141 protein-coding genes, 4 tRNA genes, 1 rRNA gene and 1 other annotated feature (2 of these 147 only partly in view) are annotated in these 184,354 nt (G+C 57.6%); of the genes, 49 read left to right on the top strand and 97 right to left on the bottom strand.

Features of this window, described 5'->3' with window-relative positions:
• Positions 1-258, bottom strand: a sequence feature (23S ribosomal RNA rRNA prediction is too short); it reaches 606 nt to the left of the window's first position.
• A gap of 207 nt (positions 259-465) precedes the next feature.
• The 3 genes from RIKMI_RS0106705 to RIKMI_RS0106690 all read right to left on the bottom strand — a co-directional run bounded on the left by RIKMI_RS0106705 (position 466) and on the right by RIKMI_RS0106690 (position 5,438).
• Positions 466-1,994, bottom strand: a 16S ribosomal RNA gene (locus tag RIKMI_RS0106705).
• A 416-nt stretch (positions 1,995-2,410) separates the two neighbouring features.
• The gene (locus tag RIKMI_RS0106700; protein ID WP_037291643.1) at positions 2,411-3,958 is read right to left on the bottom strand and encodes a S41 family peptidase; all 1,548 of its coding nucleotides are present in this window, start codon (positions 3,956-3,958) and stop codon (positions 2,411-2,413) included.
• A 250-nt stretch (positions 3,959-4,208) separates the two neighbouring features.
• Positions 4,209-5,438, bottom strand: a complete 1,230-nt coding sequence (locus RIKMI_RS0106690; protein ID WP_027290970.1) for a hypothetical protein — start codon at positions 5,436-5,438, stop codon at positions 4,209-4,211.
• A 287-nt stretch (positions 5,439-5,725) separates the two neighbouring features.
• Here RIKMI_RS0106690 and uvrB point away from each other — a divergent pair, with 287 nt between their 5' ends.
• From uvrB to RIKMI_RS0106655, 6 genes are all read left to right on the top strand, one after another.
• The gene (gene uvrB, locus RIKMI_RS13305) at positions 5,726-7,900 is read left to right on the top strand and encodes an excinuclease ABC subunit UvrB (protein WP_084135211.1); all 2,175 of its coding nucleotides are present in this window, start codon (positions 5,726-5,728) and stop codon (positions 7,898-7,900) included.
• Between the two features lie 541 nt (positions 7,901-8,441).
• Positions 8,442-9,134, top strand: a complete 693-nt coding sequence (locus RIKMI_RS0106680) for a 4Fe-4S dicluster domain-containing protein (RefSeq protein ID WP_027290969.1) — start codon at positions 8,442-8,444, stop codon at positions 9,132-9,134.
• Positions 9,135-9,269: 135 nt separating this feature from the next.
• Positions 9,270-10,325, top strand: a complete 1,056-nt coding sequence (locus RIKMI_RS0106675; RefSeq protein WP_027290968.1) for a CoB--CoM heterodisulfide reductase iron-sulfur subunit B family protein — start codon at positions 9,270-9,272, stop codon at positions 10,323-10,325.
• Between the two features lie 33 nt (positions 10,326-10,358).
• Entirely contained in the window at positions 10,359-11,363 is a 1,005-nt protein-coding gene (locus RIKMI_RS0106670) for an FAD-dependent oxidoreductase (RefSeq protein WP_027290967.1), read from the top strand.
• A 700-nt stretch (positions 11,364-12,063) separates the two neighbouring features.
• Positions 12,064-12,381 carry a 4Fe-4S dicluster domain-containing protein gene (locus RIKMI_RS0106660; protein ID WP_027290966.1) on the top strand — a complete coding sequence of 106 codons (318 nt, stop codon included), beginning with the start codon at positions 12,064-12,066 and terminating at the stop codon, positions 12,379-12,381.
• 338 nt (positions 12,382-12,719) lie between these two features.
• Complete coding sequence (locus RIKMI_RS0106655; RefSeq protein ID WP_037291640.1) at positions 12,720-14,549, top strand: heterodisulfide reductase-related iron-sulfur binding cluster; 1,830 nt, start codon at positions 12,720-12,722, stop codon at positions 14,547-14,549.
• Positions 14,550-15,113: 564 nt separating this feature from the next.
• Here the strand turns inward: RIKMI_RS0106655 and proS are convergent.
• The 9 genes from proS to RIKMI_RS14310 form a co-directional block, all read right to left on the bottom strand.
• Positions 15,114-16,598: a proline--tRNA ligase gene (proS, locus tag RIKMI_RS0106650; RefSeq protein WP_027290964.1), complete on the bottom strand. Its 1,485-nt coding sequence runs from the start codon at positions 16,596-16,598 to the stop codon at positions 15,114-15,116.
• Between the two features lie 69 nt (positions 16,599-16,667).
• The gene (locus RIKMI_RS14865) at positions 16,668-16,868 is read right to left on the bottom strand and encodes a hypothetical protein (RefSeq protein ID WP_147288412.1); all 201 of its coding nucleotides are present in this window, start codon (positions 16,866-16,868) and stop codon (positions 16,668-16,670) included.
• Between the two features lie 42 nt (positions 16,869-16,910).
• Positions 16,911-17,948, bottom strand: a complete 1,038-nt coding sequence (locus tag RIKMI_RS0106640) for a BF3164 family lipoprotein (protein ID WP_084135210.1) — start codon at positions 17,946-17,948, stop codon at positions 16,911-16,913.
• Positions 17,949-18,039: 91 nt separating this feature from the next.
• The gene (locus tag RIKMI_RS0106635) at positions 18,040-18,288 is read right to left on the bottom strand and encodes an NVEALA domain-containing protein (protein ID WP_027290962.1); all 249 of its coding nucleotides are present in this window, start codon (positions 18,286-18,288) and stop codon (positions 18,040-18,042) included.
• 272 nt (positions 18,289-18,560) lie between these two features.
• Complete coding sequence (locus tag RIKMI_RS0106630) at positions 18,561-19,115, bottom strand: hypothetical protein (RefSeq protein WP_147288413.1); 555 nt, start codon at positions 19,113-19,115, stop codon at positions 18,561-18,563.
• Between the two features lie 8 nt (positions 19,116-19,123).
• Positions 19,124-20,266, bottom strand: a complete 1,143-nt coding sequence (locus tag RIKMI_RS0106625) for a 6-bladed beta-propeller (RefSeq protein ID WP_169715505.1) — start codon at positions 20,264-20,266, stop codon at positions 19,124-19,126.
• Between the two features lie 670 nt (positions 20,267-20,936).
• Entirely contained in the window at positions 20,937-21,227 is a 291-nt protein-coding gene (locus tag RIKMI_RS15110) for a hypothetical protein (RefSeq protein ID WP_211224110.1), read from the bottom strand.
• Positions 21,228-21,392: 165 nt separating this feature from the next.
• Complete coding sequence (locus RIKMI_RS0106610) at positions 21,393-22,937, bottom strand: OmpP1/FadL family transporter (protein WP_027290957.1); 1,545 nt, start codon at positions 22,935-22,937, stop codon at positions 21,393-21,395.
• A 39-nt stretch (positions 22,938-22,976) separates the two neighbouring features.
• Positions 22,977-24,290, bottom strand: coding sequence for a hypothetical protein (locus tag RIKMI_RS14310; RefSeq protein WP_027290956.1), 1,314 nt, complete (start codon positions 24,288-24,290; stop codon positions 22,977-22,979).
• A gap of 210 nt (positions 24,291-24,500) precedes the next feature.
• Between RIKMI_RS14310 and RIKMI_RS0106600 the strand changes: the two genes are divergently transcribed.
• A complete protein-coding gene (locus tag RIKMI_RS0106600; RefSeq protein ID WP_027290955.1) occupies positions 24,501-25,751 on the top strand; it encodes a glutamate-5-semialdehyde dehydrogenase in 1,251 nt (416 codons plus the stop codon).
• Positions 25,752-25,835: 84 nt separating this feature from the next.
• Here the strand turns inward: RIKMI_RS0106600 and RIKMI_RS14600 are convergent, their stop codons facing one another.
• From RIKMI_RS14600 to RIKMI_RS0106585, 3 genes are all read right to left on the bottom strand, one after another.
• Entirely contained in the window at positions 25,836-27,710 is a 1,875-nt protein-coding gene (locus RIKMI_RS14600) for an Lcl domain-containing protein (protein WP_084135208.1), read from the bottom strand.
• A gap of 938 nt (positions 27,711-28,648) precedes the next feature.
• Entirely contained in the window at positions 28,649-29,314 is a 666-nt protein-coding gene (locus tag RIKMI_RS13285) for a Crp/Fnr family transcriptional regulator (protein WP_051214395.1), read from the bottom strand.
• A 269-nt stretch (positions 29,315-29,583) separates the two neighbouring features.
• Positions 29,584-30,150 (bottom strand): DUF3575 domain-containing protein, encoded by a 567-nt coding sequence (locus tag RIKMI_RS0106585; RefSeq protein ID WP_027290954.1) that lies wholly within the window; start codon positions 30,148-30,150, stop codon positions 29,584-29,586.
• Between the two features lie 69 nt (positions 30,151-30,219).
• On the opposite strand from RIKMI_RS0106585, the gene RIKMI_RS13280 reads away from it, so the two are divergent.
• The 3 genes from RIKMI_RS13280 (at position 30,220) to RIKMI_RS0106565 (ending at position 35,192) form a co-directional block, all read left to right on the top strand.
• Positions 30,220-32,880, top strand: a complete 2,661-nt coding sequence (locus RIKMI_RS13280) for an SLBB domain-containing protein (RefSeq protein WP_037291631.1) — start codon at positions 30,220-30,222, stop codon at positions 32,878-32,880.
• Positions 32,881-32,906: 26 nt separating this feature from the next.
• Complete coding sequence (locus RIKMI_RS0106575; protein WP_027290953.1) at positions 32,907-34,196, top strand: 3-deoxy-D-manno-octulosonic acid transferase; 1,290 nt, start codon at positions 32,907-32,909, stop codon at positions 34,194-34,196.
• A gap of 156 nt (positions 34,197-34,352) precedes the next feature.
• The gene (locus tag RIKMI_RS0106565) at positions 34,353-35,192 is read left to right on the top strand and encodes an SPOR domain-containing protein (protein ID WP_027290952.1); all 840 of its coding nucleotides are present in this window, start codon (positions 34,353-34,355) and stop codon (positions 35,190-35,192) included.
• A gap of 815 nt (positions 35,193-36,007) precedes the next feature.
• On the opposite strand, the gene proB is transcribed toward RIKMI_RS0106565, so the two are convergent.
• The 12 genes from proB to cysS form a co-directional block, all read right to left on the bottom strand.
• Positions 36,008-37,099 carry a glutamate 5-kinase gene (proB, locus tag RIKMI_RS0106555; RefSeq protein ID WP_027290950.1) on the bottom strand — a complete coding sequence of 364 codons (1,092 nt, stop codon included), beginning with the start codon at positions 37,097-37,099 and terminating at the stop codon, positions 36,008-36,010.
• Between the two features lie 41 nt (positions 37,100-37,140).
• Positions 37,141-37,884 carry a biotin--[acetyl-CoA-carboxylase] ligase gene (locus RIKMI_RS0106550; RefSeq protein ID WP_027290949.1) on the bottom strand — a complete coding sequence of 248 codons (744 nt, stop codon included), beginning with the start codon at positions 37,882-37,884 and terminating at the stop codon, positions 37,141-37,143.
• A gap of 6 nt (positions 37,885-37,890) precedes the next feature.
• Complete coding sequence (locus RIKMI_RS14305) at positions 37,891-38,415, bottom strand: PH domain-containing protein (RefSeq protein WP_084135207.1); 525 nt, start codon at positions 38,413-38,415, stop codon at positions 37,891-37,893.
• Between the two features lie 20 nt (positions 38,416-38,435).
• Entirely contained in the window at positions 38,436-39,215 is a 780-nt protein-coding gene (gene argB / locus RIKMI_RS0106540) for an acetylglutamate kinase (RefSeq protein WP_027290948.1), read from the bottom strand.
• 572 nt (positions 39,216-39,787) lie between these two features.
• On the bottom strand, positions 39,788-41,014 hold the full coding sequence (locus RIKMI_RS0106535) for a C1 family peptidase (protein WP_027290947.1): 1,227 nt from the start codon (positions 41,012-41,014) through the stop codon (positions 39,788-39,790).
• A 116-nt stretch (positions 41,015-41,130) separates the two neighbouring features.
• The gene (gene gmd, locus RIKMI_RS0106530; RefSeq protein ID WP_027290946.1) at positions 41,131-42,282 is read right to left on the bottom strand and encodes a GDP-mannose 4,6-dehydratase; all 1,152 of its coding nucleotides are present in this window, start codon (positions 42,280-42,282) and stop codon (positions 41,131-41,133) included.
• 193 nt (positions 42,283-42,475) lie between these two features.
• Positions 42,476-43,246, bottom strand: a complete 771-nt coding sequence (gene proC / locus RIKMI_RS0106525) for a pyrroline-5-carboxylate reductase (protein WP_027290945.1) — start codon at positions 43,244-43,246, stop codon at positions 42,476-42,478.
• Positions 43,247-43,894: 648 nt separating this feature from the next.
• The gene (locus RIKMI_RS0106520; RefSeq protein WP_027290944.1) at positions 43,895-44,401 is read right to left on the bottom strand and encodes a flavin reductase family protein; all 507 of its coding nucleotides are present in this window, start codon (positions 44,399-44,401) and stop codon (positions 43,895-43,897) included.
• Positions 44,402-44,472: 71 nt separating this feature from the next.
• Positions 44,473-44,543: transfer RNA gene (locus tag RIKMI_RS0106515), tRNA-Gln, on the bottom strand.
• An 87-nt stretch (positions 44,544-44,630) separates the two neighbouring features.
• Positions 44,631-44,701, bottom strand: a tRNA-Gln gene (locus tag RIKMI_RS0106510).
• A 187-nt stretch (positions 44,702-44,888) separates the two neighbouring features.
• Positions 44,889-45,926 (bottom strand): branched-chain amino acid aminotransferase, encoded by a 1,038-nt coding sequence (locus tag RIKMI_RS0106505; protein ID WP_027290943.1) that lies wholly within the window; start codon positions 45,924-45,926, stop codon positions 44,889-44,891.
• 109 nt (positions 45,927-46,035) lie between these two features.
• A complete protein-coding gene (cysS, locus tag RIKMI_RS0106500) occupies positions 46,036-47,532 on the bottom strand; it encodes a cysteine--tRNA ligase (protein ID WP_027290942.1) in 1,497 nt (498 codons plus the stop codon).
• A gap of 66 nt (positions 47,533-47,598) precedes the next feature.
• Between cysS and RIKMI_RS0106495 the strand changes: the two genes are divergently transcribed.
• The 7 genes from RIKMI_RS0106495 (at position 47,599) to RIKMI_RS0106460 (ending at position 59,035) form a co-directional block, all read left to right on the top strand.
• Positions 47,599-49,323, top strand: a complete 1,725-nt coding sequence (locus RIKMI_RS0106495) for a menaquinone biosynthesis decarboxylase (RefSeq protein ID WP_027290941.1) — start codon at positions 47,599-47,601, stop codon at positions 49,321-49,323.
• 405 nt (positions 49,324-49,728) lie between these two features.
• Entirely contained in the window at positions 49,729-52,116 is a 2,388-nt protein-coding gene (locus RIKMI_RS13270) for a penicillin-binding protein 1A (RefSeq protein WP_084135206.1), read from the top strand.
• 130 nt (positions 52,117-52,246) lie between these two features.
• A complete protein-coding gene (locus RIKMI_RS0106485; RefSeq protein ID WP_027290940.1) occupies positions 52,247-53,044 on the top strand; it encodes a thymidylate synthase in 798 nt (265 codons plus the stop codon).
• A 21-nt stretch (positions 53,045-53,065) separates the two neighbouring features.
• Positions 53,066-53,818, top strand: a complete 753-nt coding sequence (locus RIKMI_RS0106480; RefSeq protein ID WP_027290939.1) for a UDP-2,3-diacylglucosamine diphosphatase — start codon at positions 53,066-53,068, stop codon at positions 53,816-53,818.
• Between the two features lie 87 nt (positions 53,819-53,905).
• On the top strand, positions 53,906-55,993 hold the full coding sequence (locus RIKMI_RS0106475; RefSeq protein ID WP_027290938.1) for a glycoside hydrolase family 2 protein: 2,088 nt from the start codon (positions 53,906-53,908) through the stop codon (positions 55,991-55,993).
• An 819-nt stretch (positions 55,994-56,812) separates the two neighbouring features.
• Positions 56,813-57,853 (top strand): acyltransferase family protein, encoded by a 1,041-nt coding sequence (locus tag RIKMI_RS0106465; RefSeq protein WP_027290937.1) that lies wholly within the window; start codon positions 56,813-56,815, stop codon positions 57,851-57,853.
• Between the two features lie 3 nt (positions 57,854-57,856).
• The gene (locus RIKMI_RS0106460; RefSeq protein WP_027290936.1) at positions 57,857-59,035 is read left to right on the top strand and encodes a DUF418 domain-containing protein; all 1,179 of its coding nucleotides are present in this window, start codon (positions 57,857-57,859) and stop codon (positions 59,033-59,035) included.
• 373 nt (positions 59,036-59,408) lie between these two features.
• Here RIKMI_RS0106460 and RIKMI_RS0106455 read toward each other — a convergent pair whose 3' ends face one another.
• Both RIKMI_RS0106455 and RIKMI_RS0106450 read right to left on the bottom strand, forming a co-directional pair.
• Positions 59,409-60,443, bottom strand: coding sequence for a PLP-dependent cysteine synthase family protein (locus RIKMI_RS0106455; protein ID WP_027290935.1), 1,035 nt, complete (start codon positions 60,441-60,443; stop codon positions 59,409-59,411).
• Between the two features lie 248 nt (positions 60,444-60,691).
• Positions 60,692-61,897 carry a hypothetical protein gene (locus RIKMI_RS0106450; protein WP_027290934.1) on the bottom strand — a complete coding sequence of 402 codons (1,206 nt, stop codon included), beginning with the start codon at positions 61,895-61,897 and terminating at the stop codon, positions 60,692-60,694.
• Between the two features lie 367 nt (positions 61,898-62,264).
• On the opposite strand from RIKMI_RS0106450, the gene RIKMI_RS0106445 reads away from it, so the two are divergent.
• The gene (locus RIKMI_RS0106445; RefSeq protein WP_027290933.1) at positions 62,265-65,228 is read left to right on the top strand and encodes a PEP/pyruvate-binding domain-containing protein; all 2,964 of its coding nucleotides are present in this window, start codon (positions 62,265-62,267) and stop codon (positions 65,226-65,228) included.
• An 87-nt stretch (positions 65,229-65,315) separates the two neighbouring features.
• Positions 65,316-67,760, top strand: coding sequence for a bifunctional aspartate kinase/homoserine dehydrogenase I (gene thrA, locus RIKMI_RS0106440; protein WP_027290932.1), 2,445 nt, complete (start codon positions 65,316-65,318; stop codon positions 67,758-67,760).
• 81 nt (positions 67,761-67,841) lie between these two features.
• Here the strand turns inward: thrA and RIKMI_RS0106435 are convergent, their stop codons facing one another.
• From RIKMI_RS0106435 to RIKMI_RS0106355, 15 genes are all read right to left on the bottom strand, one after another.
• Entirely contained in the window at positions 67,842-68,150 is a 309-nt protein-coding gene (locus RIKMI_RS0106435) for a DUF3467 domain-containing protein (RefSeq protein ID WP_027290931.1), read from the bottom strand.
• 101 nt (positions 68,151-68,251) lie between these two features.
• The gene (locus tag RIKMI_RS0106430) at positions 68,252-69,793 is read right to left on the bottom strand and encodes an Rne/Rng family ribonuclease (protein WP_027290930.1); all 1,542 of its coding nucleotides are present in this window, start codon (positions 69,791-69,793) and stop codon (positions 68,252-68,254) included.
• Between the two features lie 809 nt (positions 69,794-70,602).
• Complete coding sequence (locus tag RIKMI_RS0106420; RefSeq protein ID WP_027290929.1) at positions 70,603-70,896, bottom strand: HU family DNA-binding protein; 294 nt, start codon at positions 70,894-70,896, stop codon at positions 70,603-70,605.
• Between the two features lie 74 nt (positions 70,897-70,970).
• On the bottom strand, positions 70,971-71,489 hold the full coding sequence (gene folK / locus RIKMI_RS0106415) for a 2-amino-4-hydroxy-6-hydroxymethyldihydropteridine diphosphokinase (RefSeq protein WP_027290928.1): 519 nt from the start codon (positions 71,487-71,489) through the stop codon (positions 70,971-70,973).
• Positions 71,490-71,498: 9 nt separating this feature from the next.
• Positions 71,499-72,632 carry an aspartate aminotransferase family protein gene (locus tag RIKMI_RS0106410; protein WP_027290927.1) on the bottom strand — a complete coding sequence of 378 codons (1,134 nt, stop codon included), beginning with the start codon at positions 72,630-72,632 and terminating at the stop codon, positions 71,499-71,501.
• A gap of 392 nt (positions 72,633-73,024) precedes the next feature.
• Positions 73,025-74,026 carry an N-acetyl-gamma-glutamyl-phosphate reductase gene (gene argC, locus RIKMI_RS0106400; RefSeq protein WP_037291625.1) on the bottom strand — a complete coding sequence of 334 codons (1,002 nt, stop codon included), beginning with the start codon at positions 74,024-74,026 and terminating at the stop codon, positions 73,025-73,027.
• Between the two features lie 342 nt (positions 74,027-74,368).
• Positions 74,369-75,583: an argininosuccinate synthase gene (locus tag RIKMI_RS0106395; protein ID WP_027290924.1), complete on the bottom strand. Its 1,215-nt coding sequence runs from the start codon at positions 75,581-75,583 to the stop codon at positions 74,369-74,371.
• A gap of 337 nt (positions 75,584-75,920) precedes the next feature.
• The gene (locus RIKMI_RS13265) at positions 75,921-76,517 is read right to left on the bottom strand and encodes an N-acetyltransferase (protein ID WP_037291623.1); all 597 of its coding nucleotides are present in this window, start codon (positions 76,515-76,517) and stop codon (positions 75,921-75,923) included.
• A 286-nt stretch (positions 76,518-76,803) separates the two neighbouring features.
• Positions 76,804-77,310: a hypothetical protein gene (locus RIKMI_RS0106385; RefSeq protein ID WP_037291619.1), complete on the bottom strand. Its 507-nt coding sequence runs from the start codon at positions 77,308-77,310 to the stop codon at positions 76,804-76,806.
• Between the two features lie 8 nt (positions 77,311-77,318).
• Positions 77,319-78,476, bottom strand: coding sequence for a 6-bladed beta-propeller (locus tag RIKMI_RS0106380; protein ID WP_037291617.1), 1,158 nt, complete (start codon positions 78,474-78,476; stop codon positions 77,319-77,321).
• Between the two features lie 99 nt (positions 78,477-78,575).
• Positions 78,576-78,836, bottom strand: a complete 261-nt coding sequence (locus RIKMI_RS0106375; RefSeq protein ID WP_027290921.1) for a hypothetical protein — start codon at positions 78,834-78,836, stop codon at positions 78,576-78,578.
• Between the two features lie 120 nt (positions 78,837-78,956).
• A complete protein-coding gene (locus tag RIKMI_RS0106370) occupies positions 78,957-79,568 on the bottom strand; it encodes a ribonuclease HII (protein ID WP_027290920.1) in 612 nt (203 codons plus the stop codon).
• Between the two features lie 135 nt (positions 79,569-79,703).
• Positions 79,704-80,432 carry a ribonuclease III gene (rnc, locus tag RIKMI_RS13260; protein ID WP_051214393.1) on the bottom strand — a complete coding sequence of 243 codons (729 nt, stop codon included), beginning with the start codon at positions 80,430-80,432 and terminating at the stop codon, positions 79,704-79,706.
• 191 nt (positions 80,433-80,623) lie between these two features.
• Positions 80,624-81,892, bottom strand: a complete 1,269-nt coding sequence (fabF, locus tag RIKMI_RS0106360) for a beta-ketoacyl-ACP synthase II (RefSeq protein ID WP_027290919.1) — start codon at positions 81,890-81,892, stop codon at positions 80,624-80,626.
• Positions 81,893-82,077: 185 nt separating this feature from the next.
• The gene (locus RIKMI_RS0106355) at positions 82,078-82,314 is read right to left on the bottom strand and encodes an acyl carrier protein (RefSeq protein WP_027290918.1); all 237 of its coding nucleotides are present in this window, start codon (positions 82,312-82,314) and stop codon (positions 82,078-82,080) included.
• Between the two features lie 161 nt (positions 82,315-82,475).
• Here RIKMI_RS0106355 and purN point away from each other — a divergent pair, with 161 nt between their 5' ends.
• From purN to dnaG, 3 genes are all read left to right on the top strand, one after another.
• Positions 82,476-83,051 (top strand): phosphoribosylglycinamide formyltransferase, encoded by a 576-nt coding sequence (gene purN / locus RIKMI_RS0106350; RefSeq protein ID WP_027290917.1) that lies wholly within the window; start codon positions 82,476-82,478, stop codon positions 83,049-83,051.
• A gap of 3 nt (positions 83,052-83,054) precedes the next feature.
• Entirely contained in the window at positions 83,055-83,687 is a 633-nt protein-coding gene (locus RIKMI_RS0106345) for a hypothetical protein (RefSeq protein WP_027290916.1), read from the top strand.
• An 804-nt stretch (positions 83,688-84,491) separates the two neighbouring features.
• Positions 84,492-86,528 carry a DNA primase gene (gene dnaG, locus RIKMI_RS0106335; RefSeq protein ID WP_027290915.1) on the top strand — a complete coding sequence of 679 codons (2,037 nt, stop codon included), beginning with the start codon at positions 84,492-84,494 and terminating at the stop codon, positions 86,526-86,528.
• Positions 86,529-87,900: 1,372 nt separating this feature from the next.
• Here the strand turns inward: dnaG and RIKMI_RS0106330 are convergent.
• Together RIKMI_RS0106330 and RIKMI_RS0106325 are read right to left on the bottom strand one after the other, a co-directional pair.
• On the bottom strand, positions 87,901-88,329 hold the full coding sequence (locus tag RIKMI_RS0106330) for a thioredoxin family protein (protein ID WP_027290914.1): 429 nt from the start codon (positions 88,327-88,329) through the stop codon (positions 87,901-87,903).
• A gap of 64 nt (positions 88,330-88,393) precedes the next feature.
• A complete protein-coding gene (locus RIKMI_RS0106325; RefSeq protein WP_027290913.1) occupies positions 88,394-90,166 on the bottom strand; it encodes a chloride channel protein in 1,773 nt (590 codons plus the stop codon).
• A gap of 418 nt (positions 90,167-90,584) precedes the next feature.
• On the opposite strand from RIKMI_RS0106325, the gene RIKMI_RS0106320 reads away from it, so the two are divergent.
• On the top strand, positions 90,585-90,875 hold the full coding sequence (locus RIKMI_RS0106320; RefSeq protein ID WP_027290912.1) for a hypothetical protein: 291 nt from the start codon (positions 90,585-90,587) through the stop codon (positions 90,873-90,875).
• A gap of 281 nt (positions 90,876-91,156) precedes the next feature.
• On the opposite strand, the gene asnS is transcribed toward RIKMI_RS0106320, so the two are convergent.
• Positions 91,157-92,548, bottom strand: a complete 1,392-nt coding sequence (gene asnS / locus RIKMI_RS0106315) for an asparagine--tRNA ligase (protein WP_027290911.1) — start codon at positions 92,546-92,548, stop codon at positions 91,157-91,159.
• A gap of 114 nt (positions 92,549-92,662) precedes the next feature.
• Here asnS and RIKMI_RS0106310 point away from each other — a divergent pair, with 114 nt between their 5' ends.
• From RIKMI_RS0106310 to RIKMI_RS14300, 6 genes are all read left to right on the top strand, one after another.
• Positions 92,663-93,835, top strand: a complete 1,173-nt coding sequence (locus RIKMI_RS0106310) for a DNA polymerase III subunit (RefSeq protein WP_027290910.1) — start codon at positions 92,663-92,665, stop codon at positions 93,833-93,835.
• A 12-nt stretch (positions 93,836-93,847) separates the two neighbouring features.
• A complete protein-coding gene (locus RIKMI_RS13255; protein WP_051214392.1) occupies positions 93,848-94,231 on the top strand; it encodes a YraN family protein in 384 nt (127 codons plus the stop codon).
• A gap of 309 nt (positions 94,232-94,540) precedes the next feature.
• On the top strand, positions 94,541-98,821 hold the full coding sequence (gene glgP / locus RIKMI_RS0106300) for an alpha-glucan family phosphorylase (RefSeq protein ID WP_027290909.1): 4,281 nt from the start codon (positions 94,541-94,543) through the stop codon (positions 98,819-98,821).
• Positions 98,822-98,937: 116 nt separating this feature from the next.
• Positions 98,938-100,038: a radical SAM family heme chaperone HemW gene (gene hemW, locus RIKMI_RS0106290; protein ID WP_027290908.1), complete on the top strand. Its 1,101-nt coding sequence runs from the start codon at positions 98,938-98,940 to the stop codon at positions 100,036-100,038.
• Between the two features lie 181 nt (positions 100,039-100,219).
• Positions 100,220-100,579: a DMT family protein gene (locus RIKMI_RS0106285; protein WP_027290907.1), complete on the top strand. Its 360-nt coding sequence runs from the start codon at positions 100,220-100,222 to the stop codon at positions 100,577-100,579.
• Positions 100,580-100,641: 62 nt separating this feature from the next.
• Entirely contained in the window at positions 100,642-101,706 is a 1,065-nt protein-coding gene (locus RIKMI_RS14300; protein WP_051214391.1) for a peroxiredoxin family protein, read from the top strand.
• A 274-nt stretch (positions 101,707-101,980) separates the two neighbouring features.
• On the opposite strand, the gene RIKMI_RS0106275 is transcribed toward RIKMI_RS14300, so the two are convergent.
• The 4 genes from RIKMI_RS0106275 to RIKMI_RS0106255 all read right to left on the bottom strand — a co-directional run bounded on the left by RIKMI_RS0106275 (position 101,981) and on the right by RIKMI_RS0106255 (position 106,436).
• Positions 101,981-102,505, bottom strand: a complete 525-nt coding sequence (locus RIKMI_RS0106275; RefSeq protein WP_027290906.1) for a TlpA family protein disulfide reductase — start codon at positions 102,503-102,505, stop codon at positions 101,981-101,983.
• A 166-nt stretch (positions 102,506-102,671) separates the two neighbouring features.
• Positions 102,672-103,748: a TlpA disulfide reductase family protein gene (locus RIKMI_RS0106270; RefSeq protein ID WP_027290905.1), complete on the bottom strand. Its 1,077-nt coding sequence runs from the start codon at positions 103,746-103,748 to the stop codon at positions 102,672-102,674.
• A 76-nt stretch (positions 103,749-103,824) separates the two neighbouring features.
• Entirely contained in the window at positions 103,825-105,111 is a 1,287-nt protein-coding gene (tyrS, locus tag RIKMI_RS0106265) for a tyrosine--tRNA ligase (RefSeq protein WP_027290904.1), read from the bottom strand.
• Between the two features lie 326 nt (positions 105,112-105,437).
• Positions 105,438-106,436, bottom strand: a complete 999-nt coding sequence (locus tag RIKMI_RS0106255; protein WP_027290902.1) for an aspartate-semialdehyde dehydrogenase — start codon at positions 106,434-106,436, stop codon at positions 105,438-105,440.
• Between the two features lie 248 nt (positions 106,437-106,684).
• Between RIKMI_RS0106255 and lgt the strand changes: the two genes are divergently transcribed.
• The 6 genes from lgt (at position 106,685) to RIKMI_RS0106225 (ending at position 115,288) form a co-directional block, all read left to right on the top strand.
• A complete protein-coding gene (lgt, locus tag RIKMI_RS0106250) occupies positions 106,685-107,551 on the top strand; it encodes a prolipoprotein diacylglyceryl transferase (RefSeq protein ID WP_037291611.1) in 867 nt (288 codons plus the stop codon).
• 43 nt (positions 107,552-107,594) lie between these two features.
• The gene (gene pepE, locus RIKMI_RS0106245; protein ID WP_027290900.1) at positions 107,595-108,311 is read left to right on the top strand and encodes a dipeptidase PepE; all 717 of its coding nucleotides are present in this window, start codon (positions 107,595-107,597) and stop codon (positions 108,309-108,311) included.
• Positions 108,312-109,069: 758 nt separating this feature from the next.
• Positions 109,070-110,488 carry an RNA polymerase factor sigma-54 gene (rpoN, locus tag RIKMI_RS0106240; RefSeq protein ID WP_027290899.1) on the top strand — a complete coding sequence of 473 codons (1,419 nt, stop codon included), beginning with the start codon at positions 109,070-109,072 and terminating at the stop codon, positions 110,486-110,488.
• Between the two features lie 154 nt (positions 110,489-110,642).
• Entirely contained in the window at positions 110,643-112,106 is a 1,464-nt protein-coding gene (locus tag RIKMI_RS13245) for a GDSL-type esterase/lipase family protein (protein WP_051214390.1), read from the top strand.
• 409 nt (positions 112,107-112,515) lie between these two features.
• Positions 112,516-113,820: a GDSL-type esterase/lipase family protein gene (locus RIKMI_RS0106230; protein ID WP_027290898.1), complete on the top strand. Its 1,305-nt coding sequence runs from the start codon at positions 112,516-112,518 to the stop codon at positions 113,818-113,820.
• Positions 113,792-115,288, top strand: coding sequence for an MBOAT family O-acyltransferase (locus RIKMI_RS0106225; protein WP_027290897.1), 1,497 nt, complete (start codon positions 113,792-113,794; stop codon positions 115,286-115,288). The genes RIKMI_RS0106230 and RIKMI_RS0106225 overlap by 29 nt, the downstream gene beginning before the upstream one ends.
• Positions 115,289-115,505: 217 nt before the next feature.
• On the opposite strand, the gene RIKMI_RS0106215 is transcribed toward RIKMI_RS0106225, so the two are convergent.
• Both RIKMI_RS0106215 and RIKMI_RS0106210 read right to left on the bottom strand, forming a co-directional pair.
• Positions 115,506-117,173 (bottom strand): Na/Pi cotransporter family protein, encoded by a 1,668-nt coding sequence (locus tag RIKMI_RS0106215; protein ID WP_027290896.1) that lies wholly within the window; start codon positions 117,171-117,173, stop codon positions 115,506-115,508.
• 34 nt (positions 117,174-117,207) lie between these two features.
• Entirely contained in the window at positions 117,208-118,272 is a 1,065-nt protein-coding gene (locus tag RIKMI_RS0106210) for a lysylphosphatidylglycerol synthase transmembrane domain-containing protein (RefSeq protein ID WP_027290895.1), read from the bottom strand.
• A 763-nt stretch (positions 118,273-119,035) separates the two neighbouring features.
• Between RIKMI_RS0106210 and RIKMI_RS0106205 the strand changes: the two genes are divergently transcribed.
• Positions 119,036-119,920, top strand: coding sequence for an endonuclease/exonuclease/phosphatase family protein (locus tag RIKMI_RS0106205; protein WP_027290894.1), 885 nt, complete (start codon positions 119,036-119,038; stop codon positions 119,918-119,920).
• 148 nt (positions 119,921-120,068) lie between these two features.
• A complete protein-coding gene (queG, locus tag RIKMI_RS13240) occupies positions 120,069-121,001 on the top strand; it encodes a tRNA epoxyqueuosine(34) reductase QueG (protein WP_051214563.1) in 933 nt (310 codons plus the stop codon).
• A 178-nt stretch (positions 121,002-121,179) separates the two neighbouring features.
• Here the strand turns inward: queG and RIKMI_RS0106195 are convergent, their stop codons facing one another.
• Entirely contained in the window at positions 121,180-121,662 is a 483-nt protein-coding gene (locus RIKMI_RS0106195; protein WP_027290893.1) for a GtrA family protein, read from the bottom strand.
• 241 nt (positions 121,663-121,903) lie between these two features.
• Here RIKMI_RS0106195 and RIKMI_RS0106190 point away from each other — a divergent pair, with 241 nt between their 5' ends.
• Positions 121,904-122,725 (top strand): HAD family hydrolase, encoded by an 822-nt coding sequence (locus tag RIKMI_RS0106190; protein ID WP_027290892.1) that lies wholly within the window; start codon positions 121,904-121,906, stop codon positions 122,723-122,725.
• A 172-nt stretch (positions 122,726-122,897) separates the two neighbouring features.
• On the opposite strand, the gene prfB is transcribed toward RIKMI_RS0106190, so the two are convergent.
• From prfB to rpsU, 28 genes are all read right to left on the bottom strand, one after another.
• A protein-coding gene (prfB, locus tag RIKMI_RS13235) for a peptide chain release factor 2 (protein WP_156877456.1) occupies positions 122,898-123,987 on the bottom strand; the annotation gives its coding sequence in 2 pieces (ribosomal slippage) (positions 122,898-123,923 and positions 123,925-123,987; 1,089 coding nt in all).
• Between the two features lie 91 nt (positions 123,988-124,078).
• Complete coding sequence (locus tag RIKMI_RS0106180) at positions 124,079-125,026, bottom strand: nucleoside recognition protein (RefSeq protein WP_147288415.1); 948 nt, start codon at positions 125,024-125,026, stop codon at positions 124,079-124,081.
• A gap of 3 nt (positions 125,027-125,029) precedes the next feature.
• Complete coding sequence (locus tag RIKMI_RS0106175) at positions 125,030-125,527, bottom strand: dihydrofolate reductase (RefSeq protein WP_027290890.1); 498 nt, start codon at positions 125,525-125,527, stop codon at positions 125,030-125,032.
• A 668-nt stretch (positions 125,528-126,195) separates the two neighbouring features.
• Positions 126,196-127,206, bottom strand: a complete 1,011-nt coding sequence (locus RIKMI_RS0106165; RefSeq protein WP_027290889.1) for a sensor histidine kinase — start codon at positions 127,204-127,206, stop codon at positions 126,196-126,198.
• A gap of 18 nt (positions 127,207-127,224) precedes the next feature.
• Entirely contained in the window at positions 127,225-127,836 is a 612-nt protein-coding gene (locus tag RIKMI_RS0106160) for a riboflavin synthase (RefSeq protein ID WP_027290888.1), read from the bottom strand.
• Positions 127,837-128,022: 186 nt separating this feature from the next.
• The gene (locus RIKMI_RS0106155; RefSeq protein WP_027290887.1) at positions 128,023-129,345 is read right to left on the bottom strand and encodes a UDP-glucose dehydrogenase family protein; all 1,323 of its coding nucleotides are present in this window, start codon (positions 129,343-129,345) and stop codon (positions 128,023-128,025) included.
• A gap of 3 nt (positions 129,346-129,348) precedes the next feature.
• Positions 129,349-129,891, bottom strand: coding sequence for a hypothetical protein (locus RIKMI_RS0106150; RefSeq protein WP_027290886.1), 543 nt, complete (start codon positions 129,889-129,891; stop codon positions 129,349-129,351).
• A gap of 71 nt (positions 129,892-129,962) precedes the next feature.
• Entirely contained in the window at positions 129,963-131,051 is a 1,089-nt protein-coding gene (locus tag RIKMI_RS0106145) for a GDP-L-fucose synthase family protein (RefSeq protein WP_027290885.1), read from the bottom strand.
• Positions 131,052-131,435: 384 nt separating this feature from the next.
• Positions 131,436-132,326: a dTDP-4-dehydrorhamnose reductase gene (gene rfbD / locus RIKMI_RS0106140; protein WP_027290884.1), complete on the bottom strand. Its 891-nt coding sequence runs from the start codon at positions 132,324-132,326 to the stop codon at positions 131,436-131,438.
• Positions 132,319-133,635: a Gfo/Idh/MocA family protein gene (locus RIKMI_RS0106135; protein ID WP_037291605.1), complete on the bottom strand. Its 1,317-nt coding sequence runs from the start codon at positions 133,633-133,635 to the stop codon at positions 132,319-132,321. Before RIKMI_RS0106135 ends, rfbD begins: the two co-directional genes overlap by 8 nt.
• A gap of 12 nt (positions 133,636-133,647) precedes the next feature.
• Positions 133,648-134,724: a dTDP-glucose 4,6-dehydratase gene (rfbB, locus tag RIKMI_RS0106130; protein ID WP_027290882.1), complete on the bottom strand. Its 1,077-nt coding sequence runs from the start codon at positions 134,722-134,724 to the stop codon at positions 133,648-133,650.
• A 181-nt stretch (positions 134,725-134,905) separates the two neighbouring features.
• Complete coding sequence (gene mscL, locus RIKMI_RS0106120; protein ID WP_027290881.1) at positions 134,906-135,316, bottom strand: large-conductance mechanosensitive channel protein MscL; 411 nt, start codon at positions 135,314-135,316, stop codon at positions 134,906-134,908.
• Positions 135,317-135,856: 540 nt separating this feature from the next.
• A complete protein-coding gene (locus RIKMI_RS0106115) occupies positions 135,857-136,432 on the bottom strand; it encodes a hypothetical protein (protein ID WP_147288416.1) in 576 nt (191 codons plus the stop codon).
• A gap of 80 nt (positions 136,433-136,512) precedes the next feature.
• Positions 136,513-137,415, bottom strand: a complete 903-nt coding sequence (locus tag RIKMI_RS13230; protein WP_169715503.1) for a DUF4435 domain-containing protein — start codon at positions 137,413-137,415, stop codon at positions 136,513-136,515.
• A 503-nt stretch (positions 137,416-137,918) separates the two neighbouring features.
• The gene (locus RIKMI_RS0106105) at positions 137,919-139,769 is read right to left on the bottom strand and encodes a lysophospholipid acyltransferase family protein (protein ID WP_037291600.1); all 1,851 of its coding nucleotides are present in this window, start codon (positions 139,767-139,769) and stop codon (positions 137,919-137,921) included.
• 104 nt (positions 139,770-139,873) lie between these two features.
• Complete coding sequence (gene mnmG, locus RIKMI_RS0106100; protein ID WP_027290878.1) at positions 139,874-141,754, bottom strand: tRNA uridine-5-carboxymethylaminomethyl(34) synthesis enzyme MnmG; 1,881 nt, start codon at positions 141,752-141,754, stop codon at positions 139,874-139,876.
• Positions 141,755-141,756: 2 nt separating this feature from the next.
• Entirely contained in the window at positions 141,757-142,209 is a 453-nt protein-coding gene (gene ybeY, locus RIKMI_RS13225; protein ID WP_051214387.1) for an rRNA maturation RNase YbeY, read from the bottom strand.
• An 18-nt stretch (positions 142,210-142,227) separates the two neighbouring features.
• Complete coding sequence (locus RIKMI_RS14295) at positions 142,228-143,418, bottom strand: murein hydrolase activator EnvC family protein (protein WP_027290877.1); 1,191 nt, start codon at positions 143,416-143,418, stop codon at positions 142,228-142,230.
• A gap of 22 nt (positions 143,419-143,440) precedes the next feature.
• The gene (locus tag RIKMI_RS0106085) at positions 143,441-145,150 is read right to left on the bottom strand and encodes a tetratricopeptide repeat protein (RefSeq protein WP_169715502.1); all 1,710 of its coding nucleotides are present in this window, start codon (positions 145,148-145,150) and stop codon (positions 143,441-143,443) included.
• A gap of 5 nt (positions 145,151-145,155) precedes the next feature.
• Positions 145,156-145,593 (bottom strand): dUTP diphosphatase, encoded by a 438-nt coding sequence (dut, locus tag RIKMI_RS0106080; RefSeq protein ID WP_027290875.1) that lies wholly within the window; start codon positions 145,591-145,593, stop codon positions 145,156-145,158.
• The gene (locus RIKMI_RS0106075; protein WP_027290874.1) at positions 145,581-147,029 is read right to left on the bottom strand and encodes a lipopolysaccharide biosynthesis protein; all 1,449 of its coding nucleotides are present in this window, start codon (positions 147,027-147,029) and stop codon (positions 145,581-145,583) included. Before RIKMI_RS0106075 ends, dut begins: the two co-directional genes overlap by 13 nt.
• Positions 147,030-147,041: 12 nt before the next feature.
• Positions 147,042-148,055, bottom strand: a complete 1,014-nt coding sequence (locus RIKMI_RS0106070) for a LuxE/PaaK family acyltransferase (RefSeq protein ID WP_037291598.1) — start codon at positions 148,053-148,055, stop codon at positions 147,042-147,044.
• On the bottom strand, positions 148,055-149,266 hold the full coding sequence (gene hflX, locus RIKMI_RS0106065) for a GTPase HflX (protein ID WP_027290872.1): 1,212 nt from the start codon (positions 149,264-149,266) through the stop codon (positions 148,055-148,057). Before hflX ends, RIKMI_RS0106070 begins: the two co-directional genes overlap by 1 nt.
• Before the next feature lie 96 nt (positions 149,267-149,362).
• Positions 149,363-150,235: a hypothetical protein gene (locus tag RIKMI_RS0106060; protein ID WP_147288417.1), complete on the bottom strand. Its 873-nt coding sequence runs from the start codon at positions 150,233-150,235 to the stop codon at positions 149,363-149,365.
• A 48-nt stretch (positions 150,236-150,283) separates the two neighbouring features.
• The gene (locus tag RIKMI_RS0106055) at positions 150,284-151,192 is read right to left on the bottom strand and encodes a hypothetical protein (protein WP_027290870.1); all 909 of its coding nucleotides are present in this window, start codon (positions 151,190-151,192) and stop codon (positions 150,284-150,286) included.
• A 146-nt stretch (positions 151,193-151,338) separates the two neighbouring features.
• Positions 151,339-151,839 carry a hypothetical protein gene (locus tag RIKMI_RS0106050; protein WP_027290869.1) on the bottom strand — a complete coding sequence of 167 codons (501 nt, stop codon included), beginning with the start codon at positions 151,837-151,839 and terminating at the stop codon, positions 151,339-151,341.
• Between the two features lie 244 nt (positions 151,840-152,083).
• Positions 152,084-153,100: a Holliday junction branch migration DNA helicase RuvB gene (ruvB, locus tag RIKMI_RS0106045; RefSeq protein ID WP_027290868.1), complete on the bottom strand. Its 1,017-nt coding sequence runs from the start codon at positions 153,098-153,100 to the stop codon at positions 152,084-152,086.
• Positions 153,101-153,405: 305 nt separating this feature from the next.
• Entirely contained in the window at positions 153,406-153,597 is a 192-nt protein-coding gene (gene rpsU, locus RIKMI_RS0106035) for a 30S ribosomal protein S21 (RefSeq protein WP_027290867.1), read from the bottom strand.
• An 820-nt stretch (positions 153,598-154,417) separates the two neighbouring features.
• Here rpsU and RIKMI_RS0106025 point away from each other — a divergent pair.
• From RIKMI_RS0106025 to yidD, 4 genes are read left to right on the top strand one after another with little or no spacing between them, the layout of a single operon-like run.
• Positions 154,418-155,266 carry a DUF4271 domain-containing protein gene (locus tag RIKMI_RS0106025; protein WP_169715501.1) on the top strand — a complete coding sequence of 283 codons (849 nt, stop codon included), beginning with the start codon at positions 154,418-154,420 and terminating at the stop codon, positions 155,264-155,266.
• Between the two features lies 1 nt (position 155,267).
• On the top strand, positions 155,268-156,170 hold the full coding sequence (locus tag RIKMI_RS0106020; RefSeq protein ID WP_245584943.1) for a uroporphyrinogen-III synthase: 903 nt from the start codon (positions 155,268-155,270) through the stop codon (positions 156,168-156,170).
• 13 nt (positions 156,171-156,183) lie between these two features.
• Positions 156,184-156,636: a ribonuclease P protein component gene (locus RIKMI_RS0106015; protein ID WP_051214385.1), complete on the top strand. Its 453-nt coding sequence runs from the start codon at positions 156,184-156,186 to the stop codon at positions 156,634-156,636.
• Positions 156,573-156,845 carry a membrane protein insertion efficiency factor YidD gene (yidD, locus tag RIKMI_RS14595; RefSeq protein ID WP_084135201.1) on the top strand — a complete coding sequence of 91 codons (273 nt, stop codon included), beginning with the start codon at positions 156,573-156,575 and terminating at the stop codon, positions 156,843-156,845. The genes RIKMI_RS0106015 and yidD overlap by 64 nt, the downstream gene beginning before the upstream one ends.
• A gap of 229 nt (positions 156,846-157,074) precedes the next feature.
• On the opposite strand, the gene RIKMI_RS13215 is transcribed toward yidD, so the two are convergent.
• The 4 genes from RIKMI_RS13215 to RIKMI_RS0105990 all read right to left on the bottom strand — a co-directional run bounded on the left by RIKMI_RS13215 (position 157,075) and on the right by RIKMI_RS0105990 (position 162,623).
• Positions 157,075-158,274, bottom strand: a complete 1,200-nt coding sequence (locus RIKMI_RS13215; protein ID WP_051214384.1) for an ABC transporter permease — start codon at positions 158,272-158,274, stop codon at positions 157,075-157,077.
• Between the two features lie 4 nt (positions 158,275-158,278).
• Complete coding sequence (locus RIKMI_RS0106000; protein WP_027290862.1) at positions 158,279-159,451, bottom strand: ABC transporter permease; 1,173 nt, start codon at positions 159,449-159,451, stop codon at positions 158,279-158,281.
• Between the two features lie 706 nt (positions 159,452-160,157).
• Positions 160,158-161,138, bottom strand: coding sequence for an HlyD family secretion protein (locus tag RIKMI_RS0105995; protein WP_027290861.1), 981 nt, complete (start codon positions 161,136-161,138; stop codon positions 160,158-160,160).
• Between the two features lie 18 nt (positions 161,139-161,156).
• Entirely contained in the window at positions 161,157-162,623 is a 1,467-nt protein-coding gene (locus RIKMI_RS0105990; protein WP_169715500.1) for a TolC family protein, read from the bottom strand.
• Between the two features lie 176 nt (positions 162,624-162,799).
• Here RIKMI_RS0105990 and RIKMI_RS0105985 point away from each other — a divergent pair, with 176 nt between their 5' ends.
• Positions 162,800-163,312 (top strand): DUF4251 domain-containing protein, encoded by a 513-nt coding sequence (locus tag RIKMI_RS0105985; protein WP_027290859.1) that lies wholly within the window; start codon positions 162,800-162,802, stop codon positions 163,310-163,312.
• Positions 163,313-163,710: 398 nt separating this feature from the next.
• Positions 163,711-165,810 carry a methionine--tRNA ligase gene (metG, locus tag RIKMI_RS0105980; RefSeq protein WP_027290858.1) on the top strand — a complete coding sequence of 700 codons (2,100 nt, stop codon included), beginning with the start codon at positions 163,711-163,713 and terminating at the stop codon, positions 165,808-165,810.
• Here the strand turns inward: metG and RIKMI_RS0105975 are convergent.
• The 9 genes from RIKMI_RS0105975 to RIKMI_RS0105935 all read right to left on the bottom strand — a co-directional run bounded on the left by RIKMI_RS0105975 (position 165,708) and on the right by RIKMI_RS0105935 (position 176,404).
• Complete coding sequence (locus RIKMI_RS0105975; RefSeq protein WP_027290857.1) at positions 165,708-166,319, bottom strand: CvpA family protein; 612 nt, start codon at positions 166,317-166,319, stop codon at positions 165,708-165,710. The genes metG and RIKMI_RS0105975 overlap by 103 nt on opposite strands.
• A 140-nt stretch (positions 166,320-166,459) precedes the next feature.
• Complete coding sequence (locus RIKMI_RS14290; protein ID WP_051214383.1) at positions 166,460-167,407, bottom strand: LysO family transporter; 948 nt, start codon at positions 167,405-167,407, stop codon at positions 166,460-166,462.
• Positions 167,408-167,471: 64 nt separating this feature from the next.
• Positions 167,472-167,543: transfer RNA gene (locus RIKMI_RS0105965), tRNA-Arg, on the bottom strand.
• A gap of 273 nt (positions 167,544-167,816) precedes the next feature.
• Positions 167,817-168,899 (bottom strand): Mrp/NBP35 family ATP-binding protein, encoded by a 1,083-nt coding sequence (locus RIKMI_RS0105960; RefSeq protein ID WP_037291594.1) that lies wholly within the window; start codon positions 168,897-168,899, stop codon positions 167,817-167,819.
• A 118-nt stretch (positions 168,900-169,017) separates the two neighbouring features.
• The gene (ispG, locus tag RIKMI_RS0105955) at positions 169,018-170,826 is read right to left on the bottom strand and encodes a (E)-4-hydroxy-3-methylbut-2-enyl-diphosphate synthase (RefSeq protein ID WP_037291592.1); all 1,809 of its coding nucleotides are present in this window, start codon (positions 170,824-170,826) and stop codon (positions 169,018-169,020) included.
• Between the two features lie 112 nt (positions 170,827-170,938).
• A complete protein-coding gene (locus RIKMI_RS13210; protein ID WP_051214382.1) occupies positions 170,939-173,311 on the bottom strand; it encodes a TonB-dependent receptor in 2,373 nt (790 codons plus the stop codon).
• 186 nt (positions 173,312-173,497) lie between these two features.
• Positions 173,498-174,454 carry a tetratricopeptide repeat protein gene (locus RIKMI_RS0105945; RefSeq protein ID WP_027290853.1) on the bottom strand — a complete coding sequence of 319 codons (957 nt, stop codon included), beginning with the start codon at positions 174,452-174,454 and terminating at the stop codon, positions 173,498-173,500.
• A 129-nt stretch (positions 174,455-174,583) separates the two neighbouring features.
• A complete protein-coding gene (locus RIKMI_RS0105940; protein ID WP_370447796.1) occupies positions 174,584-175,033 on the bottom strand; it encodes a nucleoside deaminase in 450 nt (149 codons plus the stop codon).
• A gap of 405 nt (positions 175,034-175,438) precedes the next feature.
• Positions 175,439-176,404 (bottom strand): sensor histidine kinase, encoded by a 966-nt coding sequence (locus tag RIKMI_RS0105935; protein WP_027290851.1) that lies wholly within the window; start codon positions 176,402-176,404, stop codon positions 175,439-175,441.
• A 139-nt stretch (positions 176,405-176,543) separates the two neighbouring features.
• Here RIKMI_RS0105935 and RIKMI_RS0105930 point away from each other — a divergent pair, with 139 nt between their 5' ends.
• The 5 genes from RIKMI_RS0105930 to RIKMI_RS0105910 all read left to right on the top strand — a co-directional run bounded on the left by RIKMI_RS0105930 (position 176,544) and on the right by RIKMI_RS0105910 (position 182,409).
• Positions 176,544-180,068: an AsmA-like C-terminal region-containing protein gene (locus tag RIKMI_RS0105930; protein ID WP_027290850.1), complete on the top strand. Its 3,525-nt coding sequence runs from the start codon at positions 176,544-176,546 to the stop codon at positions 180,066-180,068.
• 125 nt (positions 180,069-180,193) lie between these two features.
• Positions 180,194-180,268: transfer RNA gene (locus RIKMI_RS0105925), tRNA-Val, on the top strand.
• Between the two features lie 162 nt (positions 180,269-180,430).
• Positions 180,431-180,742, top strand: coding sequence for a hypothetical protein (locus RIKMI_RS0105920; RefSeq protein WP_027290849.1), 312 nt, complete (start codon positions 180,431-180,433; stop codon positions 180,740-180,742).
• A 129-nt stretch (positions 180,743-180,871) separates the two neighbouring features.
• Complete coding sequence (locus RIKMI_RS0105915; RefSeq protein ID WP_027290848.1) at positions 180,872-181,480, top strand: master DNA invertase Mpi family serine-type recombinase; 609 nt, start codon at positions 180,872-180,874, stop codon at positions 181,478-181,480.
• 11 nt (positions 181,481-181,491) lie between these two features.
• Positions 181,492-182,409 (top strand): TaqI-like C-terminal specificity domain-containing protein, encoded by a 918-nt coding sequence (locus tag RIKMI_RS0105910; protein WP_027290847.1) that lies wholly within the window; start codon positions 181,492-181,494, stop codon positions 182,407-182,409.
• Here the strand turns inward: RIKMI_RS0105910 and RIKMI_RS15275 are convergent.
• Both RIKMI_RS15275 and RIKMI_RS13205 read right to left on the bottom strand, forming a co-directional pair.
• Complete coding sequence (locus tag RIKMI_RS15275; protein WP_027290846.1) at positions 182,406-182,852, bottom strand: TaqI-like C-terminal specificity domain-containing protein; 447 nt, start codon at positions 182,850-182,852, stop codon at positions 182,406-182,408. The two genes, RIKMI_RS0105910 and RIKMI_RS15275, sit on opposite strands and share 4 nt — an antisense overlap.
• Positions 182,853-182,988: 136 nt before the next feature.
• Positions 182,989-184,354: the 3' end of an Eco57I restriction-modification methylase domain-containing protein gene (locus RIKMI_RS13205; RefSeq protein WP_051214380.1), read on the bottom strand. 1,412 nt of this gene lie beyond the right edge of the window; 1,366 of the gene's 2,778 nt are visible here — the last part of the coding sequence; its start codon lies off the right edge, out of view — the gene reads right to left on this strand; the stop codon is at positions 182,989-182,991.

Below are 184,354 nucleotides of genomic sequence, written 5' to 3'. Positions count from 1 at the left end.
TGGGCTATTCCCTCTTCGCTCGCCGCTACTAAGGGAATCGAGTTTTCTTCTTTTCCTCCGCCTACTTAGATGTTTCAGTTCAGCGGGTTGGCTCTCCGATTACTCGGAACGACAGTCCTTCAGACTGACGGGTTGCCCCATTCGGATATCGCCGGATCGATTCTTTTTTGCAGATCCCCGGCGCTTTTCGCAGCTTAACACGTCCTTCATCGCCTCCATAAGCCTAGGCATCCCCCGTACGCCCTTGCATACTTTCTTATCTAGGCTCCGCCGTATCGCTACGACGAATACCCTTACTCGTTTTTCTTTTCCTAACGTGTCAATGAACTTTTCAGACCTCCCGCATTCGGATCGGTCTCTATGTCGTCGGATTCCGAAATCATCATCGCGATGACTCCGAACTCCGAGTCGATTTCGTTAAAAAAGTATTGCAGTGCTTTCTTTTGATGTGAAACAAGGCTCCAGAAAGGAGGTGTTCCAGCCGCACCTTCCGGTACGGCTACCTTGTTACGACTTAGCCCTAGTTACCAGTTTTGCCCTAGGACGCTCCTCGCGGTCACGTACTTCAGGCACCCCCGGCTTCCATGGCTTGACGGGCGGTGTGTACAAGGCCCGGGAACGTATTCACCGCGCCATGGCTGATGCGCGATTACTAGCGAATCCAACTTCATGCAGGCGAGTTGCAGCCTGCAATCCGAACTGAGACCGGCTTTACGAGATTCGCTTCATATCGCTATGTCGCTGCCCTCTGTACCGGCCATTGTAACACGTGTGTCGCCCCGGACGTAAGGGCCGTGCTGATTTGACGTCATCCCCACCTTCCTCGCGGTTTACACCGGCAGTCTTCATAGAGTCCCCACCACTACATGCTGGTAACTATGAACAGGGGTTGCGCTCGTTATGGGACTTAACCCGACACCTCACGGCACGAGCTGACGACAACCATGCAGCACCTAGTTTCGCGCTCCGAAGAGAAGCCCTCTTTCAAAGGCGGTCGCTAACTTTCAAGCCCGGGTAAGGTTCCTCGCGTATCATCGAATTAAACCACATGTTCCTCCGCTTGTGCGGGCCCCCGTCAATTCCTTTGAGTTTCAACCTTGCGGTCGTACTCCCCAGGTGGATAACTTATCGCTTTCGCTGGGTCACCGACTGTGTATCGCCGACAACGAGTTATCATCGTTTACTGCGTGGACTACCAGGGTATCTAATCCTGTTCGCTACCCACGCTTTCGTGCATCAGCGTCAGATATAGATTAGCAAGCTGCCTTCGCAATCGGTGTTCTGAGTAATATCTAAGCATTTCACCGCTACACTACTCATTCCGCCTGCTGCATCTACTCTCCAGCCCGACAGTATCAGAGGCAGTTCTGCGGTTAAGCCGCTGAATTTCACCTCTAACTTACCGGGCCGCCTACGCACCCTTTAAACCCAATAAATCCGGATAACGCTCGAATCCTCCGTATTACCGCGGCTGCTGGCACGGAGTTAGCCGATCCTTATTCGTACGATACATTCAATTACCTACACGTAGATACCGTTATTCTCGTACAAAAGCAGTTTACAACTCATAGAGCCGTCGTCCTGCACGCGGCATGGCTGGTTCAGACTTCCGTCCATTGACCAATATTCCTCACTGCTGCCTCCCGTAGGAGTCTGGTCCGTGTCTCAGTACCAGTGTGGGGGACCTTCCTCTCAGAACCCCTAGACATCGTCGCCATGGTGAGCCGTTACCTCACCATCCAGCTAATGTCACGCATGTCCATCTTATACCGATGAATCTTTCATATATCTCCGATGCCGAAAATATACCTATGGAGTATTAGTCCGAATTTCTCCGGGTTATCCTCCTGTATAAGGTAGGTTACATACGCGTTACGCACCCGTGCGCCGGTCGCCGACAGCGGAAGCAAGCTTCCGCCTCGCTGCCCCTCGACTTGCATGTGTTAGGCCTGCCGCTAGCGTTCATCCTGAGCCAGGATCAAACTCTCCATAGTAAAAAAATATTTTGAGTATGCCTGACCCGATTATTTTCTCGTTCCGGTTCGCCTCGCGGCGCCGGAATCAGGAATTGACAAATTGTACTACACTACAAATTATCATTAACTTTTCACAGTAATTCAAAGAACTGAAACCCGAAGGTTCATATCTTTCTTGCATTCCTTCCGCACCGCGAATCCGGCGGAAAGGGACTACAAAGGTATGTCAATTTTCTCAACCTACAAAAACTTTTTTTTACTTTTTCCTGCTTTTCACTGTCGTGACCGCAGTCTGAAAGAACATCGTTTTTCGTGATTGCGGATGCAAAGGTAGCGACCTTTTCGTTTTCTGCAAATTTTTTCGAAGATTTTTTTCGGTTTTTTCTGTCGAAACGCACACAATCACCTGATAATCAATTGATAAATTTCCGGAACTATTTTCGCGTTTTGAAACTCAGCTGATAACCTTCGACCGATACGCCCTTTTTGTTACGGAGCTTGAGACCCTCCAGCACCTGTATCTGATATTCGGTTTCGGGTTTCAGTTTCACGGCCAGAGTCAGTTCCAGACCGTCTTCGGAATAACCGCTTCCTGCTCTGACAATTTCCGGAAAGGCTTCCGGGCCGAGCGGGCCGTAACCGAAACTGAATCCGTGCATCGGTTCGCTGAACCGGAACCTGATCTCCGTAACGGCAGGATCGACATCCTGCGCGCCGTTTTCGAACGGCCCGACGCCGACCACATGCGGCCCGGCAGTAACAGGAACTTCGACCGTCGGGTCGATATAATGCACAAGATTGGCAAGGGCTTCGGCATTGCTGGCTGCGGTAATCGCGACATCGGGCGTAGTGCGGGTTTCGAAGTTGAAGCTGCCGTCGGGATTCAGGCCGCCCCACGCCGGGAAATTGACCAGCAAACCGCTGCCCGGCAACATCATCGGGATCGGATCGGAGCCGATGCCGTCGCCGCCGGTGCGCGTGCCGGCTATGGTCGCCCAACCGGTGGCTTTGGTAAAGGCGGTGAAGGATTCGGACGAGGAAAAGACACGAGGGCCTACGAACAGCCAGACTTTTCCGCGGAATCCAGAACGTCCTTGCGGACGAACCACCCTTTTATCCATAATGACCGCAAAATCTTCAGACGTTACTTCGGCCGGGAGGTTCGGAAGCGAGACCACTTTCTTAAAACTTCGGAACCGTTTTTCGTACCAAGTCCCGGAAACAGAACCACGGCGAACCACGGAAGGCCCGTTCCACTTATATGTTCGGGAAATCAGGCGGGGCATGATATTTTCGGTCCAATATTGGTCGTTGCCTCCGCTGTTTTTCCGTAAGTCGATGATCAGGTGCTCGCAACCCTGTACGGAATCGAGACAGGTCATCAGCCACGCACTGTCGGCCGAGGGGTTACCGAACGAATTGATCGTCAGAACGCCGATTTTCCCGTCGCCGAGCATGGCCAGCGAGACATTTCCGGACGGATCGTAACCCGAATCGCCGTTAGCCGCGGACTGCTCCTCGCCGGCCGGTTCGATGCCGTAAAGCTCTTTAAAATAGTCGTAATAGGGCCTGGCCCGGTCATATACGGCGGCCCAGCGGCGGTATATCTTATTCTCTTTGCCGGGGGTAACGGCAGCCTGGTGGTAAAGCCCGGACATCCGGTCGAACATATGCGGCGCAATCACATATGCGTGACCGCAGCCGATTTCGTGCATGATGGCCTGCACGGCCGTGACGAAAGATTTGTCGTCCGTAGTCTCGCGGATCATCTGTAAATAACGGTCGTGGTTCGCGAGCCAGTCGCGACCGGTTTGCCTTTGAAGCACCCCGAAATAGGGATAGTTCTCTTTCAACGTTTTGCAGAGGTACTCGAAATCCTGCTCTTTCTGTTCGGCAGTGAACCGATGCCGGGCCACGGATGTCAGGCAGACCGCAGCGAAGCCGACGGCCAGTGCGGTCGTTTTCAACCATCTTGTTTTCATTAGGTCTGATTATGGAGTTAGTATGAATGAGACGTTCCGGGATCCCTTTTCGGATGTCCGATCGACCGTTATTTTCATGCCGAGACCTTCAAACCGACATTATCAATACATATAATCAGGCGCTTGTATATCGCATACGGTTTCGGATCGGGTCTCCGGGAGCAGGCGGCGGTGTGCAAGCGGCGGATAGAAAACAAAGGGGTACCGGCCATGACCGGTACCCCTTTCTTGCTTATATCGGGTCGCGAAATCAGAATTTGAAACGGGCCAGCAGCGTCACACGGTGGTTCTGCGAATGGGCATACCGTTCCGTCGGGCGGTAGCGGGTATCGAACTCCCTGCCCCATGAAGCCAGGCTGTACATGTATTCCAGGCCGAAAGACAACTGTTTGTAATGGTACCACAGGCGCGGCGACAGGCGGAAATACCAATCGATCCCCAAGTCCGGGATCGACGCCTGCGCCAGATCGACCTCCTGTCCCGTACCCAGGTTTTTCGTCCATCCGGCCAGGATGCCCGGCTGCCAGCCTTTCATCGTTTTCGTTTCGAAATCCGCCCACATCGAAACCGTTTGCGTCGCCGTATAACCGTAGTCGGGATCGGCCGAAGCGATGTCCCGCAGTTTCGGGCCGTAACCGCCGATCAGACTCAGCGTCGAGAGGTCCTGTCCCCATATGGCGAAAGCCGACAGTTTATGTCCGCCGCCGAAAGTATGCAGGCCGAATACCGAGGCGTTGAACGCCGTCATCCGTTTGAATGTCCGCGTCCGGTCTTCCGTCAGGTTGCGCGGGCGGATCGACTTGACCGCCCCGCCGAAGCCGATCATCGATCCTTTCGGGTCGCCTATCGCCAGCAGCAACGCCACCTCCGGAATCATGCCGTAGGCCTGCGCTTCGCCTTCGGTGCCGGCATACATCTGCAGCGCCCCCGTCAGGCGGACGATCTCTCCCAGCCGCTGCGTATACCGGATCTGGGGGATGCGCGACAACGGATTGAGCGGCGTGGCGCATCCGAACGAAACGGTGTTCGGGAACAGCTCGTCCGCTACGGCCAGGTTGTTCGTCTGGCCGATCAGCAGTTGGCCGCGTTTCCAGTCCAGAGCGATATAGGCGTGCCGCAGACGGAGGACGCCGAGATTGTCGCCGGTGCCCATGAAGTCCGTTTCGATATATGCTTTAGCGGTTGCTCCGAGAATATCGTCCGCCGATACCGTGGCGTTCAACCGGGTGCTGGCCACTCCGAACCGCAACGAATTTTCGCGGTTGATGTCTTCGCCGTATGAATTGTAATCCGGCGCTAACGGAAAATAGTAGAATATGCCGCTGTTTTTGGTCTTCGAAGCATAACTGTCGGTGAATACCTGCGCGTCGAGGCGGCCGCCGAACCTGAACTTCACGCGGGACTCGCCTTTCCCGGCCCCCGCGGCCGGCAGGCTGGCGGTCATCGCCGCCAAAATAAAAACGGAGAGGTATCGTTTCATAATCAGGGTACGGAATGAGTTGCAAAAGTAATACTTTTGCGATAAGGGTATTCTACGTATTTTTACGGCTTCCGTCGCGGTATAAATACCTAATCCGAATACTTCCGGAAATAATGAAGCCGATTGTACGGCCCGGACGGGTTCCGGTCGTCGGGAGGGCGGCGCGGGCCGAAATAAGTTGAAAATCAGGCACACGTACAGAAACAGGGCAAAACCGTATATCGTTACCGAATGCTACAAAGGCGCCCTGGGGTGACGTAAATGCCTTTGTTCGAACATAGACCGATATGGACTTCATATTGCATTCCGATTTCGCCCCCACGGGCGACCAACCCGAGGCCATCGCCGGGCTGACCCGTTCGCTCCGGGAGGGGACGCGGCACAATACCCTGCTCGGCGTCACCGGGTCGGGCAAGACTTTCACGATGGCCAACGTCATCAAGAACATCGGCAAGCCCACCCTGATCCTGAGCCACAACAAGACCCTCGCGGCGCAGCTTTACGGAGAGTTCCGCAGCTTTTTTCCGGAAAACGCCGTCGAATATTTCGTTTCCTATTACGACTACTACCAGCCCGAAGCCTACCTGCCGACCTCGGATACCTACATCGAGAAAGACCTTTCGATCAACGACGAAATCGAGAAACTGCGCCTGAGCGCCACCAGTTCGCTGCTTTCGGGCCGGAACGACGTGGTGGTGGTCAGCTCCGTATCGTGCCTGTACGGCATCGGGAACCCGTCGGACTTCCATGCCAACACGATCAATATCAAACAGGGCGAGGACTTTCCCCGCCAGAAACTGTTGTACCAGCTGGTGGACGGCCTCTATTCGCGCAACGATATCGAGTTCAGCCGCGGGACGTTCCGGGTCTCCGGGGATACGGTGGATATCCATGTGGCCTACGGCGACAAGGCTTACCGCATCGTCCAGTGGGGCGACACGGTGGAGGAGATCCACGCGATCGACCCGGCGACCGGCCAGCGGCTGTCGCAGCTCGACCGGGTGACGATCTATCCGGCCAATATCTTCGTCACCACGCGCGATCGGATCAATTCGGCGGTCGTCCAGATCCAGCACGATTTGTCGGCCCAGTACGATTTTTTCATGCGGCGCGGCGAGGAACAGTATGCCAAACGGCTCAAGCAACGCGTGGAATACGACCTCGAAATGATTAAGGAGCTGGGCTATTGTTCGGGCATCGAGAACTATTCGCGTTATTTCGACGGCCGCGCTCCGGGGACGCGTCCGTTCTGTCTGCTGGACTATTTCCCGGACGACTTCCTGATCATCATCGACGAAAGCCATGTCACGATTCCCCAGATACGGGCCATGTACGGCGGAGACAACGCCCGTAAGAAGAACCTCGTGGAATACGGCTTCCGGCTGCCGGCGGCCATCGACAACCGGCCACTGAAATTCGAGGAGTTCGAGGCGTTGGTGCCGCAGGCGATCTATGTGAGCGCGACGCCGGCCGATTACGAACTGAACAAATCGGAAGGGGTGGTGGTCGAACAGGTGATTCGCCCGACGGGGCTGCTCGACCCGGAGATCGAAATCCGGCCTACGGCCGACCAGATCGACGACCTGATCGGCGAAATCGAAATCCGGGCTGAGAAAGACCAGCGGGTACTGGTCACGACGCTGACCAAACGGATGGCCGAGGAGCTGACCAAATATTTCGAGAAGGTGGGCATCCGTTGCCGTTACATCCATTCGGACGTGGACACGCTGGAGCGGATCGAGATCATGGACGACCTGCGGGCCGGCCGCTTCGACGTACTGGTGGGGGTGAACCTGTTAAGGGAAGGGCTCGACTTGCCGGAGGTCTCTTTGGTCGCCATCATGGATGCCGATAAGGAGGGCTTCCTGCGGTCGGCGCGGTCGCTGACCCAGACGGCGGGCCGTGCGGCCCGCCACCTGGAGGGACGGGTCATCATGTATGCCGACCAGATTACGGATTCGATGCGCCAGACGATCGACGAAACGGAGCGGCGGCGCGAAAAACAGCTGAATTACAACATCGAGCACGGTATCACGCCGCAGGCGGTGCAGAAGATGAGCAAATCGACGCTCGGCGAAGGATCGCCCCTGGCGGCTTCGCTGCCGTCGGCCAGGGTGGCCGCGGCGGGGGCAGAGACGGTGCAGCGGCCGTTCGGCCGGGGGAACGGCGCGGGTGTGGTGTACGATATGGATGCTCCGTTGTCGCTGGTGGCCGATCCGGTGATGGAATACATGTCGGCTACCGACCTCGAAAGTGCGATCGCGCAGGCGCGGGCGATGATGGAACAGGCGGCGAAGGAGTTGGATTTCATGGCGGCGGCGCGTTACCGGGACGAGATGTTCGCCTTGCAACAGAAACAGGCCGTGGGGCAGGGGAAGGTCTCGCCGTCGATCGGCGGCGGAGGCGTGCGCGAGTCGAAAGCCGGCGTGGGCAAGCCGCGTAAACGGACGAAGATTTTATAGAAATTTCGGCCGGATTACTCGGTTATTGAAGCCTCTGGAGGCATATTGTTTCGGGATTATCCTCTTTTGTGTTGTTACTGTTCGTGCCTGGTCGTGGCCTGCGGGGAGAGGCTGTTCCGGCCCGGCTCGTGTACCGGACCGCCGCACGGGGCGACTGCGGGGCGATACGTTTCGGGATACTCCGAAAAACATATCCTCTGTATAACAACACGAAAAGGGATAATCCCGTATTGTTCCGGGTAAAGGCGGTAGACCGACCAAACAATTTTTTGATAACCGTTGCGGTTCGCAGAACCGCCGGTCCTGTCGCCCTGGCGCTTTGCGCCACGGGGGGAGGGCGACAGGCCGAATCGCCGGCCGACTGCAAGCGCATACTAAAAATAAAAACGACCTTCGGCCAGCATGTCGCCGGAATCTTCGGAAATGAGATTCCGGCGTCTTTTTTACGTATAAATACCCATGCAAAATAGGTGATAACACTGTCCCGTATCTTTTCCTGCCTCCGTACTTTTGTTTACCGTAAAAAGACTTCCGGGAATCCATGGGAAAATATTTCGACGAATTGATGCAGGATCCTCGTTTCCGCGAGGGGCTGAATGCCTGTATGAATTGCGGGGCCTGCACGGCGGTATGTCCGGCGGCGGAGTATTACAATTACGATCCGCGGCAGATCGTGGACGATGTGCAGGCAAAGGACGACGAGAGTATCGAGGCGTTGATGAAGAGCGATACGATCTGGTATTGCGGCGAGTGCATGTCGTGCCGTCCGCGTTGTCCGAGGGGCAATACGCCGGCGTATGTGATCCAGGCGTTGCGCCGGTTGTCTCAGAAGTACGGTTTTTTCACGGAGTCGGAAAAGGGGCGGCAGCAGTATGCGCTGGGCAAGTTGCTCGGCGGCAATATGATGGAGTTGGGTTACTGCGTGCATCCGACGCGGGTGGCGCCGCGGATGCATCCGGAGCAGGGGCCGGTGTGGGCGTGGGTGCATGAACACGACCGGGAGGTATTCGCGCGGTTTACGGACAACTATATGAAAGCGGGACCGGGGCCTGCGCGGGCGATAGACCCGGAGAGTCTGGCGGAGTTCCGCCGCATCTTCGATGTGAGCGGGGGAACGGAGTTCCTGGAGAATATCGAACGCTGCTCGCTCGAAAAGGCGGAAGAGCTGGGCATGACCCCGGACGAGTACATGGAGTATGTTTACACCTATAACAGCGGCACCCACACGCTGTGATGCTTCAGCTCGCCTCGTCGGATTCGGGTCGAAGCCAGCGTAGCCGCAACGCAGTCCGGCGAAGTTGCGAACCTACGCGCGGGACGGCTTCGGCTCGCCCGCTGTCGCGGGAATAGAACGGTAAATCAAGATACGATGAAATACAGATACGCGAACTGGCAGGAATACAGCAAAGAGATTGCCGACGACCATTACTATTACGCTCGCAGCTGCATCCGTCAGAACTTTTTCCCCGGTTCCGAGAAAGCCTTTCTCGACATTCTGCGGAACGACCTGGGGATGGACATCGTCGAAGATCCCCGGCACACCACCTGTACCGGCATCGGTTACCATTCCGACGTCGTGCCGCTCGACACCACCATGGCCGTCGTCGCCCGGCAGTTCGCGCTGATGACCGAATGCGGGTACGAGAATTACGTCGCCTCGTGCATCACCTCGTTCGGGATTTACAGCGAAGTGCTCGACATGTGGCACCACTTTCCCGAACTGGAAGCCAAAGCCCGCGAAAATCTGTTCAAAGCCACCGGCCGCGAGTTCCGGAAGCCGAAGATACTGGTGCATACCTCCGATCTGATGTTCCACGTGCGGGAGAAGATCGCGGAGAAGGGAGTGCGGCGGCTGGTGAACGTATCGACCGGCGAACCGCTGAGGGTGGTGGACCACATCGGCTGCCATTACGCCAAAGTGTTCCCCAAGAAAGGGATCGGCGGCGCCGAATTTCCGTACGTGCTGGCCGGGATGGTCGAAGCGTGGGGCGGACAGTCGGTGGATTATCCCGAACGGCGCCACTGCTGCGGTTTCGGGTTCCGCAACTACCTCGTGCAGGCCAACCGCGGCTACTCCGTGGCCAATTCGCAGAAGAAACTCGAATCCATGGCCCCCTATCATCCCGATTTTATCGTGGCCAACTGTCCGGGCTGCGCCATGTTCCTCGACCGCTGGCAGTTCACCCTCAATGCCATGACCGGCAGCCGCTATGCCATTCCCGTACTCACTTACGAAGAGATGGCGGGGCTGGTGATGGGTATCGACCCGTGGGAGCTGGGCATGCAGATGCATCAGGTACCGGTCGAACCGCTGCTGGACAAACTGGGCGTGGAGTACGATCCGTCGGCGAAGTACCTGGGGCGGAACGGTAAATTCATCGGCCGGCCGGCAGATCCGGCAGTGTATAACCCCGCAGCGCTGTAACTTTTCACGAACGACCACACACAGACCACATATATGACACAGGAAAGGATATTGGTGATCGGCGGCGGCGTGGCCGGCATGCAGGCTGCGGCGGCTTTGCGGGAGGAGGGCTTCGAGCCTTTCATTATCGAAAAAGAGAAAGCCGCGGGCGGGCATGTGGCGCGGTGGGACCGGCTGTTTCCGACGCAGCTGCGTGCGCAGGAGGTGATCGACAGATTATCCGCGGGGGCTGAAGGGATCGGCTCGGCGACGGGTTGCGAGATCGTTTCGGTGCTGCCGGAGGCGGACGGGGTGACAGCGATCGCTGCCGACGGCCAACGGTTCGAAGGCCGGGCGGCGGTGGTGGCGACGGGTTTCGACCTGTTCGATGCGCGGTTCAAGGAAGAGTACGGCTACGGGATGTACGAGAATGTGGTGACGTCGGCGGAATTGGAACGTATGTTCCGCGAGGGCCGGGTGGCGATGCGCAGCGGCGAGGCGCCGAAACGGGTGGCGATCCTGCATTGCGTGGGGTCGCGGGACGAGAAAGTGGGGCAGAACCATTGTTCGAAGGTGTGTTGCATTACGGGTATCAAGCAGGCAATCGAGCTGACGGAGGCGGTGCCGGGCGTGCAGGTGACGAATTTCTACATGGATCTGAGGGCGTTCGGCAACGGTTACGAGGAGCTTTACCGCCGTTCGCAGGTGGAGCATGGGGTGACTTACGTGCGGGGACGTATATCGGAGGCGGGAGAGACGCTGGACAAACGTATTCAGCTGAAGGTGGAGGACACGTTGGTGGGGCGTCCGCTGCGTCTGACGGTGGATATGCTGGTGTTGCTGGTGGGGATGCGTGCGCCGGGGTGTTGTTCGTCGTTCGGGCTGCCGACGCAGGAGAACGGTTTCTTCGCTCCGCGCGATCCGTATGTGGAGACGGTGGCGAGTCCGGTGCGGGGGATTTATCTGGCGGGTACGGCGACTGGCCCGAAGACGATCGGCGAAACGGTGAACGAGGCGTTGGCGGTGGCCCGGCGAATCAAACGGGATCTGGCAAAGTAGGCCTACGATTAATCGGCCGGTGATTTGCATCTGTAGGTCGCGCGGGCCGCATCCTCCCGCGGGGCGGAGGAGCGGTGACGCAGAGCACTCCAGCCGGGCTACAACTAACCTAAACCGCGACCGCTCCCGGGCGTCCGACCGTAGAAATAATTGTACTTTTAATTTGCAGATTCAAGGCCGGAGCCAGCGAGGCTCAAACGAGCATCGCGAGTTGCAGGCCTTCGCCGGGGGTGGCTCCGGCCTGACTAAGAGAAAACATTGCAATTATTAAAGTACTCCCGGCATTTTATTTTGTGTCGAAGTACGGGCAGAGGCTGCTGACCTGGGGAATCGCATTCCCGGCGAGTTTTTTGCCTTCTTTTTTGCTCGCCCCAAAAAGAAGGTGCCCCGCCGGCATAAGGCGTCCGGAGAAGTCGGTGCCCCCGCGACATGAGCGGGAGAAAAACAAACGCTCTGCGGCGATAGCTCCGGACTGGCCGCTATGTGGACGATTAACTCTACGAATAAGTTTTGGTAATTATATGCGACTTTACCCAAAATCAGGTAATGATCTTCCCAACCGGCCCTGCGGTGCCGCTCGGCACAGGGGATCGGGGCTTTTCTCTGCTTAAGGGGGTGGGCGAGGGCCGCAATATACTGAGAATCAATTACGCATATAAATTAGGGCTAAATCGTATATAGTTACCTAAGTTTTAACAAGATGGATTTCGGATTTACGATCAATGCGCCGCGGGCGATTTATCTGGACAAGATGGATCCCGTTTTACGCGACCGGGTAATCGCGCGCGAACGGACGACGCTGTTGTGTATCGGTTGCGGAAGTTGTACGGCGACTTGTACGGCGGGACAGTTTACTCCGTTCAGTCTGAGAAAGGTGCAGCATCTCGTGCGCCGGGGTGAGTACGAAACGGCGAAAAAGTCGCTGAAAGATTGTATGCTATGCGGTAAATGCCGGATGGTCTGCCCGCGAGGAGTCAATACCCGGGCGGTGATACATGTCCTGCTCGAAATATTGTAATTAACCGTTCGTTTATTTTGTACGCTGAGGGTAGAGTCCACTGTTCTTTCTTTGAAAAGAAAGAACCAAAGAAACTTTCGAGCAGGTTTGCAACGCCTCAGTTTGTCGAAAATCTTTTCTTGCAGACTTCTTTGTTCTGTAACGGATAGGGGGCATCGGGTAACGACATTGATAGCCCCCTATCCGTTACAGAACAAGTTTTCAAAGGAAAGGTCATCCGCCAGGCTCAGGAGATGCGAAGCATCTCAAAAAGTTTTTCTGGTTCTCTTTGTTCACAAAGAGAACAGTCACCTCAAACCTCAACTGTACGAATAAACGAACAGATAAATGGAATAGATATGCAGCCCGGTTCGCCCTGGTTTTTCGATCCTTTCGTCATACCCTTCACAGTGGGAGTGATCTGGTTGTTCGGCGCCATACTCTGGAAGTGGGGCCGATGGTTCGTCAGCCTTCCCGCTGGCGACAAAGCATTGATACGGCACAACATCCTATCGGCCAAAAGCCTCAAAGCCTTGAAAGAAGTCGTGCTCGAATGCCTGATCCACCGGAAAATATGGAAAACCAACCCCATGCTCGGATTCATGCATATGAGCCTTGCCCTGGGGTGGTTTCTGCTGATCGTGGTCGGCAAACTCGAAACCTCGACCTATATCCAGGATCCCGTCAATCCCCCCCATGTGCACGTCTTTTTCCGGTACTTCTTTCCCGAAGAACCCGCCTCCTACGTCCGGCACTTCAACTACGCCCTGCTGATGGACTGCCTGCTGATCTTCGTGTTGTGCGGCGTGGCGCTGGCCTGGGGAAAACGCGCATACTCCCGGATGATGGGGATGCGACGGACCACCCGGCACACCCCCTTCGACCGTATCGCGCTCTCGGCGCTTTGGCTGATCTTCCCGCTGCGCTATATCGCCGAATCCGTCACCTGCGGCGTGCACGACAGCGGCAGCTTCTTTACCGGCGGAACCGGCGACCTGTTGGCCTCGGCAGTGCCGATGGGGATGCTCTCGGCCCTGGAATATCCGGCCTGGTGGGCCTACTCCATCGTGCTCGGCCTCTTTTTCGTGGCACTGCCCTACTCGCGCTATATGCACATCTTCACCGAAGTGCCGCTGATTTTCCTGCGGGCCTACCGCCTGAAAGCGAAACCCGAAGGAAGCTCGTTCGATAATTTCCAGATACAGGCCTGCTCGCGGTGCGGGATATGTCTCGACCCCTGCCCGATCGCAGCCGACCTGAACATCAATCATATACAGGCCGCTTACTTCCTGCGCGACCGCCGGTACGGACATCTGACCCCGCAGGTGGCCGACACCTGCCTGATGTGCGGGCGGTGTGCCGAGGCTTGTCCCGTCGGAATCGAACAGGGGACGCTGCGCCTGAGCAGCCGGGTAGCTTTCGCCCGCCAGACCTCGTCGTATAACATTCCTCGGTATGAGTTCCTGACTGCCGCCGAAGACCGTTCGGAAGGGACGGGAAAAGTCGGTTTCTTCGCCGGATGCATGACTCAGCTAACCCCCGGCGTGCTGCGGGCCATGGAGAAGATATTCGCGGCGGCCGGCGTCGATGTATGGTGGGCCGACCGGAACGGAGGCGTCTGCTGCGGCCGTCCGATGCGGCTGAGCGGCAACCTTCCGGCTGCGAAAAAGATGCAGGATTACAACACGGAACTATTTCGTAAACATCATATTACGACACTGGTAACAGGATGCCCCATTTGCTACAAAAGTTTTACCGAAGAGTACGGAGAGTTGCAACAAACGGGGATTCGGGTACTGCACCACACGCAGTATATCGCGGAACTGATTGCGGGAGGACGTCTCAAAACTTCGGTCGTACAGACGTCGTATGCCTACCATGATCCGTGCGAATTGCGGGGGATTTATGCCGAACCCCGGTACGTATTGTCGCACGTGGCTACGCTGACCAATGCCGAGAGCCGGGAAAAAGATCGGGTGCATTGCTGCGGAGGCAGTCTGGCCAACCTGACGCTGGACACGGCGGCCCAAACGAAGATCGGGACGACGGTGGTGCGGAACCTGCTGGCGACCGGGGCGGAGACAATCGTGACGAGCTGTCCGCAGTGTAAGAAATCGTTGCAACGGTCGGCGGGCAACGATCGGACACGGGTCGTGGATATTGCCGAAGCGGTGGCCGAGGCGGTGTAAAACCGGACTGTCCGGAAGGGGCGAACTGTCCCCAAAACGGACAGGCAATGTCTGATATCCGGGCATTCAGATGACTACATATGACCAAACCTCCCGGCAATCTCTCGTCTCCGCACCGGGGAAGTTTGCACTCCATATATTACGCATAGTCAGATACGTTTTTTACACTCTTTTATCTTTTCGGCCTGCGCCTACTAAACGACCCGCTTTCCGAAACGGCTTCAGGGATGGGCTAAAATCCGCCGAACATCAGGCATACATATAAATCAAAGTAAGGAATACATGCTTACCAACGTAATCATAACCGCTCTACCCTATTTATACGTCTGCCTGACTCCCAAATAATATCGGCCTTGCTCCGAAGCCACCGAAAGCTTCGAAGCAAGGCCGACACAAAAACTCCCTGCATATTTTAAATAAGGTAATTATATACTATTTTACCCTGCATGATTTTTTCGGTTCGCACCGCCGCCCCCCGACGGCCGGAAGCCCTCCGGCGCCGAGCCGAAACAGGGTTTGTGTAAAGTCGTATATAGTCTCCTTAAATAAAACCGTACCGAACGCCTAATACGACTTGGCGAACAGCACACGGCGGTGCGACGGCTTACCCGACACGATACAGGTACCCTCTTCCGCCGGCGCATCGACCGGAATGCAGCGGATCGTCGCTTTCGTCTCGTTCTTGATAAGTTCCTCCGTCTGCGGCGTACCGTCCCAATGGGCCAGGATGAAACCGCCTTTCTCTTCCAGCACCCGTTTGAACTCATCGTAGGTATCCACCCGCGTAATCATCGAATCACGGAACTTCAACGCCTTGTCGTAAATATTCCGCTGAATATCTTCCAGCAGATTTTCGATACGGTCGGCGATGCCTTCGGCCGGCACGCTCTCCTTGGTCAGCGTGTCTCGCCGCGCCAGTTCCACCGTCCCGCCGGCCAGGTCGCGCGGACCGATGGCCAGACGCACCGGCACCCCTTTCAGTTCGTATTCGGCGAATTTGAAACCGCTGCGCACGTTGTCGCGGTCGTCGATCTTGACGGAAATCCCCTTCGCCTTCAGTTCGGCGGCGATCCCCTCCATCACGGCAACGATCGAACGAAGTTCCTCCTCACCCTTGTAGATCGGCACCATCACCACCTGGATCGGGGCCAGTTTCGGAGGCAGCACCAATCCGTTATTGTCCGAATGCGCCATGATGAGCGCCCCCATCAGACGGGTCGAAACACCCCACGAGGTGGCCCACACATAGTCGAGCTGCCCTTCCTTGTTGGTGAACTGCACGTCGAACGCCTTGGCGAAATTCTGGCCGAGGAAGTGCGAAGTCCCCGACTGGAGCGCTTTGCCGTCCTGCATCAGCGCTTCGATGGTCAGCGTATCGTCGGCGCCGGCGAACCGTTCGCTGTCGCTCTTGTGCCCGACGATCACCGGCAGGGCGAGCCACTGTTCGGCGAAATCGCGATAGACGCCGATCATTTTCCGGGCCTCTTCGACGGCCTCTTCTTTCGTGGCGTGGGCAGTATGCCCCTCCTGCCACAGGAACTCGGCGGTACGCAGAAACAGCCGCGTGCGCATCTCCCACCGCACCACATTCGCCCACTGGTTGCACAGGATGGGCAGGTCGCGATAGGACTGGATCCAGTTCTTATAAGTATTCCAGATAATGGTTTCGGAAGTCGGACGCACGATCAGTTCTTCTTCGAGCCTAGCGTCCGGATCGACGATCACTCCTTTGCCTTCGGGATCGTTCTTGAGCCGGTAGTGGGTCACCACGGCGCACTCTTTGGCGAACCCCTCGACGTGGTGCGCCTCCTTGGAGAAGAACGACTTGGGAATGAACAGCGGGAAATAGGCGTTTACGTGGCCGGTATCTTTGAACATCTTGTCCAGCGCGTCGTGCATCTTTTCCCAGATGGCATAACCGTAGGGTTTGATGACCATGCAGCCGCGTACGGCGGAGTTCTCGGCCAACCCGGCCTTGACCACCAGGTCGTTGTACCATTTGCTATAGTCTTCCTCGCGCGAGGTGAGGTCTTTCAGCTCTTTTGCCATGAGTTTCGTATATTTTTCCGATGGGCAAAGATAGGAATTCCGGGCGCAAACGGCAACCCCCGGCCTCCCTTAAAGGGCCACGCGGTAAATCTGTTCCACTCCGCTATCCGGATCCGCCGCATTGAAATATAGGAATCGGTCGTCCGGGGCGACGCTGAACATGCCGATGTCCCGGTCAAAACGGAGTTTCCTTACCGGTCTCCCATCCCAATCAAACACATTGACCGTCCGTTCGCCGCGCCGGCCCTGCCTCATCTCCCCGATACGCATCCCGGCAACAACTATCCAAATAAAATAGGCTCGCTCAGAAATCTACAATGCAAAAACGAGCAACCGCACATTGCCATCCGCATCTCGCGTTAATCCGACCAAACGATTATCGCTCCGATCGACGGTCAATGCATAAATTTTTCGATCGAGCCGATACCGTTTACAATGCCGTCCTTCATAGTCGAATACATGAACCTCATCGCACATCTCGGAATCTTCGTCCAGCATTTTATGTCCGGAATACAAAGCGTACAGGTAGTTATCGGAAAAACTCAGAGCCATATACCCCTGTCGGGAATTCTGATTGGGGGCAGGCACGTTATGATATTCCGGCAGGATATCGTAATCCATATCGAATTGAGAAAACCGCCACAATGGTACGATTTCCCCTTTGCGTACCTCACAGACATCAATTCCACCATCGTACACAACGCTACTGGCAAACATAGAGCAATCCGGCGCTGCCGCCAAGACACCGGTACAAGCCATCGAATGCGATATTAACGGAATGCCATCCGGTTTCGGCGGAAAATTATCCGTTTTACCTAATACACGGGCCATGGAATCCAATAAATAAAAACGGGACGAATCCGCAATCGCAGCACAAACGAACATACCGTTCGCCAACCTAACCATCGCATCCCAATCCATATCTTCAGTATAAACGACCTGTGGCCGTGCCGAACCGCCCAGGACCCGCTTTACATACTGTCCCCTCCGAGCATCGGAGATACCCAGCCATACATTCTGCCGGTCATGCCATATCTCAAGACCCGATATTTCCAAAAATTCGGCAGGACCGCGACCTTCCGTTCCGAACGATTCCGACACCTGACCATCGGAATTCAAAACATAGACCAACGACTGCCCATCCAAGGCATTAACAACCAAACCCGAATCGCAAACCGCCACAAACTCGGATTCCAAAATACCGCAATGACTCAAGTCCACCGAATCCGAGACTATCAATTGTGCTTCCGATTCGGGATTAAACGTATTCACCGACGACGCTTCTTTTGCGCAACTCCACAAACCGCATAGAACGACCAAACATACATATCCGTAAAGAAACTTAATCATGGGTTCAAAAAATTACTTCCATTAAACATCACCTGCAAGAAAAACTCAGGAGATTCCTAACGAATCTCCTGAGACAGCAAGACATCGCACGCTAACCGGGATAGGCATTGCGGACTTTATCGACCAACACACCGTTCGGGCTGAATACGTAACATCTCGATCCTTTTTCATAGCGGCATCCCACAGCCGACGCCTCACCTCCAGCCAGCGCCTCGATATTGGCCAATGTCAGGTCCGAAAATTCCGGCTGCGGTCTCGCCTGCATGTAAGCGAGCACCGCACCGCCGCCCAGTAGTAGCCCACCGGAAACGGCAAAAAGAATTTTATTCAGATTTTTCATAGCATTGTATATTTAGTGAATTTTAAACCCCGGATTCCCCGGGTCCCCCATCTCGTTTTCAAATATATAATATAAAAAACAAAATTCAAACTTTTTACAATATAAAAGCAAGGACAATTAGATGCAACTTTACCCAAAGCCAAGCAAAGATTTTTCCCCACGACCCTACCCTGGAATCGAGTCGGCAATATTGAAATCCGTCTCCTGAGTAGAACAGGGTAAAATCGCAATAACTGCATCGTGTACCGCCCGGAACAATAATCCCATCTCCCCTACCCACGTCCGTTGTCAGCCCGCAGGGAATCTATCGTGGAGCGATACAGTTTCCACATTGCCGCATTGCCGATCGGCGAACCGACCAGCACGATCCGGTTGTCGCCGTCCAACAGAAAAGTATTGAAAACCGGATGGACAGGCAAATTATTGGCCTCCCAAAACCCACTGCCCGGATCGGCCAGCACCGTTGCCGGACAATGACCGTTCCTGACTGCCGGAATCGCTTGTTCCGGTCTCTCTGCAACCACGAAAATAAGCGGGATCTCTCCTTGCCAACGTTTCAACTCACGCATATAGATATTCCACTGCGGAATATGCATCTGGCACACATTGCATTCCTGAGCCGTAACGCAAACCAATATTTTCGGCACGGCAGCAACCGCCTGCGACCAGAGCGAATCGGACATCCACAGCCCGGCGGAGGCCAGCAGGGAATCAGAGAAAACGATCTTTTGTCCGACCAATCGCTGAACCATTCCATCGCCCTGCCGCCCGCTTCCGCATCCTGCGCATACCAACATCGCCCCGATCCATAATACGACACGTTTCATCGGGTTCCCTACTTCAACGTATAAAAGACCAACGCGCAATCCCCGTCAAAAATACGTTTACGGACATCGTCCGGCAACTTTGCTATCCGCGGCTCCGTCTTTTCCAGAAAAGTCTCGGAATCCGGCGTCACCCAGCTGACAAACGTAGAATCATTGACCGGATAAAAACCCGCAGTCTGGTCCCGCACGACATAACGTCCTCGATCCAGATAAATCCGCCCGTCCCGCAAATCGGCCATGAAAACATCCCATTCGCCGCCGGGCATGGTAATCTGCCCCATCAGATACGGACCGACGACCGCAGGATTCCACTCTCCGATCCGATAATAATCGAATTTTTCATCCGCAGGCAAATCGCGCACCTCCCGCCGTTTTTCGTAGGCGATCCGATGCCGTTCCGGAAAATCGAAATGAATGCAACGTGTAAGATGCCCCTGACGGTTATAAAAGTAGACCGAATCGCTGCCCCCTTGCATCCAGATCAGCAAAGAATCGGATACTTCGGTCAGTAAAGCCCGTGTCGATGATGCGTCGTATTTCCCGCGTTTCCATTCCGGTTGCATCCGATCGTCCGTTTTGTACAATCCGTATCTATTTTCGGGATTTTCCCGATAATAGATATCTCCGGTCCACAAGAAACCGCTGTCGCAGGCAGCGAACGAAGCGAGATCCGCATCCGCGAGCGGAATATCCTCTACGAACTGCCCGTCAAGCGTATAAACGACCATTTTCCCGGCGTGGCCGTCGGCTATGAACAACCTATCGCCGCGGATCGTGAAATCATCGATCTGGATCACTTCCCCGGGTCCCTTTCCCGCCCGGCCGATATGCCGCCTGTAAGCGCCGTCCGGCCCGAAAACCCGAATCCCGTAATCGGCACGCATGCCGTCATCCATGATATAAAGTTCATCCCTATACACCCGGATCTTGGATATATCGGCCAAAAAGCTCTCCGGGGTACTTTCCAAAGGAACGTATCGCACGGCCGCGACCAAATCCTGCAACAGACCGGCCGAATCGGGTCGCCACTCGATCGTTCGGGTAACGACATCGTCCATACCTGCATCCGTTCGGGCCGCTTCCTGACGCGTACCGCAGGCGCTCATCCCCAGCCAGATTCCTGCCCACAAAACAAAACACGATTTCCTCATATTTACGCAAATAATTAAAAACAATTCGAAAACGGGCGGAATACCCGCACGCATCCCGCCCAAATAACGACCCGATTACAACAGGCAGTGAATATTGATACAATCGCCGCCATTCTCACGGCCTTCGCAAATCACATGATGCGTTTTGCATGCCCTGCATTGATCTTTGGATTCGCGGGCAGGCCCCTGAACAATCGGATTCACATCCATTCCGGCCCCTATCGCCTCGATATTGGCAAGGGTAAGATCCGAAAGCTGCTCCTTAGGTTGTGCGACGAGGTAGCTCGTCACCGCCCCGACTCCAAGCGCAAATGTTACGCCTGAGGCAAGCACCTACACTTTTTCATGAGACTTTTAAGTGAAATGCAAAGACCTAAGCATCATCGTTCTCAAATATATAACATCAAAAACAAAACTCAAACTTTTTACAACATAAAAGCAAGGACAATCAGATGCAACTTTACCCAAAGCCAGGCAAAGATTTTTCCCCACGACCCTACCCTGGAATCGAGTCGGCAATATTGAAATCCGTCTCCTGAGTAGAACAGGGTAAAATCGCAATAACTGCATCGTGTATCGACCGGCAAAACAATCCGGGCGGGACATCCTTTGGATGTCCCGCCCGAAACCGACTTATTGCCGGCAGCTTTCATCCGCCTGCCGGGAACGATCAACGGCCGCAGCAACCGCCGCGTCTGCCATGATGCCGGTCATGACGACCATGATCGCAGCAATAACCTTCGTGATGGCAGTCCTCGCAGTCCTTGCACTCCTCATTCCGGCGGCAATCCTTGCATTCCGAGCAGTTTTCCTTGCACGTGCACTCTTTGCAGGCGCACTCCTTGCAGCAACATTCGACTTTCGTTTTTTCACTCTTCTTGTCCTTGTCCTGTGCCGACAAAGCCGTGAAGCTCAGCGCGCAAAATAATACAGCGCAACAAAATACGATCTTTTTCATCATAGTCTGATACTTTTGTTCTGTTAGACTTAAGTAAGTTTGGGTCTAAGGTACGGATTCCATCCATTCCCCGCAATCCCCAATAATGGGGATTTTAGCACCGACGCACCTCCCGCCGGAGTATAACTCCCCCACCGCCGCGGGACAGAACTGCACCTGAAAACCGCCCTAAAACTTGAACGCCACGGTCAAAATCACATTGTGATTCTTATCCTCCGTATAAACCGTCCCGTCCGTAGCCACCCGATACCCGTCCCCGGCCGTATAATCGAACGGTTTGAACGGCATTTGTTTCGCGCTGCCATATACATAGGCCAGGTCGATATTGACGACCCGGTTACGATAACCGATACCGCCCGACCACTGCTGATATTCGCCGTAACGTTTGAACTCGCCGCCCTTATACGCCGAACTGCTGTATCCGTATCCGGCACGCAGGAACACCGAACGCAACGGCTGGAACTCGACCCCGGCCCGGATCACATCCGACGGCGTATAAGTGTCCGCGATCCCCGCGTTCACATCGGCGTAACCGTCCGAAGTGTACTTCATATGCTGGTACCACGCCCGTTCGTAATCCACGCTGACGATCCCCAGCGTCCCGATCGTCGCGGAAATGCCGGCCAGCAGACGCGACGGCGTGCGCAGGTTGTACTCGTTCCGCAGAATGGGCGTATCGCTGTAACCATAGTTATATCCCTCCCTGGGATGCGTATAGTACGTCGTCATGGCGGCATCGTACTCTTCGCTCATATTGATCCACGTAGGCGAATGGTAAGCCACGCCGATACGCAGCCAGGGCAACGGGCGCACCGTGGCGCCGACCTTGAGGTTCACCCCCGCGCCGCTCATCCGCAGATTCTGGTCGTAATACATGCTGTGCAGCCCCACGTTATCGGCGGAAGTCATCTCCGAATAGGTATCGTAACGGTCGTAATAGATATCCTGAATGCCGAGCGTGGCCCCCACGTAAAGGACGTCCCTGAAATTATACCCCCCGCTGATCGTGTATTCGTTGATCGCCCCCGTCGTACGGCGGTACCATTCCGGATAGAGCAGCGTTCCCCGCTGAATCATATTGCCCATGGTGTAGGCCTGCGGGTCGCTCCCGCCGACCGGATCGAGCAGGGCCGTCTGGTACCCCATAATCGCCCCCCACATGGCCGGAGGATAGTTGTAAAAGGCCTGGTAAATGTCCCGTTCCGGCGCTCCGATGGTGGAAGAAGGCACCCCGTAAAGCTGTTCCACGAACATATCGCCCATCGAGAACGCCTCGCCGTAGCCGATGGCCCGGCTGCGGCCGTTGAAATCGGCCAGCCGGTTCATACCGAAGCCCACGGCGAAATTATCGCCGGCGTAGACCATCGAAAAACTGCCCACGTTCGCTTTCGTATTGCCGAGATTGTTCGATATGTTTCCGCCCGGTCCGCCGTAATCTGCGGTACGGCCCGTAATACGCAGGCCGGGACTGACGCTTACTTCGCCGCTGCCGTACATGGCGATACCGGCCGGGTTGATGCTCATGGCGGCCGCGTCGGCCCCAAGCGAGGTGAACGCTCCACCCATACCGGCGGAACGGGCGCTCGACAGGCCGAAGTTCTGGCGCGAGAACAACAGCAGCTCTTCCGAACCCTGCGCCCGCGCGTGTTCCGTTACGATCAGGGCCACCCCCGCGGCTGCCGCCAGCGTCGCCCGTATGAAATTCCTGTTCATAGTCGTTTCGTATTAAAAATGACCCTGCAAAATCATCGCCTACCGCCGCCGGTAACCGCCGCCTCCGCCCGAAGAACCTCCGCCACCGATCGTCCCGCCGCCGCTGCCCCGCGAAGGCGCCGAATAGACCGGAGCCGAACGGGACGGTTCGCTCCGCTGCGGCGTCTGAGTACGGGTAGTCGTCTCCCGTCTCGGCGCAGGCATCGTACTCGTCTGTCTGCGATACGAACGATCCACCGACGGGCGCGAAACGTTGCCGCTGTTACCGCCGCTGACGGTCGGCCGCGAAGAGACAGCCGGATTGTACTGGTTGCCGCTGCTGCCGGGACGGATTCCGCTGCCCGGCCGGCGGTTTACCGCCCCGCTGCCGCTGTTGATAGACACGCCGGTCCCGTTTTCATTGCGACGGAACCCGCCCGAATACCCCGGACGTCCGGAACCGCCTCCGCCTCCGGGACGGTACCCCGGCGCCGGACCCCAACCCGGCCGCCGGTTACCCCAAATAACCGGCCTGCCATGATACGGGCCGTGCCCGCCTCCGCCCCAGTGCGGCGGGTGGTATCCCGGTCCGCCGGGCCACCAGCCGGGACCCCAGCCCCACGAAGGCCCCCAATCCCATGAGGGTCCCCAGCCCCACGCCGGGCCCCAACTCCAAGATGGCCGCCAGCCCCATGTCCAGTTCCAGCCCCAGCGCCACGAGGGGCCCCAGTACGGGCCGGCCCATCCGTAATAGCCCCAGCGCCACGGGTAATTCCACGGCGCGTACCAGCCGAAATCCCACGGATCGTCCCACCACCAGCCCGGCCCCAGGTTCAGGCTGATATTCACGCTGCCGCCCGACGGAGCCGTGAACTCCTTGCTTCGGATCCCGGCGGCCGGGTCGCTGCCGTCGAACAGGGCCGAAATATAGACCGGTTCGACCCACATTTCATTGCCGAAAGTAATGACGTTGTAAAGTTCCGGATCATACTTGGCCTCCAGCATCTTATGGTAACTCTCCATCAGCTGCCAGTAGCTGTCGTCCATCTCTTTATAGTTTTTATAGGCATCGAGCCTCCGCTGCAACGCTTCGTCGTAGCTGGTCACCAGTTCGTCGCCTCCGGCAGACGGTTCGACGACGGCAGCCGAAGACGCCTCCGAAGCAGCCTGCGCCGGCGTCCAATTGACCGGCATCTGCTGTTGCGTCTGCTGTTTCCGTACCCGTTTCTGCGCCTCTGCGGCGGCCTGTGCTTCAGCCTGCCTGCTCTTTCTGGTCGATCCCCGGTACAGGTCATCGACGTATCCCCCGCCCTGGGCGAACGCCGCAGCGACCGTCCAGCATGAGAGAATCAGGATGATGAGGGATTTTTTCATGGCTGCATATCGTTAGTGTAAACTTTCGCGCGGAACGACGGCTCCCGCCGCCTTTAAATATTTGACGCACGTAGCTTTACAAAGTTAAATCTTTTATCCGTCCATACTAACGGAAGGACAGGTTTTTCTATTATTCAATCCGCGTGCCGAAAGAGACGGGGCTGGCGAAAAATCCATACCTTTGCCCTCCGGAACCCTGATCGAACCGTTATGAAAAGCTATACCGAACTATTCGAACGCGCCCGTTCCGCCTCGCGCACGCTGGCGCTGCTCGACGCCGGAACGACCGACCGCGTGCTGCGGGCCGTGGCCGACCGCATCGGCCCGCTAACGGAACATATCCTGAACCGAAACGCGCTGGATCTGGAGCTGATGGACCCGGAAGACCCGCGCTACGACCGGCTGAAGCTGACCCCGGAACGGTTGCAGGGCATCGCGGAAGACATACGCAACGTGGCGGCGCTCCCGTCGCCCCTGGGGCTGACACTCGACGAGAAAACCCGGCCGAACGGCATGACGATCGCCAAAATATCGGCGCCTTTCGGGGTGGTCGGTATCATTTACGAAGCGAGGCCGAACGTCGGTTTCGACTGCTTCTCGCTCTGCTTCAAATCGGGCAATGCGGTGATACTCAAGGGAGGGACGGACGCCCGGCACTCCAACGAGGCCATCGCGGGACTAATCCGTTCCGTGCTCGAAACGGAAGGCGTCTGTCCGGACGCCGTGCAGCTGCTGCCGGCCGACCATGCGGCGACGGCCGAAATGCTGGGAGCGACGGAATATATCGACCTGGTGATTCCGCGCGGCAGCCAGCGGCTGATCCGTTTCGTGCGCGAAAACGCCCGGGTGCCGGTTATCGAGACGGGGGCGGGCATCTGCCACACCTACTTCGACCGGGCGGGGGACAAGGTGAAAGGGGCGATGATCGTGAACAACGCCAAAACGCGGCGGGTGAGCGTCTGCAACGCGCTGGACTGCCTGCTGATCCACCGGGAACGGTTGGACGACCTTCCGCTGATCTGCAATATGCTGGCGGACAGCAACGTAATCGTTTACGCCGACCCGGAAGCCTACGAGGCGCTACGCTGCCGTTACCCGGCTCCGCTCCTGAAGGAGGCGACGCCGGAATCCTTCGGCACGGAATTCCTCGCTTACAAGATGGCTATACGCACGGTGGGGTCGCTGGACGAGGCGACGGAACACATCGCCCGTTACAGTTCGAAGCACAGCGAAGCGATCGTGAGCGAAGACCCTGCGGCATGCGACGAATTCGTGCGGCGGGTGGACGCGGCATGCGTCTATTGCAATGTCTCGACGGCGTTCACGGACGGGGCGCAGTTCGGCCTGGGGGCGGAAATCGGGATCAGCACGCAGAAACTGCACGCGCGCGGCCCCATGGGACTGAGAGAGCTGACGAGTTACAAATACGTCGTCCGAGGCGACGGGCAAATCAGATGCTGAACGATACGACAAAGGGTTGCCCTGCCGAAGGACAACCCTTTTCGTTCGGAGACCGCGCGGCAGCCGCCGAGCCGGTTCCTGTCGTTATAAATCTCTGACGCAACGCACGAACGCAGAACCTCCGCCTACTTTTTCCAGGGGCATAACAAAACCTACTTTCTGATAATTCTCATCTTCAAAACCTTTAGGATCCATAAACCACGCCTTATCCGGATCGCCGGCTTTGCTCACCCCTGAACAATGACGTTCGTTAACCAACAATTCACCTTTAAGATTTTCCCAATATTCCCCCTCGTCGATCGTATATAAGGTTCTAATCAGTTGCAGTTCGGCAAGAGTCGGCAAACGCCAGGTTCCGCTCGCTCCGGTACCGGCCTGGTTATAATTTTTACATATCTCGTAAGCATCCGTCCAATAACAATTACGGTCGGCATGGTCTTTCAACGTGGTATGACGGGTCGCCAATGCGAATTTAGGCGACACCTTGTTGTACGGACTATTTTCGTCGTATGTATGCCCCGGGGCGGAGATGTCGGTACGGTTCAGATAATCCACTTCTTCGGTAGTCAGCTGGTCTGAGGCGGCAATGCCGTTGTCCGAAACGACGATAATATTTTCGGTCGGGGCAGGCTCTGGCTCCACGACATAATCCAAATCCCGGACGCAACGCACTCTTCTGCTCTCCGTTTTCATTCCGTCTTCGGTCGCTCCGTTTTCCATCCATACAGGCCAGGCAACCAAACCGTCTGTGCCCGCCATCGTTACGGCTGACCAATAAGAATATTTGACTTCTTCCCCCCTGCCATGAGGGTCATAAGTCTCGAACCCGTCTCTTAATTCCGGAATACTATGGATAAGTTGCAGCTCTTTGACGGTCGGCACCCTCCATTTGCCGGACGGCGCAGCGCCCGGCACGTTGGTATAGGCTTTGCAGGCATCGTATGCATGTACCCAATTATACCTTTTTAGTTCCGCGTCATCGTATGCGATACCGGTATTTTCGGGCGAAGCGTCGGCGACGGCGACCGCGAATTTGGGCGACAGCCTGTTATACGGACTATTTTCATCGAACCAATATTCCTCCTGGGTCGTATTGTTGCCGGCCAGCCATGCCGCCTGCTCGGCGGTCAGCAGGTCGTGGAAACCCGCTCCGTGATCCAGTGCCACGACAATATTTTCCGTAGGTTCCGGCTCCGGATCGTCGGCCGGTTCTTCTTCCCCGGCGCCTATCGTCACGGTACAGCCTGCCGATACTTTCTTATTGGAGGAAGAGGTCGCCGTTACGACGGCCGTCCCGTCGGCCACCGCCGTTATCAACCCGCTTACGGGATGCACCGTCGCTATCTGCGGGTCGCTGCTGGCCCACGTCACGGATTTTATCGTGGCGTTTTCCGGCGTAACGGAAGCCGCCAGCGTCGCGGTCTCTCCCGCATCGAGCCGGAGTTCCGTTTCGCTGAGTTCGATTCCCTCCACCGGGACGGGCGCAGGGTTCCCGCTTCCGTCCTGTTTCGTCCCCTCCTGAACAACGGTAACGGTGAAGACATGGTTCCCCGAACGAACCGTAATCGTCGCCGTCCGCTTTTCGCCCGTATAATTTTGGTCCATCTCGATGCGAATCGTTACCGTTCCGCTTCCGCCTTCGTAGATTTCGGTGTCTCCGTTATATAATTTCAGCCATACGACATTATTTCCCGTTTCCGCGACGCGTGCGTCGGATTTCGTCCGCACGGCCGACTGCCCCGGAACCTGCGCCTGCCCTTCATCGACAGTCGCCGTCCACGCAGCGTCGGTCGTAAACGTGAAACCGCCGCCCGTATCCTCATGATCCGCATAGGCCGTTTGCAACAGCTGCTCCTGCGCGGGAGGGACGAACGCGTTTCCCCCGTCGCCGCCTTTTTCTTTTTTACAGCCCGTAACTACCAATACGGCTGAAAGAATCAATAACAAATGCTTTTTCATGATCGTTCGATTTATTCTCCTGCTCCTTTCGACCGGATGTACGTCGGCATCCGGCAAGAGACCGGGACGATTTCGATTTCCAACCGAATTCGCGGCGATCCGTCCCGAATCGATGGACAAAATCGCCCGCTGTTTACTAACTATTTGTCGATCAATTGTATATATCGATCAAAGAAAGCCCGTGAGCGCTCCGAACGGGCAGACCGATACGCAGAGACAAAAGTAACCGTTTACATTATACGTCAATAGATCGGGACTATCAAGAACACATTTAAAAATATTCGCATCGCGACATACTCTCAATGGATATCCGTCATAAAATCGAACGGCAAGCATATACGCTTTACCTAAAAGCGGACAATGATCTCCCCAACGGCCTTGTGTCCGGGCGGCATAACTGTTTCGGAGATGGGCACAGGCCGGAAACAACTGGAAATCAAGCGTACAAATACAACGAGGTAAATCGGTCTGGATACCGAAGTCCGATTATATACATTGATATACCAAATATATTAGAATGCGGACCACCCCGGTCGGCTCCGCGCCGGACGGCACGAGGCGGTGCAAACCCGGACAAAAAACCCGGAGGGTCCGGCGCGAGCCGAAAAAGTATCGACGAAAACGAATGGGGATATCGAAGTATATAATCGGGCATTAAAATATATAATCAGATAACCGTAAATTGCTTAGAACCGTAACCTGCGGTCATCCATAACCATATACAGAAAAACTCCCTTTTCCGCAGAGCCGAAAATTGTTCGGCCCTGCGGAAAAGGGAGTCGGAACGACCGGTTTCGATTTGGTAATTATATACTGTGTTTACACTGCATGATTCTTTCGACTCGCGCCGCCCCCGATGACCGAAAGCCGTCCGGCACCGAGCCGAAATCGTCGGAAAGTTTGTGTAGGGAACCCGGAGCGGGAAACAAACGACCGGATTACTGCGGAGCGACCATCGCTTCGAGCGCCTTGCGGTTACGGATCACCACCTGCGTCCGGGACAATTCGACATAGCCTTTCTTGGCCAGCTCCGAAAGCGTCTGTTCCAGCGCATTGCGGGTAATGTCCAGCCCGTCCGTCATTCGGTCGGTATCCAACGGGATCGTGTCGCCTTCCGTACCGGACGAGAGCAGCAGCGCGGCCACCTTTTCCGTCAGCATCAATACCGAAAGCGCGTAAATTTTGCGCGAAAAATAATTCGCCCGGTTCGAAATGATGTCGATGAAATTCGACAGCACGATCGTATTGTCCTGCATCATCTCGAACAACCCGCCCCGGTGCAGCGTCATGATCTCGGTCCCGTCTTCGTTCGCGATCACGTCGATCGGCAGGCGGTTGTACCCTCCGAAAAGAAAAGCCGGCGCGATCAGCTGCGGCGCCGCGATATTGTCGATGATACGCCTGCGGCCCGCCGCATCCGTCACTTCGCCCCGCACCGAGCCTTTCAGGATAATCATCAGTCCCGAATAGGCCGTATCGCGTTTGGCGATGCAGGCGTCGTGGTCGTAGGCGGCCGTCGCGAACGACGAACGTTCGAGCAGGGCATCTATCGTAGGTTGGTCCAGCCCGCGGAACAGGGGCGAATCTTTGAGTATCGGAAACATGGCATATCTGTTTTTAATACCACTAAGTTAGCGGATTTTTGGCGAAAATGCCAAAGAAAAAGCGGCATATTCCGCCTCTGGAAAGGACATACCGCCCGGAAATGGCTGGCGGACGGTCGGTTATACAGACATGCCGCGGCTGCGGATCGCACAGGCCTGCAAGTCACATGCGTCGGGCAGCAACCGAATATCCGGTCGTCCCGGGCTAAACTCTTCCGTCGAAACGGAAACAGATACAAAAGCGCCGCAACGAACTGTTTCGAATTCGATTACTCCCGTCCCATGCCCAGGCGGTAAACGAACGTCACCCCGGCCTTGTACGGGATCCACTCGCCGCTGCGATTCCAGTCTGCATAACGCAATCCCGTCTGCGTATCCATACCGTAATACCAGCCGAGATGCCATCCCCCGCCGACATAGAAGTCCATCCCCCAGCGCCGCGCGATGTCGATCTGCCAACCCAGCGTAACGCCGAGTCCCATCCCGATCCCGTGCTGCACCTGGGTCTTCGGATGGCCCCACTTGCTCACCTTGTAAGAGTCGTAAGAGACATATCCTCCGACATAAAACCCCTTCAGCGCCTCTTTCGGATAAAAACGGACCTCCGGGATCAGCTGAAGCCCTTTCAGCGGCCGCCCCTTGACGCTCTCCCACGGAGAATAGACCGCATCGGCGTTGAACGTGAATTTCTCGCCCAGCCGCGTTTCCACCGACATGTTCGGCACCCCGACCGCCCAATACAGCGCATTCCACTTGAGCGACGTATTCTGAGCCGTCGCCGCGCCCACGCTTCCGGCCAGGGCGAACAAAGACAATATCACAATCTTACGCAGCATAAACCGTTGTTTTCATGCTCCAAAGATAGCAATAAATATTACCTTTGCCGAAAATTACGTGTTTTACCTATGACCTTCAAGCTATTCACGGCGTCCGCTTTCGCGATCGGTCTGCTCGCCTTTTCGACCACCGACCTGTCGGCCCAGACGCAAAACATCGATATATCGAAAGAAGAGCTGATCCGCCAGGCCATGTCCAAAGGTTACGACCCGAGCATGAGACAAGGGCTGGAAGGACTCGATATCGAAGGCCTCAAGAACAACGGCACTTCGACCTCGACCGGAAAAAGCGGCAGCGGCAAATCCCAGACGACCTCCACGACGACCGACCGCACCCGGAAAGACTCCGACCTGAAAAATCTGGAATACGACCGGCGCAACAACGGCGTGGACACCAAAAGCTCCGCTTACCAGCGCGAACAGGACCGGCAGAGCGACTACCGCAAACGCACCGTCCGCGACAAAGACGGCAACCTGGTGGATGCCGAAACGGGCGAGATATTCGAAACCGCCGACGGGACGGTAACCGCCTTAGGGCAGCAGAACCGGATCAGCGCCGTGGGAACGACCGTTACCGACCCCCGGCTGAACGCAGTGGGCGAACTGACCCCCGCCGAAGCCAACCGGCTGAAAGAGGAGGAAAAACGGATACAGGACTCCATCCTGCGCAACAGCGTATTCGGCCGCGAAATCTTCTCGGCGCGGAATTTGACTTTCGCTCCCACCTATAACCTGCCCACCCCGGCCAACTACGTGCTGGCGGCGGGCGACCGACTCTTCATCGACCTTTGGGGAGACGCTGAAGCCAACTACGACCTGAAAGTCAGCCCGGACGGTTTCATTACCGTACCGAACGCCGGCATCATCAACGTGGGCGGCCTGACCGTCGAAGCGGCCGAAAACCGCATCCGGAACAAAATGGCCTCCACAGTGGCAGGACTGGGCGACGGAACCGTGGACCTGAAACTTTCGCTCGGCGACATCCGCTCCATCAAAGTGAATATCATCGGCGAAGCCTCCATGCCCGGCACCTACACCCTGCCTTCGCTGGCGACCCTGTTCAACGCCCTGTACGAAGCGGGCGGCGTGAGCGACATCGGGTCGCTGCGCAGCATCAAACTGATCCGGGGCGGCAAACAGGTAGCCGATCTGGACGTGTACGACTATCTCGTCGGCGGCCGGCAGGAAGTGAATGTAGGCTTGCAGGACAACGACATGATCATCGTGCAGCCCTACGAAAACCTGGTCAAAGTGACCGGCAAAGTGAAACGGCCCCGGATTTACGAACTTCGCAAAGGCGAAACGGCCGACGACCTGCTGAAATACGCGGGCGGCTTCATGGGCGAAGCCTATAAGGACAATCTCACCGTCAATCGCAAATCCGGCCGGATGATGAGCGTGCACAGCGTACCGGTCGAAGAGTTCGCCGAATTCGCCATGGCCGACGGGGACAGCATAGCCGTCGGCGAGGTGATCCGGCAGTACGCCAACCGCGTAACGGTCGAAGGGGCCGTCTGGCGGCCCGGCGATTACGAGCTGAGCGACAGCATGTCCACGCTGAAGGCGTTGATCCGCAAGGCGGAAGGCATCCGCGGCGACGCGCTGATGAGCCGTACCCAGATCGTCAGGCTCAACGACGACTATACTTTCTCCGTCGAATCGGTCGATCTGCGGGGGCTGCTGAACGGCACCGTCGCCGACGTCGCGCTGAAACCGGAAGACCTGGTGCGCATCCCGTCGGTCAATTCCCTCAGGGAAGGTTATACGATCGAAGTCAAAGGCGAGGTCAATACCCCGCAGACCCTGCTCTACCGGGACAATATGACCATCGAAGACGCGATCCTGATGGCCAACGGGCTGAAAGAGTCGGCATCGCTGGCACGCATCGAAGTGGCGCGGCGCGTCAAAAATCCGAACTCCACGGAACCCTCCGACCGGATCGCCGAGCTGTTCCAGTTCAACATCCCGGCCGACCTGGGCCTTTCGCCGGAGACCGCGTCGTTCACCCTGCAACCTTTCGACGAGGTCTATATCCGCCGCTCGCCGGGTTACAGCGAACAGAACAGCGTCTTCGCCCAGGGCGAATTCCTCTTCGACGGCGAATACGTGCTCTCGACCAACAACGACCGGTTGAGCGACCTCGTGGCCAAAGCGGGCGGACTGACCCCCGAAGCGTACCTCAAGGGAGCCTACCTCAAACGACAGCTCTCCGAAGAACAGCTCACCCGGCAGGAGACCCTGGCCGACCTCTCGGAACGCAATAAAGCCGCCGCCAAAGACTCCATCATGATCAAAAAGAAAGAGGTCGGCGACTACTATCCGATCGCCATCGATCTGACGGCGGCGCTGAACGACCCTTCGTGCGAGGAGAACCTCATACTCGAAGACGGGGACATGCTGGTCGTTCCGAAGTTCAACAACACGGTGACCATCAGCGGCGCAGTGCTTTACCCCTGTACCGTCACTTACGTCAAAGGCATGAAGATCAAAGACTACATAGCCCGCGGCGGCGGCTACTCCGCACGGGCCAAGAAACGTCCTTTCGTGATCTACGCCAACGGGTTGCCGGATGCGAAAAAAGGCGGGCGCTGGCCCAAAATCGCACCGGGCTGCGAAATCGTGGTACCCTCTAAACCGCCGAAAGGCTCCGGTATGGGCGCTACCGAAATCATGAGTCTGGCCAACAGCTCGATCTCGATGGCCGCCATGATTACCTCGCTGTTCAGATAACCGAATAGATCAGCATACACGCAGGAATGAAATTCCTTTATAACTGTTCCATACGCGCCTTCAGCCTGGGGATCGGGCTGGGGGCGCTTTTTAACCGGAAAGCCCGGTTGCTGCACCGGGGACGGAAAGGACTGCTGGCCCGCATCGAACGGGCGGAGGCCTCCGCCGACCACGGAGCGGGCACCGTCTGGATACATTGCGCCTCGCTCGGAGAATTCGAACAGGGACGGCCCCTGATCGAAGAGCTGCGGCGCCGTTATCCGGTCGGAGGCCCGCAGTACCGCCGCATCGTAGTCACCTTCTTTTCGCCTTCCGGATACGAAATCCGGAAAAATTACGACCAGGCCGACGCGATCTATTACCTGCCCGCCGACACGCCCGGGAACGCCCGGCGGTTCGTGGCGGCGGTGAGACCCGAAACCGCGATCTTCGTTAAATACGAATACTGGCGCAACTATTTCGCCGCACTGAAGCAGGCCGGGGCGAGAACCTGCGTGGTTTCGGCCATTTTCCGGCCCGACATGGTTTTCTTCAAACACTCTCCCATGGGCCGTTTCATGCGCGAAACCCTGGCTTTGCCGGACCGCCTGTTCGTCCAGAACGAAGCCTCGAGAGAGCTGCTGGCGACGATCGGGTTCGGGCCGGAGCGGGTAACCGTGAGCGGCGACACCCGGTTCGACCGCGTCGTGGCTTTAGCGGAAAAGGCGCCGGAACTGCCTCCGGTAGCGGCTTTCGTGCGGAACGCGCAGGCCCCGGTCATGGTCTGCGGAAGCACCTGGCCCCCGGACGAAGAGATCCTGCTGGAGCTGATGAAGGCCCGTCCGGAGATGAAATTCATCGTCGCGCCGCACGAACTGGATCCCGTCCGAATCGACGAACTGATCCGACGCAGCGGCCGGAAGGGGCTGCGCTATACCGCCGTCTCCGAAACCGCATCCGCGGCGGCATTGCAGGAAGCCACCCTGCTGGTGATCGACACCATAGGCATCCTGTCGGGCGTGTATCGCTACGGTCTGCTCGCCTATATCGGCGGCGGCTTCGGACGCGGCATACACAACACGCTGGAAGCGGCCACATGGGGCATGCCGGTCGTTTTCGGTCCCGCATACGCCGCTTTCGCCGAAGCCGTGGAACTGGTGGAGTTGGGAGCCGCCGCACCGGTAACGGACGCAGGAGGGTTGATCCGTACCGTAAACGAGTGGCTTGCCGACCCGGCCGGCCTCGCTTTCAAAAGCGCGGCGGCGGAGTCCTATGTACGCAGCCGTGCCGGGGCCACCCGGATCATCCTCGCCTCGATGGATGAAATGGCGCAATGAGATCGGACGGCCCCGACGGGCGGCAGACGGGAAACGGCCGGGACGGATTCTCCCGCGCGTTTCCGGAACGGAATGTCCCGAAGAAAACGTTCCGGCATCCGTTTTGTCAGTAATACCGAAAATCATTACATTTGTTACTATTCAATCACCTACGTCATGTCGAAACCTGCCATAAAATCACTGCCGTTCGCGCTGGCGGTCGCCCTGTGCCTCTCTCTCGTACCGGAAAAAGCCGCCGCGCAAAACCGCAAAGCGGAAAAACAACGGGCCGAAGAGCTGAGCTACCAGCAGGCCGGCGGAGTTTCCGCAGACCGGAAAGACCGGGAATGGGTCGATCCGAACGCTACGATCGTGCGGGGCACGCCGCGTTCGCGGCTCAGTCCGGCCGAACAACTGGCTTTCAACCTGAACCAACGCAAAGCGGAACTGCAGGAACAGGTGGATCTGCTGGGCGCCGAGCTGAAAACGGCACGGGGATCGCGGGCGCGGAAAATCACCAAGGAGCTGGATATACTGGCGGACCAGATCGCGGTCATCGACCGTAAACTGGAGGCCCTGCCCAAACCGCAGACCATTCCGGAAGCCTACTCCAGCGGCAAACCGTTCAAACAGTTCGTGGACTCGCTGGTAGATAAACGGATCGAAGAAGAAGGCTACGTGAAAGGGCCGAGCGACACTCCGGCGACGGACAACTACACGGCTCCGGCCCGCAATACCGCCGACGCATACCGGGTCGTGTACCGGGTGCAACTGGCCGTAACGTCCTATCCGAACGAGGGGGCGTTCGCGGCATTGCCGGGCGTGCGGATGTCGCAGCGGCCGGACGGCAAATACGCCTATTACTACGGCGGCTATCCGACCTATGCCGAAGCCCAGTCGGCCTGCAAACGCCTGCGGACGAACGCGAAATACCGGGACGCTTTCGTCGTGGCGATGCAGGGCACACAACGCATCAGCCTTCAGGAAGCGTCCCGGCTGACCTCGACCGTCCGGTAAAGTCGAATACGGGTAAATATACGGCCTCCTGATTATATACTTTGGTATACCAAGCCTATTCGGCGGTAATTTCCCGCTATCGGCTCCGCAGTGCCGCCGGGCACTCCGAGCGGGAGTTCTTTTTGTCGAAAGAGTCAGATACGAGGCGATGCAACCCCGGACAAAAAGACCCTAAGGGTCCGGCACGAGCAGAAAAAACGCCGGTGAAAATTATCGGTATATCGAAGTATATAATCGGGTACAACTTTATTCTATTTATTTCGGAAATATCTCTTTCGGGCTTGTACTTTAAGAGTTCCCGGCTTTCGATGTCTCGGCGCGCGTCCCCCTGCGCGCCCTGCGGGCTCGCCCGCGACCGAGACAGCCGTCCGGAAACCGGAACAAGCCGAATAGGGATACTTCCGATTTATTTTAGGTAACTATATATGACTTTACCCAAAGTCGGGTAATGATCTTCCCGACCGGCCCTGCGCCCAAGCCGCTCTGCGGCTTCAGGGGGGCGCAGGCCGAAATGTACTGAAAATCAAGTGTGCATATAAAATAGGGTAAAGTCGTATATAGTTGCCTTATTTTATTTGCATTCCCGATTCCCATCGTATTTCGGCTCGCGTCGGACCTTTCGTTTTTGTCCGGATTTGCACCGCCTCATGCCGCCCGGCGCCGGGCCGAAACGGAGTTGTCGGAAAGTTTGTATAAAGTCATATATAGTCGCTTTTTCCTGCATAGAGGAAAATAGTGCTGAAGACGACACGCAGCGCGGCGGACTTTTGAATATGTCAAAAGTCCGCCGCGCTGCGTGTCGTCTTTGCTCGTCGTTAAAGATCGAGGTACATATAGTCGTAATGCACGACCGGCCGGCCGCCGTGCTTCCCTGCCGAAGCCGCCACGGTCTCGCTGTCGGCCGTCACCAGTCCGACCCCCACCTGCCGTCCGTCGGGAGCCGCCAGCCGCACGATGTCTCCCTCGCCGAACGCTCCCTCGACCGACACGATGCCCACCGGCAGCAGACTCGTCGCCTGCGGCCCTGATAAGGCTTCCACGGCTCCTGCGTTCAGATGCAGTATTCCCTTGGCGAAACTCTCGGAATGGGCGATCCAGCGTTTGACGCTCGAAGGCGTTTTTTCGTTCGGTACGAAACGGGTGCACACCATCGCTTCGCGCTCCCGGGCCGGTAGCAACAACGACGGCAGAATATCGTCCCGCTTGCCGTTGGCGATAATCACCTCGACCCCTTCGGCTGCCACCTTGCGTGCGATGTTGCTCTTGGTCAGCATCCCGCCGCGGCCGAACTGCGATTTCCCGCTCTGGACGTACCCCTCCAGCGAGGTCTGCGGTTCGACCCGGCGGATCACTTTCGAACCGGGTTGCGACGGGTCGCCGTCGTAAATGCCGTCGATGTTGCTCAGGATCACCAGCGCCTCGGCGTCCATCATGGTGGCGATCAGGCCCGACAGCTCGTCGTTGTCGGTGAACATCAGCTCCGTAACCGAAACGGCGTCGTTCTCGTTGATGATCGGCACCACGCCGGCCGCCAGCATGGTGGAGATACAATTCTTCTGGTTCAGGTAAAGGTTCCTGCTCCCGAAATTATCCTTGGTGGTCAGTACCTGACCGCAGGCGATGCCGTAACCCCGGAACAGGTCGTAATACCGGTTGATGAGCTTGGCCTGCCCCACGGCGGAATAGAGCTGCCGGGAGGATACGTCGTCCAGTTTCAGCCCGGTACCCAGTTCGCTGCGTCCGGAAGCCACCGCCCCCGACGAGATGAGAATCACTTCGATCCCGCTCCGACGAAGGGCCACCATTTGATCCGTCAGCGCCGACATCCGCGTCACGTCCAACGTTCCGTCGCCGCGTGTGAGCACATTGCTGCCCACTTTGACAGCTACCCTTTTGTATGTTTCCATCTATTTTTCCGTTTATCCGTCCCGGTCATCCGGAACTCCGTTCAAAACAACGCCTCCACCTCTTTGAACCAGTAACGGCGCTCGCCGCCGTCCGGCAACCTCAGGGTCAGTTCCCCCGTTCTGCCGTCCACCCCGGCCACGACGGCCTCGAAAACTTCTCCGGATGCCGTATCCCGATACGGGTACGGCATCCCGTCGCCGCGCCACAGGCGGGCCATGAAACCGGCGTGCAGGGCCGCTTCGTGTTGCCCGTACCGTTGCCGGAAAGCGGTGCAGAACTGTCGCAGAACTTCCTCCGGCGAGGGTACGGGCCGTCCGGCAAGTTCCAGGGCTATCGAAGTGGGGTTCGGCAACGACGGATCGAAACCGCGCTGCCGGACATTGATGCCGATCCCGACCACCGACCGGCTCAGGTACTCGCTGTGCAGCGCATGTTCGATCAGGATGCCGCCGAGTTTCCGGTTTCCGACGTAGAGGTCGTTCGGCCACTTGACTACGCACTCCACCGCGCCGTCCGTCGCGACCCTTACCGCATCGCTGGCGGCCAGCGCGGCCATTTCGCTGATGCGGAACTGTCGTTCCACCAATATATGAACGGGTTCCAGCACCAGGGAGAACATCAGGTTCTCGCCCGGGTCGCTCTCCCAGCGATTGCCGCGCTGACCGCGTCCGGCGGTCTGCCGCCGGGCCGTCAGGATGTCGCCGTGCCGATAGCAGGCCGCATCGCGCATGGCCACATCGTTGGTGGAGGTTACCTCGTCGAACGGAACGATACGAAAATCCATACCCCGCTACTCCTTCTTTCTCAACCGTTCCCGAACAAACTCCGCGAACTCCTCCGGCCGCTCGCAGCTGAAAACATACCGTCGCCGATCGGTATCGACCCGAACCAAACGCTTCAGATCCGTCGCATACATCGTATAATTCCCCAGCCGTTTATTCCGAAACCGTCCCAGATAGCCGAAAAATCCCCCGCTCCCGAACGTCCGGAACGAGCCGTCGAGATACGCCTTCGGGATCGGCCTCACCTCCGTCACCTCGCCCAATGGGATTCTCAGCGCGCCGAACAATCGACGAATCGTTATCTCCTCCCCGTCGGCCAGTAGCCGAATCGGCATATAGCCTACCGCCCCGACCGCCGACCCCACGATAACCAGCGCCACCGCCAATCTTACCCACAGCAGCGTCGGCATCGTCCCGTCTAACCACCACAGCAAATAGAGTACCGCACCCAACGAAGTCACACCGCAGGCAATCGTCACCCCCCGCACCCTGCGGCTCCACCGAAACGGCATCAAGAAGCGCCGATTTTTCATAGTCGCTGATTTTTAGGGAATTAATTACAGAGCGTAGTCCCGCCGTAGCCGGGCATCGACAACCGTTCGGCGGCGCAAATCACCACGTTTTTCACGCCGGAGGCGATCGCCTTGAAGGCGTTATCCAGTTTCGGCAGCATACCGTCGGCGACGACGCCGTCCGCCTTGAGCCGTTCGTAGAGCGCGGGGCCGATTTCGGGAATCACCGAATCGTCGTCGTTCACATCCCGCAATACGCCGCGTTTTTCGAAACAGAACACGAGTTCGACGGAGTATCTCCCGGCTAACCCGACGGCGACGGTCTGGGCTACGGTATCGGCGTTGGTATTGAGCAGGGAACCGTTCTCGGGATCATATGTAATGGGGGCGACGACGGGAACCAGTCCGCCGTCGATCAACGCGACGGCGGTATCGAGGCCGAAACCGGCCGGATCGCCCACGAATCCGTAATCGACGGGCCGGGCGGGACGCCGTTTCGACCGGATCAGCCCTCCGTCGGCGCCGCACAGTCCCAGTGCATTGCATCCTTCGTTCTGCAGGGCGGCGACGATATTTTTGTTAATCAGTCCGGCATAGACCATGGTCACGATACGCAGGGTCTCGGCGTCGGTCACGCGCCGCCCGCCGATCATCCGGGTCTCTATGCCCAAACCTTTGGAAATGGCGGTCGCGATCTTGCCTCCGCCGTGCACGAGCACTTTCGGCCCTTCCAGGGCGGCGAAGTCGCGCAGGAACCGTTGTAGTTTCTCCGGATCATCGACGACGTTACCGCCGATTTTAATCACTTTTACTGTTTGCATCTGTTGTCGTTTAATCGTTGCCCGGTTCTCTTTCCGGCACACGGAACATTGTCCGTCCGTTGTTCTCGGTCTGTTTCCGCCCGGCGAAGACTTATCCGGACACTATATTGCCTGCAATTTTCGCTGTTTTTCAGCTCGCGGCCGCACGTTCCTCCGGAGCGCTGCCCGTTCGGCGCACGAGTCGGGTCGTAATTATCCCGCCCTCTCCGGCTCCGAACTGCGAGCTTGCGAATTAGCCTTACGGTTTTTATCGATGCGATTCGGAAGAATCGCCGGCTTTCTTTCGCGGTGCCGCCGGATACTCCGATCGGGAGTTGGCTCCGATAAGGTGGGCACAAAGCAGAAGGTTAAAGTATTTTAACCGTACGGTTAATTTAATATGTTGTCGCCCGGAGCCAGCGAGGGCCAAACGAGCTTTGCGAGTGTTGCAGCCCTTCGCCGGGGGTGGCTCCGGGCTGGCCGCTTCGCGGCAGACAATTAACCGTACGATTTAAAATCGTAACGTTGATATCGGCTTGCAGCCATAGGTCGCGCGAGCCGTAACCCCGGGCCGGCCCGGGGTAGCCGGACAATTACAGAGCCGGAAACTTATCCGCGATCTGCTGCGGCACCGCCGCACGGTTCACCATGATGTTGATCGTCTTGTAACGCACGTAAGGCTCCGACACATAGAAGAAACCCTTGTACTTGCCCCGTTCGCCCCACGAATTTTTGACTTTGTAGAACTTGTTGCCCCACTGGTCTTTCGCCGTACCCACGATGACCATACCGTGGTCGTCGGTCGTCTCGTAATTGTCGAAAGCCTCCTGACGCATCTCCTGCGTGATCGTCTTCTCCGGCATCGGCCCCGTGATTTTCGCCGACATCTTGGCCAGCTGCTCCTTCGTCAGCCCCGTCCAATGCGCCATATCCGAACCGGCCACCTGTTCCGGTTTGTCCACCGGCACGATCGCAAAACCCTCGTTGTAGCGGAAACCCTTTTCGCTCACGTCTGCCGACCAATTCACGGCATAGCCGTTTTCGAGGGCATTGTCGATAATGGCGATCAGTTCGTCCACCGGCACATTCGCCGAAGTCTCCCACGCCCAGTTGTCCGGAATTTCCACCGCGAACCGGGTGTAGAACGGATGGTGCGTGAACGAGGTGAACGACACGAAATCGTCCGCGTTCAGCCCCATGGCCGCCGCGAACGACTGCGGCGTATATTCCTTGCCCCGATAGGTGAACTTTTCCGGACACTTGCCCAGATAGGCGTCCAGGATGCCGTTCAGACCGTCCTGCCATACCGGCGAAAGCGTTTTGTTCGGCGCTTTCACCACCGCCGCCATATAGCTGCCGAGCACGGCGTCCAGCTCCCCGTGGCGGTGCACGCTGTCCTTACTGTACCGCAGCCCTTCGTATGCTTCCTGCGGCACGGCGCCGTGGCCACGCAGAATCGTCATTACGTCGTGCGTATTCCCGCCGGGCGAAAAGCTGCTCGACGCGTGTGTCCGGGCGTACTTGATCGCCTTGTCCAGATAGGTGTGCCGCACGATCCACATCTCGGACAGATTCACCGTATCCTTGCCCTGCCGCAGCATTTCGCTTTCCAACAGGCCCGTTCCGGCGAAACTCCAGCAGGTGCTCGAACTGCTCTGGTTGTCGATCGGGCTGACCGGCACGAGCTTGACATCGGTGAATACATAAGCCGTATCGGTTTTCTCTTTGGGTTGTTTCTTGGATTTCGGAGCTTCCGCTCCCTGGGCGGCCGACAGGCCTGCGGCCATGATCAGCGCCGCGGTTAGGAAAAGTCGTTTCATTGCGTTTTTATGGAGTTTGGTTGATTCGGTTTTTAGTGTCTGAGTTTCACATAGAAAAGAGCCTGCAAAAGCCGTCCTCCGCAGGCTGCGTCCGCCAGTGAAAGCACGACACGGTCTTATTCGAAATAACTGTTGATCGTGAAACCGCCCTCCCTGAGCCAGGCATCGCGTTTGAACAGTTTCACGTCGCTGCGCACCATCTCGGCCACCAGTCCCGGCAGGTCGTATTTCGGTTCCCAGCCCAGCACGGTGCGGGCCTTCGTCGAATCGCCGATCAGCGCCTCGACCTCCGTCGGCCGGAAATAACGCGGGTCCACGCTCGCCACCCGGCTTCCGGTTCGGGCCTGCATGGAGGGCAGGTACTCCTCGCCGACGGTTTCCGTAAACCGCACGGCATCCACCGCAGCGATCACCGCCTCTTCGTCCCGGCCCTCGCCCCGGAACTCGACCGTGATTCCGATTTCGGCGAACGTCATCCGCAGGAACTCCCGGATCGAGGTCGTCACGCCCGTAGCGATCACATAGTCGTCCGGCCTCTCCTGTTGCAGGATCAGCCACATCGCCTCCACATAGTCTTTCGCATGGCCCCAGTCGCGCGTGGCGCTCATATTGCCCAGATAGGTCTGCTCCTGCATCCCCAGCGCGATACGCGCCGCCGCGCGGGTGATCTTGCGGGTTACGAACGTCTCGCCCCGTACCGGCGATTCGTGGTTGAACAGGATGCCGTTGGACGCGTGCATTCCGTATGCCTCGCGATAATTGACCGTAATCCAATAGGCGTACAGTTTGGCGCAGGCGTAAGGCGAACGGGGGTAAAACGGCGTTTTTTCCGACTGCGGCACCTGCTGCACCAGGCCGTATAATTCCGAGGTGGAAGCCTGGTAAATGCGGGTCTTTTCCGTCAGTCCCAGGAGCCTCACCGCCTCCAGCAGCCGGAGCGTCCCGATTCCGTCGGCATTGGCCGTGTATTCCGGCGTGTCGAAAGAGACCTTCACGTGGCTCATCGCGGCAAGGTTATAGATTTCGTCGGGTCGAACCTCCTGAATGATCTTGGTGAGGTTCATCGAATCGGTCATGTCGCCGTAATGGAGCACGAACCGCTGCCCGTCCGCATGAGGATCCTGGTACAGGTGGTCGATCCGCTCGGTGTTGAACGACGAGGCCCGCCGTTTGATGCCGTGCACGGTATATCCTTTCTTGAGCAGGAATTCGGCTAGGTAAGCTCCGTCCTGTCCGGTGATTCCGGTGATAAGCGCAACTTTAGACATATATGACTAATATCATCTATTGTTTTTGTTTCGGGAAAATGGAATTTCCGGCGAATCTTTTAATCAAAAACCTAGCTCGCTTAGCGAGCTGACAGCCCGAAGCCGTCCCCCCTCGGCGAAGGGCTGTAATTTCGCCTGCGGCTCATCTGGCCCCTGCCTCGGCTTCGGGCTGAATATTCACGGCTTCCAATGGCTATTTCGACGCTTTCAGCCCTTCGATCACCGCACGGGTGAATCCGTTGGCCTCCATAGCGTTCAGTCCTTTGATCGTAATGCCGCCGGGAGTCGTCACCTTGTCGATTTCGGCCTCCGGGTGGTTCCCGGTACGCAGCAGGATTTCGGCCGCCCCTTTGAGAGTCTGGGCCACGACGGTCTGGGCCATCTGCGGCGGGATACCGAGTTCGATACCGCCCTCCATGGCTGCCCGCACGTACCGCAAGGCATAGGCTATCCCGCACGAGGCGAGCGCCATGCAGCCGTCGAATTGTTTTTCGGGCACTTCCATTACCTTGCCCAGCGGTTCGAAAAGCGAAATCATCGTCCGGGTCTGTTCGGGCGTAGCCCCTCCGGCGGTGACGAAGGTCATGCTCTCGCCTACGGTCACGGCCGTATTCGGCATGATCCGGAACAGCGGTTTGTCGCCGCCGAAATACGAGACCAGATCGGCCAGGCCGATTCCCGCGGCGACCGAACCGATCAGCGCACTGTCTTTCACCGCGCCTGCGATCTGACGGGCGGTGCCTTCGACGAGCCACGGTTTGACGGCCAGCAGGACGACATCGGCGGTTTTCGCAGCGGCAACGGCATCGGTCGTGGCCTGTACGCCTACCTCGCGCATGGCATTCAGCGTCTTGTCGTGCACGGCGACGGCGGTAATGTCTCCGGCCGCGACGCGCCCGCCGGCGACCAGCCCGCGGATCATGGCGCCGCCCATATTCCCGGCGCCGATAACGGTGACTTTCATCTCTGTTCGTTTTTCAATTTCCTACAAAGATACTTTTTTACGGTTATGCCCGGTCATCCGGAGAACCGAAACAAATCTAATGGAGATATTTCCGCTTTTAGTAGTTTGATTGCACGGGTATATTTCGGCTTTGATTTGAACGCCGGAGCCGGTAAATACGCAATTTCTATTGCATGTCTGCCCATTCCGGTCGTATATTGCCGCTGCCGGAACGACGATGATACCGCACCGCAGGGTTGTGCGCGGAGAATGGTGCCGGGTTCTGCGGGATACGGTATTCGGGCGGTTTTATTCCGGAATCTCGATTACCCGACTATATATACCGATCCCGCTTATATACACTGGTATACCGATATAACAAGATACGGGCTTTCCCGGGTCGGCTCAGCGCCGGACGGCTTCCAGCCGTCGGGGGAGCGGCGCGAGCCGAAAAAGTATCCACGAGCACCAATCGGTATATCAAAGTAATCTGGATACCGATAGTTTCAGCCGCTGTTTTTTCGGCTCGCATGCGAGCCCTCCGGGGCTTTCGTCCGGGGTCGCATCGCCTCGTGCTGCAAGATAGCGGAGCCGACCGGGGAGCGTTTGCGTTTCGGCACGTCCGGGGTGTCGCTGTATATAACCGGAGACGGATTTGTTATTTCCGTATCATTTGGTCCATGCCCGGATGATCTCCGCGATGTACATTTTGTGGAAGCCGCCTTTTTCCGGGCCGTACCATTGTGCGGCCAACGAGGAGTCGGAGAAGTTGCCGGCTTCGATCGTGTCGGCGTACAGCACGCGGCATTCCAGCCCCAGACGGGTCTCTTCGTAGAGGATGCCGCCGGTTTCGGTAAATACGGGATGCAGTCCCGCTTCGGCGATTTTATCGGTGTCGCGGCCCGATTTCGATCCGGTGATTTTGTGGACGTTTTTGTGCTCTTCGCCGAGGAAGGAGAGGCTGAAAGCGCCGGTCTGCTCGATGAAGCCGAACGTATGGCGTTCGGGACGGACGAAAATGGCGGCGACGGGTTTGTTCCACAGATAGCCCGCTCCGCCCCAGCTGGCGGTCATGGTATTGAATCGCCGGTCGGTACCGGCGGTCACGAGCATCCATTCGCGGCCGATGATGTCGATCGGATTGTCGGTGATGCGGCGGGGGTCGATGGTTTTCATGGGAATCGGAGATGCTATGGATAATAAAAAAGGCATCCTGTCGGAAACAGGATGCCGCGTTGAAAATTGTGTTGACCCGCTAGGACTCGAACCCAGAAAGACAGAACCAGAATCTGTAGTGTTACCATTACACCACGGGTCAATCTGAATGTGGGCCTTCCCTCCGGAAGACGGTGCAAATTTAATGCTTGTTTGCGAAATCCGCAAAAAAAACATTAAAAAATTTATGTTGACCCACCAGGACTCGAACCTGGAACGACAGAACCAAAATCTGCTGTGTTACCATTACACCATGGGTCAGGACCTTTTCCGACGGCGCAAAATTAGCGTTTTTTCCCGATTCCCCAAAATTTATCGTTTCCGTTGTTCGCAACGGTTGGAATCGCAAGCGAAAGGTATGTTTCTGCGCGTTGTTTCCGACGGTACCGGCACGGCTGTCGGTGTCCGATACGGGTATGTCCGGAATACGCCTGTTCCGCCGCCGTTTTTACAGGTCGAGCACCGTGTTCCAGCCGTGTCGGTCTTCGGTTTCGCCGTGCTGGATACCGACCAGTTCGTCGTACAGTTTCTGCGTCCACGGTCCTACGCCCTGACCGAAATCGTAGGTCTTGCCGTCCGCCGGATCGAAGATGGTCGAGACGGGAGTGATGACGGCGGCGGTGCCGCAACATCCGGCTTCGCTGAAAGTGTTCAGCTCTTCGAGTTCCACATGCCGGGCTTCGACTTCCATGCCGAAGTCGGCGGCGATCTGTTTCAGGCTCTTGTTGGTGATCGAAGGCAGGATCGAATGGGAGTCGGGGGTGACGTAATGCGCTTTCCCGTTGCCGTCTACCCGGATGCCGAAAAAGTTGGCGGCGCCGCATTCGTCGATATAGCGGTGGTGCGCGGGGTCGAGGTAAAGCACGCTGTCATACCCTTTTTCATGCCCTTCGAGGGCGGAGGTGAGGCTCGCCCCGTAATTGCCGCCGGCTTTGGTGTGGCCGGTGCCGAACGGCGCGGCGCGGTCGTGGGTGCGGTCGATGATGGCGCTGATCCCTTTCATGCCGCCGCTGTAATAGGGACCTACGGGGCTGACGAACATCAGCAGGAGGGTCTCGTCGGCGGGTTTCACACCGAGCTGGGGGCCGGAACCGACGATGACGGGGCGTATGTATAACGACCCTCCGGTCTCGTAGGCCGGGATGTAGTCCTTGTTGTCGGTGACGACTTTGGCGACCATCTCGCAGAACAGTTCGACGCTGGGGACGGCCATTTGCAGGTACGATGCGGAACTTTGCATCCGTCTGGCGTTTTCGTCCATCCGGAAGATGCGGACTTTGCCGTCTTTGCAACGGAAGGCTTTAAGCCCTTCGAAAGCGGTCTGCCCGTAATGAAAGGCGGTGGCGGCCATGTGCATGGTCACGGTCTCTTCGGTGTGCTCCTCGATGGGGCCCCACTGGCCGTCGCGCCAGTAGCAACGCACGTTCACGGGGGTCCGGGTGTAGCCGAAGCTGAGGTTGTTCCAGTCTATATCCTGAGGTTTCATGGTTTGGTGTGTGTTTAATTCATTCGGTTATTCGGCTCCGGCCTGTCCGCCGATGCGGAAACGATCGGTCCCGTTGATAATAAATCGGGCTGTTGTCGGTTAAAGCCGATTATTCCAGCTCCCAGTCCGCGCCGTCCTTGCGGTCTTTGACTCTGATGCCCAGCGCTGCCAGCCGGTCCCGGATCAAGTCCGACGTCGCCCAGTCCCTGGCCGCTTTCGCCTGTTGGCGGACCTCCAGCACCATGTCGATCACCCCGCCCAGCCTTTCGTTCTCCGAAGCGGCCGGGACGACCGCCGCGTCCGGCGCCGCCGAGAGGCCCAGCAGCGTCCCCAGCACCGTATCGAAAGCCGTTTTCAGCGTATCGATCTCCTCGGCCGTCGCCGACAGCGTACCGTCGTTCAACGCGTTCACGTGGCGCACCCAGTCGAACAGCTTCGCGATCGCCACCGGGCTGTTCAGGTCGTCGCACAGAGCCTCCTCGCATTCGTCCAGCAGCGTCGCCGGCGAAGGGATCGTGGACGAGGGCGCCGCCTTGAGCCGGCCCGACAGCAGCAGATTCCACGCCCGCGTGAGCCTCTCCAGCCCCTTTTCCGCCGCAAGCAGCGCCTCGTCGCTGAAATCGAGCGTCGAACGGTAATGCGCCTGCAGGATAAAGAATCGGATCACCATCGGCGCGTAAGGCTGCGTCAGCAACGGGTGGCCGCCCGTGAAAAACTGTTCCAGCGTGATGAAGTTGCCGAGCGACTTGCCCATCTTCTGGCCTCCGATCGTCACCATGTTGTTGTGCACCCAGTACCGCGCCGAGGCATGTCCCTGCGCGGCCGTGGACTGCGCGATCTCGCATTCGTGGTGCGGGAACATCAGGTCCATTCCCCCGCCGTGTATGTCGAACGTTTCGCCGAGGTACTTCGCGCTCATGGCCGAACACTCCAGATGCCAGCCGGGGAAACCGTCGCTCCAGGGCGACGGCCAGCGCATGATGTGCTCCGGCGAGGCCTTCTTCCACAGCGCAAAGTCCGCCGGGAACCGTTTCTCGCCCTCGTAGTCGTCCGAGCGGCCGCCCGACTGCATCTCGTCCAGATTGCGGCCCGACAGGATGCCGTAATTATGCCCGTCGGCGACGTATTTCCGCACGTCGAAATAGACCGAACCGTTGCTCACGTAGGCGTAGCCTGCATCCAGAATAGCCTTGGTCATTTCGATCTGCTCGATGATATGTCCCGAAGCGTGCGGCTCGATCGACGGCCGCAGCACTCCCAGGCGGTCCATGAACTCGTGGTAACGGTTGGTGTAGTGCTGGGCGATTTCCATCGGTTCCAGCTGTTCCAGCCGCGCTTTTTTGGCGATTTTGTCCTCGCCGCTGTCCGCGTCGTTTTCGAGGTGTCCCACGTCGGTGATGTTCCGCACGTAGCGCACCTTGTACCCTTCGTACCGCAGCAGTCGGAAGAGCAGGTCGAACGTTACCGCCGGCCGTACGTGTCCCAGATGGGGGTCGCCGTAAACCGTCGGGCCGCAGACATACATCCCCACGGCGGGGGCGTGCAGCGGTTCGAATGTCTCTTTTCGGCGGGTCAGCGTGTTGTACAGGTAGATCGGTTTGGCCATATTCTTGCTCTTTTGAGGAAGTGCATTTTGCAAAATTATTAATTTTGAGCCATTAATGTATCCGGAATGTATAGAAATTTAGCCGAATATGTCGCTGCGCTGGAAAAGGCGGGCGAACTCGTACGGATTTCCGTGCCGGTCGATCCGGTGCTGGAGATCGCGGAGCTGACCGACCGGCAGGCCAAGCAGCCCGGCGGCGGCAAAGCGTTGCTGTTCGAAAACACGGGGACGGGATTCCCGGTGCTGACCAATATGATGGGGTCCGAGCGGCGTATCTGCATGGCGCTCGGCGTGGAGCGGCTCTCGGAGGTCGGCGAACGGATCGAGGCCCTGCTGGCGGACGCCATGCGCCCCAAAGCGGGATGGATGGACAAACTGAAGATGTTGCCGCTCCTGAAAGAGGTGTCGGCCTGGATGCCGCGCAGCGTCTCGCGGCGGGGAGAGTGCCAGCAGGTGGTCCGCAAAGGCGATGAGGCCGATTTGTCGGAACTCCCGGTGCTGAAATGCTGGCCGCACGACGGGGGACGGTTCGTGACCCTGCCGCTGGTGCACACGGTCGATCCCGAAACGGGGGTACGGAACGTGGGGATGTACCGGATGCAGGTTTTCGACTCCCGGACGACGGGCATGCACTGGCACCGGCACAAGACGGGAGAACGGCATTACCGGCAGTATGAGAAACGGGGCGAGCGGATGCCGGTGGCGGTTTGTCTGGGCGGCGATCCGGTCTATACTTATTGCGCGACGGCGCCGCTGCCGGACGGCATCGACGAGTATATGCTGGCCGGTTTCCTGCGGCGCCGGCCGGTGGAGCTGGTGAAGTGTCTGACCTGCGACCTGCGGGTGCCGGGCGATTGCGATTTCGTGATCGAGGGGTATGTCGATCCGGCGGAACCGAAAGCGGTGGAGGGCGATTTCGGCGACCATACGGGTTTTTACTCTTTGAAAGACCTCTATCCGAGGTTCCACGTGACTTGCATCACCCACCGGCGCGATGCGGTGTGGCCGGCGACGCTGGTGGGCATTCCTCCGATGGAGGATGCGTATATCCAGCTGGCGACGGAGCGTATCTTTCTCGCGCCGATCCGTCTGGCGGTCGCTCCGGAGGTGGTCGATCTGTGGATGCCGCCGGCGGGAGTGGCGCACAACATCGCAGTGTGCGTGATCGAAAAGAGCTACGCGGGGCAGGCGCTGAAGGTGGCCAATGCGTTGTGGGGCGCGGGGCAGATGAGTTTCAACAAGTTTCTGATCGTGCTGTCGGCGGAGGATGCGTGCGGGGTATCTGGCAGCGGGTATGCGGCGGTAGTTCGGGAACGTTTGCACCGGTTCGATCCGGCACGGGATGCGCTGTTTTCGCGGGGTGTGCTGGATGTGCTGGATCATTCGGCGCCGCAGACAGGCTTCGGAGGTAAGCTGTGTCTCGACCTGACGCGCAAAACGGCAGAGGAAGGAGGCGAGCGGCCTTACCGGGAAATGATGCCGGTGGAGGCGGTCTGGGACGATTTCGTCCGGGAGGCGGGACTTCCGTTCGACGATTTGCTTTGGCTGGCGGCGGGGAACACGGATCCGGTGCGGGATGTATCGATAACGGCGGAGGGAGTGTTGAGGCTGGATGCGCGGTTCAAACCTTCGGCGGTGGAACGCGGCTGGCCGAATGTGGTGACGATGTCGCGGGAGGCGATCGAGCGGGTGGATGCCCGCTGGAGGGAATATGGGTTCGAGGGGGAGCCGCTGCCGTCGCCGTCGCGCCGTTATCTCCCGCTGGTACGTTCGCATACTGCCGAACTGTAATCGTCCGTTTGTCCTGTATCCTTTTCTTTGGGCTGGAGAGAACGGCGGCTTTTTAACTCCGGTCTCCGCGTCAGCGGCCGGACCGGAGCCACCCCGGACGGAGGGCCGCAACCGACGCTGTCAGCAAGGGCAGTGCAAGTCATACTTGCACTACCGAACGGCGAAGAGGAAAACACGCGCGGCACAGTTAATATGCGCGACGCTCATTTGCGTCTCCGCCGGCTCCGGTCCCGACCGTTGCGCCAAACTTAAGGCGTTCGGCAGACTGTGTTCCCCGGCAGGCTGCTCGAAAAGTCTTTCGGATAACTTTTCCAAGATACGGTTGCCTCTATCCCAAAGAAAAGGATACAGGACAAACGGACGATTAAAAAGTCGTACCTTTGCAGGAGTAAAAAACGTAAACGCATGGCCAGCAAGACCTTCGCAAAAATACGGAACTACTTTCGGGACCCGGCCCATCACCGGCGGATCACCATCGTTTTCTGGTGCGTCCTTGCCGTCCCTCCCGTCGTTCTCGGCAGCCTGTTGCTGTTGATCGGTTTCGGCGCGTTCGGCAAGCTGCCCACTTTCGAAGAACTCGAAAATCCCCGCAGCAACCTCGCCACCGAAGTGATCTCCGCCGACGGAAAGAATATCGGCAACTTCTTTATCGAAAACCGATCGTACGTCGATTACGGCGATCTGTCGCCCAACCTCGTGGCCGCGCTGGTCGCCACCGAAGACGCCCGTTTTTACAGCCATTCCGGCATCGACTTCCAGGGGCTCGCCCGCGTCGGCATCAAGACCGTCCTGCTCGGCGACCGCGGCCAGGGCGGCGGCTCCACCATCAGCCAGCAGCTCGCCAAAAACCTCTATCCGCGCGACACCACCAACAGCTCCGGTATCGTCAAGGCCGGCAAACTCGTGATCGCCAAACTCAAGGAGTGGATCACCGCCGTGATGCTCGAACACAACTATACCAAAGAAGAGATCGTGGCGATGTACCTCAATACTGTCGAGTACGGTTCCAACGCTTACGGCATCAAGTCTGCCGCCGCCACCTTTTTCAACAAAACCCCCGCCGAGCTGGCACCCGAAGAGGCTGCCATGCTGGTAGGCGTGGTGAACGCCCCGACCCGCTACAGCCCGCGGCGGAACCCCGAACGCGCCCTGCGGCGACGCAACACCGTGATCGAGCGTATGGGCAGCGCCGGTTTTCTCTCCAAAGCCGAGGTGAAAGAACTGACGGCCAAACCGATCGAACTCGACTACCACCCCGTGTCGCACAACGAAGGGACGGCCACCTATTTCCGTGAAATGCTGCGCCAGTATATGACCGCGGAGGAGCCGCAGCGCCGGCAGTTCGCCACCGACTGGGACTACGAACAGGAGATGAAGCGTTGGCAGGGCGATCCGCTCTACGGCTGGTGCAACAAAAACACCAAAGCCGACGGCACGCCCTATAACCTCTATAAGGACGGGCTGAAAATCTATACCACCATCAACTCCCGGATGCAACAGTATGCCGAAGAGGCCGTCCGGGAACATATGACCAAGACCGTGCAGCCCCAGTTCGACCGGCAGCGTAAAAACACCAAAACCATCTTTTACCGGATCGACAAGGCCGAACAGGAGAAAATCGTACGCCGGGCGATCCTGCAAAGCGACCGCGGAATCGCGATGAAACGGGCCGGAGTTGGCGAAGCGCGTATCCTGGCCGAGTTCGAAAAACCGGTGCCCATGACCGTCTTCACGTATGCCGGCGAGCGGGATACGGTGCTCTCGCCGCGCGACTCGATCCTGCACATGAAGTCGTTTCTCCGGGCGGGTTTCATGTCGATGGACCCCTCGACGGGTTACGTGACGGCCTATGTGGGCGGTACCGATTTCCGCCACTTCAAGTACGACATGGTGCGGCAGGCGAAACGGCAGGTCGGTTCCACGATCAAACCTTTCATCTATACGTTCGCGTTCGACATGCTGGGTTACAATCCCTGTACGCTGGTGCCCAACTCGCCGGTGACCATCGAGACGGCCCAGGGGCCGTGGTCGCCCAAAGAGGCGGGGAATGTGCCCCAGGAGGGCGAACTGCACCCGCTCTATTGGGGCCTGGCCAACAGCCGTAACAATTATTCGGCCTGGATCATGAAACAGTCCCAGCCGCAGGCCGTGGCCGACATGATCCACAAGATCGGCATCGGCAGCTATATCGACCCGGTGTACGCCCTCTGCCTCGGCACGCCGCAGGTGTCGGTATTCGAGATGGCCGGGGCGTTCAGCACTTTCGCGAATCGGGGGGTGCATACCGAGCCGTTTTTCGTAACGCGTATAGAAGACAAACAGGGCAACGTGCTGGCTTCGTTCTCGCCGCAAACCTACGATGCGATCGGCGAGCAGACGGCCTACACCATGCTGGATATGCTCAAACGGGTGGTGACGGCGGGAACGGCCGGGCGGCTCCGTTACCAGTTCAACCTGAGCGGCGACATCGGCGGCAAGACGGGGACGACGAACAACAATGCCGACGCGTGGTTCATGGGGGTGACGCCTCAGGTGGTGGCCGGTACGTGGGTCGGCGGCGAAGATCCCGCCACGCACTTGCAAAGCGGGGCGGACGGTTCGCGGGTGGCCCTGCCGATCTTCGGCATTTTCATGACGAAGGTGTATGCCGACAAGTCGTTGGGGATCAGCATGAGCGATAAGTTCATGGAGCCGATCGGGGTGGTGAAGTACGACTGCGATCCGCAGCAGGCGATTCCGGCTGCGGTGACGGGGGCTACGGGCGAAGGCGGCGGCGACGAGTTTTTCCAATAAATTAAGGTGAAAGGCTCGACGGCACGACCGCACGCTGTCCGCTGTGCGAAGCGATCGACGGACAACCGCACGACAGGGAAAACCCGAATGGTTTCGCGGCGGCCTCTATGTAAAAAAGAACGATACGATTATGCGACAATATTTGGATTTGCTGCGGCATGTCCGCGACAACGGCATCCGTAAGAACGACCGGACGGGAACCGGAACGGTCAGCGTTTTCGGCTATCAGATGCGGTTCGACCTGAGCGAAGGGTTCCCCTGTCTCACGACCAAGAAACTGCACCTGCGATCGATCATCTATGAGCTGCTCTGGTTCCTGAGGGGCGATACCAATATCAAGTACCTGAACGACAACGGAGTGACGATCTGGGACGAATGGGCCGACCCGGCAACGGGCAACCTGGGACACGTGTACGGTTACCAGTGGCGCAGCTGGCCGACTCCCGACGGGGGACATATCGACCAGATCCGGCAACTCGTCGATTCTTTGCGGAACAACCCCGACAGCCGCCGTCATATCGTCAGCGCATGGAACGTGGCCGACATTCCGAACATGGCCCTGCCGCCGTGCCACGCCCTGTTCCAGTTCTACGTGGCTGGCGGCCGGCTGAGCTGCCAGCTCTACCAGCGTTCGGCCGACCTGTTCCTCGGCGTGCCGTTCAACATCGCCTCCTACGCCCTGCTCACGATGATGCTGGCGCAGACGACCGGGCTGGAGCCGGGCGAATTCATCCACACGCTGGGCGATACCCATATCTACCTGAACCACCTGGAACAGGTGGAAACCCAGCTATCCCGAACCCCTCGCCCGCTGCCGACCATGCGGATCAATCCGGAGGTGAAAGATATATTCGGTTTCGAATACGAAGATTTCACGCTCGAAGGTTACGACCCGTGGCCGGGAATCAAAGCCCCCATTTCCGTATAACGACCCGATTCCGGTACTGCTATGGCCTATTATTTCGCATCGGACGTACATTTGGGACTCGCCTACAACGGGGCCGATCCCCGCGGGCGGGAGAGGCGGTTCGTGGCCTGGCTCGACAGTATCCGGGCCGACTGCGAAGGGTTGTTTCTCGCGGGGGATATTTTCGACTTCTGGTTCGAGTACGAACGGGTGGCTCCCAAAGGTTTCGTGCGGACGTTGGGCAAACTGGCTGAGTTCTGCGACAGCGGGATTCCGGTACACTTTTTCGTCGGCAACCACGACCTGTGGGTGGGCGATTATTTCGAAAAAGAGATCGGCATGACCGTGCATACCGCCCCGGCGACGTTCGACCTGTACGGTCGGACCGTTTTCATCGCCCACGGCGACGGGCTGGGAAAAACCGGAGACTGGAAATACGCGTTGCTGCGGCGGGTTTTCCACAGCCGTTTCCTGCGGCGCCTGTTTTCCGCCGTCCTGCATCCGAACGTGATGATGCGTTTCGGGCACTGGTGGTCTTCGCACAACCGCCACGGGCGCAAAGAGGGCGTGTCCCACCGTTTCCGCGGCGAGGAAGAACCGATCGTGCGTTTCGCGCGGGTCTATATCGCCGAACATCCCGAAACCGCCTATCTGGTCTGCGGGCACACCCATACCCCCGTCCTGCACCGCCTCAGCGACCGAAGCAGCGTGGCGATTCTCGGCGAATGGATCGAAAGACCGGTATACGGGCGGCTCGGTGCGGACGGCGTGCTGGAGCTGATCGAATACCGATAGGCATGCCGGTACGACTTTGCCGAAAACCGCAGGGCCGGTTGGGAAGATCGTTACCTGATTTCGGATAAAGTCGTATATAGTTACCATATGAAAAAACAGACTTTTTTGTACGCATTGCTGTTCGGAGCGGCTTTGTCCGTCGCCGCCTCCGCCCAGCGCATCGCGACCCCGTTCAACGACGGGTGGCGGTTCCGCCGGGCCATAGACAGCACGGAGCGAAATGTGACGGTTCCTCATACGTGGAATGCCGAAGACATGCAGGTACGCGCCGGGGATTTCTATGCCGGCGAGGGCATTTATACCAAAAGTTTCACGCTGCCCGAAGCGATGCGCGAGGGCAAGCGCGTCTTCCTGCGGTTCGAGGGGGTGGGCCAGGTGGCCGAAGTATCGGTGAACGGACAGTTTGCCGGTCGGCACGAGGGCGGTTATTCCGCTTTTGCGTTCGACATTACCTCGTTGCTCCATAAAGACCGTTCCGAGGCGAATACGGTGGTCGTAAAGGCCGACAATGCCGCCCGGAAGGATGTCGTTCCGGTCAATCACAGCCTGTTCGGGGTGTACGGGGGTATTTACCGTCCGGTGTGGCTCGTGGCGACGGATAGTGTATCGATAGCGACGACCGACCATGCTTCCCATGGGGTCTATATTACGCAGCGGAATGTGAGCGGCACGGCGGCCGACGTCCGTGTACGGGTTCTGCTCGACAATGCGACTTTGCAGCCGGCGGATTTGACGCTGGTCAATACCATTTACGACAGGGAGGGCCATACGGTGGCGTCCGAAACGAAACCCCTGCGTCTGTCGCCGCAGGGAGAGCGGGAATACGCTTCGGATTTCCGGCTGACGAATCCGCACCTGTGGCAGGGCCGGGAGGACCCGTACTTATATCGCGTCGAAACGCTGGTGCAGCGGAATGGGCGGACGGTGGACAGCATCGTCAATCCACTGGGGCTGAGGCATGTGGAGCTGCGGGCGGGAGACGGCTGTTACCTGAACGGCAGGAAATATCCGATGTACGGCGTTTGCCGCCATCAGGACCGCTGGGGGCTGGGCAGCGCCCTGACGAACCGGGAGCATGACGAGGACTTGGCATTGATTATGGAGGTGGGGGCCACGACCGTCCGGCTGGCACACTACCAGCAGTCGGACTATTTCTATTCCCGGTGCGATTCGCTGGGGTTGCTGGTCTGGGCCGAAATCCCGTTCGTGAATCAGGTGACCACCTTCGAGGCGGGGAATGCGAAATCGCAGCTCGCGGAACTCATCCTGCAAAGTTTCAACCACCCGTCGATCTATATCTGGGGCCTGCACAACGAGGTCTACAAGCCGCACAACTATACGGCGGCGCTGACGGCGGAGCTTCACCGGCTGGCCAAACGGCTCGACCCGGATCGTTATACGGTGGCGGTGAACGGGTACGGCCATATGGAGCATCCGGTGAACCTGAATGCGGATGTGCAGGGGATGAATCGTTATTTCGGCTGGTACGAGGGCCGTATCGGCGATATGCAGGGGTGGGCGGACGGCCTCTCGAAAAAGTATCCGGAGACAGTCCTGATGCTGTCGGAGTACGGGGCGGAGGCGAACACGGCGCACCAGACGGAGCTGATCGGCGAGACGATCGATTTCCAGTCGCAGTTCTATCCCGAAACCTATGCCACCAAGACGCACGAGGCGCACTGGGGCATTATCTCGCGGTCGCCGTATATCGTGGCGTCTTACCTATGGAACATGTTCGATTTCGCGGTGCCGATGTGGGACCGGGGCGGCGTGCCGGCACGGAATATGAAAGGGCTGGTGACGTTCGACCGGAAATTGAAGAAAGATGTCTTTTACTGGTACAAGGCGAACTGGAGCAAGGAACCTGTGCTGTACCTGACGCAGCGGCGGCTGGTCGAGCGGGAACGGGGGATAACGTCGGTAACGGTTTACTGCAATACCGGCGAACCGGCGGTACGGCTGAACGGGAAGCGGCTGGCGTTGAGGCCGGGGACGACGGCGGTGCATTTCGTGGCGGACAGCGTGCGCCTCAGGCGGGGGAAGAATGTCGTGACGGCTACGGCGAAAGACGGCGCGGGCAACGTGCTGACCGACCGGATCGAATGGCATTATGCGGGCGATACGGAAGGGAAGGTGCGGGAGTATGAGATGAAAAAAGAGCACGGCGGGTTCTGAGCCGAGGGATTATCTTATTCAGACCGGTCTGTGTATTCGATTGGATAAGTATATACGATTTCGGGATTATCCCCTTTTGTATCTACATGTTCGTGTTGCGGGCCGCGGCCTGCGGGGAAAGAGTGATTCCGTCCCGGCTCACGTGGGTCTCCGCGCCGGGGCCGCTGCGGGCCGACATGCTTCGGAATACCTCGAAGAGCACATATTTCTCGCAACGACACGAAAAAGGATAATTCAGTCCGATTTTAATTCAAGACTTTGCATCGGCGGTCAGCCCGGAGCCACCCCCGACGGAGAACTTTCGGTCTTGCCCTCGCTGGCTCCGAGTGTGGAAAACCATATCCGCGGGCAGCCGGATAACCGTACGGCTAAGAATAAATATCCGCGTTAGCAGATGAACCGGCGCTCTTCGGGGTAGCCTGAAGAGCACGTCCTTTTTGCAACGACATAAAAAGGGATCCTTCCAATGCATATTCGGAAGTATCCCCTCTTAGGCTTGTTCCGGTTTTCCGGAAGGCTGTCCCGGTCGCGAACGATCCGGCAGGACATGCAGGAGGACGTGCGCCGGGACACCGAAAGCCGGCAACCCTATGAAAGTCCAAACTTAAAAGGGATATTGCCGTTACCCGATTATAAATACACCAACAATTTTCACCGGCGTTTTTTCGGCTCGTGTCGGACCCTCCGGAGTTTTCGCCCGGAATTGCCATGCTCGATTCAGGCAGCGTCGCGCAGCCGATAGAGGAAAATTACCGTCGAACATGTTCGGCATACCCAGTATGTCAAAATTTTTAAATTTGTATATCGTAAAAACGAACTATGATCGACACGCTGACATCCTTGCGTTTCATATTCGCCACAATGGTATTCGGAGCGCATTGTTACGTGATCGACGGCTTCTTCGACGCCCATTTTTTCAAAGAAGGGTTCGTCGGCGTCAGTTTCTTTTTCGTATTGAGCGGTTTCATCATAGCCTATAACTATCAAAAGAGACTCCAGGATAAGAAGATAACCAAACGCACGTTCTGGGTGGCCCGCATAGCGCGGATCTACCCCCTGCATTGGCTGACGCTGTTTCTCGCCGCGATATCGGGCGGCTACGTCGTCGCGTCGGGCGTTCTGGACTGGTTCGGGCATTTTCTGACCTCCCTGACGCTGACGAACGCCTACATCCCCGAAGCCGGTTATTTCTTCTCTTTCAACAGTCCCTCGTGGAGCCTGTGCTGCGAACAGCTTTTCTATATCTGTTTCCCCTTCCTCGTTCCGCTGGCCAGGGATTGGAGACGGCTGCTGGGCGTTTCCGGCCTCGCGGCGGCGTTGATTGTCGCCGGTATGTATTTCACGCCGGAAAACGATATCAAAGGATACTGGTATGTCAATCCCGTTACCCGTTTGCCCGATTTCCTCGTCGGCATGCTGTTGTTCCGTCTGTATGAACGGCTGAAAGACAGGAATATCGGCCGTTTGCAGGGAAGCCTGCTGGAAATCGGCTCCGTCGCATTGTTCCTGGCCTTTTACTTCGGCGCTGCCGAAATACCGAAAGTATATCGGTACTCCTGTTTCTACTGGCTGCCGGTCGCGGCCGTACTGATCAGCTTCTCGTTACAGAAGGGCATGCTTTCCCGTATCTTGTCCAACCGCCTGCTGGTAGCAGGGGGAGAAATCAGTTACAGCTTTTACCTGATCCACCTTTTCATACTGCTGTCCTATGCCGAATGGCAAAAAGAAACCGGGGGCCATATAGCATGGTATATCGCCGTCCCGCTTCTGTTCTGCGTCGTCATAGGGCTGAGTCTGCTGTCTTACCGTTATTTCGAGAAACCGATGAACAAACGTGTCAAATCACTGTTAAACCGATAACTCATGGAACGAGCTGCCCTGAATACCTCCCGTATAGAGGTCGTGGACGCCCTGCGGGGCTTCGCCGTCATGGCCATCATTCTGGTCCACAACCTGGAACACTTCATTTTTCCCGTCTATCCGACCGATCCGCCGGGCTGGTTGCACATCCTCGACCAGGGCACTTTCGGCGTCGTCTTCGCTCTCTTCGCCGGCAAAGCCTACGCTATTTTTGCCCTGTTGTTCGGCTTCACGTTTTACATACAGACCAGCAATCAAAAAAAGCTGGGCAAGGATTTCGGTTATCGCTTTTTGTGGCGCCTGGTGCTGCTGGCCGGTTTCGCCACGCTGAATGCCGCCTTTTTCCCCGCCGGAGACGTTTTGCTGCTGTTCGTAGCGGTCGGGCTGGTGCTGTTCCTGACCCGGAACTGGAGCGACAAAGCCCTTCTGATAGCTGCTGTCGTTTTTCTGTTGCAACCTGTCGAGTGGTATCATTATATCGCCAATACGGTGAATCCCGCCCATACCTTGCCCGATCTCAAAGTGGGAGAAATGTATGCGGAGGTGGCGGAATATACCCAAGGAGGGAATTTCCGGGAATTTATCCTGTGCAATATCGGGTTGGGACAAAAGGCGAGCCTTTTCTGGGCCGTCAATGCCGGGCGGTGCTTCCAGACGGCGGGTCTTTTCCTGCTGGGATTCTATATCGGCCGGAAGCGGCTTTTCGTTCCGGACGAAACCCATTACCGTTTTTGGATGAAAACGCTGATCGTTGCGGCCGTCGCTTTCGCTCCTTTGTTCGCGCTGAAAGAGCTGGTCATGGATAACGGCGCCATCGTACAACAAACGGTGGGAACGGTTTTCGACATGTGGCAGAAACTGGCTTTTACGCTGGTGTTGGTCTCTTCTTTCGTGCTCCTGTACCGCAGCCGGAAATTCAGCGCGACAGTCGGCCCCCTGCGCAGTTACGGCAAAATGAGCCTTACGAACTATATCTCACAGTCTGTCATCGGGGCGTTCATCTATTTCCCGTTCGGCTTGTATCTGGCTCCTTATTGCGGATATACGGCGAGCCTGCTGATCGGTTTTTGCACATTCCTGTTGCAGGTCGGGTTCAGCCGGTGGTGGCTCTCGCATCACAAACAGGGACCTCTGGAATATCTCTGGCATAAATGGACCTGGATAGGCACAAACAAAGCATAATACGATACAACGTTGCCAAAAAACGGAAAGTGACTCCCCTGAGGCGATGCAAACCCTCGCAAAAGCTCCGACGGAGTCCGCTTCTGGGGACCCACAGCCGAAAGGAGCGTAAAAACGTATCCGATAATATACACCGACAGGTAATTATATCCTATTTTACACCGCATCGTTTTTTCGGTTCGCGCCGAACCCTCCGGGTCTTTTACCCGGGTTTGCACCGTCTCATGCCGTTCGGCGCCGGGCCGAAACGGGGCTTGTGTAAGGTCGTATATAGCTCCCCGATATATCCAGTACATTAAACCCGCCCGGCACCGCAGGGCCGGACGGGGAAATTATTTCCGCTTTTAGGTAAAAGTTACCTTTTTAACCGGCTTTAAAACGAAGGATGCCGGGCCGTCGCCTCCACCTCCAGCAGTTCGATGTCCGGGGTCAGGTAATTTTCCCGTACCGGTTCTTCGCCGCCGTAGTCTGTCGTCAGGTATTTTTTGTTATCGTCCGGGAACACCGTTACGGGGCAGGCGTAGCCGAAAGTCTCCTGTACCCGGACGGTTCCGAGGAAATTGGCGCCCGACGAGATGCCGACGCCCAGCCCCAGTTCCCGGGCCAGCATCTGCGCCATCCGTATCGCGTCGCCGTCCTCCACGGCGACAATCCCGTCCGCCGCGCCCAGATTCACGATAGGGGGAATAAAGTCGTCCGAAATGCCCTGTATGCGGTGCGCTCCCGTTTTGTGCCCGGTCGAAAGAACCGGCGACGAGGCCGGTTCCAACGGATGCACCCCGATCGTCCGGTTCAGAGTCTTCAGGTAACTTCCGACCCCCATCACCGTTCCTCCGGTTCCCACGCCCGCGACGAAAGCGTCCGGGCGCAGCCCCCGGTCGCCCATTTGCCGCGCGATTTCGGGGCCGGTAGTCCGGTAATGAGCTTCGCTGTTGAGCGGATTGCCGAACTGGTCGGGCAGGAATACCTCCCGGTTTTCCCGGGCCATCGCTTCGCACCGGGCGATGCTGCCCGGAAATCCGCCTTCGGCCCGGCTGACCGGCTCGATCCGCGCCCCGAAGCTCCGCAGGAGCCGTACGCGCTCTTCGCTCATCCAGTCAGGCATGCAGATCGTGACCGGATGGCCGAGCAGCCGCCCCAGGGCGGCGAAAGAGATGCCGGTATTGCCGCTGGTGGCTTCGGCGATCGGTTCGCCGCCGCGCAGTTGTCCGCAGCGGTAGGCTTCCCGCAGGATATGGAAGGCCATGCGGTCTTTTATGCTGCCTGTGTAGTTGTAATATTCGGCTTTGGCATAAAGGGTGCGTACCGGTCCGTGCCGATAGGAGTACCGGATGGCGAGCAGAGGGGTATTCCCGATCATCGGGGCGATCCGTTCGAGCCGTTCCAAGGCGTCGTTCACAGGTTTCATAGGTCTGAAAGGTTGGCGGAACGGTGCGGCCGGGAAACGGTTCCGGCGCCCGTTCCTTCGGTTGAACAAAGGAAAGTGCGCCGGATCATGGATGTATCTCTTAGGGTCTGCCGTGCCTGCTTACGTCGCTGCACTCCGGCGCCTTGTGCATGGCAAGGCATACGCATGTCTGTCCGTGTCCCGTCGGGGACAACAGCAGCATGCGTTCGGCCGGAAGGCCCGATAGAGGTTCGGCGTTTCCATGGCGGTTATTCGTCGGTCGGTTTTTTCGCCCGTCCCAGTTTCGGCGCCCGCTCGAAAGGTTTGTCGCGGTCGAACAGGTAGCGGTAAGTGACGTGGCGTTTGTATTTTTCGGCCCGCACGTAGCTTTCCGCCACGCGCATCATCAGGGGGTTGAAGTCGCCGATCCAGGCGATCTCCAGCGAGTTGTAGCGTCCGGGATGTCGCTCGACGTATTGTTCGAAACGGCGGATCATGCCGGCTTCGACGCCTCGTCCCTGGAATTCGGCGGCCACGCCGAAAACGAGGCCGAAAAGCCGGTCGCTCTGTTTGCGTACTTTGAGCCGCCACAACAGTTTCAGTTTGTGCCACAGGTCGAAACGACCGCGGAAGTCCCGGATCAGCAGGTTGAGATCGGGAATCATCACGAAGAAGCCGATGGCTTGTTCTTTATGGAAGGCGAAGTAGAGCACTTCGGGATCGACGACGGGAGCCAGCGTGTTCACCATTTGCAGGGCGTGCTCGAATTCCATCGGTTTGACGCCGGAGAAGGTGGCCCACCCGCTGTTGTAAACGGCCATCAGATCGCGGGCCACTTTCTTTTTGTCGCTCATGTCCACGTGCTCGAACCGATAGTCGGGGTTGGCGAAGAGCCGCTCGGCTTTCTGGTAGAGTGCTTCGGGCATGGCGTGGAGGATCATTTTCCGCAGGTAGGTGTGCTGGCTGAAGTAGTTCCGGAATCCGTAGGTTTCGAACAGCCGGCCGTAATAGGGCGGGTTGTAGTTCATGCCGTACAGGGGCAGGGTGAAACCTTCGACGAGCACGCCCCACCATTGCATACGGTCACCGAAGTTGATCGATCCGTCCATGGCTTCCAGTCCGCGTGCGGCGAGCCAGCCGCGTGCGGCGTCGAACAGGGCGTCGGCGGCCGATTGGTCGTCGATGCATTCGAAAAAGCCGCATCCTCCGGTGGGCTGGGGTTCGTTGGCGCTCAGTTCCCGATTGTAAAATGCGGCGATGCGGCCTACGGTCCGGCCGCTGTCGTCATGCAGGGTCCACCGGATGGCTTCTCCGTCCTGGAACAGGGGGTTTTTCCGGGGGTCGAAAATATTCTCTATGTCGGGATCGAGGGGCTGCACCCACATGGGATCGCCGTCGTATATGCGGACGGCCATCCGGATGAATTCTTTCGCTTCTGCTGCCGTTTTTACCTCCCTGAGCCGGTATTTCCCCATAATTTCCTTACTTTTACTGTTAATCGTTCGTTTATCCGTACTTTCAGGTTCGAGGGTACTGTTCTCTTTGTGAACAAAGAGAACCAGAAAAACTTTTTGAGATGCTGGCGCATCTCCTGAGCCTGCCGGGTACCTGTTGTCTTTGATTGTTTTGTCTTGTAATCGCCGGGGCTAATTAAGTATAAACATGCGATATAGCCCCGGCGATTACAAGACAAAGAAAATTTCAATGCCAAAGGACTGCGGAGCCTGAGGCGCACACAGCTGCTCGAAAGTTTCTTTGGTTCTTTCTTTGAAAAGAAAGAACGGTTGCCTCAAACATCAATGTACAAATAAACGAACGGTTAAGAGCAAAAATAGGGATAAAATGGGGAAGTACAGCGAGAAATTCTTTGTGGACATCGATTTTCATAATTTGATGCAGCAGCGCATCACCCGGATACTGCTCGTATGCAGTTCCTACGACCAGTTCACCCTTGAAGAAGACGGTCATATCGAAGCCCAGATCGTGCGCGAGTACGGCGACCTGAGTCTGACCAACCCGCCCACCTTCACCCGCGTCAGTTCCGGCTTCGAAGCCCTCGAACGGTTACGCAGCGGCGAACGTTTCGACCTGATCATCACCATGTTCAACATCGGCGAGATGGACGTTTTCACCCTTTCCCGCAAAGTGCGGGAACAATGGCCCGGCATTCCCTTCATCCTGATGAGTTCCTTTTCGCGCGAAGTAGCCCGGCGCGTCGTGGAAGCCGACACCTCCGCCATCGACTACATGTTCAGCTGGCAGGGCAACGCCGACCTGATCCTCGCCATCATCAAAATGCTCGAAGACCGGATGAACGCCCGCGAAGACATCCTCGGCATCGGCGTGCAGGCCATCCTGCTGGTCGAAGACAACGTACGTTTCTACTCCGCCTACCTGCCCGACCTCTACCGCATCATCATCCAGCAAAGCAACGAATTCGTGCGCGAAGCGCTCAACGAACAACAGCGGATGCTGCGCAAACGCGCACGGCCCAAAATCCTCTTCGCCCGATCCTACGACGAAGCCATCCGGTACTACGAACTCTACAAAGACAACCTGCTGGGGATCATCTCCGACGTCTCCTTCCGCCGGGGAGAGGAACCGGGCGAGATCGACACCTGCGCCGGCCTCGAACTGTGCCGCCAGGTGCTCGGCGACCGTCCCACCATGCCGATCGTCCTCCAGTCCACCAACATCGCCCACCAGCGCGACGCCGCCGAGATGGGCGCCGACTTCATCCATAAAAAATCCAAACACCTGCTGCGCGAACTCGCCGACTTCATCAACCGCCGTCTGGCATTCGGCGATTTCGTCTTCTACGACCCCCTGACCGGGCAGGAAGTGGCCCGCGTGCGCGACCTGGGACAGATGCAGGAGGCGATCGAACATATTCCGACCGACATCATGACCTACTACACCGCGCGGAACATGCTCTCCAAATGGCTTTACGCGCGGGGGATTTTTTCGCTGGCCCACATGCTGAGGGCCGTGACCAACAGCACGTTCGACAGCCCCGACGAGATGCGGGAATTCATTCTCGGCGCCATCAAAGGCTACCGCCGCCAGATGGGACAAGGCGTGGTGGCCGAATTCGTGCCGGAGACCTACAACCAGTTCATCAGCTTCGCCCGCAGCGGCGCCGGGTCGCTCGGAGGCAAAGCCCGCGGGCTGGCCTTCATCGGAAACATGCTGGAAGAGTACAAACTCTACGACAAATGGGACGGCGTGCGGGTGACCATCCCGCGGACGCTGGTGCTGGCCACCGACCATTTCGACCGGTTCATCGCCGAGAACGGCTTGCAGTATATCCAGAGCGAAGATATGGACGACGCAGACATCCTGTCGGAATTCACCGGTTCGCGGCTGCCCGACAAAGTGGTCGAAGACCTGCGCGTATTCCTGCGCAACGTGAAGCGGCCGCTGGCCGTGCGGTCGAGTTCCAAGCTGGAGGATTCGCATTTCCAGCCCTTCGCCGGCATCTACTCCACCTACATGGTGCCCCGCGCGGACAACGAAGACCAGATGATCCGCATGCTGGGCAAGGCCATCAAGGGGGTCTACGCGTCGGTCTATTATCGTGCCAGCCGGGCCTACATCGAAGCCAGTTCCAACAGCCTGGCGGACGAAAAGATGGCCGTGGTGATCCAGGAGATCTGCGGCACGGCCGACGACGGATACTTCTTCCCCACCCTGTCGGGCGTGGCGCGTTCGCTGAATTTCTATCCGATCGGAGACGAAAAGCCGGAAGACGGTATCGCCAACATCGCGTTCGGGCTGGGCAAACTGGTGGTCGAAGGAGGAATCACGTTGCGCTTTTCGCCGGCCTATCCGCAACGCGTGCTGCAACTCTCCACGCCGGAACTGATGCTGCGCGACACGCAGCGGGTGATGTACGCCCTCTCGCTCGACCCCTCGAAACTGCGGACTTCGACCGACGACGCGGTGAACCTGACGAAATTCGAAATCCCGAAAGCCGCCCGGTTCCGCAACATGAAATACGTGGCCTCGACCTGGGACGCGCTGAACCAGTCGGTGAGCGACTCGCCGAACGAGAAAGGGCGCAAGCTGATTACGTTCGCGCATATCCTGAAATACGACACTTTCCCGCTGGCCGAGATCCTGCGCGATTTGCTGCGGATCGGGGCCGAGGAGATGAAATCGCCGGTCGAGATCGAGTTCGCGGTGAATATGGACGTACCTTACGGGCACGAAAAGATTTTCAATTTCCTGCAAATCCGGCCGATCGCCGAGGCCACACAGCGCGACCGGCTGGACTGGTCGGCGCCCGAGGCGCGGCCGGAAGGGGCGATCCTGTATGCGGAGTCGGCGCTGGGGCTGGGACGCATCGAAGGGTTGCGGGACATCATTTATGTCAGGACGGGCGCTTTCGAGCGTTCGCAAACGCCGCAGATGGCGCAGGAGATCGACGCGCTGAACACGCAGATGAAAGAGGAGGGACTGAATTACGTGCTGGTCGGGCCGGGACGCTGGGGGTCGAGCGACCCGTGGCTCGGTATCCCGGTGGTATGGCCGCAGATTTCGGAAGCGCGGGTGATCGCCGAATGCGGCCTGGAGGATTTCCGGGTCGATCCGTCGCAAGGGACCCACTTTTTCCAGAACCTGACTTCGTTCGGAGTGGGATACATGACGCTGAACCCGTTCCAGCGGGACGGGGTATTCGACGCTGCGGCGCTGGACGCTCTGCCGGCGACGGCGGAGACGGAGCATTTCCGGCGGGTGTCGTTCCCGGACGACCTGTTCGTCTTCGTGGACGGCAAGAACAGCCGCGGAATCGTTCGGCGGTAGCCCTCTCCGGACGGAAACGTATGCCAATCCGGTAAATTTATATATCTTGCGGGTTCGAAAAACGAACCAACCGAAAGTAACGAAACGATGAAAGTATTCAAATTCGGAGGCACTTCCGTAGGGAGCGCCGAAGGACTGCGGAATATCCAGCGGATCATCGGCGACGAAGCCGGCCGCGTAGTAGTGGTCGTTTCCGCCCTCGGCGGGATTACCGACCTGTTGATCGCCACCAGCGAAGCGGCCGCCCGGGCCGATGCCGGGTATCTGGAGATGTACGAAACCATCTGCCGGCGGCACCGGGACGCGGTCGCCGAAAGCGTGCCCGCGGAACGGCAGGCCCCTACCCTCGCTGAAACCGGCGTACTGCTCGACGAGTTGGGGAATATCCTGCGCGGCGTGTTCCTGATCCAGGACCTTTCGCCCAAAACGACCAATACCATCGTCAGCTACGGCGAGCGGCTCAGTTCGCTGATCGTCAGTCGTATCATCGACGATGCCATGCTGCGCGATTCGCGCGCTTTCATCAAGACCGAACCCTATTTCAACAAGCATATCGTCGATTTCGCGCTGACCAACGAGCTGGTGCGGAGCACCTTTGCCGACAACGCCCGCGTGAGTGTCGTGCCCGGCTTCATCTCGTCCGACAAGACCAGCGGCGAAGCCACCACGCTGGGGCGGGGCGGGTCGGACTATACGGCGGCCATCATCGCGGCAGCCGCCGGAGCCGAGGTACTGAACATCTACACCGATGTGGACGGCTTCATGACCGCAGACCCGCGCGTGATCGGCAAAGCCTACCTGATCGAAAGCCTCACCTTCCTCGAAGCGATGGAGCTTTGCAATTTCGGGGCGAAGGTCATCTATCCGCCGACGATTTTTCCGGCTTATAACCACAATATCCCGATCTATATCAAAAACACCTATCGTCCGGAATGCCCGGGAACCTATATCTCGCGGGCGAAAACGGCGGCCGACGGCGATGTGCGCAAAGCGATCAAAGGGATTTCGTCGATCAACGACAGCTGCCTGCTGACTATCCGGGGGTTGGGCATGGTCGGCGTGATCGGGGTCAATTACCGGATATTCAAAGCGCTGGCCAAGGCCGGCATCAGCGTGTTCCTCGTATCGCAGGCATCGAGCGAGAACACGACTTCGATCGGCGTGCGGCGCGACGACGCGGAGCACGCCCGCGAGGTGCTGAGCCGCGAGTTCGCGCAGGAGATCGCCATGGGCGAGATCGACGAAATCATGCTGGAGTGCGATCTGGCGACAGTGGCCATCGTGGGCGAGAACATGCGGGGATGTCCGGGCATCGCAGGCAAACTGTTCGGCACGCTGGGCCGCAACGGGATCAACGTGGTGGCCTGCGCACAGGGGGCCAGCGAGACCAATATCTCGTTCGTAGTCAAGGTGGAGAGTCTGCGCAAGGCGCTGAACGTGATTCACGACTCCTTTTTCCTGTCCGAATACCAGGTGCTGAACCTGTTTCTGACCGGGATCGGGCTGGTCGGCGGTTCGCTGATCGAGCAGATCCGTTCGCAGCAGGCCGAACTGCTCCGTACCAATGCGCTTAAAATCAACGTCGTCGGAATTTCCAATTCACGGCGCAGCATTTTCGACCGCGAGGGGATCGACCTGTCGACTTACAAAGAACGGCTCGAAAGCGAAGGGATTCCCAGCACGCCGCAGACGGTACGGGACAAGATCGTGGAGATGAACATCTTTAACTCGGTGTTCGTGGATTGCACGGCCAGCCCTGCCGTGGCGGAAATTTACGGCGACCTGCTTTCGCACAACGTTTCCGTCGTAACGGCCAACAAGATCGCGGCGTCGTCCGACTACGGACATTATGCCGCGTTGAAGAACACGGCCCGCACGCGGGGCGTGAAGTTCCTGTTCGAGACCAACGTGGGCGCCGGACTGCCGATCATCAACACGATCAACGACCTGCGCCACAGCGGGGATACCATTTTGGGCCTCAAGGCGGTGCTGAGCGGGACGCTGAACTACATTTTCAACGTGCTGGCCGAGGATGTGCCTTTCAGCCGGGCGGTGGCGATGGCCAAGGAGGCGGGTTACGCCGAACCGGATCCGCGTATCGACCTGAGCGGGACGGATGTGGTGCGCAAGCTGGTGATCCTGGCACGCGAATCGGGCTATCGGGTGGAGCAGGACGACGTGGTGAAAAACCTGTTCGTACCGGACTATATTTTCGAGGGTTCGACGGACGATTTCTGGAACAAGGTTCCGGCGCTGGACGCGGCTTTCGAGGAGAAACGGCGGGCGTTGGCCGCGGAGGGCAAGAAATGGCGGTTCGTGGCTTCGCTGGAGGGCGGTGCCTGCTCGGTCGGCCTGCAGGAGGTCGAGGCGGGGCACCCGTTCTACGACCTGGAGGGGAGCAACAACATCATCCTGATCACGACCGCGCGTTACAACGAATACCCGCTGCAGATCAAGGGTTACGGCGCGGGAGCGTCGGTGACGGCGGCGGGCGTCTTCGCCGACATCATGTCGATCGCGAACATCCAGTAAGGGGATACGCTGCCTGAAAACGAGCCGGGCCGTAGTCGGAGATCCGACTACGGCCCGGTCGTATATGACGGCGGCGCGAAGCTATGCCTGTCCGAATCCTCCTCCGAACCCTACGATAGGGGGCGTTTCCGGCGTGTGCATTTCGATTTTGCCCACGATATTCTCGTACCGCGCGATATTTTCCTGCAACGAAAGCAACAGGCGTTTGGCGTGTTCCGGCGTCAGGATGATCCGGCTTTTGACCCGGGCTTTGGGCATGCCGGGCATCATACGCACGAAATCCAGCACGAACTCCGATGCCGAATGGGAGATGACGGCCAGATTGGCATAAGTGCCCTGCGCCACTTCTTCGTTCAGCTCGATGTCCAGTTCGACTTTCTGATCGGTCATAAGAAAAAGAATTTAACGATAGCAAAAATAGACAAAAAAGGAGCCCCGCGAGGCTCCTTTCTGTCAGTTTCTATCAACAATCCGTCAACAAGCGCGTGCCTCTATATCGCATCGCCCAACGCATTGTAAAATTTGTAGTCGATCATCCCCAGCGAATCGTTCGGAATGATTTTGATGACCGCCCCGTATTTGACGCACCATTTGGCCCGTTTGCTGACGATTCCCCGGTTGATATACGCCGCCACATACGGATGCACGTGGATCTTGAGCAGCTTGTAATGCTTCTCCCGCACATAGTAGGCGATCTGGTTCTCGATCTGGGCGTCCAGCAGCACCGAGGGGGCGATTTCGCCCGTTCCGTGGCAGGTCGGGCATTTTTCGTTGATGACGATCTGCGTTTCGGGCCGAACCCGCTGCCGCGTAATCTGCATCAGACCGAACTTCGTAAGCGGCAGGATATTGTGTTTGGCCCGGTCGTTCGCCATCGCCTTGCGCATCGCCTCGAGCACGGCGTTCCGGTTCTGGGCCGTATGCAGGTCGATGAAGTCGATCACGATGATGCCGCCCATGTCTTTCAGTCTGAGCTGACGCGCGATTTCCGGCACGGCGTTCAGGTTGCACTCCAGTGCGTTGGCCTCCTGCGATTCGTCGCTCTTGGCCCGTTTGCCGCTGTTCACGTCGATCACGTGCAACGCTTCGGTATGTTCCACGATCAAGTAGGCCCCGCGCTTGAAAACAACGGTACGGCCGAACAGTTGCTTGATCTGTTTGGTGACGTCGAACTGGTCGAAAATGGGGATGTTCCCCTTGTACATTTTGACGATTTTCTCAGACTCCGGTTCGATGGCCGAGATATAGTCTTTCACCTCGTGGAAGATCTGTTCGTTGTCCACGTGGATATGGGTGAACGAATCGTTGAGCAGGTCGCGCAGGATCGTGGTCGTCCGATTCTCTTCGCTCAACAGCAGGTGCGGCGGCTGGGCGTGCTGCAACGCCGAGAGGACGCCTTCCCATTTGGCGATGAGGCTGGCGATATCCGTCTCGATATCTTCGGCGGTTTTGCCTTCGGCGGCCGTGCGGACGATGGCCCCGTAATTACGGGGCAGGATATTTTCGACGATGCCGCGCAGCCGTTTTTTCTCTTCGTTGGAACGAATCTTCTGCGATATGTGCACCTTATTGGAAAGGGGAATCAGCACCAGGTGGCGCCCGGCGATCGAGATGTCGCTGGTGATGCGCGGCCCTTTGGTCGATATCGGCTCCTTGGCGATCTGGACGATGACGTGCTGGCCGTTCGAGAGCACGTTGGCTATCTTGCCTTCCTTGCCCAGATCGTTCTGTATCTTGAGCGCGGAGAAGTCGATTTTCTGGTGTTTGCCGTTCACCTGCTTGACCACTTCGTTCAGGGTCGGGAAAGCGCTGCCGAGGTCGAGGTAGTGCAGAAAAGCGTCTTTCTGGTACCCCACATCGACGAAAGCGGCATTCAGCCCTCCCATCACTTTGTGGACTTTGCCGAGATAGATATCGCCGACGGTGAACGAGCTTTTGGTCTTCTCCCGGTTGAGTTCGACGAGCTGCCCGTCTTCCAGCAGGGCGATGTCTATTTCGGTCCCCGTGGAGTGGATTACTAACTCTTTTGTCATTTCGTATTCTCTAATGCTATATAAACGCACGAATGTTCCGCCTGAGTATATCGTGCGGCAGGACGGAGCAAAACGTTATCTTTCGGCCGGTTCCCGCAGGAATCTTTCCGGCTGTAACCGGGAAAATCCGGTCGCCGGCCTCCCCTTTACGGGGTTCATGCTGCCGGCTTGCAACCCAATTTCCGGCCGTTCTCCGGGAAGACCGAACGGTTTCCCAAGACCGCCCGTCAAAGGTTTTCCCTGCCGCCGCTCCCGAGCGGCTGTTTCCGGATAAACGTTTAAAACAAGATAGCTGCTTACGACTTTACCCTGTTCTGTTTCCATGCCTGATTTCCAAATATTTCCGGCCCGCGTACTTTTGAGCGGAGGCCTCCGGCCGGAACGTCGCCGCCGTTTTCCGCCAGGGTTTGCGGTACTTCATTCAGGAAGCACCGCAGGGTCGTGCGGGCGTACAGGAAGATCATCGCCCGGTTTCGGGCAAGGTCGTATATACTTACCTAAAACAAAACCTAAAGGCCGCCGCGCATGATAGTCCGGGGACTTTAGGTTTTCGAGTATCGTTTCCGGGGCGCCGTTTCCCTGGCGTTCCGCCTTCGGCCGGCGGCGCCCCCGGAAAAATCTACCTATTTTTTCTTTTTATGACGGTTCTTGCGAAGACGTTTCTTGCGCTTGTGGGTAGATATTTTGTGCCGTTTTCTTTTTTTTCCGCTAGGCATGACTACGTGGATTTAGGTTTGACAATCTGGTTAATTATTCTTCGGATGCCCGCATCTCCCGTCCCGCGGAGCGGAACGCGGAAAAAGCGAACGTTATTTCTTCTCGATCGATTTGGCTTTCACTTCGCCGGCGAAAGTTTTGGAGGGCTTGAACGCCGGGATGTTGTGCGCCGGGATGGTGATGGTGGTGTTCTTGGAGATATTGCGGGCCACTTTCTGCGCGCGGCGTTTGATGATAAAGCTGCCGAAGCCGCGCAGATAGACGTTGTTGCCGGCCATCATGGTCTCCTTGATGTTCTCCATGAAGGATTCCACCACCTGCTGCACCTGTACTTTCTCGATGCCTGTGCTCTTCGCGATTTCGCCTACGATATCTGCTTTTGTCATGACGAGTGTCGTTTTGTTTATTTATGTGATTACTATTTATTTACGTCGCAAACGGATTGCAAATATAGGGTAAATTATTGAGAATCGCCCAACAAAATCGAATTAAATAATTCTTTCAGGCTGATTTTCAGGCCCGGATGCACGTATCCGGGCCGGATTTCGGCGGCAGGCTCCAACGCGAAGAGTCGTTCGGCGAAGCGGGGATGGGGTACTTTAAGCCGTTCCGTATCAATAATTTCGGAGTCGTAGAACAGGATGTCGATGTCGATGGTGCGGCACCGGTAGATCCGTTCTCCGGCGGCGCCGTATTCGGGGCGGTGTTCCGGACGGCCCAACTCCCGTTCGATCTGCTGGATAATGTCGAGTACCTCTTCGGGAGCGGCGTCGGTCTCCGCGACGACGGCCTGATTCATGAAGGGCTGCCGTTTCTCTCCGTCGGCGAAAGCGCCCCAGGGTTCGGTCTCGTATTCCCGCGAGACCAGCAGGAGCGGGCCGACCGCCGCGGCGATGCGCGACCGGGCGGCCGCAAGTACGGCCGCCCGGTCGCCGAGGTTGCCGCCGAGCAGCAGCATGACCTGATGCGGTTTTTCCATGGAAGCGGATTAAGCCAGCAGCTTGCGGAGTGATGCCAGCAGTTTGTCGCAGTTCTCGCGGCTGATGTTCAGCGCGGGGAGCAGCCGGAAGGTGTTTTTGTCGGACGAAGAGCCGACGAAGATGTGCTCGTCGAACAGCAGTTTTTTGCGGAACGGGGCGCTCTCTTCGTTCAGTTCGACGCCGATCATCAGCCCTTTCCCCCGAACCTCCTTGATTTTCGGCAGTTTACGGAGTTCGGCGAGCAGATAGTCGCCGGTTTGCCGGGCGTGTTCCACCAGGTTGTCTTCGGCCATCACTTCGGCGACGGCCAGGGCGGCGGCGCAGGCGAGGTGGTTGCCGCCGAAGGTGGTGCCCAGCATGCCGTATTTCGGTGCGATATGCGGCGCGATGGAGATCGCGGCTACAGGGAATCCGTTGCCGATCCCTTTGGCCATGGTATAGATGTCGGCATTCATGCCGGCCCAGTCGTGGGAGTAATATTTGCCGGTCCGCCCGCATCCGCACTGCACGCTGTCGGCGATATAGACGGCGCCGTACTTGTCGCACAGTGTCCGTATTCTCCGCAGGTAGTCGTCGGAAGCGATCCGGATGCCGCCGACGCCCTGTATGCCTTCGAGGATTACGGCGGCGATTTCGTCCCCTTCTTTGGCGAAGAGGTTTTCGAGTTCCTGCTCGTCGTTCAGGGTCACGAAGATCACGTTGTCGGTCCGGTTCACAGGAGCCACGATATTGGGATTATCGGTAGCGGCGACGGCGAGCGAGGTGCGTCCGTGGAAGGAGCCGTGCATGGCGACGATCTTTTTCCGCCCGGTGTGGAACGAGGCGAGTTTCATGGCGTTCTCGTTGGCTTCGGCGCCGGAGTTGCACATGAAGAACTGGTAGTCGTCGTGGCCGGAAAGTTTGCCTATTTTGTCGGCGAGTTCTTTCTGGGCGCTGATCTTCACGGAGTTCGAGTAAAATCCCACTTTCCGTATCTGGTCGGTGAGACGTTCTACGTAATGGGGGTGGGTATGCCCGATGGAAATCACGGCGTGGCCGCCGTAAAAATCCAGATATTCCTGCCCTTTCTCGTCCCAAACGCTGGAACCGAGGGCTTTTACGATTTCGATGTCGTAAAGGGGATATACGTCGAATAATTTCATGGTTTTGTCGTTTTATGAGTTCGTTTTTGTACCTACCCGCAGAGAACCGCCGCTTTTTGAAAAAGCGGGTCTGTTGGGCTTCCGGGGTGGCTACTGCTAAGTTTCCGCGTCAGCGGACAGGCCGGAGCCACCCCCGGCGCAGGCCTGCAACATCGCTTCGCTCGTTTTGACCTCGCTGGCTCCGGCTACGCTCCGTTCGCCAAAACAGAAAGACTCCAGCAGATTAAGAAGGAGCGCAACTGGCTCAGAAGTCTTGTGGATACCTTTTTTCCAGCGGTCTCCTCCTCGCCGCATCGCCATATTCAAACCTGCGGTTTGTATGGCGCACGCTGGCAGCGTCGGTTGTTCACAAAAAGAACAGTACCCTCCAGAGAGTAGAAATAAACGAACGGTTAAAATGCCAGCGGTTTGAGTCGCAGGCCGGCCGTTTCCGGCAGGCCGCACATCAGGTTCATGTTCTGGACCGCCTGCCCCGACGCCCCTTTCAGGAGGTTATCGATAACAGACATGACCAGCAGTTTGCCCTCGTGCACCGTCAGATGTACCAGACATTTGTTCGTATTGACCACCTGTTTCAGCGAAATCGGCTTGTCGCTCACGTGCGTGAACGCCGCCGATGCGTAGAACTCTTTGTAAATGCGCTGCGCCTCTTCCTGCGTACCCGCGAAGTCCGTGTAGACCGAAGCGATGATACCGCGCGTGAAGTCTCCCCGGTAAGGAATGAAATTCACGGCTCCGGCGAACGAAGGTTCGAACGAACGGATCATTTGCCTGACTTCGCGCAGGTGCTGATGTTCGAATACTTTGTAGGTGGATAGATTGTTCGCCCGCCACGAAAAATGCGAAGTGGGGGCCAGTTTCTGACCGGCCCCGGTCGAGCCGGTGGTCGCCGAGATGTGCACGTCGCCGCGTACCAGCCCGTTGGCGGCCAACGGCAACAGGGCGAGTTGCAGGCAGGTGGCGAAACAACCGGGATTGGCGATATTTTTCGCCTCTTTGATGGCTTCCCGGTTCTGCTCCGGCAGACCGTAAACGAATGCGTGCCCGTCGATGGCGGTGTCCGGCGCGATCCGGAAATCCTGCGACAGGTCGATGATACGCACGTCTTCGGCGATTTTGTTCGCTTCGAGGAATTTCCGAGCGTCGCCGTGTCCTACGCAGAGGAACATCACGTCCACTTTGGGCAGTTGCTCGATGGCTGTGTCGGTGAAACGCATGTCGGTATCGCCCAGCAAATCGGCATGAACGTCGCTGACGAGGTTGCCGCCGTTGGAGTTGCTGTGGACATAAACCAGCTCGACGTCGGGGTGGTTGATAAGCAGCCGGACGGCTTCACCGCCGGTGTATCCGGCGCCGCCGATAATCCCGACTCTGATCTTCTTCGTTTCGCTCATAATCGCAATAAGTATTTAATCGTTCGTTTATCTGTACGTAGAGGGTAGAGTCCACTGTTCTTTCTTTGAAAAGAAAGAACCAAAGAAACTTTCGAGCAGGTTTGCAACGTCTCAGTTTGTCGAAAACCTTTTCTTGCAGACGTCATTGTTCTGTAACGGATAGGGGGCATCGGGTAACGACATTAATAGCCCCCTATCCGTTACAGAACAAGTTTTCAAAGGAAAGGTTATCCGCCAGGCCCAGGAGATGCGCAAGCATCTCAAAAAGTTTTTCTGGTTCTCTTTGTTCACAAAGAGAACAGTCACCTCAAACCTGAACAGTACAAATAAACGAACGGTTAATTATTTTTCGATTTCGTCGGGATTGACCGCATAATAGATGGCATTCTGGTTGCCGAAGATACGTCCGAATCCCTTCACGTCGTCCGACGTCCAGTTGCTCATGGTTTCGCCGTAAGCGCCGAACTTGTTCGACATCAGGTCGTGTTTCGACTCGATCCCCACCACCACGAAACGGTAAGGCAGCAGGTCCACGAACACCTCTCCCGTCACATTGCGCTGCGAACTTTCGAGGAACGCCTCCATGTCGCGCATCACCGGATCATAATACTGGCCTTCGTGCAGGTAGTTGCCGTAGAACGCCGAAAGCTGGTCTTTCCAGAACAGTTGCCATTTGGCCAACACATGTTTTTCGAGCATGTGGTGCGCTTTGATGATAATCATCGGCGCCGCCGCCTCGAAGCCCACGCGCCCCTTGATTCCGATAATCGTGTCGCCCACGTGCATGTCGCGCCCGATCGCGTAAGGCGCGGCGATATGCTGCAAATCCTGAATGGCTTTGACCTTGTCGTCGTAATGTTTGCCGTCGATGCCGACCAGCTCGCCCTTCTCGAAAGTCAGCGCGATACGTTTCGCCGGGGCGTCGTGGGCCACTTTCAACTGCGAAGGATAGGCCTCTTCGGGAAGCGTTTCGCTCGAAGTCAGCGTCTCTTTGCCGCCGACCGACGTGCCCCAGATACCCTGGTTGATCGAATATTCGGCTTTCTTGAAGTCGAAATCGACCCCGTGCGAACGCAGGTATTCGATTTCTTCTTCACGCGAGAGGCGTTTTTCGCGGATCAGCGCGATCACTTCGATCTCCGGCGCGATGATGTTGAAGATCATGTCGAACCGTACCTGGTCGTTGCCGGCTCCGGTCGAGCCGTGGCAAAGATAATCCGCACCGATCTCTTTGGCATATCTGGCGATAGCCGTGGCCTGCGAGATGCGTTCCGAGCTGACCGAAATCGGGTAGGTGCTGTTCTTGAGCACGTTGCCGAAAATCATGTATTTGATGCTCTGTTCGTAATAGGTGTGCGACACGTCGAGACGCACATAGCTTTTTACGCCGAGTGCCAAGGCCCGCTTTTCGATTTTATCCAGTTCTTCGGCCGAAAATCCGCCGGTGTCGGCCAGGGCTGCATAAACTTCAAGCCCTTTCTCTTTGGCCAGATAAATGGCGCAATAGGAGGTATCCAAACCGCCGCTGAACGCAAGCACTACTTTCTTCTTTTCCATAAAGCTAAATCTTTTTAAATGGTTCGTTTATTTGTACTGTTCAGGTTTGAGGCGACTGTTCTCTTTGTTCACAAAGAGAACCAGAAAAACTTTTTGAGATGCTTGCGCATCTCCTGAGCCTGGCGGATGACTTATCCTTTGACGATTTGTTTTGTAAGAACAGGGGGCATTCATGCAAATACAAAGGACAGCCCCCTGTTCTTACAAAACAAAAAACACAATGCAAAGGGGTATCGACAGACTGAGGAACCGCAAACCTGCTCGAAAGTTTCTTTGGTTCTTTCTTTTCAAAGAAAGAACAGTGGACTCTACCCTATACGTACAAATCAACGAACGGTTATTTAAGGTTTTCGGGTTTGGGTAAGTCAGTCGGCCACGGTACGCGGATCGTGTCCACCGCCGGGTCGAACAGCATCGCCGTGCAGAGACAGTTTTTGTGTTGTTTGCTTTGCAGGATACCGAAATTGACACAACTTTCGCACCCCTTCCAGAACGTTTCGTCATCCGTCAGTTCCGAGAAAATCACAGGGCGGTAGCCCAGCTCGTTATTGATCTTCATAACCGGGAGACCGGTAGTCAGGCCGAACAGCTTGGCCCCCGGGAATTTGACCAGCGAGAGGAAGAAAGTTTTGGTTTTGATCGCTTTGGCCAGCCCCAGCTTACGGAACTCCGGATTGATGATAAGTCCCGAATTGGCTACATAGGAGTTATGTCCCCAGCTTTCGATGTAGCTGAATCCGGCCCAGCGTCCGTCTTTATGGAACGCCACGACGGCTTTCCCTTCACGCATTTTGGACGCTACGTACTCCGGGGTACGTTTGGCGATGCCGGTACCGCGCGCTTTGGCGGATTCGGCCATCTCGGTGCAGATCTCCTGAGCGAATTTGGTATGCTCTTCGGTTGCCACGAGGACATCAAAATCATCGATTGTCATCTTGTGTGCAAGATTTATGTAGAATGTAACGGTTATTTTCCGGTTGAAAGAGGGAGTGTCCGTCCCGTTGATCAAAAGGTATGACAGACACACAATGAGGGCGTTCCTCTGTCATCTCGTCCCGTCCCGAAGCGAACGCGGGCGGGAACTGCGCAGGGGAACTATCGTCGTCGTCGCAGAGAGAGTGCGCAGGTTTTCACGATCGTCCTCGGTTTCCGGTTTTCAGAAATAACGAGGCAAAGGTATTAAAAATTTATAAGAATCGCCGATATTTTTCACCGCAGATTTACCGGGCGGTGTCGGAAGACAGGGAGGGCCGTTCCCGGACAGAAAATACGGAACGGACACTGCGGTAATAATCGCGGGTTCTTTCCGTCGAGCAATCGACCGGATAGTACGGCGGCTCGAAAGTCCGGGAAGATGCGACATAAAGCATATAATGCGGTTGCAAGGCAGCGGAGAACTTGATATTCGGCATTCCATCCTCCGGAACGAATATCTTGCGTTTGACCTGAACGGAGGCGACCGACGCCAGGAAATGGCGTTTGTTCGAGAAACTGCCGACGATCACCGTATTCCGTGCTATTTCGGGACATTCGCACAGGTTTATCAGTTCTTTGTTGATACATTCCGCGCACATGCCTTCGCCGATATACAGGATCAACGCGCTCGAATCGGTCAGGTTTTCTCGCTCGAATACCTGTTTCCAGAAAGTTTCTTCGGGAACGGGGCGGGACGTGCCGCAGCTCCAGAACGCCAAAACTAAGAAGGCTATAATCGGGATTCGTTTCATGGGCGGAATTATCGGAGCATAAACAAAACCGGGTTGTCGCCCTCTTCGAGTTGCAGCAGTCGGTTTTTGACTTCCTGCGGGAGTTTATCGCTTCGGGCGATCAGCCGTTTGTCTTTTTCGGAAGGTGTCCCGTACCAGACGGCGTATAACGTCCCCAGCTCGTCGCACCCAACCAGGGCGATATTGTCGAGCGGGCCTGTATTCAATATATCCCACGTAATATAATCCGAATGATAAGACCGGCCGCTCTCTTTGTCGTAGAAAATGAAAAAAGAGGAGGAACGAAAATCGGTTCTCGCACCGGTATCCGGATTTTGCCTCATCCCGCTGACGGCTATCCACCGCGCGTTCTCGAACAGACGGGCGACAAGCATATATTCGCCTTTTAGGAAGGCTTCGCCCAACTGCGTCAGCATCTGCTCCCGGTCGCCGGACTCGGACAAAATCCGGCGGGCCTCTTTTTCCGCCTCTCGCTGGCCATCACCGAAATCGAGGTAATAAAGCGGTTGCCGGTTCCGGATGTCGGTCGCGTCGTAAATCGTATCGTTCATATGGTAATAGAGTACCTTCCCGCCCCATAGCGAAAGAGGACGCGCCCCTTCCGAAGCTAACGGGTCGGAGGCGGATGCACTGCGGCGAATAGCGAATGTCCGGGCATCGACCTCCAGCAGGTCGCTGTTTTCAGGGAAAGTGCCGTCGTGAAAAACAATGCAGGTCGAATCGTCCGTGCGGATAAACTGGCGGTTGTAATAGTAAGGCGGTTGTTGCCGAACGGTGGAAAGATAGTTTCCTGCCGTATCGAATATCATGTATTTTCCCTGCTCGGTCGTGAGCACCCATGCATTCGAATCCGAAGCTGCGATAAAATCCCCTAAATAGGTATACTCCTGCGGACCGTGTCCGATCCGATCGATAGCATGGACAAAGTTCCCGGCCGTGTCGAAACAGAGCAGGTTGGCCCGGCTGCTCATCTGATTCAACAGGAAAAAGCGATCACCCGATCGTTTGAGGTCTTTTACCATGACTCCGACCAAAGAACTGTCCGACGTTTGCAACGAAACGACGCAGGTTTCGGGGAACAGTTCCGAAACAGTCGCTTTCGTTTGGGTCATACCATCGATAACCGGAATGTCATTCTTAACCTGAACTTTGCTTTGGCAAGCCATGAACAAAATGCAACACAATGTTCCGAGGATTCCGCTTTTCATGGAATAATTGGTATAAAAATCGCAACAGGGTTACCCCTGTTGCGATTTATCGGAATTTTATCTGTTGGTGAAAACACAGGCGCCTGTTCCGGGGGAGCCGCACGGAGTCCTTGTAAACCGATCCATTACGCTTGTCGATCTGTCGCATACCGTGACCGTAATCAACTTGTCGTCAATCTCGATATTTTCTTTGCATAGGGCGGCGAAAAGTTCGATATTGGCCAGTGCCAAATCGGAGATTTGTTCTTTCGGCTGGGCCATTAAGAAATTAAAGGCCGCCGCGCTGCCGATAACAAGCGCTCCGCCTGCAATCAGCATCTTGCTCTTGCGTGCTCCGGGGGTCGATCTTACTCCCGGCACGTCTCCCTCTTGTTCCAAATATACGGAGAGCGGAGATAAAAAACAACCTCACAGACTATAATCAACAAAATTCATTGCCTATTCCGTCGGATCGACGAATCGTCGGCAGAAAGTAGCCCGGTGGCAGGGCGACAGCCCGTACCGGGCCACGGCCTCGCGATGCGCCGCAGTCGGATAGCCTTTGTTCCGGTCCCAGCCGTACACCGGATACTCTTCGTGCAGACGCAGCATGCAATCGTCCCGGTATGTCTTGGCCAACACGGAAGCCGCCGCGATCGGGGCCAGTTTCGCGTCTCCCTTGACGATACATTCGTAAGGTATGACAAGCGTTCCGGGGCGGAAACGATTGCCGTCCACCAGCAGCCGATCCACCGTCATGCCGACCGGCAGACGGTCCTGCAATTGGGCGAAAGCCCGCCGCATCGCCAGAAACGAAGCGTTCAGTATGTTGATTTTGTCGATTTCGGCCGCCGTCGCCTCGCCCACGCCCCAGGCCACCGCTTCGTTCTCGATGACTTCGCGCAAGGCGTAACGGTCGCGTTCGCTCATTTTCTTGGAGTCGTTCAGCCGTTCGTCATGAAACCGGGACGGCAGCAACACCGCACCGGCGAAAACCGGCCCGGCCAGCGGCCCCCGTCCGGCCTCGTCGAGACCGACTTCCGTTCCTCCATACAAACTCAGTTCCAGCATTCGTTTTCCTCCGTTTTTTGTTCCGTCGTCGCTCCGCCTCCCCCCCCGGCGACCGTTGCCGTTCCGCCCCTCCGGAAGCCGTACCCGTTCTTTTCCCGGAAGCAGTCCCTCCCGTCGAGCCGGCAGCGGCATAGGTCAGGCCCGCAGGCGTCCGTAAGCTTCGTGCGCCGCAAGCTGTTCCGCCTCTTTCTTCGAACGCGCGTCGCCGTAGCCCGTCCGGACACCGTCGATCAGCAATTCCGTCTCGAAATGCGGCATCAGCTCCGCATGGTCGGCACATTCGCGGCTGCGGAATTCCACCCGCCGATGGTGTTTCTGTCCCCATTCGATCACCCGGCTTTTGAAATCCTTTTCCGTCTGTTCCAGCGCTTCGATATCGACATATTCCGCAAATATGCTTTCGATCAGCACGCGGTTGGCGGTTTCGTACCCCTGATCCAGGTACAACGCCCCGACCAGCGCTTCGAACGCGTCGCCGTATATGTTGTTCCGACTCGTCGCCAGACTCGAAGGATGCGCCACGATCGCTTCGTCCAGCCCCAAGTCGAGCGCCACGCGGTTCAAAGTGTCGCGGCTCACCATTCGGGAGCGCAGCTTGCTCAGGAAACCTTCGTTCGCTTCCGGGTATTCGATGAACAGCAGTTCCGAGACGACGGTTTCGATCACCGCGTCGCCCAAAAATTCCAGCCGTTCGTTATTGACCGTCCGGCCGTCGCCGACCCCGACCGAGGCGGACCGGTGCACCAGCGCGAGTTTATACAGTTCTATGTTGTCCGGAACGATACCGAAGATACGGTCCAGTAGTTCGTAATAGGGGCGGTCGGCCGGTGCCGGCCGACGCCGGAACAGATGTCGCAGTTTCATGGATGTCGGAACGTGTAGTGTGAGCGGAATCGTAATGTCGGGTCGTGCGGCCGGGTGCACCGGGCGTCCCCGGTTTCCCGGCAGCCGGCGGCTGCCGGAGGGAGAGGCGGAGCATAACGTCCCGGAATGAAAAGGGCCGTTCCACGATTGCGTGTAACGGCCCGGATATCCGATTGTTCAGCGGCCGGCGGTTACTGAACCTTTTTGAAAATCACGGTCGAGTTGTGCCCCCCGAAACCGAAAGTATTGCTCAGGGCGCAGTCGATGTCGCGCTTCTGAGCCGTGCCGAGGGTGAGGTTGATGCGCTCGTCGATCTGCGGGTCGCGTTCGGTCACGTTGATGGTCGGCGGAACGATCCCCCGATCGATGGCCATGATGCAGGCCAGCGCTTCCACGGCGGCTGCGCCGCCCAGCAGGTGGCCGGTCATCGATTTGGTCGAACTGATGTTCACCTTGTAGATGTGGTCGCCGAACACGGACTGAATACCGGTCAGTTCGGGGATGTCGCCGGCCGGGGTCGAGGTACCGTGAGTATTGATATAGTCCACATCTTCCGGTTTCAGCCCGGCGTCTTTCAGGGCTTCCTGCATGGCCCGGGCCGCACCGGCGCCCTGGGGGTCGGGAGCGGTGAGGTGGTATGCGTCGGCGCTCATGCCGCCGCCGACCACTTCGGCGTAGATTTTCGCCCCGCGTGCCTTGGCGTGTTCGTATTCTTCGAGGACGAGCGCGCCGGCGCCTTCGCCCATCACGAAGCCGTCGCGGCCGGTGTCATAGGGCCGCGAGGCCGTAGCCGGGTCGTCGTTGCGGGTGGAGAGGGCCTGCATGGCGTTGAACCCGCCGATGCCGGCCGGATTGACGGCGGCTTCGGAACCGCCCGATACTATGATGTCGGCCTTGCCCCAGCGGATGAGGTTCAAGGCGTCGATGAATGCGTGGTTGGAGGATGAACAGGCCGAAACGGTGCAGTAGTTCGGCCCGCGGAACCCGTATTTCATGGAGATGTGCCCCGCGGCGATGTCCGCGATCATCTTGGGGATGAAGAAGGGGTTGTATTTGGGCGTCCCGTCCCCTTTGGCGAAGTTGGTCACTTCGTTGAAAAAAGTCTCGATACCGCCAATGCCGGATGCCCACACGACGCCGACGCGGTCTTTGTCGATGCCCTCGGCGATCCCTTCTTCCGCATCCGTCAGCCCGGCGTCCTGCACGGCCTGTTTCGCGGCCACCAGCGCGAACTGCGTAAAACGGTCGTATTTACGCGCTTCCTTGCGGTCGAAGTGTTCGTTCGGATCGAATCCTTTGACTTCGCAGGCGAACTGCGTCTTGAATTTCGAAGCGTCGAAATGGGTAATCGGGGTCGCTCCGCTTACGCCTTTTTCGAGGTTTTCGAAGTATTGTTCGATATTGTTTCCCAGGGGGTTGATGGTCCCGATACCCGTTACTACTACTCTTCTCAATTTCATAAGGATTTATGATTGGTTGGTATGGCCGGCCGGGCCTGCCGCCGCAGGCGGTGCGGGCGGACGCCCTTCACGTCGGTGAAACGGGTTTCTCTTTCCGTAGCCCCGTTATAACAGAAACTGTTCCGAACGCAATATTTCTAAAGTGTCCGAAACAGTCTTATGCTAAGTACGATCGTATCGGCCGCTTAGTTCTTCTTGCCTTCGATATAAGTGATGGCATCGCCTACGGTAGCGATCTTTTCGGCGTCTTCGTCCGGGATCGAGATTTCGAATTCCTTTTCGAATTCCATGATCAGTTCCACGGTATCCAGCGAGTCTGCGCCCAGGTCGTTGGTGAAGCTGGCGGTAGGTACTGCTTCCGAAGCGTCCACACCGAGTTTGTCAACGATGATTTCGACTACTTTTGAAGAGATGTCTGACATAACGTTCTTGATTTAGAGTTTGACAATTGTTATCGTATTCGTTTTCTGGATCAACGCAATTACCCAATTCAGGGCAAAAGTATAGTTTTTTTCTCAAAGTCGGGTGCCGAGCCGGTTTTTTTTGTACTTTTATTTGCCGTTTTAACTGCAAGAGATTCATTATGACCAATATAGCCATATTCGCGTCGGGTTCGGGGACCAATGCGGAAGCGATCATGAACCATTTCTCGGATTCTTCCTGCGGCCGGGTGGCGCTGCTGCTTTCCAACCGCGGGGACGCCTATGCGCTCAAACGCGCGGAACGGTTCGGGGTGCCGACGGCGGTTTTTTCGCGGGACGAATTTCTGGATCCGGCGGGCCGGGTGGCCCGTCTGCTGCGGGAACACCGCATCGATTTCATCGTGCTGGCGGGTTTTCTTTGGCTCGTGCCCGCTTTCCTCACGGCGGGTTATGCGGGGCGGATCGTAAATATCCATCCGGCGCTGCTGCCCAAGTTCGGCGGCAAGGGCATGTACGGCGAGCATGTGCACCGGGCGGTGATCGAGGCGGGCGAAAAGGAGTCGGGCATCACCATCCACCTGGTCAATGAGCGTTACGACAGCGGCGACACCCTGTTCCAGGCTACGGTGCCGGTCGCTCCCGACGACACGCCGGAGTCGCTGGCTGCCAAAATCCACGTATTGGAACACCGCCACTTCCCGGCGGTGATCGAACGAACGATCCGAAGCCTCCGCTGACCGATGCACACCGTCTCCGCCATACTCCGCCGCGCCCTGTTGCAGCACCGTTCCCCCGTCGCCGTCGAAGGAATCGGCACGTTGCACACGGTCCGCAGCGGCGCCCGCTTTCTCTCCGGCCAGCGGCTCGATCCGCCGCGCCGGATGCCGGAACTGGTAGCTTCGGAGGCGGGCGACCTGCCCCTGACGAGCCTCGTGGCCGCGGAACTGTCGGTCGATGCCTCCATCGCGGAAGAAATGTGCCGGGAATGGCTGGAGGGGACTTACGCGCAGGCCGCCGTGAACGGCCTCCCGGCCGGTTCCCTGTTTCTGGAAGGTATCGGTACGATACAGGCCGATCCGGAACGGGGATTCGAATTTTTCGCCGATCCGGAGTTGTTGGAAATGCTCAATCCGCTGCCGGCCGAGCCGTTAGTGGTGCCTTCCCCCGCCCGGCGGCCGATGCCCGGCCCGCAACCGGGGTATCCGGCGTACGGCGGTCGCCGCCGACCGCCGCGGAGAAGACCGAAAGGCAAAAATCCGCATAACTATACGCTCTCCGTTTTCGCCGTATTAGTCGTCCTTGCGGCGTTAGGCTATCTTTGCTATTATCTTTGGGCGCATACCGATCTCTTTTCGGCTTTCCTGCCCCGATAAACGGTTTGACGCGGGAAGGGGCATCTTTCCCGAAGCGGGACGATACGACCGGGGAAACCGGTCCCGGTCCGCATTCAGTCGGAAACCCTTAGAGGTTGAATATTTCGCCCCGTTATATCGGTACGCATGCATTTCGATATTTTTTCGGCCCGCACCCATTCCCCTGGGCGGAAAAGACCCCGGCAGGAGTATCCGGGATCGGGTAAAATCATTAACCGGTTTCGGGTAAGATCGTCGTATTACTTGAGATTACGGTCTTGCGATTTTTCGGAAACATGGTCGGTCGCGGCTGAGCCTGAACCGGTCGCCGGAACGGGCAAACCGAACGCGCTGCGGTTCGCGGTTTCGGTCACGGCCGCATCGTAAGGTGGCGACGTTCGACAGCAGCCGCAAATAATTGCAGGTTTATAGTTCGGCGCCACGGACAGGCCGGCCTCATCCTCGGGAAATCCGTGCGGCACCGGGTCTCCGTTACGGGAGGCTGCGCACCGCCCAAATTTATGTTTAATCGTACAGTTAAAATAAGTTTCCTCGATGGCAGGGGCGGAAACTTATTTTACACGGCATGGTTCTTTCGGCTCGCGTCGGATCCTCCGGGTCTTTTGCCCGGATTTGCATCGCCTTATACCGTCCGGCGCGGAGCCGAAATGGGGTTTGAGTAAAATCGCATAGAGTCACCAACGCATATAGCGATTCATTCTGAAAGCCTTTCCGGCATGTCCGGAAAGGCTTTTTTCGACGAACAACCCCAGAACGGCCGGGTCGCTCCGACCGAACGATTAAAAACGTAACTTTGCCTCCGTTATGATCGACCGTCAGACCGTGGACCGTATATTCGCAGCCGCCGACATCGTGGAGGTGGTGAGCGACTTCGTGACCCTCAAGAAAAAGGGGGTCAATTACCAGGCTTGCTGTCCGTTCCATAACGAAAAAACTCCTTCGTTCGTAGTCTCTCCCTCCAAAGGGCTGTACAAATGCTTCGGGTGCGGCAAAGGGGGCAACGCCATCAGTTTCGTGATGGAGCACGAAGGGCTGAGCTACGTCGAGGCCCTGAAATGGGTGGCCAAAAAATACGGCATCGAAGTCAAAGAGAAGGAGCAGACCCCTGAAGAGAGGCAGCGCAACGACGACCGGGAGAGCATGATGGTCGTCACCTCGTGGGCCAACCAATACTTCGTCGAACAGCTCAAGACGCAGGAGGGCCAGAGCGTCGGTGTCGGTTACTTCCGCGAACGCGGATTCACCGACGCCACCATCGCCAAATTCCAGCTCGGTTACTGCCCGACCAAAGGCGACGCCATGACGCAGACCGCGCTGGCCGAAGGGTACCGGGAGCAGTTCCTCGTCGGCACCGGCCTGACCATCAAACGCGAAGCGCAGAACGGCGGGGGATACTACGACCGTTTCTGCGGCCGCGTGATGTTTCCCGTCCATTCGCTTTCGGGCCGCGTAATCGCCTTCGGGGGGCGCACCCTGCGTACCGACAAGAAAGTAGCCAAATACCTCAACTCGCCAGAAAGCGAGATCTACCACAAGAGCAACACCCTTTACGGGATCTACTTCGCCAAGAAGGCCATCACCCAGTTCAACCGCTGCATTCTGGTCGAAGGCTATACCGATGTACTCCAGATGCACCAGTCGGGCGTGGAGAATGTCGTAGCCTCGTCGGGGACGTCGCTGACCGTCGAGCAGATCAAGCTCATCAAGCGGTTCACCAAAAACGTGACGGTCATCTACGACGGCGACGCGGCGGGCATCAAGGCTTCGATGCGCGGAATCGACATGATTCTTCGCGAAGGGCTGACGGTGCGGTGCGTCCTGCTGCCGGACGGCGAAGACCCCGACTCGTTCGCCAAATCGCATAACGCGACCGAATTGCAGGCCTACATCGAGGAACACGAAGAGGATTTCATCTCGTTCAAGACCCGCATCCTGTTGGGCGACGCGGCCGAAGATCCGATCAAACGGGCCGAGGTCATCACCAGCGTCGTGGAGTCGATCGCCACGATTCCGGAGGCGATCACGCGGTCGGTCTTTATCCGGGAGTGCGCCCAGAAACTCGAAATCGACGAAGATATACTCATCCGCGAGGTGGCTAAAAAGCGGGTGACGATGGTGGACGGACAGGCCGGGCGCGAGGCGATGGAAAACGCCCATCGCAAAGAGCAGTTCCTCCGGCGGCACGAGGCCGACCCGAATGCGGCGCCGGCCTACTCCCCGGACGCTCCGCTGACCGAACCTGCGGCCCCGATCGATCTGGCCCCGAAGCTGAGTTTCGCGGAACAGGGGCTGAACCGGGAGCTGGACCGGTTGGAACGGGAGCTGGTGGGGTATCTGCTCAAATACGGGGGCGAGAATTTCGATTTCGAGATGTCGCCTACGGAGATCGTTTCGCTGAGCGTGGCGGAAACGATCATCGGCGACTTGGAGATGGACCGTATCGAGATGCACAATCCGCTTTGCCGCCGGATCTACGAAGAGTATGTGCAGGAGTACCGGGAACACGGTGCGCCGCCGGCCAATCATTTCATCAACCATCCCTCGCCGGAGGTGGCGGCGCTGGCGGTGGACTTGCTGACGGAAGAAGAGACTTATGCGCCGAGCCGGATGTGGGAACGGTACGAAATCCGGGTCTCGACGGAACGCGAACGGCTGGGCGAAGCGATCCCGAAAGCGATCACGATCTACAAATCGAAAGTGGTCAGCTCGATCATTGCCTCGCTCCAGAAAGAGCTGCTGGGAATCGATACGATGGAGGAGGCGCAGGAGATCATGCAGCGGCTGGGTTCGCTGAACGAACTGCGTAAAAGCATCTACGAAAAATACCTGCGGACAGTATAATCGTCGTTTTTTCTTACCGGATCCGGGATATTCCCGTAGGGTTTCTTTACAGAACGACCGGGCTGAATTTTCCGGTTCGGGATCCTTAATTTAAGGCCGGAGCCAGCGAGGGCCAAACGAGCTTTGCGAATTACAGGAATTAACTTCGCTATGCCCGTTTTGCCTGGCGGCTTCCTCGCCAAAGACCGTCTGCGGTCTTTGACCTCGGTACGTTGCCCGGTTCTTCCTCACCGCTCGGCCATTCGTGCACCCGACGCTGCCAGTGAGAGCAGCGCAAACCGGCTTAAGCACTGCCGAAAGGCGAGGAAAAAGGCGAAGCCAACCCCAATGGCGCTCGGCTGCTGCGTCAGTTCGGGCTGACCGCTATGCGGACGATTAACCGTACGTTTCTTTGTAATGGGGCGCAGCCTGCAGGGAACGGGAACGGGAACGAGCTGTGCGAGCGAGCGGGCCTCCCGATGGGGAGGCGTCCGGCCCGCCCGCTGACGCGGAAACCTGAATGAAAACCGTAGGGTTAATTATATTGTCTGTCGCCGACGAGCGGTTGTCTTTTCTTCACCCGCTTATGCCGCGGGGCCCGATTTTTCCAAACGCCTTATGCCGGCGAGGCATCTCCTTTTTTACCTACGGTTTGCCGGCGGCTTCCTCGCCAAAGACCGTCTGCGGTCTTTAACCTCGGTACGTTGCCCGGTTCTTCCTCACCGCTCGGCCATTCGTGCACCCGACGCTGCCAGTGAGAGCAGCGCAAGCCGGCTTAAGCACTGCCGAAAGGCGAGGAAAAAGGCGAAGCCAACCCCGATGGCGCTCGGCTGCCGCCGTCGGTTGCGTGCCCCCAAAAGGAGATAAAAACCCGCCGGGAATGTGCGATTCCCCGCTCCCGACTATCGTCGGATCGGGAAATCGCACATTCCCGGGTCGGCAGCCTTTACCCGTACTTCGACACCAATGTAAGAAGCCGGGAGTACTTTATAATTGCAATGTTTTCCCTTAGTCAGGCCGGAGCCACCCCCGGCGCAGGCCTGCAAACAGTCCGCGCTGGCTCCGGCAGATAAGATTAACGCATAGTTTGCAGGTTATGCGATTCTTCAGAATCGCCGGCTTTGCGACTTCGGGGGATGGGTACAAAGCCGAAGGGTAAAATACTTTAACCGTACGTAAATATATATAATTACCCTGCGTCTACCCCCCTACCTAATTTTCAGCCTGTTTTGGCTTTTCCTGCGAGCCTCCCTGTCGGAGCCGTTCCGACGGGGCTTTTGTCCGAGTCTGGGGAACCTTATTCAGGCGGCGGCGTAGGGCCGGTCGGGGAGATCGCGGCCCTGTTCGATTCCGGAAAAGATACGCTCACCTTAGAAATAACGTCAGACGGACGTTACTTTTTCTCGATTTTGGCCATTTCGTCTTTCAGACGCTGGACGAAATCTTCCGGGGTGCGGCTCGACCCCACCAGGCGGCCCAGCTCTTCGCCTTTGCTGTCGAGGATCAGCATGGTCGGATAGCCTTTCACGGCGTATTTCTTGGCCAGCTCGATGCCTTCGCCCTTTTCGGCGTCGAATTTCGCGTTTACGAACGTGGCGTTCATGTAATCGCCTACGACCTGCGTCGGGAAGATATTGTTCGCCAGGTATTTGCACGGCCCGCACCAGGTGGTGTAAATATCCACGAAGATCGGTTTTTTCGCCTGTTCGGCCGCTTTCTGCACGTTCACGAAAGTGTCCTCGGTAAACCTGGTGCCGGTCTGGGCGATCGCCGCTCCGGTGAACATCAGGGCGGCAACGGCCGCCATCAATAGTTTTTTCATAATCATCTGGTTTTGAGTTGTTAATTTCATTTTGGCAAATTCGGTGCCGAACTCCGACAAGGTGCTATTCGTCGCTCATGTGGGTCAGCTGCTCGCGGTAAGCTGTCAGCAGTTTCGATTTCGAAACGAAACCCAAATAATGGCCGCCTTCATCGACGACCGGCAGGTTCCAGGCCCGCGTCTGTTCGAACTTTTCCATTACGCTGCGGATCGGTTCGTCCGGATGGATCCGTTCCGGGGCTTTCGACATATACCGCGTCAGCGGCGTTCCGTATTTGTCCCGGTCGAACATATCCGCCCGGATATCGTCCATCGTGATGACCCCCATCAGTTCGCCCCGGTTATTTACAACGGGAAAAACGTTCCGTCTGGTATGTTCCACGGCGCGGATCACGTGCCGCAACTTTCCGTCGAGGGGCACCGTTTCGAAGTCGTATTCGATCAGCGACCGGGTTTTGAGAAACTGCATGGCGTTCTCGTCCTTGTTGTGCGTGAGCAGCTCGCCTCGTGCCGCCAGACGTTTGGTATAGATCGAATACGGTTCGAAATAGTAGCTTACGGCGAACGAAATCGCCGACGCCAGCATCAGCGGGAGGAACAGGGCGAACCCGCCGGTCAGCTCCGCCACCAGGAACATCGAGGTGATCGGGGCTTTCATCACGCCTCCCATAACGGTGGCCATGCCCACCAGCGTGAAACCGGCCAACGGAAGCTGCGTGCCCAGAAATCGGTTGCAGACGATGGCGAATAGGTAGCCCATGATCGCCCCGACGAACAGCGACGGCGCGAAAGTCCCCCCCACGCCTCCCGACGCGTTGGTCAGGGTCATGGCGACCACCTTGAACACCAGGATACCCGCCACATAGAGCAGGATCATCCAGAAGGCGTCGCGCCATTCGTAGAACAGCGACTGGTCGAAAATCGCGGCCTGCCGTCCCGTCATCAGGTCGGTAATGATTTCGTAGCCTTCGCCGTAGAGCGGCGGGAATACGAAAATCAGCGCGCCGAGGATCAATCCGCCGACCAGTACCCGGTAGCGTTTCTTGCGGATGCTTTTGATCCGTCCTTCGAGCCGCATCGAAGTGTTAGCGAAAAAATAGGAAACGCAGCCTCCCGCAATGCCCAGCAGGGCGTAGAACGGGATGTCCCGCAGGGCGAACGAGGGGCTGACGCCCGCGAAGAACGGCTGCATATCCACCAACAGGTAGGTGGTGGTCGCCGCAGCGACCGAGGCCAGGATCAGCGGCACCACGCTGGTGAAGGTCAGCTCCAGCATCAGCACTTCGATCACGAAGACGAACCCGGCGATCGGGGCCTTGTAAACCGCGGCGATGGCGGCGCCGGCTCCGCAGCCCAGGAGTAAGGTGATGTGTTTGTAATTCAGCCTCAGGAATTGTCCCACGGTGGAACCGATAGCCGCGCCGGTCAGCACGATCGGCGCCTCGGCCCCCACGGAGCCGCCGAAACCGATCGTGGCGGAGCTGGCGAGGAGCGAGGTGTAACAGTTGTGCGGCTTGATGCGCGATTCTTTGCGCGATATGGCGTAAAAAATACGCGTCACTCCGTGCGAGATGTCGTCCTTGACCCAGTAGGTGACGAACAGCACGGTGACGGCTATCCCGACCATCGGGTAAAGGAAGTAGAGGACGTTGGCCGCTTCGATGTCGGCCCACGAGGTCAGCCCCTGCTTGATCAGGTGGATGCAGCCGCGCAGCAGATGCCCGGCGACGCCGGCAGCCACGCCGACCACCACGGCCAGGATCATGATGAGCTGCCGTTCGGAGAGGCGTTTGGTGAGCCTCGTGAACCAGCGGTATAGGGTTTCTTTCGATTTCAATGCTCCGGACTGTTTTCCCGCCTTGCGGCGGTCCGATTCCGGGGCTAAGGTAAGGATTTTTTGCTCTGTTCCGTCTCGGGAGCGGGGCGGGGACGCGCAGGACCGGGCGGCGGTTTCTCCGCCCGGCCTTGCGCGTATGGCAGAGTCTGTGCTTCACGGTACAGGTGGACGAAGAAAAACAAACACCATTATCGGCGGAAATAGTATATTAACCCTATGGTTATCCGGCTACCCGCGGATATAGTTTTCCAAGCACGGAGCCAGCGAAGACAAGACCGCAGGTTGCAGCCGTTAACTTCGCTTCGCTCGTTTCTCTCCTCGCCGCTCGGTCATTCGTGCAACCGACGCTGCCGGTGAGAGCAGTGCAAGTTAGCTTAAGCACTGCCGAACGGCGAGGAAGAAGGCGAAGCCAACCCCGATGGCTCTCGCCGGCAGCGTCGGCTCGCCGGAGATGGCTCCGAGCCTGAATCTGCAAATTAAAAGTACGATTAAAATGCTTTATCCATTCGGCTTTGCGCCCACCTCCCGAAGCGGCAGAGCCGCTTGGGCGCCAAAACCGGCGATTCTGAAGAATCGCATCAATAAAAACCGTAGGGTTATTCAAAAGTACCGCGATAGCGGGCGGGCCGGAGCCACCCCGGGCGGCGGCCTGCAACTGCGCTGCGCTTGTTTCGCCTCCGCTGGCTCCGGGCTTGAATCTACAAATTAAAAGTACGGTTTCTTATAGGGCCGCAGTCTGCGGAGAATAGGGTACTTACAGCCCGGACTCGAGTACCGAGCGGCGCCGGGGTCGGCTTCGCTTTCCTCCTCGCCGTTCGGCAGTGCTTAAGCTAACTTGCACTGCTCTCACCGGCAGCGGCGGTTGCACGAATGACCGAGCGGCGAGGAGAGAAACGAGCGAAGTAAAATTAACGGGCGCAACCTACTGCGGCTTTACCCTCGCTGGCTCCGGCCGTAATAGACTGTACAGCTAATATTTCAGGTCCGCTTTTAGAATTCCGCATTTTTCGGCGTGCGCGGGAACGGAATTACATCCCGGATATTGGTCATTCCGGTCACGAAGAGCACCAGTCGTTCGAAGCCCAGTCCGAAACCGCTGTGCGGCGCGCTCCCGAAACGGCGCGTATCGAGGTACCACTGCATCGATTCGACCGGGACGCCCACTTCCTGCATACGGGCCACCAGTTTGTCGTAATCGGCTTCGCGTTCCGACCCGCCGATAATCTCGCCGATCTTCGGGAAAAGCACGTCCATCGCCCGTACCGTTTTGCCGTCGTCGTTCTGTTTCATGTAAAACGCCTTGATCTCCTTCGGGTAGTCGGTCAGGATCACCGGGCGTTTGAAATGCTGTTCCACGAGGTAACGTTCGTGTTCCGAGGCGAGGTCGGCTCCCCAGAATACCGGGAATTCGAACTTCACGCCCTTCTTGTCCCGCGCCTCTTCCAAGATTTTAACCCCTTCCGTATAGCCCAGCCGCACGAAATCGTTGGCGATCACGAAACGGAGCCGTTCGGTCAGCTCCTTGTCATACATCTTTTCGAGAAACGCCAGATCGTCCGCACAATTTTCCAGCGCATAATTCACCAGATATTTGATGAAATCCTCGGCCAAGTCCATGTTCTCCCCGATCTCGTAGAAGGCCATTTCCGGCTCTACCATCCAGAATTCCGCCAGGTGGCGCGGAGTATTGGAGTTTTCGGCCCGGAAAGTCGGGCCGAACGTATAGATCAACCCCAGCGACATCGCCGCCAGCTCGCCTTCGAGCTGTCCGGAGACGGTGAGGTTCGTGGAGCGGCCGAAAAAGTCCTGCGCGTAATCCACGCTGCCGTCCTCTTTGCGCGGCGGATTGGCCACGTCGAGCGTCGTTACCTGGAACATCGCCCCCGCTCCTTCGGCGTCCGAACCGGTAATGAGCGGAGAGTTCCAGTAAACGAAACCCCGGTCGTTGAAATATTTGTGTATGGCGTAGGCCATCGCGTGCCGGATGCGGAACACCGCCCCGAACGTATTGGTGCGCGGACGCAGGTGGGCGATCTCGCGCAGGAATTCGAGCGTGTGTCCCTTTTTCTGCAACGGATAGGTCTCCGGATCGGCGCCGCCGTAGATTTCGATCGTCCGGGCCTGGATTTCGACCGGCTGGCCCGACGCGGGCGAATCGACCAGCGTGCCGGTTACCTTCAGGCAGGCGCCGGTGGTGACGCTTTTGAGCAACGCTTCGTCGAAAGCGGCGGTCTCGGCCACCACCTGGATATTATGGATAGTCGAGCCGTCGTTCAGGGCGATGAACGCCACGTTTTTGTTGCCGCGCTTGGTGCGTACCCATCCTTTGGCCACTACTTCGACGTTACGCTCGCCGCTGGCGAGCAACTCTGCTATTCTCATGGTTCTGACTGTATATGATTTGTTTTCCGACTTCCCCGCGATTGGCGAAGGTATGCAAAATTTCCGTATCTTCGTCAGTCGCCGTCCCGCTTTTTCGCGGCGCGACACCCGCCAATGCAGTTTAAGGACATCATAGGACAGGAAGATATCAAACGTCGTCTGTGCGAAACGGTACGGGGCGGACGTATCAGCCACGCCATGCTTTTCGCGGGCGGCGAAGGGACGGGGGCCTTGCCTTTGGCGCTGGCCTACGCCCAGTACGTCAATTGCCGCAACCGCACCGACGGGGATTCATGCGGCGAGTGTCCGGAATGTTACCGGATGCAGCGCATGGAACATCCCGACTGCCATTACGTCTATCCGGTCAATACCTCGAAAGAGGCGGTGGCGACGGGACGGGCGGACGACAAGCCGCGCAGCGAGCAGTTCCTGCACCTCTGGCGGCGCGTCATCCCCCGGACGGGCGGCTACCTGACCGAACAGGAGTGGTACGCCGAACTGGGCATTGAAAACCAGCAGGGGATCATCAACAAGAACGACGCGAACGAACTGGTGCGCCAGATGGGATTCAAATCGTTCGAGGGAGGATATAAGACCGTGATCGTCTGGCTCCCGGAACGGCTGCACGAAGCGGCGGCCAACACGCTCCTGAAACTGGTCGAAGAACCGCCGGACAAAACGCTGTTCCTTTTCGTCAGCGCCGAACCCGAAAAAATCATCGCCACGATCCGATCGCGCACGCAGATCGTCTCGCTGCCGGGCGTACCCGACGACATCGTGGCGCGGGAGCTGGCCGCACGGGAGGGGATAGCCCCCGACCGGGCGGAATGGATCGCACATCTGGCTCAGGGCAGCTGGGGAACGGCCCTGCGCATGGCGCGGCAGGAAAATACGGCGGACGCCGACCATCAGGATCGGTTTATCCGCCTGATGCGGCTCTGTTACCAGCAGAAATACCTGGCGCTTTTCGAGTGGGCGGAGGAGATGGCCCCGCTGGGGCGCGAAGCGCAGAAACAGTTCTGCACGGCGGCGCTGGGCATCGTCCGGGAGTGCTACCTGACGGGGATCGGTATGGAGCGCATCGCGTACACCGATCCGGCGCGGGAACAGTTCTGCCGCAATTTCGCGCCGTATGTGTCCCACGTTACGGTGGAGGCTTTCGTGGCGGAATTCGAACTGCTGCTGGCCCAGATCCGCCAGAACGGGAACCCGCGGATCCTGTTCACCCATTTCGCCATGAGTATCTGTAAAATTATCGGGGCGGCCCGGGCCGCGCTCAAAAAATAACGCGCCGCGGAGATGACGGGCCGTATCGACATCGGAATGCAGGGCGAAGAGCTGGCGGCGGCCTATCTGTCCGCCTGGGGGTGGAGCATAGCGGCGCGGCGCTGGCGGGACGGGACGCCGCACGGATTGAAGACCGACATCGACATCGTGGCCCTGTCGCCCGACGGCGTGTATCATTTCGTCGAAGTGAAGACGCGAACGGCCGCCCCCGGTCCGGATCGCCGCCCCGAAGCGGCCGTCACCCCCGCGAAAGCGCAGCGAATGATCCGGGCCGCCGAAAGGTATATGGCCGCCGGAAAACTCGACGGAGAAATCGCGATAGACCTTATCGCCGTGGTGTTGGACGGCGGGTCGGAAACGCCCGTTATCCGTTATTACGCCGACGTGGCGCGCTGATTCCGTCGCCACCGGCGGCGACCGGACGAAAACAGGAATCGATCGTATTCGATACACACAACCGTGCACGCCTGGCCCAAGACTGTACATGTATCTGATTATCAGTATTCCCATATCCGAAGTACCGCCCTCGGAGCGGCCCGGTCGCTCGAGCGCAGGACCGCGGCCGGGGTCGTTATCCGGTTTCGGATGATGTCGCATGTACTTACCTAAATATAAAAACATTACCTTTGCAACCGTACCTTTTCCGAAAATATTCGGAAAATACGGATAACCGATACGACAAAACGGACATAACCCGATACCATTATGAGTGAAAACGCAAGACACACACCCGACATGCTTTTCGAAGTGAGCTGGGAAGTATGTAATAAAATCGGCGGTATCCATACCGTCGTGGGCACCAAAGCCCTGACCGCCATCGAACATTTCGGCGACGACCGCTACATCGTCATAGGCCCGGACCTGGCCAGCGAAAGCGAAAATCCGGAATTCGAAGAAGACCCCAACCTGCTGAAAGCCTGGCGGCAGATCATCGCGTCCGAAGGGTTGCGCGTCCGCGTCGGCCGCTGGAAGAACGTCAAGGGCACTCCTAAGGCCATGCTGGTCAATTTCTCGGCCATCATGGGCCGGAAAGACGAAATCCTGGCCAAACTGTGGGAGACCTACAAAGTGGACTCCATCAGCGGCCAATGGGACTACATCGAACCTGTCCTGTTCGGTTACGCCGCCGGGAAAGTCATCGAAAGCTACGTCAAACATTACAGCCAGCCCGGACAGCATACCGCGGCCCATTTCCACGAATGGATGACCGCCAGCGGCGGGCTGTACCTCCAGAAAGAACGTCCCTCGGTGGCTACCGTTTTCACGACCCACGCCACCGTCGTCGGCCGGTCTATCGCCGGCAACGGCCTGCCCCTGTACAGCGGGCTGGAGACTTTCAACGGGGACGATATGGCCCGGCAGTTCGGCGTCGTGGCCAAACACTCCATCGAAAAAGCGGCGGCCCACCACATGGACGCCTTCTCGACCGTAAGCGAAATCACCAAACGCGAATGCAAGGCGTTACTCGACGCCGACGTATCGACTGTGACCCCGAACGGTTTCGAGGACGGTTTCGTCTGGCAGGGCGAAGAGGCCGAAACCAAAAAACGCGAAGCCCGCGACCTGATGATCCGCGTGGCGGAAGCCACGCTCGGCATCGAATTGCAGAACGACCCGCTGATCGTGTCGATCGGAGGCCGTTACGAGTTCAAGAACAAAGGGATCGACGAGTTCATCGACTCGCTGGGCGAGTTGAACGGCAACGACAGCCTCCAACGCGACATCCTGGCTTACATCATGGTGCCGTGCTGGAACCACGGCGCACGCCGCGACCTCCAGTGCATCGTTTCGGGCGAAAAAGAGTGCGGCATGGACTATGCCGGCGCCCTGAACTCGACCCATTATCTGGGCGATCCGGACAACGACCCGGTGGTGAACCACCTGCGTTCCCGCGGTCTGCTGGGACGGGGCAATCGCGTGCACACCGTCTTCGTGCCGAGTTACCTGAACGGCAACGACGGCATCTTCAACAAGACCTACTACGAACTGTTGGTCGGGATGGACGTCACCGTTTTCCCGTCCTACTACGAGCCGTGGGGCTACACGCCGCTCGAAAGCATCGCTTTTTCGGTGCCGACCGTAACCACCGACCTGGCCGGCTTCGGCCTCTGGGTCGAACAGCACGCTAAAGACGGACATACCGGCGTTACGGTCGTGCACCGCGACGATACCAACAGCCCCGAAGTGGTGGCCGCCATCGCCGGGACGCTGGTCGGATACGCCAACATGACCGACCGGGAGATGCTCCGCCACCGCGAATCGGCGCGGGAAATTTCGCAGACCGCCCTTTGGTCGAACCTGTACGGCCACTACCTCGACTTGTACGATATAGCCCTGCAAACGGCGATCCGCCGCAGCGCGCACACCTATACCGACGGCGGAACTAACCACGAACAACTCAATTACGTGCGTCAGCAGCTGGTGGTAGAAAGCAAGCCGAACTGGACCCGGATGATGGTCGAAAGCTCGGTTCCGGAACGTCTGCGCCCGCTCGAAGAGCTGACCAAGAACCTCTGGTGGTCGTGGTACGATCCGGCGCGGCAGCTGTTCGAATCGATCAATCCGGAACTGTGGAACCAGGTGGACCGCAACCCGATCGACCTGATCGACAGGCTCAACCTCACGACCTTGCGCGAACTGGCCGAGAATCAGGATTTTCTGGCCCGGATGGACGCCGTCTATGCCGAATTCCGGAAATACATGGCGGCCAAACCGACCGACGCGCGGCCGCAAATAGCCTATTTCTCGATGGAATACGGGCTGCACCACACGCTGAAAATCTATTCGGGCGGCCTGGGCATCCTCGCCGGCGACTACCTGAAGGAATCCTCGGACAAAAACGTGCCGATGACGGCCGTCGGTCTGCTGTACCGCTACGGTTACTTCACCCAGCGGCTCTCCGCCGCAGGCGACCAGGAGGCCAGCTACGAACCGCAGGACTTCTTCAAGCTCCCGATTTCGCCGGTACGCGACGCGCAGGGGAATTGGAAAACCGTTACGGTCAATTTCCCCGGCCGGAAAGTGATCGCCCGTATCTGGCGCTGCGACGTGGGGCGGACGCAGCTCTACCTGATGGACACCGACCACGACCTGAACCTGCCCGAAGACCGCAGCGTGACGCACCACCTTTACGGCGGCGACTGGGACAACCGCCTCAAGCAGGAATTCCTGTTGGGGATCGGCGGTATCCGGCTGCTCAATACCCTGGGCATCGAAGCCGACATCTACCACTGCAACGAAGGCCATGCCGCCTTCATCGGGCTGGAACGGGTGCACAACCTGATCGCCAGGTACGACCTGAGCTTCTCGGAAGCGATCGAATGCGTCCGTTCGTCGTCGCTCTTCACGACCCACACGCCGGTACCCGCCGGCCACGACGCGTTCCCGGAAGACATGATCCGCCAATACATGTCCCACTATCCCGACCGGCTGAAAATCACCTGGGACCAGTTCATCAACCTCGGCAAGACCGATCCGAACGACCCGAACGAGAAATTCTCGATGAGCGTGCTGGCCTCCAACATGTCGCAGGAGGTGAACGGGGTGAGCTGGCTGCACGGAGAGGTGAGCAAGGATATCCTCAAAAACATCTGGCCGGGGTACATGCCCTGCGAACTGCATATCGGCTACGTGACCAACGGGGTGCACTTCCCGACATGGGCGGCCACGCGGCTCAAGGAGATCTATTACAACGCTTTCGGCGAGTCGTTCCGCCAGGGAAACTACGCCAAAGAGAACTGGGAGAAAGTTTACAACATCGACGACAAGGTGCTATGGGACGCCCGGCTTTACCTCAAGGAACGGCTGATGAAAAAGATACGCACGCGCGTGGCCGACCCGGTACAGTTCCGGTTCGACTCGCCGCGCCAGATCGTCCAGATTCAGGAGTCGTTGAAAAACGACGTGCTGACGATCGGTTTCGCCCGCCGTTTCGCCACCTACAAGCGGGCGCACCTGCTCTTTACCAACATGGAACGGCTGGAACGGATCGTGAACAACCCGGAACGTCCCGTACAGTTCGTCTTCGCGGGGAAAGCGCATCCGGCGGACAAGGCGGGACAGGACCTGATCAAAAAGATCGTCGAAGTCTCCAAGATGCCCCAGTTCCTGGGGAAAATCATCTTCCTGCAGAACTACGACATGGAACTGGCCCGGCGGATGGTGCAGGGCGTGGACGTATGGATGAACACCCCGACGCGTCCGCTGGAGGCTTCGGGTACCAGCGGCGAAAAGGCCGTGATGAACGGCGTGCTGCACTTCTCGGTGCTCGACGGCTGGTGGGTGGAAGGTTACAAGGAAGGCGCCGGATGGATGCTGCCGATGGAGAGCACGTTCGACGACCCGCGTTACCAGGACGAACTGGACGCGGAGATGATCTACGCCACGATCGAGGAACAGATCGCCCCGCTCTATTACGAACGCGACGAGAACAACCTGCCGGTGAAATGGGTGGCCGCGGTCAAGAAATGCATCGCCGAAGTGGCGTCGCAGTTCACCACCAACCGCATGATGCAGGATTACGAAGACCGGTTTTACTCGAAACTCTACGCGCGGCATGAGAAGATGATCGCCGACGACTTCGCCCAGGCGCGCGAAATCGCGGCTTGGAAACGGCGCGTGAGCCGGTCGTGGGACAAAGTCCAGGTGCTCAACTTCAAACAGTACGACGTCGGCCACATGACCATCAAACTCGGCGAACACTACAACCTGGAGGTAAATGTGGATATCGACGGCCTGATGCCGGAAGACATCGGCGTAGAGATGCTGGTGGCCGACCAGATTACCGACGACGGACAGAACAAAGGCAAGATCACGCTCAAAAACACCTACCAGTTCGACCTGGTACAGGTGGAAGGCAGCGTGGCCACTTTCCGGCTCAATTCGACGCCGGAGAACGCCGGTTCCTACGACGTGGCGATCCGGGTCTATGCCCGGAATCCGAAACTGCCCCACCGCATGGATTTCGCCCTGGTCAAATGGGTATAGGCCGGACACCGGAGGTCCGGACGGACTGCCGCTTTCTCCGGGAGGCGGCAGTCCCCGTATGGAACGGTACGGGCCGCCGGGCGGACGGCGGCAAACCGGCCTGAAGTCGATACCGTATGTCGGGAATATACATCCATATACCTTTTTGTCGGCAAATCTGCCGATACTGCGATTTCCACCACGTCGCGTCGCTGGCCCGCAAGGACGGGATGCTCGACGCCATCGGCCGCGAAATCGACCGGCGACGGGCGGAAATCGGGTGCGGGAGCGTGAAAACCCTTTACTTCGGCGGCGGGACCCCGTCGGTATGTACCCCCGAAGAGATCGGACGGTTCGTGCGGCAGGTGCGGGAACGCTGGAGGGCGGATACGTTCGAAGAGGTTACGCTCGAAGCCAACCCGGACGACCTGACGCCCGCTTACCTCGACGGACTGCGCGAAGCCGGTATCGACCGGCTCAGCATCGGCATCCAGTCTTTCTGCGACGACCATTTGCGGCGGATGAACCGCCGCCACGACGCCCGCAGGGCCATCGAAGCGGTGCGGGAGGCGCAGGCGGCGGGATTCGGGAACATCACGATCGACCTGATCTACGGCCTGCCCCGGATGACGGCCCGCGAATGGCAATATAGCCTCGACCGAGCCGTGGAGCTGGACGTGCAGCACCTGTCGGCCTACCACCTGACCATCGAGCCGCGTACCTTTTTCGGCCGGCAGGGGTTGCAGCCGGTGGACGAATCGGTTTCGGAAGAACAATTCCGGATCCTGCGCGAAACGTTGTCGGCAGCGGGCTTCGAACATTACGAAGTGTCGAATTTCGCCCGGCCGGGCTTCCGCGCCCGCCACAACTCCTCCTACTGGCACGGGGAGCCGTATCTGGGCGCCGGGCCTTCGGCCCACTCTTACGACGGGGCGAGGTGCCGCCGGTGGAACGTGGCCGACAACCGTCGTTATCTGGCCGGGGAACCGCCCGGTGAAGAACGGCTGACGGACACCGACCTGCTGAACGAATACCTGATGACCCGGCTGAGGACGGCCGAGGGGATATCGACCGATTTTATCGCCGCCCGATTCGGCGCGGAACAGGCAGAACGGATCGCCGCCCGTTGCGGCGATTTCGCGGCCGAGGGCGACATGTTCCGTACTGCGGAAGGATTCGCCATCCCTGCGGAACGCTTCCTGGTCTCGGATTTCCTGATCGCGGAACTGTTCGGCTGAAACGCCGCCCCGGAAAACGCCGGAACCGGACAGACCCGGAAAAGACAACCGCGCCGCAGGCTTCCCCCGCATCGCCGAAAATCTCCGGCCTCCGCCCGGAAAGCACCGGTTCTTCCGTGCCGGGGGACGTCGTACGGACGACAGGCGCCGGACAACGCCATATCCGTTTACCCTGCTAAACATGAAAGGAATATACGCGATTCTGCTGTTGGTAGTCTCCAACTCGTTCATGACGCTGGCCTGGTACGGCCAGCTGCGGTTCAAATTCTTCCAGGGGCTGCCCTTGTGGGGTATCGTTCTGGTCAGCTGGTGCATCGCCCTGTTCGAATACAGTTTCATGATTCCGGCGAACCGCATCGGCTTCGAAGGTACCGGAGGCCCGTTCAGCCTCTTGCAGCTCAAAGTGATCCAGGAGGTCGTCACACTGCTCGTCTTCGCCGTTTTCACCACCCTGTTTTTCAAAACCGAAACGCTCCGGCTCAACCACCTGTTCGGGGCCTTTTTCCTCGTGCTGGCGGTCTATTTCATGTTCAAAAAATAGGGAACCCCCGCGGAAAAGGCTATATTTGTAACCGGACATCGTACCTAACCCCGAACCATACTATGAAAAACATAACTCCATTTCTCGGAACGGCAGCCCTCCTGCTGGCCGGTTGTTCCGGCAGCGGCGTAACCGTCCGCGGCGACATCGCCGCCGGAGGCAGCGGCAAAACCATCGTCGTGGAACGAGTCGTTCCGACGGGCGCCCGTTTCGTCGATTCCGTCAGGACCGACCGGAACGGGAATTTCAACCTTTTTATCGAACAGGAACCGGGCGTGCCGGAATTCTATAACCTGCGCATCGCGGGCGGCGGCAATGTCCCGCTGTTGGCCGACGCATCGGAAAAAATCGTCGTCCGCATCTCCGACAGCACGGCCCGCCGATACGACGTAACGGGTTCGGCAGGTTCGGCCCTGGTGCAGGAGGCGAACGACATTCTGGCACAGGCCGACCCGGTCGCCCGGAAACAGGCGGCGGCCGGATTCATCAGCCGGCATGCGGGTTCGCTGGCGGCTATCGTGCCGCTGTACCAGACGGCGGCGGACGGCTCGTTCGTCTTCGCGGACGACGTTACGGACGTGGTCTATTTCGGAATGGTCAGCGATTCGTTGAACAACCGCTATCCGGGGTCGCCTTACGCCCTTGCGCTGGCGGCCGACGTGCAGGGCTTCGAAAATGCGGCCGCAACGGGCCGCCTGCTGGCCGAGAACATGGACAACGTGGTTTCGTTTCCGGACCTGGACCTGCCGGACGCGCTGGGCAAACGGCATAAATTGTCCGACCTCGGCGGAAAAGTGATTCTGCTTTCGTTCACGGCATCGAATCTGCCCGAACTCAAGATATTGAACCGGGAGCTGGTGGAAGTCCATAACCGGCATGCGGCGCAGGGGTTCGAGGTTTACCAGGTGTCGCTCGACACGGACAAGGCGCAATGGATACGCAGCGTCGCGGAACAGCGTCTGCCGTGGATTTCGGTGAGCGACCAGCTGGGGGGAGACTCTCCGGCGGTGAGGCTCTATAACGTGCAGAAAATCCCGGCCAATTTTCTGATAGATCGGGAAGGGAACATTGTCCGCCGCAATGTGCCTCCGACGGAGATCGAAGCGGCGGTAAAGGAGCTGTTGTAACCGACAGGCGCCCGTTCGCGGAGTGTCCGGGTGCTCCGTTTTCGATGGCTCCCTGAAACAGCCGGATACCTGAAAAGCCGCGGTCGCGCCCCTTTGTCGGGGCGCGACCGCGGCTTTTTCGGCCCGAATCCGTAAGTCCATTACTGCCGCTGAAAAGGCGGTATCTGTCGCGGCGCGGATTTGTGTACGGTCCCCGCGGATCTTCGGTACAGACGCACGGCCTTGCTCGGGCCGGATATGCTCCTTTCCGTTCCCGACGGCGATAAGGAAAACGTTACTCCACCGGGGCGAAATAGGGTTGCATTTCGGTCTGGAAGCGATCCAGTTTGAAACCGCTCCACATCCTGACGATTTTGCCCTCTTCCGGCTCCACCAGCACGAATGTCGGATACAGACCGATCCCGTACGGCACCGCCGCCCCGTCTTTCAGCAATTTACCGTCCGAAAGGTTCGGCCATTCGAACGGTTTGCGGTATTTGTACATCTCCATCCAGCCGTCGTGGTTGTCGCTCAGCATCACGCCCACCACGGAGAGTTTGTCCGCATATTTTTCCGCGTATTTGGCCACTTCGGGAAACGAAGCGTGACACCGCGGGCAGTTCGACGTCCAGAAGAGCACCAGCAGGTATTTCCCGTCCTGACCCGCGTAATCGGCCAGGTAGGAGTAATTGCCCTCCGTATCGTGCAGTTCCACATCGTAGAGTTTGTCGCCTACCTTGACTTGACCGGCCGGCTCCTGTGCCCCGGCAGCGAGCGAGAAGCCCAGCGCCAAAGCCGCAAACAGCATTTTTTTCAGCATGGTTTCGATATTTTGGTGAGTAGTCCGTTGTTTGGTAACTGTTTTATCTGTGTCTCTGGTTTTCTGCATATTTCGCCCGCACGCCCGATGCCGTCAAACGGCTTCGGCGTAGGGCCGTTTGGGGCGGTCGTTGCACGGCTTCGGGTAAAGTCGTATGGAGAGTCGCCTATTGCTTTTCGAGATACGGTTCGATCATCCGGTTCCGGAAGTCGCCCTCTCCGGGATACCACCGTTCGACGATCGTGCCCTGCGGATCGATCAGGACGTAAGTCGGCATGACATCCGGCTTGTACAGCACGCCGGCCCCGGCATACGTCCCTTTCCCGTCCGAAAGGTGCACCCACGGCAATGCCTGCCAAATGATCGCTCCCTGCCACATCTCTCTATTGGCGTCGAGGCTCACCCCGACGATTTCGAGCCGGTCTTTATAGCGGGCGTAAATCTCTTTCAGCTCCGGGAAAGCGGCGTAGCATCCGCCGCACCCCACGCTCCAGAAATCCAGCAGAACGTATTTTCCCCGCCCTGCAAAATCCGACAACCTGTGCGTCGCTCCCGAAGTATCCGCGGCCTGAAAATCGCCGAAAGGTTCGCCCACCTGCGGAATACGGGGCGGGTCGAGGGCCACGGCGATCGCTTCGCCATTCAACGTGCCGCGCATTTCGGGCGTCAGCCGGTCGTATATCCGCTGCAATTTGTCGTGCGGGACGGCCCCTACTTTGACATAAAAGTTCAGGCAGTTGAGCATCGCCTGCGAATTGGGGTATTGGTCGAAAACCGGCCAAAGCCGCTCTACGTGGATTCGCCATACGGAATCGCGGTACTTCCAGTAGCCTTCGTCGGTCTCCAACAGGCTGTCCAAGTCGGAGAGATCGATCGCATCTATCGCCTGTTCTATCTCCTGCTCCGGCTCATTGCTCGCCGCAGTCCACTTTCCGTCGGCGGCTCCGCCGATACGGATTTCCGTGGTATCGGTTATCCACAGGTTGGAAGTCGTGCGCCCGTTGCCGGCACGGATCGACATCATCACCATCTCGCTTGCGGGCAAAGTGTCTGAAAAAGAGAATCGACCGTTACGGATGGTGTCCGTTTGGATGCTGCGTCCGATGTTGCCCCAATAGCGGAAAAGCATAACGGAAACCGAATCTTTGTCGGCCACGCCGGCGATGCGGCCCTCGATTTTCCAGGCCGAGGCGGTGCCGACCGTAAACAGTGCGGCGGTTGCGAAAAACAGGTGTCTGAACATGGCGGTTCGGGTTTGGATACGAAAAAAGGGACTTTCCCCGTCGGGAAGTCCCTTCAAAGTTAGGCAATCCGCCTCGTTATTTCGCAATAATCAGGAAGTAATTCTTCTTTCCTTTCTGCACGAGCAGGAATTTGCCCGAAATCAGGTCGGCCGGGGTCACCGTCTGTTCCGCATCGGCCGTTTTGGTACCGTTCAGCGAAATGCCGCCTCCCTGAATCAACCGGCGAAGCTCGCCTTTGGAGGCGAACAGGGACGCCTTTTCGGTACAGAGCGCCGAGAACGGCACGCCGGCCTCCAGATCGGCCCTGGCGATTTCGAACTGCGGCACCCCTTCGAAAACTTCGAGAATGGTCCGTTCGTCGGCGGCTTTCAGCGCGTCGGCCCCGCCGCCGAACAGGATCGAACTGGCGGCCACGGCGCGTTCGTAATCCTCGCGCGAGTGGATCATCACGGTCACCTCCTCGGCCAGTTTCTTCTGCAACTTGCGCAGGTGCGGCGCCTCACGGTGTTCGGCGATCAGGGCTTCGACGGTCTCCTTGTCGAGCATCGTGAATATCTTGATATACCGTTCGGCGTCTTCGTCGCTCACATTGACCCAGAACTGGTAGAATTTGTAAGGCGAGGTGTAGCGCGGATCGAGCCATACGTTGCCGCTCTCGGTCTTCCCGAATTTGGTGCCGTCGGCTTTCTTGATGAGCGGACAGGTCAGGGCGAACGCTTCGCCGCCGGCCTTGCGGCGGATCAGCTCGGTACCAGTGGTGATGTTGCCCCACTGGTCGGAACCGCCCAACTGGAGTTTGCAGTTTTTGGTTTCGTACAGGTGCAGGAAGTCGAACCCCTGTACCAGCTGGTAGGTGAACTCGGTGAAAGACATCCCTTCTCCTTCGCCGTTGAACCGCTTTTTGACCGAATCCTTGGCCATCATGTAATTGACGGTGATGAGTTTCCCGATGTCGCGGATAAAGCCCAGGAAGGTCTGTTCTTTCATCCAGTCGTAGTTATTGACCATTTCGGCCGCGTTGGGGGCCGTGCTGTCGAAGTCGATGAGTTTGGAGAGCTGGGCTTTGATGGCGGCCTGGTTGCGGCGCAGGGTCTCCTCGTCGAGCAGGTTGCGTTCCAGCGATTTGCCGCTGGGGTCGCCGATCATCCCGGTGGCGCCGCCGATCAGAGCGACAGGTTTATGGCCGCACCGCTGGAAATGCTTGAGCATCATCACGCCCACCAGGTGCCCGATATGCAGGGAGTCGGCCGTGGGGTCGATCCCCACGTAAGCGGTGGTCATCTCTTTTTTCAGTTGTTCGGCGGTGCCGGGCATCATGTCGTGTATCATGCCGCGCCAGGTCAGTTCTTCGATAAAATCCATCGGTGCTGTCGTTTTTTAGGCCGCTATATGCGACTTTATTTCATTCGATCCGTGCGTCTGATTCAATGCCTTTCGGCCCGCGCCCCCCTTTCTCGGCGAAGACTCCCGTTCGCCTGTGCCGGGCGATACCGCAGGGCCGCTCGGGGAGATCGTTGCACGGTTTTGGATAAAGTCGTATATACTTGCCTTATCTTTTTTATTTGCAAAGATAACCTTTATTTCCTCTCCGCGTCCGTCCTTTCGTCCGCAGGGAGGCTCTTCCATACGAAAAACCGTTTCCTGCCCGGAGGCGGGAAACGGTCCGATACGTCGTCAAAAACGGGGCGTTACGCCTGGATGAACCCTTTTTCCAACAGGTACTGGGCGATCTGCACGGCGTTGGTCGCCGCCCCTTTGCGCAGGTTGTCGGCCACGACCCACATGTTCATCGCTTTCGGATTGGAAATATCCCGACGCAGGCGGCCTACGAACACTTCGTCGTGGTGCTGGGCAGTCACGGCCATCGGATATTCGGAACGTTCGGGGCAGTCCACCACCTTGAGGCCCGGCGTGCGTTCGAGCAGGGCGCGTACCTCTTCGATGGTGAAATCCTTGACAGTCTCCACATTGATCGATTCCGAATGGCCCCCCACGACCGGAACGCGGATGGCGGTGGGCGAAACGAGAATCGAGTCGTCCCCGAAAATCTTGTGGGTTTCGTTGACCAGTTTCATCTCTTCTTTGGTATAGCCGTTTTCGGTGAAACTGTCGCACTGCGGGATGCAGTTGCGGTCGATCACGTGCGGGTAGATCATCGGGCCGTCCGTCACCCCGTTGCGTTCGTTTTCCATCTGGGTCACGGCACGCATCCCGGTACCGGTGATGGCCTGATAGGTCGATACCACGATACGGCGGATGCCGTAGGTACGGTAGATCGGGGCCAGGGCCATCAACATCTGGATCGTCGAGCAATTCGGGTTGGCGATAATACGGTCTTCCGGGGTCAGCACATCGGCGTTGATTTCCGGGATGACCAGTTTCTTGGTCGGGTCCATGCGCCAGGCCGAGCTGTTGTCCACTACGTAGCAACCCATTTGCGCGAATTTGGGAGCCCAGTCCAGCGAGGTCTGCCCGCCGGCCGAGAAGATCGCCAGTTCGGGCTTCATGTCCAACCCGACCTGCGGAGTCACTACCGTCCATTCCTTACCCCCGAAAGCGACTTTTTTGCCTGCGGAACGTTCCGAGGCGATGGGGATCAGCTCCGTTACGGGGAAATTGCGCTCTGCGAGCACGGTCAACATACGGCCGCCGACAAGCCCTGTCGCGCCGAATACTGCTACTTTCATATCGGTTTTTCGTTGTAATTACTTAAGGAATTGCAAATGTAATCTTTTTCGCTCCGATTCGTATCGCGGAAGACGGCTTTGTGTATTTCTCAACGAATTTTCGCCGACCTGAATAATCGCGGAGCGATTTTCCCGTCTTCTTCCCGCGATTTGCCGGAGCCGCTTTCCGGGCCATACGGCGAATCCCGTAAAAAAGTGTACTTTTGCTCGATATACCCTTTCGTAATTTACACGATAACCCTTTGCTTATGATCCCGCTTTCCGTCGTTTGGGACGCCGACCCCGTCGCATTTTCCATCGGTTCGCTCGAAATAGCCTGGTACGGCGTGCTGTGGGCCGCCGCACTGCTGATCGCCCTCTGGATATTCGCCCGCATGGTGAAGCGGGAGGGACTCGATCCGCGGCTGGTCGATTCCGGATTCCTCTACGGCGTGTTCGCCACCATTATCGGCGCCCGGTTGGGACATTGCCTGTTCTACGAGCCGGGAGAATATTTCCTCCACCCGTTCATGCCGGAATTTCCCTGGATCAAGCTGCTCGACATCCGCGGCGGCGGACTGGCCAGCCACGGCGCGGCCATCGGACTGCTGGTAGGATTGTGGCTCTTTGCCCGCAAATGGAAATTCCCGTACATCTGGATACTCGACCGGGTGGCGGTCATGGTGCCGCTCAGCGGAGCGCTGGTGCGTCTGGGCAACCTGATGAACTCCGAAATCTACGGCGACCCGACGTCGCTGCCGTGGGGTTTCGTCTTCGTCCGGACGGGCGAAACGGTGCCGATGCACCCGACGCAGATTTACGAGGCCGTGGCCTACCTGGCGATCTTTTTCCTGTTGGCGCATCTCTACTGGCGCACGAAACTGGCCGAAGAAAGGCGGGGCGTCATTTTCGGACTGTTTCTGATCCTGCTGTTCACGGTGCGGCTGCTCATCGAGTCGATCAAACTGCCGCAGGAAGCCTGGGAACAGGCGATGGCGCTCAATATGGGCCAGATACTCAGCATACCGTTCATCGTCGGAGGCGGGATCATCCTGTGGCGGGCTTTGCGGCGGCCTGCTCAGCCTTATACGGATATGCCGCTGGCCGGAAACGCGGCGGCAAAGCGGAAAAAATAGCCGCCGGACGGATAAACCTAACGATCTAAAACATACGAAGACTATGCGACTGCTCCTTATCAGCAATTCGACCAATGCGGGCGAAGCCTATCTGGAATATCCGAAAGGGCATATCGCCGATTTTCTGGCGGCCTCGGCCCGGAAAGTGGACACGGTGCTTTTCGTGCCTTATGCGGCCGTTACGTTCAGTTATGACGAGTATCAGGCCAAAGTGGCCGCCCGGTTCGCGGAGTTCGGGGTGAAAGTGGATTCGGTGCACCGCTATGCGAATCCGGCGGAAGCGGTACGCGGGGCGCAGGCGATCGTAGTGGGCGGCGGAAATACGTTCCACCTCGCCAAAACGATGCAGGACCAGGGGTTGTACGAACCGATCCGGGAAGCGGTCGCCGAACGGGGAGTGCCGTATATCGGCTGGAGCGCCGGCTCGAACATGAGTTGTCCGACGATCTGCACCACGAACGACATGCCCATCGTGGAACCGATGTCGTTCAAGGCCTTGAATCTCATTCCGTTCCAAATCAATCCGCATTACCTGGACGCTCATCCGGACGGACATGCCGGAGAGACGCGCGAAATGCGTATCGAGGAATATATCGCGGCGAACAAAGGGATGAACGTGGCGGGTCTCCGTGAAGGTTGCATGCTGCTGGCCGAAGACGGGAAACTGTCGCTGATCGGTAAAAAGCCGTTGCGGTTGTTCCGCTACGGGCAGGCGCCGAAAGAGCTGACGGCCGACGACGATCTGTCGTTCTTACTGTAAGGCCGTCCCCTGTTACGGACCGTCCCCGGCGCAGTTCGTTCGGCAGAACTGGCCGGGGACGTTTTGTTTCCGGCAGGATCCCGAATGCCTCTCGATTGTCCCGCAAAATCAAGCGGATACAAACACTGTCCGGTTTTATCCGCACGGCTCGATATGACTCGGGCGATACCGTGTCGCATCTGGAAAGGGAACCGGGGGACAACCTTTCAGGAGTCGGTAAGCATATGCGGTTTTACCCGAAACGGAGCGATAATTTTTTACGAGATACTGCGGTACCGTCCGAATATGCGTGTAAACCCTGACAAAAGCCCTGAAGGGGTCGTTCCGGCCGGAGTTGTATTCGCCGGAGAAAGCGAAACGATGTATTTAACCTTTTTGTTTTATAAAATCCGGATGCCCGGAAGGGTTCGGGTAGTGACGGCTCGTTCAAAATAAAATCCAGATTAACAGCAGTCTTGAGCGATAACCGTTGTTACCGACACCGGATAAAGACACACGGCAAAAGCTACGCAACGCGTTCGGATCCGGCAAACCGGGAGCAAAAAGCGGTAAAAGAGAGGACGTCGTATTTTCAGACACTATAAAAGCCGCCACATCCCATCGGAACGCAGCGGGCCGGACGATCGATGGTCGTCCGGCCCTTATCCCACAGGCCGGAAACAGCCCCGCAGCAGCCCTGAATTGGGATTTAGGGGCAAAATGCCTACATTTGTCCGGACAGCGCCCCGGCGAAGGGCCTGTTTCTCCAATCATTTCCTATGGCATCTATCAGTCAAAGTTTAGAACAAAAATTGCAGCAGCGGCTTTCGCCGCAGCAGATACAAGGCATCAAACTGCTGGAGCTACCCACCCTCCAGCTGGAGCAGCGCGTCAAACAGGAGATCGAGGAGAACCCCGTGCTCGAAGAAGAGGAGCGCGAAAACGACCAGGACGAAACGAACCTGACGCTCGAAGACTATATCCGCAACGAAGAGAGCGCTTCGTCCTATAAACTCAAGACCAACAATACCTCCAAAGACGACGAACGCCGGTCGCCTACCCTTTCGCAGGGCATGTCCTTGCAGGACTTCCTGACCGAGCAGTTGGCCTACCACAACCTCAGCGAGAAGGAGATGACCATCGCCCGTTTCGTGATCGGGACGCTCGACGACGACGGGTACCTGCGCCGGCCCACGGCCTCCATAGCGGACGACATCGCGTTCACGCAGGGTATCGAGGTGACCGAACAGGAGGTGGACCGCGTAGTGGGGATCGTCCAGATGCTCGACCCGGCCGGCATCGGGGCGCGGGACCTGGGCGAATGTCTGGTCATCCAGCTGAAAGCGCTCCGGAACCAGACGCCGGCAGTCAGGCTCGCCATAACGATCCTGACCGACCATTACGACGCTTTCGTCAAGAAACATTACGAACGGATGATGCGCAGGCTGGGCGTGACGGAAGACGAATTCCGGGCCGCGCTCGAAGAGATCATGCACCTGAACCCGAAGCCGACCAACGGCTATTCGGACGAAAGTTCGGCGGCCTCGCCGAATATCATTCCGGACTTCATTCTGGATTACAGCAACGGCAATTTCGACCTCCAGCTCGCTTCGCGCAGCGTGCCCGACCTGAAGATCAACAGCAGCTACCTGCGTATGGCCGAGAAAGCCATGAACAGCGGCAGCCAGAGCGAATCGGACAAAGAGGCCCTGCAATTCATCCGGCAGAAGATCGAATCGGCCAAATGGTTCATCTCCGCCATCCGGCAACGGCAGGAAACCCTGATGAAGACCATGCGGGCGATCCTCCAGTTCCAGCACGACTATTTCGTGGAGGGCGACGAGGCGAAGCTGCGCCCGATGATTCTCAAAGACATCGCCGACGCCACGGGATTCGATATATCCACTATCTCCCGTGTGGTGAACAGCAAGTATATCCAGACCCATTTCGGCGTTTTCCTGCTCAAATATTTCTTCTCCGAAGGATTGCCGACGGAAGGCGGCGAGGAGGTGTCCACGCGCGAAATCAAGCGTATCCTGGCCGAAGCCATCGAAAACGAAGACAAACACGATCCGCTGACCGACGAAGCTCTGATGGATACCCTGACGGCCAAGGGGTACAAGATCGCGAGACGCACGGTAGCCAAGTACCGCGAGATGCTGGGTATTCCGGCTTCCCGGCTGAGGAAAGAGTTGTAAAAAAACGTTTTTTTGTCAGCATTTATCGGCCGGGCCGTTCCCCTTTTCGCAGGGGAGCGGCTTTTTTGTTCCGCAGACGGTCCGAAAATCGTTCGGGACATCCCGGAACCGATTAAAATAGCTATTTTTGCGACGATTTGTCCCGGGACGAAAGATGAAAAATTATTTCCGTTATACCTTCGGGCTGGTTCTGCTGGTCGCCCTGATGATGCTCGGATTGAAGTACCTCCCGACGGAATCTGTGGAGGAGGCCGGACTCAAACCTGTCAATATTATCGCCGACCTCGACCGGGGGAATACGGTGGAGGAGCTGGAGGGACTCGACGCCGAGGCCGGTGCCGGCATCCGCCAGGGAGGATATTCCGTCCGTTCCGTAACGGAACCGGATACGACCGCCTCGACCGACGGAGACAGCAGCCGTTCGGTCAGCACGATTTTCGTAGAGCCGGAGCCGGTTTTGCCGGCGGATTCGGCCGTCGCCGCCCCGGAACCGGTCGATACGGTATCTGCCGCCCCTGTACAGGCGGGGAGTGCCGTTCCGGTCCGGGACTATTCTCCGGACGGAGCGATGATGCGGACTTTCACGGGTAAACTGGCGGGTATCGGGCAGATGAAACGCCCGCTGCGTATCGGATTCATGGGTGATTCGTTCATCGAAGGCGACCTGCTGACTTCCGATTTCCGGGAGCTGATGCAGAGCCGTTACGGCGGGGGCGGCGTGGGATTCGTGCCGATCACTTCGCAGGTGGCCGGGTTCCGGCAAACGGTGGGGCATAAGTTCGGCCAGTGGAAACAGAGTTCGATCGTCAATAGCAAACAGGAGGGGTTCACGATTTCGGCGTTTCGTTTCACGCCCTCGGAAGACAGCTATGTGGAATACAAAGGGTCGTCGCACAAAAAGCATCTCGACCGTTTCGGGCGGGCCAGGCTGTTGTTCATCAGCAAGGGGAGGTCGGTGATCCGGGCCACGGTCAATGGCGAGGAGGAGTTCCTGTTCAATACCGACCCGATGGAGTCGTTGCAGGAGGTTCAGCTCGACGGCGATTTCCGGTCGATCCGCTACCAGATCAGCGACGTGGAGGGATTTACGGCTTATGGGGTGTTTCTGGAGAATCCGACGGGGGTGAGCGTGGACAATTTCTCGGTACGGGGAAATTCGGGCACGGCGATGGGACGTATCAGTCCGGTGCTGAGCGAGCAGTTCGGCAAGTTGTCGCCGTATGACTTGATTATTTTGCAGTACGGGCTGAATGTGGTGTCGAGCCAGGTGACGGATTATTCGGCTTACCGGAAACAGATGACAGCGGTGGTGAACCACATCAGGCGTTGTTTTCCGGGGACGGCGATTCTGGTAATGAGCGTGGGAGACCGGGCGACGCGCAGCAACGGCGCTTTCGTGACGATGCCGGGTATCCGGGCGATGGTCGCGGCGCAGGAACAGGTGGCCAGGGACTGCGGGGTGCTGTTCTGGAATACGTACGATGCGATGCGGGCGGCGGGAGGTATGAGCGCGTTTGTCAAAAACGGCTGGGCGGCGAAGGATTATACGCATATCTCGGCCAGGGGCGGACGCAAAATCGCTACGGCGCTGTTCGACGCGATTACAACCGCACAATAATATATAACCGTTCGTTTATTCTGTACGTTAAGTTTTGAGGCAACTGTGCACGCTTCGGGTTCCGGAATACTGTTCGTCCGAAACGACGGCCTGCACCTAAACTTGAGGTTCGGCCTGTCGCCCTCCCCCCGTGGCGCAGAGCGCCAGGGCGACAAGGCCGGCGGTTCTGCGAACCGCAAAACAACGCGAACTGTCGTTCCAGCCGAAAATCCTGAAGAAAAGGGCACCTGCCAAACTCAGGAGATACGATCTCAAAAAGTTTGGCTTCGCTTTCCTCCTTGCGCCTCGGCCATTCGAACGAGTTCGATTGCACTCGGCTGCTGCGTCGGCTCTTCGGTTCTTTCTTTTCAAAGAAAGAACGGTTACCTCAAAACTTAACGTACAGAATAAACGAACGGGTAAAAATGGGATGTTGAAGCATATAGTATATACGATATTGGGGATCATTGCCGTAGTCAGCAGTTGTGCTGCCGGCGGCAGCGGCGCCCGGCAGGAAGAAGAGGAAACAACGCCCTCCGATTCGGTGTTTATCGCCTCGTATCCCTTTGTGGACACCACCGCCGACACCATTTCCGATCCCGCCCGCAATCTGGTTCCCTTTTACACTAAGCTGCGGCAGCTCGACAGTATCCGCACGGCCTGCTCCGACAGTTTGTCCGCCGACGGGCCTCGTCTGGTCAATATCATCCACTTCGGCGACTCCCACATCCAGGCCGGATTCATGACCGACGTCATCATGCGGCATCTGCACAGCCGGTTCGGCAACGCAGGCCGCGGCATGATCGTGCCCCATAAGATATGCGGCAGCAACGAACCGCGCGACTACGCCATCCGTCCGCTGCCCGGCCGGTGCGGCCAGTGGAGTTCCGCCCGCGCCGTCAATTCCCGGTGCGCCCTGCCGATCGGCATCAGCGGCGTGGCCGTGCAAAGCTCCACCGCCGACAACCGCATCCTGATCTGTACCCTGCCTACCGGCGACAGCCTGGACTACGGTTTCAACCGTGTGCGTGTGTTTCACGACAAATACGCCCCCATCATCGAGGCCGACGACAGCCTCTCCGCCGGACTGGGCGCTCCGGATATCATTTACGACTTCAATACCGACATCGACCTGATAGCCACCGTCGATTCGTTGGAACTGCGCACCTATGCCGACGGCCGGTTCGCCAAAGGACCGATCTACGGGTTCTCGCTCGAAAACGGACGCGACGGCATACTCTACCACGCGATCGGCGTCAATAGCGCCTGTTACCTGCACTGGGGCCGTCAGGAAGAGGCGATCCGCCAGAGCGCGGCCCTCGAACCCGACCTCATTATCCTTTCGATGGGTTCCAACGAAGCCTCCGGCAACAACTTCAACGACGAAGTCTTCTATCGCGAGATCGACCGTTTCGTCGCCCCGCTTCGGGCAGCCAACCCGGAGGCAGCCATTCTGCTGACGGCTCCGACGCAGGCGTTCAAGCGCGGAACGCCGAACGCCAATTTCGGACGGGTCAGCCGGACGCTGAAACGTTACGCGCAGGACAAAGGGGTGGCTTTTATCGACCTCTATGGGGCCACGGGCGGCGAAGGGTCAGCCGAAAGCTGGGCCGAATACGGGCTGATGGGACGCGACAGGATTCATTATACTGAAGAAGGGTACCGCGTGCAGGGCCTTCTGATCTATAACGCACTATACAACGGATATGTCGGCTATGGCTCAACAGCTCAGTAACCTCGTCGAACTGCTGAAATACAACCCCGAAGAGCCGTTGTTGTTTACCAGCGGCCTGTTCCTGTTCCTGTTTCTGGGGTTCACCTTTTTCTACGGGTTCATGCGCCGGACGGTAACCCTGCGGATCGTCTACGTCACGCTTTTCTCGCTCTATTTCTACTATAAGACCAGCGGGATCTTTTTCCTGCTCCTGATGTTCACGGCCACGAGCGATTTCCTGATCGGCCATTTCATCGCCCGCGCCCGCACGCGGCGGGCACGGCGGTGGCTGGTAGCCCTCAGCGTGTGCGTGAACCTCGGTATGTTAGGGTATTTCAAGTACACTAACTTCCTGATCGAAATATTCAACAACTTCCTGGCCGACCCCCTGGAGTTCAGGAATATCTTCCTGCCGATCGGCATTTCGTTCTTCACGTTCCAGTCGATGAGCTACATCATCGACCTTTACCGGGGCAAAGTGGAACCGCTGCGCCGCTGGATCGACTACCTGTTCTACATCTCGTTTTTCCCGCAGCTGGTGGCGGGGCCGATCGTGCGGGCGCGCGACTTCATTCCTCAGATACACCAGCGGCCGCTGATCGTCAGCCGGGCGCAGTTCGGCGAAGGATTCTGGCTGATCCTGTGCGGTCTGTTCAAGAAAGCGGTGATTTCGGACTTCATCAGCCTCAATTTCGTGGACCGTATCTTCGACAACCCGATGCTCTATACGGGACTGGAAAATCTGATGGGAGTACTGGGGTACGCTTTGCAGATTTACTGCGATTTCTCGGGTTATTCGGACATGGCTATCGGAATCGCGCTCCTGCTGGGTTTCCGGTTCAACGCCAACTTCGATTCGCCCTATAAGTCGGCGACGATCACGGAGTTCTGGCGGCGGTGGCACATCTCGCTGTCGAGCTGGCTCAAGGATTATCTGTACATCTCGCTGGGCGGCAACCGCAAAGGTCGCCTGCGTACCTACCTGAATCTGATGGCGACGATGTTGCTGGGCGGCCTGTGGCACGGCGCGGCGGTGCGTTTCATCGTGTGGGGCGGCCTGCACGGCGCGGGGCTGGCCTGCCACAAGTGGACGATGAACCGTTTCCTGAGTTTCAGACCGACGGGGGCGGACATGCCCCGCTGGCGCAGGGTAATCGGCATCGCGGTCACGTTCGGCTTCGTCTGCGTGACGTGGGTTTTCTTCCGGTCGCCCTCCATGGAGGTGGCCGGGCAGGTGTTTTCGCAGATTTTCACGGCTTTCCACCCGGAGATTTTCTTCGATTTCGTGACGGGATACAAATGGGTGGTCATGCTGATGGCGCTGGGATACCTGCTCCATTTCGCCAGCGCCCGTGTCGAGGCACGCACTTTGCAGCTGGTACAGCGGATGCCGATCGTGCTCTATGCGGTGATGATGACGGGGCTGATCTGGCTCATCATGCAGTTGCGCAACGGCGATGTCCAGCCGTTTATCTATTTCCAGTTCTAAAACCGGGAATTACGGTAGCCGTTTTCGGTTTGCGCACGAGGGACTGACGGTCCGGAAAACCGATTTCGGCTCTGCGGCGCCGCCGGGCATTCCGACCGGGCGTTCGTTCAGTCGGAAGGGGGCGGCGCTGACCGAAGCCATAGCAGGATAAGTTATCCGATTTTTCCGTCTTTTTCGGGCGGAGTAAGCCCCGGTTTGCGTGCCGCCGGGAGAGCCATTACAGGCCTTCCGCCTGTTCGGCGGAGATATGGACGGCGGCATCGCCCAGTTTCTCGCATTCCACCACCATCTCGATGAAAGCGATGCCCGCCATATATTTGTAATCCTGTCCTTGGGCCTCCTGCAGCTGTTCGCCGCGCAGCCGTGCGCTCGTCAGGTTGATCTGCTGCTCGATGGCCCGCGAGCGCTCGACCCCTTCGGCCGTGGGATTTTCGAGGTTCGTCACCATCACGTACAGCGCCTGTTCCACCAAGTCGAACAGACTCCCCAGTTTGTCCCGCAGCTCCTGATTGAACCAAAGGTTGCGCTCTTTCTTGGTCCGAAGTATCCGGGCCAGCTCCAGATTGCCGTCCCCGATCTGTTCGATATGCGAAATGGTGCGGAACATGGTTTGCAGACGGCGTGTAGCCCCTTCGCTGTTATCCTGCGAGGTGATACGCGACAGGTAAGTGATGATTTCGCGTTCCACGCGGTCGGTGATCCGTTCGTATTTTTCCACATGCTCGTACGCAGCCAGGAACTCCTGCGCATTGGTGGTCGTCATCAGCGAACGCACCATACCGAACATCTTGAGGACCCGTTTGGCGTGGTTGGTGATTTCGTTGTGGGCCTGCATCAGCGACAGTTCCGGCGTGGAGACCATGCCCGAATCGAGCGCGAAAAGCCGTTTGCGGTTGTCGTCGGGCGACTGGTGCACCATCCACGTCACCGACCGCATGATCTGCGGGATAAAATTGACCAACAGACAGACATTCAGGATATTGAATCCCGAATGGAAAAAAGCCAGCATCAGGGGGGCGGCTTCCGGTCCCGTATGGCCCATGCCGGCGAACAGGCCGGCGATTCCGTCCGTAATCCACGGCATCAGCGGCACGACCCATACCAATCCCGCTACATTGAACAGGGTGTGCGACAGGGCGGCCCGTTTGGCCGAAGTATTGGCCACGATCGCCGCGAGGTTGGCCGTCACGGTGGTTCCGACGTTTTCGCCGAGGATCATCGCCGCTCCTGCTTCGAAGGGAATCCAGCCGCTCTGGCACATGATGATCGTCAGGGTGATGGTGGCGCTCGACGATTGCAGAATCGCGGTCAGCAGGGCGCCGATCAACACGAACAGAATGACGGACAGATAGCCCAGGTCGGCATAAACGGCCAGTTCGCGGAACAAGGCCGTATTCTGGGCGACGCCGCTCATCGAAGATTGGAGCACGGCCAGCCCCAGCAGCATCAGCGCGAAACCGATGACGATCTCGCCCAGCGCACGGTAACGGGCTTTATGGAGCAGGATCAGGGCGAATCCCAGCCCGACCATCGGCACCGAAATGACGGAAAAATTCAGTTCGAAACCGAAGACGGCGATGATCCATGCCGTAACGGTCGTCCCGATATTGGCTCCCATAATCATTCCGATCGCCTGCCGCAGGTTTACGATTCCGGCGTTCACGAAGCTGACGATCATTACGGTGATCGCGCTGGAGGACTGTACGGTGGCCGTTACCGCGGCGGTGGAGGCGATCTGCGAAAGCGGCGTGGCGGCCATGCGTCCCGTCACGCGGCGCAGTCGGCTTCCCGCGGCGCGTTGCAGGGCTTCGCTCATCAGTTTCATCCCGTAAAGGAAAAGACCGAGCGAGCCGACGATATTGAGAATGCGTATCAGTATATCCATCCGGAAAGAGAGTTACAGGGCGGGGGAAGAGCGTTTAGCCGGCCTTCCGGGATATCCCCGGATTTTGTCTGCCGAAACTGCGGCGCAGCCACCGGGGCAGGATGACCGCCCCCATAATCAGGTAGGGATAATAGGTCACCAGCCGCCACAAGAGGGCGATCACCGCTGCCGTGCCGATCTGTATCGAGGCCCCGACAGGAATTACGTCGCTCAGGAAATTGGAGAAGATATATTCCGCGAAACCGCTTCCGCCCGGCGTCGGAGCCACCAGCATCATGATCCACATCGCCAGTTGGCGCGCGAAAACCAGAAACTGGTCGCTGAGCATGAAAAAAGCCATGAACAGCGCGTTGGCCACCAGATAGCGGGAACTCCACGACAGGAAAGTCGCCGCGAAAGACTCGGCCCAGAACCGGGGACGGTAGCGCCGGATCTCGATGGCGCTGCGCACCACGTCCGTGCCGGCCTTGACCGCCCCCGGTCGCCAGCGGCGCAGGCCGGGAAGAGAAAATATTTTGACGATCAACCATTTCAGCCCCAACGGATTGAGGAACAGCCCGTAACTCAGCAACAGCAGGTAGGCGAGCTTGACGCCGTAGCCGATCGCGGCGAAAAGCATCAACTGGTGGCCCATAGGTCCGTCGAACAACCGGTCTCCGCCCACGATGAAAAAGACGACGGGAAAGACGACGGCAAAATACAACTCGTCGAAAAACGAGGTGAGCATGACGATCGCCGCGCTTTTACCTACGGGGATCCCCTCTTTGTGGACGAAAACGACGGCCACGCTGGTGCCGCCGATGGCCGAAGGAGTCACGGCTGAGGTGAACTCCCAGAGCATGATGATGCGGAACGCCTGCCGCCAGGAGAGTTGTCCCCGGCTGAACAGCCGGATACGGATAATGTAGCCGAGGTCGCGCCCGACCATGAAAAGGAAAGCGACGAGGATGAAAAGCAGCGCGTGCCACGTGAACCGGACATGCTCGAAAATGGCGGGATCGAAATCGCGGGCGATCATCCAGGCCACGAAACCGAGGCCGAAAAGGACGGGCAGGGCGATTTTCCACCACCGGACGCGGCCGACTGTATTGTTCTCCATGCGGTTTTTCTGATGGGTATCCGGCCCGGTTCCGTCAGGGGAGGCGGGCGCCGTTGGCAAAGATACGATTTTCAGGAGAGAACCGCCTCCGACGTACAAAAAAGACACACTCGGCGTATCGAATTATAATCTATGATAAATAAGATAAATATCATAAGGCTATATGCGCCCGCAGCCAGCGGAGGTGCAAATAAGCGCAGCGAATATGGCAGTCCTCCGCCGGGGGCGGCTGCGGGCTGACCGTTGCCGCGCAAACAGTAAGCAACTTTTGGCAAGCCCCATACGTCTAAAATAATGACGCCCGTGGCAATTCTGCACGTTTGGCGTAAGCCAGACTTAGCGTTCTTGCCCTTGCAGCGGGCGGACAGTGCCGCCCGGTACTCGAGCGGGCTGCAACTACCCAAAGGAGGGCACTGCGCCTACGCCGCACTTCCATCAGGTAATGCAAAACCCTGACAAGAGGCCCAACGAGGGCAGCATCTCCAATAATCAGAATCGTCCTAAAGCATTACAACAGTCCGAAAGAAATCATTATATTTGTCTACCGGCGTGCCCGCTCCAGCAGGCTGCCACCCGATAAGTTCTTACATTTTACGCGCTTCCGCTCTGAAAAGACGAGTTTCAAGCCAACGAAGCATAACGAACCGAGCTCCTTGCGTTGCCTATACGGGCACACGCCTGGGGCTATGGTTCGTTAGGGTGTACTCGTCCTACCTCAGAGCGGATTGTCTTCAGGTCGTGTGCCTTTTTCATACCCGGAAAAATGCGTCCGATCCTCCCTTTTATTCTTATTCTCCTGTACGCCGTCCGGCCCGCACAGGCCCAGCCGGCGCGGGTGCTGACCGTCGCTTCCTACAATGTCTGCAATCTGTTCGATACGATCAACGATCCCGGCATCCGCGACCTGGTGCTCACGCCGGAGGCTTATGAGGCGAAAACGGCGGCGCTGGCGCGGGTGATCGGCGGACTGTCGGCGGACATCGTCGCTTTGTGCGAAGTGGAAAATGCCGGCGTGCTGGGCGATTTGCTGGCTTCCGCGCCGCTCGATACCGTGCCTTACCGTTTCATCCATTACGACTCTCCGGACAACCGCGGTATCGACGTGGCCCTGCTCTACCGCCGGGATCGCGTGGAGCCGCTCGCCTCGGAACCGATCAGGGTGTCGGACGGTTATCCGACGCGGGACATCCTCCGGGCGGAATTTGCCGTCACCGGCACGGACCGCCGCATAGCGGTCTATGCCGTGCACCTCCCCTCGCGTCGGGGCGGCTACGGCCGCGCGGCCCGCATGCGGGAGACGATCGCGGCCCGGCTGGGCGATATGGCGGCGCAAGAGGCGCCCGGAACGGGCGCGATCGTTCTGGGCGACCTGAACGACCATCCGGGGTCGAAACTGGTGCGGCGCAACCTGTCCGGACTCCGTTGCCTGACGGCTGCGCCGCATCGCCGGGGGCAGGGGTCGTATGCGTGGCGGGACACGTGGGTGATGTACGACCATATTTTCGTCAGCCGCGACCTGGAACCGGCCGAAGATGCGCGGATTTTCCTGCGCGACTGGATGCTGACGGCCGAAGGACGGTTCCGCGGATACCCCGACCGGACGATCAGCGACCACCTGCCGGTCTATGTCCGGCTCTTTTTCCGGTAACGGCCGCCGAAGGATTTCCCTATCTTTGTCCGGAAGGATCAGCGCGGGCCGAAAATCGTCGAGGTACAGACAGGGAGGAGCGGGCGGATAGGTGATGGGAAGTGCCGGGACGGGAGAGGAATCGCCGGGGAACAGCCGGAACATCGGTATGTACGGATTGCAGGAAATAGTGGAACGCGAGTATCGCGCCTGCGGCTTTTCGGCCGCAGGCGTCGCCGCTTTCGCCCTGCTGGAAGAGGAAAAGGAGCGGTTCGTACAGTGGCTCGGCCAAGGATACGGAGCCGACATGGGCTATCTGGAGCGCTCGGCGGGTTACCGGCACGACCTGCGTCGGTTGTTTCCGGCGGTACGGAGCGTGGTCGTGACCCTGACGTCGTACCGTCGGCCGCCCGAAGTCCGGCAGCCGGACGGCGCGCCGCGTATCGCCCGTTTCGCATGGGGAGACGATTATCACGACGTGCTCAAACGGAACCTGCGCCGGCTGCTCGAGGCCATCCGCGGTTACGAAGGGTTCGGGGCTGCGAAAGGCCGGCCCGTAACGGACAGTGCGCCCGCTTTCGAACGGGCTTGGGCCGTTCGTGCCGGACTGGGCTGGATCGGCCGCAGTTCGATGCTGATCCATCCCCGGCTGGGCAGTTTCACCCTGATCGGGATGCTTTTGCTGGACATGCCGCTGCCCGACGGCTGTTTGCCTGCGCAGCGGGTACCGGACGGCTGCGGGAACTGCCGGCGTTGCATGGAGGCCTGTCCCACGAAAGCCATCGTCGCCCCGCGCGTCGTGAACGCGGGCCGCTGTCTTTCGTACCAGACCATAGAACGGCCCGGAGCTGTCGAAAGTGCCGTCCGTCCGTTTCTGGACGGACGTATTTTCGGGTGCGACCGCTGTATGGAGGTCTGTCCGTACAACAACCGGCCCGATATGCCGCTGGCGCCGGAAAATGCCGGTCTGGAAGCCGTGGCGGAGCGCCTGGAACTGACGGCCGACGGATGGCGGGAGATGACCGGCGAGGAGTTCGAGGCCCGTTTCGCCCGCAGTCCTTTGCTGCGGGCCGGGCTGGAGAAGATCAAAAGCTCGCTCTGAAAGGCCTGCCTAAAATGGCGTCGGAACCGCTTCAGGGAGCATATGCCGAAACAGGATGCGGCTATGTCTGTTCCGCACCGGAATGGGGAGGGATGCAGCGCGGGCCGAAAACCATTGCAAACCGGAGGGGCCGAATCAGATGGGGCGGTGCCGGGTACGCCGACCCCGTTTTCATTCTCTAAGGGCAGCGGTGGGTACGGAAAGTGTAGAATCGTTGGGCCACGTAACTGAATGTAACGGTAACGACCTGGATCATCACGTTCGCGATCGAGGGATACACGCCCAAGGTTCCGACGAGCAGTTTCAGGCCGAAATAATTGATCGCGATATTGACGGCGACCACCTGAGCGTACCGGAACAGTTGTTTGGCGCCGTGCACCTCCGATTTGCCGAAGGCGATGTTGCGAGCGAGGTAGAAACCGGTGAAGAAGGTGACGACGAACGTGACGAGGAAGGCAAGAATGGGGGCGGAAACGACCACGATCCCGAAGTCGGTGTCCCGCTGCCCGAGCACGAAGTTATAGCAGAACCAGTAGAAGACCGCATTGAACAGCAGATTCAACCCGCCGACGAAAGCGTAGCGGAATGTCTCCTGCGGGACGATCCGCCTCAGGGGCCTGATGTAAAAAAAGTCGGCTAACCGAGTAATCGCTTTGCGCATATCGCAAAAATACATCTTTTTTCCCTCGTTTGTTTTCCCGCTGCCCGGCGGTTCCCGTTTCCGGGGCCGGGTGGGTTTTTCCCGCCTGTCCGGGCCGGCGGGCCGGGCTGCGGAAATCCCCGGCAAATCGTTATATTTGTGAACCTGATTATATATTTCGATATGCCGAACATGTTCGGCGGCCATTCCCTTTATTTCAAGTCCAAGTATATAACCGGGGTTGTGAAAATCCGCACCGACTATGGTACTCGCACTGATCTACGATTTCGACGGCACGTTGTCGCCGGGGAACATGCAGGAATACGATTTCATCCCCGCTATCGGGAAAGGCAACCGGGAGTTCTGGGACAATTGCAACCGGATGGCCGAAGAGAACGACGCCGATCCGATCCTGACCTATATGAACGAGATGATCCGCCAGGCCACGGTCAGCGGCGTGTCGCTGCGTCGCGACGCTTTTGCGGAGTCGGGACGGAAAGTGAAGCTGTACGAAGGGGTCGAGTCGTGGTTCGCCCGCATCAACCGCTACGGCCAGTCCAAAGGGATACAGGTGGTGCATTACATCAACTCGTCGGGGCTGAAAGAGATGATCGAAGGCACGCCGATCGCCCGGTATTTCAGGCAGATTTTCGCCAGCACGTTCCTTTACTCGGTGGACGGGGTGGCCTACTGGCCGGGCGTGGCGGTCAATTATACCAACAAGACGCAGTTCATCTTCAAAATCAGCAAGGGAATCGACAGCGTGTACGACTCCAAGGCGGTGAACCGTTTCGTACCGGAACAGACGCGGCCGGTGCCGTTCACCCATATGATCTATATCGGGGACGGGACGACGGATATTCCCTGTATGCGGCTGGTCAAGGAAAAGCAGGGCCATTCGATCGCCGTTTACAATCCGGCGGACAAGGAGGTGGGCCATTCGCTGCGGCAGCTGGTCGAGGAGCACCGGGTCAATTTCGTGGCGCCGGCCGACTATTCGCCGGGCAGCCGGATGGACGAGGTGGTCAAGGCCATTATCGACAAAGTGGCTGCCGACGACCGACTCAAGAAGTTGGAACTCTGACGGTTCGTTCCGGTTTTTCGTTTGAGGGCGGTATAGGCTGTTCGTAACGGGGCCGGCTCGTGAAGCCCGGCCGGGTTCTGCGGACAAAGCGTATGCCGGAAACACGTGCGCGGCGCAAGGACAAATCCTTACGCCGCGCACGTGTTTCCGGAGGAGAAGCATCGGGACAGCCTCAGGCCCGGCCGCCGAACTCCATCAGGTAAGCCTTGATGAAATCGTCGATCTCGCCGTCCATCACCCCGTCCACATCCGAAGTCTGGTAATTCGTCCGGTGGTCTTTCACCCGCCGGTCGTCGAATACATAGCTGCGGATTTGCGATCCCCATTCGATCTTTTTTTTCTGCCCCTCCAGCTCCGCCTGCAAAGCCTGCCGCTTTTCCATTTCGAGCTGGTAAAGTTTCGACCGCAGGATGCGCAGGGCATTCTCCTTGTTCATAATTTGCGACCGGGTTTCGGTATTCTCGATCACGATCCCGGTCGGGATATGGTAGAGCCGCACGCCCGTTTCGACCTTGTTCACATTCTGCCCCCCCGCGCCGCTGCTGCGGTAGGTGTCCCACTTGATATCGCCGGGGTTGATGACGATTTCGATGGTGTCGTCCACCGCCGGGGAGACGAATACGCTCGCAAAGGTAGTCTGCCGCTTGTTGTTGGCGTTGAACGGCGAAAGCCGCACCATGCGGTGCACCCCGTTTTCGCTCTTGAGGTAACCGTAGGCATAGTCTCCCACGAATTCGATCATGGCCGATTTGACCCCGACTTCGTCGCCGTCCTGGATATCCAGCGCTTTGACCGTATAACCGTTGCGTTCACCCCAGCGGGTGTACATCCTCAGCAGCATCGACGCCCAGTCCAGCGCTTCGGTACCTCCCGCGCCGGAGTTGATCTCCATGATAGCCCCCATCTTGTCCTCTTCGGAACGGAGCATGTTACGCATTTCGAGCGCTTCGATCAGCTTCAGCGCCTTGTCGTAAGCCGCGTCGAGGTCTTCCTCCGTCGCCGCCCCCTCCTTGATGAATTCGGGCACGAGATTCATTTCGTCCATCGCCGTGGCGATGGCGTCGTAGTCCGAAACCCACGATTTGATGGCGGCCACTTTCCTGAGCTGCGCCTGCGCTTTTTCGGCATCGTCCCAAAAGTCGGGAGCGAGAGTCAGCGCCTCTTCGTTTTTCAGTTCTTCGCGTTTCCCGTCCAAGTCAAAGATGCCTCCTCAGCGCATCCTGGCGCCTTACAAGCTCTTTCATCTGTTCTGTCGTAATCATATTTTCGTATTGTTTGTAAGTCTCCGCGTCAGCAGCGGCCCTGTCGCCCAAGCCGCTTTGCGGCTTCGGGGGTGGGCGACGGGCCGAATAGTTATTGGTTACGTCTCCGCTCCCGCAGGGCGATCCCCAGCCGCATCGCCCACACCACGGCCATCGCCATCGCGAGCCGCGGAACCAACAACCAGAACAGCCCGATACCCAATGCCGCATAGAGCAGGGTATCTTCCAGCAACGAATGGTTCATGGCCGCGTGGGCGTTCAACAGACGGGCTTCCCGCCGCGGGACGGCACCCGTTTCCACTTCGCCGATCATCACCGAGCTGCCGTAAGTCAGTCCCAACGTGTTGAGCACTACCCAAAGGAACGCGCTGTCCGGCGAGAGGCCGAAAATCCGCATGAGCGGCGCGAGCGGGGCGGTCAGCCGTCCGATCAGGCGGAACTCCCGCAATAGCTGTTGCAACACGTTCAGCGAAACGATCATCGCGAACATCAGCGGCAACAACCGTGCCTGCGCCGTGGCCCAGCCCTGCATGACGGCCCCGAACGAGGCGCCGCCCGCGTCGCGGTGCGCCACAAGAAGCGTTCCGGTGTAGTTTTCCGGCAGGATGCGGTTCAGTATCCAGGCCGTAAGCAGAGCCATCGCCAGCCGTAAGGCCGCCATACCCCAAGCCGAGCGGCATCCTGCTTTGCGCTGTACGACCGATTCCACAATCAGGTTATGAGCGATGAGCGTCATCACTGCGATGATCGTCACGCTCCGGTAATCGAGGTTCAGGGTGCCCATCACGCCGATCGCGGCGTAGATCGAGGCCGAAACGGCGGTCAGGAAAGTCAATACGCCTTCGCCGTTCAGCCCGATATGGGAAAATACGGGAGTCAGCCACTCCGAAACCGCAGCGATCGCGCCGGCCCATTGCAGAAGGGCGACGCCGAAAGTGATCGGCAACATCATTTTTACCAACCACCACCAGGTGCTTAATCCGTTCCGGAAACCCCGTACGGCGCAGGCGCGTGTCCGTAAAGTCAGTGCGTGCTGCATGGTTTATCGTCCGACGCGGATATAGTCCGTAAATTCGAAAGCGGGCGTTTCCCCGGCGGCCGGATGCGTTTCGTTCCAGACCATGCGCCACCGGTCGGCAGTGATTTCCGGAAAATGCGTATCGCCCTGCGGCGCGGCCTGTATGCGGGTCAGGTAGAGCTTGTCGGCCAACGGCACGGCCTGCCGGTAGATCTCTCCACCGCCGATAATGAAAACCTCTTTGGCGGTGTCTTTATATTTTTCGGCAACCTGTTCCAGCGAGGAGACCGCGACGACTCCCTCCGGTACGGTGAATTCCGGATTGCGGGTGACGACGATGTTAAGCCGGTTCGGCAGGGGTTTGCTGCCGAGCGATTCGAATGTCTTGCGTCCCATAACGACCGGATGGCCGGAGGTGATGCGTTTGAACCGCTTCAGGTCTTCGCTGATGTGCCACGGCATCCGCCCGGCGTTGCCGATAACGCCGTTCTCTGCGACGGCGACGATAACGGAAAGGATCATAACTGTCTGTTTCGGGGGCAAAGTTAATCATTATCCGCCACTTGTAGGTTATCCTTTTTCCCGGCGCCTGTCGTCTGTTTCGGGGCTGTCGTATTTCTTCGTTTCGTTCTGTTCGTTTTGCTTGGCGATTGTTTTTGCCACCTGCCATAAATCGTAGGACTAACGTACTGTCTTTCGCCGTTGGACATTTATTTTTTCTTGGCCCGCTCATGCCGGCGGGGCACCTTCTTTTTTGAACGAGCAAAAAAGGAAGCGAAAAATTCGCCGGGAATGCGAATTCCCGGATCTGCAGCCTTTACCCGCACTTCGATACCAAGTAAGAAGCCGGAAGTACTTCTTAAACTTACGGTTTAAAATCAGTTTCCGCGTCAGCGGGCGGGCCGGACGCCTCCCCCTCGGGAGGCCCGCATTTCGCCGCTCGACGCGTCGGAAGTTGCGACCGCTCCCGGGCGTCCGGATTTTATAAATAACAGTACGGTTAATGTATGGCCGGAGCCAGCGGAGCCGAAACAAGCGCAGCGCAGTTGCAGGCCGCCGCCCGGGGTGGCTCCGGCCCTCCCGCTATCGCGGTACTTTTACGAATAACCCTACGGTTATTCGTATGTCTATCGCCGACGGGCATTTGTTTTTCTTCGCCCGCTCATGCCGCACCCTTCCCTCTGCCGGGTTCAGGCTTTGGCCAGCGTAAACGAAAAAGTAGTCCCGACGTCCGGCGTACTGCGTACGGTGATCGTCTCCTTGTGGGCCTCCAGAATATGTTTGACGATGGCCAGTCCGAGACCGGTGCCGCCCGCCGCCCGGGACCGGCTTTTATCCACTCGGTAAAACCGTTCGAAAATACGGGGCAACTGCTCCGCCGTCAGGCCGATCCCGTTATCCTGCACTTCGACCATCACTTTTTCGAACATATCCACGTACCGTACCCGTGTACGGCCGCCCTCTTTTCCGTATTTGATCGAATTGCTCAGCAGGTTGATAAGCACCTGCCCCACCCTCGCCCGGTCGGCATCGACCATCAGCCGGTCGAGCGGACCGGCATCCGAAACCAGCACGATACCCCGCTCCGCGGCCTGCATCTCCAGCGATTGCATGATTTCGTCCACCAGAGCCAGCAGATCGAAACGTTCGCGCCGAAGTTCCAGCGTCCCGGCTTCCAACCGGGAAATGTCCTCCAGGTCGCGCACGATATGGATCAGCCGTTCTATATTTTTCTCGGTCTGTTCCAGATATTTCCGGTTGATGTCGGGGTCTTCGAGGCCGCCGTCGAGCAGCGTCAGGATATAACCCTGAATACTGCAAAGGGGGGTCTTCAGTTCGTGCGACACGTTGCCGACGAACTCTTTCCGGTACTGTTCGTTTTCGCGCAGGCGGGCGATCTCCAGCGTATTGCGCTCGGCCCACGCCTGCAATTCGCCCTCGACTTCGGTCACGACGTCGCGTCCCCGATACTCCTCGGCGATCTCGCCGGACTTGCTGTCGCGGGAGCGGAGAATCTGGTACATGGGTTTGATTCGGAAAATAACGTACCGCCGCATCACATGGGCCGCCGCGAAATAGACGACGACAGCGACGGCAGGCACGGCGGCCCATTCCCAGCCCGCCAGAAGAGACAGAAAAACCGCTCCCGCCCCGGCTATCGCCGAGGCCGAAGAAGCGGCCCGTATGGTCCTTATTTTCATCGCAGAGGGACGAAGCGGCTATTTGTCCGTACCGAGCAGACGCGCCACGTATTTGCCGATGATGTCGAATTCGAGATTCACGCGCGTGCCGGGCTGTATCGTATGGAAATTGGTATGTTCGTGGGTATAGGGAATAATGGCTACCTGGAAGCTCTCCGGCCGGGAATTGACCACGGTCAGGCTGACCCCGTTCACGGCGACGGAACCTTTTTCGACGGTCACGTATCCGGCTTTCCGCATCCGTTCGGACGCTTCGTATTCGAACGTGTAATACCAGCTTCCGTCGGCGAAATCGACGGCCGCGCAACGGGCGGTGGTATCGACGTGCCCCTGTACGATATGGCCGTCGAGCAGGGCGTCCATGCGCATGCTCCGTTCGAGGTTCACCAGATCGCCTTCTTCCAGGAGGCCGAGGTTGCTTTTTTCGAGGGTTTCGCGGATGGCGGTAACGGTATAGGTACCCGCCTCCGTGTCGAGCGCCACGACGGTCAGGCACACGCCGTTATGGGCGACGCTCTGGTCGATATGCAATTGGGGCGCAATGTCCGCTTTCAATGTCAGGTGGAGGTTGTCCCCTTCTTTCACCAACCGTACGACGGTACCGACGGTCTGTACAATCCCTGAAAACATATTTTTCGATTTTGATAGTCCGAATTTCCTATAGGTATACGACTTTACCCTATATTGTTATGCACACTTGATTTTCATCGGCCCGCCCCCCCGAAGCGGCGTAGCCGCTTGGGCGCAGGGCCGTTTAGGGAAATCATTTCCCGATTTTGGGTAATATCGTATATACTTACCTCCTTATGGTCCCGATTACAGCACTCCGATTCCGTAATAGGTGAATCCCAGCGCGCGGAGTTCGTTCCGGTCGAAGATGTTGCGGCCGTCCACCACTACCCTGTCCCGCATGGCCCTTCCCACCACTTCCCAATTCGGCAGCCGGAACTCTTTCCACTCCGTCAGCAACACCAATGCGTCCGCATCCAGCACGGCCCCATAGGCATCCGCGGCATAAGCGACGGCGCCGCCCAGCCGTCGGCGTGCTTCGTCCGTCGCCACCGGATCGTAGGCCACCACTTCGGCCCCCGCTTCCAGCAACTGGGGAATCAGCACTAGGGACGGCGCTTCCCGCATGTCGTCCGTACCCGGTTTGAAAGCCAACCCCCACAAGGCGACCCGCTTACCCCGGAGGTTCGGTATCCCTCCGAAATGCCGGGCCAGTTTCTCGAACAGGATGCCTTTCTGCCGTTCATTGACCCTCTCCACCGCCTCCAGCACCTCCATCCGGCACCCGTTCTCCTGGGCGCTGCGAATCAAGGCCTTGATGTCTTTCGGGAAACAGGAACCGCCGTATCCGCAGCCCGGATAGAGGAACTTGTTCCCGATGCGGCTGTCCGCCCCGATTCCCTTGCGCACCATATTGACGTCCGCTCCCACGGCCTGGCACAGATTGGCCACGTCGTTGATGAAACTGATACGCGTGGCCAGCATGGCATTCGCGGCGTATTTGGTCATCTCGGCCGACGGAATATCCATGAACATCACCCGGAAATTATTCAGCAACAACGGTTTGTAAAGTTTCGTCATCAGGTCTCTCGCCCGTTCGGAATCGGTGCCCACCACCACGCGGTCGGGTCGCATGAAATCCTCGATGGCATTGCCTTCCTTGAGGAATTCCGGATTGGAAGCCACGTCGAACGGCACCTGTACGCCGCGCTTGTCCTGCTCTTCCCGGATGGCCGCACGGACTTTGGCGGCCGTCCCCACCGGAACGGTCGATTTCGTTACCACAAGAACGTAACGTTCCATATTCCTCCCGATGGTGCGGGCCACCTGCAACACGTAGCGCAAATCCGCCGAGCCGTCTTCGTCGGGCGGCGTGCCCACGGCCGAAAAAACGATTTCCACTTCGGGAAGCGCTTCTTCCAACGACGTGGTGAAGTGCAGACGTCCCGCTTTGTGGTTCTTCTCGACCAGCAGTTCCAGATTAGGCTCGTAAATGGGAATGATCCCGCTGCGCAGCCGCTCGATTTTCGAAGCGTCGGTATCCACGCAGGTAACGTCTACTCCCAGTTCCGCGAAACAGGTTCCGGTCACCAGACCGACATACCCCGTCCCTACGATGGCTATCTTCATGGATTATTCGGGATTTGACGGGTTCGCCGAGGCCGGGCTGTAACTTACGGTATATCGTTTCGACAGCTGCGTGCCTTCGGGCAGGGTGGTGGTACGGGTAAGCCTGTAAGTAAACGAAACCGTACCGGAAGTGGTTATCTCCAGTTTGTCGTCGCCCGAAAGTTTCTGCGCATCGGCGAGCACCTTTTCCAGGTCGGCTTCGTCCAGCCTTTTGACTTCGTTCTCGTACAGGTTATACGCAACCTGATCGTTGTAAGCCAGATCCGCGCCTTCGATGACCAGAGCGTTCACGTAGTTGGTCCGGATGTACCCGTTGTCGATCAGCCAACCGGCCAGATAGTTGGCCACGAAATAGAGGTCGCGCTGGTCGGCCGGCAATTTCGAAGCCTCTTCTTCGGTATAATTGGAGCCGTTTTCATGCTTGGGAAGACCGTAAAAATCGACCCCGATATTGTACGAAGAATACGGCTTGTCTTTCGAACAGCCGGTCAGCATGCCCAAACCGACCGCTACGGCCATCAAGGCTACAAAAATTTTCTTTTTCATCGTCTCCTGAGAGGTTTAATGGTTAGCTCTGCGGCCCCCGATTCCGGGGCGGTTACAAATATCCGTATTTTTCAGGAAATATCCGCCTGTTTCCCCAGGTACCAACGATAAAGGCGGTCTATACCTTCCTCTATGGATACTTTGTGCCGCCAGCCGAGGGCATGGAGCCGCGACGGGTCTGTCAGTTTGCGCATCGTGCCGTCGGGTTTCGATGCGTCGAACACGATCTCGCCGCGGTATCCGACCGTATCGGCGATCCGCCGGACGAGGTCGGCGATGGTCAGTTCCGTACCGGTACCGATATTGAGGTGGCAGTTCCGGATTTCGCTCCCTTTTCCGGCGGCGAGGTCTTTGAAATCGACCCGCTCCATAATGTAAACGCAGGCGTCGGCCATATCTTCGCTCCACAGGAATTCGCGCAGGGGCTTCCCGGTGCCCCAGACGGTCATCCGCCCCTGGGCAATGCCGTATTTTTCGAGCTTTCCCCGAATTTCGGCTTCGGAAGCGTCGCCGCCTACTCCTTCGACGGGCCGTCGGGCGAAATCCGCGCGTATAACGCCCCAGTTGCTTTCGGCGAGCGCTTTGGCCAGGTGCATTTTTCGCACCAGGGCGGGCAGCACGTGGCTGGTTTCGAGGTCGAAGTTGTCTTCGGGGCCGTACAGATTGGTGGGCATCACGGCGATGAAGTTGGTGCCGTATTGCAGGTTGAAACTTTCGCACATTTTCAGCCCGGCGATTTTGGCGATGGCGTACGGTTCGTTGGTATATTCCAGAGGTGAGGCGAGCAGGCACTCTTCGGGCATGGGCTGGGGCGCCTCGCGGGGATAAATGCAGGTGGATCCGAGAAATAGCAGTTTCTTCACGCCGTACCGCCGGGCGGAGGCGATCACGTTGTTCTGTATCTGGAGGTTGCGCCAGATGAAGTCGGCGCGGTACCGGCTGTTGGCCATAATCCCGCCGACGTATGCGGCGGCCAGAAACACGTATTCGGGCTGTTCCTTCCGGAAAAACTTTTCCACGGCCTGCTGGTCGGTCAAATCGAGTTCCGCATGGGTCCGCCCGACGAGGTTCGCGTACCCTTTGCTTCCGAGATTCCGCCAAATGGCCGACCCTACCAATCCCCGGTGCCCGGCCACGTATATCTTCGATCTCTTTTCCATATCTCTTTTCAATTCGTTCGTTTATCCGTACGTTGGGTTAGGGGCAACCGTTCTTTTTCTGAAGAAAAAGAACCAAAAAGACTTTCCAGAGGCCGCCCTTCGGGCAGCCACGCTGTAACTACCTTTTGCATTTGCTATGCGGGAGGGGCTTATGCAGGAACTAACCGGCCCCCTCCCGCATAGCAAAATCGGGGCAAATACGGCATTAGCATCCCAACGGGATGCGTTCGGAAGTTTTTCTGGTTCTCTTTGTTCACAACCGACGCTGCCAGCGAATCCAGAGACCGTTTACGGGCTATGGTAAGCGGCGAGGAGGAAAACGAGCGTAGCGAAGTTAAAGAGAACAGTACCCTCAAACCTGAACAGTACAAATAAACGAACGGTTTAAAGGGCTTGGATACAGCGGGCGAGGCTATCGTGCCAGTCCGGGACCTCAACGCCGAACGCGTTCCGTATCTTATCCTTGGAGAGTACCGACCACGCCGGGCGAGGCGCCGCAGCGCCGAACTCCGCCGTAGTAATTCCCCGCACTTCGCATTTGCGTCCCCCCAGACGCATGATCTCGCGTGCGAAATCGCACCACGTAGCCACTCCCCCGTCCGTATAATGATAGAGGCCGAACAGCCCGTCCGCCCGTTCCGACGCCTCCCCATCCGTCACAGCGATCATGCGCAGGATCGCCGCCGCCAAGTCCGCCGCATAGGTCGGCGTTCCCCACTGGTCCGCCACCACGCCCAGCTCCGGACGCTCCGCCCCCAGGCGCAGCATCGTCTTCACGAAATTATTGCCATACGTACTGTAAAGCCACGCCGTGCGCACCACGAAACTCCGCGGATAGGCCAACGCCAGCTCCTCCCCCTGCCACTTCGTCGTCCCATATACCGAACAGGGTCCCACCGGATCGTCCTCCGTCAGCGCATGACGGTCGGCCGGTATACGCCCGTCGAACACATAGTCCGTCGAAACCTGTACGAAACCCGCCCCCACAGCCTCCGCGGCCGCGACCAGATTGCCCACCGCACCGGCATTCAGCAGCTCCGCCCGCCGCGCGTCCACCTCCGCTTTATCGACCGCCGTATAAGCCGCCGCATTGACGATCCACGCCGGCCGCTCGCTCTCCGCAAAAGCCACCGCCGCCGCCCGATCCGTAATATCCAGTTCCGCTACGTCCGTAAAGACGAACCCGTACCGCCCGGCATACTTCCCGCTGCGGTCGATGTCGCGCAGTTCGTTTCCCAACTGACCGTTCGCGCCGGTCACCAAAATCTTATCCATTCGTTATCCGCTGATTATCCGTTTCCAAAAATGCGATGCGGTACGCCTCCATCGAATGACGGATGTCGCACAACGGCCATCCGCCCCTGCCTGACAAAACGGCCCGCACGCCGTTCAAAAAATCTTCGACCAGGGCATAATCCGCCCCCGCATGTCCCGGCGCGTCGGCCAGGGCCGGGAAATGCCACTCCTGCTCCCGGTCGCCCGTCTGCATCCCCGCCGTGGGATAATACCGGAACCGTATGGTATGCTCGTCGCCCCACAGTTCCCCTTTCGACCCCATCACATGGATGCGGCGTCCCTCGACAGCCGTCACCCCGTTCACTTCCAAAGCGACGTCCGCTCCGTTCGCCAACGCGATTTGCACCGACTGGTGGTCCCAGACGTCGTTATCTCCGACCCGGTAAACGCACCTGCCGTATATGCTGTCCCGCAACACCCGCCGTATGTCGCCGTCGCCGAATCCGGGCGGCAGGTCGAAATGCCTCAACCACTTCCGCTGCCGCAGATAGAGTTCCACCGCCGAATAGGGGCACTCGCGCTCCATCGGACAGTCGAGGCACCGCTGCGCGCCGGCGCTGGCCCCCGGCGCCCGTTCGGGCCGGAAAAGGGACAATCCTCCGGCGGTCCGCACGCTCACGGCCGACGAGCCGGTCAGCCAGACCAGATAATCGACGTCGTGGCAGCATTTGGAGACGAGCAGCGTATTGCTCGCTGTACGGTTCCGCCATAACCCCCGCACGAAAGCGTGGGTCATCCGGCCCAAACCGATATTCTCGGCATAGGAAATGGCGACGATACGCCCGACCCGGCTTTCGTCCCGTGCCAATTCGCGGAAACGGACAAAGAAAGGGTGATAACGCAGCGGATGGCAAATGCCGACGATCAGCCCCCGCTGCCGGGCGGCCTCAGCGATGTCGAGGCATTGGCGATAACTTTGGGCGATGGGTTTTTCGAGCAGGAGATGGTATCCCCGCTCCCGCAGGGCGGACATCGCGATACCGTAGTGCAGATGATCCGGGGTGGTAACGATCGCGGCCTGTATCTCAGACAACCGGGCCGGCCCCGTGGGGGAAGTCGCCTCCAGAAACCGTTCCCAGGTATCGAAACCGGCGCCGGAGGGCAAAGAAAACGTCTCCAACGCGGCACGGAGCCGGAAAACATTGGGTTCCACGACGGCAACGACACGGGCTGCCGGGCCGCCCGCCGAGTTCGGGGAAACCCGGCGCAGATAATCCGCATAAGTTCTGGCCCGGTTACCGAAACCGACCATCACCAACCTGACGGGTTCTTCCGCATTCCGGTACATCGCTACGCACTCCTATTTGTCGCCGTACATCTCTTCGTAATACCGTTCGTAAGCGCCGCTGGTGATATTGTCGAGCCACTCCTGGTTGTCGAGGTACCAACGGATGGTCTTTTCGATCCCCTCTTCGAATTGCAGCGAAGGCTCCCAGCCGAGTTCCTCGTGGAGTTTGGCGGAGTCGATGGCGTAGCGTTTGTCGTGCCCGGCGCGGTCGGCCACGTAGGTAATGAGTTTTTCGCTCGTCCCTGCGGGCCGTCCCAGCAGACGGTCGGCCGTGGCGATCATCACCCGAATCAGGTCGATGTTCCGCCATTCGTTGAATCCGCCGATGTTGTAGGTCTCCCCTACCCGGCCGCTGTGGAAAATGGTGTCGATGGCCCGCGCGTGATCGACGACGTAAAGCCAGTCGCGCACGTTCTCGCCGGTACCGTACACGGGCAGCGGTTTATTGTGTCGGATGTTGTTGATGAACAGCGGAATGAGTTTCTCGGGAAACTGGTTCGGCCCGTAGTTGTTGGAGCAGTTCGAGATTACGACGGGCAGGCCGTAGGTGTTGCCGAACGCCCGCACGAAGTGGTCGCTGGAGGCTTTGGAGGCCGAATAGGGCGACTGGGGATCGTAAGGGGTGGTCTCGACGAAGAAAGTGCCGGGGTCGCGCAGCGACCCGTACACTTCGTCGGTGCTGACATGGTAGAAGAGCTTGCCGCCCATGGCGCCGTCCCAGGCTTCTTTGGCGGCCTGCAACAGCGAGAGGGTACCCAGCACGTTGGTCTGCGCGAAGGCGAAAGGATCTTTGATGGAGCGGTCTACATGGCTTTCGGCGGCCAGGTGGATCACGCCGTCGATCTTATGCTCCGCAAAGATACGGCGCATGTGTTCCAGATCGCAGATGTCGCCTTTGATAAAACGGTAGTTGGGACATTTCCCGGACACGTCTTTCAGGTTTTCCAGATTCCCGGCATAGGTCAGCTTGTCGAGGTTGTAAATCCGGTAATCGGGGTATTTCTCGCAAAAAAGCCGCACGACGTGCGACCCGATAAATCCGGCGCCGCCGGTAATCAGGATGTTCCTCGCTGTCTTATGATTTCCCATTTGTATCAGTTCGGCAAGCGAAGGTATATCTTTTTTATCTTTCTTGCTCATGGTGGCGATCAGTCCCATCTCTTACACTTTATGTTCTGTTTTCCTAACTTTTGTAGCGGGTTCCGTTCAGACTTTTCCTTCTTTCGATACCGAAAGATTGCCAAAGCCAACGAAACGGACAAGCCCGGTATCATTTTTTCTCTTTCAACAGGTCGCGTATTTCGGTCAGCAACTGCTCTTCTTTGGTCGGTTCGGCGGGTTTCGGAGCTTCTGCGGCGGTCTCGGCTTTGCTCTTGAGGGCGTTCATGAATTTCACGAGCGCGAAGATGGAAAAGGCGATGATGATAAAGTCGATAACGGTCTGAATGAATTTCCCGTATCCGATCACTACGGCAGGGGTGTCCCCGCTGGCCTGCTTGATGGTAACAGCCAGATTGGAAAAGTCCACGCCGCCGAGCAATACGCCGATGGGGGGCATGATAACGTCGCTGACGAGCGAACTGACGATCTTCCCGAATGCGGCACCGATGATAATACCGACGGCCATATCCACTACGTTACCGCGCATAGCGAATTTCTTAAACTCGGATAACCATTTCATATGCATATCTTTTTAAGTGTTCGTTTATTCTGTACTGTTGGGTTCGAGGGTACTGTTCTCTTTAACGTCGCTTCGCTCGTTTTGCCTGCGGCTTCCTCGTGCTGCCTTGCCAAAGACCGTGAACGGTCTTTGGTCTCGGAACGCTACTCGGTTCCTCCTCGCCGCTTACCATAGCCCGCAAGCGGTCTCCGGATGCGCTGGCAGCGTCGGTTGTGAACAAAGAGAACCGGAAAACCGACGCAGCAGCCGAGTGCCGTCGAACTCGTTCGAATGGCCGAGGCGCAAGGAAGAAGGTGAAACCAAACTTTTTGAGATCGTATCTCCTGAGTTTGGCAGATGCCCTTTTCTTCAGGATTTTCGATCGGAACGATAGCCCGTGGTTTTGCGGTTCGCAGAACCGCCGGCCTTGTCGCCCTGGCGCTTCGCGCCACGGGGGGAGGGCGACAGGCCGAACCTCAAGTTTAGGTGCAGGCCGTCGTTTCGGACAACAGTACCCTCGAACCTGAACAGTACGGAATAAACGAACGGTTAAACAAATATTCACTGGACATGCCAGGATCCGCGCGAGCGGACGAAAGTGCGTTTATCTTTATAGGACCGTCCTTGCTGGAACCCTTGGTACGCACCGAACGGAGTGATTTCCCGCTCCTCGAAAACGTATGAGCATTCGATTACATTTCCCTCCGACACCGTGCGGAATTCCTCGATTTTCACCGGCACCATCCGGCAAACCTGCACATACGCCTCCTTATCCGTCGAACGACGCGAGTCCGACATCGCTTGCCCTTTGGCCGTCAGCTGCACGTCGATTACCGTCCTCCACGTATTGCTGTCCGTGTTCTTCACCTCGACCAGCCCCGCATCGATCAACGTACCGTAATGTTTGCGGATATACTGCCTGCTATTCTTGTGGTTATCCCCCGTCAAAACCATTTCCCCGACACGCATCGGCGCATAGTACGGCATCTGGAACTCCGCCTGCTCCACGATCTGTCCCAGCGCGTCTTCCGGCGTCAGTTCTCTCGAACACGAAACGAGCGTCCCCACACATAAAAGCAGTCCCGAAAACACGGCCGCCATCCGGCCCGATATACGAAATCCGTAATGTCCTGTCATTTGTTTTCCAGTTTTACATTTCACCGTTGCCGGCATAAGGCAACAATCGTTCACAAGGTAGCCATTTTTCCGAAGAATCGTCAATTTTCCAGCATCCGCACGATATCCGCCCGCAGTTTGGTGAACAACGGACACGACCGGAACCCCGTATTGCTTTTCAGCAACTCGTCCACGTCCGACAGAGAGTTGTTATAGGAACTCAGTTCGTTATTGAGCGGCAATCCCTGCCGCGAACTGCCCAATATCTGGCCTACGGCCATCTTCCGGAGCGCATTGCAGACGGTACCTACCAATACGGAAACTACATTGTCCAACAAAGCATGCCCCTGCATATACAGATGGGTCTCTTCGGGCACCACGCCTTTCTCCCGAAGATAAGCGTCGAATTTATCGACTTCGGGCAACCGTTTCTGGTGTTTGGCCCGAAGGAACCGCAGTCGCTTAGCCACCTGCTTACCGAGCCATTCCAGGGTGTCCTCGCCGTTATCTTCCACATTGATATAATTGATTTTCACCGTATTGCGAAAGTCTGCCAGTGTAAAGATCGTGGGACGATCGACACGGGCGGCATAGGCGTACCACACGAACAGGGGGTATATGGTCCGGGAATATTCGGCCATGAATTCTTCGAAATCGAAGATATGCGCGTCTTTCTTGGTCGCCCGCACGCAAACGGAATGCAGGGAGGGCGGATAACAGAGGTAGTTTTCTATGGCATAAGTATAGGTCTGGAGCAGGTAGGGGGTGTGATTGACGGTCCGGGACTGCGACGAGAGGTCGCCGAACAGGTAATCGAAATCGGAATCGACACATAGTATCAGGCTTTTCCCGGCCTGATCCGCGAATTGCAAAACCACTTTTTTCCCTTTGGCGAGGTCGTTCCGTGCGGGGGTCGAAATCTCGAACCGCCGGTCGGGAGTTTCGAATTCATCGAATATGGACCGCCAAAAGGGTATATCGTCGTACCCTTCGACGTACACCATAACCCGGTTCCGCTTATGCAAAGCGGAAATAGCTTCGAAATATTCGGACGTTATATTCTGAACCAACCTTTTCCCCATAATGTTCCACGTGAAACTGTAATATCAATCGTTCGTTTATTCTGTACGTTAAGTTTTGAGGCAACCGTTCTTTCTTTGAAAAGAAAGAACCAAAGAGCCGACGCAGCAGCCGAGAGCCGTCGAGTTCACTCGAATGGCCGAGGCGTCAGGAAGAAGGCGAAGCCAAACTTTCGAGCAGCCGTGTGCGCCTCAGTCTCCGCAGTCCTCTTGCATTGAGCCTGCTCTTTGTTTTGCAATGGCAGGGAGCTAACCAAATTGTATTGGACTGAAAAGCCCCCTGCCATTGCAAAACAAGACTGTCAAAGAAAAGGGGGTACCCGGCAGGTTCAGGAGATGCGCCAGCATCTCAAAAAGTTTTTTCGGTTCCTTTTGTGAACAAAAGGAACAGTACCCTCAAACCTGAACAGTACGGATAAAAGAACGGTTTATAATTTCGTATTACCGACGGAGCGGAAACGTTCATAGACATTTTCGCCCGCGAACTCCCTGGCCACCATATCGATTTTATCCTTCGGCACATCGCACAGGTCGAGAATCAGCATGGCATCCAGCGCATCGTTGAACAGCGGATCGATATTGAATCCCATGACCCGTCCCCCCAGTTGCAGATACTTTTTCATCAGCACAGGCATCCCCTGCCCCGAAGGTTCCACATCCCGGATCAACTTATCGATTTCATCCGTCGAGACGATCCTCCGGATCATCTCCTCATCCACCGCCGGACGTCCCAGCGCCCCGACACCGTTACGCGGCACCACATAACGAGCCAGCTCCGCATTCCAGTGATTCGCCTTGATATAATCGATCAGCAGCCACTTCGCCGCCATCGCATAGCCGCCCGACATGCTCACCGGCCCCATCAGGTAACGGTAAGACGGATTCCGCAGCAAAACATGCAAAATACCCCGCCATAATAACAACAAAGTCTGCGAACGCCGCTGATACCCCGGCACCACGAACGAACGCCCCAGTTCGATCGACTGCCGCAGCACATCGTTCAAACGGCGCGAGAACTCGAAAAGCGTATAAGTATAGAACCCCTCGAACCCGCGGTTGTCCAGCAGCACATCTCCGAAACCGATCCGATACGCCCCGGCGATCGCCTGTTTTTCCGCATCCCAGACAAAAAGATGCTCATACAGGTCATCATATTCGTCGCTGTCCGTCTCCAGTTGAGTCCCCTCGCCCACAGCCCGGAAAGTCACCTCCCTCAGCCTCGCTATTTCTTTCATTGTCAGAGGTATGACCGATGTCGGAGCACAGAAAAGACACATATTTCCCACCCGCGTCAGCATCCGTTCGTCGGCAAGCGCATCCAACTCGCGCCCCAGCAGAAGCGGATCGACCGGCTCCGCCAACTCATCCGCCACGGACTTCCCGCCCCCTGCCTTCCGTTTTTTACGGAACCCCAACCTCGAAACCGTAGCCCGGCGTACCGCCTCCAACTCTTCCGTCGCAGCCGCCGTATCGGTCAATACGGAACGCAGGCAATACACATTCGCCCGCAGAAAATCCGAAACCGACTCCGCCGAACCGATCTCTTTCAACAATTTGGCCGGCACCGCCGAACCGAAAGCCACCGCTACCGATCTCCCCTTCTTATTGATCAGCTCCAACGGCAGGCGCACCGTCCGCAACATCGGGTGTATCTTACCCAACAAATGGAATATCAAGCTATTACATCCTTCTATATAAGCCGGTATTACCGGTACTCCGGCCCGGAGAATCAGTTTGGAAACCGACCGGGACCACGGTTTGTCCTCGATTTTCGAAAAACCTTTCCGATAAGTGGAGACCTCTCCGGCCGGAAAAACGACTAACGGCCTCCCCGCTTTCAGATGTTCCACCGCACGCCGTACCCCCGAAATATTACGACCGTTTTTCGCATCGAACGGATCGACAGGCAGGAAAAACTCGTTCAGCGTATCGATCTTCGTCAGCAGGAAATTACCCAGAAACTTGACATCCGGCCGAATACGGGCGACCAAGACCATCAGGAGCAAACCGTCCAAAGCTCCGTGCGGATGATTCGAAACCAGCACGAAAGGCCCCTTTTCCGGAATAAAACCGAGCCGTCCGGCATCCGTCTCCGCCACGATCCCCAACTGATCCAGCACCGCACGGGCGAAATCGATTCCCTCTTTGCCGGAGGCTTCCGAATAGAGACGATTGATCTTGTTGATACCCAGCATGGACTGCGCCAACTTGACGACAGCCTTATTCAACACGGTGGTATAAGGTATTCCGAGATCGGAGTTATCCACTAATTTCTTCATAACCCATCGAATTTACGGCACTTTCGGAAACAAGCTCCGTACCAAATATACCTGTTTCGCCTTTCGTTTCCAAATCGCCCGGTGTTCCACGTGGAACACTGCGACTAACGACCGAAATAGACCAGCAATACATTGATGTCGGCCGGCGATACCCCCGGGATACGCGAAGCCTGAGCGATAGTCTGCGGTCGGATACGGGTCAGTTTCTGCCGGGCCTCGATAGAGAGGGATCCGAGCGCCTCGAAATCGAATCCCGCCGGGATCCGGATACCCTCCAAGCGCTTCATCTTTTCCGCGACCATCCGTTCCCTTTCGATATACCCGGCATATTTCACGCCGGTCTCTACCGCCCTCACGTCTTCCCGCGCCGCGCCGATTCCTTCCAGGAAACGCGCCAATTCGGGCAATGCTTCGGCCAGGCCGGAAAGAGTTACGCCCGGCCGAAGCAACAATTCCGCCGCTTTTTTCCGCTGCTCTACCGGAGATTCGCCGACCGATGCCAGATACCCGTTCACCTCGTCCGGAGCTACGGCCGTCTCTTTCAAAAATGACGACAACTCTTCAATCCGACGCTCCGAGGCCGTGTACGCCTCCCACCGTTCGTCCGAAACAAGTCCAATCCGTCTCCCGGCCGGCGTCAGCCTCCGGTCGGCATTATCCTGCCGCAACAGAATCCGGTATTCGGCCCGGCTGGTAAACATCCGGTACGGTTCATCGACCCCTTTGGTCACCAGATCATCGATCAGCACGCCGATATAGGCCTCGTCCCGCCCCAATATGAACGGTTCTTCGCCCCGCAGGCTGCGCACGGCGTTGATGCCCGCCATCAGCCCCTGCGCCGCTGCCTCCTCGTAACCGGTCGTACCGTTGATCTGGCCGGCGAAATAAAGCCCCTCCAGCCGTTTGGTCTCCAACGTATGATACAACTGCGTGGGCGGAAAATAATCGTACTCGATCGCATAACCGGGCCGGTAAATCTGCACGTTTTCCAGCCCTTCGATCTGTTTCAGGGCCGCTACCTGCACCTCCCACGGCAATGAAGACGAAAAACCGTTCAGGTAATATTCGTTCGTCATACGTCCTTCCGGTTCCAGAAACAACTGATGCTGCTCTTTGTCGGCGAACGTACGCAGTTTGTCTTCGATGCTCGGACAATACCTCGGCCCTTTCCCCCGGATGACTCCCGTGAAAAGCGGAGAACGGTCGAAGCCGGAACGCAGCGTATCGTGTACCGGTAAGGACGTATATAACAGATAACAAGGCATTTGTCTTTCCACAGGAACCGGACGGACGGAAGGCAGGAACGAAAATTTTTCCGGTTCCTCATCGCCGTATTGCGCTTCGATCCGCGTAAAGTCGATCGTCCGGGCGTCCAGACGGGCCGGTGTTCCCGTTTTCATCCGATCCACCTCGAAACCCAATCCCCTAAGCTGTTCCGAAAGTCCCCGGCTCGGCATGTCCCCTGCCCTGCCCCCTTCGGTCCGGGCCAGGCCGACGTGCATCAGACCGTTCAGAAAAGTACCGTTCGTCAGAATCACCCGCGCAGCCCGAAAACGGACGCCTAATTGAGTAACAATACCCTCTACCCTTCTGTCCCCGGAAACGAGCAATTCCGTCACGCTGTCCTGCCACATATAGAGGTTTTCGGTCGAATCCAGCACCCGCCGCCACTCCTGCGAAAACGCGTATTTGTCGCACTGCGCCCGAGGACTCCACATCGCCGCCCCTTTCGAACGGTTCAGCATCCGGAATTGGATGGTCGTCCGGTCCGTCACGATGCCCATCTGGCCGCCCAGGGCGTCGATCTCCCGCACGATCTGCCCTTTCGCGACACCGCCGACCGCCGGATTGCACGACATCTGGGCTACCTTGCCCATGTCCATCGTCACCAGCAGCGTCCGCATCCCCATGCGAGCCGAGGCGACCGCCGCCTCGCAGCCGGCGTGGCCCGCACCGACCACAATAATATCGTATTCGAATTTCATCCTTATCTCCTATATACGACCCCTTCCAACAACCCCTCCGGCGCCTGCGCCAGATAATGGTTCTCCCGCTCCCGCATTTTGGCCGCGTCGGGGTCGGTCTTATCCTTATACCCGGCCAAGTGCATGACACCGTGAATGATAACCCGTAAAAGTTCCACGTGGAACATCACCCCATACTCTTCCGCATTACCTTTCACCGTATCGACGCTGATAAACAGATCGCCCGACAGAACGCCGTTTTCGCAATAATCGAACGTAATGATGTCGGTAAAATAATCGTGCCGGAGATATTGCCGATTGATTTCGAGCAGATAGGGGTCGCTGCAAAAAATCACATTGATCTCCCCCGCGGCGAACCCCTCTTCCCGGACAGCGGCCCGCATCCACGCGGCCGTCTCGCGTTTACGGCCGTCGATATTGAATTTCGTATCTTCCGAATTGAACGTTATCGCCATAGTATCCTGTTTTTGAGATTACCGCCGGATCCACAGTTCCGGATTCAGGTTGTCGCTCTCTTTCCATACCTCGAAATGCAGAATCGCCTGCTGGCCCGAAGCCGCCTTCGCGACCGTCCCTATCGGACTTCCTTCCATCACGCCCTCCCCTTCCCGCACGAAAACGGATTCGAGGTTGGCATAAATCGTCAGATAAGCGCCGTGACGCACCATGACCGAATTGCCCAACCCTTGGAAGAAAAAGACTTTCCGGACTTCGCCCGCAAAGACGCACTGTACCTCGCTTCCCGCTTTCGCGGCTATATTCACCCCCTTATTATTGACCTTGACCCCTTTCTGCGTGGGGTGGTTATGCAGGCCGTAACGATCCACCACTACCCCCTCCACCGGACGCGGCAGCTTTCCTTTTTTCGCTGCGAACTGCGCCGTCAAAGGCCCCGAAGCGACCGCTTTGCCGCTCGTTTTCTTCACATCGGCTTTGACTGCCTCCTGCAATTTCCGCTCCAATTCGGCAATCTGCCGGCGCCGCTTTTCCGCCTCGGCCAACAGTTTCTTCTCCTTGCCTTTCAACGCATCCTGCGTCTTTTTCAACTGCACACGTTCCTCTTCCAGCTGTTTCACCTCCGCCGTATGTTCCTCCTGCAAACCGGCAAGTTCCCTCTTCCGGTCGTTCAGAGCCGACACCTCCGCTCCCAATTTCCGACGAAGTTCTTCCAATTCTCCGGCTTTTTTCTCGATATCGACCCCTATTCGTTTAACATAATAAAGTCTTCGTGCCGCGTCTGTAAAATCACGCGCCGAGAAGATGAACGAAAGAAAGCTGTTATTCCGATAATTTTTGTACGCTATTCTGATAAGCGCTGAGTAACTGTGCTTTAGCTCGTCATAACGTTTCCGGAGCTGTTCGACCTCCATCGATTTGGCCCGAAGTCGCCCGGAAACGGTTCCCATTTCCGACTCGATACCGCGAACGATCTTTTGCCGGTTCTCCAATTTCGTACCGACCAGCTTCAGGTGTCCGAGCGTCGCCCCCTGCTCTTTCCGCGTGTCGCCGACCAGTTTGTTGATCCGGGCGATTTCGGCTTCGGCCTGCCGGATCTCGTCGCGCACGCTCCCCTGCCCCGACGCAGCCAACGGACATGCCGAGAACGCCGCAACCGCGAACAACGCTCCCGCCAGCCGGCCGGCATATCGGTTAAGTCTCATCATTTGTCGGGATTTCGGATTATACTCATTTTTCCAGCGACCGGAGCCGCTCTTCGATCGCACGGCCGTCCGCGCCGGCCTCCAGCGCACGCTGCCAGTAAGTCTTCGCCATAAACGTCTTTCCGAGACCGTAAAGTATGTCCCCGTAATGGAGCAGCAACTCGGCGCTGTTCGACGTATCGAGCACGAGTGCCTGGCGCATGAGCGTCTGCGCCTCTTCGTAACGGCCCAACCGGTACAATACCCAGGCCTGCGTATCGAGATAGGTGGCATTCTGCGGATCCAGTTCGTTCGCCCGGGCCGACATCTCCAACGCCTTTTCCAGATCGCGGCCCTTCTCGCTCAGATAATAAGCGAAATTATTGAGTACCACGGGACTGTCCGGCGTCAGTTTGAGGGCCTGCCTGTAATAACGGAAAGCCGCTTTGTCGTCTCCCCTCAGATGGGCCATGTCGCCGCAGAAGCCATAAGCCGAACTGGTTATCGAATCATTTTCGGAACGGCGGATCACCTCCCGCGCCGTCGCGACGGCCGCCAGCGTGTCTCCGGCCTGGAACTGCGTGAAAAGTATCGTCATACCCAGCTCCGGGTCGCGCGGGAAACGCTGCCGCGCCAACCGGATGTATTCTGCCACTGTATCCGGCTGTTCCCGGAATTGCGCCATTTCGATCACATCCCGGTAAAATTTCAACGGGGCATTCCCTTCCCCGATTTGCGAAGTCAGATACTTGTGCGCCAAATCGAACTGGCCGCTGTATATCAGGTGCCCGGCATAAAATTCACGGGCGTCCGGGTCGTCCGGGGCCGCCTGCAACACGGCGTCGGCCAAACGGACCATCTGGACGAAATAACGCCGGTACACCTCCGGATAGGTACGTACATAGGTATCGAAATACTCCTTTTTAGCTTTGGCCGGAAAGTCGGCATGGGCGAATACCGGCACCAACGCTTCCGGATATTCGGGCCACATCCCTTTGATCCGGTAATATTCGGCCAACGCCATGCGCGGAGCCAGCCCGGCCGAATCCAGTTCGATGGCGGCCCGGTAATTGGCCACCGCCACGCTGTCACGCCTCAGCGCTGCGGCCAGTTCGGCCAACTGAATACGGAATCCGGCCTCGCCGGGCATCTGCATACACACCTCGGACATATAATCGAAAGCCTCGGCATAACGTTCCGTCCGAATCAGCGCCTGCCGTTTGATATCGACCATCGGGGGTCTTATCCCGCCTCGGATTTCGGCCGTGTCGATCAGCGCCAACGCTTCCGCGGGCAGGCCCGTTTCCAGCTTCAAAAGGGCCAGCAGGGACATTGTTTCGAAATCGGAAGGGTCCCGTTCCAGCAGCATGGAAAAAAGGCTGTCGGCGGCCTTATAATCGCCCGTAACGGTCAGCATCCGGGCATAATTGTCGGCATAATCGCGGCAGGCCGTATCCAGTTCGTAAGCCCGCCGCGCATAGCGCAAAGAGGCTGTCGGATCGTCGATCATCCGGGCGATACCGGACAATCGGTAGTACGCCGCCGCATGTTCGGGTACCTGGCGGATCGCCGCTTCATACAGCCGTGCCGCTTCTCGCAACGTACCGAGATTCTGTCGTTTCACCCCTTCCAGATAGAGCAGCGAAGCCTTCTGCTGCCGTTTCCGGCCGCCGTCCTGCTGCGCCGCCGCCGGCGACAGACCCGCCGCCAGCGGCAGCAGGCAAAGAAACGCATATAAAAAACGCCGAAACCGCATAACGATCATTTTACCCCCGTCGAACCGAAACCGCCGCCGCCACGTTTCGTTTCGTCCAGCACGACGGTCTCTTCCCACTCCAACCGCTGGTAACGGGCGAACACCAACTGCGCCACCCGCTCGCCCGGCTGCATCTCGAACGGTTCGTTGGAGAGGTTCACCAACAGCACTTTCAACTCGCCCCGGTAGTCCGGATCGATCGTCCCCGGCGAATTGATGACCGCGATCCCGTGTTTGGCCGCCAACCCGCTCCGGGGCCGCACCTGTATCTCGTACCCTTCCGGAATCTGGAAATACAGCCCGGTAGGAACCATCACCCGTTCCAGAGGCCCGATCGTCCAGGGTTCCCGGATATCGGCCCGCACGTCCAGCCCCACGGCCTGCGAAGTTTCGTAAGCCGGCAGCGGATTGCCGGACCGGTTGATCACTTTCACTTTTTCCATAATGCACTGATTTTCCGTCCTCCCAGTTCGACCTTCAGGGCCGTCAGGAGGTATATCAAAAGTAGTAAAAAATTGAGCGTCATGCGTCCCCATCCGGGCAGGAGGGCCGTGGCGTACGACAGTCCGAATATCGCGCCCCCCAGCAGGAAATAGAACCCGATCCGCCTGAGGTCGAACGGTACGGGAAAATACTTCTGGCAGAGGACATAGCTCAGCGTCACCATCAACAGCATCGACACCACGCGGGCTACGGCCGCCCCCCGATAGCCCATCGACGGGATCAGCAGCATATTGATAATCAGCGTTACGACCACGCCCAGACCGGTAATCCAGACAGCCACGCGCGTCTTGTCGGCCGCTTTGTACCAGAACGACAGATTGACCAGAATCCCGGCCAGCAGGTTGGCCAGCAACAGCAACGGCAATACTCCCATGCCGCCGCGGTAATCGGAACCCACGATATAGGCGAATTCCCGGTCGAAAAGAGACAGCAGCAGATAGATGGCGATACCCGCGATAATGAAATATTTGGTCGCCGCCGCGTTGGCCGACCGGAAATCCTCTTTCGAAAATCCCTGTAGGAAAAACGGTTCCGCCCCGAGGGTGTAAATCTGCCGGAAAATCATCAGCAGGGCCGCGATTTTAGCCACGGCGGTATAGATACCCAGCTGCGCGTCGGCAATCCCCTCGGGCAGCATGAAATAGATCAGCTGGCGGTCGATGAAGTCGCCCGCCACCCCCATGATACCCGCCATCATCAGCGGGATGGAATAGGTGAAGATACTCCTTAAAAGCTGCGGCGAAAAAGATTTCGACACCAGTTTGATCGTATTCGGCAACAAAAGAAGCAGCGACACGGAACTGGCGATCAGATTGGCCGCCAGCACCCAGAACGGATCGGTCGAAGCCCCCGGAACATAGGTATAAAACAGGATACACGCGGTGATATTGACCAGCACGCCGGAGACATTGACCACCGTGTAATAGACCGCTTTTCCCTGTTCGCGCAAGGCGGCGAGCGGAATGGCCGCCACGTTGTCCACCACGATCAGGGCCGTCATCGCGGCGATACATTCCGGGGCCAGACGCATCGCTTCGGCCAGCGACCCGTTGCCGAACCCCATGAGCAACCCGAACAGCAGGGCCATAAAGCTCACGGCCCCCCAAGTGGTGGTAAAAAGCCGGCGTTTGTCTCCCAGTGTCCGGCATTTGGCGGCGTAACGGAAATAACCGGTCGCCAGTCCCATGGTCAGCACCACGTTCGCGAACGGAATGATCCCGTACAACAGATTGACCTGCCCGTACGTCGCATCGGGCATGACCCGCGTCAGGTAAGGGGTCAGCAGGTAATTCAGAAATTTGGAAAGAATCGCGCTGATCCCGTACACCGCGGTCTGCGAAGCCAGTTTTTTCAATAGATGCGCCGCCGATGCCATATCCGGACAAGATTATTCGATCAACATATTACATCCCCGGAGCTGCGCCCCTTCGATCCGCCCCAGCACCCGGAACGAACCGTCGCCGTAAACGATCCCCCGGTCCTGCACGGCGACAAACGAACACGACCAGAGATTGGCCAGGTCGATAACATTCAACCCGCCCGGCTCGCCCTCCCCCGCCGCACGCAGCGGGATTTGCAGGTCCCGAGCCGAAACGCGCATCCAGGGCGGGCAGCGGAACAGGCCGCCGCCGGACGAATAGGCCTGGGACAACAGTTCCGTCATCCCGTATTCCGAATGTATCGTCTTTACGCCGAATGCCCGGGTCAGCGTTTCGTGCATTGTTTCACGTGAAACTTCGCGCCGCCGGCCTTTCATCCCGCCCGTTTCCATAACGACGGCGTCCTCCGGCAATTCCAAGGCGATATTTTCGGCCGACAGGTATTCCGCATAGTCCAGCAAAGCGAAAGCGACCCCGATCAGCAGGATTTTTTCGCCCTTTTCCGCCGCTTTCCGCAGCTCCCCGGTCAATTTGCCGTGGTCGTACAGGTAAAAGCCGCCACAAGCCCTGTTTCGCGCCTGCAACCGTTCCGCCATCCAGACCAGCGACGACCCGCTGCGCTCCATATAAGACGGCAGCAGAGCGAAGATGCTCCACTCCCCCGCCGGGCCGTAAAAATATTCGAACCCCCGCGTGAAAGATTCGTCGTATAAGGCCGTCGATGCTACATAATGGCGGCTCGTTTCGGCCCCGGAGGTACCGCTGCTGGTGAAGACCGTTTCAGGTTCACTGTCCGCCGGCGCGCTCCATATCCGGCGAGTCTTGAAAAACTCCACCGGCAGGTACGGGATTTCCGCCGTGTAGGAAACGGACGACGGGTCGATTCCCAACAGGCCGATATATTGCCGGTAGGGTTCGCAATGGGCTGCCTGGAAACGGAATATTTCCAGCGCGACCGACTCGAACCCCGCCGAAGAGGCCGTATCGGAGAAAATTCTCTCTTGTTGTACCGCGATGTCCATCAATACAAATAGTTATTGAACGGATAACGCCCTTCGTGTATTTCGCGCACCATGCCGTAAAGGTCTTTACGCAACTTGTCGATATTGGTCCGGTTCCGTGCCGAAATAAAGATGCAGGGCACTCCGCTGTTCCGTGCGATCCAGCTCTTCTGCAACTGTTCCAGCGTCCAATTCTCGCGCGTGCCGGGCATCAGGTCGTCCTCGTCTTTCTTTACGTAAGTATAAGCATCTATCTTATTGAAAATCAAAAAGACCGGCTTATCTCCCGCCCCGATGTCGCGCAGGGTCTGGTTCACGACGCTTATCTGGTCTTCGAAATTCGGGTGCGAGATGTCCACCACATGCAGCAACAGATCGGCTTCCCGGACTTCGTCGAGCGTCGATTTGAACGACTCGACCAGCTGCGTGGGCAGTTTCCGGATAAACCCGACGGTATCCGACAACAGGAACGGCAGGTTCTCCAGCACCACTTTCCGCACGGTGGTATCGAGGGTGGCGAACAGTTTGTTTTCGGCGAAAACCTCGCTTTTGCTGAGCATGTTCATCATGGTCGATTTCCCGACGTTGGTGTATCCTACCAAAGCCACCCGCACCAGCGACCCGCGCCCGCTGCGCTGGGTCGCCATCTGCCGATCGACCTTGACCAGTTGTTCCTTGAGCCGGGCGATGCGGTCGCGGATGATACGGCGGTCGGTTTCGATTTCGCGCTCCCCTGCCCCGCCGCGGGTTCCCGTCCCCCCGCGCTGCCGTTCGAGGTGCGTCCACATCCCCGTCAGCCGCGGCAACAGGTATTGCAGCTGCGCCAGCTCGACCTGCGTCTTCGCGTAAGCGGTAGTCGCCCGCTGGGCGAATATGTCGAGAATCAGACGGGTACGATCCAATATTTTGATTCCCAGCTCTTTTTCGAGGTTCCGAGTCTGGGACGGCGACAGTTCGTCGTCGAAAATCACGGCGCTGACCGCACTGTCGGCGATATACTCCTTGATTTCCTGCAACTTGCCGCTGCCGACGAAAGTCCGTTTATCGGGATAGGGCAGCTTCTGGGTAAATGTAGCCGCCGTCTCCAGCCCTGCGGTTTCAGCCAGAAACCGCAGCTCGTCGAGGTACTCTTCCGCTTCCCGCATCTCCTGCCGGTCGCGGACGACCGCCGCCAGCACAACCTGTTCCCGATCGTTTTCCGCCAGCGATTCGGCCAGTTTTCCTTTTTCCATACGATAAAACAAATAAGGCGGCCGGCACAAAGGCCGACCACCCACAAATTTACGCTTTTTCGCGGTAATCCTTTTGTCGGAACGGACGAATCGGGTCTATTCGGGCATTTGCACTTGGCCGTCCACGATCGCCCGCCAGTTATGGCGCAATTTGTCGGCCAGTCCCAGCCGGAAATTGGTATCTCCCGTCCACGAATCGATCGCCAGGTCAAGATACATGGCTTCGCTGACCGCAGTGGGTTCGCCCACTTGCAAACGGACGTACCAGACGCCGTTCTGTTTTTCGCAGCAGACCACCGTATAACCGTCGGCGTCGAACTTGCGCGGACTCCATGCCTGGACATTCCCGGGCCGGACGACTACCTGCGATTTGTTTCCGTACAATTCCGAATTGAGTTTCACGGTAAAATCCAACGCCGGAACGATCCGGTCCAGCACGGCGGCAGTCCGTTCCGCCTCTTCGGCTTTTTTCTCGTTTCTAAAATCGGGCATTCCCGGCCCTTCGTAAGGGCCGATTTTCCCCTGATACATCGCGATATCCCCGTCGGCAGCCGTAGCTACTTTCAGCGCGGCCTCGCCTTTTTCAGGGTCGATCGCGAAATTGAGTTTGAAAAAACCGTTGACCGAATCGACGCAGCTCAGATCCAGCACCCATACGCCGTCTTCGTCTTTTTCCGCGCTATTGACCGAAAAATGGTCCTTGTCCACCGGCAGAGCGCCGCCCATGTCCATCATCAGCCACAACGGGAAACCGGGGGTCTTGTTGAAATAACCCTGCACCACGGCCGCATTGCTTTCGTCGGACTGCAAGGGGCTGGGCAGGAATTGGAATTTCACGTCTGCAACCCATTTATCGATCTCGGCAGCCGTAGCGGGACCGTTCTCCTGCGCATGGGCCGGAGCCGCCAGCGCCAGCGCCGCGCCTGCCAACAGGGAAAGGCACGCCGTCTTCAGATTCATTGCGTTCATATCGAATTAAATACTTGGTTTGACTTTCGGTTTGCGGCTCCGCATGCCTCAGTTGGAGGTGGTAAATACGGAACGTCCGCGGTAATGCGTCCAGTTTTTGAACAGGTAATCGTACAATCCCGCCCGGATATAGGTTTCACCGTCCCGCGCGTTGATGGCGAAATCGAGTACGGAGGTTTTCTGGAAACGGTTCCTGGTCTCCGGGAACTCGATGCGCACGTACCAGGTATCGTTATGCTTGTCCAGATAGACCAACCGGGCGAACTGGCGTTCGAGCAGAGTCGGATTGATCGTCCGCCCGCCGGCCCTGAAATCGAGCCGGGGCACCAGAAAATCGAGCAGTTGTTCCGTCTTCCGGGCGTTTTCCTCCCGCCGTTTATTTTTGTAAGTGTAAATAAAGTATTCCGGAAAAACATATCCCTGGAACAGAAAGGTGTTTTGGTTCTTCGGACTCTCCTCTCCGGGAGGCGGAGCGTTCCCTTCTTCGGTGCGGGTCACTTCCAGCATGGTTTTGCCGGTTGCCGCCTCGATAATGAACTGCAACTCGAATTTCCCGTTCACCGAGTCGGCGCAGCCGAGATTCAGCAGCCACACGCGCACGCCGTCCTTGATCTTGCTTTCGGTCCGGTTCACGGTAAAGAGTCTTTCGTTCACCGTCAGCGGCCCGCCCATATTCATCATCAGCCAAAGCGGAAAACCGGGGGTATTCCGAAACTTGTAGATCGCATACACTCCGTTCACCTGGCCGTCCAACGTGCCGGGAATGAACTGGAAATCGACCGCCTTCACCAGGCTGTCCACCATCTCCTGCACGGTCGTTCCCCGCAATTCGGCCTGCCGCTCGACCTGGCGGGCCTGGGAAAGCCTCTTTTCGACGCCGAGAGAGTCACTCGGCACAACGCACAGGGCTGCGATCAGCACCGCCGATCCGGCCAGCCGGGAAAAAAATCTTTTCATCGGAACGGGCTTTATTGGATAACTGCTCTAAAGATAAGACATGCAGAACTTCCCTGCAAGCGTTCCGCACGGTTCCGGCATAAAAAAACCGGAGTCTCGTCGAAAGACTCCGGCCGAACGGTAACGGCACATGCCGCATACCGGAATTAGTATTCGCGGATGTTACCCTTATAGGTGATCGAGTTCGCGCCGCCCGGATTGTTCTGGTCGAGCGATTTGTTGGAACGCACGCGGAGGGTAGCGATACCGGTCTTGGAATTGACGGCGAAGTCGAAGCTCAGGTTGTTGCCGTTGTCGGCGACCACTTTGATCTTCACGACCCAATTGTCTTTTTTCTTTTCGCAGGAGAGCCACTCGTAACGGTTGGTCTGTACGCCCGGGCAGTTGGTCATGTACACTTCCATCGAATTCGGACGGAGTTTGGTGTATTCATACCGGTTGATCTGGGTCGTCCCCGTGTTGGTCTGGATGTATTCGTAGGGCACGAACTGGAAGTTCTTGGCCGGGATGACGCGGTCGATCAGCGCTGCGGTCATCATCTCTTTCTTGGCTTTTTCGGCGGCTTTTTCGGCTTTCGATTTCTTCTGCGCCTGAGCGGAGAAGGTAACGGCCATCAGAGCGGCCATGAGCAGGATTACTTTTTTCATTGCAGTTTGGTTTTATTTGTTGGTTTTGTGTTCTGGTCGGTTCTCCCGTATGTGAGACGCGGCAGGTCGCCGAAAGTTTAAATGCGAAAAACGGCCTTGTACGAATTTTACCCCGACCGGGCACGGGACAGGTCGTTCCCGGCAACTGCCGGCCCGCACCGTACCTTCCGCAGAGGAGGATTCCGGCAGGGTCGCCCTCCCTCCCGTCCAAGGCGGATCGGAAAAGGACAACGCCCCATACCGTTCAAAATTCGAGTTCCCCCTGCCGATGTATCCCTCCCGGCAGGGCGATCCCCAGGTGTTCGTAAGCCAGAGGGGTCGCCTCCCTTCCGCGCGGCGTCCGTTTGAGGAATCCCTCTTTGATCAGGAACGGTTCGTACACCTCCTCGATGGTTCCGGCATCTTCGCTTACCGCCGTGGCGACGGTACCCAGCCCCACGGGTCCGCCGTTGAATTTATGGATGATGGTGGAAAGGATCCGGTTATCCATCTGGTCCAGTCCGCGGGTGTCTATATCCAGCGCGTCCAGCGCACGGCGGGTGATGCCGAGTTCGATCCTACCGCTGCCCTGCACCATGGCGAAGTCGCGCACGCGCCGGAGCAGTCCGTTGGCGATACGCGGAGTGCCGCGCGAGCGCCGGGCGATCTCTCCGGCGGCCGGGTCTTCGATGGGGATACCCAGCACGGAGGCCGACCGACGGATAATGCCGGTCAGGGTCGGAACGTCGTAATACTGCAAATGGCAGTTGATCCCGAACCGGGCGCGCAGGGGACTGGTCAGCAGTCCGGAACGCGTCGTGGCCCCGATCAGGGTGAACGGGTTGAGCTTGATCTGCACGCTACGTGCGCTCGGCCCCTTGTCGAGCATGATGTCGATCTTGTAATCCTCCATGGCGGAGTAGAGGTACTCCTCCACGATCGGACTGAGGCGGTGGATCTCGTCAATGAAAAGAACGTCCCCTTCCCCCAGGTTGGTCAGCAGTCCCGCCAGGTCGCCGGGCTTGTCCAGCACCGGCCCGGAGGTCACTTTCATGGTCACCCCCAGTTCGTTGGTGATGATGTTGGCGAGCGTGGTCTTTCCCAGTCCGGGAGGCCCGTGCAGCAGAACGTGGTCCAGCGCCTCGTCCCGCATGATGGCGGCCTTGATGAAGACGGAAAGGTTCTCCACGATCTTTTCCTGGCCGCTGAAAGCCCCGAGTTCCTGCGGCCGTATCTGCTCCTCGAACTCCCTGTCTTTTTCGATATTTCGTATATCGTTCAAACTCTGATACTCCGAATTTACCCCGAAAGATAAGCATTTTTTCCATTCCGCCGAACGGCCCGTTTTTCTTTTCCCGAAAATCCCCGGACGTTTTTCGGGGATTTCCGGCCGAACAGCCGGCCCGGTTTCAGCGCGCCTTTCCGACCGGCAGGACCGCTTCGCCCCTCCCCTTCGTACACACGAAGCGAACGGGGCCGGTAAAGCGACTGCTTTACCGGCCCCGTTATTTGCTGATACCGCAGGGCGGCCCCGTCCTTCCCGGCGGGAAACTGAACAAAGTCCCGCCCGCGCCGGAATCGGAAAAACTATTCCTCTTCGCGTTGCAGACTCTGCACGTAAATAGCCTTGAGCTTCTGCACCCGGTTCCGGACAGACGGCTTGGTAAAATACTGACGCGCGCGCAGTTCTTTGATAACGCCCGTTTTTTCGTATTTACGTTTGAATTTTTTCAGGGCGCGTTCGATGTTTTCGCCCTCTTTGATCGGCATGATGATCATAACGAATCTTCTTTGTTAAGTTTTTTTTGAAATCGGTTGAAAGGAGAGATGCGTACCGATTCCGGGGAACCGGTACGCCGACGGGAGCCTGCGCTCCAGTCCGGCTTCGATGGTATGTCGTGTGTTTCGGTAATCGCCCTTTCCGTTCGGAAAAGAGCTGCGGATAAAACTCGACCTCCTTTCAATTTCCCTGCGTTCAGGGAGTTTCGGACCGCAAAGATAATCATTTTCCGACCGACGGCCAACTCCGTCCGGCGAAATTTCGTTCTCCGTCGTTTTTAAAATTAATAAAAAGATAAAGATTAATTCATTGAAATAAGAAGAATAATGGTTGTGAATAGCGTTGATAAAATCGGGTAAATCGGATTGTATAATCGGATATTAACATGCGGTTAAATATCCGTAAACCGGATCGAAATCGAATTCAATTTGATTATCAATGGTTTGTGTAAAATATCAACAAACCGGCCGTAATCGTTATCAACGGTTGGCCATACGGTCGGATTTGTCGGAAACCCGGCGCGGAGACCGGTCGTCGGATGTTTATCGAAAAAAATAATTTTTTGTTGGACGGCAACGAAAAAGGTGCATATATCTTCCGGAACGGAAAAATGCAAGCGTCGGACCCGGCAAAATGTCAAAAAATGCGCACAGCCTGTCCACAAAATGCCGGAATGTACGGGAGCTTCGGAATCAGGATGTTGCATATCGGCAAATGAAAATGTCCACAGGTTTTACACAGCCGTTCCGGCGGAAAGTTCTACCTTTGCCGTCGGATCGATATCGTTGTCGGAACTTGGTGGATTTTTGCGGATTCCGGATGGAAACACCTCATACAGCATATAGCCCGCCGGGGGATACGGCTCTTGCGCATGCCCCCTGGAGGAAGCCTTTCTGGGCGGAAGAGGGACGGAGCGTCGTTCCCGATACCTCGTGGCTGTTGCATCCGGCCCCTTCCGCGGAACGGGTGTGGGGAAACGGCTCGACCCTGTCGGAACGGATCGTCTCCCGGGGAACTCCCGTGCGGACGGACGCGAGGGCGGAACCCTGGCAGATTTCCGTAGCGATGGTCGTGCTGATCTGTTTCTATTGTTATATCCTGTACCGTTTTCGCAGGGATCTGATGAGTTGCCTGAAGAATATCGGCCGGACGGAAGATATGCTCACGCTGATGGAGGGGCAGGGGGCTGATTTCGGGTTTTTCATGCGGAGCGGGATGGTGTTGGCCGTCCTGGGCGGAGCATCGCTGGTGATGGCCTGGCTGGAGATCCAGTTGCCCCGCGTGGAGAGCTATTACCTGTTTCTGGCGGCGGTGGCCGCTTTTCTGGGCGTCATGCTGTACAGGCGGCTGGCATTCGGGGTGATGCGTTCGCTGACCGACGACAAGGAGGTGTTCCGGGAGATCACATTCCTCAATCGGATCGACATTACCTTCATCGCGATATTCTATACCCCGCTGGCTGTCATCGTCGGCGTCAGCGGACGATTGTTCGAGCCGGGCATGGTCGTTTTGGCCGCTCTGGTCCTGTACCATTTTATGGCTCTATATAAATACTTTAGAATACGGTCGTTTTCTAAATTGCAATGGATTTTGTACCTTTGCACCGTCGAAATCCTGCCGGTGAGCTTTATTATCGCCCTGGCAATTCGGAAGAGTGGGATCAATTAATATGGTGAATACATTGAAAGTAAAGAGGATACTTATCTCCCAGCCGGCGCCGTCGTCAGACAAATCACCTTTTTCGGAACTTACCTCCAAGCATAAAGTAGAGATCGATTTCCGGCCTTTCATTACGGTGGAAGGGGTTACGGTCAAGGAATTCCGTGCCCAGCGGGTGGACGTGTTGGCCCATACGGCCGTGATTTTCACGTCTCGGAAGACGATCGACAATTTTTTCCGGATCTGCGAAGAGTGTCGGATCGCCGTGCCGGAAGACATGAAATATTTCTGCGTCACGGAGGCGATCGCGCTCTACCTGCAAAAATATATCGTTTACCGCAAACGCAAGATATTCTACGGGACGGCGACGTTCGCCGACCTGATGGAAGTGGTGGCCAAACACAAGGAGGAAAAATTCCTGGTCGCCCTTTCCGATCCCCACAAGCCGGAAATCCAGCAGCTTCTGGCGCGTACCGGCGTGAAATTCACCAAGATCATTCTGGCGCATACCGTTCCGGCCGACCTTTCGGACATCGCGATCGACACGTACGATCTGGTGGCTTGTTACAGCCAGGCGGATATCAAGGCGCTGCACGGACATTTCGGCGCTTTGCCGCAGGGGATGATCGTCGCCGCGCTGGGGAATGCCACGGCACGGGAGGCGCTCGCTTCGGGCCTGCCTGTGGACATTCTGGCGCCTACTCCGAAATATCCTTCCCTGACCATGGCGATCGACAAATATATCGCGGCCCTGAACGGCGGCGAGTCGGTCGAGGAGTTCGGGGTGAAGGAGCTGCCCGAACCGGTTTCCGCGGTCGCGGCGAAAAAACCGGCCAGGGGCAAATCCGTTTCGGCTGCGGCGAAAACGACGGGAGGACGTCCGGTTTGCCGGCGGACGGCTGCGGCGAAATGATATTTTCGGTTTCATGATGGAGAACGATGCGCAGGCCGGTTCCGGCGGGAAAGGACGTTATGCGTTGCCCAAAACCGAACGGCTTTCCGGTCGTGACGACATAGGACGCCTCTTCACCCGCGGAGAGGCGTTTTTGGTCTATCCGGTCAAATGCACTTACCGGTTCCGGGAGGAGGGGCCGAACCGGATCATGGTGATCGTTCCCAAACGGAACCACAAAAAAGCCGTGTCCCGGAACCTCCTCAAACGCCGGATGCGCGAGGCATACAGGCTCAACAAACATGTATTGGCCGGGGAGGGCGCGACGCTCGCGGCCGACATCGCTTTCTCTTATGTCGCGAAAGGGGAGCCGATCGACTACCGCACGATCGAAAAAGCGGTGGTCTCTATCCTGAACAGATTATGCACGATCCGGAACAAAGACGCAGCGATTCGAGAGACTGGGGAGCAGCCTGCCGGAAAATAGCTTCGGCGCCGTTCATCGGTCTGATCCGGTTCTACCAGTCGGCGATCTCGCCTTTTCTTCCCAATGCCTGCCGGTTTACGCCCACCTGTTCGCAATACGCGCTCGAAGCGTTCCGGAAATACGGGCCTCTCAAGGGTTTTTGGCTCTCTCTCCGACGGATTCTCCGTTGTCATCCCTGGGGCGGCAGCGGACACGATCCGGTACCGTAACGGCGATTCCTTATTCGGATATGGGTATCGTTCTCTCTTTGCGGACGGCCGACACAGGCAAATCTGTTTTGCGGTTTACAAAACCGCCGGTTTTGGCGCCGGACGGTTTTCAGTCGTCGGGGAGGGGACGGCGCAAGGCCGAATAAAACATATCGCCATATTTCGGAAATCTCGGTTAGACTCGTTGTTCGATCAAGCGGCACTCCCTTTTCGCCTGAAGAAAAATTCTTTATTCGGATTCCGTATTTGTTTTATAGTGTTCCGTGCGGACTTTTGCAGCCGCCGTTTGCAGTTCGCGCGTTCGCCTCAGCGTCGCCAGGATGGCCGTCAGCCCGTATATCCCTGTCAGTGTCCAGAGCGTGACGGCCTCCGGAACCACGTCCGCGAGCGTCGCCCCCATCGTGCGTATCCGCACCAGCGCGTCGATGCCGCTGCTCGAAGGCACCAGCCGACCCAGGGCGTAAATCCATTCCGGCATCCCTTCGCGCGGCCAGGAAATACCGCTGACGATCAGGAAAAAGACCGAAGTGACGATCAGCATCATCATCGATGTCTCCCGCTTGCGGAACAAGGCTCCGAAAGTCAGGCCCAGAAAGATGACCGATAACAGATAGGGCAGGAAGATCGCCAGCAGGTCCAGGTGGTTCCCGTTCATCGGGTAACCGAAAAACTTGTACTGGAAACTGAACATATAGAGCATCAGCGGAATATAAAGGAACAGGTAGGCTGTCGCCTTGGCGAACGTCAGCCGCGTGGCCGAATAGTCGCGGAAACGCCTCCACGTTCCCTTTTCGTACCACGTTCCGCCTACCATGCCGATTCCCACCAGCAGGAGCTGCTGCGCGATCAGAATCAATACCGGCGGCAGGATAGCCGTGGCATATCCGCCGTAAGGGTTGTAAAGCATATTGACATCGTAGGCCACCGGCTGCGCCGTCCACTCCGCCTGCTGCCGGTTCAGCCCTCCTGCCGTCAGCGTGCCGATCTGCACTTCGGCACCGGCTGCGCCGACCACCTCGCCGACAGCCCCCAGAAAATCGCTGTAAAGCAGAAAATAACCTCCGTCGGCATACAGGCTCACGTGGTTTTGTTCGCCCGCCAGTATCCGTTTTTCATACCCCTGCGGGATGTAAAGCACGCCGTATATCTTCCGGTCGAGGAAAAGCTGTTCGGCTTCGTCGAGGCTCCGGGCATCGTACCGTACATCGGCTTCCGGCGTGGCGTCGAGCATCCGGGCCAGTTTCCGGCTCGGCGGGGTATTGTCCAGGTCCACTACGGCGACGGGGAAGTTGCGTACCACCTGGGGAGCGTAGATCAACGGATACAGGGTGCCGTAGATCAGCATCGCCCCGAACAGGATCAGCATGGCTCCTCCGTCCTTGAAAATGGAGACGAACTCGGTTTTCGTTATTTTCCAGAATTGTTTCATGGCATCAGTCTTTCCCGTAATATCGCGGGTTCAGTGCGACCTTTTTGAGTCTCGGCACGATGGCCGCCATGATCAGTACGAATGCGCCCATGGCGGCCAGATCGCCCAGCGACCGCGCCGGGGGCGCTCCGCGGAGGCTCTGTTCGATAAAGAGGTCGATAAAGTGGGTGAAAGGGAACAGTTGGGCCAGCGCGGCGATGGCCGGATACATCCCGATGGTCGGAAAGGTCAGCCCGCAGAATGAGAGCGAAGCTGTCGCCAGCCCGCCCGCCACGGACAGCGAAAAACGCATGTTGGCGCTTACGGCCACGAGGATCACGCCGATGGCCATGTAAGCCAGTATGACGAACAGGTTGCCCAGCACCAGTATCGCTGCCTCCTGTCCGTGGAAAGGCAGTCCGAGGAAGCGGTAGAGTAGGGTGTTCATAAATAGCGACAGCAGGGTGAACAACAGTACGTATGGAGCCAGTTTGGCTGCCAGGGCACGCGTGATGCTTCCTCCGGCCGCGGCTACCCATTCGCCTGCCGTACCGTTTTTCAGTTCGCTTCCCACCGCATAGACGGTTACCAGGCTTACGGTAATGACCAGCGCGAGGAAAAGCAGGCCCGGCAGCAGGTAGTAGGCGTAACTGCCGTAAGGGTTGAACAGGACGTGTTTTTCGAAAGCGATGGGGTAGGCTATGGCGTATCCTTTCGAGGCGGGGATTCCTTTGGCTCCCAACATCTGGGTCTCCACGCCTATGTTGAAGGCCTGGAAAACGGTCGTGATGTCGCGCTTGAGCAGTCCGGAGTTGAGTATCCTCGCGCCGCTGACCTCTGCTGAGATCTGTGCCCCTCCGTTACCGGCCAGAATGTCGGCCTGCAATCCTTTCGGTATCACGATCAGGGCGTTGGTCAGCCCCTGTACCATGGATTGCCGGCCTTGTTCGATGCTTTCCGCCTGCAGGGCAACGTGTGCGCTGGGGGTAGAATTGACCATCCGGATCAGCTGCCGCGACAGTTCCGTCTTGTCGCCGTCGTATACGGCGACGGGCAGGTCGTGCACGGTGCCTTTCCAGAACATCAACACGTACAGTACGGTCATCGCGACCGGTATGATAATGGCCGCGGTGACCAGCATCCGGCTTTGTCCGAACCGCCTGATTTCACGCTTTATGCTGTTGCTGAATAGTCCCATGTCTTGTTGTCGGTCGTTCTGTTAAAAATCGGTTTCGGTATCGCTGGGCATTCAGCCGGGCTGTAACTGCCACGGCTTTCGTCGGTTCCGAGTCGCAGTCTTGTCAATTAGCCGTACTTTTTAATTTGCAAATTCAAGGCCGGAGCCAGCGCGGACTGCTTGCAGGCCTACGCCGGGGGTGGCTCCGGCCTGACTAAGGGAGAACATTGTAATAAACCGTACTGTTAAAACTAAATTTCCGCGTCAGCGGGCGGGCCGGACGCCTCCCCACGGGGAGACCCGGTGCCGCCGGGCACTCCAGCCGGGCTGTAATTACCCTCGTTCTTCGCAGACCGCGCTCCTCGACAAATAACTGTACGGTTAATGTTATTTCCGGAGCCAGCGGAGGCGAAACAAGCGCAGCGCAGTTGCAGGCCGCCGCCCGGGGTGGCTCCGGCCCGCCCGCTATCGCGGTACTTTTACGAATAACCCTACGATTGAAATGCTTTATCCATTCGGCTTTGCGCCCCCCGAAGCGGCTTGGCCGCTTGGGCGCGAAAGCCGGCGATTCTTATGAATCGCACAAACTAAAAAACTATGGTTAATCGTCCGGCATAGCGACCGTGCCGAATCGACGCAGAAGCCGATCCGATATACAACTTTGTTCCCCGCAGGCGGGGCAGTCCTGTGCGGATTCGGAACAGGGTTTCCAAAACCGGTTCTGTCGTTATAGGCTGTTGTAATCCACCGTTACGGTCATCCCCGGACGGAGATTGTCGATCGGGGCGGCCGCGCGCGCATGCACCTCGAAAGTCTTGACATCGAACTCCCCGCTGGTCCGTGTCGCCGCCCATGTGGCATAGGAAGCCTCCGCCGCGATATAGTCCACCGTCAGTTCGTAAGTCCGGTCCAACGCCGGGAAATAACCTTTGAACCGGGTACCCATCCTGATCTTCGGCAACATCGTCTCCTTGACGTTGAAAACCACCCAGGAGTCCGACAAATCCACGATCGTGACTACCGGATAACCCGTCCCTACCAGCTCGCCGTTCTCCGAGACCACGCTCGAAACCTCTCCGTCCACCGGAGCGTACTGGCGCGTCTCCGTCACGAACGATTCCACCTCGCTTACCGCTCCTCCGGCCTGTTCCACGATCGCTTTGGCCGCCGCTTTATCTTCCCATTGCGCCCCCTCGGTAGCCATGCTGTAGGCCGCTTCGGCGGCTACCGAAGTCGTTTTCATGGCTTTCAGGTTGGCCTGTGCTTCGTCCAGCTTCTGGGCCGGCACCACACCCTGGTCGTAGAGGTTTTTCACCCGGTCGTAAGTCTTCTGGGCCAGTTCCAGTCCCGCCAGCGACTGCTGCCACATTTCATAGGCTTGCTGAATCTGTTGTTTGCGTGCTCCCGCGTCCACCTTGTCCTGCATGGCCGAGGCCGCCGACCGTGCCGCTTCGGCCTGCGTCAGCTTGGCGAAGACTTCCGGAGAGCTGATGCCGTATAGGAACTGCCCCTTGGTCACCGCGTCGCCGCGTTTGACGGTCAGGCTGTCCACACGGCCCGGCACTTTCGACGATACTTTGTAGCTGGTGGCTTCGACCGTGCCCTGCATGAGGTAGGGAGCGGGCTTGAGCACGAACCAGCCGATAAAAGCCACCACCGTGATGACGGCGATGATGATCAGCGTAATGGTATATACTTTCGATTTCATGTCCTGTAGGAATAGGGATTAATGTTCGTTGGTGATGATCTGGAAATCCTGCTGGTGCATGTAGCTGCCCATCGATTCGGTTTCGCCCGCGAGAGCCAGCAGTTGCGCCAGCGCGATGTCGAATGTGCAGGCTGCCGCCAGCCGTTCGACTTTGGCTTTGGCCAGGTTCAGACGGGCGTCCACCACGTCGGACGAAGGGGCCATCCCTTCGCTGAAGGCTTTTTGCTTGGCGTTCAGGTACGATTCGGCGAAAGCGACCGACGCGCCCAGGGCGTGCACTTCCGCCGCCGAGCTTTTCAGTTGGTTGTAGAGTTTTTCGGTCAGCGCCATCAGGTCGTTTTCGGCCTTCGTCTGCATGACCTCCGCCTGCCTCATCTCCTTTTTGGCCGCCGCATGTTTGTATTCGCTGCTCAGGCCGTCGAAAATGCGCAGTTTGATTCCTGCGCCCACCGTCCATCTCGGCGCCAGGTCGGTCAGTTGCCAGTCCCAGGCGTTGACGGCTCCGATCGCGGCGATTTCCGGCAGGAACGAAGCCCGCGCCGCACGTACGCCTTCCGCCGCCAGCCGCCGGGTCAGCTCGACCTGTTTGAGGATCGGGCTGTTCCGTTTGACGCGTTCCTGAAAGTACGAGAGCGGTTTCAGTTCGTCGATTACGAACAGGGCCGTAACGGGCAGGTAGTCGGCGGTCTGTCCCAGCGACGCGCCCAACGCCCGATTGACCGTCCCGATTTGCAGGGCCGCCGCGGTCTGTTCGCCTTCGGCCTGGGCGAGATACATTTCGGCATAGAGTTTCTCGGTCGAGGCGATCATGCCGTTGGCCTCCAGCTTTTCGGCGTCTTCGAGATGTTTGCGCATCCCGGCCGTTACCTCTTCGCGCACCCGCAGCACGTGGCGGGCCAGCGAAAGGCCGTAATAACGCTCCACGACTTCGGCGAACAGGTCGGTCTGTACCCGGAGGGCCTCCTGGTCGCTTTTTTCGATATTGATTTTGGCCGCATTGACCGCCGCATTGATCTTGCCGCCCGTGTACAGGGGTACGGCCACCGTCGCGCCGACCACCGCGAACTGCCGTTGCTGGAGCGTTAGGCTCAGGTCGAGTCCTTTTACGGCCTGTATGATTTCAGGCGGGATCGGGAAGGGCAGGGGCAACTGTCCGATCTGTTCCAAGGCGGCGTTTTTTTCCCCGTTCAGATCGAAAGCCTTGATGTCTTCGGACATATAAGTATAGGCAGCCGTTACGCCCAGTTGGGGCATGCGCAGACCCCAAGCCGATTTCCGCCGGTCGACGGCGGCTTCGCGGGCTATGCGCTGCGCTTCCATCGCCGGATTCTGGCGGTAACTGAGTTCGACGGCTTCCTGGAGAGTCAGGACCCGGGTACTGTCTGCCGACGGAGAGACGAGGCTTTGCGCGCCGGCGGAGACGGTTCCGCCCAGCGTCAGCGCCATCCCTGCGCCGAGGAGGATGATCTTTCTGTTTATTTGCATCGTATCGTGCTTTTTTCGTTTGGCGGATAAGGGGGGATTTGTTTCCGGCATCCCTGTCGGAAAGCAAGGTATGAAGATTTCTGCAAATTTGATGCAATTTTATTTGGCACGGAAATTGTCAAAATTTTACATACGACGAACCCATATTTTATCAACCGCAATTAAATTCCAAAACCATGAAAAAATTATTCTTATCCATTCTGATGGTATCGCTGGTCGCTACGGTTGCGGCGCAGGATTACACGAAAAAAGAGGTGCGCGACGAAAAACGAACCGAGCGCCAGCAGGCAATGGTACAGCAATTGACCAATGCCCTCAAGACGCATAACTTCACTTTCTCGGCTTCGCAGATGACGCCGCAGTTCATGGGGCCGCAGCAGGCGCTGAACCAGTGGAACAATTACGTTTCGGTCTATCCGGGCTATCTGGAGGTCAGCCTGCCCTACGTTTCGGTGGCGCAGAATGTGACCACGGTGCCCAAACGGATCGAGATCAATACGGTGCGTTTTAATTTCTGGGAAGATATGAACAGCGGTTCGCAGTGGACGCTGGTTTTCCAGACCGAATGGGGCGATGTGAAGTATGTGTTCCACCTGAACTACGATATCAATAACGGTATGGCTACGCTGACGCTGGTGCCGAACATGGGGAACACGGTTTCCTATACCGGGACGATACAGGCCAATTGACAGACAGTCCCCGTCCCGGAACCGGACTGGGGAAGGGAACGGACGGCGGAACGGCCGTCCGACAGGAGCAGAGGGCCGGTGAAAGCGATCGCTTTTACCGGCCCTATCCGCATCCGGCGAGAGGATATGGTGCGGAAACGGAGCTTTCGCCAGCCCGATTATATACTTGGGTATACCAAACCTATTCGGTGATCATCTCCCCCTATCGGCTCCGCGCCGGACGGCACGAGGCGGTGCAAACCCCAGCAAAAGACCCGAAGGGGTCGGCGCGAGCCGAAAAACGCCGATGAAAATTAATGGTATATCAAAGTATATAATCGGGTTCGGCGGTATCCGGTTGCACCGAACCGTAAAACGGGGAAAAGCGTTATCTTTGTACCCTTAAGAAAAAGCTAACGATGAAACAACCGAAACGATACCTCGTCACCTCCGCATTGCCCTATGCCAACGGCCCCGTGCATATCGGCCACCTGGCCGGCGTTTACGTGCCTTCTGACATATACGTGCGTTACCTGCGCGGCCGCGGCGCGGACGTGCTTTCGATCTGCGGGTCGGACGAACACGGCGTGCCCATCACCATCAAAGCCAAAAAAGAGGGTGTGACTCCGCAGGACGTGGTGGACAAGTACCACGGCATTATCAAAGACGCTTTCGAGCGTTTCGGGATCAGTTTCGACATCTATTCCCGCACCAGTTCCGAGATGCACGCCCGGACCGCATCGGACTTTTTCCGCAAGCTCTACGAACAGGGCGATTTCATCGAGCAGACCACCGAACAATACTACGACCCCGAAGCGCGGCAGTTTCTCGCCGACCGATACATCACCGGCACCTGCCCGAAATGCCACAGCGAAGGGGCCTACGGCGACCAGTGCGAGAAGTGCGGATCGACCCTTTCGCCGACCGAGCTGATCGACCCGAAATCCGCGATCACGGGAGCCACCCCCGTGCTGAAAGAGACCAGACACTGGTTTCTGCCGCTGGATCGTTACGAGACGTTCCTGCGCGAGTGGATACTCCGGGAGCACGGGCCGGAAAACGGCGGCACGCACGAGGTGTGGAAATCCAACGTGTACGGCCAGTGCAAAAGCTGGCTCGACGGCGGATTGCTGCCGCGGGCGGTGAGCCGCGACCTTGACTGGGGGATTCCCGTGCCGGTGGAGGGAGCCGAAGGGAAAGTGCTCTACGTGTGGTTCGACGCCCCGATCGGCTATATCTCGGCGACTAAGGAACTTTTCGCAGGGAAAGGCGATCCCGAGGGGTGGCGCCCCTACTGGCAGGACGGCGACACCAAACTGGTGCACTTCATCGGCAAGGACAACATCGTGTTCCACTGCATCGTCTTCCCGTCGATGCTCAAGGCCCACGGCGGCTTCATCCTGCCCGAAAACGTTCCGGCCAACGAGTTCCTGAACCTCGAAAACGACAAGATTTCAACTTCGCGCAACTGGGCCGTGTGGCTGCACGAATACCTGGACGAGTTCCCGGGCAAGGAAGACGTATTGCGTTACGTGCTGTGCGCCAATGCCCCCGAAACCAAAGACAACGATTTCACGTGGCGCGATTTCCAGGCGCGGAACAACAACGAGCTGGTAGCCATTTTCGGGAATTTCGTGAACCGGGCGCTGGTGCTGACCCACAAATATTTCGAAGGGCGCGTTCCCGCCATCGCCGGAGCCGGGCTGACCGATTACGACCGCGAAATCCTCGAAGAGATACCGCGCATCAAAGCGGCTATCGAGCAGAATATCGAGAATTACCGTTTCCGCGAGGCGTTGAAAGAGATGATGAACCTCGCGCGGTTAGGGAACAAATACCTGGCTGATACCGAGCCGTGGAAGACGGTCAAGACCGACGAAAGCCGCGTGGCGACCATTCTGAACGTTTCGTTGCAGATCACGGTGTCGCTGGCGATCGCGTGCGAACCGTTCCTGCCTTTCACCGCCGTGAAACTCCGCGGGATGCTGCGGCTGCCGCAGACCGGGATGCAATGGGACAATATCGGCTGCATGACGCTGCTGGAGCCGGGACATGAGCTGGGACAGGCGGAGCTGCTGTTCGAAAAGATCGAAGACAGTACAGTCGAAGCGCAGCTCAAAAAACTGGAGGATACCAAAGCGGCCAATGCCGCGGCGAATGCCACGGCGGCTCCGGCCAAAGAGAATACGGTGCAGTTCGACGATTTCGCGGCCATGGACATCCGCGTTTCGCGCGTAGTGGCGGCCGAACCGGTGCCGAAGACCAAAAAGCTGCTGAAACTGACGGTCGATACGGGGATCGACACCCGGACGATTGTGTCGGGTATCGCGGAATACTTCACCCCGGAACAGATGGTCGGCAAACGGGTGCTGGTGTTGGCGAATCTCGCTCCGCGCACGCTCAAGGGGATCGAATCTCAGGGCATGATCCTGATGGCCGAGTCGCCCGCGGGCAAACTGTCGGTCGTCGCTCCGGAGGGCGAAGAGGCGGACGCCCCGGCCGGTTCGGTGGTCGGATAGCGGTCGCCGATTTCGTCCGCGACGGCTTTCGTTCCGCTGACGATATAGGGGAAGACGAACCCTCCCACCCCTTTCAGGATTTCATAACTGCGGGCCTCTTTCAGCGTTTTGCCGAGGGAGGCCCTGTTTTTGTCGGAGAGCCACGGCAGGGCCGCTTCCAGCGCGACCAGCGCCAGTCCCAGCAACAGCACTCCTTTCGCTACGGCGAACACGGCGCCCAGCAGCCGCAGCGGGCCGGCCAGCCCTCCCGCTTTCAGCAAACGGGTAACCAGTTGGCACAGGAGGATAACGCAGACGAGCACGCCGAGCAGCACGATCACGAACAGCGCTTCGGAGGGCATCTCTTCCAAGTCGAGCCAGCGTCCGATGGCGTGTGAGAAACGGTAAGCCACCCATGTCCCGGCGACGATTCCCACGATGCCGCTGAGCTGGACGAGTATTCCGCTGCGCCAGCCGCTCCAGAGGCACAGTACCAGCACGAGGCCCGCCAGTATGTCGATGATGTTCATAGTAGGGCAAAGATAGCGTTTTGACGATAAGCCGGAACCGGCCGGGGTGAATATCGCATTAGGTTCCGGGGTAGCGGCGGCGTCCCTGAGGGGTTAGGGCGGCCCGGATAAGGACAGCGACTGTCTGTGCCGGCTCCGGATCAGGATGCCAGCCCTGCGAAAAACGGCACCATGAAAGGTACCGACAGGTCGGCGATCACTCCCTGCAATACCGCCAGGGCCAGGTACTGCGGCCCGCAGTAACGGATAATGCCCGGCAGCGAGACGTCCATCGTGGTCGCCCCGCCGGAGCAGATCGGGCCGAGGGGCGAAAACCGTTTGGCCATCCATGCCGCTCCCACTACGGTCAGCATTTCGCGCGTAATGTTGGCCAGCAGGCCGATCGTGCCGATCTCGGGGCCGCGCAGTTCGGCCAGCAGTACGCCGGAGAGCGAGTAGTAGCCTTGTCCGGAACCCACGGCCATGGCATCGGACCAGAGCATCGGTCTGCCTCCGGCCAGTTGCAGGAGGCCCCATACGAGGGAAACGCCGGCCCACGAGCCGAGCAGGGTCGCCAACGGTACGAGCAGGCTCCGTCCCGGCTGGCGCACGACGCTCCGCAGGGTGGCGGTGTCGCTCCCGATGGTGATGCCTACGGCCAGCATCAGCAGGTATAAGGCCCACAGCGCGAGGGGCCAGGAGGCGGTCCAGCGGGCGGCGGGGGTGCAGATGCCCAGGACGATGCCGAGAGCGAATGTGCCGACGATAACGAGGCTGAACCGTGCCCCGCCGGAGGACGTTTCTCCGGTGGCGGCTCCGGGTTCCGGGGTTTTCGGCGCGACTTTCCGGAAGCTGTACCGCCATAGGACTTTGGCGGCCAGCAGTACGCCGCCGACGGCGCCTGCGCCCAGCAGTAAGGCGGTCAGTCCGATAGAGGCGAAATGGCGGAGTACGAGGTCGTTTCCTCCGACTTCGGCGCCGAGCAGGATCATCAGTATCAGAATGGCGCCGGTAACGGCTTTCCCGGCTACGCGCCGGGGATGCGGCAGCCGTCGGGTCAGCCATCCGGCCGCTACGCCGAGGCACATCGCGGCAAAAATCTTCAACATGGTCGTAAAGGATAAAAAATCCCGCTCTCCGGTATCGGAAAGCGGGAAATACTATGTCGATGCGTGACCCCGACGGGATTCGAACCCATATCGTCAGAACCGGAATCTGAAATTCTATCCATTGAACTACGGAGCCGTCCTCATAACAGACCTTCCGGCCCGTTATCGGATGCAAATATACGTTTTTTCTTTTAATCTCACCCCTTCTGCCAATAAAAACCGTTCGTTTATTCGGTGCTTGGCATTTGGAGAGGATCGTTCTCTCTTTGAAAAGAAAGAAGCGAAGAAAAACGGTGTATGTCTTTTCAGCTGTTCCGTAGTCTTCTTTGTATTCTGAACGCTCTTGTGTTATAATAACCGAGGAATAACCAATATTTACGACTTTGTTCCGCCGCGGAACCTCGTCCGGTCAAAGTTTTCCGACCAGCGCCCGCGCCACGGTACGGAACGCTTCGCCGGTCAGCGAATCGCGCGCGGCGATCGGCTTTCCGGTATCCCCGCCCTCGGCGATCGCCTGCACCAGCGGGATAGAGCCTAACAACGGCACCCCCTGTTCCGTCGCCAGGGCGGCGACACGCCCCCCCTCGTCCGCCGGGCCGAAAATGAAATACCTGTTGTCCGGCAGCTCCGCCGGCGTGAACCAGGCCATATTTTCCACGATACCCCGGATCGGCACGTTCACATGTTCGTTGCGGAACATCGCGATACCCCGCACCACGTCCAGCAGAGCCACCTCCTGGGGCGTGCTGACGATCACCGCTCCCGACAGTTTCAGCTCGCTCACGATCGTCAGGTGCAGGTCTCCCGTTCCCGGAGGCAGGTCGATCAGCAGGAAATCCAGTTCCCCCCACGCCGTCTGGTGCAGCAATTGGCGCAGCGCGTTGGTCGCCATCGGCCCCCGCCAGACCAGCGCGTCGCTGCCGGAGATGAAGAAACCGATCGACATCACTTTCACTCCGTAAGCCTCGGCCGGAACGATATATTCCAGGTCGGAACCGTCTTCGGCGATCTCCGCGACCGGTTTGTAGTCCTCCACGCCGAACATTTTGGGCATCGACGGCCCGTAAATGTCCGCATCCAGCACGCCGACCTTGTAGCCTTCGGCGGCCAGGGCCACCGCCAGGTTCGCCGTTACGGTGCTTTTTCCGACGCCGCCTTTGCCCGAAGCTACGGCGATCACCTGTCCGATCTCGTTCAGCCGGCTTTTCTCGCGCATCGTCTGCTGTTTGGCCGCTTTCGAATCGGGCGGCAGCGGCTCCGCCACCACGATGACCGGCGGAACGCCTGTCGCTTCCCGGAGGACGGCCTCGGCCGCCCGCCGGACGGAACCGGCCATCGGGTCGCGCGGTTTGGTCAGCTTCATCGTAAAACGCACGGCGCCCGTATCCGCGTCAATCGTCAGGTTTTCCACCATGCCCAGCGACACGATATCTTTGTCCTGCTCCGGGTGCTTCACTCCTTTGAGCAACTCCAGTATTTCGTCTTTCGTCATTTTTATTACGGTATTTCTATGGATATTCGGGCCGCCGCCACCGGGCGGGGCCGCTTTGCGGCCCGGCGGCAGGCCAGGCGACTCGCCGAGTCGCCTGGCCTGCCGCCCGGCATAAAAATCACCCCGACGTTCCCCGAATCAACTGCTCCAGCCGTTCCAGCGCCCCTTCCTGCGGGATATTCCGTTCCACCACCTCTTTGCCTTTGTAGAGCGTTACCAGACCGTTGCCGGAACCCACGTAGCCGAAATCGGCGTCGGCCATCTCGCCAGGCCCGTTCACGATGCAGCCCATCACGGCGATCTTCAGACCCGGATAATGGCCGAACCGCTCTTTGACCGCACGCGCTGCCTCCTGCAATTCGAACAACGTCCGGCCGCAGCCCGGACAGGAGATGATCTCGGTCCTGGATATACGCGCCCGAGCCGCCTGAAGAATCGAAAACGAAAGCGACGTCAGGTCGAATTCCGGCGTCGCGTCCCGTTCCGTCCGTACCGGCTTTCCCTGCGCGTCTTCGTCGTATATCGTTTCGAACACCTCATTGACGATCCATATCCCGTCCCCGAAACCGTCGATCAGCAGGGCGCCGAAATCCGCCGCCGCATGGAGCTGCAACCGTTCCAGCGACTTCTCGCCGTAGCAGCGGCTGACGACGACCGGGTTCGCGACGCCGTGCCGCATCAGTTGTACGAAACAGGCCCGGATTTCGCCGACCCAGTGGACGTTCTCGGATACCAGCACCAGAATCCGTTCGGGATGCTTTTCGAGCCATTCCAGGAACTCATATGTCAGGTGTTCCAGCGTACAGGCGATCCATCCCTTTTCCCGATCGGCCCCCCGCATGGCCTGTCCCGGCGTGGTCAGTGGAAAGTCTTCCGGGGCGAAGTCGGCGCCGGCTGCCCGGTCGCCGACGACCACGGGCGGCATACCGCCGCCGATCGTCTTTCCGCGGTGCTGTACGGCCGTCGTTGCGCGGCGGGAGTAGTTGTAAGGGTCGTAAGGCAGCGGATCGTCGTCCACCGGAATGTAATTGTGCACCTCCCGCCCTTTGAAGTAGTCGGCGAGTATCCGTGCCGGGGCGATTTCGTTTTCGGGCGCTTCGGTCAGCGACACGCGGATCGTGTCCCCGATGCCGTCGGCCAGCAAGGCGCCGATTCCCACCGCCGAACGTATCCGGCCGTCTTCGCCCTCTCCCGCTTCGGTCACGCCCAGGTGCAGCGGGTAGCGCATCCCCTCTTCGTCCATCCGCACGACCAGTTTGCGGTAGGCTTCGACCATGACCCGAGTGTTGCTCGATTTCATCGAGATCACCACCCGGTCGTAACCCTCGGCCCGGCAGACGCGCAGAAACTCCATGGCCGACTCGACCATGCCGTCCGTCGTGTCGCCGTAGCGGGACATGATCCGGTCGGAGAGCGAACCGTGATTCACGCCGATGCGGATCACGGTGTTGTAGTATTTGCAGACCTCGATCAGCGCGGTCAGCTGCACGCGCAGCCGCTCCAGTTCGGCGGCATACTCTTCGTCCGTATATTCGAGGTGTTTGAAAGTGGCCCGCCGGTCGATGAAATTGCCCGGATTGATCCGCACTTTGCTGACATATTGCGCTGCGATCAGCGCGACCTGCGGATTGAAATGGATGTCGGCCACCAGGGGTACGTAACATTCCTGCTCTTCGATCCGCCGCCGGATGGTGAGCAGCCGTTCGGCTTCGGTCCGTCCCGGAGCGGTCAGGCGCACCATTTCGGCCCCGGCTGCCGCGAGCCGCATCACCTGCCGGGCCGAGGCTTCGACGTCGGCCGTGTTGGTAGTGGTCATCGATTGTACCACCACCGGCGCGTCTCCGCCCAATACCAGATGGCTGCCGATCCGGATCGGGTCGCTCTGCCGGCGGGTGTAGCTGAACAGGTTGGGACAGTATCGTTTCATGGCACGTTTTGGCAAACGGAAGTTATCCTGACAAATTTAAGAAAAGTTTGCGGAACGTGCCGCAGCCGTTCCGGTCTTCCGCGTTTCCGGCCGAAACGACATACCCTGACGGTCAAAAGGCAAAGACCAGATTGGCCCCGCAGGTGAACGGCTTGCCCCGCTGGACAAACGAATTGCCGAACGATTCGAAATAAAACGCTCCGTAATCCTTATTCAGGATATTGCGGGCCCACAATTCCAGTCTGACGAACTCGTGCCGGAACGACACTTTGCCGTTCAGCAGTCCGTAAAACGGCTGCCGGACGTCGTTCGCCTCCGTCCAGTAGATACGCCCCGCCCCTGTATATTGGGCGGCGAAAGTCATCTGGTTCACCCACCGGCCCGGCAGGTTCAGCGTGTAGGCCGCCCCCGCCGAAAAGGTGTGCTGCGGCACGTAAGGAATGAACTTGCCCCGGTAATCGACCGCTGTGCCGTCCGAATCGGTACCGCCGTCGTAATCGCGGAACGTAGCGTGCGTGAAACCGTAATTGAAATCGATGCTCAGGCCCAGCGCCGGCCGCAGCCCCAGCGACACTTCGACCCCGTAACTGCGGCCGCTGCCCGCGTTGGTCAGGATACGACCGCTGCCGCCGTTCACGAATTGCGTCAGCTGCACGTCCCGGATATCCATCATGAACAGGGCCAGTTCGACATTCAACCGTCCGTCCCGGAAAGTGCCGCGCGTGCCCAGCTCGTAATTCCAGGTCTGCTCCGGCTTATAGGCCAGCGCATTGCGGATATTCCCCTCGCCGTCGGCTTTCGCGGCCTCCGCCGCTCCGGAACGGCCTCCGCCGCCCGACGAACCCATCGACGGCCGCGAGGCTTTCAGACTGTCCTGCATCACCTCCGAGAACATCTGGATATTGTACCCGCCCGCCTTGTAGCCTTTGGCCACGGTGAAATAGGTCATGATCTGCGGCGTACATTCGTATTTGATCGAAACCTTAGGCAGATATTGCAGGAAATCCTGGTCGTCCTGGCCGACGAGCGTTTTGCTGATCGGCATTTCGATACCTGCCGGCGGCAGCATCGGGATACCGCCCGGTTTGTTAGTCGCCAGCAGGTCCATCGCCATCGAAGTGTTGTACTTCAGGTATTGCTTTTCGTAATCGAGCCGCAGGCCGAGGGTCACCGACAGACCGTCGGTCAGCAGGTTATTGAAGGTCGATTGGTGGAAAACCGCCGCCCCGACCGTCGGTGTACGGTAGGTTCCGGGGTTGGGGATCTCGTCGTTCCGGATAGTCAGCGCCAGCGGCATCTGGATCTGGTCGAAAACCGGCTGGAGGATATTCCGTATCCCGTCCTGCTTGAACAGCACGTCGCCGTCCGTAGTCAGGTGGTTGTAGAACCCGAACGCGCCGACCGACCACTGGTAATTCTGCTCTTTCACCGACCGGACGGCGATCTCCTGGTTGATCGAATGCTGCCGCTGCCGCTGGTTGATGGTGAAAATGCTCTCCCGCGTGAAGTCCTGGTCCATCCACATATCGTCGTCGAGCCACTGGTATCCGGTGTTGGAGGTGAGCAGGATCTTGTCCGTGCGGTATTCGAAACGCAGCGAGTTATTGCTCATCCGGCGCAGGTAGTTGCCCCGGTCGTTATAGTCCACCGGCGCGATCTTGCCGGTCTCTTTGTCGTATAAACCGTAAGCGAAAGCCCCCTGGTCGGTGAAATCGAAACTGGAAGCGAGCATCGCTTTCAGGCGGGGATTGATCTTCCACTCCAGTTTGAGCCGCCCGCCGGCCGACTGCCCCTCGTCCACTTTCTTGCCCGTAAATTCGTTCGTGAAATAGCCGCCTTCGCGTTCGTAGTAGGCTCCTACGCTCAGCCCCACTTTGTCGCCGAACTTGGCGAGTTTCGATATTTTGACGTTCCAGCGGCCGTAGTTGCCTCCGCCGACCGAAAGTTTGTGTCCCTGGTATTCGAACGGCGAGAGGGTATAGACGTTGATGATCCCCCCCATGGCGTTCCGTCCGTAGAGCGTCCCCTGAGGCCCGCGCAGCACTTCGATCCGCTGGATGTCCATGAATTCGAAGTCGAAAGTGGATTTGTCCATGTAAGGGATGTTGTCCACGTACATGGCCACGCTCTGTCCGCTGCTGCGTGCCCCGACGCCGCGCAGATAGACGGGAGTGGTCATTTTCGATCCGTAGTCGGGGATGAAGAGGTTCGGCACGAAAGCGCTGAGGTCTTTGACCGATTCGATCTGCCGGTTATTGATTTTGGAGGGGGTAACGAGCGATACGGCTTCGGGCACGCTCCACAGGTCGTTGGTCTCTTTCGACGAGGAGCGGATCACTACTTCGTCGGTTTCGAGGGTACGGATCGAGTCCGCTCCGCTCTCTTCGCCCGCAGGTACGGGCAGGGGCAGCGTTTTGCCGTGGCCGGCGGCGAAAGCCCCTGCCGCAACAGCGGCGGCGCATGCGGCCGTAAAGAATCGTTTCATGGGGGTGGCGGTTGGTTACGGATGCAAAGAAAAAGCATCGGGGCGGGGCGGACAATCGCTACATATAGTGATTTGCGTCCGGCTGTCATATGCCGCCCGGGATAACCGGACAAAAGCGCGAAATACGAAAAGGGCAAGGCCCTCGCGGAGAGGACCTTGCCCGCATAACGATCGCGCTGTACGCGCTTAGGCCGCCGTCACGCTCGTCAGCAGCTCTTTCGCGGCCGCCACGTTGCTCCCGGCGGTCACTTTGCGCAACCATTCGGCGGCTTTGGCATTGTTGCCTTTGTTCTGATAAGCCACCCCTATGAGGAAAGCCACGTCGCTTTTCTTGGCATCGTCGGTCTGGGCCGCGTAAGCATCGGCTCCTTTGGCTACCACCACGTCGTATTTTTTCAGGTTGTTGGCGGTCTGGATCAGCAGCAGGTTGGCGTCGGCATTTTCCGGCACGGCAGCCACGTAAGTCTGCACTTTTTCGATGTCGCCCGCCTGTGCCGCTTCGGAGGCGGCCACGAGCATATAGTTGTCCATGTCGGCTTTCGCATCGGTCGCCTGTTTCGCGTATTTGCTGTTTTCAGTTCCGGCGGCGATCACCTGCTTGTAAAGTTCCATCGCCTGTTCCAACTGCCCCATCTCAGCGTAGGATTTGGCTGTGAAATAGGCCAGCTGGATATTTTCCGGGTCTTGTTTCAACCCTTTCTGGAAACTTTCGAGCGCTTTGGTGTAATCTTTGGCGTTGAAGCTGGTGATCCCGATGGACATGTAAATGTTCGACACGAAACGTCCGGCCTGGCGGGTGGTCATCACGTCGCCCTGCAGATCCGCCAGATTCTCGGCTTTCTCGAATGCGGCGATGGCTTCGTCCAGCTTCTGGGCGCGAACCGATTCGACGCCTTTTTGCAGGTAAAGTTTCGGCAGCAGTTTCTGGGCTTCGGACGTAATGTCCACGGCATCGGCTCCCACGGCCTGCCCCATTTTGATTACCTCTTCGACTACCGGAATCGCTTCGACCAGTTTTTTGTTGTTGATCAATTCGCCGGCCTCTTTCATCTTCAGGCCTACCTCTTCTTTGGTTTGCGCCGAGGCGCCGAGCACTGTCAAGGCTGCGGCAAGGGCCACTCCCCACAATTTAACTTGCTTCATTTTCTGTACGGTATGTTTAGGTTAATATTCGGCAAATGCCCGTCCCGAACGGAACGACGATTACAAATTGAATGATTTTTTCGGAGATTTCAAAATTTCCGGCGGGTTTTCGGCAAGGCTCTTCCGATTTCATCTTCCGGCATTCCTCAACGCTGCGAAAAAGTCTGTCATCAGGGCGGAGCATTCCGGTTCCGACACGCCGGACACGACGACGGTTTTGGGGTGCAGCAGTTTGTCGGAAACGACGGTATATCCGCGTTTGGGGTCGGAGGCGCCGTAAACCAGCGTGCCGAGCTGCGCCCAGCGCAGGGCGGCGGCGCACATGGGGCAGGGTTCGACGGTCACGTACAGGGTACAGCGGTCGAGGTATTTGCCGCCCAGCGCGGATGCGGCGGAGGTCAGTGCCTGCATCTCGGCATGGGCGGTGACATCGCCGAGGGTCTCGGTCAGGTTATGGGCACGGGCGAGGGTACGGCCTCCGGCGACCACGACGGCGCCGATGGGTACTTCGCCGCACTGCGCGGCGGCACGGGCTTCAGCCAGGGCCAACCGCATATATCGTTCATGTATTTCCGACATAGTCATTCGTTCTATTCGGCACGTTGCAGGTTCGAGGGGGCCGTTTGCCCGGTTCGCAAAGAGCGAACGGTCTGCTCCGAACCCAATGTGCGGCATGGGCGGGCGGTCAGGGTATACGTTTACCCCGATTTTATACGGAAATATCCCTTTATGGGATTTCCGGCCTTCGATGCTTCGGCGCACGCTTTGCCCGCGACCGGGCCGGTTAATCCGGTAAACCGGAACAAATCTGATAGGGGTATTCCCGATTATATAAATTGGTTTTTGTCGATACTTTCTCGGCTCGCGCCGGATTCTCCGGGTCTTTTGCCCGGGGTTGCCGTACTCGATTCATCCGGCGCCGCAGGGCCGTTCGGGAAGATCCCTACACGGCTGGGGGGCAAACCGTATATACTTAACCGACGGTTATTTGGAATTGATGCGGATGAATACGCGGGTTCCGCCGCCGTTCGGCCGGCTGTCGATCCGCAGCTCCCCCCGGATCGAACTGATCCGCGAAGCGATATTCGACAGTCCCATGCCTTCCGCTTCCGCCTCCGTATCGAACCCTTTTCCGTCGTCCTCCACACGTACCGTTATCCATTCCCGTTCCATGTCCATGCCGATCGTCAGCGTCTCCGCCTCCGCATGTTTCAGCGCGTTGTTGATCAGTTCGCACACCACCCGGTAAAGGATCACCTCCTTGTCCGGATTGAACCGCACTTCCCGCAGGCTGCCCGGGTTGAACGCGATCCGCGTGGCCGGGCACATCGGCCGGAGCTTGTGGACGAACGTATGCAGCGCGCGCGCAACCCCGAAATTGTTCAGCACATGCGGACTCAGGTTGTTCGAAATCTCCGTCAGGCTTTTGACCGCCTCGTTGATGACATACTCCGTGTTCGCCAGAATCTCCTTCTGCGTATCGTTCAGGCTCTGCGTCGAAAGCGCCGAGACGCTCATCCGCACCGACGACAGGAGCGGACCCAGGCCGTCGTGCAGCTCTTTCGAGATGATCTGCCGCTGGTTCTCCTCCGCCCGGATCACCGCGCTCAGCACCCGTTTTTCGCTGTTGCGCCGCTGTTCCTCCCGCAGGGCGATGTAATTCAGGATTTTCTTGATCATGAAAACCCCCACCGCGAAACACAGCGACGTGGCCACCCCCACCCAGACATAGTACTCCGGCTCCATCACGATCATGTTCGTCCGTCCCTCGGTACGTTCCGAAAGCGCCTGCGCGAACTCGTTGAAACGCATCGCGCACATCAGCACCAGCGCGATCGTGATCAGGATCCACGACGAATTGAACTTGGTCGTGCGCGTCAGGCGCACGGCCACCCCTGCCGCGAAGATTTGCAGCACGATCGAAATGACGAGCAGGATGAGAAGTACCATAATTCCGAATCATAAAGGTACGAATTTTCCCGTTTTTCAGGTGTGCGGCGCCTCCGGACGATAAAAAACGGTCGTACGGCGGCCGTAAACGGCACCTCGCGGGCCGCAGCTTGCCGCAAAAATCGTATCTTTGAGAACCATGAAACGCAAAACGGTCAGAAAACTCGTCTTTATCCCCCTCGGAACCATCGTCCTGCTGCTCGGCCTCGCCGTCGGAGCCGCCGCCCTGCTGCTCACCCCCGAACGGCTGACCCCGCTCGTGTCGCGCGTCTGCGACCGTTACCTCGATGCGCAGGTGCGTTTCGATACCGTCAGCGTCTCGCTTTTCCGGGATTTTCCGTATGTCACTTTGCGGCTGCGGGGGGCGGAAGTGGTTTCGCACGCTTTCGAACGGCTGCCCGATTCCGTTCGCAGCGTCCTGCCCCGCGAGGCCGATACGCTGGCTCGCATAGGTCGGCTCGATATTTCGCTGAACGCGCCCGACCTGATGGCCGGCAAAGCCGACATCCGGCGCATCGGGCTGGCGGACGCCCATCTGCATGCCTGCGTGGCGCCGGACGGAACGGCCAACTGGGACATCTACCGAAGCGCCGCCGCGGCAGCGGACACCTCCTCGACGGCTTTGGAGGTCAATATCAGCCGGATTTCGGTCCGCGACGGCCTGCATCTGGCGTACGACAGCCGGCCGGACGGGACTGCCGGTTCCGTAAGCCTGGGCAGTTTTTTCGTCCGGGGACGGCTGACGACCGACCTGCTGCGGAACGACATCCGACGGCTCCGTTTGAAAGACTGTGCGGTCGCGGTCGAGACGGACGGACGGGCCGGCGCGGCCTTTATCGACAGCCTGAGCGTAAACGGCCGGCGGCGGGTCGATTACACCGTGGATCTGGCGGCCCGGAAGGTCGTCTGGGGAAATTTCGACCGGCTCGAATCGCTGAGGTTCCGCACCGGAATCCTGTTCCGCGGCAAAGATCATAAGGAGGCTACGGTCGGCGATTTCAGCCTCCGGCTGAACGATATGCTCGTGACCGCCGCGGGCGAAGCCGCTTTCCGGGGCGACAGCGTCGTCACCCGGTTCGGCGTCCGTACCCAGGGGCTGAAATTCGCCAGTCTGCTCCGTCTCATTCCGACCGAGGTACTGCCGCTGGCGAGGGATTACGAGACCGATCTGTCCACCGACATCGACCTGCGCATCGACGGAACGTTCGCTCCGGCGACGAAGACGTTGCCCGACGTCACGGTCGATTGGCGCATACCGGCCGGTTATCTGTATTATAAGAAAGACCGTAACGGGAGCCGTATCGATACGCTGGCCCTCGACGCCACGTTGCGTTACCGGCCCCGCCGCCCGGATTCGACGGGCATCGACCTGCGGCGGTTGCAAGTCTCCGGCATCGGACTGAATCTCTATGCCGCCGGGAAGTTCGACCGGCTGACGGGCGATGCCGGATTCGACGGTACGCTGAAAGGAGACTTGTCGCTGGATTACCTGACCCGGCATTTCCCTTCGCCCGACGGGACCGACGTGCGGGGGCGGATCGCGATGGACATGAAGGGGCGGGCACGGTTGAGTCAGCTCGATCTCGCTCATGCCGGCGGCGCCGCGATGGGCGGGTTCCTGACGGTCGATACTTTGCGGGTGCATGTTCCGAAAGAAGCGTTCCGCATGATGGTCGGGCACGGTCGTCTGGAGATGGGGACCGGGCTGGTGCGTACCGATTCCCTGGACGACGGAGGAAAACAGGCCGTGGGCGCAGCGCTCACGCTGGATACCGTGGATATGGACATGGGGCGGGCATTGTGCGTGACCGGGAAAAAGATCGACGTGCGCGCCGCGATGTCGGCCAAGAATATCGTTCGCGATACGACGGCGGTACATCCGGCGCAGGGTTCGCTTTCCGCCGCGGGTTTGCGAATCGAAACGGGCGACTCGATCGTCTTTATCGGGCGCGGATTGGGCAGCCGGTGGAGTATTTTTCCGGCGGAGGGCGCTCCCCGTATTCCTCGCATCTCGCTCTGGATGCAGGCGAACGGATTGGCGCTCCGCGATGCCGGGAGCCGTTTCGTGGTCCGCGAAGGCAGCGTCGGCCTGAATGCCACGATCAACCGTCCCGACAGCGCGATGCAGGCGCGGCGTGACCGGTGGCTCGATTCGTTGCAGCGCGTCTATCCGGCTGTGGCGCGGGATTCGCTCTTCGCGCATGTGCGTGCTCTCCGTGGGCCGCGGCAGCTTCCGGCCGATGAATTTTCCGGCAGCGACATAGACATGCGAGTGTCGTCCGATCTCGGGGCTTTGTTGCGGAGGTGGCAGGTGAACGGCGAGGTCAAAGCCGTTTCGGGACGTATTCTGACGCCCGTTTTCCCGTTGCCCGTCGTTTTGCGCGACGCGGATGTCGCTTTCGATACCGACCGGATACGGCTGGACCGGACTTTCGTCAAGGCGGGACAGTCGCAGATGGTGCTGACGGGCGAAGTGTCGGGGCTGCGGCGGGCGATGCTGGGCCGGGGCCGGTTGCAGGGAAACCTGGAGGTGGAGGCCGACACGCTCAACCTGAACGAGATTATACGGGTCGCCAATGCCGGCGCCGAGCTGGTGGCGCAGGGCGGGGTCGGACATACCGAAAGCGACGACCAGTTGGAACAACGCATCGTCCGATCGGCGGATACGGCTTCGGCCGGTTCGTTGCTGGTGGTACCGGGCAATATCGACATGACGTTCGACCTGACGGTTCGCCGCGGGGTCTATGCCAACCTCGTGCTGGACAGCCTGTCGGGCGAGGCGGTGGCCCGCAACCGGGCGGTACGGCTTACGGATCTGGTGATGCGCAGCGATGCGGGGAATCTGAAACTGACGGGGCTGTACGCTACGCGGACGCCGCAGGACATCCAGGCGGGATTCGATCTGGAGATGGAAAAGATGCAGGTGGCGAGGTTGATCGAGCTGTTGCCGTCGATCGATACGCTGATGCCGATGCTGCGGTCGTTCGAGGGGGTGGTGGACTGCCAGATCGCAGTGACGGCACGGTTGGACAGCGCCATGAACATCCTGCTGCCGACGCTCAACGCGGCTTGCCACATAGATGGGGACAGCCTGGTGCTGATGGACGGCGAGACTTTCGCGGAGATTTCGAAAAAACTGATGTTCAAGAATAAGAAACGGAACCTGATCGACCATATTTCGGCGGAACTGCTGGTACGGGATGCGCAGGTCGAGATCTTTCCGTTCGTGGTCGAGATCGACCGTTACCGGGCGGCCGTGAGCGGCGTGCATAAGATGGACATGACGTTCGATTATCATATTTCGGTGCTTAAGTCGCCGATACCGTTCCGGTTGGGGATCGACATTTTCGGGAACCTGGACGATTTCGATTTCAAAATCACGCGGGCGAGGTACAAGAGCGCCGACCTGCCTTCGCGGGTCGAGCTGATCGAGGATACGCGGATGAACCTGCGGAATTATATCCGCGAAGTGTTTCTCCGTGGGCCGCGGGCGGAAGATCAGGCCCGGTTGCGGATTACTCCGGCTGCCGAATCTCCGACGGAGTTGTTGCCGCCGGCCGATTCGCTCAGCGCGGCCGATTCGGCGGAGTTGAAGACGCTGGAGGTGCTGGAAACGGCGTCGGAAGGGCCGGCGGTTCCCGAAAAGGATGGGAAGAACCGGTGAGAAGGGTGATTACAGTATTGATTATCAGTTTGTTCTGTGAAGTTTGCAAAAAAATCGAAAAACTTTTTTCGATTTTTTTTGGAGAATCGGGAAAAAGCCGTACTTTTGTATCGCAATCAACGCAGGGGAGCTTAGCTCAGTTGGTTCAGAGCGTCTGCCTTACAAGCAGAGGGTCGGGGGTTCGAATCCCTCAGCTCCCACACTAAAAACCAAGAGGTTACATCATTGATGTGACCTCTTTTCTTTTTCCGTTGCACACGATTTGCACACAACCTCTTGTTTTTTCTTCCATCTGGGAGAGGTCCCATTATCCGTCGAAATCTTTGCCGGAGAATCGGTATCTTTAACGAAAATCTCCTGCCATGCTCCGCTATACCATTAGTGCTCCTGAATTGCAGACCGGTGTCTGCTACCGTACTATCACTCTAACTGTCTCCGCTTTGGCCGCCGATCGAGCTAAGCAGCTTGCCGCTCAAATTCAGGCCACTCCGGCGAGTGATTTGCAAAAAGAAAGTACGGTCGTCCTCTTCGAGGTTCCGTTCGACCAGCCGCTGACCGTGGATGAAACGTTCACACTCACCGAAGCGTTCGGGAATCCCAATCTGCAATGGGGCGTCCGCGAGAATGACGAGAGTAATACCCTGACTGCATATATCTATCTCTTGCAGCACTAATAATCCGTTCAATTCAGAACCGATATCTCAAAAATTTGCCTTGCATAGATCGATTTATCTTCCAGCCGGAATGCTTGATCAGAAATATGTTCGATAATTCATGATTCTTTCTTATGTTAAACCTCAAAAATGGTTTACGGATACATTCGAGTAAGCAGCGACAAACAGACTGTCGAGAATCAACGATTTGAGATCAACAATTTTTGCGAACGGCAAGACATACGCATCGATGGCTGGATCGAGGAGACGATCAGTGGAACAAAGTCCTATAATAAGCGGGAATTAGGGCGTTTATTGAAACGAGTGGAGAAAAACGATCTCATCATTTGTGCCGAACTTTCCCGTCTGGGGCGTAATCTCTTTATGATCATGGAAATTCTGAATATCTGTATGACTAAGGAGTGTCGCGTATGGACGATCAAAGACAACTATCGTTTAGGAGAAGATATCCAAAGTAAGGTTTTGGCTTTTGCTTTCGGTTTGTCGGCCGAGATCGAGCGTAACTTGATCTCGCAGCGTACCCGCGAGGCTTTGGCCAGAAAAAAGGCTGAGGGTGTCGTATTGGGCCGACCCAAAGGGCGAAAAAGTAGCCTTGAGAAATACAAACTTTTTCCAAAAACTACCTTAATCCGCGAATTACTTAATACGGGGATGTCTCAACGAAAGATTGCCAAAATCTGTAAAGTAGATCGAAATACTTTAGCTCGATTCATAAAAAATATTTTGGAAGAAAAATAACGAGCCTTTTCGTGCAGCAACAGGGCGTGAGATGCGCGTTTTCCTCCTCTGACTCATGGGTAATACTTTCACCCATCGAGCAAAGCATCAAGCGTAAGATCGAAGCTGTAGGAACGCCATTGAAAGATTGGGACATTCAAATCAACTATGGCATTAAGACCGGATTCAACGATGCTTTTATAATCTCCACAGAAAAGCGAGACGAGATACTGGCGAATTGCCGGACAGAAGAAGAACGGGAACGAACGGCCGAACTTATACGACCGATTCTTCGTGGCAGGGATATCAAAAGGTATGGGTATGAGTGGGCTAAGAAGTACCTCATAGCCACATTCCCGTCACGCCACTACGACATCGAACAGTACCCTGCCTTAAAGCAGTATCTTCTTTCATTTGGCAAAGAAAGATTGGAACAGACAGGCAAAACCTATACTATCCATGGCGAAAAGATTAAGGCTCGCAAGAAGACTAACAACAAGTGGTTTGAAACGCAAGATAGCATCAGTTATTGGGAGGATTTTATGCGGCCAAAAGTGATGTGGAAAATTATTGGTTGTAATATCAACTTTTGTTATGATGAAAAGCAATACATTTGTAATAATGCTGTTGATATTATGGTCGGTGATAAATCTAGATTGATTCAGTTTGTCGGTCTCATGAATAGTAAATTATTTGATTGGTATCTCAAACTTACAACAGAAGCAGAGGTTCAAGGAGGAGGGATACAACTATATGTCACCACATTAGAAAAGACACTAATGAAACTTGATTTTTCTGATTCTTTGACCAATACAATTTACCAAAGAATTTCAGGTCTTATTGATGACAAAGTTGTTGACGATAAGATATTTGATGCTTATTTACTGACGCAAGAGGAAAGGATGTTTATACTAAATGATAAGCGAGTAACTAGAAACAGAGAGACTTAAGCCTCTCTGTTTCTAATATAATCTATTTCATCTTCATTCAATTTGTAGACTTGAAACATAAAATCATCACAATATTTCTCAAATTCCTCAATGGTAATATTTTGGTTCTTCAATTTATTGAAGTAAATCATATAGTTATTCATTTCCCAAGTTGTGGGCTTTCCAACAAGGAGTTGTTCCACGGTGTATTTTTTCCATCGAACTGTACCAACTCCGGTAGTTGTACCAACTTTGGAGAATAGCCATTCAGAAATTGAAGAATTGAGAGCACATAATAGATATTCAATATTTTCTCCTCTCATATAAAAAGTTGTCGCTTCTGGAATATATTCACCTCTAAAATCAAACGCAAATTTGGATTTATCAGAAATTTCACCCCATATAATTTTTGGCCGCATAAAATCCTCCATATAACTGATGCTATCTTGCGTTTCATCCTCCATATAAGTTACTGTTGTTGAGATCATTAGTGGTATCGCCTCGAATAGCATAGGTGTAGCTTGTGTGTCACTATCGGTCTAAATGAGCTGTAAGAAGAGAATACTCGTTCACATCGATTTGTGGGAAGTTGCAGTGGAGTCAGTGGTAGGTGTTTATGATCCACAAATCAGCCCACTCATACCCATACCTTTTGATATCCCTGCCACGAAGAATCGGTCGTATAAGTTCGGCCGTTCGTTCCCGTTCTTCTTCTGTCCGGCAATTCGCCAGTATCTCGTCTCGCTTTTCTGTGGAGATTATAAAAGCATCGTTGAATCCGGTCTTAATGCCATAGTTGATTTGAATGTCCCAATCTTTCAATGGCGTTCCTACAGCTTCGATCTTACGCTTGATGCTTTGCTCGATGGGTGAAAGTATTACCCATGAGTCAGAGGAGGAAAACGCGCATCTCACGCCCTGTTGCTGCACGAAAAGGCTCAAATTTTTATGGCCGGTTTTGTTCATAATCGCACACAAAGTTGCCTTTGCATTCTCTTCTTTTGAACAAAGCAAAATATTGGTATCTACTGTAGCGCTTTCAAATACTTTTATCCCTGCAAAGTCAATCAATAACTTAGGGTTGGACTGACGGGCAAAGAAACTTCTTATTTTCTCACCATATCCGGCTCGCATCCATTTGTTCGATGTGATACAGCACAAAATTCCATTGTTTTTTAACATCTGAAGTCCGCGCTCATAGAATAGACAATATATATCTCCGGTTCGGGCAAATGTCATATAGGCACAATGTTCATATCTTTTGGCTAACAAACCACTATTATTTTGCAAAGGGATGTAAGGTGGATTTCCGATCACGATGTCGAATCCGTCCGAGAGGCCGAACATCCATTCCGGATCGAAAAAAGGAGAAACTGAATTTTGGTCATACGGATTCCATTCGGCTATTTGTCGGGCATCTTCCCGATCAAATGAATGGTTAGATAACCGGTCGGCCAATTGTTCGCGCAATCGTTCATCCTGAGTCCGCAAACGTTTCTTCTTTGCCGCCGAGTCCGCGCGAAAATGGTCATGGCGGATTTGCAACAGTTCGTTTTTGATTTGATCGATGTCTTCGTTATCGAACAAGTTCAGTTGTTGTTCTTTTTTCTTTTTGCCGATCAAAGAGTCGGCACAAACGAACTTGGTTTCCAGATTCGGCAATGTGGGAATACCGTAATTCGGTTTCGTCGGGTCTTTTTCGCAGTCGCAAATCAACGAGATAAAAAAACGCAGTTTACTGATCTGTGTCGCGATACTCTGTATATCGACTCCATAGATACAGTTTTCGATCAATTCGAGTTTCAAACGATACGTATCCTCGTCGAGATCGAGTTTATGCAGCAGGTCGACGATCCGATTGAGCAGTCCCATCGGAAATGCGCCGGAGCCGCAGGCCGGATCGAGAATCTTGACCGTTTTCAGTTTGGCGGCCCACTCCTTGCGGTTTGAGTCCGGGATTTTCGTC

The organism is Rikenella microfusus DSM 15922, from assembly GCF_000427365.1.
Lineage (GTDB): Bacteria > Bacteroidota > Bacteroidia > Bacteroidales > Rikenellaceae > Rikenella > Rikenella microfusus.
This window is presented reverse-complemented; position numbering and strand designations above follow the sequence as displayed.

What these genes read in the sequence shown, in the direction of transcription:
- RIKMI_RS0106700 (WP_037291643.1), bottom strand. Translation starts at nt 3,958, where the DNA reads ATGAAAACAAGATGGTTGAAAACGACCGCACTGGCCGTCGGCTTCGCT.
- RIKMI_RS0106690 (WP_027290970.1), bottom strand. Translation starts at nt 5,438, where the DNA reads ATGAAACGATACCTCTCCGTTTTTATTTTGGCGGCGATGACCGCCAGC.
- uvrB (WP_084135211.1), top strand. Translation starts at nt 5,726, where the DNA reads ATGGACTTCATATTGCATTCCGATTTCGCCCCCACGGGCGACCAACCC.
- RIKMI_RS0106680 (WP_027290969.1), top strand. Translation starts at nt 8,442, where the DNA reads ATGGGAAAATATTTCGACGAATTGATGCAGGATCCTCGTTTCCGCGAG.
- RIKMI_RS0106675 (WP_027290968.1), top strand. Translation starts at nt 9,270, where the DNA reads ATGAAATACAGATACGCGAACTGGCAGGAATACAGCAAAGAGATTGCC.
- RIKMI_RS0106670 (WP_027290967.1), top strand. Translation starts at nt 10,359, where the DNA reads ATGACACAGGAAAGGATATTGGTGATCGGCGGCGGCGTGGCCGGCATG.
- RIKMI_RS0106660 (WP_027290966.1), top strand. Translation starts at nt 12,064, where the DNA reads ATGGATTTCGGATTTACGATCAATGCGCCGCGGGCGATTTATCTGGAC.
- RIKMI_RS0106655 (WP_037291640.1), top strand. Translation starts at nt 12,720, where the DNA reads ATGCAGCCCGGTTCGCCCTGGTTTTTCGATCCTTTCGTCATACCCTTC.
- proS (WP_027290964.1), bottom strand. Translation starts at nt 16,598, where the DNA reads ATGGCAAAAGAGCTGAAAGACCTCACCTCGCGCGAGGAAGACTATAGC.
- RIKMI_RS14865 (WP_147288412.1), bottom strand. Translation starts at nt 16,868, where the DNA reads ATGCGTATCGGGGAGATGAGGCAGGGCCGGCGCGGCGAACGGACGGTC.
- RIKMI_RS0106640 (WP_084135210.1), bottom strand. Translation starts at nt 17,948, where the DNA reads ATGATTAAGTTTCTTTACGGATATGTATGTTTGGTCGTTCTATGCGGT.
- RIKMI_RS0106635 (WP_027290962.1), bottom strand. Translation starts at nt 18,288, where the DNA reads ATGAAAAATCTGAATAAAATTCTTTTTGCCGTTTCCGGTGGGCTACTA.
- RIKMI_RS0106630 (WP_147288413.1), bottom strand. Translation starts at nt 19,115, where the DNA reads ATGAAACGTGTCGTATTATGGATCGGGGCGATGTTGGTATGCGCAGGA.
- RIKMI_RS0106625 (WP_169715505.1), bottom strand. Translation starts at nt 20,266, where the DNA reads ATGAGGAAATCGTGTTTTGTTTTGTGGGCAGGAATCTGGCTGGGGATG.
- RIKMI_RS15110 (WP_211224110.1), bottom strand. Translation starts at nt 21,227, where the DNA reads ATGATGAAAAAGATCGTATTTTGTTGCGCTGTATTATTTTGCGCGCTG.
- RIKMI_RS0106610 (WP_027290957.1), bottom strand. Translation starts at nt 22,937, where the DNA reads ATGAACAGGAATTTCATACGGGCGACGCTGGCGGCAGCCGCGGGGGTG.
- RIKMI_RS14310 (WP_027290956.1), bottom strand. Translation starts at nt 24,290, where the DNA reads ATGAAAAAATCCCTCATCATCCTGATTCTCTCATGCTGGACGGTCGCT.
- RIKMI_RS0106600 (WP_027290955.1), top strand. Translation starts at nt 24,501, where the DNA reads ATGAAAAGCTATACCGAACTATTCGAACGCGCCCGTTCCGCCTCGCGC.
- RIKMI_RS14600 (WP_084135208.1), bottom strand. Translation starts at nt 27,710, where the DNA reads ATGAAAAAGCATTTGTTATTGATTCTTTCAGCCGTATTGGTAGTTACG.
- RIKMI_RS13285 (WP_051214395.1), bottom strand. Translation starts at nt 29,314, where the DNA reads ATGTTTCCGATACTCAAAGATTCGCCCCTGTTCCGCGGGCTGGACCAA.
- RIKMI_RS0106585 (WP_027290954.1), bottom strand. Translation starts at nt 30,150, where the DNA reads ATGCTGCGTAAGATTGTGATATTGTCTTTGTTCGCCCTGGCCGGAAGC.
- RIKMI_RS13280 (WP_037291631.1), top strand. Translation starts at nt 30,220, where the DNA reads ATGACCTTCAAGCTATTCACGGCGTCCGCTTTCGCGATCGGTCTGCTC.
- RIKMI_RS0106575 (WP_027290953.1), top strand. Translation starts at nt 32,907, where the DNA reads ATGAAATTCCTTTATAACTGTTCCATACGCGCCTTCAGCCTGGGGATC.
- RIKMI_RS0106565 (WP_027290952.1), top strand. Translation starts at nt 34,353, where the DNA reads ATGTCGAAACCTGCCATAAAATCACTGCCGTTCGCGCTGGCGGTCGCC.
- proB (WP_027290950.1), bottom strand. Translation starts at nt 37,099, where the DNA reads ATGGAAACATACAAAAGGGTAGCTGTCAAAGTGGGCAGCAATGTGCTC.
- RIKMI_RS0106550 (WP_027290949.1), bottom strand. Translation starts at nt 37,884, where the DNA reads ATGGATTTTCGTATCGTTCCGTTCGACGAGGTAACCTCCACCAACGAT.
- RIKMI_RS14305 (WP_084135207.1), bottom strand. Translation starts at nt 38,415, where the DNA reads ATGAAAAATCGGCGCTTCTTGATGCCGTTTCGGTGGAGCCGCAGGGTG.
- argB (WP_027290948.1), bottom strand. Translation starts at nt 39,215, where the DNA reads ATGCAAACAGTAAAAGTGATTAAAATCGGCGGTAACGTCGTCGATGAT.
- RIKMI_RS0106535 (WP_027290947.1), bottom strand. Translation starts at nt 41,014, where the DNA reads ATGAAACGACTTTTCCTAACCGCGGCGCTGATCATGGCCGCAGGCCTG.
- gmd (WP_027290946.1), bottom strand. Translation starts at nt 42,282, where the DNA reads ATGTCTAAAGTTGCGCTTATCACCGGAATCACCGGACAGGACGGAGCT.
- proC (WP_027290945.1), bottom strand. Translation starts at nt 43,246, where the DNA reads ATGAAAGTCACCGTTATCGGCGCCGGGAATATGGGCGGCGCCATGATC.
- RIKMI_RS0106520 (WP_027290944.1), bottom strand. Translation starts at nt 44,401, where the DNA reads ATGAAAACCATCGACCCCCGCCGCATCACCGACAATCCGATCGACATC.
- RIKMI_RS0106505 (WP_027290943.1), bottom strand. Translation starts at nt 45,926, where the DNA reads ATGAAACCTCAGGATATAGACTGGAACAACCTCAGCTTCGGCTACACC.
- cysS (WP_027290942.1), bottom strand. Translation starts at nt 47,532, where the DNA reads ATGGCCAAACCGATCTACCTGTACAACACGCTGACCCGCCGAAAAGAG.
- RIKMI_RS0106495 (WP_027290941.1), top strand. Translation starts at nt 47,599, where the DNA reads ATGTATAGAAATTTAGCCGAATATGTCGCTGCGCTGGAAAAGGCGGGC.
- RIKMI_RS13270 (WP_084135206.1), top strand. Translation starts at nt 49,729, where the DNA reads ATGGCCAGCAAGACCTTCGCAAAAATACGGAACTACTTTCGGGACCCG.
- RIKMI_RS0106485 (WP_027290940.1), top strand. Translation starts at nt 52,247, where the DNA reads ATGCGACAATATTTGGATTTGCTGCGGCATGTCCGCGACAACGGCATC.
- RIKMI_RS0106480 (WP_027290939.1), top strand. Translation starts at nt 53,066, where the DNA reads ATGGCCTATTATTTCGCATCGGACGTACATTTGGGACTCGCCTACAAC.
- RIKMI_RS0106475 (WP_027290938.1), top strand. Translation starts at nt 53,906, where the DNA reads ATGAAAAAACAGACTTTTTTGTACGCATTGCTGTTCGGAGCGGCTTTG.
- RIKMI_RS0106465 (WP_027290937.1), top strand. Translation starts at nt 56,813, where the DNA reads ATGATCGACACGCTGACATCCTTGCGTTTCATATTCGCCACAATGGTA.
- RIKMI_RS0106460 (WP_027290936.1), top strand. Translation starts at nt 57,857, where the DNA reads ATGGAACGAGCTGCCCTGAATACCTCCCGTATAGAGGTCGTGGACGCC.
- RIKMI_RS0106455 (WP_027290935.1), bottom strand. Translation starts at nt 60,443, where the DNA reads ATGAAACCTGTGAACGACGCCTTGGAACGGCTCGAACGGATCGCCCCG.
- RIKMI_RS0106450 (WP_027290934.1), bottom strand. Translation starts at nt 61,897, where the DNA reads ATGGGGAAATACCGGCTCAGGGAGGTAAAAACGGCAGCAGAAGCGAAA.
- RIKMI_RS0106445 (WP_027290933.1), top strand. Translation starts at nt 62,265, where the DNA reads ATGGGGAAGTACAGCGAGAAATTCTTTGTGGACATCGATTTTCATAAT.
- thrA (WP_027290932.1), top strand. Translation starts at nt 65,316, where the DNA reads ATGAAAGTATTCAAATTCGGAGGCACTTCCGTAGGGAGCGCCGAAGGA.
- RIKMI_RS0106435 (WP_027290931.1), bottom strand. Translation starts at nt 68,150, where the DNA reads ATGACCGATCAGAAAGTCGAACTGGACATCGAGCTGAACGAAGAAGTG.
- RIKMI_RS0106430 (WP_027290930.1), bottom strand. Translation starts at nt 69,793, where the DNA reads ATGACAAAAGAGTTAGTAATCCACTCCACGGGGACCGAAATAGACATC.
- RIKMI_RS0106420 (WP_027290929.1), bottom strand. Translation starts at nt 70,896, where the DNA reads ATGACAAAAGCAGATATCGTAGGCGAAATCGCGAAGAGCACAGGCATC.
- folK (WP_027290928.1), bottom strand. Translation starts at nt 71,489, where the DNA reads ATGGAAAAACCGCATCAGGTCATGCTGCTGCTCGGCGGCAACCTCGGC.
- RIKMI_RS0106410 (WP_027290927.1), bottom strand. Translation starts at nt 72,632, where the DNA reads ATGAAATTATTCGACGTATATCCCCTTTACGACATCGAAATCGTAAAA.
- argC (WP_037291625.1), bottom strand. Translation starts at nt 74,026, where the DNA reads ATGAGCGAAACGAAGAAGATCAGAGTCGGGATTATCGGCGGCGCCGGA.
- RIKMI_RS0106395 (WP_027290924.1), bottom strand. Translation starts at nt 75,583, where the DNA reads ATGGAAAAGAAGAAAGTAGTGCTTGCGTTCAGCGGCGGTTTGGATACC.
- RIKMI_RS13265 (WP_037291623.1), bottom strand. Translation starts at nt 76,517, where the DNA reads ATGACAATCGATGATTTTGATGTCCTCGTGGCAACCGAAGAGCATACC.
- RIKMI_RS0106385 (WP_037291619.1), bottom strand. Translation starts at nt 77,310, where the DNA reads ATGAAACGAATCCCGATTATAGCCTTCTTAGTTTTGGCGTTCTGGAGC.
- RIKMI_RS0106380 (WP_037291617.1), bottom strand. Translation starts at nt 78,476, where the DNA reads ATGGCTTGCCAAAGCAAAGTTCAGGTTAAGAATGACATTCCGGTTATC.
- RIKMI_RS0106375 (WP_027290921.1), bottom strand. Translation starts at nt 78,836, where the DNA reads ATGCTGATTGCAGGCGGAGCGCTTGTTATCGGCAGCGCGGCGGCCTTT.
- RIKMI_RS0106370 (WP_027290920.1), bottom strand. Translation starts at nt 79,568, where the DNA reads ATGCTGGAACTGAGTTTGTATGGAGGAACGGAAGTCGGTCTCGACGAG.
- rnc (WP_051214393.1), bottom strand. Translation starts at nt 80,432, where the DNA reads ATGAAACTGCGACATCTGTTCCGGCGTCGGCCGGCACCGGCCGACCGC.
- fabF (WP_027290919.1), bottom strand. Translation starts at nt 81,892, where the DNA reads ATGAAATTGAGAAGAGTAGTAGTAACGGGTATCGGGACCATCAACCCC.
- RIKMI_RS0106355 (WP_027290918.1), bottom strand. Translation starts at nt 82,314, where the DNA reads ATGTCAGACATCTCTTCAAAAGTAGTCGAAATCATCGTTGACAAACTC.
- purN (WP_027290917.1), top strand. Translation starts at nt 82,476, where the DNA reads ATGACCAATATAGCCATATTCGCGTCGGGTTCGGGGACCAATGCGGAA.
- RIKMI_RS0106345 (WP_027290916.1), top strand. Translation starts at nt 83,055, where the DNA reads ATGCACACCGTCTCCGCCATACTCCGCCGCGCCCTGTTGCAGCACCGT.
- dnaG (WP_027290915.1), top strand. Translation starts at nt 84,492, where the DNA reads ATGATCGACCGTCAGACCGTGGACCGTATATTCGCAGCCGCCGACATC.
- RIKMI_RS0106330 (WP_027290914.1), bottom strand. Translation starts at nt 88,329, where the DNA reads ATGAAAAAACTATTGATGGCGGCCGTTGCCGCCCTGATGTTCACCGGA.
- RIKMI_RS0106320 (WP_027290912.1), top strand. Translation starts at nt 90,585, where the DNA reads ATGGCTCTCGCCGGCAGCGTCGGCTCGCCGGAGATGGCTCCGAGCCTG.
- asnS (WP_027290911.1), bottom strand. Translation starts at nt 92,548, where the DNA reads ATGAGAATAGCAGAGTTGCTCGCCAGCGGCGAGCGTAACGTCGAAGTA.
- RIKMI_RS0106310 (WP_027290910.1), top strand. Translation starts at nt 92,663, where the DNA reads ATGCAGTTTAAGGACATCATAGGACAGGAAGATATCAAACGTCGTCTG.
- RIKMI_RS13255 (WP_051214392.1), top strand. Translation starts at nt 93,848, where the DNA reads ATGACGGGCCGTATCGACATCGGAATGCAGGGCGAAGAGCTGGCGGCG.
- glgP (WP_027290909.1), top strand. Translation starts at nt 94,541, where the DNA reads ATGAGTGAAAACGCAAGACACACACCCGACATGCTTTTCGAAGTGAGC.
- hemW (WP_027290908.1), top strand. Translation starts at nt 98,938, where the DNA reads ATGTCGGGAATATACATCCATATACCTTTTTGTCGGCAAATCTGCCGA.
- RIKMI_RS0106285 (WP_027290907.1), top strand. Translation starts at nt 100,220, where the DNA reads ATGAAAGGAATATACGCGATTCTGCTGTTGGTAGTCTCCAACTCGTTC.
- RIKMI_RS14300 (WP_051214391.1), top strand. Translation starts at nt 100,642, where the DNA reads ATGAAAAACATAACTCCATTTCTCGGAACGGCAGCCCTCCTGCTGGCC.
- RIKMI_RS0106275 (WP_027290906.1), bottom strand. Translation starts at nt 102,505, where the DNA reads ATGCTGAAAAAAATGCTGTTTGCGGCTTTGGCGCTGGGCTTCTCGCTC.
- RIKMI_RS0106270 (WP_027290905.1), bottom strand. Translation starts at nt 103,748, where the DNA reads ATGTTCAGACACCTGTTTTTCGCAACCGCCGCACTGTTTACGGTCGGC.
- tyrS (WP_027290904.1), bottom strand. Translation starts at nt 105,111, where the DNA reads ATGGATTTTATCGAAGAACTGACCTGGCGCGGCATGATACACGACATG.
- RIKMI_RS0106255 (WP_027290902.1), bottom strand. Translation starts at nt 106,436, where the DNA reads ATGAAAGTAGCAGTATTCGGCGCGACAGGGCTTGTCGGCGGCCGTATG.
- lgt (WP_037291611.1), top strand. Translation starts at nt 106,685, where the DNA reads ATGATCCCGCTTTCCGTCGTTTGGGACGCCGACCCCGTCGCATTTTCC.
- pepE (WP_027290900.1), top strand. Translation starts at nt 107,595, where the DNA reads ATGCGACTGCTCCTTATCAGCAATTCGACCAATGCGGGCGAAGCCTAT.
- rpoN (WP_027290899.1), top strand. Translation starts at nt 109,070, where the DNA reads ATGGCATCTATCAGTCAAAGTTTAGAACAAAAATTGCAGCAGCGGCTT.
- RIKMI_RS13245 (WP_051214390.1), top strand. Translation starts at nt 110,643, where the DNA reads ATGAAAAATTATTTCCGTTATACCTTCGGGCTGGTTCTGCTGGTCGCC.
- RIKMI_RS0106230 (WP_027290898.1), top strand. Translation starts at nt 112,516, where the DNA reads ATGTTGAAGCATATAGTATATACGATATTGGGGATCATTGCCGTAGTC.
- RIKMI_RS0106225 (WP_027290897.1), top strand. Translation starts at nt 113,792, where the DNA reads ATGTCGGCTATGGCTCAACAGCTCAGTAACCTCGTCGAACTGCTGAAA.
- RIKMI_RS0106215 (WP_027290896.1), bottom strand. Translation starts at nt 117,173, where the DNA reads ATGGATATACTGATACGCATTCTCAATATCGTCGGCTCGCTCGGTCTT.
- RIKMI_RS0106210 (WP_027290895.1), bottom strand. Translation starts at nt 118,272, where the DNA reads ATGGAGAACAATACAGTCGGCCGCGTCCGGTGGTGGAAAATCGCCCTG.
- RIKMI_RS0106205 (WP_027290894.1), top strand. Translation starts at nt 119,036, where the DNA reads ATGCGTCCGATCCTCCCTTTTATTCTTATTCTCCTGTACGCCGTCCGG.
- queG (WP_051214563.1), top strand. Translation starts at nt 120,069, where the DNA reads ATGTACGGATTGCAGGAAATAGTGGAACGCGAGTATCGCGCCTGCGGC.
- RIKMI_RS0106195 (WP_027290893.1), bottom strand. Translation starts at nt 121,662, where the DNA reads ATGCGCAAAGCGATTACTCGGTTAGCCGACTTTTTTTACATCAGGCCC.
- RIKMI_RS0106190 (WP_027290892.1), top strand. Translation starts at nt 121,904, where the DNA reads ATGGTACTCGCACTGATCTACGATTTCGACGGCACGTTGTCGCCGGGG.
- RIKMI_RS0106180 (WP_147288415.1), bottom strand. Translation starts at nt 125,026, where the DNA reads ATGCAGCACGCACTGACTTTACGGACACGCGCCTGCGCCGTACGGGGT.
- RIKMI_RS0106175 (WP_027290890.1), bottom strand. Translation starts at nt 125,527, where the DNA reads ATGATCCTTTCCGTTATCGTCGCCGTCGCAGAGAACGGCGTTATCGGC.
- RIKMI_RS0106165 (WP_027290889.1), bottom strand. Translation starts at nt 127,206, where the DNA reads ATGAAAATAAGGACCATACGGGCCGCTTCTTCGGCCTCGGCGATAGCC.
- RIKMI_RS0106160 (WP_027290888.1), bottom strand. Translation starts at nt 127,836, where the DNA reads ATGTTTTCAGGGATTGTACAGACCGTCGGTACCGTCGTACGGTTGGTG.
- RIKMI_RS0106155 (WP_027290887.1), bottom strand. Translation starts at nt 129,345, where the DNA reads ATGAAGATAGCCATCGTAGGGACGGGGTATGTCGGTCTGGTGACCGGA.
- RIKMI_RS0106150 (WP_027290886.1), bottom strand. Translation starts at nt 129,891, where the DNA reads ATGAAAAAGAAAATTTTTGTAGCCTTGATGGCCGTAGCGGTCGGTTTG.
- RIKMI_RS0106145 (WP_027290885.1), bottom strand. Translation starts at nt 131,051, where the DNA reads ATGGAAAAGAGATCGAAGATATACGTGGCCGGGCACCGGGGATTGGTA.
- rfbD (WP_027290884.1), bottom strand. Translation starts at nt 132,326, where the DNA reads ATGGATAAGATTTTGGTGACCGGCGCGAACGGTCAGTTGGGAAACGAA.
- RIKMI_RS0106135 (WP_037291605.1), bottom strand. Translation starts at nt 133,635, where the DNA reads ATGTACCGGAATGCGGAAGAACCCGTCAGGTTGGTGATGGTCGGTTTC.
- rfbB (WP_027290882.1), bottom strand. Translation starts at nt 134,724, where the DNA reads ATGGGAAATCATAAGACAGCGAGGAACATCCTGATTACCGGCGGCGCC.
- mscL (WP_027290881.1), bottom strand. Translation starts at nt 135,316, where the DNA reads ATGAAATGGTTATCCGAGTTTAAGAAATTCGCTATGCGCGGTAACGTA.
- RIKMI_RS0106115 (WP_147288416.1), bottom strand. Translation starts at nt 136,432, where the DNA reads ATGACAGGACATTACGGATTTCGTATATCGGGCCGGATGGCGGCCGTG.
- RIKMI_RS13230 (WP_169715503.1), bottom strand. Translation starts at nt 137,415, where the DNA reads ATGGTGTACGTCGAAGGGTACGACGATATACCCTTTTGGCGGTCCATA.
- RIKMI_RS0106105 (WP_037291600.1), bottom strand. Translation starts at nt 139,769, where the DNA reads ATGAAGAAATTAGTGGATAACTCCGATCTCGGAATACCTTATACCACC.
- mnmG (WP_027290878.1), bottom strand. Translation starts at nt 141,754, where the DNA reads ATGAAATTCGAATACGATATTATTGTGGTCGGTGCGGGCCACGCCGGC.
- ybeY (WP_051214387.1), bottom strand. Translation starts at nt 142,209, where the DNA reads ATGGCGATAACGTTCAATTCGGAAGATACGAAATTCAATATCGACGGC.
- RIKMI_RS14295 (WP_027290877.1), bottom strand. Translation starts at nt 143,418, where the DNA reads ATGATGAGACTTAACCGATATGCCGGCCGGCTGGCGGGAGCGTTGTTC.
- RIKMI_RS0106085 (WP_169715502.1), bottom strand. Translation starts at nt 145,150, where the DNA reads ATGCGGTTTCGGCGTTTTTTATATGCGTTTCTTTGCCTGCTGCCGCTG.
- dut (WP_027290875.1), bottom strand. Translation starts at nt 145,593, where the DNA reads ATGGAAAAAGTGAAAGTGATCAACCGGTCCGGCAATCCGCTGCCGGCT.
- RIKMI_RS0106075 (WP_027290874.1), bottom strand. Translation starts at nt 147,029, where the DNA reads ATGGCATCGGCGGCGCATCTATTGAAAAAACTGGCTTCGCAGACCGCG.
- RIKMI_RS0106070 (WP_037291598.1), bottom strand. Translation starts at nt 148,055, where the DNA reads ATGGACATCGCGGTACAACAAGAGAGAATTTTCTCCGATACGGCCTCT.
- hflX (WP_027290872.1), bottom strand. Translation starts at nt 149,266, where the DNA reads ATGGAAAAAGGAAAACTGGCCGAATCGCTGGCGGAAAACGATCGGGAA.
- RIKMI_RS0106060 (WP_147288417.1), bottom strand. Translation starts at nt 150,235, where the DNA reads ATGAACGCAATGAATCTGAAGACGGCGTGCCTTTCCCTGTTGGCAGGC.
- RIKMI_RS0106055 (WP_027290870.1), bottom strand. Translation starts at nt 151,192, where the DNA reads ATGAAAAGATTTTTTTCCCGGCTGGCCGGATCGGCGGTGCTGATCGCA.
- RIKMI_RS0106050 (WP_027290869.1), bottom strand. Translation starts at nt 151,839, where the DNA reads ATGAAAAAAGTAATCCTGCTCATGGCCGCTCTGATGGCCGTTACCTTC.
- rpsU (WP_027290867.1), bottom strand. Translation starts at nt 153,597, where the DNA reads ATGATCATCATGCCGATCAAAGAGGGCGAAAACATCGAACGCGCCCTG.
- RIKMI_RS0106025 (WP_169715501.1), top strand. Translation starts at nt 154,418, where the DNA reads ATGGAAACACCTCATACAGCATATAGCCCGCCGGGGGATACGGCTCTT.
- RIKMI_RS0106020 (WP_245584943.1), top strand. Translation starts at nt 155,268, where the DNA reads ATGGTGAATACATTGAAAGTAAAGAGGATACTTATCTCCCAGCCGGCG.
- RIKMI_RS0106015 (WP_051214385.1), top strand. Translation starts at nt 156,184, where the DNA reads ATGATGGAGAACGATGCGCAGGCCGGTTCCGGCGGGAAAGGACGTTAT.
- yidD (WP_084135201.1), top strand. Translation starts at nt 156,573, where the DNA reads ATGCACGATCCGGAACAAAGACGCAGCGATTCGAGAGACTGGGGAGCA.
- RIKMI_RS13215 (WP_051214384.1), bottom strand. Translation starts at nt 158,274, where the DNA reads ATGAAACAATTCTGGAAAATAACGAAAACCGAGTTCGTCTCCATTTTC.
- RIKMI_RS0106000 (WP_027290862.1), bottom strand. Translation starts at nt 159,451, where the DNA reads ATGGGACTATTCAGCAACAGCATAAAGCGTGAAATCAGGCGGTTCGGA.
- RIKMI_RS0105995 (WP_027290861.1), bottom strand. Translation starts at nt 161,138, where the DNA reads ATGAAATCGAAAGTATATACCATTACGCTGATCATCATCGCCGTCATC.
- RIKMI_RS0105990 (WP_169715500.1), bottom strand. Translation starts at nt 162,623, where the DNA reads ATGCAAATAAACAGAAAGATCATCCTCCTCGGCGCAGGGATGGCGCTG.
- RIKMI_RS0105985 (WP_027290859.1), top strand. Translation starts at nt 162,800, where the DNA reads ATGAAAAAATTATTCTTATCCATTCTGATGGTATCGCTGGTCGCTACG.
- metG (WP_027290858.1), top strand. Translation starts at nt 163,711, where the DNA reads ATGAAACAACCGAAACGATACCTCGTCACCTCCGCATTGCCCTATGCC.
- RIKMI_RS0105975 (WP_027290857.1), bottom strand. Translation starts at nt 166,319, where the DNA reads ATGAACATCATCGACATACTGGCGGGCCTCGTGCTGGTACTGTGCCTC.
- RIKMI_RS14290 (WP_051214383.1), bottom strand. Translation starts at nt 167,407, where the DNA reads ATGTTGAAGATTTTTGCCGCGATGTGCCTCGGCGTAGCGGCCGGATGG.
- RIKMI_RS0105960 (WP_037291594.1), bottom strand. Translation starts at nt 168,899, where the DNA reads ATGACGAAAGACGAAATACTGGAGTTGCTCAAAGGAGTGAAGCACCCG.
- ispG (WP_037291592.1), bottom strand. Translation starts at nt 170,826, where the DNA reads ATGAAACGATACTGTCCCAACCTGTTCAGCTACACCCGCCGGCAGAGC.
- RIKMI_RS13210 (WP_051214382.1), bottom strand. Translation starts at nt 173,311, where the DNA reads ATGAAACGATTCTTTACGGCCGCATGCGCCGCCGCTGTTGCGGCAGGG.
- RIKMI_RS0105945 (WP_027290853.1), bottom strand. Translation starts at nt 174,454, where the DNA reads ATGAAGCAAGTTAAATTGTGGGGAGTGGCCCTTGCCGCAGCCTTGACA.
- RIKMI_RS0105940 (WP_370447796.1), bottom strand. Translation starts at nt 175,033, where the DNA reads ATGTCGGAAATACATGAACGATATATGCGGTTGGCCCTGGCTGAAGCC.
- RIKMI_RS0105935 (WP_027290851.1), bottom strand. Translation starts at nt 176,404, where the DNA reads ATGGTACTTCTCATCCTGCTCGTCATTTCGATCGTGCTGCAAATCTTC.
- RIKMI_RS0105930 (WP_027290850.1), top strand. Translation starts at nt 176,544, where the DNA reads ATGAAACGCAAAACGGTCAGAAAACTCGTCTTTATCCCCCTCGGAACC.
- RIKMI_RS0105920 (WP_027290849.1), top strand. Translation starts at nt 180,431, where the DNA reads ATGCTCCGCTATACCATTAGTGCTCCTGAATTGCAGACCGGTGTCTGC.
- RIKMI_RS0105915 (WP_027290848.1), top strand. Translation starts at nt 180,872, where the DNA reads ATGGTTTACGGATACATTCGAGTAAGCAGCGACAAACAGACTGTCGAG.
- RIKMI_RS15275 (WP_027290846.1), bottom strand. Translation starts at nt 182,852, where the DNA reads ATGGAGGATGAAACGCAAGATAGCATCAGTTATATGGAGGATTTTATG.